Source organism: Yokenella regensburgei, assembly GCF_003634235.1.
Lineage (GTDB): Bacteria > Pseudomonadota > Gammaproteobacteria > Enterobacterales > Enterobacteriaceae > Yokenella > Yokenella regensburgei.
This window is the reverse complement of sequence record NZ_RBIZ01000006.1, coordinates 171,823-402,508: the sequence shown is the minus strand read 5'-3', so window position 1 is coordinate 402,508 and position 230,686 is coordinate 171,823. Positions and strand designations below refer to the sequence as shown.

At 55.0% G+C, this 230,686-nt stretch carries 216 protein-coding genes, 1 tRNA gene and 1 other annotated feature (2 of these 218 running past the window's edge); of the genes, 129 read left to right on the top strand and 88 right to left on the bottom strand.

Annotation, left to right across the window (positions count from 1 at the left end; genetic code table 11):
• Positions 1-19: the start of a low affinity potassium transporter Kup gene (kup, locus tag C7387_RS19940; RefSeq protein ID WP_006817898.1), read on the bottom strand. The gene continues 1,853 nt to the left of window position 1, outside the view; the window shows 19 of its 1,872 coding nt (coding positions 1-19); its start codon is at positions 17-19; the stop codon falls past the left edge of the window.
• Positions 20-241: 222 nt separating this feature from the next.
• Between kup and ravA the strand changes: the two genes are divergently transcribed.
• Both ravA and viaA read left to right on the top strand, forming a co-directional pair.
• Positions 242-1,741, top strand: a complete 1,500-nt coding sequence (gene ravA / locus C7387_RS19935; RefSeq protein ID WP_006817897.1) for an ATPase RavA — start codon at positions 242-244, stop codon at positions 1,739-1,741.
• Positions 1,735-3,186: an ATPase RavA stimulator ViaA gene (viaA, locus tag C7387_RS19930; protein WP_006817896.1), complete on the top strand. Its 1,452-nt coding sequence runs from the start codon at positions 1,735-1,737 to the stop codon at positions 3,184-3,186. Before ravA ends, viaA begins: the two co-directional genes overlap by 7 nt.
• 3 nt (positions 3,187-3,189) lie before the next feature.
• Here viaA and asnA read toward each other — a convergent pair whose 3' ends face one another.
• A complete protein-coding gene (asnA, locus tag C7387_RS19925) occupies positions 3,190-4,182 on the bottom strand; it encodes an aspartate--ammonia ligase (protein ID WP_038253482.1) in 993 nt (330 codons plus the stop codon).
• A 152-nt stretch (positions 4,183-4,334) separates the two neighbouring features.
• Between asnA and asnC the strand changes: the two genes are divergently transcribed.
• The 22 genes from asnC to phoU all read left to right on the top strand — a co-directional run bounded on the left by asnC (position 4,335) and on the right by phoU (position 27,336).
• Complete coding sequence (gene asnC, locus C7387_RS19920) at positions 4,335-4,793, top strand: transcriptional regulator AsnC (RefSeq protein ID WP_006817894.1); 459 nt, start codon at positions 4,335-4,337, stop codon at positions 4,791-4,793.
• A 90-nt stretch (positions 4,794-4,883) separates the two neighbouring features.
• Positions 4,884-5,327 carry an FMN-binding protein MioC gene (mioC, locus tag C7387_RS19915; protein ID WP_120817331.1) on the top strand — a complete coding sequence of 148 codons (444 nt, stop codon included), beginning with the start codon at positions 4,884-4,886 and terminating at the stop codon, positions 5,325-5,327.
• A gap of 379 nt (positions 5,328-5,706) precedes the next feature.
• Positions 5,707-7,596: a tRNA uridine-5-carboxymethylaminomethyl(34) synthesis enzyme MnmG gene (gene mnmG, locus C7387_RS19910; protein WP_006817892.1), complete on the top strand. Its 1,890-nt coding sequence runs from the start codon at positions 5,707-5,709 to the stop codon at positions 7,594-7,596.
• 98 nt (positions 7,597-7,694) lie between these two features.
• Positions 7,695-8,318, top strand: coding sequence for a 16S rRNA (guanine(527)-N(7))-methyltransferase RsmG (rsmG, locus tag C7387_RS19905; protein ID WP_038253809.1), 624 nt, complete (start codon positions 7,695-7,697; stop codon positions 8,316-8,318).
• A gap of 614 nt (positions 8,319-8,932) precedes the next feature.
• Positions 8,933-9,313 carry a F0F1 ATP synthase subunit I gene (gene atpI / locus C7387_RS19900; protein ID WP_006817888.1) on the top strand — a complete coding sequence of 127 codons (381 nt, stop codon included), beginning with the start codon at positions 8,933-8,935 and terminating at the stop codon, positions 9,311-9,313.
• A gap of 7 nt (positions 9,314-9,320) precedes the next feature.
• Entirely contained in the window at positions 9,321-10,136 is an 816-nt protein-coding gene (atpB, locus tag C7387_RS19895) for a F0F1 ATP synthase subunit A (RefSeq protein ID WP_006817887.1), read from the top strand.
• 49 nt (positions 10,137-10,185) lie between these two features.
• Positions 10,186-10,425, top strand: a complete 240-nt coding sequence (atpE, locus tag C7387_RS19890) for a F0F1 ATP synthase subunit C (protein ID WP_000429386.1) — start codon at positions 10,186-10,188, stop codon at positions 10,423-10,425.
• Positions 10,426-10,479: 54 nt separating this feature from the next.
• Positions 10,480-10,950 (top strand): F0F1 ATP synthase subunit B, encoded by a 471-nt coding sequence (atpF, locus tag C7387_RS19885; RefSeq protein WP_038253489.1) that lies wholly within the window; start codon positions 10,480-10,482, stop codon positions 10,948-10,950.
• A 14-nt stretch (positions 10,951-10,964) separates the two neighbouring features.
• Positions 10,965-11,498 carry a F0F1 ATP synthase subunit delta gene (gene atpH / locus C7387_RS19880; RefSeq protein ID WP_006817885.1) on the top strand — a complete coding sequence of 178 codons (534 nt, stop codon included), beginning with the start codon at positions 10,965-10,967 and terminating at the stop codon, positions 11,496-11,498.
• 12 nt (positions 11,499-11,510) lie between these two features.
• Positions 11,511-13,052 carry a F0F1 ATP synthase subunit alpha gene (gene atpA / locus C7387_RS19875; RefSeq protein WP_006817884.1) on the top strand — a complete coding sequence of 514 codons (1,542 nt, stop codon included), beginning with the start codon at positions 11,511-11,513 and terminating at the stop codon, positions 13,050-13,052.
• A 49-nt stretch (positions 13,053-13,101) separates the two neighbouring features.
• A complete protein-coding gene (gene atpG, locus C7387_RS19870) occupies positions 13,102-13,965 on the top strand; it encodes a F0F1 ATP synthase subunit gamma (protein ID WP_006817883.1) in 864 nt (287 codons plus the stop codon).
• Between the two features lie 26 nt (positions 13,966-13,991).
• On the top strand, positions 13,992-15,374 hold the full coding sequence (atpD, locus tag C7387_RS19865) for a F0F1 ATP synthase subunit beta (protein ID WP_006817882.1): 1,383 nt from the start codon (positions 13,992-13,994) through the stop codon (positions 15,372-15,374).
• 20 nt (positions 15,375-15,394) lie between these two features.
• Complete coding sequence (locus tag C7387_RS19860; protein ID WP_006817881.1) at positions 15,395-15,814, top strand: F0F1 ATP synthase subunit epsilon; 420 nt, start codon at positions 15,395-15,397, stop codon at positions 15,812-15,814.
• 517 nt (positions 15,815-16,331) lie between these two features.
• Entirely contained in the window at positions 16,332-17,702 is a 1,371-nt protein-coding gene (gene glmU / locus C7387_RS19850; protein ID WP_040903055.1) for a bifunctional UDP-N-acetylglucosamine diphosphorylase/glucosamine-1-phosphate N-acetyltransferase GlmU, read from the top strand.
• A 181-nt stretch (positions 17,703-17,883) separates the two neighbouring features.
• On the top strand, positions 17,884-19,713 hold the full coding sequence (gene glmS, locus C7387_RS19845; RefSeq protein ID WP_120817329.1) for a glutamine--fructose-6-phosphate transaminase (isomerizing): 1,830 nt from the start codon (positions 17,884-17,886) through the stop codon (positions 19,711-19,713).
• 72 nt (positions 19,714-19,785) lie between these two features.
• Positions 19,786-20,706 (top strand): AraC family transcriptional regulator, encoded by a 921-nt coding sequence (locus tag C7387_RS19840; RefSeq protein WP_244922387.1) that lies wholly within the window; start codon positions 19,786-19,788, stop codon positions 20,704-20,706.
• 69 nt (positions 20,707-20,775) lie between these two features.
• Positions 20,776-22,524, top strand: a complete 1,749-nt coding sequence (locus C7387_RS19835) for an amidohydrolase (protein WP_120817327.1) — start codon at positions 20,776-20,778, stop codon at positions 22,522-22,524.
• A gap of 267 nt (positions 22,525-22,791) precedes the next feature.
• Positions 22,792-23,832 carry a phosphate ABC transporter substrate-binding protein PstS gene (gene pstS, locus C7387_RS19830; RefSeq protein WP_038253503.1) on the top strand — a complete coding sequence of 347 codons (1,041 nt, stop codon included), beginning with the start codon at positions 22,792-22,794 and terminating at the stop codon, positions 23,830-23,832.
• Positions 23,833-23,913: 81 nt separating this feature from the next.
• Entirely contained in the window at positions 23,914-24,873 is a 960-nt protein-coding gene (pstC, locus tag C7387_RS19825) for a phosphate ABC transporter permease PstC (RefSeq protein ID WP_006817874.1), read from the top strand.
• The gene (gene pstA, locus C7387_RS19820; RefSeq protein WP_006817873.1) at positions 24,873-25,763 is read left to right on the top strand and encodes a phosphate ABC transporter permease PstA; all 891 of its coding nucleotides are present in this window, start codon (positions 24,873-24,875) and stop codon (positions 25,761-25,763) included. The genes pstC and pstA overlap by 1 nt, the downstream gene beginning before the upstream one ends.
• A gap of 47 nt (positions 25,764-25,810) precedes the next feature.
• Positions 25,811-26,584 (top strand): phosphate ABC transporter ATP-binding protein PstB, encoded by a 774-nt coding sequence (gene pstB / locus C7387_RS19815; protein WP_038253811.1) that lies wholly within the window; start codon positions 25,811-25,813, stop codon positions 26,582-26,584.
• Between the two features lie 26 nt (positions 26,585-26,610).
• Positions 26,611-27,336 carry a phosphate signaling complex protein PhoU gene (gene phoU, locus C7387_RS19810; protein ID WP_006817871.1) on the top strand — a complete coding sequence of 242 codons (726 nt, stop codon included), beginning with the start codon at positions 26,611-26,613 and terminating at the stop codon, positions 27,334-27,336.
• A 44-nt stretch (positions 27,337-27,380) separates the two neighbouring features.
• Here the strand turns inward: phoU and yieH are convergent, their stop codons facing one another.
• Positions 27,381-28,046, bottom strand: coding sequence for a 6-phosphogluconate phosphatase (gene yieH / locus C7387_RS19805; protein WP_006817870.1), 666 nt, complete (start codon positions 28,044-28,046; stop codon positions 27,381-27,383).
• A 169-nt stretch (positions 28,047-28,215) separates the two neighbouring features.
• Between yieH and C7387_RS19800 the strand changes: the two genes are divergently transcribed.
• On the top strand, positions 28,216-29,553 hold the full coding sequence (locus C7387_RS19800) for an NCS2 family permease (RefSeq protein ID WP_120817326.1): 1,338 nt from the start codon (positions 28,216-28,218) through the stop codon (positions 29,551-29,553).
• A 76-nt stretch (positions 29,554-29,629) separates the two neighbouring features.
• Here C7387_RS19800 and C7387_RS19795 read toward each other — a convergent pair whose 3' ends face one another.
• The 4 genes from C7387_RS19795 to C7387_RS19780 all read right to left on the bottom strand — a co-directional run bounded on the left by C7387_RS19795 (position 29,630) and on the right by C7387_RS19780 (position 33,264).
• Positions 29,630-30,196: an NADPH-dependent FMN reductase gene (locus C7387_RS19795; protein WP_006817868.1), complete on the bottom strand. Its 567-nt coding sequence runs from the start codon at positions 30,194-30,196 to the stop codon at positions 29,630-29,632.
• Positions 30,197-30,221: 25 nt separating this feature from the next.
• Positions 30,222-30,971 carry a 4'-phosphopantetheinyl transferase family protein gene (locus tag C7387_RS19790; RefSeq protein WP_006817867.1) on the bottom strand — a complete coding sequence of 250 codons (750 nt, stop codon included), beginning with the start codon at positions 30,969-30,971 and terminating at the stop codon, positions 30,222-30,224.
• A gap of 171 nt (positions 30,972-31,142) precedes the next feature.
• Positions 31,143-32,111, bottom strand: a complete 969-nt coding sequence (gene yidZ / locus C7387_RS19785; protein WP_120817325.1) for an HTH-type transcriptional regulator YidZ — start codon at positions 32,109-32,111, stop codon at positions 31,143-31,145.
• Complete coding sequence (locus C7387_RS19780; protein WP_120817324.1) at positions 32,080-33,264, bottom strand: MFS transporter; 1,185 nt, start codon at positions 33,262-33,264, stop codon at positions 32,080-32,082. The genes yidZ and C7387_RS19780 overlap by 32 nt, the downstream gene beginning before the upstream one ends.
• 209 nt (positions 33,265-33,473) lie before the next feature.
• On the opposite strand from C7387_RS19780, the gene C7387_RS19775 reads away from it, so the two are divergent.
• From C7387_RS19775 to sitD, 4 genes are read left to right on the top strand one after another with little or no spacing between them, the layout of a single operon-like run.
• Positions 33,474-34,385: a metal ABC transporter substrate-binding protein gene (locus tag C7387_RS19775; RefSeq protein ID WP_120817323.1), complete on the top strand. Its 912-nt coding sequence runs from the start codon at positions 33,474-33,476 to the stop codon at positions 34,383-34,385.
• A 3-nt stretch (positions 34,386-34,388) separates the two neighbouring features.
• Complete coding sequence (locus tag C7387_RS19770) at positions 34,389-35,216, top strand: manganese/iron ABC transporter ATP-binding protein (protein WP_006817863.1); 828 nt, start codon at positions 34,389-34,391, stop codon at positions 35,214-35,216.
• A complete protein-coding gene (gene sitC / locus C7387_RS19765) occupies positions 35,213-36,070 on the top strand; it encodes an iron/manganese ABC transporter permease subunit SitC (RefSeq protein ID WP_120817322.1) in 858 nt (285 codons plus the stop codon). The genes C7387_RS19770 and sitC overlap by 4 nt, the downstream gene beginning before the upstream one ends.
• Positions 36,067-36,912 carry an iron/manganese ABC transporter permease subunit SitD gene (gene sitD / locus C7387_RS19760; protein WP_120817321.1) on the top strand — a complete coding sequence of 282 codons (846 nt, stop codon included), beginning with the start codon at positions 36,067-36,069 and terminating at the stop codon, positions 36,910-36,912. Before sitC ends, sitD begins: the two co-directional genes overlap by 4 nt.
• Positions 36,913-36,939: 27 nt before the next feature.
• Here sitD and mnmE read toward each other — a convergent pair whose 3' ends face one another.
• From mnmE to C7387_RS23420, 6 genes are all read right to left on the bottom strand, one after another.
• Positions 36,940-38,304, bottom strand: a complete 1,365-nt coding sequence (mnmE, locus tag C7387_RS19755) for a tRNA uridine-5-carboxymethylaminomethyl(34) synthesis GTPase MnmE (protein ID WP_006817860.1) — start codon at positions 38,302-38,304, stop codon at positions 36,940-36,942.
• Positions 38,305-38,376: 72 nt separating this feature from the next.
• Positions 38,377-40,020 carry a membrane protein insertase YidC gene (gene yidC / locus C7387_RS19750; protein WP_006817859.1) on the bottom strand — a complete coding sequence of 548 codons (1,644 nt, stop codon included), beginning with the start codon at positions 40,018-40,020 and terminating at the stop codon, positions 38,377-38,379.
• A gap of 2 nt (positions 40,021-40,022) precedes the next feature.
• A complete protein-coding gene (yidD, locus tag C7387_RS19745) occupies positions 40,023-40,280 on the bottom strand; it encodes a membrane protein insertion efficiency factor YidD (protein ID WP_071777500.1) in 258 nt (85 codons plus the stop codon).
• Positions 40,244-40,603 (bottom strand): ribonuclease P protein component, encoded by a 360-nt coding sequence (gene rnpA / locus C7387_RS19740; RefSeq protein ID WP_006817857.1) that lies wholly within the window; start codon positions 40,601-40,603, stop codon positions 40,244-40,246. Before rnpA ends, yidD begins: the two co-directional genes overlap by 37 nt.
• A gap of 17 nt (positions 40,604-40,620) precedes the next feature.
• Positions 40,621-40,761, bottom strand: a complete 141-nt coding sequence (gene rpmH, locus C7387_RS19735; protein WP_003849659.1) for a 50S ribosomal protein L34 — start codon at positions 40,759-40,761, stop codon at positions 40,621-40,623.
• A gap of 230 nt (positions 40,762-40,991) precedes the next feature.
• Entirely contained in the window at positions 40,992-41,051 is a 60-nt protein-coding gene (locus C7387_RS23420; protein WP_420855541.1) for a hypothetical protein, read from the bottom strand.
• 309 nt (positions 41,052-41,360) lie between these two features.
• On the opposite strand from C7387_RS23420, the gene dnaA reads away from it, so the two are divergent.
• The 14 genes from dnaA to C7387_RS19660 all read left to right on the top strand — a co-directional run bounded on the left by dnaA (position 41,361) and on the right by C7387_RS19660 (position 58,011).
• A complete protein-coding gene (dnaA, locus tag C7387_RS19725) occupies positions 41,361-42,767 on the top strand; it encodes a chromosomal replication initiator protein DnaA (protein WP_038253516.1) in 1,407 nt (468 codons plus the stop codon).
• Between the two features lie 4 nt (positions 42,768-42,771).
• The gene (gene dnaN, locus C7387_RS19720) at positions 42,772-43,872 is read left to right on the top strand and encodes a DNA polymerase III subunit beta (protein ID WP_006817854.1); all 1,101 of its coding nucleotides are present in this window, start codon (positions 42,772-42,774) and stop codon (positions 43,870-43,872) included.
• The gene (gene recF / locus C7387_RS19715) at positions 43,872-44,945 is read left to right on the top strand and encodes a DNA replication/repair protein RecF (RefSeq protein WP_006817853.1); all 1,074 of its coding nucleotides are present in this window, start codon (positions 43,872-43,874) and stop codon (positions 44,943-44,945) included. Before dnaN ends, recF begins: the two co-directional genes overlap by 1 nt.
• 28 nt (positions 44,946-44,973) lie before the next feature.
• Positions 44,974-47,388, top strand: coding sequence for a DNA topoisomerase (ATP-hydrolyzing) subunit B (gene gyrB / locus C7387_RS19710; RefSeq protein ID WP_006817852.1), 2,415 nt, complete (start codon positions 44,974-44,976; stop codon positions 47,386-47,388).
• Positions 47,389-47,572: 184 nt separating this feature from the next.
• The gene (gene yidA / locus C7387_RS19705; RefSeq protein ID WP_006817851.1) at positions 47,573-48,385 is read left to right on the top strand and encodes a sugar-phosphatase; all 813 of its coding nucleotides are present in this window, start codon (positions 47,573-47,575) and stop codon (positions 48,383-48,385) included.
• A 206-nt stretch (positions 48,386-48,591) separates the two neighbouring features.
• Entirely contained in the window at positions 48,592-49,599 is a 1,008-nt protein-coding gene (locus C7387_RS19700; protein WP_038253518.1) for a hypothetical protein, read from the top strand.
• On the top strand, positions 49,599-50,741 hold the full coding sequence (locus C7387_RS19695; RefSeq protein ID WP_120817320.1) for a BamA/TamA family outer membrane protein: 1,143 nt from the start codon (positions 49,599-49,601) through the stop codon (positions 50,739-50,741). Before C7387_RS19700 ends, C7387_RS19695 begins: the two co-directional genes overlap by 1 nt.
• A gap of 29 nt (positions 50,742-50,770) precedes the next feature.
• Complete coding sequence (locus C7387_RS19690) at positions 50,771-51,802, top strand: DUF4056 domain-containing protein (RefSeq protein WP_072009050.1); 1,032 nt, start codon at positions 50,771-50,773, stop codon at positions 51,800-51,802.
• A 224-nt stretch (positions 51,803-52,026) separates the two neighbouring features.
• Positions 52,027-52,716 carry a D-galactonate utilization transcriptional regulator DgoR gene (gene dgoR, locus C7387_RS19685; protein WP_038253523.1) on the top strand — a complete coding sequence of 230 codons (690 nt, stop codon included), beginning with the start codon at positions 52,027-52,029 and terminating at the stop codon, positions 52,714-52,716.
• Positions 52,713-53,588, top strand: coding sequence for a 2-dehydro-3-deoxygalactonokinase (locus C7387_RS19680; RefSeq protein ID WP_120817319.1), 876 nt, complete (start codon positions 52,713-52,715; stop codon positions 53,586-53,588). Before dgoR ends, C7387_RS19680 begins: the two co-directional genes overlap by 4 nt.
• Entirely contained in the window at positions 53,572-54,189 is a 618-nt protein-coding gene (locus C7387_RS19675) for a 2-dehydro-3-deoxy-6-phosphogalactonate aldolase (RefSeq protein ID WP_120817318.1), read from the top strand. Before C7387_RS19680 ends, C7387_RS19675 begins: the two co-directional genes overlap by 17 nt.
• The gene (gene dgoD, locus C7387_RS19670; protein ID WP_120817317.1) at positions 54,186-55,334 is read left to right on the top strand and encodes a galactonate dehydratase; all 1,149 of its coding nucleotides are present in this window, start codon (positions 54,186-54,188) and stop codon (positions 55,332-55,334) included. Before C7387_RS19675 ends, dgoD begins: the two co-directional genes overlap by 4 nt.
• A 60-nt stretch (positions 55,335-55,394) precedes the next feature.
• Positions 55,395-56,732, top strand: a complete 1,338-nt coding sequence (locus C7387_RS19665) for an MFS transporter (RefSeq protein ID WP_006817842.1) — start codon at positions 55,395-55,397, stop codon at positions 56,730-56,732.
• A gap of 52 nt (positions 56,733-56,784) precedes the next feature.
• Positions 56,785-58,011: a YidR family protein gene (locus C7387_RS19660; RefSeq protein ID WP_120817316.1), complete on the top strand. Its 1,227-nt coding sequence runs from the start codon at positions 56,785-56,787 to the stop codon at positions 58,009-58,011.
• 1 nt (position 58,012) lies between these two features.
• Here C7387_RS19660 and C7387_RS19655 read toward each other — a convergent pair whose 3' ends face one another.
• A complete protein-coding gene (locus C7387_RS19655; RefSeq protein ID WP_006817840.1) occupies positions 58,013-58,348 on the bottom strand; it encodes a YceK/YidQ family lipoprotein in 336 nt (111 codons plus the stop codon).
• Between the two features lie 230 nt (positions 58,349-58,578).
• Positions 58,579-58,652: a sequence feature (ROSE (Repression Of Heat Shock gene Expression) occurs in the 5'-region of heat shock genes and acts as an RNA thermometer to modulate expression.), on the top strand.
• On the opposite strand from C7387_RS19655, the gene ibpA reads away from it, so the two are divergent.
• From ibpA to C7387_RS19625, 6 genes are all read left to right on the top strand, one after another.
• Positions 58,646-59,059, top strand: coding sequence for a small heat shock chaperone IbpA (ibpA, locus tag C7387_RS19650; RefSeq protein WP_006817839.1), 414 nt, complete (start codon positions 58,646-58,648; stop codon positions 59,057-59,059). It overlaps the preceding feature by 7 nt.
• Before the next feature lie 110 nt (positions 59,060-59,169).
• Positions 59,170-59,598: a small heat shock chaperone IbpB gene (gene ibpB, locus C7387_RS19645; protein WP_006817838.1), complete on the top strand. Its 429-nt coding sequence runs from the start codon at positions 59,170-59,172 to the stop codon at positions 59,596-59,598.
• 176 nt (positions 59,599-59,774) lie between these two features.
• Positions 59,775-61,436: a putative transporter gene (locus C7387_RS19640; RefSeq protein WP_120817315.1), complete on the top strand. Its 1,662-nt coding sequence runs from the start codon at positions 59,775-59,777 to the stop codon at positions 61,434-61,436.
• 121 nt (positions 61,437-61,557) lie between these two features.
• Positions 61,558-61,902, top strand: a complete 345-nt coding sequence (locus C7387_RS19635) for a YidH family protein (protein WP_120817314.1) — start codon at positions 61,558-61,560, stop codon at positions 61,900-61,902.
• Positions 61,895-62,257 (top strand): DUF202 domain-containing protein, encoded by a 363-nt coding sequence (locus C7387_RS19630; RefSeq protein WP_006817835.1) that lies wholly within the window; start codon positions 61,895-61,897, stop codon positions 62,255-62,257. Before C7387_RS19635 ends, C7387_RS19630 begins: the two co-directional genes overlap by 8 nt.
• Positions 62,254-63,375, top strand: coding sequence for an anaerobic sulfatase maturase (locus tag C7387_RS19625; protein WP_158592527.1), 1,122 nt, complete (start codon positions 62,254-62,256; stop codon positions 63,373-63,375). Before C7387_RS19630 ends, C7387_RS19625 begins: the two co-directional genes overlap by 4 nt.
• A gap of 4 nt (positions 63,376-63,379) precedes the next feature.
• Here C7387_RS19625 and emrD read toward each other — a convergent pair whose 3' ends face one another.
• Entirely contained in the window at positions 63,380-64,564 is a 1,185-nt protein-coding gene (emrD, locus tag C7387_RS19620; protein ID WP_006817833.1) for a multidrug efflux MFS transporter EmrD, read from the bottom strand.
• A 176-nt stretch (positions 64,565-64,740) separates the two neighbouring features.
• Positions 64,741-65,574, bottom strand: coding sequence for a DMT family transporter (locus tag C7387_RS19615; protein ID WP_038253535.1), 834 nt, complete (start codon positions 65,572-65,574; stop codon positions 64,741-64,743).
• Between the two features lie 195 nt (positions 65,575-65,769).
• Between C7387_RS19615 and ivbL the strand changes: the two genes are divergently transcribed.
• The 9 genes from ivbL (at position 65,770) to nepI (ending at position 74,871) form a co-directional block, all read left to right on the top strand.
• Entirely contained in the window at positions 65,770-65,868 is a 99-nt protein-coding gene (gene ivbL / locus C7387_RS19610; protein WP_071777499.1) for an ilvB operon leader peptide IvbL, read from the top strand.
• A 104-nt stretch (positions 65,869-65,972) separates the two neighbouring features.
• The gene (gene ilvB, locus C7387_RS19605) at positions 65,973-67,661 is read left to right on the top strand and encodes an acetolactate synthase large subunit (RefSeq protein ID WP_006817831.1); all 1,689 of its coding nucleotides are present in this window, start codon (positions 65,973-65,975) and stop codon (positions 67,659-67,661) included.
• A gap of 3 nt (positions 67,662-67,664) precedes the next feature.
• A complete protein-coding gene (ilvN, locus tag C7387_RS19600; RefSeq protein WP_006817830.1) occupies positions 67,665-67,955 on the top strand; it encodes an acetolactate synthase small subunit in 291 nt (96 codons plus the stop codon).
• A 71-nt stretch (positions 67,956-68,026) separates the two neighbouring features.
• On the top strand, positions 68,027-68,617 hold the full coding sequence (gene uhpA / locus C7387_RS19595; RefSeq protein WP_006817829.1) for a response regulator transcription factor UhpA: 591 nt from the start codon (positions 68,027-68,029) through the stop codon (positions 68,615-68,617).
• A complete protein-coding gene (gene uhpB, locus C7387_RS19590; RefSeq protein WP_006817828.1) occupies positions 68,617-70,119 on the top strand; it encodes a signal transduction histidine-protein kinase/phosphatase UhpB in 1,503 nt (500 codons plus the stop codon). The genes uhpA and uhpB overlap by 1 nt, the downstream gene beginning before the upstream one ends.
• A 9-nt stretch (positions 70,120-70,128) precedes the next feature.
• On the top strand, positions 70,129-71,454 hold the full coding sequence (uhpC, locus tag C7387_RS19585; protein WP_120817312.1) for an MFS transporter: 1,326 nt from the start codon (positions 70,129-70,131) through the stop codon (positions 71,452-71,454).
• Between the two features lie 139 nt (positions 71,455-71,593).
• On the top strand, positions 71,594-72,985 hold the full coding sequence (uhpT, locus tag C7387_RS19580; RefSeq protein ID WP_120817311.1) for a hexose-6-phosphate:phosphate antiporter: 1,392 nt from the start codon (positions 71,594-71,596) through the stop codon (positions 72,983-72,985).
• A gap of 141 nt (positions 72,986-73,126) precedes the next feature.
• The gene (locus C7387_RS19575; protein WP_038253541.1) at positions 73,127-73,579 is read left to right on the top strand and encodes a DUF1198 family protein; all 453 of its coding nucleotides are present in this window, start codon (positions 73,127-73,129) and stop codon (positions 73,577-73,579) included.
• Positions 73,580-73,668: 89 nt separating this feature from the next.
• Positions 73,669-74,871 carry a purine ribonucleoside efflux pump NepI gene (gene nepI, locus C7387_RS19570; RefSeq protein ID WP_120817310.1) on the top strand — a complete coding sequence of 401 codons (1,203 nt, stop codon included), beginning with the start codon at positions 73,669-73,671 and terminating at the stop codon, positions 74,869-74,871.
• A gap of 18 nt (positions 74,872-74,889) precedes the next feature.
• Here the strand turns inward: nepI and phnX are convergent, their stop codons facing one another.
• Positions 74,890-75,699 (bottom strand): phosphonoacetaldehyde hydrolase, encoded by an 810-nt coding sequence (gene phnX, locus C7387_RS19565; RefSeq protein WP_120817309.1) that lies wholly within the window; start codon positions 75,697-75,699, stop codon positions 74,890-74,892.
• Between the two features lie 9 nt (positions 75,700-75,708).
• Positions 75,709-76,812 (bottom strand): 2-aminoethylphosphonate--pyruvate transaminase, encoded by a 1,104-nt coding sequence (gene phnW / locus C7387_RS19560; protein ID WP_120817340.1) that lies wholly within the window; start codon positions 76,810-76,812, stop codon positions 75,709-75,711.
• A 141-nt stretch (positions 76,813-76,953) separates the two neighbouring features.
• On the opposite strand from phnW, the gene phnR reads away from it, so the two are divergent.
• The 5 genes from phnR (at position 76,954) to phnV (ending at position 81,625) form a co-directional block, all read left to right on the top strand.
• Positions 76,954-77,673: a phosphonate utilization transcriptional regulator PhnR gene (gene phnR, locus C7387_RS19555; protein WP_120817308.1), complete on the top strand. Its 720-nt coding sequence runs from the start codon at positions 76,954-76,956 to the stop codon at positions 77,671-77,673.
• Positions 77,674-77,834: 161 nt separating this feature from the next.
• Positions 77,835-78,848, top strand: coding sequence for a 2-aminoethylphosphonate ABC transporter substrate-binding protein (gene phnS / locus C7387_RS19550; RefSeq protein ID WP_006817819.1), 1,014 nt, complete (start codon positions 77,835-77,837; stop codon positions 78,846-78,848).
• Between the two features lie 5 nt (positions 78,849-78,853).
• Entirely contained in the window at positions 78,854-79,963 is a 1,110-nt protein-coding gene (gene phnT / locus C7387_RS19545; RefSeq protein ID WP_006817818.1) for a 2-aminoethylphosphonate ABC transport system ATP-binding subunit PhnT, read from the top strand.
• 1 nt (position 79,964) lies between these two features.
• A complete protein-coding gene (gene phnU, locus C7387_RS19540) occupies positions 79,965-80,828 on the top strand; it encodes a 2-aminoethylphosphonate ABC transporter permease subunit (RefSeq protein ID WP_120817307.1) in 864 nt (287 codons plus the stop codon).
• Positions 80,828-81,625: a 2-aminoethylphosphonate ABC transport system, membrane component PhnV gene (gene phnV, locus C7387_RS19535; protein ID WP_006817816.1), complete on the top strand. Its 798-nt coding sequence runs from the start codon at positions 80,828-80,830 to the stop codon at positions 81,623-81,625. Before phnU ends, phnV begins: the two co-directional genes overlap by 1 nt.
• Here the strand turns inward: phnV and C7387_RS19530 are convergent, their stop codons facing one another.
• From C7387_RS19530 to C7387_RS19510, 5 genes are all read right to left on the bottom strand, one after another.
• The gene (locus tag C7387_RS19530) at positions 81,626-81,916 is read right to left on the bottom strand and encodes a YicS family protein (protein WP_120817306.1); all 291 of its coding nucleotides are present in this window, start codon (positions 81,914-81,916) and stop codon (positions 81,626-81,628) included.
• Positions 81,917-81,950: 34 nt separating this feature from the next.
• Positions 81,951-82,856 (bottom strand): carboxylate/amino acid/amine transporter, encoded by a 906-nt coding sequence (locus C7387_RS19525; RefSeq protein WP_038253552.1) that lies wholly within the window; start codon positions 82,854-82,856, stop codon positions 81,951-81,953.
• A gap of 87 nt (positions 82,857-82,943) precedes the next feature.
• Positions 82,944-84,389: a PTS N-acetylmuramic acid transporter subunit IIBC gene (gene murP, locus C7387_RS19520; protein ID WP_038253555.1), complete on the bottom strand. Its 1,446-nt coding sequence runs from the start codon at positions 84,387-84,389 to the stop codon at positions 82,944-82,946.
• A 6-nt stretch (positions 84,390-84,395) separates the two neighbouring features.
• The gene (gene murQ / locus C7387_RS19515) at positions 84,396-85,298 is read right to left on the bottom strand and encodes an N-acetylmuramic acid 6-phosphate etherase (protein WP_006817812.1); all 903 of its coding nucleotides are present in this window, start codon (positions 85,296-85,298) and stop codon (positions 84,396-84,398) included.
• 114 nt (positions 85,299-85,412) lie between these two features.
• Positions 85,413-86,060, bottom strand: a complete 648-nt coding sequence (locus tag C7387_RS19510) for a TetR/AcrR family transcriptional regulator (RefSeq protein ID WP_006817811.1) — start codon at positions 86,058-86,060, stop codon at positions 85,413-85,415.
• Between the two features lie 95 nt (positions 86,061-86,155).
• Between C7387_RS19510 and C7387_RS19505 the strand changes: the two genes are divergently transcribed.
• Complete coding sequence (locus tag C7387_RS19505) at positions 86,156-87,655, top strand: MDR family MFS transporter (RefSeq protein WP_038253558.1); 1,500 nt, start codon at positions 86,156-86,158, stop codon at positions 87,653-87,655.
• Positions 87,656-87,706: 51 nt separating this feature from the next.
• On the opposite strand, the gene C7387_RS19500 is transcribed toward C7387_RS19505, so the two are convergent.
• Entirely contained in the window at positions 87,707-88,474 is a 768-nt protein-coding gene (locus C7387_RS19500) for a GNAT family N-acetyltransferase (protein WP_120817305.1), read from the bottom strand.
• Positions 88,475-88,527: 53 nt separating this feature from the next.
• Positions 88,528-89,679: an acetylornithine deacetylase gene (argE, locus tag C7387_RS19495; RefSeq protein WP_038253565.1), complete on the bottom strand. Its 1,152-nt coding sequence runs from the start codon at positions 89,677-89,679 to the stop codon at positions 88,528-88,530.
• Between the two features lie 88 nt (positions 89,680-89,767).
• Here argE and argC point away from each other — a divergent pair, with 88 nt between their 5' ends.
• From argC to oxyR, 4 genes are all read left to right on the top strand, one after another.
• Entirely contained in the window at positions 89,768-90,772 is a 1,005-nt protein-coding gene (argC, locus tag C7387_RS19490; protein ID WP_038253568.1) for an N-acetyl-gamma-glutamyl-phosphate reductase, read from the top strand.
• 12 nt (positions 90,773-90,784) lie between these two features.
• On the top strand, positions 90,785-91,558 hold the full coding sequence (gene argB, locus C7387_RS19485) for an acetylglutamate kinase (RefSeq protein WP_038253571.1): 774 nt from the start codon (positions 90,785-90,787) through the stop codon (positions 91,556-91,558).
• 113 nt (positions 91,559-91,671) lie between these two features.
• Positions 91,672-93,045 carry an argininosuccinate lyase gene (argH, locus tag C7387_RS19480; RefSeq protein WP_038253574.1) on the top strand — a complete coding sequence of 458 codons (1,374 nt, stop codon included), beginning with the start codon at positions 91,672-91,674 and terminating at the stop codon, positions 93,043-93,045.
• 215 nt (positions 93,046-93,260) lie between these two features.
• Entirely contained in the window at positions 93,261-94,178 is a 918-nt protein-coding gene (gene oxyR / locus C7387_RS19470; protein WP_006817804.1) for a DNA-binding transcriptional regulator OxyR, read from the top strand.
• Here the strand turns inward: oxyR and sthA are convergent.
• A complete protein-coding gene (sthA, locus tag C7387_RS19465; protein WP_006817803.1) occupies positions 94,161-95,561 on the bottom strand; it encodes a Si-specific NAD(P)(+) transhydrogenase in 1,401 nt (466 codons plus the stop codon). The genes oxyR and sthA overlap by 18 nt on opposite strands.
• Before the next feature lie 196 nt (positions 95,562-95,757).
• Here sthA and fabR point away from each other — a divergent pair, with 196 nt between their 5' ends.
• From fabR to C7387_RS19435, 6 genes are all read left to right on the top strand, one after another.
• Entirely contained in the window at positions 95,758-96,411 is a 654-nt protein-coding gene (gene fabR, locus C7387_RS19460; RefSeq protein ID WP_038253577.1) for an HTH-type transcriptional repressor FabR, read from the top strand.
• Entirely contained in the window at positions 96,408-96,767 is a 360-nt protein-coding gene (locus C7387_RS19455) for a YijD family membrane protein (RefSeq protein ID WP_006817801.1), read from the top strand. The genes fabR and C7387_RS19455 overlap by 4 nt, the downstream gene beginning before the upstream one ends.
• A 138-nt stretch (positions 96,768-96,905) precedes the next feature.
• A complete protein-coding gene (locus tag C7387_RS19450; protein WP_006817800.1) occupies positions 96,906-97,895 on the top strand; it encodes a sulfate ABC transporter substrate-binding protein in 990 nt (329 codons plus the stop codon).
• Positions 97,896-98,044: 149 nt separating this feature from the next.
• Positions 98,045-99,517 (top strand): DASS family sodium-coupled anion symporter, encoded by a 1,473-nt coding sequence (locus tag C7387_RS19445; protein WP_006817798.1) that lies wholly within the window; start codon positions 98,045-98,047, stop codon positions 99,515-99,517.
• A 68-nt stretch (positions 99,518-99,585) separates the two neighbouring features.
• A complete protein-coding gene (locus C7387_RS19440) occupies positions 99,586-100,341 on the top strand; it encodes a CDP-diacylglycerol diphosphatase (protein ID WP_120817304.1) in 756 nt (251 codons plus the stop codon).
• Positions 100,342-100,414: 73 nt separating this feature from the next.
• Positions 100,415-101,716 (top strand): SLC13 family permease, encoded by a 1,302-nt coding sequence (locus C7387_RS19435; protein ID WP_120817303.1) that lies wholly within the window; start codon positions 100,415-100,417, stop codon positions 101,714-101,716.
• A gap of 87 nt (positions 101,717-101,803) precedes the next feature.
• Here C7387_RS19435 and tpiA read toward each other — a convergent pair whose 3' ends face one another.
• Positions 101,804-102,571, bottom strand: a complete 768-nt coding sequence (gene tpiA, locus C7387_RS19430) for a triose-phosphate isomerase (RefSeq protein ID WP_038253590.1) — start codon at positions 102,569-102,571, stop codon at positions 101,804-101,806.
• A gap of 108 nt (positions 102,572-102,679) precedes the next feature.
• Entirely contained in the window at positions 102,680-103,279 is a 600-nt protein-coding gene (locus C7387_RS19425; protein ID WP_006817794.1) for a DUF1454 family protein, read from the bottom strand.
• 114 nt (positions 103,280-103,393) lie between these two features.
• Here C7387_RS19425 and C7387_RS19420 point away from each other — a divergent pair, with 114 nt between their 5' ends.
• Positions 103,394-103,813, top strand: a complete 420-nt coding sequence (locus C7387_RS19420; RefSeq protein WP_006817793.1) for a DUF805 domain-containing protein — start codon at positions 103,394-103,396, stop codon at positions 103,811-103,813.
• Here C7387_RS19420 and fpr read toward each other — a convergent pair whose 3' ends face one another.
• From fpr to gmk, 7 genes are all read right to left on the bottom strand, one after another.
• A complete protein-coding gene (fpr, locus tag C7387_RS19415) occupies positions 103,814-104,560 on the bottom strand; it encodes a ferredoxin--NADP(+) reductase (protein ID WP_120817302.1) in 747 nt (248 codons plus the stop codon). It abuts the gene before it with no gap.
• Between the two features lie 93 nt (positions 104,561-104,653).
• Entirely contained in the window at positions 104,654-105,664 is a 1,011-nt protein-coding gene (gene glpX, locus C7387_RS19410; protein ID WP_006817791.1) for a class II fructose-bisphosphatase, read from the bottom strand.
• A gap of 65 nt (positions 105,665-105,729) precedes the next feature.
• Positions 105,730-107,811: an ATP-dependent DNA helicase RecG gene (gene recG / locus C7387_RS19405; RefSeq protein WP_038253598.1), complete on the bottom strand. Its 2,082-nt coding sequence runs from the start codon at positions 107,809-107,811 to the stop codon at positions 105,730-105,732.
• Positions 107,812-107,814: 3 nt separating this feature from the next.
• Positions 107,815-108,504: a tRNA (guanosine(18)-2'-O)-methyltransferase TrmH gene (gene trmH, locus C7387_RS19400; protein ID WP_120817301.1), complete on the bottom strand. Its 690-nt coding sequence runs from the start codon at positions 108,502-108,504 to the stop codon at positions 107,815-107,817.
• A gap of 4 nt (positions 108,505-108,508) precedes the next feature.
• Positions 108,509-110,623, bottom strand: a complete 2,115-nt coding sequence (spoT, locus tag C7387_RS19395; protein ID WP_006817788.1) for a bifunctional GTP diphosphokinase/guanosine-3',5'-bis pyrophosphate 3'-pyrophosphohydrolase — start codon at positions 110,621-110,623, stop codon at positions 108,509-108,511.
• A gap of 19 nt (positions 110,624-110,642) precedes the next feature.
• A complete protein-coding gene (rpoZ, locus tag C7387_RS19390) occupies positions 110,643-110,918 on the bottom strand; it encodes a DNA-directed RNA polymerase subunit omega (RefSeq protein WP_006817787.1) in 276 nt (91 codons plus the stop codon).
• Between the two features lie 54 nt (positions 110,919-110,972).
• Entirely contained in the window at positions 110,973-111,596 is a 624-nt protein-coding gene (gmk, locus tag C7387_RS19385; protein WP_006817786.1) for a guanylate kinase, read from the bottom strand.
• Positions 111,597-111,853: 257 nt separating this feature from the next.
• On the opposite strand from gmk, the gene ligB reads away from it, so the two are divergent.
• Positions 111,854-113,536 (top strand): NAD-dependent DNA ligase LigB, encoded by a 1,683-nt coding sequence (gene ligB / locus C7387_RS19375; RefSeq protein WP_120817339.1) that lies wholly within the window; start codon positions 111,854-111,856, stop codon positions 113,534-113,536.
• On the opposite strand, the gene C7387_RS19370 is transcribed toward ligB, so the two are convergent.
• Positions 113,530-114,147 (bottom strand): trimeric intracellular cation channel family protein, encoded by a 618-nt coding sequence (locus C7387_RS19370; RefSeq protein ID WP_038253607.1) that lies wholly within the window; start codon positions 114,145-114,147, stop codon positions 113,530-113,532. The genes ligB and C7387_RS19370 overlap by 7 nt on opposite strands.
• A 208-nt stretch (positions 114,148-114,355) precedes the next feature.
• Positions 114,356-115,219 carry a YicC/YloC family endoribonuclease gene (locus C7387_RS19365; protein WP_006817783.1) on the bottom strand — a complete coding sequence of 288 codons (864 nt, stop codon included), beginning with the start codon at positions 115,217-115,219 and terminating at the stop codon, positions 114,356-114,358.
• A 126-nt stretch (positions 115,220-115,345) separates the two neighbouring features.
• On the opposite strand from C7387_RS19365, the gene rph reads away from it, so the two are divergent.
• Both rph and pyrE read left to right on the top strand, forming a co-directional pair.
• Entirely contained in the window at positions 115,346-116,062 is a 717-nt protein-coding gene (gene rph / locus C7387_RS19360; RefSeq protein WP_006817782.1) for a ribonuclease PH, read from the top strand.
• Positions 116,063-116,120: 58 nt separating this feature from the next.
• A complete protein-coding gene (gene pyrE / locus C7387_RS19355) occupies positions 116,121-116,762 on the top strand; it encodes an orotate phosphoribosyltransferase (RefSeq protein WP_038253609.1) in 642 nt (213 codons plus the stop codon).
• A 39-nt stretch (positions 116,763-116,801) separates the two neighbouring features.
• Here pyrE and slmA read toward each other — a convergent pair whose 3' ends face one another.
• The 3 genes from slmA to coaBC all read right to left on the bottom strand — a co-directional run bounded on the left by slmA (position 116,802) and on the right by coaBC (position 119,164).
• A complete protein-coding gene (slmA, locus tag C7387_RS19350; RefSeq protein ID WP_006817780.1) occupies positions 116,802-117,398 on the bottom strand; it encodes a nucleoid occlusion factor SlmA in 597 nt (198 codons plus the stop codon).
• A gap of 118 nt (positions 117,399-117,516) precedes the next feature.
• A complete protein-coding gene (gene dut / locus C7387_RS19345; protein ID WP_006817779.1) occupies positions 117,517-117,975 on the bottom strand; it encodes a dUTP diphosphatase in 459 nt (152 codons plus the stop codon).
• Positions 117,953-119,164: a bifunctional phosphopantothenoylcysteine decarboxylase/phosphopantothenate--cysteine ligase CoaBC gene (gene coaBC, locus C7387_RS19340; protein WP_120817338.1), complete on the bottom strand. Its 1,212-nt coding sequence runs from the start codon at positions 119,162-119,164 to the stop codon at positions 117,953-117,955. Before coaBC ends, dut begins: the two co-directional genes overlap by 23 nt.
• Before the next feature lie 175 nt (positions 119,165-119,339).
• Between coaBC and radC the strand changes: the two genes are divergently transcribed.
• From radC to mutM, 4 genes are all read left to right on the top strand, one after another.
• Positions 119,340-120,011: a RadC family protein gene (gene radC / locus C7387_RS19335; protein ID WP_120817299.1), complete on the top strand. Its 672-nt coding sequence runs from the start codon at positions 119,340-119,342 to the stop codon at positions 120,009-120,011.
• Positions 120,012-120,227: 216 nt separating this feature from the next.
• Positions 120,228-120,464, top strand: coding sequence for a 50S ribosomal protein L28 (gene rpmB / locus C7387_RS19330; RefSeq protein ID WP_000091955.1), 237 nt, complete (start codon positions 120,228-120,230; stop codon positions 120,462-120,464).
• 20 nt (positions 120,465-120,484) lie between these two features.
• Positions 120,485-120,652 (top strand): 50S ribosomal protein L33, encoded by a 168-nt coding sequence (gene rpmG / locus C7387_RS19325; protein WP_003024094.1) that lies wholly within the window; start codon positions 120,485-120,487, stop codon positions 120,650-120,652.
• Positions 120,653-120,748: 96 nt separating this feature from the next.
• Positions 120,749-121,558 (top strand): bifunctional DNA-formamidopyrimidine glycosylase/DNA-(apurinic or apyrimidinic site) lyase, encoded by an 810-nt coding sequence (gene mutM, locus C7387_RS19320; protein WP_038253619.1) that lies wholly within the window; start codon positions 120,749-120,751, stop codon positions 121,556-121,558.
• Here mutM and coaD read toward each other — a convergent pair whose 3' ends face one another.
• The 8 genes from coaD to rfaQ all read right to left on the bottom strand — a co-directional run bounded on the left by coaD (position 121,559) and on the right by rfaQ (position 129,594).
• Positions 121,559-122,038 (bottom strand): pantetheine-phosphate adenylyltransferase, encoded by a 480-nt coding sequence (gene coaD / locus C7387_RS19315; protein ID WP_006817774.1) that lies wholly within the window; start codon positions 122,036-122,038, stop codon positions 121,559-121,561.
• A gap of 2 nt (positions 122,039-122,040) precedes the next feature.
• Positions 122,041-122,811: a glycosyltransferase family 2 protein gene (locus C7387_RS19310; protein WP_120817298.1), complete on the bottom strand. Its 771-nt coding sequence runs from the start codon at positions 122,809-122,811 to the stop codon at positions 122,041-122,043.
• Complete coding sequence (gene waaA / locus C7387_RS19305) at positions 122,811-124,085, bottom strand: lipid IV(A) 3-deoxy-D-manno-octulosonic acid transferase (RefSeq protein ID WP_120817297.1); 1,275 nt, start codon at positions 124,083-124,085, stop codon at positions 122,811-122,813. The genes C7387_RS19310 and waaA overlap by 1 nt, the downstream gene beginning before the upstream one ends.
• A 77-nt stretch (positions 124,086-124,162) precedes the next feature.
• On the bottom strand, positions 124,163-125,242 hold the full coding sequence (locus C7387_RS19300) for a glycosyltransferase family 9 protein (protein ID WP_120817296.1): 1,080 nt from the start codon (positions 125,240-125,242) through the stop codon (positions 124,163-124,165).
• A 30-nt stretch (positions 125,243-125,272) separates the two neighbouring features.
• Positions 125,273-126,259, bottom strand: coding sequence for a glycosyltransferase (locus C7387_RS19295; RefSeq protein WP_120817295.1), 987 nt, complete (start codon positions 126,257-126,259; stop codon positions 125,273-125,275).
• A gap of 16 nt (positions 126,260-126,275) precedes the next feature.
• Complete coding sequence (locus C7387_RS19290; protein WP_120817294.1) at positions 126,276-127,388, bottom strand: glycosyltransferase; 1,113 nt, start codon at positions 127,386-127,388, stop codon at positions 126,276-126,278.
• The gene (locus tag C7387_RS19285) at positions 127,385-128,518 is read right to left on the bottom strand and encodes a glycosyltransferase family 4 protein (RefSeq protein WP_120817293.1); all 1,134 of its coding nucleotides are present in this window, start codon (positions 128,516-128,518) and stop codon (positions 127,385-127,387) included. Before C7387_RS19285 ends, C7387_RS19290 begins: the two co-directional genes overlap by 4 nt.
• Positions 128,515-129,594, bottom strand: coding sequence for a putative lipopolysaccharide heptosyltransferase III (gene rfaQ / locus C7387_RS19280; protein ID WP_038253630.1), 1,080 nt, complete (start codon positions 129,592-129,594; stop codon positions 128,515-128,517). The genes C7387_RS19285 and rfaQ overlap by 4 nt, the downstream gene beginning before the upstream one ends.
• 110 nt (positions 129,595-129,704) lie before the next feature.
• Between rfaQ and C7387_RS19275 the strand changes: the two genes are divergently transcribed.
• A complete protein-coding gene (locus C7387_RS19275; RefSeq protein WP_006817766.1) occupies positions 129,705-130,667 on the top strand; it encodes a polysaccharide deacetylase family protein in 963 nt (320 codons plus the stop codon).
• Here C7387_RS19275 and C7387_RS19270 read toward each other — a convergent pair.
• Genes C7387_RS19270 through rfaD form a run of 6 tightly spaced genes read right to left on the bottom strand, consistent with a single transcriptional unit; the run spans position 130,655 to position 137,175 of the window.
• Positions 130,655-131,761 carry a glycosyltransferase gene (locus C7387_RS19270; RefSeq protein WP_038253633.1) on the bottom strand — a complete coding sequence of 369 codons (1,107 nt, stop codon included), beginning with the start codon at positions 131,759-131,761 and terminating at the stop codon, positions 130,655-130,657. The two genes, C7387_RS19275 and C7387_RS19270, sit on opposite strands and share 13 nt — an antisense overlap.
• 51 nt (positions 131,762-131,812) lie before the next feature.
• The gene (locus C7387_RS19265; RefSeq protein WP_038253636.1) at positions 131,813-133,066 is read right to left on the bottom strand and encodes an O-antigen ligase family protein; all 1,254 of its coding nucleotides are present in this window, start codon (positions 133,064-133,066) and stop codon (positions 131,813-131,815) included.
• The gene (locus C7387_RS19260) at positions 133,047-134,222 is read right to left on the bottom strand and encodes a glycosyltransferase (protein ID WP_038253638.1); all 1,176 of its coding nucleotides are present in this window, start codon (positions 134,220-134,222) and stop codon (positions 133,047-133,049) included. The genes C7387_RS19265 and C7387_RS19260 overlap by 20 nt, the downstream gene beginning before the upstream one ends.
• The gene (rfaC, locus tag C7387_RS19255) at positions 134,222-135,184 is read right to left on the bottom strand and encodes a lipopolysaccharide heptosyltransferase RfaC (protein ID WP_038253640.1); all 963 of its coding nucleotides are present in this window, start codon (positions 135,182-135,184) and stop codon (positions 134,222-134,224) included. Before rfaC ends, C7387_RS19260 begins: the two co-directional genes overlap by 1 nt.
• A 3-nt stretch (positions 135,185-135,187) precedes the next feature.
• Positions 135,188-136,234: an ADP-heptose--LPS heptosyltransferase RfaF gene (gene rfaF / locus C7387_RS19250; protein ID WP_038253643.1), complete on the bottom strand. Its 1,047-nt coding sequence runs from the start codon at positions 136,232-136,234 to the stop codon at positions 135,188-135,190.
• Positions 136,235-136,242: 8 nt separating this feature from the next.
• Positions 136,243-137,175, bottom strand: a complete 933-nt coding sequence (rfaD, locus tag C7387_RS19245) for an ADP-glyceromanno-heptose 6-epimerase (RefSeq protein WP_006817760.1) — start codon at positions 137,173-137,175, stop codon at positions 136,243-136,245.
• Positions 137,176-137,391: 216 nt separating this feature from the next.
• Between rfaD and kbl the strand changes: the two genes are divergently transcribed.
• From kbl to C7387_RS19230, 3 genes are all read left to right on the top strand, one after another.
• The gene (gene kbl, locus C7387_RS19240; RefSeq protein WP_120817292.1) at positions 137,392-138,585 is read left to right on the top strand and encodes a glycine C-acetyltransferase; all 1,194 of its coding nucleotides are present in this window, start codon (positions 137,392-137,394) and stop codon (positions 138,583-138,585) included.
• A 9-nt stretch (positions 138,586-138,594) separates the two neighbouring features.
• On the top strand, positions 138,595-139,620 hold the full coding sequence (gene tdh, locus C7387_RS19235) for an L-threonine 3-dehydrogenase (RefSeq protein WP_038253650.1): 1,026 nt from the start codon (positions 138,595-138,597) through the stop codon (positions 139,618-139,620).
• 167 nt (positions 139,621-139,787) lie between these two features.
• Positions 139,788-140,585, top strand: a complete 798-nt coding sequence (locus C7387_RS19230; RefSeq protein WP_120817337.1) for a glycosyltransferase family 2 protein — start codon at positions 139,788-139,790, stop codon at positions 140,583-140,585.
• A gap of 71 nt (positions 140,586-140,656) precedes the next feature.
• On the opposite strand, the gene C7387_RS19225 is transcribed toward C7387_RS19230, so the two are convergent.
• Genes C7387_RS19225 through gpmM form a run of 3 tightly spaced genes read right to left on the bottom strand, consistent with a single transcriptional unit; the run spans position 140,657 to position 144,427 of the window.
• Positions 140,657-141,598 carry a divergent polysaccharide deacetylase family protein gene (locus tag C7387_RS19225; RefSeq protein WP_120817291.1) on the bottom strand — a complete coding sequence of 314 codons (942 nt, stop codon included), beginning with the start codon at positions 141,596-141,598 and terminating at the stop codon, positions 140,657-140,659.
• A 3-nt stretch (positions 141,599-141,601) separates the two neighbouring features.
• Positions 141,602-142,873: a murein hydrolase activator EnvC gene (gene envC, locus C7387_RS19220; protein WP_120817290.1), complete on the bottom strand. Its 1,272-nt coding sequence runs from the start codon at positions 142,871-142,873 to the stop codon at positions 141,602-141,604.
• A 9-nt stretch (positions 142,874-142,882) separates the two neighbouring features.
• The gene (gpmM, locus tag C7387_RS19215) at positions 142,883-144,427 is read right to left on the bottom strand and encodes a 2,3-bisphosphoglycerate-independent phosphoglycerate mutase (RefSeq protein ID WP_120817289.1); all 1,545 of its coding nucleotides are present in this window, start codon (positions 144,425-144,427) and stop codon (positions 142,883-142,885) included.
• A 246-nt stretch (positions 144,428-144,673) separates the two neighbouring features.
• Here gpmM and C7387_RS19210 point away from each other — a divergent pair, with 246 nt between their 5' ends.
• From C7387_RS19210 to cysE, 5 genes are all read left to right on the top strand, one after another.
• Positions 144,674-145,105: a rhodanese-like domain-containing protein gene (locus C7387_RS19210; RefSeq protein ID WP_006817752.1), complete on the top strand. Its 432-nt coding sequence runs from the start codon at positions 144,674-144,676 to the stop codon at positions 145,103-145,105.
• An 11-nt stretch (positions 145,106-145,116) separates the two neighbouring features.
• A complete protein-coding gene (gene grxC, locus C7387_RS19205) occupies positions 145,117-145,368 on the top strand; it encodes a glutaredoxin 3 (RefSeq protein WP_006817751.1) in 252 nt (83 codons plus the stop codon).
• A gap of 35 nt (positions 145,369-145,403) precedes the next feature.
• Positions 145,404-145,871 carry a protein-export chaperone SecB gene (gene secB / locus C7387_RS19200; protein WP_006817750.1) on the top strand — a complete coding sequence of 156 codons (468 nt, stop codon included), beginning with the start codon at positions 145,404-145,406 and terminating at the stop codon, positions 145,869-145,871.
• Complete coding sequence (gpsA, locus tag C7387_RS19195) at positions 145,871-146,890, top strand: NAD(P)H-dependent glycerol-3-phosphate dehydrogenase (RefSeq protein WP_006817749.1); 1,020 nt, start codon at positions 145,871-145,873, stop codon at positions 146,888-146,890. Before secB ends, gpsA begins: the two co-directional genes overlap by 1 nt.
• 78 nt (positions 146,891-146,968) lie before the next feature.
• A complete protein-coding gene (cysE, locus tag C7387_RS19190; protein WP_006817748.1) occupies positions 146,969-147,790 on the top strand; it encodes a serine O-acetyltransferase in 822 nt (273 codons plus the stop codon).
• Here the strand turns inward: cysE and trmL are convergent.
• The 8 genes from trmL to C7387_RS19150 form a co-directional block, all read right to left on the bottom strand.
• Complete coding sequence (gene trmL / locus C7387_RS19185; protein WP_006817747.1) at positions 147,787-148,260, bottom strand: tRNA (uridine(34)/cytosine(34)/5-carboxymethylaminomethyluridine(34)-2'-O)-methyltransferase TrmL; 474 nt, start codon at positions 148,258-148,260, stop codon at positions 147,787-147,789. The two genes, cysE and trmL, sit on opposite strands and share 4 nt — an antisense overlap.
• Positions 148,261-148,303: 43 nt before the next feature.
• Entirely contained in the window at positions 148,304-149,461 is a 1,158-nt protein-coding gene (gene lldD / locus C7387_RS19180) for an FMN-dependent L-lactate dehydrogenase LldD (RefSeq protein ID WP_038253658.1), read from the bottom strand.
• 18 nt (positions 149,462-149,479) lie between these two features.
• The gene (lldR, locus tag C7387_RS19175) at positions 149,480-150,232 is read right to left on the bottom strand and encodes a transcriptional regulator LldR (protein ID WP_006817745.1); all 753 of its coding nucleotides are present in this window, start codon (positions 150,230-150,232) and stop codon (positions 149,480-149,482) included.
• Entirely contained in the window at positions 150,229-151,884 is a 1,656-nt protein-coding gene (gene lldP, locus C7387_RS19170; protein WP_006817744.1) for an L-lactate permease, read from the bottom strand. Before lldP ends, lldR begins: the two co-directional genes overlap by 4 nt.
• Positions 151,885-152,148: 264 nt before the next feature.
• Positions 152,149-152,511, bottom strand: a complete 363-nt coding sequence (locus C7387_RS19165; protein WP_006817743.1) for a YibL family ribosome-associated protein — start codon at positions 152,509-152,511, stop codon at positions 152,149-152,151.
• A 58-nt stretch (positions 152,512-152,569) separates the two neighbouring features.
• Entirely contained in the window at positions 152,570-153,157 is a 588-nt protein-coding gene (gene mtlR / locus C7387_RS19160; RefSeq protein WP_087943241.1) for a mannitol operon repressor MtlR, read from the bottom strand.
• Positions 153,157-154,305: a mannitol-1-phosphate 5-dehydrogenase gene (gene mtlD, locus C7387_RS19155; RefSeq protein WP_006817741.1), complete on the bottom strand. Its 1,149-nt coding sequence runs from the start codon at positions 154,303-154,305 to the stop codon at positions 153,157-153,159. The genes mtlR and mtlD overlap by 1 nt, the downstream gene beginning before the upstream one ends.
• A 109-nt stretch (positions 154,306-154,414) precedes the next feature.
• Entirely contained in the window at positions 154,415-156,331 is a 1,917-nt protein-coding gene (locus tag C7387_RS19150) for a PTS mannitol transporter subunit IICBA (protein ID WP_006817740.1), read from the bottom strand.
• 534 nt (positions 156,332-156,865) lie between these two features.
• Between C7387_RS19150 and C7387_RS19140 the strand changes: the two genes are divergently transcribed.
• The 9 genes from C7387_RS19140 to C7387_RS19100 all read left to right on the top strand — a co-directional run bounded on the left by C7387_RS19140 (position 156,866) and on the right by C7387_RS19100 (position 166,331).
• On the top strand, positions 156,866-157,228 hold the full coding sequence (locus C7387_RS19140; protein WP_006817738.1) for a DUF3302 domain-containing protein: 363 nt from the start codon (positions 156,866-156,868) through the stop codon (positions 157,226-157,228).
• Between the two features lie 2 nt (positions 157,229-157,230).
• A complete protein-coding gene (locus C7387_RS19135; RefSeq protein WP_006817737.1) occupies positions 157,231-158,367 on the top strand; it encodes an HlyD family secretion protein in 1,137 nt (378 codons plus the stop codon).
• Positions 158,368-158,606: 239 nt separating this feature from the next.
• Positions 158,607-159,215 (top strand): glutathione S-transferase, encoded by a 609-nt coding sequence (locus C7387_RS19130; protein ID WP_120817288.1) that lies wholly within the window; start codon positions 158,607-158,609, stop codon positions 159,213-159,215.
• A gap of 98 nt (positions 159,216-159,313) precedes the next feature.
• A complete protein-coding gene (selA, locus tag C7387_RS19125) occupies positions 159,314-160,702 on the top strand; it encodes an L-seryl-tRNA(Sec) selenium transferase (protein WP_120817287.1) in 1,389 nt (462 codons plus the stop codon).
• Positions 160,699-162,555 carry a selenocysteine-specific translation elongation factor gene (gene selB / locus C7387_RS19120; protein WP_006817734.1) on the top strand — a complete coding sequence of 619 codons (1,857 nt, stop codon included), beginning with the start codon at positions 160,699-160,701 and terminating at the stop codon, positions 162,553-162,555. Before selA ends, selB begins: the two co-directional genes overlap by 4 nt.
• 165 nt (positions 162,556-162,720) lie before the next feature.
• On the top strand, positions 162,721-163,872 hold the full coding sequence (yiaY, locus tag C7387_RS19115) for an L-threonine dehydrogenase (protein WP_120817286.1): 1,152 nt from the start codon (positions 162,721-162,723) through the stop codon (positions 163,870-163,872).
• A gap of 92 nt (positions 163,873-163,964) precedes the next feature.
• Positions 163,965-165,503, top strand: coding sequence for an acetaldehyde dehydrogenase ExaC (exaC, locus tag C7387_RS19110; RefSeq protein ID WP_120817285.1), 1,539 nt, complete (start codon positions 163,965-163,967; stop codon positions 165,501-165,503).
• Positions 165,504-165,723: 220 nt separating this feature from the next.
• On the top strand, positions 165,724-165,921 hold the full coding sequence (locus C7387_RS19105; protein ID WP_120817284.1) for a type II toxin-antitoxin system HicA family toxin: 198 nt from the start codon (positions 165,724-165,726) through the stop codon (positions 165,919-165,921).
• 2 nt (positions 165,922-165,923) lie between these two features.
• Positions 165,924-166,331 (top strand): type II toxin-antitoxin system HicB family antitoxin, encoded by a 408-nt coding sequence (locus C7387_RS19100; protein ID WP_038253675.1) that lies wholly within the window; start codon positions 165,924-165,926, stop codon positions 166,329-166,331.
• A 4-nt stretch (positions 166,332-166,335) separates the two neighbouring features.
• On the opposite strand, the gene C7387_RS19095 is transcribed toward C7387_RS19100, so the two are convergent.
• Complete coding sequence (locus C7387_RS19095) at positions 166,336-168,291, bottom strand: glycoside hydrolase family 127 protein (RefSeq protein ID WP_120817283.1); 1,956 nt, start codon at positions 168,289-168,291, stop codon at positions 166,336-166,338.
• 10 nt (positions 168,292-168,301) lie between these two features.
• Entirely contained in the window at positions 168,302-169,702 is a 1,401-nt protein-coding gene (locus C7387_RS19090; protein ID WP_120817282.1) for an MFS transporter, read from the bottom strand.
• Positions 169,703-169,929: 227 nt separating this feature from the next.
• On the opposite strand from C7387_RS19090, the gene C7387_RS19085 reads away from it, so the two are divergent.
• Together C7387_RS19085 and C7387_RS19080 are read left to right on the top strand one after the other, a co-directional pair.
• Positions 169,930-170,751: an AraC family transcriptional regulator gene (locus tag C7387_RS19085; protein WP_120817281.1), complete on the top strand. Its 822-nt coding sequence runs from the start codon at positions 169,930-169,932 to the stop codon at positions 170,749-170,751.
• A gap of 325 nt (positions 170,752-171,076) precedes the next feature.
• Entirely contained in the window at positions 171,077-171,490 is a 414-nt protein-coding gene (locus C7387_RS19080; protein WP_040903024.1) for a winged helix-turn-helix domain-containing protein, read from the top strand.
• A gap of 75 nt (positions 171,491-171,565) precedes the next feature.
• Here the strand turns inward: C7387_RS19080 and C7387_RS19075 are convergent, their stop codons facing one another.
• The 5 genes from C7387_RS19075 to C7387_RS19060 form a co-directional block, all read right to left on the bottom strand.
• Positions 171,566-173,284, bottom strand: coding sequence for a ShlB/FhaC/HecB family hemolysin secretion/activation protein (locus C7387_RS19075; protein ID WP_006817724.1), 1,719 nt, complete (start codon positions 173,282-173,284; stop codon positions 171,566-171,568).
• A gap of 88 nt (positions 173,285-173,372) precedes the next feature.
• Entirely contained in the window at positions 173,373-174,200 is an 828-nt protein-coding gene (locus C7387_RS19070) for a collagen-like triple helix repeat-containing protein (RefSeq protein ID WP_050812338.1), read from the bottom strand.
• The gene (locus tag C7387_RS23025; protein ID WP_166791164.1) at positions 174,188-174,499 is read right to left on the bottom strand and encodes a hypothetical protein; all 312 of its coding nucleotides are present in this window, start codon (positions 174,497-174,499) and stop codon (positions 174,188-174,190) included. The genes C7387_RS19070 and C7387_RS23025 overlap by 13 nt, the downstream gene beginning before the upstream one ends.
• Before the next feature lie 488 nt (positions 174,500-174,987).
• Positions 174,988-176,241: a valine--pyruvate transaminase gene (gene avtA, locus C7387_RS19065; protein WP_006817720.1), complete on the bottom strand. Its 1,254-nt coding sequence runs from the start codon at positions 176,239-176,241 to the stop codon at positions 174,988-174,990.
• 158 nt (positions 176,242-176,399) lie between these two features.
• The gene (locus C7387_RS19060; RefSeq protein WP_120817280.1) at positions 176,400-178,436 is read right to left on the bottom strand and encodes an alpha-amylase; all 2,037 of its coding nucleotides are present in this window, start codon (positions 178,434-178,436) and stop codon (positions 176,400-176,402) included.
• Positions 178,437-178,739: 303 nt separating this feature from the next.
• On the opposite strand from C7387_RS19060, the gene C7387_RS19055 reads away from it, so the two are divergent.
• Entirely contained in the window at positions 178,740-179,576 is an 837-nt protein-coding gene (locus tag C7387_RS19055; RefSeq protein WP_038253686.1) for a protein bax, read from the top strand.
• Between the two features lie 50 nt (positions 179,577-179,626).
• On the opposite strand, the gene xylR is transcribed toward C7387_RS19055, so the two are convergent.
• The 4 genes from xylR to xylF all read right to left on the bottom strand — a co-directional run bounded on the left by xylR (position 179,627) and on the right by xylF (position 184,626).
• Positions 179,627-180,805: a D-xylose utilization transcriptional activator XylR gene (gene xylR / locus C7387_RS19050; protein ID WP_120817279.1), complete on the bottom strand. Its 1,179-nt coding sequence runs from the start codon at positions 180,803-180,805 to the stop codon at positions 179,627-179,629.
• A 68-nt stretch (positions 180,806-180,873) separates the two neighbouring features.
• Positions 180,874-182,055, bottom strand: a complete 1,182-nt coding sequence (xylH, locus tag C7387_RS19045) for a xylose ABC transporter permease XylH (protein WP_038253690.1) — start codon at positions 182,053-182,055, stop codon at positions 180,874-180,876.
• Positions 182,033-183,574, bottom strand: a complete 1,542-nt coding sequence (locus C7387_RS19040; protein ID WP_120817278.1) for a xylose ABC transporter ATP-binding protein — start codon at positions 183,572-183,574, stop codon at positions 182,033-182,035. The genes xylH and C7387_RS19040 overlap by 23 nt, the downstream gene beginning before the upstream one ends.
• Positions 183,575-183,633: 59 nt before the next feature.
• Entirely contained in the window at positions 183,634-184,626 is a 993-nt protein-coding gene (xylF, locus tag C7387_RS19035) for a D-xylose ABC transporter substrate-binding protein (protein WP_006817713.1), read from the bottom strand.
• Between the two features lie 383 nt (positions 184,627-185,009).
• On the opposite strand from xylF, the gene xylA reads away from it, so the two are divergent.
• Both xylA and xylB read left to right on the top strand, forming a co-directional pair.
• Positions 185,010-186,332 (top strand): xylose isomerase, encoded by a 1,323-nt coding sequence (xylA, locus tag C7387_RS19025; protein WP_038253693.1) that lies wholly within the window; start codon positions 185,010-185,012, stop codon positions 186,330-186,332.
• 72 nt (positions 186,333-186,404) lie between these two features.
• Positions 186,405-187,859 (top strand): xylulokinase, encoded by a 1,455-nt coding sequence (gene xylB / locus C7387_RS19020; RefSeq protein WP_006817711.1) that lies wholly within the window; start codon positions 186,405-186,407, stop codon positions 187,857-187,859.
• A 7-nt stretch (positions 187,860-187,866) separates the two neighbouring features.
• On the opposite strand, the gene C7387_RS19015 is transcribed toward xylB, so the two are convergent.
• The gene (locus C7387_RS19015; protein ID WP_006817710.1) at positions 187,867-188,862 is read right to left on the bottom strand and encodes an acyltransferase; all 996 of its coding nucleotides are present in this window, start codon (positions 188,860-188,862) and stop codon (positions 187,867-187,869) included.
• A gap of 183 nt (positions 188,863-189,045) precedes the next feature.
• Here C7387_RS19015 and C7387_RS19010 point away from each other — a divergent pair, with 183 nt between their 5' ends.
• From C7387_RS19010 to C7387_RS18995, 4 genes are all read left to right on the top strand, one after another.
• On the top strand, positions 189,046-189,348 hold the full coding sequence (locus tag C7387_RS19010; RefSeq protein WP_006817709.1) for a YsaB family lipoprotein: 303 nt from the start codon (positions 189,046-189,048) through the stop codon (positions 189,346-189,348).
• Positions 189,349-189,494: 146 nt separating this feature from the next.
• Positions 189,495-190,406 (top strand): glycine--tRNA ligase subunit alpha, encoded by a 912-nt coding sequence (glyQ, locus tag C7387_RS19005; protein ID WP_006817708.1) that lies wholly within the window; start codon positions 189,495-189,497, stop codon positions 190,404-190,406.
• 9 nt (positions 190,407-190,415) lie between these two features.
• Complete coding sequence (gene glyS / locus C7387_RS19000; RefSeq protein WP_006817707.1) at positions 190,416-192,485, top strand: glycine--tRNA ligase subunit beta; 2,070 nt, start codon at positions 190,416-190,418, stop codon at positions 192,483-192,485.
• A gap of 231 nt (positions 192,486-192,716) precedes the next feature.
• Positions 192,717-194,336 carry an ABC-F family ATP-binding cassette domain-containing protein gene (locus C7387_RS18995; protein WP_120817277.1) on the top strand — a complete coding sequence of 540 codons (1,620 nt, stop codon included), beginning with the start codon at positions 192,717-192,719 and terminating at the stop codon, positions 194,334-194,336.
• 81 nt (positions 194,337-194,417) lie between these two features.
• Here C7387_RS18995 and cspE read toward each other — a convergent pair whose 3' ends face one another.
• Positions 194,418-194,630, bottom strand: a complete 213-nt coding sequence (cspE, locus tag C7387_RS18990) for a transcription antiterminator/RNA stability regulator CspE (RefSeq protein ID WP_006817705.1) — start codon at positions 194,628-194,630, stop codon at positions 194,418-194,420.
• Positions 194,631-194,891: 261 nt separating this feature from the next.
• Positions 194,892-195,182 carry an HTH-type transcriptional regulator gene (locus tag C7387_RS18985; protein ID WP_006817704.1) on the bottom strand — a complete coding sequence of 97 codons (291 nt, stop codon included), beginning with the start codon at positions 195,180-195,182 and terminating at the stop codon, positions 194,892-194,894.
• Positions 195,183-195,534: 352 nt separating this feature from the next.
• Here C7387_RS18985 and C7387_RS18980 point away from each other — a divergent pair, with 352 nt between their 5' ends.
• The gene (locus C7387_RS18980; RefSeq protein WP_038253703.1) at positions 195,535-196,245 is read left to right on the top strand and encodes a DUF3053 domain-containing protein; all 711 of its coding nucleotides are present in this window, start codon (positions 195,535-195,537) and stop codon (positions 196,243-196,245) included.
• 44 nt (positions 196,246-196,289) lie between these two features.
• Here the strand turns inward: C7387_RS18980 and ghrB are convergent, their stop codons facing one another.
• A complete protein-coding gene (gene ghrB, locus C7387_RS18975) occupies positions 196,290-197,261 on the bottom strand; it encodes a glyoxylate/hydroxypyruvate reductase GhrB (protein WP_120817276.1) in 972 nt (323 codons plus the stop codon).
• Between the two features lie 71 nt (positions 197,262-197,332).
• On the bottom strand, positions 197,333-197,992 hold the full coding sequence (locus tag C7387_RS18970; RefSeq protein WP_038253706.1) for an OmpA family lipoprotein: 660 nt from the start codon (positions 197,990-197,992) through the stop codon (positions 197,333-197,335).
• A gap of 171 nt (positions 197,993-198,163) precedes the next feature.
• Between C7387_RS18970 and C7387_RS18965 the strand changes: the two genes are divergently transcribed.
• On the top strand, positions 198,164-200,497 hold the full coding sequence (locus tag C7387_RS18965; RefSeq protein WP_120817275.1) for a molybdopterin guanine dinucleotide-containing S/N-oxide reductase: 2,334 nt from the start codon (positions 198,164-198,166) through the stop codon (positions 200,495-200,497).
• Here the strand turns inward: C7387_RS18965 and C7387_RS18960 are convergent.
• The gene (locus C7387_RS18960) at positions 200,475-200,909 is read right to left on the bottom strand and encodes an N-acetyltransferase (protein WP_120817274.1); all 435 of its coding nucleotides are present in this window, start codon (positions 200,907-200,909) and stop codon (positions 200,475-200,477) included. The genes C7387_RS18965 and C7387_RS18960 overlap by 23 nt on opposite strands.
• On the bottom strand, positions 200,887-201,468 hold the full coding sequence (gene tag / locus C7387_RS18955) for a DNA-3-methyladenine glycosylase I (RefSeq protein WP_120817273.1): 582 nt from the start codon (positions 201,466-201,468) through the stop codon (positions 200,887-200,889). Before tag ends, C7387_RS18960 begins: the two co-directional genes overlap by 23 nt.
• Positions 201,469-201,622: 154 nt before the next feature.
• On the opposite strand from tag, the gene C7387_RS18950 reads away from it, so the two are divergent.
• The 12 genes from C7387_RS18950 to C7387_RS18890 all read left to right on the top strand — a co-directional run bounded on the left by C7387_RS18950 (position 201,623) and on the right by C7387_RS18890 (position 216,124).
• Positions 201,623-202,330 (top strand): hypothetical protein, encoded by a 708-nt coding sequence (locus C7387_RS18950; RefSeq protein ID WP_038253831.1) that lies wholly within the window; start codon positions 201,623-201,625, stop codon positions 202,328-202,330.
• A 126-nt stretch (positions 202,331-202,456) separates the two neighbouring features.
• Positions 202,457-203,659: an L-lactate MFS transporter gene (locus C7387_RS18945; protein WP_120817272.1), complete on the top strand. Its 1,203-nt coding sequence runs from the start codon at positions 202,457-202,459 to the stop codon at positions 203,657-203,659.
• Between the two features lie 253 nt (positions 203,660-203,912).
• Entirely contained in the window at positions 203,913-205,613 is a 1,701-nt protein-coding gene (eptB, locus tag C7387_RS18940; protein WP_038253713.1) for a kdo(2)-lipid A phosphoethanolamine 7''-transferase, read from the top strand.
• Between the two features lie 85 nt (positions 205,614-205,698).
• A tRNA-Pro gene (locus C7387_RS18935) sits at positions 205,699-205,775 on the top strand.
• Positions 205,776-206,023: 248 nt separating this feature from the next.
• Positions 206,024-207,259, top strand: a complete 1,236-nt coding sequence (locus C7387_RS18930) for an oligosaccharide flippase family protein (RefSeq protein WP_006817691.1) — start codon at positions 206,024-206,026, stop codon at positions 207,257-207,259.
• 52 nt (positions 207,260-207,311) lie between these two features.
• Positions 207,312-208,451, top strand: coding sequence for a glycosyltransferase family 9 protein (locus C7387_RS18925; RefSeq protein WP_157248430.1), 1,140 nt, complete (start codon positions 207,312-207,314; stop codon positions 208,449-208,451).
• Positions 208,452-209,097: 646 nt separating this feature from the next.
• A complete protein-coding gene (gene dppA / locus C7387_RS18915; RefSeq protein ID WP_006817687.1) occupies positions 209,098-210,705 on the top strand; it encodes a dipeptide ABC transporter periplasmic-binding protein DppA in 1,608 nt (535 codons plus the stop codon).
• 113 nt (positions 210,706-210,818) lie between these two features.
• Complete coding sequence (gene dppB, locus C7387_RS18910) at positions 210,819-211,838, top strand: dipeptide ABC transporter permease DppB (RefSeq protein ID WP_006817686.1); 1,020 nt, start codon at positions 210,819-210,821, stop codon at positions 211,836-211,838.
• 9 nt (positions 211,839-211,847) lie between these two features.
• Positions 211,848-212,750 (top strand): dipeptide ABC transporter permease DppC, encoded by a 903-nt coding sequence (gene dppC / locus C7387_RS18905; RefSeq protein WP_006817685.1) that lies wholly within the window; start codon positions 211,848-211,850, stop codon positions 212,748-212,750.
• A 10-nt stretch (positions 212,751-212,760) separates the two neighbouring features.
• Positions 212,761-213,744 (top strand): dipeptide ABC transporter ATP-binding protein, encoded by a 984-nt coding sequence (gene dppD / locus C7387_RS18900; protein WP_038253717.1) that lies wholly within the window; start codon positions 212,761-212,763, stop codon positions 213,742-213,744.
• The gene (gene dppF, locus C7387_RS18895; RefSeq protein ID WP_006817683.1) at positions 213,741-214,739 is read left to right on the top strand and encodes a dipeptide ABC transporter ATP-binding subunit DppF; all 999 of its coding nucleotides are present in this window, start codon (positions 213,741-213,743) and stop codon (positions 214,737-214,739) included. The genes dppD and dppF overlap by 4 nt, the downstream gene beginning before the upstream one ends.
• 194 nt (positions 214,740-214,933) lie before the next feature.
• Positions 214,934-216,124, top strand: a complete 1,191-nt coding sequence (locus C7387_RS18890; RefSeq protein ID WP_120817271.1) for a sigma-54 interaction domain-containing protein — start codon at positions 214,934-214,936, stop codon at positions 216,122-216,124.
• A gap of 36 nt (positions 216,125-216,160) precedes the next feature.
• Here C7387_RS18890 and C7387_RS18885 read toward each other — a convergent pair whose 3' ends face one another.
• The 5 genes from C7387_RS18885 to bcsE all read right to left on the bottom strand — a co-directional run bounded on the left by C7387_RS18885 (position 216,161) and on the right by bcsE (position 222,346).
• Positions 216,161-217,459 carry an aromatic amino acid transport family protein gene (locus C7387_RS18885; RefSeq protein ID WP_006817681.1) on the bottom strand — a complete coding sequence of 433 codons (1,299 nt, stop codon included), beginning with the start codon at positions 217,457-217,459 and terminating at the stop codon, positions 216,161-216,163.
• A 122-nt stretch (positions 217,460-217,581) separates the two neighbouring features.
• Positions 217,582-218,778 carry a methionine gamma-lyase gene (gene megL / locus C7387_RS18880; RefSeq protein WP_006817680.1) on the bottom strand — a complete coding sequence of 399 codons (1,197 nt, stop codon included), beginning with the start codon at positions 218,776-218,778 and terminating at the stop codon, positions 217,582-217,584.
• A gap of 151 nt (positions 218,779-218,929) precedes the next feature.
• A complete protein-coding gene (bcsG, locus tag C7387_RS18875) occupies positions 218,930-220,606 on the bottom strand; it encodes a cellulose biosynthesis protein BcsG (RefSeq protein WP_120817270.1) in 1,677 nt (558 codons plus the stop codon).
• Positions 220,599-220,796, bottom strand: a complete 198-nt coding sequence (gene bcsF / locus C7387_RS18870) for a cellulose biosynthesis protein BcsF (protein ID WP_006817678.1) — start codon at positions 220,794-220,796, stop codon at positions 220,599-220,601. Before bcsF ends, bcsG begins: the two co-directional genes overlap by 8 nt.
• Positions 220,793-222,346 carry a cellulose biosynthesis c-di-GMP-binding protein BcsE gene (gene bcsE / locus C7387_RS18865; protein ID WP_006817677.1) on the bottom strand — a complete coding sequence of 518 codons (1,554 nt, stop codon included), beginning with the start codon at positions 222,344-222,346 and terminating at the stop codon, positions 220,793-220,795. Before bcsE ends, bcsF begins: the two co-directional genes overlap by 4 nt.
• Positions 222,347-222,517: 171 nt before the next feature.
• Between bcsE and bcsR the strand changes: the two genes are divergently transcribed.
• The 6 genes in view from bcsR to bcsC are tightly spaced (at most 14 nt apart) and all read left to right on the top strand, a layout consistent with a single transcriptional unit that may run on beyond the window.
• Entirely contained in the window at positions 222,518-222,706 is a 189-nt protein-coding gene (gene bcsR / locus C7387_RS18860) for a cellulose biosynthesis protein BcsR (protein ID WP_006817676.1), read from the top strand.
• A gap of 14 nt (positions 222,707-222,720) precedes the next feature.
• A complete protein-coding gene (bcsQ, locus tag C7387_RS18855) occupies positions 222,721-223,473 on the top strand; it encodes a cellulose biosynthesis protein BcsQ (protein ID WP_120817269.1) in 753 nt (250 codons plus the stop codon).
• Positions 223,470-226,091: a UDP-forming cellulose synthase catalytic subunit gene (gene bcsA / locus C7387_RS18850; protein ID WP_120817268.1), complete on the top strand. Its 2,622-nt coding sequence runs from the start codon at positions 223,470-223,472 to the stop codon at positions 226,089-226,091. The genes bcsQ and bcsA overlap by 4 nt, the downstream gene beginning before the upstream one ends.
• A 10-nt stretch (positions 226,092-226,101) precedes the next feature.
• A complete protein-coding gene (gene bcsB / locus C7387_RS18845) occupies positions 226,102-228,420 on the top strand; it encodes a cellulose biosynthesis cyclic di-GMP-binding regulatory protein BcsB (RefSeq protein WP_006817673.1) in 2,319 nt (772 codons plus the stop codon).
• Positions 228,421-228,426: 6 nt separating this feature from the next.
• On the top strand, positions 228,427-229,533 hold the full coding sequence (bcsZ, locus tag C7387_RS18840) for a cellulose synthase complex periplasmic endoglucanase BcsZ (protein WP_120817267.1): 1,107 nt from the start codon (positions 228,427-228,429) through the stop codon (positions 229,531-229,533).
• Positions 229,515-230,686 carry the beginning of a cellulose synthase complex outer membrane protein BcsC gene (bcsC, locus tag C7387_RS18835; protein WP_120817266.1) on the top strand. The gene runs 2,146 nt beyond the window's last position, so only the first 1,172 of its 3,318 coding nucleotides appear in the window; its start codon is at positions 229,515-229,517; its stop codon lies beyond the right edge, outside the window. The genes bcsZ and bcsC overlap by 19 nt, the downstream gene beginning before the upstream one ends.

Genomic DNA, 230,686 nt, shown 5'->3' with positions numbered 1-230,686 from the left:
GTTTATTATCAGTGCTCATAGACTCGTCTTTCGTTTATAAAACAAATGAGTGCCTGATCCCTTGGCCCACAAAAGGCGCACAGTATGCATGATTTACTGCAAAATCGTACCCCTAACTGAATTCATGTTAACCTGGCTCAAAGAAAAAATCGGTGCTTTTGCCGCCAGGTTCCGCCCACATTCCTGAACGGCTATACTCGCTAAGTCAAGCCGGAACACGGAGAAAGGACGCAAATCAATTATGGCTCAATCACATTTATTGGCAGAAAGAATTTCCCGGCTAAGCGCGGCTCTGGAGAAAGGGCTGTATGAACGTAGCCACGCCATTAGGCTCTGCCTGCTGGCAGCACTCAGCGGCGAGAGCGTGTTCCTGCTTGGGCCGCCCGGTATCGCTAAAAGCCTGATTGCTCGTCGCCTGAAATTTGCTTTCCAGCATGCGCGCGCGTTTGAATATCTGATGACGCGTTTCTCCACCCCGGAAGAAGTGTTTGGCCCACTCTCGATTCAGGCGCTAAAAGATGAAGGGCGATATGAGCGACTGACCGCCGGATATCTTCCGGAAGCTGAAATCGTCTTTCTCGATGAGATCTGGAAAGCGGGCCCGGCCATCCTGAACACCCTGCTTACCGCCATCAACGAACGCAGCTTCCGCAACGGTGCCAACGAAGCCAAAATCCCAATGCGCCTGCTGGTAGCCGCATCGAACGAACTCCCGGAAGCCGACAGCAGCCTTGAAGCGCTGTACGACCGTATGCTTATTCGCCTGTGGATGGATAAAGTGCAGGAGAAGGGAAACTTCCGCTCCATGCTGGTCAGCCAGCAGGATGAAAACGAAAACCCGGTTCCTGCAAGCGTACAGGTTACGGATGAAGAGTTTGTGCAGTGGCAAAAGGATATCGGCAGCGTCAGGCTGACAGACAGCGTCTTCGAGCTCATCTACCAGCTTCGCCAACAGCTCGATACTTTGCCAAGCGCACCCTATGTGTCCGATCGGCGCTGGAAAAAGGCGATCCGTTTACTGCAGGCCAGCGCCTTCTTCAGCGGTCGTGACGCCATTGCACCTATCGATCTTATCCTGCTGAAAGACTGTCTGTGGCACAACGCCGAAAGCATGCATCTGATGCAACATCAGTTGGAGATATTGATGACCGGGCACGCCTGGCAGCAGCAGGCCATGCTGAACCGCCTGGGAGCAATTACCCAGCGACGTATCCAGCTTCAACAACAGCAAAGCGACAAAACTGCGCTGAAAGTGACCCGCGTCGGCGGCATGTTTAGCCGTAAACCTCATTACGAGCTACCGGCAGAGCTGCAAGATAACCTCCTCACTCTGCTGCTCCAGCAGCCGTTGAAGCTTCACGATATCAACGTCGTTCACATCACCTTTGATCGCCCGGCGCTCGAGCTGTGGCTGGAAAAGGGAGGTGAAATTCGCGGCAAGCTCAACGGTATTGGCTTTGCGCAGGTGGTGAATCTGGAAGTCGACGCCAGCCAGCATCTGGTTGTACGCGACGTGAGTCTGCAGGGATCGCGGTTGACCCTGCCCGGCATTGCCGCCCAGGAGAACATGCCGGAAGAGATAAAACAGCAACTGGACGCGCTCGATGAAGAGTGGCACCAGCAGCACAACCGCTTCAGTGAACAGCAAAAATGCCTGTTTGTGCATAGCGACTGGCTAGGTCGCATTGAGTCCAGTCTGCAGGATGTTGGCGCGCAGATTAAACAGGCCCGTCAATGCTGACGCTGGATACACTGAACGTCATGCTCTCCGTCAGCGAGGAGGGCCTCATTGAAGAGATGCTCCTCGCGTTGTTAGCCTCACCACAGCTGGCACTGTTCTTTGAGAAATTTCCCCGCCTGAAGCACGCCATCACCGAAGATATCCCGCGCTGGCGGGAGTCGTTGAAAAACCGCCTCAAAGAGGTCGATGTTCCGCCGGAGCTGGCGGATGAGGTGATGTGCTACCAGCAGTGTCAGAAGCTTTCGACAACGCAGTTTATCGTTCAGCTACCACAAACCCTGACGCTGCTGCATAAGCTGCAGTCGCCCTTCGCCGCGCAGGCGCAACAGCTGGTGGACGGCAATGCCACCTTTACCCCGGCGCTACACACGCTCTTTTTACAGCGCTGGCGGCTAAGTCTGGTGGTGCAAACTACCACCCTCAATCAGCAACTGCTTGAAGAGGAGCGGGAACAACTGCTGAGTGAAGTTCAGGAACGAATGACCTTAAGCGGGCAGTTGGATCCGGTGCTTGTCGAGAATGAAAACGCTGCCGGTCGCCTGTGGGATATGAGCGCAGGCCAGCTCAAGCGCGGCGATTATCAGCTTATCGTTAAATATGGTGAGTTTCTGACCCAGCAGCCGGAGCTTTTGCAGCTTGCAGAACAGCTCGGGCGCTCGCGGGAAGCGAAATCCGTGCCGAAGAAAGACTCACCGATGGAAACCTTCCGCACCCTGGTGCGTGAACCTGCAACCGTACCGGAACAGGTTGATGGCCTCCAGCAGAGCGACGATATTCTGCGCCTGCTGCCACCGGAGCTGGCGACGCTTGGGATAACCGAGCTGGAATACGAGTTTTATCGCCGGCTGGTGGAGAAACAGCTGCTGACGTATCGTCTGCACGGCGACGCCTGGCGCGAGAAGGTGAGTGAGCGTCCGGTAGTCCATCAGGATGTTGAGCAGCAGCCGCGTGGACCATTCATCGTCTGCGTGGATACCTCGGGCTCCATGGGCGGATTCAATGAACAGTGTGCGAAAGCCTTTTGCCTGGCGCTGATGCGCGTCGCGCTGGCTGATAACCGCCGCTGTTTCATTATGCTGTTCTCCAGCGAAGTGGTGCGTTACGAGCTGACCGGGCGCCAGGGGATCGAGCAGGCGATCCGTTTTCTAAGCCAGCGCTTTCGCGGCGGCACCGATATTGCCAGCTGCTTTCGCGCCATTATAGAAAGAATGCAGGAAGCGGCATGGGCGGACGCCGATGCGGTCGTGATTTCTGACTTTATTGCCCAGCGACTGCCGGACGATGTGGTGGAGAAAGTGAAGGAGTTACAGCATCGTCACCAGCACCGTTTTCACGCGGTGGCAATGTCCGTTCATGGCAAACCCGGCATCATGCGCATCTTCGATCATATCTGGCGCTTTGATACCGGGCTGCGGAGCCGCCTGCTGCGTCGCTGGCGGCGTTAAGTCTTACAGCAGAGCGCCGACGTTCTCACGAACCTGCTGCGGCCATACGCCACACTGAACCTGACCGATGTGCGGCAGCTGCAGCAGAAGCATAGTTAAACGCGACTGGCCGATACCACCACCGATGGTCTGCGGCATCTCACCGCGCAGCAGCGCCTGGTGCCATTCCAGCTGCAGACGATCTTCATCACCGGTGATCGCCAGCTGACGTTTCAGGGCGTCAGCATCAACACGGATCCCCATAGAAGAGAGCTCAAAAGCATCTTCCAGAACCGGGTTCCACACCAGGATATCCCCATTGAGTCCGGCAAAACCGGAAGCCGACGGCGTGCTCCAGTCATCATAATCCGGCGCACGTACATCGTGACGCTTACCGTCACTCAGTTTGCCACCGATACCAATCAGGAATACCGCGCCAAGCTCTTTGGCAATTGCGCGCTCACGACCCTTTTCGTCAAGCGTCGGGTAGCGGCTCAGCAGCTCCTGGCTGTGAACAAAGTGGATCTGCTCTGGCAGGAACGGTGCCAGACCAAACTCTTTACTTACCGCCGCCTCGGTGGCTTTGATCCCCTGCCAGATTGCTTCAACAGTGGCTTTCAGCGTACCGGTATGACGCTCTCCATCACCCATCACGCGCTCCCAGTCCCACTGGTCAACGTATACGGAGTGAATAGGAGAGAGACGGTCTTCATCGGGGCGAAGGGCTTTCATGTGCGTGTACAGCCCTTCGCCCGCGCTGAAGTCGTGTTGTCCCAGGGTTTGACGCTTCCACTTCGCAAGGGAATGAACCACTTCGAACTGGGCGTCTGGCAGTGTTTTCACTTTCACCTGCACCGCTTTTTCGCAACCGGATAAGTTATCCTGCGTCCCGTCACCCACGCGGCTTAAGATTGGTGCCTGAACTTCAATCAGCCCAAGCTTATCTTCCAGCTGGCGTGAAAAGTGGGACTTAACGAAACTGATCTGGCGTTGTTTTGCGATATAAGCGGTTTTCATTTTTATTTACTCCTGCGTCCTGTTGCTGTTGATTAAGCAACAAAAGGCGGGTGAAATTCAATAATCAACAAACAAAATCGCCATTGCACTTTTAATTCGTTAAAATCAGGCGCTAAAATTATCATAATCATCAATCTTCATAAGAAAAAACGATGGAAAATTATCAGATCGACAATCTGGACCGCAGCATACTTGAGGTGCTGATGGCCAATGCACGTACGGCCTACGCTGAGCTGGCCAAACAGTTTGGCGTAAGCCCCGGGACCATTCACGTTCGGGTAGAGAAGATGAAGCAGGCGGGCATCATCACTGGGGCACGTATCGACGTCAGCCCAAAACAGCTCGGTTACGACGTCTGCTGTTTTATCGGCATTATATTGAAGAGCGCAAAAGACTATCCGTCTGCGCTGGCGAAGCTTGAAAGTCTGGATGAGGTGACCGAGGCCTACTACACCACCGGACACTACAGCATCTTCATTAAAGTCATGTGCCGATCGATTGATGCCCTGCAGCAGGTACTTATCAACAAGATCCAAACAATCGATGAAATTCAGTCCACCGAAACTCTGATCTCCCTGCAGAACCCGATCATGCGTACCATTCGCCCGTGATCGGGCTTTTTTAATCCCCTGTTTTCCACAGGTAGATCCCAGCCCGCTCACAGCGTACAATACGCCACTCAGACTCTGGAGCAGGCATTCATGGCGGATATTACTCTCATCAGCGGCAGCACCCTTGGCGGTGCCGAATATGTAGCAGAACACCTGGCCGAAAAGCTGGAAGACGCGGGCTTTACGACCGAAACGCAGCATGGGCCGCTGTTGGATGACCTTGATCCCCAAAGTATCTGGTTAGTTATCTGTTCTACCCACGGTGCCGGAGATATTCCGGATAACCTGCAGCCGTTTTACGACTGCCTGCTGGAGCAGAAACCCGATCTTAGCGATGTTCGCTTTGGCGCTATCGGGATCGGCAGTCGTGAATACGACACCTTCTGTGGCGCTATCGACAAGCTGGACAGCGCACTGAAATCCTGCGGGGCGAAGCAGACTGGCGACACCCTGAAGATCAACATTCTCGAGCACGATATTCCTGAAGATCCGGCTGAGGTTTGGCTGGGATCGTGGAAAAACTTGATCAAGTAGATGAACAAATCGTGCGATCGTATGTGGATAACTCTGGTTAAAACCTTGGATCAACCAGTAGTTATCCAATGAATAACGATTGGTCAGTTTTTGAGTTGTGCATAACCCTTCATTTTGATCCCAGCTTATACGGACCAGGATCACCGATCATTCACAGCGAATGATCCAGAATAACTCTTTGATCTTAAAAAGCGGATCCGACTTATCAACAAGACATGCCGATCCTAATAAGAGATCACAATAGAACAGATCTCTAAATAAAAAGATCTTCTTTTTAATACTCAGGATCCCAGTGCTTTCTCGAAAGACTAAAGTTGAGTAGAATCCACGGCCCGGGCATCAATCCATTTTCAAACCGCTTTACGCGAGGCAGACCACCATGTTTTATCAGGATCCTTTTGACGTCATCATCATTGGCGGGGGTCACGCAGGCACTGAGGCCGCAATGGCAGCAGCGCGAATGGGCCAACAGACCCTGCTTTTGACACACAATATCGACACGCTGGGGCAGATGAGCTGCAACCCGGCCATTGGCGGTATTGGGAAAGGACACCTGGTAAAAGAAGTGGATGCTCTCGGCGGGCTGATGGCAAAAGCTATCGATCAGGCAGGCATTCAGTTTAGGATACTAAACGGCAGCAAAGGCCCGGCAGTGCGTGCTACTCGTGCACAAGCTGACCGCGTACTCTACCGTCAGGCAGTGCGCACCGCACTCGAGAATCAACCGAATCTGATGATTTTCCAGCAGGCGGTTGAAGATCTGATCGTCGAAAACGATCGTGTCGTGGGTGCAGTCACTCAGATGGGCCTGAAGTTCCGTGCCAAAGCGGTAGTGCTGACCGTGGGGACTTTCCTCGACGGTAAGATCCACATTGGTCTGGATAACTACAGCGGTGGCCGTGCAGGCGATCCGCCGTCCATTTCGCTGTCACGCCGTCTGCGTGAACTGCCGCTGCGCGTAAATCGCCTGAAAACCGGTACTCCGCCACGTATTGACGCGCGCACTATCGATTTCAGCGTTCTGGCACAGCAGCACGGTGATAACCCGATGCCGGTATTCTCATTCATGGGGTCGGTTGAACAACATCCGCGCCAGGTGCCGTGCTACATCACGCACACCAATGAAAAAACCCATGACGTGATCCGTAATAACCTCGATCGCAGCCCGATGTATGCTGGTGTGATCGAAGGGATCGGCCCGCGTTACTGCCCATCCATCGAAGACAAAGTGATGCGCTTTGCCGATCGCAATCAGCATCAGATCTTCCTTGAGCCGGAAGGACTCACCTCCAACGAAATTTATCCAAACGGTATCTCCACCAGCCTGCCGTTTGATGTCCAGATGCAGATTGTTCGCTCCATGCAGGGGATGGAAAATGCGCGTATCGTTCGTCCTGGCTATGCCATCGAGTACGATTTCTTTGACCCGCGCGATCTGAAACCGACGCTTGAGAGCAAATTCATCGAAGGTCTGTTCTTTGCTGGTCAGATCAACGGCACCACCGGATACGAAGAAGCCGCTGCCCAGGGTCTGCTTGCCGGGCTTAACGCCGCGCGTTTCTCAGCGGAGAAAGAAGGTTGGGCGCCAGGCCGTTCTCAGGCATACCTTGGGGTACTGGTGGACGATCTCTGTACTCTGGGTACCAAAGAGCCGTACCGTATGTTTACCTCTCGCGCTGAATATCGCCTGATGCTGCGTGAAGACAACGCCGATCTGCGCCTGACCGAAGTGGGTCGTGAGCTGGGTCTGGTGGATGACGAACGTTGGGCGCGTTTCAACGACAAGCTGGAAACCATTGAGCGTGAACGTCAGCGTCTGAAATCGACCTGGGTGAACCCGACCGCTGAGTCTGCACCGGAAGTGAACGCTCACCTGACGGCACCGCTGTCGCGTGAAGCCAGCGGTGAAGATCTGCTGCGCCGCCCGGAAATGACCTACGAACAGCTGGTTCAACTTAGCGCATTTGCTCCGGGTCTTGAAGATACCGAAGCCGCTGAACAGGTTGAGATTCAGGTGAAATACGAAGGGTATATCGCGCGTCAGCAGGATGAGATTGAAAAACAGCAGCGCAATGAAAATACGCTGCTGCCGGCAACGCTCGATTACCGCCAGGTCAATGGCCTCTCTAACGAAGTCATTGCCAAGCTTAACGATCACAAACCGGTATCGATAGGCCAGGCTTCGCGTATTTCCGGGATCACCCCGGCTGCAATCTCCATCCTGCTGGTCTGGTTGAAAAAACAGGGTATGCTGCGCCGCAGCGCATAACTTATCGAAAAATGCCCGGCATCGCTTGCCGGGTCTGGAACGAAAGCCGGATAAGCCGAAATCGCTATCCGGCTCATCACCGCAAACAGGTATTCACCGTGCTCAACAAACTCTCTCGTCTGCTGGATGAAGCAGGTATTTCGCTCACCGATCACCAGAAAAATCAGCTGGTGGCCTATGTCGAATTGCTCAACAAATGGAACAAGGCGTACAACCTGACCTCAGTACGTGACCCGAACGAGATGCTGGTGCGTCATATCCTCGACAGCATCGTCGTGGCTCCACACCTGCAGGGCAGTCGTTTTATCGATGTGGGTACTGGCCCGGGCTTACCCGGTATTCCGCTGGCTATCGTTCTGCCGCACTGCCACTTCACGCTGCTCGACAGCCTTGGCAAACGCGTGCGCTTCCTGAAGCAGGTACAGCATGAGCTGAAACTGGAGAATGTTGCTCCGGTGCAGAGCCGTGTGGAAGCGTTTCCGGCCGAACCGCCGTTTGACGGAGTTATCAGCCGTGCATTTGCCTCACTGACCGATATGGTGAACTGGTGTCAGCACCTGCCTGGCAGGGAAGGGCGCTTCTATGCGCTGAAGGGGATTTTACCTGAAGATGAGATAGCGCAGCTGCCGGAAGGTTTTGTTGTTGAAAAATCAATCAAGCTTCAGGTGCCACATCTTGATGGCGAACGTCATTTAGTGCTCATAAAGCCAAACAAAATTTAATTTTCATCAAAAAAAATGGAAAAAACAGGGGCGCTGGAATGTTAATAAATGAGACCGATTGCCGCAGCATATCTGGTTACATTTAACCCAGCGTTAACCTGATTTTATCGCCGGTTTAACGAGCAATAGCGTACCGGAATTTCTAATAATCAAGCGCATGATTATTAGCGGGCTAAACGTATAAGCATGACTAACACTCTGATGTTAAATTTTTATTATAAATGTCAATCAGGGGTTTTTATTGTGTATATGGCTTTTTCGAAAACCGAGGTTCAGTTTCATCTTAATTTTCAAATGGATGAAAACCAGCATTTTTCGCGCCTATTTAATCGAATCAGCAGCGTAATGTTTAATTTGTGATCTGCTCCACGCTTTGTATTCAGGGTTTTCGCGTTATTTGCATTTTTGTTTGATCGTTCACAGAATCGTCAAAACGTGAAAAACAGCACGGCGGAAAATTATTTAAACATTTATTCACCTTTTAGCTACTTAATGTTTGAAATCACCGGTGCGCACCGTATAATTTGACCGCTTTTTGATGCTTGACTCTAAGCCTTAAAGAACGTTTTATACGACACGCGACATACCTCGAAGGGAGCAGGAGTAAAAACGTGATGTCTGTGTCGCTCGTGAGTCGAAACGTTGCTCGTAAGCTTCTGTTCATCCAGCTTATGGCAGTAATAGCAAGTGGACTGCTGTTTTGCCTCAAAGACCCCTTCTGGGGCATTTCCGCCGCATGCGGCGGTATGGCAGTATTTCTGCCTAACGTGTTGTTTATGATTTTTGCCTGGCGTCACCAGGCGCAGACACCTGCGAAGGGCCGAGTGGCCTGGACATTTGCCTTCGGTGAGGCGTTCAAGGTGTTAGCGATGCTGGCTTTGCTGGTGGTGGCGTTGGCGGTTTTTAAGGCGGTTTTTTTGCCGCTCATCGTGACGTGGATTTTGGTGCTAGTGGTTCAGATACTGGCACCCGCTGTAATTAACAACAAAGGGTAAAGGCATCATGGCTTCTGAAAATATGACGCCGCAGGATTACATAGGTCATCACCTGAATAACCTTCAGCTTGATCTACGTACATTCTCGCTGGTGGATCCGCATAACCCCCCAGCCACCTTCTGGACGCTCAATATTGACTCCATGTTTTTCTCGGTGGTTCTGGGTCTGTTGTTCCTGGCGATGTTCCGTGGTGTGGCTAAAAGAGCGACCAGCGGCGTCCCGGGCAAGTTCCAGACCGCAATTGAGATGATTATTGGTTTTGTTCATGGCAGCGTCAAAGACATGTACCATGGCAAGAGCAAGCTCATTGCACCGCTGGCGCTGACGGTGTTCGTCTGGGTATTCCTGATGAACCTGATGGACTTGCTGCCTATCGACTTTATTCCGTGGATTGGTGAGCACGTTCTCGGCCTGCCTGCACTGCGTGTGGTGCCGTCTGCTGACGTCAACATCACACTGTCGATGGCGCTGGGCGTATTTATCCTCATTCTGTTCTACAGCATCAAAATGAAAGGCGTGGGCGGGTTCGTTAAAGAACTGACCCTGCAGCCGTTCAATCACTGGGCGTTCATTCCTGTCAACTTAATCCTTGAAGGGGTTAGCCTGCTGTCCAAACCGGTTTCACTCGGTCTGCGACTGTTCGGTAACATGTATGCGGGTGAGCTGATTTTCATTCTGATAGCTGGTCTGTTGCCGTGGTGGTCACAGTGGATTCTGAATGTGCCGTGGGCCATTTTCCACATCCTGATTATCACACTGCAAGCCTTTATCTTCATGGTTCTGACGATTGTCTATCTGTCGATGGCATCTGAAGAGCATTGATTTTTAACCAACACTACTACGTTTTAACTGAAACAAACTGGAGACTGTCATGGAAAACCTGAATATGGATCTGCTGTACATGGCTGCCGCTGTGATGATGGGTCTGGCGGCAATCGGTGCTGCGATCGGTATCGGCATCCTCGGGGGCAAATTCCTGGAAGGCGCAGCGCGTCAACCGGATCTGATTCCTCTGCTGCGTACTCAGTTCTTTATCGTTATGGGTCTGGTGGATGCTATCCCAATGATCGCTGTAGGTCTGGGTCTGTACGTGATGTTTGCTGTCGCGTAGTAAGTCGTACGAAATAACAACCTAAGCCACAGATATTTTAAGAGGTATTGTGCTGTGAACATGAACGCAACAATCCTCGGCCAGGCCATCGCGTTTGTTCTTTTCGTATGGTTCTGCATGAAGTACGTATGGCCGCCTTTAATGGCTGCCATCGAAAAACGTCAAAAAGAGATTGCTGACGGCCTTGCTTCTGCAGAACGTGCTAAGAAAGATTTGGACCTTGCACAGGCCAACGCGACCGACCAGCTGAAAAAAGCGAAAGCGGAAGCCCAGGTGATTATTGAGCAGGCGAACAAACGTCGCTCTCAGATTCTGGACGAAGCAAAAGCTGAAGCAGAACAGGAACGTAACAAAATCGTTGCACAGGCGCAGGCTGAAATTGAAGCTGAGCGTAAACGTGCCCGCGAAGAGTTACGTAAGCAAGTTGCTCACCTGGCTGTTGCTGGCGCCGAGAAGATCATCGAACGTTCCGTGGATGAAGCTGCTAACAGCGACATCGTGGACAAACTTGTCGCTGAACTGTAAGGAGGGAGGGGCTGATGTCTGAATTTGTAACGGTAGCTCGCCCCTACGCCAAAGCAGCTTTTGACTTTGCCGTCGAACACCAAAGCGTAGAACACTGGCAGAACATGCTGGCGTTTGTCGCCGAAGTGACAAAAAACGAACAGATGGCTGAGCTTCTCTCTGGCGCTTTGGCGCCGGAAACGCTCGCTAACTCGTTTATCGCCGTATGCGGTGAGCAGCTGGATGACAATGGCCAGAACCTGATTCGGGTTATGGCTGAAAACGGTCGTCTGAACGCGCTCCCGGATGTTCTTGAGCAGTTTGTTCACCTGCGTGCCGCTAGTGAGGCAATCGCGGAAGTCGAAGTGACTTCTTCTGCGCAATTAAGTGAACAGCAGCTTGCGAAGATCAGCAGTGCGATGGAAAAACGTCTGTCACGCAAAGTTAAGCTGAATTGCAAAATCGATAAGTCTGTAATGGCAGGCGTTATCATCCGAGCGGGTGATATGGTCATTGATGGCAGCGTACGCGGCCGTCTTGAGCGCCTTGCAGACGTCTTGCAGTCTTAAGGGGACTGGAGCATGCAACTGAATTCCACCGAAATCAGCGAACTGATCAAGCAGCGCATTGCTCAGTTCAATGTAGTGAGTGAAGCTCACAACGAAGGTACTATTGTTTCTGTAAGTGACGGTGTTATCCGCATTCACGGCCTTGCCGATTGTATGCAGGGTGAAATGATTTCCCTGCCGGGTAACCGTTACGCTATCGCACTGAACCTGGAGCGCGACTCCGTTGGTGCGGTAGTTATGGGTCCGTACGCTGACCTTGCCGAAGGCATGAAGGTTAAATGTACTGGTCGTATCCTGGAAGTTCCGGTTGGCCGTGGCCTGCTGGGTCGTGTGGTTAACACCTTGGGTGCGCCAATCGACGGTAAAGGTCCGGTTGAGCACGATGGCTTCTCTCCAATCGAAGTTATCGCACCGGGCGTAATCGACCGTCAGTCCGTAGATCAGCCAGTTCAGACCGGTTATAAATCCGTTGATGCCATGATCCCAATCGGTCGTGGTCAGCGTGAGCTTATCATCGGTGACCGTCAGACCGGTAAAACCGCGATGGCTGTCGATGCGATCATCAACCAGCGTGATTCCGGCATCAAATGCGTATACGTAGCAATCGGCCAGAAAGCGTCCACCATTTCTAACGTGGTACGTAAGCTGGAAGAGCACGGCGCACTGCAGAATACCATCGTTGTGGTCGCTACCGCGTCTGAATCCGCCGCACTGCAGTACCTGGCTCCGTATGCCGGTTGCGCAATGGGCGAATATTTCCGTGACCGTGGTGAAGATGCACTGATCGTTTACGATGATCTGTCCAAACAGGCTGTCGCATATCGTCAGGTTTCCCTGCTGCTCCGTCGTCCGCCAGGACGTGAAGCATTCCCGGGCGACGTATTCTATCTCCACTCTCGTCTGCTGGAGCGCGCATCCCGCGTAAACGCTGAATACGTTGAGAACTTCACCAAAGGTGAAGTGAAAGGCAAAACCGGTTCTCTGACCGCGCTGCCGATCATCGAAACCCAGGCCGGTGACGTTTCCGCGTTCGTTCCGACTAACGTAATTTCCATTACCGATGGTCAGATCTTCCTGGAAACCAACCTGTTTAACTCCGGTATTCGTCCGGCGGTTAACCCGGGTATCTCCGTATCACGTGTTGGTGGTGCTGCTCAGACCAAGATCATGAAAAAACTGTCCGGTGGTATTCGTACCGCGCTGGCACAGTATCGTGAACTGGCGGCGTTCTCCCAGTTTGCATCCGACCTTGACGATGCAACCCGTAAACAGCTGGACCACGGTCAGAAAGTGACCGAGTTGCTGAAGCAGAAACAGTATGCGCCGATGTCCGTTGCGCAGCAGTCTCTGGTTCTGTTCGCTGCTGAACGTGGCTATCTGTCTGATGTAGAACTGGCGAAAATCGGTAGCTTCGAAGCCGCACTGTTGGCTTACGTTGACCGTGATCATGCTCCGCTGATGCAAGAGATTAACCAGTCCGGTGGCTATAACGACGAAATCGAAGGCAAGCTGAAAGGCATCCTCGATTCCTTCAAAGCAACCCAGTCCTGGTAACGTCTGACGGCCTGTCTTCGGGCAGGCCGTAGGCATTGAGGAGAAGCTCATGGCCGGCGCAAAAGAGATACGTAGTAAGATCGCAAGCGTCCAGAACACGCAAAAGATCACTAAAGCGATGGAGATGGTCGCCGCTTCCAAAATGCGTAAATCGCAGGAGCGTATGGCGGCCAGCCGTCCTTATGCAGATACCATGCGTAAAGTGATTGGTCACCTTGCGAGTGGTAATCTGGAATACAAGCACCCTTACCTGGAAGAACGCGACGTTAAGCGCGTGGGCTACCTGGTGGTGTCGACCGACCGTGGTCTGTGCGGTGGCTTGAACATTAACCTGTTCAAGAAACTGTTGGCGGATATGAAAGCATGGTCTGATAAAGGCGTTCAGAGCGAAATCGCGATGATCGGCTCTAAAGGCGTGTCTTTCTTCAATTCCGTAGGTGGCAATATTGTCGCCCAGGTGACCGGTATGGGTGATAACCCGTCCCTGTCCGAACTGATCGGCCCGGTAAAAGTGATGTTGCAGGCCTATGATGAAGGCCGTCTGGACAGGTTGTACGTTGTCAGCAACAAATTTATTAACACCATGTCTCAGGTTCCGACCCTCACGCAGATGCTGCCGTTACCGGCATCAGACGATGCTGAGTTGAAGCGTAAATCCTGGGATTACCTGTATGAGCCAGATCCAAAAGCGCTGCTGGATACCCTCCTGCGTCGTTATGTGGAATCTCAGGTTTATCAGGGCGTGGTAGAAAACCTGGCCAGCGAGCAGGCCGCACGTATGGTGGCGATGAAAGCCGCGACCGACAATGGCGGCAGCCTGATTAAAGAGCTGCAGTTGGTTTACAACAAAGCTCGTCAGGCCAGCATTACTCAGGAACTCACCGAGATCGTCGGTGGTGCATCCGCGGTATAACCAGGTTAATTCGTAGAGGATTCAAGATGGCTACTGGAAAAATTGTCCAGGTAATCGGCGCCGTGGTTGACGTCGAATTCCCTCAGGATGCCGTACCGCGCGTGTACGATGCTCTTGAGGTACAAAATGGTAACGAGAAACTGGTGCTGGAAGCTCAGCAGCAGCTCGGCGGCGGTATCGTGCGTACTATCGCCATGGGTTCTTCCGACGGTCTGCGTCGTGGTCTGGAAGTTAAAGACCTCGAGCACCCGATCGAAGTCCCGGTAGGTAAAGCAACCCTGGGCCGTATCATGAACGTCCTGGGTCAGCCGATCGACATGAAAGGCGACATCGGTGAAGAAGAGCGTTGGGCTATCCACCGCGCAGCACCTTCCTATGAAGAGCTGTCCAGCTCTCAGGAACTGCTGGAAACCGGTATCAAAGTAATGGATCTGATCTGCCCGTTCGCTAAGGGTGGTAAAGTCGGTCTGTTCGGTGGTGCGGGTGTAGGTAAAACTGTAAACATGATGGAGCTTATCCGTAACATCGCGATTGAGCACTCCGGTTACTCTGTGTTTGCAGGCGTGGGTGAACGTACTCGTGAGGGTAACGACTTCTACCACGAAATGACCGACTCCAACGTACTGGATAAAGTATCCCTGGTGTACGGCCAGATGAACGAGCCGCCGGGAAACCGTCTGCGCGTTGCGCTGACCGGCCTGACCATGGCTGAGAAATTCCGTGACGAAGGCCGTGACGTTCTGCTGTTCGTCGATAACATCTACCGTTATACCCTGGCCGGTACGGAAGTATCCGCACTGCTGGGTCGTATGCCTTCTGCGGTAGGTTATCAGCCAACTCTGGCGGAAGAGATGGGTGTTCTTCAGGAACGTATCACCTCTACCAAAACCGGTTCTATCACCTCCGTTCAGGCGGTATACGTACCTGCGGATGACTTGACTGACCCGTCACCAGCCACCACCTTTGCGCACCTTGACGCGACTGTGGTACTGAGCCGTCAGATCGCATCCCTGGGTATCTACCCGGCCGTTGACCCGCTGGATTCCACCAGCCGTCAGCTGGATCCGCTGGTTGTTGGTCAGGAGCACTACGACACCGCGCGTGGCGTACAGTCTATCCTGCAGCGTTACCAGGAACTGAAAGACATCATCGCCATCCTGGGTATGGATGAACTGTCTGAAGACGACAAACTGGTCGTGGCACGTGCGCGTAAAATTCAGCGCTTCCTGTCTCAGCCGTTCTTCGTTGCAGAAGTCTTCACCGGTTCTCCGGGTAAATTCGTATCGCTGAAAGATACTATCCGTGGCTTTAAAGGCATCATGGACGGTGAATACGATCACCTGCCGGAGCAGGCGTTCTATATGGTTGGCACCATCGACGAAGCCGTCGAGAAAGCCAAAAAACTTTAACGCCTTAATCGGAGGGTGATATGGCAATGACTTACCACCTGGATGTCGTCAGCGCAGAGCAACAAATGTTCTCTGGTCTGGTTGAGAAAATCCAGGTAACGGGCAGTGAAGGTGAGCTGGGTATCTACCCAGGGCACGCCCCGCTGCTCACCGCCATTAAGCCTGGTATGATCCGCATCGTTAAACAGTTCGGTCATGAAGAGTTTATCTATCTGTCCGGCGGCATTCTTGAAGTGCAGCCTGGTAGCGTGACCGTTCTGGCTGATACCGCGATTCGTGGCCAGGATCTCGACGAAGCGCGAGCCCTGGAGTCGAAGCGTAAAGCGGAAGAGCACATTAAGAGCTCGCACGGTGATGTTGATTACGCTCAGGCATCCGCTGAACTGGCTAAAGCTATCGCGAAACTGCGCGTTATCGAGTTGACCAGAAAAGCGATGTAACACCGGCTTGAATGTCTCAAGGCCAGTCTGGTTTCCAGGCTGGCTTTTTTTATGCCCTCTGTTAATTAAATGTGAAATAACCTGATGGTGGTATTGATCGGTTCAAAAATGAAGCGTAGACTCATTTTTGTGATGCAAGTCACAAAAAATATCCAGTGCTATGCAGGAATTCATAATGAAAATGATCAATAAAATCATCGCTATGTTCAGCAACATGAACTTCTGAGTTCTGATTGCCAGAATAGAAAAAGGTCGCCACCAGGCGGCCTTTTTGTTTATTAGCGCTTTATTCAGGTGACAAAAAAACCGTAAAAGCAGCGGCATAGCCACTAATATTCAGATTCAGGGGATATTTTTCGGGACAAAACCGTTTACGATGGCCGAAAATAGAGTCATTAACCGGTTTTTAACCCATGCGTTGTGCATTTTCTCTGCATCCCATTTCATGATGCAAAATATGTAGAATTTTCAACGCGAAAGGTTTCTACTTCCCACTCAAACTACTGTCAGGATGCGTATGTCAAACAGTGCGATGAGCGTGGTTATCCTTGCTGCAGGCAAAGGGACCCGCATGTATTCCGAACTCCCCAAGGTGCTTCACACCCTGGCGGGAAAACCGATGGTTCAGCATGTTATTGATACAGCTGCTGATTTAGGGGCCGCCCAGGTGCACCTGGTGTACGGTCACGGCGGTGATTTACTGCAGCAGACCCTGAAAAACGACAATCTGAACTGGGTGTTGCAGGCCGAACAGCTGGGTACTGGCCATGCGATGCAGCAGGCTGCACCGTTCTTTGGCGATGATGAAGACATCCTGATGCTGTACGGCGATGTACCGCTGATATCTGTCGACACCCTTAAGCGCCTGTGTGCGGTGAAACCGCAGGGTGGGATCGGTTTGCTGACGGTAAAACTCGATAATCCTACCGGCTACGGCCGTATTACCCGTGAAAACGGCAAGGTAACGGGTATTGTTGAGCAGAAAGATGCCAGCGAAGAGCAGCTGAAAATTCAGGAAATTAACACCGGTATCCTGGTGGCCAACGGTGCAGACATGAAGCGCTGGCTATCGAAGCTGAACAACAACAACGCTCAGGGCGAGTTCTACATCACCGACATCATTGCCATGGCATATGCAGAAGGTCATGAGATTGCCACCGTGCATCCAACCCACCTGAGCGAAATGGAAGGCGTTAACAACCGTCTGCAGCTCGCTCGTCTGGAGCGTGTCTACCAGAGCGAACAGGCGGATAAACTGCTGCTGGCAGGCGTTATGTTGCGCGATCCGGCACGTTTCGATCTGCGCGGTACCCTGAACCACGGGCGCGATGTAGAAATCGATACTAACGTCATCATCGAAGGCAGCGTGACGCTCGGCAACCGGGTGAAGATCGGCACTGGCTGCGTGATTAAAAACAGCGTTATCGGTGATGACTGCGAAATTAGCCCGTATTCAGTGGTTGAGGACGCTCACCTGGAAGCTGCTTGTACCATAGGTCCGTTTGCCCGTCTGCGTCCGGGATCTTTGCTGCAGGAAGGCGCTCACGTTGGCAACTTTGTCGAAATGAAAAAAGCGCGTCTGGGTAAAGGCTCCAAAGCGGGTCACCTGAGCTATCTCGGTGACGCGGAAATTGGCGACAACGTTAATATCGGCGCAGGTACCATCACCTGTAACTACGATGGTGCGAATAAGTTCAAGACTATCATCGGTGACGATGTGTTTGTCGGTTCCGATACTCAGCTGGTGGCTCCGGTGAGCGTAGGTAATGGCGCCACTATCGCTGCAGGTACCACGGTTACCCGTGATGTTGCCGATAACGAGCTGGTGATTAGCCGCGTGCCGCAGGTGCATAAACAGGGCTGGCAGCGTCCGGTGAAGAAGAAGTGATAGTGTTTTCTCCCTCGCCCTTTTGGGGTGAGGGTCGGGGTGAGAGGGTAATATAATCCTCCCCCCAACAGCAGTACTCATAAATATAACCCCACTCTCTACAAGGCTCGGGGCGCCCGGAAAGGGCAAATACAGGTCAGCGACAACGCAGGCGTAATGCCTAAATTCGGAATCTAAAACTATGTGTGGAATTGTTGGCGCAGTTGCGCAGCGTGATATTGCTGAAATCCTTCTCGAAGGGTTACGTCGTCTGGAATACCGTGGCTATGACTCTGCCGGTCTGGCGGTGGTTGATGAAGCAGGTCATATGACCCGTCTGCGTCGTCTCGGTAAAGTGCAGATGCTGGCTCAGGCCGCGGAAGAACACCCGCTGCGCGGAGGTACCGGTATCGCGCACACCCGTTGGGCAACCCACGGTGAACCGTCTGAAAGTAACGCGCATCCGCATGTGTCCGACCACATTGTGGTGGTCCATAACGGCATCATCGAAAACCACGAACCGCTGCGCGAACTGCTGCAGTCTCGTGGCTACGTTTTTGCCTCTGAAACTGACACCGAAGTGATTGCTCACCTGGTGCACTGGGAGCTGGAGCAGGGCGGTACACTGCGTGAAGCAGTGTTGCGTGCTATTCCCCAGCTGCGTGGCGCTTACGGTACAGTCGTGATGGATTCTCGCGATCCGAGCACGCTGCTGGCTGCGCGTTCAGGAAGCCCGCTGGTTATCGGTCTTGGCATGGGGGAAAACTTCATTGCTTCCGATCAGCTGGCACTGCTGCCGGTAACCCGTCGTTTCATCTTCCTTGAAGAGGGTGATATTGCGGAAGTGACTCGTCGTAGCGTGACTATCTTCGACAAATCGGGTGCAGAAGTTAAGCGTCAGGATATCGAATCAAACCTGCAATATGATGCTGGTGATAAGGGTATCTATCGCCACTACATGCAAAAAGAGATTTACGAGCAGCCGAACGCTATCAAAAACACGCTCACCGGCCGTATCAGCCATGGTGAAGTGGATTTGAGCGAGCTCGGTGCTAACGCCAATGAAATGCTCGCCCAGGTTGAGCATATCCAGATTGTTGCCTGTGGCACCTCCTACAACTCCGGTATGGTGTCCCGCTACTGGTTTGAAGCACTGGCCGGTGTGCCGTGTGATGTGGAGATCGCTTCTGAGTTCCGCTATCGCAAATCGGCGGTACGTCGCAACAGCCTGATGATTACCCTGTCTCAGTCTGGCGAAACGGCCGATACGCTGGCGGCACTGCGTTTGTCGAAGGAGCTGGGATACCTCGGTTCCCTCGCTATCTGCAACGTACCTGGCTCTTCGCTGGTACGTGAATCTGACCTGGCGCTGATGACCAAAGCCGGCACCGAAATCGGCGTGGCGTCCACCAAAGCGTTTACCACACAGCTGACCGTTCTGCTGATGCTGGTGGCGAAACTGGCGCGCCTGAAAGGGGCTGATGCCGCCATTGAGCACGACATCGTTCACGGTCTGCAGGCGCTGCCGAGCCGTATTGAGCAGATGCTGTCTCAGGACAAACGCATTGAAGCCCTGGCAGAAGATTTCTCTGACAAGCACCACGCGCTGTTCCTCGGCCGCGGCGATCAGTACCCGATCGCGCTCGAAGGTGCGCTGAAGCTTAAAGAGATCTCCTACATTCACGCCGAAGCCTATGCGGCAGGTGAGCTGAAACACGGCCCGCTGGCGCTGATTGATGCCGATATGCCGGTTATCGTTGTGGCACCGAACAACGAACTGCTGGAAAAACTGAAATCCAACATCGAAGAAGTTCGCGCCCGTGGCGGCGTGCTGTATGTCTTCGCCGATCAGGATGCCGGTTTCAACAGCAGCGACAACATGCACATCATCGAGATGCCGCATGTGGAAGAGGTTATTGCGCCTATCTTCTACACCGTGCCGCTGCAGCTGCTGGCGTATCACGTTGCGCTGATTAAAGGCACCGACGTCGATCAGCCGCGTAACCTGGCGAAGTCCGTTACCGTCGAGTAAGACGCTGCGCAACACATCGCAAGCATTAATCGTAAAAATCCGGAGTGCTGTTGCAGCATCCCGGATTTTTTTATGTCGTCAATTCATCACCCTGAGAGGCTGAATATGGCTCAGGATTACCGTAAGCAGGTGTTCCGGGCCATGGACTACATCAGTCAGCATCTGGCTCACAATCCCACTCTGGAAGATGTTGCCCGGGAAGTGGCGCTCTCCAGCTTTCATTTTCATCGAATTTTCAAAGCACTGGTTGGTGAAACCGTTGCGGAATTTACCCGTCGTCTGCGGATGGAGAAAGCCGCAATGCGTTTGATTGATGCGCCTTACAGCGACATTACCGGTCTGGCTTTGCAGAGTGGATTTTCCAGCTCACAGAATTTTGCCCGGGCATTTCGTCAGCATTTTTCCGTTTCTCCGGGAGCGTTTCGTCTGCGCTATCGTCCGGATACAAAAAGCAAGGCAGGACACGTTCCGTGTCAGAAAAGCACCTATCCTCAGAGCGATATTAGCGAGGAGCAGCGCCGCACCGCCGGTTTGCTTGGTGTGAGTGTGGTTTCGCTTCCGACGCGGAGAGTGGCCTTTATGCGCCGGTTTGGCCCCTATGGCAAAGAAACCTGCCAGCAAACGCACCGGGATCTGCTTGCCTCGTTACCGGAAAGGACACCCGCGCATCCCGCAGGAACGTTTTGTGTGTACTGGGATCCGCCGGACGTCACGACCGAATTGCGCTGCCGTACCGATGTCGGTTTTGAGCTTGCGCCGGGTGAACAGGTGCCCAGAAACATTGCTGTGCAGACCATTGCAGGCGGAAGCTACCTTGTTGGCCAGTGTGCGGCTCACGAGGAGCAAGTCGACCACACCTGGGAGCTCGCTTTTGCCTGGATGCGGACGCGGGGAATGATAAAAAGCGATAAGCCCTGCTACGAAAAGTATTACAACGAGACCAACGCAGCCTGCAATTTTTATGTCTATGACATTTGCATCCCTTTGAATTAACGCCAGAAGAATGACGAATTACCACAATAAATAATGGGTTTATTCGCAACGCAACGGAGTTAATTATTAATGAAATTCTCAATGATTTTTCTGGCATGTACACTGGCTGCGAGTTCGGCTATTGCTCAGGCGGGGAGTCAGCAAACGCTGTTTTATGGCGGACACATCTATTCCGCCGATCCTGAGAACCTGCATCCTGAGGCCATCGGAATTGAAGGTGACAAGATTGTTGCCGTTGGCCGCTATCAGGATGTCCTTAAACAAATGGGCGCCACTGCCCGCCGAGTCGATTTACAAGGTAAATTCCTGATGCCGGGATTTATCGACAGCCATGCTCACGTCGCGGACGGTGGATTTCAGACCATTACCGTCGAGTTTCCGCCGGCGATGAAAGAGGCGCAGGCCATCAAAACCTTTGTAGCGAAAAACGAAAGTAACCCTCGGCGCGATCTCCATGGCATTCAGTTCTATAGCAATGTCTCTCTGGATTATTGGGACAATATTCCCCTGCTGAACAGCGTTTTTAATGCACCTGAGTATCAGGATGTTCCAGTGGTTCTGGCGGGCTCTGATGCCCACACTGGCTGGGTGAATCAGGCGATGCTGCGCAAAGCAAATCTGACCCCGCAGACTATCGTCACCGCTGACAGCAGTATTAAAGCGAACGTCGGGTTTACGGCCGACGGTAAACTCAACGGCTTTGTTTCGGAAGGCGCCTGGGATCGGGTTCTGAGCGCCATTCCGCCCGTCGACAACGAAAAAATCGCCCAGTCGATTGTTGCGGGAGCAAAAGAGATGAACCGCTACGGTATCACCGCCTGGATGGAGCCGCTCAGCAATCTGCGGCCACTGGCGCCCTCCTTTGATGCTCATCCCGGGCCCGGCGATGAAGGGCTGCTCCCGGCCTACAGTGAACTTGCAAAACGCGGGGAACTCACCGCGCATGTGACCGGGTTAGCCCTGGTCAATATCGACGCCTCGCCGGCGGTGATTGATGATGTTGTCGCTCTCCGCGCAAAATATGCCGGTATCCCCAACATCGCGCTGTCCGGGATTAAAATTTTCCAGGATGGGGTGATTGAGTACCCGTCACAGACGGCGAAGCTAAGCCAGCCGTATCTGAACCGGCCCGGCTACAGTGGTAACAATTCGCTCGATAAAGTGAAGTTCTGCTCGCTGGTGGCCAAAGCCGATGCGGCAAAACTTATCGCCCATTTCCACGCTATTGGCGATCGTGCCGTAGAGGAGTCGCTGGATGCCGTGGCCTGTGCCAGAAAGCAAAATGGCGATAGCCAGGTTATGCACAGTATCACCCATCTGGAAATTGTTAGTCCGCAGAGCCTTCCCCGTTTCCAGCAGTTGAACGTCGCGGCGTCGATGCAGTTACTGTGGGCGGGAAAAGACAGTGCAACCACTACGCTGCTGGAAGGGAAAGTTCCGACTCCCTTACTACAACATCTCTATCCCGCGGGCGATTTGTTCCGCCATCACGCACTGATTGCCGGTGCCAGCGACTGGCCTGTTTCGAGCCCTAATCCGCTGTTTGCTATCTATACGGCGGTGACCCGAATGGGGGAAGAGGGGGAACTACCGCCTGACAGTGAAAAAATCAGCCGGGCCGCGATGCTGCAGGCCTATACGTTAAACGCCGCAAAAGTGATTGGTCGTGACAAAGAGACCGGATCTCTTAGCGTAGGGAAAAGTGCAGATATGGTGCTGTTCGACAGAAACCTTGAAAAAGTGAGTATTGAGAAGCTGCGGGATGCTCCGGTGCTCTGGACCATGTTTGCGGGAAAAGAAGTCTACAGCGGGATGTAAGCACGTTCATAAAGGCCACCGAAGGGTGGCCTTTCTATCAGCATTGGCTACGCTTTGAGGTGTCACAAAAATAAAATTTTAGTGAAAACTTAATGTCATAAATATGGCTATTTATTTGATGAGTAAGGGTTTTTATTTTTTGTTTTAACAAAAATTTCGCTTGTCATAAAACTGTCATAAACCATACATATAACTGTCACCTCTTTGTCCTATTTTGCTCATCGTAGCCACTTAACAATGATTTATACCCATCTTGCAGGAGACATTATGAAAGTCATGCGTACCACTGTCGCAACTGTTGTCGCCGCGACCTTATCGATGAGCGCTTTCTCTGCGTTTGCAGCAGCAAGCCTGACAGGTGCAGGTGCAACCTTCCCTGCGCCGGTGTATGCCAAATGGGCGGATACCTACCAGAAAGAAACGGGTAACAAAATTAACTATCAGGGTATCGGTTCCTCCGGTGGCGTTAAGCAAATCACAGCAAACACCGTTGACTTCGGGGCATCTGATGCGCCGCTGAGCGACGAAAAACTTTCTCAGGAAGGTCTGTTCCAGTTCCCGACCGTTATCGGTGGTGTGGTACTGGCGGTAAACCTGCCTGGCTTCAAATCCGGCGAGCTGGTGCTCGACGGTAAAACCCTGGGTGACATCTACCTCGGTAAAATCAAGAAGTGGGACGACGAAGCGATTGCTAAGCTGAACCCAGGCAAGAAACTGCCTGCGCAGAACATCGCCGTGGTTCGTCGTGCTGACGGTTCCGGTACTTCCTTCGTTTTCACCAGCTACCTGGCGAAAGTGAACGAAGAGTGGAAATCTAAAATTGGTTCTGGCTCTACCGTTAACTGGCCAACCGGTCTCGGTGGCAAAGGCAACGACGGCATCGCCGCCTTCGTACAGCGTCTGCCGGGCTCCATTGGCTATGTTGAATACGCTTACGCCAAGCAGAACAACCTGACTTATACCAAACTGAAATCTGCAGATGGTGCTGACGTCAGCCCGACCGAAGAGAGCTTCTCCAATGCGGCAAAAGGCGCTGACTGGAGCAAGTCCTTCGCACAGGATCTGACCAATCAGAAAGGGGCGGACGTGTGGCCAATCACCTCCACCACCTTCATCCTGGTCCACAAAGATCAGAAGAAACCTGAGCAGGGCGCAGAAGTGCTGAAATTCTTCGACTGGGCGTACAAAAACGGCGCGAAAGAAGCTAACGCGCTGGATTACGCTACCCTGCCGGAGAGCGTGGTTGAGCAGGTTCGTGCTGCATGGAAGACCAACGTAAAAGACAGCAGCGGTAAAGCACTGTACTAATTGGAATAATTAACGAAAATGGCGGGTAGCCCTGGTGCTTACCCGCCAGCTTCGTAAATGCGTTTAACAGAAGAGTGATTTATGGCTGCAAGCAAGCCTGCTTTTAACCCACCAAGCAAAAAGGGTGACATGATTTTCAGTGCGCTGGTAAAACTGGCTGCGCTGATTGTGCTATTGATGCTGGGTGGCATCATTGTTTCCCTGATGTTCTCCTCCTGGCCGAGCATTCAGAAGTTTGGCTTCTCATTCCTGTGGACCAAAGAGTGGGATGCTCCAAACGATATCTATGGTGCACTGGTGCCGATTTACGGCACGCTGGTCACCTCATTTATCGCGCTGCTGATCGCCGTTCCGGTGAGTTTTGGTATCGCCCTGTTCCTGACGGAGCTGGCGCCAAACTGGTTGAAGCGCCCGCTGGGTATTGCGATTGAGCTGCTGGCGGCAATCCCGAGTATCGTTTACGGCATGTGGGGCCTGTTTATCTTCGCACCGCTGTTTGCCACCTACTTCCAGGAGCCGGTGGGCAACATCCTCTCCAGCATTCCGTTTGTTGGCGCCCTGTTCTCTGGCCCGGCATTTGGTATCGGCCTGCTGGCCGCGGGGGTTATCCTCGCTATCATGATTATTCCTTACATCGCAGCGGTTATGCGCGATGTGTTTGAACAAACTCCGGTGATGATGAAAGAGTCGGCCTATGGCATCGGCTGCACCACCTGGGAAGTTATCTGGCGCATCGTACTGCCGTTCACCAAAAATGGGGTGATCGGCGGCGTGATGCTGGGCCTGGGTCGTGCGCTGGGTGAAACCATGGCGGTGACCTTTATCATCGGCAACACCTACCAGCTCGACAGCGCATCGCTGTACATGCCGGGTAACAGCATCACCTCTGCCCTGGCGAACGAGTTTGCGGAAGCGGAATCTGGTCTGCACGTGGCGGCGCTGATGGAACTGGGTCTCATCCTGTTCGTTATCACCTTTATCGTTCTGGCTATTTCCAAGCTGATGATTAAACGCCTCGCGAAAAACGAGGGGGCACGTTAATGGCGACTCTCGAAATGCAAACCAGCCCGGAATTGATGGAATCTCGCCGCAAAATGCAGGCGAAACGCCGCATGAAAAACCGCATCGCCCTGACGCTCTCAATGGCGACGATGGTGTTTGGTTTGTTCTGGCTGGTGTGGATCCTGTTTTCTACCGTTACGCGCGGTATCGACGGTATGTCGCTTGCGCTGTTTACCGAAATGACGCCGCCGCCGAATACCGCGGGCGGTGGTCTGGCGAACGCCCTGGCGGGTAGCGGGCTGCTGATCCTCTGGTCAACGGTCATTGGTACCCCTCTCGGCATTATGGCGGGTATCTATCTGGCGGAATATGGCCGTAAATCCTGGCTTGCGGAAGTCATCCGCTTCATCAACGATATTCTGCTGTCCGCACCGTCTATCGTGGTAGGCCTGTTCGTTTACACCATTGTTGTGGCGCAGATGGAGCACTTCTCCGGCTGGGCGGGGGTGATTGCGCTGGCGCTGCTGCAGGTGCCGATTGTGATTCGAACCACCGAAAACATGCTGAAACTGGTGCCGGATAGCCTGCGTGAAGCGGCTTATGCCCTGGGCACGCCAAAATGGAAGATGATTTCCGCCATTACGCTGAAAGCCTCCGTCTCCGGGATCATGACCGGTGTGCTGTTGGCGGTCGCGCGTATTGCTGGTGAAACGGCTCCGCTGCTGTTCACCGCGCTCTCGAACCAGTTCTGGAGCACCGACATGATGCAGCCGATTGCCAACCTGCCGGTGACCATCTTCAAATTTGCGATGAGCCCGTTTGCTGAGTGGCAGCAGCTGGCCTGGGCCGGGGTGCTGATTATTACCCTCTGCGTCCTGTTGCTGAACATTCTGGCGCGCGTCATTTTTGCCAAGAGTAAACACGGTTAATTTTTACGGCGCGGCTTAGCGCGGCGCCGAATGAGGAAATGATTGAGATGAGTATGGCTAATACTGCCCCGGGTAAGATTACAGTTCGCGACCTGAACTTCTACTACGGCAAATTCCATGCCCTGAAGAACATCAACCTGGATATCGCTAAAAACCAGGTCACGGCGTTTATCGGGCCGTCTGGCTGCGGTAAATCCACGCTGTTGCGTACCTTCAACAAAATGTTTGAGCTTTATCCGGAGCAGCGCGCTGAAGGCGAAATTCTGCTGGATGGTGACAATATTCTCACCAATACCCAGGATATCGCGCTGCTGCGTGCCAAGGTTGGGATGGTCTTCCAGAAGCCAACGCCGTTCCCGATGTCGATTTACGACAACATCGCCTTTGGCGTGCGTCTGTTCGAAAAGCTGTCCCGTGCGGATATGGACGAGCGCGTACAGTGGGCTTTGACCAAGGCCGCATTATGGAACGAAACCAAAGATAAATTACACCAGAGTGGGTACTCTCTGTCCGGTGGTCAGCAGCAGCGTCTGTGCATTGCGCGCGGCATTGCAATTCGCCCGGAAGTGCTCCTGCTCGACGAACCCTGCTCGGCGCTCGATCCGATCTCAACCGGTCGTATCGAAGAGCTTATCACCGAGCTGAAACAGGATTACACCGTGGTTATCGTAACCCACAACATGCAGCAAGCGGCACGTTGTTCAGACCATACCGCGTTCATGTATCTTGGCGAGCTGATTGAATTCAGCAATACGGACGATCTGTTTACCAAGCCCGCGAAGAAACAGACGGAAGATTATATTACTGGCCGCTACGGTTGATTTGCCTTAGTGCATGTGGAGAAACCATGGACAACCTTAACCTCAACAAACATATTTCCGGCCAGTTTAACGCCGAGCTGGAGCATATCCGTACCCAGGTCATGACCATGGGTGGGCTGGTGGAACAGCAGCTGACTGATGCAATTACCGCGATGCACAATCAGGATCAGGAGCTGGCAAAGCGCGTCATCGACGGTGACAAGCAGGTCAACATGATGGAAGTGGCGATCGATGAAGCCTGCGTGCGCATCATCGCCAAACGTCAACCGACCGCCAGCGATCTGCGTCTGGTGATGGCGATTATCAAAACTATCGCTGAGCTGGAACGTATTGGCGACGTGGCCGATAAAATCTGCCGCACGGCGCTGGAGAAGTTCTCCCAACAGCATCAACCGCTGCTGGTTAGCCTGGAGTCGCTGGGCCGCCATACGGTGCAAATGCTGCATGATGTGCTGGACGCTTTTGCGCGTATGGATATCGACGAAGCGGTGCGTATTTACCGTGAAGATAAAAAAGTGGACCAGGAGTATGAAGGCATTGTGCGTCAGCTGATGACCTACATGATGGAAGACTCCCGCACCATTCCAAGCGTGTTGACTGCACTGTTCTGTGCGCGCTCCATCGAGCGTATCGGAGACCGCTGCCAGAATATCTGCGAATACATCTTCTACTTCGTGAAGGGACAAGATTTCCGTCACGTGGGCGGCGATGAGCTGGATAAGCTGCTGGCGGGTAAAGATCCGAAAGAGTAATACGGATCCCCTCGCCCCTTTGGGGTGAGGGGAGAATCGCGATATCAGCGTGTAATATCCCACCCGCGCGCTTTCCACAACGCCGGTAATTCCGCCAGACGGGTGAAAGTCGTCACTTTTGGATGGTCGATCGGTTTGTTATGCGGATCGGCACAGAAGTAAAACACCTCCATCCCTGCATCAATGCCAGATTGCGCACCCGCGCTGGAATCATCCACCAGAATGCAGTTTTCCGCTCTGACATCCATCGCTTTGGCGGCGTGGAACATCAGGGCCGGGTCCGGCTTCCAGCGCTGAATATCGTAGCCGCTGAACAATTTCTCCGGAAAATGATGCAACATGCCGGTTTTCCCCAGCGAATGCTGCATTTTACTGACCGGGCCGTTAGAGACCACGCACATAGGTACCGTCACCGCGTTAAGTAACGCATTCGCCCCGGCGATGACCTCCAGTTCGCTGTCAAACAGGCGAGCAACCTCAGCGCGATACGCTGTCTCAAGCTCGTCGCGCTGCAGGCTTACGCCATATTCTGTGCCAATGGTGTCGATTATCTCGTGGAGCTTCACACCCTTAAAGCGCTTAAAGATCTCCTCAAGTTCAAGGGAGATGCCCACTTGTTCGAACATATGGACATAGGCACGGGAACAAATCACTTCACTGTCGACCAGCGTGCCATCGCAGTCGAAGAATACCGCCTCAATGTTGGACATGCCGTTTCCTGTTATAGCAAGTTTAACGTTTACGTAATGTAATTACCGGCGACGCAATCGTTGCCGTATAAGCAAATTCGATGAAAAAAGTGATGCTTTATCCCCCCTATTGTCGCATTTTGCGGTAGGATAGCGACGAATTTTCCCTCCAATGCTTCGGAACCAGAAGATGAGTCAACAACACACAACCCAGACCTCCGGTCGGGGACTGCTTGAGCGCGTGTTTAAACTGCGCGAACACGGGACTTCTGCCCGTACGGAAGTGATCGCCGGTTTTACAACGTTCCTGACGATGGTCTACATCGTTTTCGTTAACCCGCAAATTCTTGGCGCCGCGGGAATGGACACCAGCGCCGTGTTTGTAACGACCTGCCTTATCGCCGCCCTCGGCAGTATCCTGATGGGACTGTTTGCCAACCTGCCGGTTGCGCTGGCCCCGGCAATGGGTCTGAACGCTTTCTTCGCCTTTGTGGTCGTTGGTGCAATGGGTTTGCCATGGCAAATTGGCATGGGCGCGATTTTCTGGGGCGCCGTTGGTCTGCTGCTGCTGACCATTTTCCGTGTGCGTTACTGGATGATTGCGAATATCCCGGTCAGCCTGCGCGTGGGGATCACCAGCGGTATCGGTCTGTTTATCGGCATGATGGGCCTGAAGAACGCCGGTGTTATCGTCGCAAACCAGGATACGCTGGTGTCGATTGGTCACCTGACCTCGCATAACGTCCTGCTCGGTATTCTTGGCTTCTTCATCATTGCTATTCTTGCCTCGCGTAACATTCACGCGGCGGTGCTGGTGTCGATAATCGTCACTACCCTGCTGGGCTGGTTGCTGGGCGATGTGCACTACACCGGTATCGTTTCTGCGCCGCCGAGCGTCACTAGCGTCGTGGGCCAGGTCGACCTGGCGGGTTCCCTGAATCTGGGTCTCGCGGGTATTATTTTTTCCTTCATGCTGGTTAACCTGTTTGACTCTTCCGGTACCCTGATTGGTGTCACCGATAAAGCTGGCCTTGCCGATGATAAAGGCAAATTCCCGCGTATGAAGCAGGCGCTGTACGTGGACAGTATCTCTTCTGTTGCCGGTTCATTCATTGGTACGTCTTCCGTTACCGCGTATATCGAGTCGTCTTCCGGGGTGTCCGTGGGCGGACGTACTGGCCTGACGGCGGTGATCGTGGGTCTGCTGTTCCTGCTGGTGATTTTCCTGTCACCGCTGGCGGGCATGGTGCCACCTTACGCAGCCGCGGGTGCGCTGATTTATGTGGGCGTACTGATGACTTCAAGCCTGTCGCGCGTGAAGTGGGATGATTTGACCGAAGCGGTTCCTGCGTTCATTACGGCAGTGATGATGCCGTTTAGCTTCTCTATCACTGAAGGGATCGCTCTTGGCTTTATCTCTTACTGCGTGATGAAAATCGGTACCGGTCGTTTCCGCGATCTTAGCTCGTGCGTGATCATCGTCGCGCTGCTGTTCGTACTGAAGATTGCGTTTATTGATGCTCACTAAAAGGTTTTAGTGTTTGCACCCTCTCCCTGTGGGAGAGGGATGAGGTGAGGGCATCAGAGCGCACTCACCTCTGTCATTACGCTTTCACCCGCTGAATATACTCACCGAATGCGGTCAACTGACCGGTCAGATGATCAAGCGTACTTTGATCAATCACTTCACCCGTCTGCGGGTCGACCTTATTCTGAATAACGCCGCCCATAAACTCCGGTTTATTCATCACCATCGCATCAAGGAACACCAGAATCTGGCGCAGATGATACTGGCAGCGTGCGCCGCCAATAGCGCCCATTGAGCTGGTCTGAATCAGTACTGGCTTGCCGGCCAGCGGTTGATTCGGTAAGCGTGACAGCCAGTCGATGGCGTTTTTCAGCCCGCCTGGCACCGAGTAGTTATATTCCGGCGTCACAATGACCACACCATCCGCCTGACGAATCTGTTCTGCCAGCGCTTCCACGCTCTGCGGGAAGCCATCTTCCTGCTGTATATCCGCATCGTACAGTGGAATATCGCCAATAGACGGTAGCGGCGCTATCTCCATGCCTGTTGGCGCGATTTTCGGCAAGGTTCTGGCAACCATTGCGTTAAATGAGCCTTTGCGCAGGCTTCCCAGTAATGTAACGACGTTCAACGCTTCGGACATGATTACTCCTTTGTCATCGTGACGGTCAGTTCAGTATAAGGGCTTTTTCCGCCGGTAAACTGGTGAATCGCATAAGGCGAGCGGCTGGTTCTTTCGCCCGGCTCTGAATGTCGGGCAGGCTGCTCCAGCCATTTTTACCATCGTACTCCCAGAGCCGTAGCTTTTCGATGGCCGGGCTTGCGGCTACGGACCATACCAGCACGTCTTCGGCATCGCAGATAGCTTCTGCCTGCATGACGTTCGCGACGCGCAGGCGACCAGAGCCTGGCAGCAGCTGCAACAGACCGGGTGAATCCTGCTCGAAGTACCCCGCCATCTTGAGCACGCTCTGGCGCAACGCGACCAGTTGAACTCGCGCTTCGTGCGGATCGTTCTGGTTGTTAATCCACAGATTTTCGTTGCTTGAGAAGCGGTAGTGCTCAGGCGGATGCAGGCTATGAACGCTGCCCAGACTGTGTTGCAGCTCCATATCGAGGCCGCAATCCCCTTCGGTGGTGAGCGCGACGCCGACAATATTGCCGGTATAGGCCATGGAAAAACGCGGTAGCTCCGGGTCTGAAAACGCCGGTTTGCCGTTCGCCTGAGAGCGGATTTCCGGCAATTCACTGATGCCATACAGCATAAACATCAGCTCGGCGAGTAGCGCTCTGGATGCCAGATAGCGGGTTCTGCGATGCTCCGGCAGCTGCCGGGCGGCGTGGTGTATAGCGGCGGGAAGCCGAACCGAAAGCGGATGACTGTCGCTCAATATCCCTCGTGCAAAGTGCGTGGCCATTTTTCTCTCCCTGATTAATGGACAATGGTTATCGGTGACCAAAATAGTATCGCCGATAATGGGTAGGTTTTAATGTGGAAAAACCTCCCGGAAAAGCCTCCTCACGTGACTTTTACGTATCCTTAGCCGCAATAGCTGGTTTCATCACAGTTTTAGGTGTTGTCTGTGCTATCAGCAGGTCGGAAAACGGCTGCGATACAGGTTGCTGAGGGTCTCTTTCAGCCAGACAATTTTTGGATTATGGCTATTGCGCTTATGCCAGAGTAACGTAAACGGTACCGCCAGTTTTTGTTGCAGCGCAGGATCGATCGGGATAGGGAGAGAAACCAGCCTGAGGTTGTGCTGCTGGTTATACTGCTGGCAATAGCGTGGTGCGGTCGAAAGCAGGGTGTGATTCGGCTGGGCCGCCATAAACATCGATTGTTCAAATCCCGGCAGGCTCAGCGCGATATTCCGTTCACGCCCTATCTCTCTGAGTACTTCATCCAGCGCCCAGGTGTCGCTCTGCTCCCAGCAAATGCTGATATGCCGGTACTTGAGGAAGGTGTCGAGGCTCCATGGCTCCTGTAGCGCTGGGTGGTCTTCTCGCAGCCAGACGCAGGGGAGATCGGTAAACAGGACTTCAAAATCGATAAACCAGGGCAGCAGGGTCAACTGCTCGCGTGAGCGCGGATGGCTTTCCCGCCCCGCGAATCCGATGTCTACCTCGCCACGGATAATGGCATCCACCGCATCGTAATCCCAGTTGCGGATTTTTATCTGCGCTTCCGGGTAGCGCTGATAAATCTGCTGCGACAGGTCGTTAAAGCCAATCATCAGAAGCGGGGATTCTGCCACCAGCGTAAACTTCAGCCCGCTCGGGGTTTCATGCTGTGATTTATCCACAATCTGGCTGGCAATCTGCATCCATTCCGCCAGATCCCGTTCCATGCTTACCGCAAGCGGGGTTGGCAGCAGTCCCAGTGGCGTCTTAACAAATAGAGGGTCATCAAACCACCCGCGCAGTTTGGCGAGCGATTTGCTGACCGCTGAAGGCGTCACGTTCATCCGCTTGGCGGTTTTAGTGACGCTGCGCTCCTGCATCAACAGCTGCAGGCAGAGCAGGAGGTTAAGATCGAGACTGGTGATGGATTTCTTCATAACGTGGCGTCGCCGGGACCGGGGTCACTAACATAATCAGCAGAATACAGATTATGCTACAGCCAATCAGAATCCCGATCAGCATATTCAGCGCGTTAATTCCGAGTACCGCCGCAAGCCAAATCCACAGCGAAGAGCCGCACACCTGCGATACCCCCAGTAACGAGCTTGCCACTCCCGCGCGGAGCGCAAACGGCGCCAGCGCCTGGCTCATGGTGACACCAAATCCTAGCGAAAAACCGGCGCAGATACAGGCAAAGCCAATCAGTGAAACCGTGACCGATGAAGCGACGCTGAGTACCACGGCGGCAATGGCAAACATCACCTGCGCGGTCAGCATTAGCGTCCGCTGGCGGAACAGGCTCAGGGCGAACGGAGTGGAGAACGCGACCAGCATGCTGACCAGCGCCGTTGAGGCCATCACCGATGAGTACTGACCACGGTCGAGCCCTAACTCCTCCATCAATAACACCGGCGAGACGTTCACGAACGTCAGGATCACCGTCACGCTCAGCGTCGTGATGGCGAGGCGGCTCAGGAAAAAGCGCTGCAGCAGGGGCTCATGCGTATTGCGGTTATCTGTGCTGGTATTCTGCCGGGTGCCCGGATGCGTCTCTTTTAGCACCAATGCAGAGAGCAGGCACACTACCATCCCCATACCCGCCATCATGTAGAACAGGCTCTGCCACGGAAATTTCAGCATGATCAGATGACCAATCACCGGTGCCAGTACCGGGACAATACAGGTGATGCCATTAATCAGCGACAGCACTTTCGCACGTTGCTGTTCGCTCAACGTATCGCGCAGAATCGCAAACGCCACAACATAGCAGCTTCCTGCGCCAACCCCCTGTAAGAAACGTCCTGCGAGGAACAGGGTACTGGTCTGCGCCTGCGAGCACAGCACCGAGGCCATAACAAAGACAATCGCACCGACGATGGCCACCGGCTGGCGCCCGGCGCTGTCGGCGATGCGCCCGGCAAAGATCATTGCCGCTGCCATCCCCGCCAGGTAGACCGAGAAGGCGATATGGAGCTGAGCTTCACTGGCGCCGAGATCCAAAGCGATACGTGGAAGGCCAACCAGATACATATCTATGCCGGATGGATAAAGCAAAACCAGGGCAAAACTGCAGAACAGAAAACGTGTCATAACCAGCCTCTTAGTATTTGGCGCTAAGGATAAAGCGAGTCCTGAGCGCTAACGAGTTGCCATTACGACAACAGCATTTTCCTGTCAGGCACAACGACACATTTTTTATTACTAAATAAGAACTATTTTCATTTAGACATAGCTTGTGCTATATAAGATAGCAGCGGCTAATTCTGTTTCTAATTTAATCACCTACGGAGACACCTGCGATGGACATCATCAAAACAATAAAGGTGGTATTTTTTAGCGCACTACTGACAGCGGCGACCACGACGGGAGCATTTGCTGCCGAGAAATTCAAAGTCATCACCACGTTTACCGTCATTGCTGATATGGCGAAAAATGTGGCGGGAGATGCGGCGGAGGTGACTTCCATTACCAAACCGGGCGCAGAGATCCACGAATATCAACCGACCCCAGGCGACATCAAACGCGCACAGGGAGCACAGCTGATTCTGGCAAACGGCATGAACCTTGAGCTGTGGTTCAAGCGATTCTATCAGCACCTGAACGGTGTTCCGGAAGTGATTGTCACCACCGGCGTAACGCCGATGGGGATTACCGAAGGGCCTTACGACGGTAAACCCAACCCACACGCGTGGATGTCGCCGGATAACGCGCTGATCTATGTCGATAACATCCGCGATGCGCTGATGAAGTACGACCCCAGTCATGCTGATATCTACGCCCAAAATGCTGCAGCCTATAAAGCAAAAATTACGCAAACGCTGGCACCGCTGCGTGAACAGGTTGCGCAGATCCCTCAGGAAAAGCGCTGGATGGTGACCAGCGAAGGGGCATTCTCATACCTGGCACGCGATCTGGGGCTGAAAGAGCTCTATCTGTGGCCGATCAATGCCGATCAGCAGGGAACGCCGCAGCAGGTTCGTCAGGTTATCGACAAGGTCAGGAAATATCATATTCCTGCGGTATTCAGTGAAAGTACGGTGTCTGACAAACCCGCGCGCCAGGTCGCGCGTGAAACCGGAGCCCACTATGGCGGCGTACTGTACGTCGATTCTCTGAGTGCGGAAAACGGCCCGGTGCCAACCTATATCGATCTGCTCAATGTAACCACCCGCACGCTGGTGCAGGGCATTAAAGATGGGATGAAGGAGTAAATCATGACGCAAACCTCAGGGATCAGCGTTGCCAACGTCACGGTGACTTATCGTAACGGCCACACGGCGCTGCGCGATGCCAGTTTTACGGTGCCGGGTGGTTCCATTGCGGCGCTGGTGGGGGTGAACGGCTCCGGTAAATCCACCCTGTTTAAAGCGATCATGGGCTTTGTGCGCCTCAATAGTGGGGACATATCCATAACGGGTCTGTCGACCCGCCAGGCGCTACGCCGCAATCTGGTGGCCTATGTGCCGCAGGCTGAGGAGGTTGACTGGTCGTTCCCGGTGCTGGTGGAAGACGTGGTGATGATGGGGCGCTATGGCCGCATGGGAATGCTGCGGCGACCAAAAGCGCACGACCACGAGATAGTCTCAAAGGCGCTGGAGCGGGTGGATATGCTCGAGTATCGTCATCGCCAGATTGGCGAGCTTTCCGGCGGGCAGAGGAAACGCGTCTTCCTGGCGCGCGCGATTGCCCAACAGGGAGAAGTCATTCTGCTCGATGAACCTTTCACCGGCGTTGATGTGAAAACGGAAGCTAAGATCATCAGCCTGCTGGCTGAGCTGCGGGATGAAGGCAAAACCATGCTGGTCTCCACGCACAATCTGGGCTCTGTCACCGAGTTCTGCGACTACACCGTCATGGTGAAAGGTACTGTTCTGGCAAGTGGCCCGACAGAAACCACCTTTACGGCGGAAAACCTCGAGATTGCCTTTAGCGGCGTTCTGCGCCACGTGGTGCTGAGCGGATCGGAAGAGCGCATCATCACCGATGACGAACGGCCGTTTGTTTCTCATCGTGTTTCTGCTGGAACCGGAGGGCTAAAGTGAACGCCATCCTTGAACCGTTCGGCTATGAGTACATGCTCAATGCCATGTGGGTCTCCGCGATGGTGGGGGGGCTGTGTGCGTTTCTCTCGTGCTACCTGATGCTAAAGGGCTGGTCACTGATTGGCGATGCGCTCTCACACTCCATCGTACCTGGGGTTGCCGGGGCGTACATGCTGGGGCTGCCGTTCGCGCTGGGAGCCTTCCTTTCCGGTGGCCTGGCTGCGGGCAGTATGCTGTTTCTCAACCAGCGTACGAGGCTAAAAGAGGATGCGATTATCGGCCTCATCTTCTCCTCATTTTTTGGCCTCGGGCTGTTTATGGTGTCGCTCAACCCGACGTCGGTAAACATTCAGACCATCGTCCTTGGTAATATTCTGGCTATCGATCCGGTGGATATTTTGCAGCTGGCGATTATCGGCACTATCTCCATCATCGTTCTGTTTTTCAAATGGAAAGATCTGATGGTCACCTTCTTTGATGAGAACCACGCCCGGGCGATAGGCCTGCGTCCCGAGCGCCTGAAAATTCTGTTCTTCACCCTGTTGGCGGTATCGACAGTGGCGGCGCTGCAGACGGTCGGAGCGTTCCTGGTGATTTGTCTTGTCGTCACACCGGGGGCCACGGCGTGGCTTCTGACGGATCGCTTCCCCCGCCTACTGATAATTGCGGTTGTCATCGGTAGCGTTACCAGCTTCCTCGGTGCCTGGGCGAGCTATTACCTCGATGGAGCCACGGGCGGCATTATTGTGGTGGCACAGACGCTGCTGTTCCTGCTGGCCTTTGTGTTTGCGCCAACCCACGGGCTGCTGGCTAACCGCAGACGTGCGCGTAAAGCGCTGGAGGTGCAAGGATGATGAACGTATTACTCGAGCCGCTGCAGTTTGCCTTTATGCAAAATGCACTGCTGATTTCGCTGGTGGTGGCTATTCCCTGCGCGCTGCTGTCGGTGTTTCTGGTGCTGAAGGGCTGGGCCCTGATGGGCGATGCTATGAGCCATGCGGTGTTTCCCGGGGTGGTGCTTGCCTGGATGCTGGGATTACCCCTGGCAGCCGGCGCGTTCGTTGCTGGTGTATTTTGCGCAGTCGCGACGGGATATCTGAAAGATAACAGCAGAATTAAGCAGGATACCGTCATGGGGATCGTCTTTTCCGGGATGTTCGCTGCCGGGTTGATTCTCTACATCGCTGTGAAACCGGAGGTGCATCTCGACCACATCCTGTTTGGTGACATGCTGGGCATTATGATGTCCGATATTGTGCAGACGACGATTATCTCTGTGGTGATTGCGTTGATTATTGCGATGAAGTGGCGTGATTTTCTGCTCTACTGCTTCGATCCACAGCAGGCACAGGTTAGCGGCCTGGCCACGCGTTGGCTGCATTACGGTCTGCTTTGTATGGTAGCACTTACTATCGTCGCAACTCTGAAGGCCGTAGGGATCATTCTCTCTATTTCGCTACTGATTGCGCCAGGTGCCATTGCGGTGCTGCTGACGAACCGCTTTCATGTGGCGCTGATGGTGTCAATGCTGGTCTCGGTACTGGTTTCCGTCAGCGGTGTCTGGCTGTCGTTCTTTATCGATAGCGCACCGGCACCCACCATCGTCGTCCTGTTCGCCCTTGTTTTTATTGTGGTATTTGTGGTTTCAAGCCGCCGGGCGCGAAGGCTGGAGCAGCAGCGACTGGTAGAGGAATAACAAAAAGGCGCCGATGGCGCCTTTGTTTTACTTACCAATACAGAAGCTCGAGAAGATACGCCCAAGCAGATCGTCGGAGGTAAATTCACCGGTGATTTCACTTAAGTTCTGCTGTGCCAGACGTAGCTCTTCTGCCAGCAGCTCTCCTGCCCGGGCACCCAACAGCTGCGCTTTACCTTGTTGCAGATGGGTAGCCGCGGTTTCCAGCGCCTGGAGATGGCGACGACGGGCGAGGAAGCCCCCCTCCATGTTGGTTTCAAAGCCCATGCTCTGCTTCAGGTGGTTGCGTAACACATCCACACCGCCGCCAGTGCGCGCCGAGAGACGCACAAGTGAGTGGCCATTCACATCGGTGAGGCCTTCTGTCTCACCGGTGACGTCAGCTTTGTTTCGTACCACGGTAATTGGCAGATTTTTTGGCAGGCGGGCGATAAAGTCGGGCCAAATCTCCGCCGGATCAACGGCATCGGTGGTGGTGCCATCTACCATAAACAGTACGCGGTCGGCCTGCTCAATTTCCTGCCAGGCGCGCTCAATGCCGATGCGTTCAACTTCATCGCTGGCATCGCGCAGGCCGGCGGTATCGATAATGTGCAGTGGCATACCGTCAATGTGAATGTGCTCGCGCAGCACGTCACGGGTGGTACCGGCGATATCGGTCACGATGGCGGCTTCACGTCCGGCAAGCGCGTTCAGTAGGCTGGATTTCCCGGCGTTAGGACGCCCGGCAATCACCACTTTCATCCCTTCGCGCAGCAGGCTGCCCTGGCGGGCTTCGGCGCGTACCGCATCGAGGTCAGCAATGACCGTGTTCAGCTGAGCTTCAATTTTGCCGTCAGAGAGAAAATCAATTTCCTCATCCGGAAAGTCGATCGCTGCTTCCACATAGATACGAAGGTGAGTGAGTGCTTCCACAAGGTGGTTCACGCGGCTGGAGAACGCCCCCTGCAGAGAATTCAGCGCGGATCGTGCTGCCTGTTCTGAGCTGGCGTCAATCAGGTCGGCAATCGCTTCGGCCTGGGCTAAATCGAGCTTGTCGTTCAGGAAGGCGCGTTCGGAAAATTCACCCGGCTTCGCAATGCGCAGGCCCGGTAGAGTCAGAATACGTTTTAACAGCAGGTCGAGGATAACCGGGCCGCCGTGACCCTGTAGTTCCAGCACGTCTTCACCAGTAAAGGAGTTCGGGCCGGGGAACCACAGCGCAATGCCCTGGTCCAGCGGAGTGCCGTCGGTATCTTTAAATGGCAGGTAATCCGCGTAGCGTGGCTTTGGCAGTTTTCCCAGCACCGCTTCTGCCACCTCGCGCGCCTTCAGGCCGGAGATACGCAGAATGCCAACACCACCGCGTCCCGGTGGGGTTGCCTGGGCGACGATAGTGTCGTTATGGCTCATGGTTGGTCTCGTTCAATACAAATAAAAAAGGCGGTCAATAGACCGCCCTTATTTTAGCGCTAAGTTACCAGATCAGGACTTTTTCTTTTCGCGGCTATGCAGGCCGCGTTTTTCCAGACCACGGTAAATCAGCTGCTGCTGGATGATGGTTACCAGGTTGCTGACGATATAGTACAGCACCAGACCTGACGGGAACCACAGGAAGAACACCGTGAAGATGACTGGCATGAAGGTCATGATCTTCTGCTGCATCGGGTCGGTCACGGTGGTCGGCGACATCTTCTGAATGAAGAACATCGTTACGCCCATCAGGATCGGCAGGATGTAGTACGGGTCTTGTGCGGACAAGTCATGGATCCACAAGGCAAACGGCGCATGACGCAGTTCAACGGAGCCCATCAGCATGTAGTACAGCGCAAGGAAGATAGGCATCTGGATGATAAGCGGGAAGCAGCCACCCAGTGGGTTCACTTTCTCAGCTTTGTACAGAGCCATCATTTCCTGGCTCTGACGCTGTTTGTCATCGCCCAGACGCTCACGCATAGCCTGAATCTTCGGCTGCAGCATACGCATCTTCGCCATGGAGGTGTACTGCGCTTTGGTCAGCGGGTACATGATGCCACGAACGATGAAGGTGATAACAATGATGGAGAAGCCCCAGTTGCCCAGGAAGCTATGGATCCACTTCAGCAGTTTGAACAGCGGCTGAGAGATGAACCACAGCCAGCCGTAGTCTACGGTCAGGTCAAGGTGTGGCGCGACAGCTGCCATTTTGTCCTGAATTTCCGGGCCCACCCACAGGGTGCTGGAGAGGTTTGCACTCTGGCCTGGCTGAACCAGCGTCGGCTGAGATTTGTAGCCAATGGCCGCAATACCGTTACCGAGGTTGGTGGTGTAGAAGTTGCTGGAAGCATCATTACCTGGAACCCATGCGGTTGCAAAGTACTGCTGCAGCATGGCAACCCAACCGCCTTTGGAGCTGACGTTCAGGTTTTCGTTATCGGCAATTTTGTCGAATTTGTATTTTTCGTACTTCGCATCAGGCGTTGAGTACGCGGCGCCACGGAAGGTATGCAGCGCAAAGTTGCTGCTACCGGTGTCGCGATGTGAAGGCAGATTGATGGATTGCTTCAGCTGACCAAATGCAGACAGCTCCAGCGGCTTCTCACCCACGTTCTTCACGTCATAGCTAACTTTCACCGCATATTCACCACGTTTCAGGGTGAAGGTTTTGGTGAAGACGTTGCCTGCTTTATCGGTGTACGTCAGCGGGATCACGATGTCGTTCTGGCCATCAGCCAGCACATACGCATCTTTATCGACGTTGTACAGCGGACGCGGGCCATTCGCCGGGTTGTCCGGACCATCACGACCGGTCAGGCCGCTTTGAGCCTGATAGATAAACTGTGGCGTGGTTTCCAGTAACTGGAACGGTTCAGAAGACTTCAGCTCTTTCGGGTAAGCCGGAAGCAGCGCTTGCTCAACATCACCACCACTGGTGTTGATGGTCAGCTCAAGCACGTCCGTTTTAACCGTGATCAGTTTCCCCTGGCCACTGGCCGGTACGCCCTGGTCGGCGGCGCTACCCGCTGCGGTGGTCGTTGTCTGCGTGGTCTGCTGCTGGGGTTGAGGATTTTTATCCTGTTCCCAGGCCTGCCAGATCATGAAAGACACGAACAACAAAGCGATGATAAGAAGATTGCGTTGCGAATCCATCGTTAGTGTTCTCTGGTATCAAATGGTCCTGGTGGGACGGGATCGTCTCCACCCGGGTGTAAAGGGTGGCATTTTAATACGCGTTTCACTGTCAACCAACTGCCTTTTATCACTCCAAACCTGCGCAATGCCTCAATTCCGTATTGCGAACAGGTTGGTGTGAAACGACAATGCGGCCCGAGAAGCGGACTTATCAGGCGCTGATACCCCCTTATCAGGGTAATCAGGACCCGCGAGCCAGGCGGCAATGGCGGCGCCATAATTTTTCCAACGCTTCCGAGAGAGCACGGTTATCGAGGTCAGCAACCCCTTTTTTCGCCACCACCACGAAGTCCATTGCGGGGAGTTCATGCTGACGTAAACGGAAGCTTTCACGCGTCAGACGTTTAATCCGATTGCGTTCATGCGCGCGTTTGACGTTTTTCTTGGCGACAGTAAGACCGATGCGGGGATGCCCCAGCGAATTCAGGCGGCCGAGGATGGTGATTTGCGGCGTGCCAGCCCGTTGTGGCTGCTGGAAGACGAAAGTGAAATGACTGGGAGTTAACAAACGTAACTCCCTGGGAAATGCGAGCTTAACCACTCAGGGGTTAGCTTTTATTACTTGGAAACGGTCAGACGAGAGCGGCCTTTAGCACGACGACGTGCCAGAACCTGACGACCATTTTTAGTAGCCATACGAGCACGGAAGCCGTGAGAACGGTTGCGCTTCAGTACAGACGGTTGAAAAGTGCGTTTCATGGCGGTTTCTACCTAAACTTGAATAAATTCACTGACTTTTGCGTTTACCCGAACGAGATTCGAACGACCGACGCTGGAGCCATGGCTAATTAAAGAGGCCGGATTGTAATAATTGTACACTCCGGAGTCAATTCTCTTTCCTTATAAGCCAACGATTATTGCACCTTTTTGCACAATAATCACACAGCGACGGCGACGTTTATCACAGGCAAGACGCACCGGGTGGGGGATTATACGGCCTCCCCATTAAAGCGCAAGGATCGTCCAGGATCTTTGTTAGATCGAATCAGTAAAAAAATGTCGGTACTCAGTCATTTTTCCAATATGTGGGCGAAATTCTGCCGCACTCTTTCCAGGATCGATTACACTTATCCAGCCTGGATCGTTCCTGTGGATAAATCGGGAAGAATCTGTGAGAAACAGAAGATCTCTGGCTCAGTTTAGGCTATGATCCGCGGTCCCGATCGCGATCCTGGATCCTGACTGGGGAAAACCGCGCACAGCGGTTCGCACGTCACCCTTTTGCGCAGGGTCTTGCCGACGTGTGCCAACAATCATGATCGTTTCATTTTTTCTTTTTTGTTCGAGTGGAGTCCGCCGTGTCACTTTCGCTTTGGCAGCAGTGTCTTGCCCGACTGCAGGATGAGTTACCAGCCACAGAATTCAGCATGTGGATCCGCCCTTTGCAGGCGGAACTGAGCGATAACACGCTGGCACTGTATGCGCCAAACCGTTTCGTCCTTGATTGGGTAAGAGATAAATACCTTAATAATATTAATGGCTTACTCAATGATTTTTGCGGTACGCAAGTACCACAGCTGCGTTTTGAAGTTGGGACTAAGCCTGTGGCTCAGATGGTCAGAGAGCCTGCGCATGCTGCGGCTGTTGCCGCTCCGGCGCAAATGACCCAGGTTCAGACGCCGCGTGCAGCCCCTGCACCGCGTCCAGGCTGGGACAATGTTCCGGCACCCGCAGAACCAACCTATCGTTCTAACGTAAACGTTAAACACACCTTTGATAACTTCGTTGAGGGTAAATCGAACCAACTGGCGCGCGCGGCGGCCCGTCAGGTGGCTGATAACCCGGGCGGTGCTTATAACCCGCTGTTCCTGTACGGCGGCACGGGTTTGGGTAAAACACACCTGCTGCACGCGGTGGGTAATGGCATCGTGGCGCGCAAACCGAATGCCAAAGTGGTGTATATGCACTCTGAACGCTTTGTGCAGGACATGGTAAAAGCCCTGCAAAACAACGCCATTGAAGAGTTTAAGCGCTACTACCGCTCCGTTGACGCCCTGCTTATCGACGATATTCAATTCTTTGCTAATAAAGAACGCTCCCAGGAAGAGTTCTTCCACACCTTTAATGCTCTGCTGGAAGGCAATCAGCAGATAATCCTGACATCAGATCGCTATCCAAAAGAGATTAACGGCGTGGAAGATCGCCTGAAATCCCGCTTTGGCTGGGGGCTGACGGTGGCTATCGAGCCGCCGGAGCTGGAAACCCGCGTAGCCATCCTGATGAAAAAAGCCGACGAAAACGACATTCGTCTGCCGGGTGAGGTGGCGTTCTTTATTGCCAAACGCCTGCGTTCCAACGTTCGTGAGCTGGAAGGGGCACTGAACCGTGTCATCGCTAACGCCAACTTCACCGGGCGAGCGATCACCATTGATTTCGTGCGTGAAGCGCTGAGAGATCTACTGGCGCTGCAGGAAAAACTGGTCACTATCGACAACATTCAGAAGACAGTGGCTGAGTATTACAAGATTAAGGTTGCGGATCTGCTCTCCAAGCGCCGTTCCCGTTCGGTTGCCCGCCCGCGCCAGATGGCGATGGCGCTGGCAAAAGAGCTCACCAACCACAGCCTGCCGGAAATCGGTGATGCGTTTGGTGGCCGCGACCACACCACCGTGCTGCACGCCTGTCGTAAAATTGAACAGTTGCGTGAAGAAAGCCACGACATCAAAGAAGATTTCTCCAATTTAATCAGAACATTATCTTCGTGACGCTATGAAATTTACCGTAGAACGTGAACATTTATTAAAACCGTTACAACAGGTGAGTGGTCCGTTAGGTGGCCGCCCGACGCTGCCTATTCTCGGTAACCTGCTGCTGCAGGTCGCTGACGGTACGCTGTCGCTGACCGGTACCGACCTTGAGATGGAAATGGTCGCACGCGTCACGCTCACCCAACCGCACGAACCAGGCGCAACGACGGTTCCGGCGCGCAAGTTCTTTGATATCTGCCGCGGGTTGCCGGAAGGTGCTGAAATCGCACTGCAGCTGGAAGGCGATCGCATGCTGGTGCGCTCCGGGCGCAGCCGTTTCTCGCTCTCTACGCTGCCGGCCGCCGATTTCCCGAACCTGGACGACTGGCAGAGCGAAGTTGAATTCACCCTGCCACAGGCGACCATGAAGCGCCTGATTGAAGCCACGCAGTTCTCGATGGCGCATCAGGACGTTCGCTACTACTTAAACGGCATGCTGTTTGAGACCGAAGGCGAAGAGCTGCGCACCGTCGCGACCGACGGTCACCGTCTGGCGGTGTGCTCCATGCCGCTTGGCGAAGCGTTGCCGAACCATTCGGTGATCGTGCCGCGTAAAGGGGTCATTGAGCTGATGCGTATGCTCGACGGCGGCGAAAACCCGCTGCGCGTACAGATTGGCAGCAATAATATCCGTGCACACGTCGGCGATTTTATCTTCACTTCGAAGCTGGTTGATGGCCGTTTCCCGGATTATCGCCGCGTATTGCCGAAGAATCCGGATAAACACCTGGAAGCCGGTTGCGATCTGCTGAAGCAGGCTTTCGCCCGTGCAGCGATTCTGTCGAATGAAAAATTCCGCGGCGTGCGCCTGTACGTCAGCGAAAACCAGCTGAAAATTACCGCTAACAACCCGGAACAGGAAGAAGCGGAAGAGATGCTGGATGTCACCTACGGTGGCACCGAAATGGAAATCGGCTTTAACGTCAGCTATGTGCTGGATGTCCTGAATGCGTTGAAGTGTGAAAATGTCCGCATTCTGTTAACTGACTCTGTTTCGAGCGTACAGATTGAAGATGCCGCATCGCAGTCGGCTGCCTATGTTGTTATGCCAATGAGACTGTAATGTCGCTTTCCCGCTTGTTGATCCGCGACTTTCGCAACATTGAAAGCGCGGATCTCGCCTTATCCCCCGGCTTTAATTTTCTGGTTGGCGCCAACGGCAGCGGTAAAACCAGCGTTCTGGAAGCCATCTATACGCTCGGCCACGGCCGGGCGTTTCGCAGTTTGCAGATTGGTCGCGTTATTCGCCACGAGCAGGACGCATTTGTGCTGCATGGCCGCCTGCAGGGGGCTGAGCGAGAAATTGCTATCGGTCTCACCAAAGATAAACAGGGTGACAGCAAGGTTCGTATCGACGGTTCCGACGGCCATAAGGTGGCGGAGCTGGCGCTGCTGATGCCAATGCAGCTCATCACGCCGGAGGGGTTTACTTTACTCAACGGCGGCCCCAAATACAGAAGAGCATTCCTTGACTGGGGATGCTTTCACAACGAAGCCGGTTTCTTTACCGCCTGGAGCAACCTGAAGCGTTTGCTCAAGCAGCGTAATGCTGCGCTGCGTCAGGTGACCCGCTATTCCCAGCTTCGCCCGTGGGATACTGAACTTATCCCACTGGCAGAGCTTATCAGCCGCTGGCGCGCCGAATATAGCGCGGCGATTGCGGAAGATATGGCGGATACCTGTCAGCAGTTTTTACCGGAGTTTTCTCTTTCGTTCTCTTTCCAGCGCGGCTGGGAAAAAGAGACCGATTACGGCGAATTGCTGGAGAAAAACTTCGAACGCGACCGTATGTTGACCTATACCGCGCATGGCCCGCACAAGGCGGATTTCCGCATTCGTGCCGACGGTGCACCGGTGGAAGACACGCTGTCGCGCGGGCAGTTAAAACTCCTGATGTGTGCGCTGCGCCTGGCGCAGGGGGAGTTCCTCACTCGCGTTAGCGGGCGACGCTGCCTGTACCTCATAGATGATTTTGCCTCTGAACTTGATGATGCGCGGCGTGGGCTGCTTGCCAGCCGTTTAAAAGCCACGCAATCACAGGTTTTTGTCAGCGCCATTAGCGCTGAACACGTAATGGACATGTCGGACAAAAATTCGAAGATGTTCACCGTGGAAAAGGGTAAAATAACGGATTAACCCAAGTTTAAATGAGCGAGAAACGTTGATGTCGAATTCTTATGACTCCTCCAGTATCAAAGTCCTGAAAGGGCTGGATGCGGTGCGTAAGCGCCCGGGTATGTATATCGGCGACACGGATGACGGCACCGGTCTGCACCACATGGTATTCGAGGTTGTGGATAACGCTATCGACGAAGCGCTCGCGGGTCACTGTAAAGACATCGTGGTAACTATCCACGCGGACAACTCCGTATCCGTTACCGATGATGGTCGTGGCATCCCGACCGGTATTCACCCGGAAGAGGGCGTGTCTGCCGCAGAAGTGATCATGACCGTTCTGCACGCAGGCGGTAAGTTCGACGATAACTCGTATAAAGTTTCTGGTGGTCTGCACGGCGTAGGCGTGTCCGTAGTTAACGCCCTGTCGCAGAAGCTGGAGCTGGTCATCCAGCGCGAAGGTAAAATCCATCGCCAGATTTATACCCACGGCGTGCCGCAGGCACCGCTGGCCGTAACGGGCGATACCGAAAAGACCGGTACCATGGTGCGTTTCTGGCCGAGTCTCGAAACCTTCACCAACGTCACTGAGTTTGAATACGAAATTCTGGCTAAGCGCCTGCGTGAGCTGTCGTTCCTGAACTCCGGCGTCTCTATTCGCCTGCGCGACAAGCGTGACAACAAAGAAGACCACTTCCACTACGAAGGCGGCATTAAGGCGTTTGTTGAGTACCTCAACAAAAACAAGACGCCGATCCACCCGAATATCTTCTACTTCTCCACCGAAAAAGACGGTATTGGCGTAGAAGTAGCGCTGCAGTGGAACGACGGTTTCCAGGAAAACATCTACTGCTTCACCAACAACATTCCGCAGCGCGATGGTGGTACTCACCTTGCAGGCTTCCGTGCGGCGATGACCCGTACCCTGAATGCCTACATGGATAAAGAAGGCTACAGCAAAAAAGCGAAAGTCAGCGCCACCGGTGACGATGCCCGTGAAGGCCTGATTGCCGTCGTTTCCGTGAAGGTGCCGGATCCGAAGTTCTCTTCCCAGACCAAAGACAAACTGGTTTCATCGGAAGTGAAATCGGCGGTAGAGCAGCAGATGAACGAACTGCTGAGCGAGTACCTGCTGGAAAATCCGTCTGACGCGAAAATCGTCGTTGGCAAAATTATCGATGCGGCGCGTGCCCGTGAAGCGGCGCGTAAAGCCCGTGAAATGACCCGTCGTAAAGGCGCACTGGATCTCGCTGGTCTGCCGGGCAAACTGGCAGATTGCCAGGAGCGCGACCCGGCGCTGTCCGAACTGTACCTGGTGGAAGGGGACTCCGCGGGCGGTTCTGCGAAGCAGGGCCGTAACCGTAAGAACCAGGCTATCCTGCCGCTGAAGGGTAAAATCCTCAACGTTGAGAAGGCGCGCTTCGACAAGATGCTCTCTTCTCAGGAAGTGGCAACCCTGATCACTGCGCTCGGCTGTGGCATTGGTCGCGACGAGTACAACCCGGACAAACTGCGCTATCACAGCATCATCATCATGACCGATGCGGACGTCGACGGCTCGCACATCCGTACGCTGCTGTTGACCTTCTTCTATCGTCAGATGCCGGAAATCGTTGAGCGTGGCCATGTCTACATTGCTCAGCCGCCGCTGTATAAAGTGAAAAAAGGTAAGCAGGAGCAGTACATCAAGGACGACGAGGCGATGGATCAGTACCTCATCTCTATCGCGCTTGATGGTGCCACCCTGCACACCAACGCCAGCGCCCCGGCGCTGTCTGGCGAAGCGCTGGAGAAACTGGTATCCGAGTTCAACGCGACACAGAAAATGATTGGCCGCATGGAGCGTCGCTATCCGAAAACGCTGCTGAAAGAGCTGGTGTATCAACCAACGCTTACTGAAGCTGACCTCGGTAATGAAGCGACGGTTACCGGCTGGGTGACTCAGCTGACCACGGTGCTTAACGAAAACGAAGCGCACGGCAGCCTGTGGAACTTCACCGTTCGTGAAAACGCTGAACTGCAGCTGTTCGAGCCGGTTATCCGCGTGCGTACCCACGGTGTGGATACCGACTACCCGCTGGATCACGAATTCGTGACCGGTGCGGAATATCGTCGTATCTGTACGCTCGGTGAAAAACTGCGCGGGCTTATCGAAGATGACGCGTTCATCGAACGTGGCGAGCGTCGTCAGCCGGTTACCAGCTTCGAGTCTGCTCTCGACTGGCTGGTGAAAGAGTCCCGTCGTGGTCTCGGTGTCCAGCGTTACAAAGGTCTGGGCGAGATGAACCCGGAGCAGCTGTGGGAAACCACGATGGATCCGGAAAGCCGCCGCATGCTGCGTGTGACCGTGAAGGATGCGATTGCTGCCGACCAGCTGTTCACCACGCTGATGGGCGATGCGGTTGAGCCGCGTCGTGCCTTCATCGAAGAGAACGCCCTGAAAGCGGCGAATATCGATATCTAAGCCGTTTTTCCCCTCACCCTAACCTTCTCCCCATACGGGAGAGGGCCGGGGTGAGGGGAATAGCTTCAGACAAAAGAGGAATCCCTCTTCACCATTCCGGCCCCTTTTTCCCCGCTTTCCGTTGCTGTTTTTTGAGCTAAATCGCGTTAGCATGAGCAAAGACTCATTTAAATCGGGGGATCTCATGGCTATCAAACTCATTGCAATCGATATGGACGGTACTTTATTGCTTCCGGACCATACCATCTCTCCTGCGGTAAAAAACGCTATTGCCGCCGCGCGCATGCGTGGAGTCAACGTGGTGCTGACTACGGGTCGCCCTTACGCTGGCGTGCACAGCTACCTGAAAGAGCTGCACATGGAGCAGCCGGGAGACTATTGCATTACCTATAACGGTGCCCTGGTACAGAAAGCCAGCGACGGCAGCACCGTCGCCCAGACGGCCCTCAGCTATGACGATTATCTCTATCTGGAAAAACTGTCCCGTGAAGTGGGCTCTCACTTCCACGCGCTGGACCGTAACACGCTCTACACCGCCAACCGTGACATCAGCTACTACACCGTTCATGAGTCCTACGTTGCGACCATTCCGCTGGTGTTCTGCGAAGCTGAGAAAATGGATCCGCAGACCCAGTTCCTCAAAGTGATGATGATTGATGAGCCAGCCATCCTGGATAAAGCCATTGCGCGCATCCCGGCGGAAGTGAAAGAAAAATACACCGTGCTGAAAAGTGCGCCGTATTTCCTCGAGATCCTCGACAAACGCGTCAATAAAGGTACCGGCGTGAAATCGCTGGCGGATGCGCTGGGGATCAAACCGGAAGAGGTTATGGCGATTGGCGATCAGGAAAACGATATCGCGATGATTGAGTACGCCGGCGTGGGCGTAGCGATGGATAACGCGATTTCATCGGTGAAAGAGGTGGCTAATTTTGTCACCAAATCAAACCACGAAGATGGCGTAGCCTACGCCATTGAGAAGTTTGTGCTGGCCTGACAGAGCGCGGCACTCCGTCCGGCAGGTTTTGCTTGCCGGACCACTATTCATAATTCATGTGAATGATCACGCCCACAATATCCACAATTTTTTTGTTATTTTATGTGAATTCGCACTGAATTCATAAATGAAAACAACGATTTCCTGTATCCTTCCCCCTCCCTTTTCATCGGCGTTTATCGCCACACAAGACCACTTCATCAGATATGAATAACTATATCCGTACGGTACTGGTGAGCTTACCCTGTATGGCTTTTCAGTCCTGGGCTGCAATGGCCCCAGCTACACCTCCTGCCTCTCTTTATAATTATCAGGACGATAACCCAACAGCGGTAACCACTCCCTCTGAGGAAACCAAACAGCCGCAATCTTCTTCGATACTGCCGTTCTACGGCGACGAAGCGCGAGCGCGGGGCTACGATTTGCCCGAACCATTCGGCGTAAACATCAACTACATGAATATGCGGCAGAACATTTCTGTCGACAGTATTGCCTTTAGCGGCCTGGCGTTGGGGTCCATACCTCTGGATAACCTCTTTAAAATCAACGTCGGCGATACCCGTGAAAGCAGTAAAACGGAAACCGTCAGGCTCGATGCCTGGGTATTACCGTTTATGAACGTGTATGGCCTGGTCGGTCACACCGAAGGGCATTCGGTCTCTGACATCGGCGTTGGGATCAAAATGGGCAAGAATGAAATCAGGCCCGACAATCTGCAAAACCTGAAATTCCAGCTCGATTTTAAAGGCACCACCTACGGCGCCGGTACTACGTTTGTGGGCGGGATCGGTAACTGGTTTGCCCTGCTTGATGCCAACTATACTCAGACACGTTTTGATATTCTTGACGGCAGTATCGATGCCTTTACGCTCACGCCGCGCGTTGGCTACCGATTTACTACGCCTGGTGTGGATGCATTGCATTTGCCGGCCGGGAAGCTGAACGTCTGGGTCGGGAGCATGTACCAGGACGTGCAGCAGGAATTTAAGGGCAGCCTTAACGATCTGACCATGCCGTCAGAGGAACTGCAGAAGATGGTGGACATGGCGAACCGCAGTGGCAATGGCCGTTTCGACGTCAAACAGCATCTTAAATCCCCATGGAACGTACTGGTGGGGGCGCAGTATGAAATCACCCGTAACTTCAACGTGACAACGGAGTTTGGCTTTGCAGAACGTAATAGCTTCTTCGTTGCGGGCGAGTACCGCTTCTGATGCGTAACACGACTCCCGCACTCCTGGTTTTCGCAGGATTGCTGGCGTTGCCCTGCGGCGCGCAGTCACTTCTGCCAAGCCGGGAGCAAATCGACGGCTGGCTGGCCCCTTTGGGTGCCAGCAACCAGTTTGATGCGAGCAAAGGGATCGACTGGGGCGTGATGCCCGGACCTTTTTACACGCCGGAACTGGGGATTGGGCTCGGCACCGCTATCGTGGGTATGTATCGCCCGGATCTAGACGATACCGTGAGCCAGAACTCAACGCTATCGCTCAGTGGTTACGCCAGTGCCACCGGTGCCTTCGGGCTTAATATTAATAATTACGCCTTTTTCGCCGACGATCGCTGGCGTTTCTTTGTTGATGGTTCCCTGAATAACACGCCGACATATTACTGGGGGCAGGGGTTTGCCGCCGGCGATAACGACAATCAAAAGCAGAAGTACACCTCGCAGGGATTTACCCTGCGCCCGATGGTCTATCGACAACTGGTTGAGCATGCCTATCTGGGGGTGGGATGGTCTGTGGCGATGGAGCATGCGGCTGACATTGATGCTGACGATCCGCGACGCATAGAAAGCACGCCGCAGGGAACGTCGGTGTTTAGCTCCGGCGCAAGCGTTGCGCTCACCTGGGATGACCGCGATTTTGTGCCGAACCCGCGTAGCGGGCAGGCCGCGGATATTCGCTATACCCGCTATACCCCCGGCACAGGAAGCGACACCCAGTTTGATGAGTACGCGCTACACTACAGCCGCTACCATCCGATCACCGAAAATGGCGTGCTGGCCTGGGAGGTGAACGGTGATTTCACCCAGGGCGATGTGCCATGGAATATGCTGCCACTGCTTGGCAGCAATGAGCGGATGCGCGGTTACTATGAAGGCCGCTATCGCGACAAAAATGTGATCAGTGGCCAGCTGGAATATCGTCAGAAACTGAGCTGGCGACACGGTATTGTCGGCTGGGTCGGTGCGGGCACGATGGCGCCTTCGTTTCACGAGCTCGATAACGGACGCTGGTTACCTTCGGCGGGCGTGGGGTATCGTTTTGAATTCAAACCGCGCATGAACGTGCGTCTCGACTATGGTATCGGTAAAGGTAGCAGCGGGTTTTACTTTCAGGTTGGAGAGGCATTTTGAATGTAGTGAAAGGCCTGCTGGCAGGCTTAATGCTCTTTGCCGCGTCTGCACAAAGCGCGCCGCTCGCGCCGTTGTCCCCGCCCCAGGGGCTGCGGCCATGCTGCGCCTTTGGGTACAATCTGCAGGCGGAAGTGCTGAACATCCCGATACCGTTATATGAATTAGATAACGTCGTGACCGCCGATGACCTCGGAAAGCATCTTTATAATGACAGCCTGTTGGCGGGGATCGCAAACCTGGCGGGGATGGGCCGGGAGCGCAACGGAATTATGTACACGTCGCGTGGCGGATTTATCGACACCGCACATATCCGTGATACCGCCGACATGACGGTATACCTTTTCAGCCAGCTATTGCCGAAGCTGGGCCAGTCTTTCGTCCTCAGGCTTGACGATGAGCTAACTGAACGCCGCGTGGTGTTCAACGGTTTTACGCCACCGGTGGATGAAGATGAACGCATTGCCCTGGCGGCGTGGCTTTCTGCCCATCTGGCGTTTCAGCTGGCGGCATGGCATGAAATTGCGCAGTGGTACGGTTTTGCTTCTATTCCCGGGTTTTCTGAAGAAGTTTCCGCCTTTTCGCCGGAAGATCTCTACTCGAATTTACTTGGTGCACGTATTGCTGTCTCCCTTATCCGTCATGGAGATACGACAACCGAAGCGGCATACAACCGGGCGATGGACGGTGCACTGCCCAAGGCGTTGAGGGAGCTTGGCGCGCAGCCAGCCAACATCACCCGCTTCCACTTCGATATGCTGGATGGCCGCTGGTGGGACAGTAAAAAACGAGTGCCCGAAAAATATCTGGTGCTGCTGCGTAATTATGATGTCTCTGACGATCGTTTGCCTACCGCGGTACCTGGCGAGCAGGCTAAGCCGTGGCGGCAGAGCTTACCCCATAGCTTGCTGACGTATGACCTGGACTCGCTGGCGGAACTACAGTTCTGGCCCGGCAGCAGCATGGAGCGTCTGCCCGCACCCAAAACCTACTACACCGTCGCCGATTTCCCACGTCTGTCGGCCTTCGCCCGCGACAGTGACAAGGCCGAAGCAGCGAAATAAGTCCCCTTTCTCGATCCCTAAGCGCAGCGCTTACCGCAGACTGCGCTTTTTTTTGATCTTCGATTGTTCTTTTTGTGATCTAAATTGTAGTACAACATGATTGTGTTGTACTACATTAAGCACCAGAGAAGATTAGAACACCTCACATTTGTACTGCAAAAATGAGGTGAATTTCACCGGTCACGGTAAAGTAGTTATGGGCACTCTGAGCACAAGGACTCTCCATGACTCTCAATAAAACCGACCGCATCGTGATAACGCTGGGCCGCCAGATTGTTGGCGGAAAGTATGTACCCGGCTCGGCGTTACCCGCAGAAGCCGATCTCTGCGAAGAGTTTGAAACCTCACGCAATATCATCCGTGAGGTATTTCGCTCCCTGATGGCGAAAAGGCTCATCGAAATGAAGCGCTATCGCGGTGCATTTGTCGCCCCGCGTAACCAGTGGAACTACCTCGATACCGAGGTACTGCAGTGGGTGCTGGAGAACGACTACGACCCGCGGCTGATTAGCGCAATGAGCGAAGTACGTAACCTGGTGGAACCGGCAATCGCCCGTTGGGCTGCAGAGCGCGCGAACTCCGGCGATCTGGCTCTGATTGAATCAGCGCTCAACGACATGATTGCCAATAACCAAAATCGTGATGCCTTTAACGAAGCGGATATCCGCTATCACGAGGCGGTGCTGGGTTCAGTGCATAACCCGGTCTTGCAGCAGTTAAGCGTGGCTATCAGCTCGCTGCAACGAGCGGTATTTGAACGGACCTGGATGGGCGACGAGGCCAACATGCCAAAAACGCTCCAGGAACATAAGGCGCTGTTCGATGCTATCCGGCATCAGGACGGCGACGCGGCAGAGCAGGCAGCACTTACCATGATTGCCAGCTCCACACGAAGGTTAAAGGAAATTACATGACGTCTCGCTACATCGCTGTTGACTGGGGATCAACCAACCTTCGCGCCTGGCTTTATCAGGGTGAAGCATGTCTGGAAAGCCGACAATCAGAGGCAGGGGTGACCCGGCTGAACGGCAGAACCCCGCAGGCGGTGTTAGCAGAAGTCACCGAGGGATGGCGCAACGGCAGCACGCCGGTGGTAATGGCGGGAATGGTGGGCAGCAACGTGGGCTGGAAAATTGCCCCATATTTGCCTGTGCCTGTGCATTTTTCTGCCATTGGCGAACAGTTAACGACCGTTGGCGACAATATCTGGATAGTTCCCGGCCTCAGCGTGCAGCGGGACGATAACTACAACGTCATGCGCGGTGAAGAAACACAGCTTCTCGGCGCACGCACGCTGGCCGCCTCCTCCTTATACGTCATGCCCGGCACCCACAGTAAATGGGTGCAGGCGGACAGCCAGCAAGTCTATGATTTTCATACCGTGATGACCGGTGAGCTGCACCATCTGCTGCTCACGTATTCCCTGGTGGGTGCCGGTTTACCTCCACAGCAAACTTCTCCGGGCGCCTTTGCCGCCGGGCTTGAGCGCGGTCTTGCCTCTCCCGCAATTCTGCCACAGCTGTTTGAAGTTCGGGCTCGTCACGTGCTGGGAGCCCTGCCGCGTGAGCAAGTGAGCGAATTTCTTTCCGGTCTGCTGATCGGTGCCGAAGTGGCAAGCCAGAGCAAAAAATTTGCCGGTCAGTCGGTAACGCTCGTTGCCGGAAGCACGCTCACGGCGCGCTATCTGCAGGCGTTCAATGCCTGTGGGACCCAGGTGGTGGCAGTGGACGGCGATAACGCATTTCAGGCAGGTATAAGGAGCATTACCCATGCAGTGGCACACTAAACTCCCGCTCATCGCGATTATGCGCGGTATCACCCCGGATGAGGCCCTTGCCCACGTGGCTGCGGTGATCGACGCCGGATTTGATGCGGTGGAAATTCCGCTTAACTCACCGCAGTGGCAGAAAAGCATTCCAGCCATTGTGGATGCCTTTGGCGATAAGGCGTTGATTGGCGCCGGAACGGTTCTGCGTCCTGAACAGGTCGACGAGCTTGCCCGCATGGGGTGCCAGCTTATCGTGACCCCTAATATTCAGCCGGAAGTGATCCGCCGTGCGGTGGGCTACGGTATGACCGTCTGTCCGGGGTGTGCCACCGCGACCGAAGCCTTCGATGCGCTGGATGCGGGCGCACAGGCGCTGAAGATTTTCCCGTCGTCGGCCTTCGGCCCGGAATATATCAAAGCGCTGAAAGCGGTATTACCGCTTGAGGTACCGGTGTTTGCCGTTGGCGGCGTGACGCCAGAAAACCTTGAGCAATGGATTCAGGCAGGCTGCGTGGGCGCCGGGCTGGGTAGCGATCTCTATCGCGCCGGGCAGTCCGTTGAACGCACCGCGCAGCAGGCAGCGGCATTTGTTAATGCGTATCGAGAGGCAGTGCAATGAAAATTACCAAACTCACCACCTACCGGCTCCCCCCACGCTGGATGTTCCTGAAAATTGAAACCGACGAAGGGGTGGTTGGCTGGGGCGAACCGGTTATTGAAGGGCGTGCGCGTACCGTTGAAGCGGCGGTGCATGAGCTTAGCGACTATCTGATTGGTAAGGATCCGGCGCGTATCAACGACCTCTGGCAGGTGATGTACCGCGCGGGATTCTACCGCGGCGGCCCCGTGCTGATGAGCGCCATTGCCGGTATCGACCAGGCGCTGTGGGATATCAAAGGCAAAGTGCTGAATGCGCCGGTGTGGCAGTTAATGGGCGGGCTGGTACGCGACAAAATCAAAGCCTACAGCTGGGTGGGTGGCGATCGCCCGGCAGAGGTTATCGACGGGATTAAGACTCTGCGTGGAATTGGTTTTGATACCTTCAAACTCAATGGCTGTGAAGAGATGGGCGTTATCGATAGCTCGAAAGTGGTGGATACCGCCGTCAGTACGGTGGCACAAATTCGTGAAGCTTTTGGCAACGAGATCGAGTTTGGTCTCGACTTCCACGGTCGCGTCAGCGCACCAATGGCGAAAGTGCTGATTAAAGAGCTGGAGCCGTATCGTCCGCTGTTTATTGAAGAGCCGGTGCTGGCGGAACAGGCGGAGTATTACCCGAAACTCGCTGCCCAGACGCACATTCCGATTGCTGCCGGTGAGCGCATGTTCTCACGCTTTGAATTTAAACGCGTGCTGGAGGCGGGTGGGATAGCCATTCTGCAGCCGGACCTCTCTCACGCTGGTGGTATCACCGAATGCTACAAAATTGCTGGTATGGCGGAAGCCTATGACGTGGCGCTGGCACCGCACTGCCCGCTGGGTCCGATCGCGCTGGCGGCCTGTCTGCATATCGATTTTGTTTCGCGCAACGCCGTGCTGCAGGAACAAAGCATGGGTATTCATTACAACAAAGGCGCCGAGCTGCTCGACTTTGTGAATAACAAAGAGGATTTCAGTATGGAAGGCGGTTTCTTTAAACCGTTAATGAAACCGGGTCTTGGCGTGGACATCAACGAAGAGAAGGTCATTGCGATGAGCCAACAAGCGCCAGACTGGCGTAACCCGCTGTGGCGTCACGAAGACGGCTCCGTCGCTGAGTGGTAATCGTCACAACATCATAATTTAAAAAATAGATTTTCCTACACCCTCTGTAAATTACAGGGCATGGTGAGCGGCTTCGCTATGCCCAAAATCTGGAGACAGATTGCGATGGATATTCCAGTTACTGCTGCAAAAACAGGGCGTCGCCGTTACCTGACGCTGGTTATGATCTTTATTACCGTAGTTATCTGTTATGTCGACCGCGCAAACCTGGCGGTGGCGTCGGCGCATATTCAGGAGGAGTTCGGGATCAGTAAAGCGGAAATGGGTTATGTATTTTCCGCCTTTGCCTGGCTGTATACGCTGTGCCAGATCCCGGGCGGCTGGTTCCTTGACCGGGTTGGCTCTCGTCTCACCTATTTTATTGCCATTTTCGGCTGGTCTGTCGCGACTCTGTTTCAGGGCTTCGCCACCGGGCTGATGTCGCTGATTGGCCTGCGGGCTATCACCGGTATTTTTGAGGCCCCGGCGTTCCCAACCAATAACCGCATGGTCACCAGCTGGTTCCCGGAGCACGAGCGCGCCTCTGCCGTTGGGTTTTATACCTCCGGGCAGTTTGTTGGCCTTGCGTTTCTTACCCCGCTGCTTATCTGGATCCAGGAGCTGTTGAGCTGGCACTGGGTGTTTATCGTGACCGGCGGGATTGGCATTATCTGGTCGCTCATCTGGTTTAAGGTTTATCAGCCACCACGCCTGACAAAAAGCATCACAACGGCGGAGCTTGAGTATATTCGTGAAGGGGGCGGGCTGGTTGATGGCGATGCGCCAGTGAAAAAAGAGGCGCGCCAGCCGCTGACCAAAGCCGACTGGAAGCTGGTGTTCCATCGTAAGCTGGTCGGCGTTTATCTGGGGCAGTTTGCGGTCACCTCTACGCTGTGGTTTTTCCTTACCTGGTTCCCGAACTACCTGACTCAGGAGAAAGGCATCACTGCGCTGAAGGCCGGATTTATGACCACGGTGCCGTTCCTGGCAGCTTTCTTCGGCGTGCTGCTCTCGGGCTGGCTGGCGGACAGGCTGGTGCGAAAAGGCTATTCGCTGGGTGTCGCGCGCAAAACGCCTATCATCTGCGGGCTGCTGATTTCCACCTGCATCATGGCGGCAAACTACACCAACGACCCAATGTGGATTATGACGTTGATGGCGATCGCCTTCTTTGGTAACGGGTTTGCCTCCATCACCTGGTCACTGGTTTCTTCGCTGGCGCCGATGCGTCTGATTGGTCTCACTGGTGGAGTGTTCAACTTCGTCGGCGGGCTGGGCGGGATCACGGTGCCGCTGGTGATTGGCTACCTGGCGCAGGACTACGGCTTTGCGCCTGCGCTCACCTACATTGCAGTAGTGGCGCTGGCCGGAGCGCTCTCCTACATCCTGCTGGTGGGCGAGGTGAAACGAGTAGGCTAAACCCCCTCCCTTGCGATACCCTGATGGCAGATTCGTGCATCAGGGTATCCACATGAAACAAGTCACTTTCGCTTCCCGTCACCATCAGCTCACCAACACCCGAACCTGGACCCCGGACAGCCGCTGGCTGGTGTTCGACGTGCGCCCTTCTGGTGCCTCGTTTAGCGGAGAAACCATCGAGCGCGTCAACGTCGACAGCGGTGAAACTGAGGTCATTTACCGCGCCACCGACGGAGCATACGTCGGTGTGGTCACGGTGCATCCGCAGGAAGAAAAGTACGTGTTTATCCATGGTCCCGAGCACCCGGATGCCCACTGGCAGTACGATTTTCATCATCGCCGTGGCGTGGTAGCTCATGCCGGAGTGACGACTAATCTGGATGCCATGGATATCACCCCGCCTTTCACACCGGGCGCGCTGCGCGGCGGTAGCCACGTTCATGTTTACAGCCCGAACGGCGAGTACGTTAGCTTCACCTATAACGACCACGTGATGCACGAGCGTGATACGGCGCTCGATCTGCGTAACGTTGGCGTAGCAACGCCCTTCGGCCCGGTCATCCCGGCAGGTGGACACCCACGGGAATACGCGGGCAGCCACTGGTGCGTGCTGGTGAGCCAGACGACGCCCGCGCCTGTGCCGGGAAGCGATGACATTAACCGCGCCTATGAAGAAGGCTGGGTGGGCAACCACGCGCTGGCGTTTATTGGCGATACGCTCTCCACGCAGGGCGAGAAAGTGCCTGAGCTTTTCATCGTTCATCTGCCGCAGGATGAAAAGGGCTGGAAGCTGGCGGGCAGCACGCCGTTGCAGGGCACGAGTGAAACGCTGCCAGCGCCGCCGTCAGGAGTAGTGCAAACCCGGCTGACCTTTACCCATCAGCGCGCATTCCCGGGGCTGGTGAACGTGCCGCGCCACTGGGTGCGGGCGAGTCCGCACGCCAGTGAAATAGCCTTTTTGATGCGTGATGATGCCGGTATCGTCCAGCTGTGGCTGATATCTCCGCAGGGCGGCGAGCCGCGTCAATTGACGCGCGTTGCGGGCGGCATCCAGTCGGCGTTTAACTGGCATCCGTCAGGAAGGGCGCTGGGCTTTGTGCTGAATAACCGGATTGCCTGCTGCGATGCGCAGACGGGAGAGGTGAGTTATTTGACGGAAAAACATGGCAATCCGCCTTCAGCTGACGCGATCGTCTTTTCACCTGACGGCCGACAGATCGCCTGGATGGAGGAGGTCAGCGGTTTTCGTCAGCTTTGGGTGACGGAAACCGGCCTGTAATTCAGGGAGATGGCATCTCCGCTGGAGGGATCACCGCATTGGTGGCAAGCGTCTTCTGCTCACTCTTTTCCACGCGTGACCGCACGGAGTTGTCCGTGCGGAACATATCCCACGGTAACAACAGCGTATCCATCACTGCGGTAAATGGCATATCAAGCACCACCAGCGATTTGGTTCCCCAGTTGGTGTCATCATCGCCGAGCATGCCTGCGCTTGCTCGCGTACCGGGATAGGTACCTTCTTTCCCGCCGGTATGCGACATCACGCTTGAACAGCCACCCAGTGCCATCATTCCACTGAACAGGGTCAGCTTAATCAATAGAGTTGTTTTCATCATCTCAGTATCGTTGTGATGTCTTTAATGGGTTATATCGACCCATAACCTAAATAGATAGTTCCGTTGCGTCGCTCTGTGGCGGTTGTCGCAATTTGACCTTTAGTGCTGTCTTCCAGTCTAAACACTCTATCCGAAAGTGCAAAAAAACTCAGACAACCGCTCTTGAAATATCACTCGGGCTACCCAATTTTAAGAATAAGTCCCGATGAGGAGTACGCCTGCGGGGTACTCCGGGTGCTAACGACCTGTCCATGATGGAAGGTCAGTAAATTCTCGCTGATTCCAGGAGCTATTTTTATGCGTAACTTTGATCTTTCTCCACTGTATCGTTCTGCTATTGGTTTTGACCGTCTGTTCAACCACTTAGAAAACAGCCAGAGCCAGAGTAACGGCGGCTATCCTCCGTACAACGTCGAGCTTGTCGACGAAGACCACTATCGCATTGCCATCGCCGTGGCCGGTTTCGCTGAAAGCGAACTGGAGATCACCGCGCAGGATAACTTACTGATTGTAAAAGGCTCACATACGGGCGAACAACAAGAACGTACTTACCTGTATCAGGGCATTGCGGAACGCAACTTCGAGCGTAAATTCCAGTTAGCCGAAAATATCCACATCCGTGGCGCTAACCTGGTGAATGGTCTGCTGTATATCGACCTCGAACGTGTGATCCCGGAAGCGAAAAAACCGCGCCGTATCGAAATTAACTAATTCCGTTGGGCCGCTACGCGGCCCAACATTCCACCGGCTCGCCGTCAGGGAGCCTATGCGGATCTGCGGATCCGCAGGTAAACACTCGCTTCTCAGAAGGAGATTTTATTATGCGTAACTACGATTTATCCCCACTGCTGCGTCAATGGATCGGTTTTGACAAACTGGCTAACGCCTTACAAACCGCCGGTGAAAGCCAGAGCTTCCCGCCTTATAACATCGAAAAAAGCGACGATAACCACTATCGCATTACCCTCGCGTTAGCCGGTTTCCGTCAGGAAGATCTGGATATCCAGCTGGAAGGCACGCGTCTGACCATTAAAGGCCAGCCGCAGCAGGCGGAAAAAGAGACCAAATGGCTGCATCAGGGTCTGGTGACCCAGGCGTTCAGCCTGAGCTTTACCCTGGCCGATAACATGGAAGTCAGCGGCGCGACCTTTACCAACGGTCTGCTGCATATCGACCTGACCCGTAACGTGCCGGAAGCGCTTGCTCCGCAGCGTATCGCCATCAGCGACCGCCCGGCACTGAACAGCTAAAGACAGTCTTGCCGAATCCCTTTCCCTTCGGGATAAGGTAAATACCTTAAAAACGGTAACCTTCGGGTTACCGTTTTGCGTTTGATCGGGGCTTTTTGTGCGCCACGATCCATACATCCCGCCGTGGTTCTGCCAGAATCCCTGATATACCTAATGTTATTCACAGGGAAACGACGATGAGTGATATAGCATTGACCGTGAGCGTGCTGGCTCTGGTGGCAGTGGTCGGGTTATGGATTGGCAATGTGAAGATCCGTGGCGTTGGCTTTGGCATTGGCGGAGTGCTGTTTGGCGGGATCATCGTCGGACATTTTGTCGATCAGGCAGGGATCACGCTGAGTGGCCCGATGCTGCACTTCGTTCAGGAGTTTGGCCTGATCCTCTTCGTGTATACCATCGGTATTCAGGTAGGGCCTGGGTTCTTCGCCTCCCTGCGGGTCTCCGGGTTGCGCCTTAATCTTTTCGCTATCCTGATAGTGGTTCTCGGCGGGCTGGTCACCGCACTGCTGCATAAACTCTTCAATATCCCTCTACCGGTCGTGCTCGGGATTTTCTCCGGAGCGGTAACCAACACGCCAGCGCTCGGTGCCGGGCAGCAGATCCTGCGCGACCTCGGCGTGCCATTCGACGTGGTTGACCAGATGGGGATGAGCTATGCGATGGCGTATCCGTTCGGCATCTGCGGCATTCTGCTTTCCATGTGGCTGGTGCGCCTGTTCTTTCGTATCAACGTTGAAAAAGAAGCCCAGCAGTTTGATGCCAGCGTCGGCAACGGTAATGTACTGCTGCAGACCATCAATATTCGGGTAGAAAACCCGAACCTCAACAACCTGACTATTCAGGACGTTCCGATCCTGAACAGTGACAAAATTATCTGCTCGCGGCTTAAGCGCGGCGATATGCTGATGGTACCGTCGCCCACCACGCTCATTCAGACCGGCGACCTTCTGCACCTGGTTGGCCAGATGGCCGATTTACACAGCGCGCAGCTGGTGATCGGCAAAGAGGTCGAGACGTCGCTTTCCACCCGAGGAACTGACCTGCGCGTCGAGCGTGTGGTGGTGACCAACGAGAAGGTATTAGGGAAGAAAATCCGCGATCTGCACTTCAAACAGCGTTATGACGTCGTTATCTCCCGACTTAATCGCGCCGGGGTAGAGCTGGTAGCGAGCAGCAATGCCAGCCTGCAGTTCGGCGATATCCTCAACCTGGTAGGACGTCCTGCGGCCATCGATGCGGTAGCCGCAGAGCTGGGTAACGCACAGCAGAAACTGCAGCAGGTGCAGATGCTGCCGGTGTTTATCGGCATCGGGCTTGGGGTGTTATTGGGATCTATTCCGCTGTTTATTCCTGGTTTCCCGGTGGCGTTGAAGCTTGGTCTGGCGGGCGGTCCGCTGATTATGGCGCTAATCCTCGGGCGTATTGGCAGCATCGGTAAGCTGTACTGGTTTATGCCACCGAGTGCGAACCTGGCGCTGCGCGAACTGGGGATTGTTCTGTTTCTCGCGGTCGTAGGCCTTAAATCGGGCGGTGATTTTGTTGATACGCTGCTCCACGGCGAAGGGGTAAGCTGGATAGGCTACGGTATTTTCATTACCGCTATTCCGCTGCTTCTGGCCGGTATCCTGGCGCGAATTGTCGTGAAAATGAACTATCTCACCATCTGTGGAATGCTTGCTGGCTCCATGACTGACCCACCGGCGCTGGCGTTTGCGAATAACCTGCATGCGACCAGCGGGGCGGCGGCGCTCTCCTACGCTACCGTCTATCCGGTGGTGATGTTCCTGCGCATTATCACACCGCAGCTTTTGGCCGTACTGTTCTGGGGTATCGGCTAGCGCGTCTTACGCGCCTTCAGCACCTGTGAAGGCGCTCTCCTTCCGCATCTCTCCACTTCCGGCTTACCAATGCAGGGTGTTAAGGTGAACGAGAAAAAGCTGCAGTTCTGAAGGAGAGTGAATGAAAATTTCCCGCCTGGGCGTTGCCCCGGACTATCGCTTCTCGTTGGCGAACGAGCGGACGTTTCTCGCCTGGATCCGTACGGCGCTTGGGTTTCTGGCAGCAGGCGTTGGGCTTGATCAGCTGGCCCCTGATTTTGCGACACCGCTTATCCGCGAAGTGCTGGCTCTGCTGCTGTGCCTGTTTGCGGGCGGGCTGGCGGTTTACGACTACCTGCGCTGGCTCAGTAATGAAAAGGCGATGCGGTTAAAAGAAGATTTACCCTATACCCACAGCCTGTTGATTATCAGCGTTATTTTGATGATCGTCGCCGTGGTAGTGATGGGGCTGGTGCTGTATGCCTGATAGCCGCAAAGCGCGGCGCAACAGCGACCCGGGTCTGCAGCCAGAGCGCACCTCCCTTGCCTGGTTTCGTACTCTTTTAGGCTACGGGGCGTTGATGGCGCTGGCGATAAAACACAACTGGCACCGTTCCGGCAGTCCTTTCTGGATATCGATAATCATCCTGGCGCTGGTGGCTATCATCCTCTGGCGCTATACCCGTCAGCGCAATCTGATGGACGTTAGCCGTAGCGATTTTTCACAACCGCGCGCAGTGCGTGACAAATTTTTGATCTCCCTCGCTGTCCTTTCCCTCGCATTATTGTTTGCTGTAACACACTTACGTCAGGTGGTTTTATTCATTAAGGATTATGTATGACAGGATGTCAGGTGATGGCCAAGCCGGCCAGCTCTCGCTGTAATCTACGTTGTCGATACTGCTATTATCTTGATAAACCTAAGTATGCTCAAATGGATGAGGCTACCCTCGACGCCTTCATTCGTCAGCACATTGCCGCGCAGCCGGGAAAAGACGTGCAGTTCTCCTGGCAGGGCGGAGAACCCACGCTCTGCGGTATCGCTTTTTTTGAACGCGTCATCGAGTTGCAGAAGCAGCATGCGGGTGACAAACGCATTCACAACGCCTTTCAGACCAACGGGGTCGCGCTGAACGACGCCTGGTGCCGATTCTTTGGTGAAAATAACTGGCTGGTGGGCATTTCGCTCGATGGCCCGGCGGAGCTGCATGATGTTTTCCGGCGCAGCCGCAACGGTAAACCCACTCAGCTGCGGGTGATGAGTGCGATTGAAAAACTGGTGGCTCATTGGGTTGAGTTCAATCTGCTGACGGTGGTGAACCGCCACAACAGCCAGGAAGCGGAGCGTGTTTACCGCTACCTCAGACGCCAGGGAACGCCGTTTATCCAGTTTATACCGCTGCTTGAGCTGGACGAACACGGCGTGCCGAGCGAAGACTCCGTATCATCACGCGCCTGGGGGGAGTTTCTGATCAAGGTGTTTGATATCTGGGTGCGTGAGGATATTGGCCGTACGTTTGTGCAACTCTTTGATTCGACGCTGGGCGTGTGGAGCGGTTTTCGCTCAACCCAGTGCGCGTTGAGCGAAACCTGCGGACACGCGTTTGCACTGGAAGCCAATGGCGACGTGTTTCAGTGCGATCACTACGTTTACCCCGAGCACCGGCTGGGTAATCTGCATCAGACCACGCTTGCCGAACTGAACGCCAGCGCCCGGGCGGTAGCCTTTGGCAAGCATAAACGAGACACGCTGTCGCGCGCCTGCCACGATTGTCAGGCGCGGCGTTTTTGCTACGGCGACTGCCCGAAACATCGCACTGCCGATGGCAAAAGTGCGCTGTGCGCGGGCTATCATCGCTTTTTTACCTACACCGCCCCGTACATGAGGGTGATGCGGGATCTCATCCGCCAGCAACGTTCACCGGCGGAATTGATGACAATGCTGCAAAAACAGAGCTGAGGGATCAGATAGTTTGCTGATGGCGGCTAAAGCGTGATGCCAGCGGCAGCCAGCACAGCAGAATAAGCAGCCCCATCAGGGTCATCAGCAGGCCAAGGCTGCCTTGTCCGGTCTGCGGCAGCATCGCCGAAAACCAGGCCAGCACGCCGGAGCCAATATTCTGCAACCCACCGACCAGCGCGCCAGCGGTACCGGCGAGGAACGGGAAGGGCTCCATCGCACCGCTGGTGGCAAGCGGAAACAGCATCCCCGCACCAAAGAAGAACAGCGCGGCAGGGATAAGCAGCGTCCAGACGTTCATTATCCCGAAGATGCCAGGGATCCACATCATCAGCCCACCCGCGAGGCAGCAAATAACCGACTGCCACATGAGTGTCGGGAAGCGTTTATTCGGGCGACCGGCGAACCAGGAGCCGAAAAACGCCGCCGGGATAGGCAGAATAAACAGGATACTGACTGCCATACTGCTGAGACCGAGCACCGCGCCCAGCAGCACACCGGAGCAGGCTTCAAACACCGCAACGCCCGCCAGACCTCCAATCAGCATCAGCAGATAACAGTTGAATGAACCATTACCTAACAGCGTTTTGTAGCTGGTGATAAGCCGGGTCCGCGGAGCCTCTTTCGGACGCGTCTCCGGCATCCAGCGCGCCATGCTGAAGGTAACCACCGCGCACAGCACCAGCAGGAAGGCGTAGCACACCCGCCAGCCCCAAAGGGTATCCAGCATCCCGCCAATCAGCGGTGCCAGCAGGGGGCTGACCAGAATACTCATATTTAATAAGCTGTTGGCATGACGTAATTGCGTACCTTCATACAGATCCCGCGGCAGCGTTCTCGCCATCACACCGCCAACGCCGGTGCCCATACCCTGCAGGGCGCTGGCAATAATTAGCAGCGTCAGGCTGGATGTGGTCATTGCGATGGTGGTCGCAACCAAAAAAATCGACATCCCGGCCAGGATCACCGGACGGCGTCCAATACGGTCCGACAGCGGGCCGTAAAACAGCTGTGACACACCGTAGGTCAGCAGATAGGTCGCCATGACGCTCTGAACCGCGCCTTCACGAACCTGTAATTCACGCGCCATATCGGCAATAGCGGGGATATAAATGGTTTGAGCCATCTGCCCAACAGCGACGAGCAGAACCAGCATCAACAATAAATTGAAGTTTCCGTGCCTTTTCATGTCGAAGATTACGTCTTAAAAATTGGGTAACAAAGGAGATATTGCTATGGATAGCGCCAAAATCGAGAGGAATCTACCACAGACAGATGACAACTTAACCATTATTTGTGCCAATGGTTAAGGGTGAAGAGGCAGGATTTATAAACGATTATTGGCAACAAATGTTGCCGCTTTGCTCAGGCGAGGCGCAAAAGGATTGCCCCGGCGGCAATTCCACAGGCGGCAACGGCGCGAATGCCGGAAACGCGTTCTTTTAAAAGGATAAAAGCGATCAGCGCGCCGAACAAAATTGAGGTTTCGCGCAGTGCTGCGACCACGGCCAGCGGCGCCTGGGTCATTGCCCACAGCGCCAGGCCATAGGCGCCCATCGTGGCAATACCGCCGAAGATCCCCTTGCGCCAGTGCTGCGAAAGATAGCTGATGGCAGGCTTACGACGAGCAAGCAACGCCCAGCATAGCAGGCAGAAACCGTTCATGAAGAAGGTCCACAGCGTATAGCCGATGGCCGTGCCAGACACCCGCACGCCGGTGCCGTCGACCAGGGTATAGGCGGCAATGAAGCAGGCGTTAAGCAGTGCCAGATAGATGCCTTTTCGCGAGCTGGAGCGACCGTTCAGCGCCATGCCCAGAATCGCGAGGCAAATGACGCAGATCCCAAGCCATGCCATCTCTGAGAGCGTCTCACCCATAAACGCTACGCTAATCACGGCGACCAGCAACGGCGCAGTGCCGCGCATCAGGGGATAGGTCTGGCTCATGTCAGACACTTGATAGGTTTTGGCGACCAGCACGGTGTAAATCACCTGCAGGATGCAGGAGGCTATCAGGAACGGAATACTTTCCACGCTCGGCTGTGGCGAGAAAGGGAGCGCCAGCAGCGCCATTACTGCCGCCGATCCGCTGACGCTGACTGCGGCGTAGAGCTTATCGTTGCCCGCTTTCACAATGGCATTCCAGCTGGCATGCAGCAGGGCGGCGAAAAGCAAAATAGCGAACAGCGTTAGCGTCATAGCGTCATAGCGTCAGTGGCGGCAGGAATTGTCATGCAACCGTAACATAACGTGGGCGGGATGTTTGTTTTTATTCTCTCCTGGTTGAATTGTGATCTCTGACGCATTTTTGCGCAGATGAAAATAATTCCATTGTCTGCGCCGTAAAGCTGTGTTTGTATAAATTCCACTGATGATTTCAACAACAGGTCCCTAATGAACACTTCCATGCCGATGTCGACCCTACTAAAAACCGCGCGCAACGCCGCGGTGGTCGTCGTGCGTGTGGTGGTGGTCGTCGGCAACGCGCCGTAGGGTCCGGAAAACACACGATTCCAAACCCCGCCGGCGCAAACCGGGCGGGGTTTTTTGTATCAGAACCCACCCGGCAGGTCGGCCCAGAAGAAAAGGACTGGAGCATGGCAAGTTCGGGCACAACATCTCAAAGCACGCGTTTTACGGGTGCGCAGTTAATTGTTCACTTACTGGAACGACAGGGCATTACGACCGTCACCGGCATTCCCGGTGGCACGGTGCTGCCGTTGTACGACGCCTTAAGCCAAAGCAAACAGATTCGCCACGTGCTGGCGCGTCATGAGCAGGGTGCAGGCTTCATTGCGCAGGGCATGGCTCGCACCCAGGGAAAACCGGCGGTGTGTATGGCCTGTAGCGGCCCGGGTGCCACAAACCTGGTCACCGCGATTGCCGATGCGCGGCTGGATTCCATCCCGCTGGTGTGCATTACTGGCCAGGTACCGGCATCGCTCATCGGCACCGATGCGTTTCAGGAAGTCGATACCTACGGTATCTCTATCCCCATCACCAAACACAACTATTTAGTCCGTGATATCAGTGAACTACCGCAGGTGGTTAGCGATGCGTTTCGCATCGCGCAGTCCGGCCGTCCCGGCCCGGTGTGGATAGACATACCTAAGGATGTGCAGACGGCGACGATTGATATCGATGACCTGCCGGTCCCTGGCGGCCGCGCTCCGGCACCGATTTTTAACCTGCAGGATGTGCGCGAAGCGGCGGCGATGATTAACGCCGCGCAGCGTCCGGTGCTGTATCTCGGCGGCGGGGTCGTTGCTTCACCGGAACAGGTACGCAAACTGGCGGAAAAAGCCAATCTGCCGACTACCATGACCCTGATGGCCTTAGGCATGCTGCCAAAAGCGCATCCGCTGTCGCTTGGTATGCTGGGGATGCACGGCGCGCGCAGCACCAACTTTATTCTGCAGGAGTCTGATTTACTGGTCGTTTTAGGTGCACGTTTTGATGACCGGGCGATTGGCAAAACGGAACAATTCTGTCCAAACGCCAAAATCATTCATGTGGATATCGACCGCGCCGAGCTCGGAAAAATCAAGCAGGCGCACGTGGCGATTCAGGGCGACGTGGGCGAAGTGCTGGAGCAGTTAATCCCGCTGGTTGACGCGAAGCCGCGCGACGCATGGCATCAACTGGTTGGCGAGCTGCAACAAGAGTTCCCGTCGGCTATTCCGCAGGCGGGCGATCCGCTGACCCATTACGGCCTGATCAACGCCGTAGCGGCCTGCGTTGACGATGACGCTATCGTGACCACCGATGTTGGCCAGCACCAGATGTGGACGGCACAGGCATATCCGTTAAACCGCCCTCGCCAGTGGCTGACCTCCGGTGGGCTGGGTACCATGGGATTTGGTCTGCCTGCGGCAATTGGCGCAGCGCTTGCGAATCCGCATCGTAAAGTGCTCTGTTTTTCCGGTGACGGCAGCCTGATGATGAACATTCAGGAGATGGCCACCGCCGTAGAAAACCAGCTGGATGTGAAAATCATCCTGATGAATAACGAAGCGCTGGGTCTGGTTCACCAGCAGCAGAGCCTGTTCTATCCGCAGGGGGTATTTGCCGCGACGTATCCTGGCATGATTAACTTCGTGCAGATTGCTGCTGGTTTTGGCATGCAAACCTGCGACCTGAACGCAGAAGCAGATCCGCAAGCGGCGCTGCAGGCCATTATCGCCCGCCCTGGTCCGGCGCTGATCCATGTGCGGATCGATGCCGAACAGAAAGTGTATCCAATGGTTCCGCCGGGAGCGGCAAATACAGAAATGGTGGGGGAATAAGCCATGCATCAGCCAACACATGACAACGTGATTCTGGAACTAACCGTGCGTAACCATCCGGGAGTCATGACCCACGTCTGCGGTCTGTTCGCCCGCCGTGCCTTCAACGTGGAAGGGATCCTCTGTCTGCCTATCCAGAACAGCGACAAGAGCCGGATCTGGCTTCTGGTCAACAACGATCAGCGTCTGGAGCAGATGATTAGCCAGATTGATAAACTTGAGGACGTGGTGCACGTTGTGCGTCACCAGAGCGATCCTGGCGTGTTCAACAAGCTAGGTCTCTTCTTCGAGTAATCGTTCAAGGCTTGAACAGCGGCGCGCTTATCGCTAAGGTAAGCGCGTTTTTACACCCGCCAGGATTTACCATGACCACCATCGCCCTTATAGACGATCATCTGATCGTACGCTCCGGTTTTGCTCAACTGCTGGGGCTGGAGCCTGATTTTCAGGTTGTTGCCGAGTTCGGCTCCGGGCGGGAAGCGCTGGCCGGTCTTCCGGGGCGTGGTGTTCAGGTGTGCATCTGCGATATTTCAATGCCGGACATCTCCGGGCTTGAGTTGCTAAGTGAGCTGCCAAAAGGGATGGCGACCATCATGCTGTCGGTACACGACAGCCCGGCGCTGGTTGAGCAGGCCCTGAACACCGGGGCCCGTGGGTTTCTTTCCAAACGTTGCAGCCCGGATGAACTGATTTCCGCCGTGCGCACCGTTGCCACCGGCGGCTGTTATCTGACGCCGGATATCGCTATCAAGCTGGCGGCCGGACGCCAGGATCCGCTGACCCGCCGCGAGCGGCAGGTAGCGGAAAAGCTGACCCAGGGAATGGCGGTTAAAGAGATTGCCGTTGAACTGGGGCTATCGCCGAAGACGGTGCATGTGCATCGCGCGAACCTGATGGAAAAGCTCGGCGTCAGCAACGACGTTGAGCTGGCCCGGCGAATGTTCGACGGCTGGTAATGCGTACCTTTCTTTCACAGCTGATTGCCGTTGTTGCCAGCGTTTCGATATTTTCTGCCGCCTGGTTTTGTCTGTGGAGCATCAGCCTGCATCTTGTTGAGCGACCTGATCTGGCGGTGCTGCTGTTCCCGTTTGGGCTGCGCGTTGGCTTGATGCTGCAATGCCCGCGTGGCTACTGGCCGGTACTGCTGGGGGCGGAATGGCTGCTGCTCGGTTGGCTGGCGCAGGAAGTCGCGCTCGACCATCTGCCATTATTGATGACCGGAAGCCTGCTGTCGCTGCTGCCGGTGGTGCTGATTTCCCGCTATCGCCAGCAGCGCGACTGGCGCACGCTGCTTTTACAGGGGGCGGCCCTGATTGCGGCGGCGCTACTGCAAACGCTGCCGTGGATCGGTGATGGCAAAGAAGTGCTTAATGCGCTGCTGCTCACCCTTACCGGCGGCCTGACGCTTGCGCCAACTTGCCTGGTTATCTGGCACTATCTCACCAGCAACACCTGGCTACCGTTAGGTCCTTCGCTGGTGTCGCAGCCGGTGAACTGGCGAGGGCGGCACCTGGTGGGCTACCTGCTGCTGTTTACCGTCAGCCTGTGGCTCCAGTTGGGGCTACCGGCCGAACTCTCGCGCTTCACCCCGTTTTGTCTGGCGCTGCCGATTATCGCTCTGGCATGGCACTACGGCTGGCAGGGGGCGCTTATCGCCACCCTGATGAACGCTATTGCGCTGATTGCCAGCCAGACCTGGCACGATCACCCGGTGGATTTGCTGCTGTCGCTGCTGGCGCAGAGCCTGACCGGGCTGCTGCTCGGTGCGGGTATCCAGCGCCTGCGCGAGCTGAACCAGTCACTCCAGACCGAGCTTGCGCGTAACCGCCGCCTCACCGAGCGCCTGCTGGAGACCGAAGAGAGCGTCCGCCGCGACGTTGCCCGCGAACTGCATGATGACATCGGCCAGACCATCACCGCCATTCGCACTCAGGCGGGAATTTTGCAGCGCCTGGCACCGGACAACGGCGGTGTAAAGCAAAGCAGTGTGCTGATAGAGCACCTCTCTCTTGGGGTTTACGACGCGGTGCGGCGCCTGCTCGGACGGCTGCGACCGCGCCAGCTTGATGACCTGACTCTAGGCCAGGCCGTTCGCTCCATGATGCGTGAAATGGAGCTTGAAGGGAGGGGGATCATTAGCCATCTCGACTGGCGCATAGACGAAACCGGGCTCAGTGAGAACCAGCGGGTGACGCTGTTTCGCGTTTGCCAGGAGGGGCTTAACAACATCGTTAAGCACGCCAGCGCCAGCGCGGTGACCCTGCAGGGCTGGCAACAGAATGAACGCCTGATGCTGGTGATTGAAGACGACGGCTGCGGGCTGCCGCCGGGTTCCGGTCAGCAGGGCTTTGGCCTGACCGGCATGCGCGAGCGGGTAACGGCACTTGGCGGTACCCTGACAATTTCCTGCACTCACGGCACCCGCGTCAGCGTGAGTTTGCCGCAGCGCTATGCCTGAGGAGCGACAATGTTTAATTTCATGAAAGCGCCGCCAGCGGCACAACCGATAAGCGAACGCAGCGAAATTGACGCCCACTATCGCTACTGGCGACGGCATATCCTGCTGACCATCTGGCTCGGCTACGCCCTGTTCTACTTTACCCGCAAAAGTTTCAATGCCGCGGTGCCGGACATTCTCGGCAGCGGTGTCCTGACCCGTACCGATATCGGCCTGCTGGCTACGCTTTTTTATATCACCTACGGGCTGTCGAAGTTTTTCTCCGGCATCGTCAGCGATCGCTCCAACGCGCGCTACTTTATGGGCCTGGGGCTGATTGCCACCGGCGTGGTGAATATCCTCTTCGGCTTTTCAACCTCGCTGTGGGCATTTGCCCTGCTGTGGGCGCTGAACGCATTTTTCCAGGGCTGGGGCGCGCCGGTATGCGCCCGTTTACTCACCGCCTGGTACTCGCGAAACGAGCGCGGCGGCTGGTGGGCTATCTGGAATACCGCGCATAACGTCGGTGGGGCGTTGATCCCGATGGTGGTAGGTGCCGCCGCGCTGCACTACGGCTGGCGTGTGGGAATGATGATTGCGGGGGGACTGGCAATCTTCGCCGGGCTTTTTCTCTGCTGGCGGCTGCGTGACCGTCCGCAAACCGTGGGCTTACCGGCGGTGGGCGACTGGCGGCATGATGAGCTGGAGATCGCCCAGCAGCAGGAAGGCGCGGGGCTTACCCGCAAGCAGATCCTCTACAAATACGTGCTGACGAATCCGTACATCTGGCTGCTTTCGCTCTGCTATGTGCTGGTGTACGTGGTGCGGGCGGCCATCAATGACTGGGGCAATCTGTATATGTCCGAGACGCTGGGCGTTGACCTGGTGACGGCAAACTCGGCGGTGACCATGTTCGAGCTCGGCGGGTTTATCGGCGCGCTGGTGGCGGGCTGGGGATCGGATAAGTTGTTTAACGGTAATCGTGGCCCGATGAACCTGATTTTTGCCGCCGGGATCCTGCTTTCAGTCGGTTCGCTGTGGCTGATGCCGTTTGCCAGCTACGTGATGCAGGCGGCATGTTTCTTTACCGTTGGCTTTTTCGTTTTTGGTCCGCAGATGCTTATCGGCATGGCGGCGGCGGAGTGCTCACACAAAGAGGCGGCGGGTGCAGCGACGGGGTTTGTTGGCCTGTTCGCCTACCTTGGCGCATCGCTTTCAGGCTGGCCGCTGGCGCGGGTGATGGACGTCTGGCACTGGAGTGGGTTCTTCGCGGTCATCGCCATTGCCGCTGGGATCTCGGCGCTGTTGCTGCTGCCATTCCTCAACGCCCAGGCTCCTCGTTCACGCGAAGCGTGACCTGACTCACTGTTTTCGCTCGAAAGCGGTAAAACTAAGAAATTTTCCCGGTTTCACCTGGACACTGTCTCAGGCCATGCCTGCTGCGGGTTTTTACAATGCCCGCCATACACGGGCATAGAAATAACGGGAGCAACCCATGCTGGGCTTCTTAAACCAGGTGCGTAAACCAACCCTGGAACTGCCGCTGGAAGTGCGGCGCAAAATGTGGTTCAAACCCTTCATGCAGTCTTATCTGGTGGTCTTCATCGGCTACCTGACGATGTATCTGATTCGTAAGAACTTTAACATTGCGCAGAACGATATGATCTCCACCTACGGCCTGAGCATGACTCAGCTGGGGATGATTGGCCTTGGTTTCTCGATAACCTACGGTGTCGGCAAAACGCTGGTTTCCTACTATGCGGACGGCAAAAACACCAAGCAGTTCCTGCCGTTTATGCTGATCCTGTCGGCGATTTGTATGCTCGGCTTCAGCGCCAGCATGGGTTCTGGCTCTGTCAGCCTGTTCCTGATGATTGCCTTCTATGCGCTGAGCGGCTTTTTCCAGAGTACCGGTGGCTCCTGTAGCTACTCGACGATCACCAAGTGGACGCCGCGTCGCAAGCGCGGAACGTACCTTGGCATGTGGAACATCTCCCATAACCTTGGTGGCGCGGGTGCCGCAGGGGTAGCGCTGATTGGTGCGAACTATCTGTTCGACGGCCACGTTATCGGCATGTTTATCTTCCCGTCGATTATCGCGCTGATTGTCGGTTTCATCGGCCTGCGCTACGGCAGCGACTCCCCGGAATCCTACGGCCTCGGTAAAGCGGAAGAGCTGTTCGGCGAAGAGTTGAGCGACGAGGATAAAGAGACCGAAGAAAACGAGATGACCAAGTGGCAGATCTTCGTTGAGTACGTGCTGAAAAACAAAGTTATCTGGCTGCTGTGCTTCTCTAACATCTTCCTGTACGTGGTGCGCATCGGTATTGATCAGTGGTCCACCGTGTATGCCTTCCAGGAGCTGAAGCTCTCTAAAGAAGTGGCGATTCAGGGTTTTACCCTGTTTGAAGTCGGCGCGCTGGTGGGGACACTGCTGTGGGGCTGGCTGTCCGATCTGGCAAACGGTCGTCGTGCGCTGGTAGCCTGCATTGCTCTGGCGCTTATTATCGCCACGCTGGGTGTTTACCAGCACGCCAGCAACCAGTACGTGTACCTGGCATCGCTCTTCGCGCTCGGTTTCCTGGTGTTTGGCCCGCAGCTGTTGATTGGTGTCGCTGCCGTTGGCTTCGTGCCGAAAAAAGCGATCGGCGCAGCCGATGGTATCAAAGGCACCTTCGCTTACCTGATTGGTGACAGCTTCGCCAAACTCGGCCTCGGTATGATTGCCGATGGCACCCCCGTATTCGGCCTGACCGGTTGGGCAGGGACCTTCGCCGCGCTGGATGCCGCCGCCATTGGCTGTATCGTGCTGATGGCTATCGTCGCGGTCCTGGAAGAACGTAAAATTCGCCGTGAAAAGCGGGTGCAACAATTAAGAACAGCCTGAGTTCTCAGGTAGCTGTTTGCCCGGGTGATGCCGGGCTTTTTTTTGTCCGCGATACACCCCCTTCGCTTTATACACACCCCTCTGTCGACTTCCCCCGTTTTCCCATTATGATGTTGAAGCGCAAGTGAGCTGAGAGGAAGCATGATCTGGATGGCATTGGCCACGTTGGTGGTCGTATTTGTGGTTGGATTTCGGGTGCTTACCTCCGATTCCCGGCGGGCAATCCGTCGGTTGAGCGAGCGGCTGGCGATAACGCCGGTACCGATAGAATCGATGATCGATCAGATGGGGAAAACGGCGGGTAACGAGTTTCTTCGCTATCTGGAACGTCCCAACGAAGCGCATCTGCAAAATGCGGCGCAGGTGCTGGTTATCTGGCAGGTGTTTATCGTTGACGGCAGTGAGCAGAATTTGCACTACTGGTACCGGCAGATGCAGAAAGCGCGTCTGGCAGCACCTATCAGCGACGCGCAGACGCGCCTGGCGCTCGGGTTCCTGCGTGAGCTGGAGCCAGATGCCTGGGAGCTGAACAGATTCCAGGAACGTTACAACGCGCTGTTTATGCCGGAAGAAGGCGTCCACTGGCTGCACTGACGGGGATAACGTTGTGGCTAAATGTTAACCCCGTCACACTATAATGGTACACTGCGCTCCCGCCACCACCGTCAGGATGCCAGAACCCCATGAGTGCACCACATGCCGAACACCGAAACCACGCCGACATTACGTCTCACCCCAACTGGTCGGCGGTTTTCGCAGTCGCATTCTGCGTAGCGTGTCTGATTACCGTAGAATTTCTACCGGTGAGCCTGCTCACGCCAATGGCGGAAGAGCTGGGAATCACCGAAGGGGTAGCCGGGCAGTCGGTGACCACCACCGCGTTTGTGGCGATGTTCTCCAGCCTGTTCATTACCCACATCATCGGTAAAACGGACCGCCGTCTGGTGGTTGTTCTGTTTTCAATCCTGCTGACGCTGTCCTGCCTGCTGGTCTCGTTTTCCAACAGCTTTGCCCTGCTGCTGCTTGGCCGCGCATGTCTCGGGCTGGCGCTGGGCGGATTCTGGGCGATGTCGGCATCGTTGACGATGCGGCTGGTGCCCCCTCGGTCGGTTCCGAAAGCGCTGTCGGTGATTTTTGGCGCAGTGTCGATAGCGCTGGTGATCGCGGCTCCGCTCGGCAGCTTTTTAGGCGGCATCATCGGCTGGCGGCACGTATTTAACGGCGCGGCGCTGATGGGCCTTATCTGCATTGTCTGGCTGGTGAAGGTGCTGCCGTCGCTGCCGGGTGAAACGGCGCAGCAGCAGAATATGTTCGGCCTGCTAAAACGCCCGGGCGTGGCGGCCGGGATGCTGGCGATTTTCATGTCTTTCGCCGGTCAGTTCGCCTTCTTTACCTACATCCGCCCGGTGTTTATGACCCTTGCCGGGTTTGATGTTGATGGCCTGACGCTGGTGCTGCTGAGCTTTGGTATTGCGAGCTTTGTCGGAACCTCGGTGTCGTCGATAGTGCTGAAGCGTTCGGTAAAAATGGCGGTCGCCGGATCACCGCTGGTGCTGGCGCTAAGCGCGCTGGTGCTTATCCTGTGGGGCAGCGATAAAGCCGTGGCAGCGACGGTGGCGGTTATCTGGGGCTTTGCCTTTGCGCTGGTGCCGGTAGGCTGGTCAACGTGGATCACCCGCTCGCTTGCCGATCAGGCGGAAAAAGCCGGCTCCATTCAGGTTGCCGTTATTCAGCTCGCCAATACCTGTGGCGCGGCGGTCGGTGGGATTGCGCTGGATCGGTATGGTCTGCTGTCACCGCTGGCGCTGTCGGGAATTCTGATGCTGATGACGGCGCTGCTGGTCACCACAACGGTGAAGTTTGCCAAAGCAGGCCCGGCAGCCTGACGCCGCCGGGCGTGTAGATTACGGTCTTTCGCCCTGCGCCAGCCGGGCGTTGATCTGCGCAATCACCGCTGGCAGTTCTGCCAGCGTGTCGATGACGTAATGCGCGCCTGCGGCGTAGAGCTTACCGGCGGCGTGCTCGCGGCGGGTGGCAATCTCTTCAGCCGACATAGCCTGGTACTCCTCCCACGTGGCACCGAATTCGTTGCCGGACAACGCCAGTCCAATGCTCCACATCCCGGCGTTAATTCCTTCTTCAATTCCCGGAATGGCATCGTCTACCTTCACGCACTGTGACACGGCGCCCACACCCAGGGTGATGACGTTTTGCAGCGCCATCCACGGGCCAGGACGCCCGCCGACGCTGAGATCGTCCGTTGCCACCCAGCAGTCTGGCGCATAGCCCTGCGCGGCGGCGGCAGGGACCAGTTTTTCCATCACCGCTCGCGGGTAACCGGAGCAGGAACCAATCTTCAGCCCGTCGGCGCGAAGTGCTGCAATCGTGTCGATAACACCTGCAATAGGTGCTGCAAAATCGACGACTTTAGCAATCTGCAGCGGCATGAAGGTGGCGTAAATCTTATCGATATCGGTAGCGGTCATCGGCTGGCCAAATTTCGCCTGCCAGCGGGCGCTTACCGAAGGGAGTTTCCCTAACGCTTCAATGTGTTGCCACTTCCCCAGCCCCATAGGGACGCGGGCTTCGGCAAGGGTGATTTCCACATCAAATGCCTGACGGAAGGCTTCGACGAAAATCTGCGTTGGCGCGAAGGAGCCAAAATCGACGGTGGTACCGGCCCAGTCGAGGATCACGGCGGAAATACGGTTCATGGTGGCTCCTTAGCGTTTCCAGTACATAGCGTGTTGAATGGCGTTCAGCAGCGCGGCGATATCCGACGCATACACTTCACCAATATTTCCGATGCGGAAGCAGTCGCTCTGCGACACTTTGCCCGGATAAATAACAAATCCCTGATTTTTCAGGTGCTGGTAAAAATCTTTGAAGCGGTACTGCGGGTCCGCCGGCGAGTAGAAGGCGGTGATCACCGGTGAATGCAGCGCGTCTGCCAGCAGCGGTTCAAAGCCCAGCTCGCGCATTCCGGCCACCAGGCTGCGCTGGTTTTGCTGGTAACGCTGATGGCGAGCGCTGATGCCGCCCTCTTCAGCCAGCTCCTTCAGCGCCTGAGCGAAGGCCAGTACGGTGTGTGTTGGTGAGGTGAAACGCCACTTGCCGTGATTATCTTCCATGCAGCGCCATTGGGCGTACAAATCCAGCGATAGGGAGCGTGAGCGACCCTGGCACTTCTCCAGCTCACGCTGGCGGGCAATCACAAAGCCGAAGCCCGGTACACCCTGAATGCATTTGTTGGCGGAGCTGATGAGGAAATCGATGTTCAGTGCCGCCACGTCGAGCGGGATCCCACCAAAGCTGCTCATGGCATCCACGATGTAGCGTTTGTCATAGCGCGTTGCGAGTGTTGCCACTTCGGCAATCGGGTTAAGCATCCCGGTGGTGGTTTCGCAGTGCACCATCGCAATATGGGTGATCGCCGGGTCGTTTCTGAGGATCTCGTCGAGTGCCTGTACGTCCGGGCGGGAGATTTCCCCGCAGTCGTAGTGGTGGTGCTCAATGCCCATCAGGGTGGCCATTTCCGCCATACGGGCGCCGTACGCGCCGTTGTTGACGATAAGCACTTTACCCTGCAGGCCAACCACTGAACCGAGTACCGCTTCAACCGCGTAGCTGCCGCTGCCCTGCAGCAGTACGGAGGTGTAACCCTCCGCTGTGGTGGCCAGCGCAACCAGCTGCTGGCGAATGGTCTGGACCACGCCCAGATTATAGTCATCGTCCCAGGTACAGCTGTCGAACAGCATCGCCTCTTTCACCGTACGAGAGGTCGTCAGTGGTCCGGGGGTCAGCAGCAGGTAATTACGAGATGTCATGAGTTTCACCATTTGGTCTATACCAGATTTGCATTTATGATGGTGATAAAGTCAGCTGCAGGTCAAAGGGAAATTGCCGTTGCAACAAAAAATTCATCTGGCTCTGTATAATAGCCGCATCAAATTTCACAGTGAGCGAACATGAAATCACCCGCGGGCGAGACCCCACAGTACCTGCTTATCAAGGCGCAGCTGCAGGCGCGCATTCAGAATGGGGCGCTGAAAAGCGGTGATAAACTGCCTTCCGAGCGCGAGCTGTGTGCCATCTTCAATACCACGCGCATCACCATCCGCGAGAGCCTGACGCAGCTGGAAGCCAGCGGGCTTATCTGGCGTGCCGACCGTCGCGGCTGGTTTGTCACTCCGGAACGGTTGTGGCTGGATCCGACCCAGAATACTAATTTCCACAAGCTGTGCACTGAGCAGGGCCGCGAGCCGAAAACCGTGCTGCTGGAGGGCCGCGTTACGCCGGTGCCGGTCGACGTCATGACGCCACTGGCGTTGCAGCCGTTTGATCAAATTTACCTGCTCACCCGACTACGTTTAGCCGACGGGCGGGCCATCTGCTATAGCGAGAACCACTGCCTGCCCGCACGGGTACCGGATCTGCTGAGCCACGATCTTAACGGTAGCCTGACCGAGATCTATCAGGCGAACTATGACCTGATCTACACAAGCATGCATTTGTCGTTCTATCCGACGGCGATGCCGCCGCAGGCCGCTGAAGCGCTGGGAGTGATGGAAGGTCGTCCGGCGCTGCTGTTGCGCCGCCTCAACTACGATCAGCACGGCCGCATTCTTGATTACGACATCGAGTACTGGCGGCACGACAGCCTGCGGATTGAAGTCGATACGCATTAAGTTGCGCCTGCCTTTTTGCCCGGTGCGGCTGCGCCTTACCGGGCAGCCCCCTCGTTAATCCCACCGACGCATTTCTTTCATCTTTCTGTCATAAACAACGGTTAGCGTGATGGCAAATCTGGTGTAGACCAGAATGCAAATCAACCCAAGAGGCTAATCTGATGAAACTCTCCCGACTTGCTCTGTTATCCGCGCTTGCCCTTGCCAGCAGCCCCGTCTGGGCCGACGGCGTGGTCACGGTCTATTCTGCTGATGGTCTGCATGACGGCGACAACAGCTGGTATCAGAGCCAGTTTGATGCCTTCACCAAAGCTACCGGCATTAAGGTGCAGTACGTCGAGGGTGGCTCTGGCGCCATCGTTGAGCGTCTGGCAAAAGAGCGCAGCAACCCGCAGGCAGACGTACTGGTGACGGTACCACCGTTTATCCAGCGTGCCGCCGGGGAAAAACTGCTGGCAGATTTCACCCCGGAAGGTGCTGCTTCTGTCCCAGGCGCAACCCATCAGTACGCCCCGCTGGTCAATAACTACTTGAGCTTCATCTACAACGGCAGCCTGCTGAAAACGGCCCCAAATAGCTGGCAGGATCTGCTCGATAGCCGTTTCAAAAACAAACTTCAGTACTCCACGCCGGGCCAGGCGGGCGACGGCACGGCGGTTATGCTGCAGGCGTTCCACAGCTTTGGTGGTAAAGATGCGGGATTTGATTACCTTGGCAAACTGCAGGCTAACAACGTGGGGCCTTCCGCTTCTACCGGCAAACTCACCGCGCTGGTCAACAAAGGCGAGCTGTACGTTGCCAACGGCGATCTGCAGATGAACCTGTCGCAGATGGCGCGCAATCCGAACGTGAAGATCTTCTGGCCTGCCGATGCCAAAGGCGAACGCAGCGCGCTGGCGCTGCCGTATGTGGTTGGTCTGGTCCAGAATGGCCCGCAGAGTGAAAACGGCAAGAAACTGATTAACTTCCTGCTGGCGAAAGAAGCCCAGCAGAGCGTCAGCGCATTGTCGTGGGGTCTGCCTGTACGCAATGACGTTAACCCGACGGACAGCAACTACAAGGCCGCGAAAGCCGCGATGGCTGGCGTTACGCCATGGCAGCCAAACTGGGATGAAGTGGCGACCTCCCTGCAGGCCGATATTGCCCGCTGGCACAAAGTGACCGACAGCGAGTAACGGATATGCTGATGAAAAATACGACCTGGCGCGCCGAGGCGGCAGCCGACACTTCGGGGATCACCCTGGACTCATTGCGCGTTTCTTACCACGGCAACGTGGTACTGAAGCCGCTGTCTTTGACCATTGAACCTGGTGAAGTGCTGGCGTTGATTGGCCCTTCTGGCTCCGGGAAAACCACGGTGCTGCGGGCGATTGCAGGCTTTGTTCAGCCGGCGGGCGGGCGTATTTTGATCGGCGACACGGATGTCACCCACCTGCCGCCTTACCAGCGTGGGCTGGGAATGGTGGTTCAGAACTACGCGCTGTTCCCGCACATGAAGGTGGAAGACAACGTCGCCTTTGGCCTGCGGGCGCAGAAACAGCCGAAAGCGCTGATTGCCGATCGGGTAAAAGAGGCGCTAAAAACCGTGGGGATGGCCGATTACGCCAGCCGCTACCCACATCAACTTTCCGGCGGTCAGCAGCAGCGCGTGGCGATTGCCCGCGCTATTGCCGTGCGTCCGCGCGTGCTGCTGCTTGATGAACCGCTGTCGGCGCTGGATGCACAAATCCGCCACAGCATGGTGGAAGAGATTGCCCGTCTGCACCGGGAACTGCCGGAGTTGACCATCCTCTACGTCACCCACGATCAGACCGAAGCCCTGACCCTCGCCGACAAAATCGGCATCATGAAGGACGGGGAGATGATTGCCCATGGGGAAACCCATCAGCTCTATCACCAGCCGCCAAACCGTTTTGCGGCAGAATTCCTTGGCCGCGCTAATATTCTCTCCGCTACTGCACTCAACGTGACCGCCGCACCCGGGCGCGTCGCCGTCAGTTGCGGCGGGGGCATCGTCTCTGCCTGGAGCCAGGGTATTCACCACGGTCATAACAAGCTGCTGTGTATTCGCCCCCAGCACCTGAGCCTTGCGCCGCGCTCGGCTCAGAGCAACCGACTGAACGGTACGCTCACGTCGGTGCACTGGCAGGGCGACCTGACCCATTTGCTGTGCGATGTCGCCGGAGAGGCGGTGCGCATTGTCCTCACCCATATCGACAGGTTGCCGACTCCCGGTGAGACGCTGTCGTTGTGGTTCGAAGCCGACGACGCCGTACTGATTGAGGTGTGAGATGTCGATGACCCTGACGTTACCCCGCACCCGAAGGCCTTCGCGCCCGTGGCTGTGGATCCTGCTGCCGTTGCTGATACTGGCAATGCTCTTTTTCTACCCGCTGGTGCTGATTGCCAGTGAAGCGCTGCGCGACAGCAGCGGACACAGGAGCCTGGACACTTTCTGGCAGGTAGTGGAGTCCCGTCGCTTCAGCGGTGCGTTGCTTAATACCCTGCAGATTGCCGTTTTTGCCACACTGGGTTGCCTGCTGCTTGGCAGCGTACTGGCGCTTATCCTGGTGTTTATCCCGTTCCCCGGCAGCGCGCTGATGGGCCGGATTATCGACACCGTCATCGCGCTGCCGACCTTTCTGATTACCCTCGCGTTTACCTTTATCTACGGCTCGGCGGGGTTGCTCAACGGCGCGCTGATGTCGCTGTACGACTTTGCGTTACCGCCGGTGGATTTCCTCTATTCAATGCAGGGGGTGATTCTGGCGGAGATCACCGTCTTCACCCCGCTGGTGATGCGCCCTCTGGTCGCGGCGCTAAGACAAATAGATAAAAGCCAGCTGGAAGCGGCAAGCATTCTCGGTGCGCGCCCGTGGCGGGTTATTGCCCAGGTGATTTTCCCGGCAGCGCTGCCGGCGCTGATGGCGGGGGGCAGCCTGTGTCTGCTGCTGACCACCAACGAGTTCGGCATCGTGCTGTTTATCGGTGCGAAAGGGGTAAATACCCTGCCGATGATGGTCTACAGCAAGGCGATCCTTGAATCGGATTACAGCGTGGCCTGCATGATTGCGCTGATCAATATCGCGCTGTCGCTGGCGTTGTTTGCCGTCTACCGCCTCGCCGCCGCCCGCAGCGGCGTAAGGAGTTCCTGATGTTAATCTGGTCACGTAAAGGACGTATTGCTGCCGGTGCGTTGGCAACCGCGCTGTTCAGCGTTTTCTTCCTGCTGCCGCTGGTGGTTATCCTGCTCTCCAGTCTGACAAAACAGTGGAACAGCGTACTGCCAACCGGCTTTACGCTGGTGCATTTTGTGAATGCGTTTCGCGGTGCGGCGTGGGATGCGCTGTTCGCAAGCCTGGTAGTAGGATTCTGCGCCAGCCTGTTTGCACTGCTGTGCGGCGTGTGGGCGGCGCTGGCGCTGCGGCAGTACAGCGCGAAGGTGCAAAAATATCTCGGGATGGTGTTCTGGATGCCGAGCGCGATCCCATCGGTATCGGTGGGGCTTGGCATTCTGGTGGCCTTCAGCCAGGGGCCGATGCAGATGAACGGTACTTTGTGGATTGTCCTGGTCGCGCACTTCGTGCTGATCTCGGCGTTCACCTTCAGCAACATTTCTACCGGCCTGACGCGCATTTCGGCGGATATTGAGAACGTAGCCTCAAGCCTCGGCGCGTCGCCGCGCTACCGGCTGCTCAATATCACCTTACCGCTGCTGATGCCGTGGATGATCTCTGCGCTGGCCCTCAGCCTGTCATTATCGATGGGTGAGCTTGGGGCCACGATGATGATCTACCCGCCGGGCTGGACAACCTTGCCGGTGGCGATTTTCAGCCTCACCGATCGCGGCAATATTGCCGACGGCGCCGCGCTCACCATCGTGCTGGTAGGGATTACGCTGTTGCTGATGATGAAGCTTGAACGCATTGCCCGGCGCTTAGCTGAGCGCTAATTACATGTCCGGACACTGTACCCGAGCCAGCGCATCCTGATAGTTCTTCGGATTGTTTCTCTCAAGCGCCAGCGTGGCATCGCGCACGTGGCGCTTGTTCTCTTCAGAAGAGAGAATTTTGTTGGCGAAGTCGGTATCGCTCATGCTGGCTTTGGGGGTGCAGACTTTGCGGATATCCTTCATTACCTGTTGCTTATTCTGTTCAAACTGCAGGCCTTTCAGCGGCGAATCGGCGTGGGCCACCGGGATTGCCAGGCAGGCGGCAAGGTAACACAACGGCATTAGCTTCATGATGGTTCCTCTCGTCTCGTTTCTGTTCTATCAACTATACCCTTGCTTTGACTCTTCTGCGCGAATCCAGCGAAATCAAAATCACCGAGGACACGATAAGCAGCGTGCCGAGCCAGTCCGGCAGGGTGAAGCTCACGCCCAGAAGCAGCAGCGACAAAAACGCGCTGCTGAGCGGTTCAGCGCAGCTCAGAATGCTGGCCTTTGGCCCGCCAATCATCTGTGCACCTTTCAGATACAGGCTGAAGGTGAGCGAAGTGCCAATCACCACCAGATAGAAGAACGCCAGCAGCAGGTTGCCGGTAAAGGAGAAACTTGAGCCCTGCCCGGCGTAAAACGGCAGCAGCACCAGGCCGCCAATCAGCATACTCCAGCCGACGATTGGCAATGTTCCGTAGCGGGCAATCAGCGTTGACGGGTAAGTGGTGTAAAACGCAGCGGCAAACGCCGAGGCAATTCCCCAGAACAGTGCGGCGGGAGAGATGGAGAGCGAGGTTGGATTGCCGTGGGTCACCAGTAAAAACGTACCGACCAGCGAGGTGAAAATGGCCGTGAGCACCAGGTTCCCCGGACGCGCGCGGCGGACGATAGCAAACCAGGCCACGATAATTGTCGGTGAGAGGAACTGCAGCACCGTGGCGGTGGCGGCGTTGGATTTTTCAATCGTCAGCAGGAAAGTAAGCTGTACCGTGAGTGCGCCAACCAGGGAGAAGAACAGCAGGCTCAGGGCGTCCTGGCGATTGCGCAGGATAGAGAAAATTTTATCGCCGTGAACAAAAGAGAGCATCAGCAGGATAAGCCCGGCGAACAACAGGCGAATCATGGTCAGAAAGCCGGACGACATCTGACTTTGTTCCATGATGTACTGCGCGCAAACCCCTGAACTACCCCATAACACAGCGGCGGTCAGGACGTTCATCATCCCTCTTTTTGTGGAGCCCATGTTGCCCTCTTAGCGGTTTTCTCTCTTTTTTTGCGATAGAGGGCATCATAGCAGGAACCTGTCTGCGGGAGACAGGTTCCTGAGACGTTAACTTAAATCAACGTTTTTGCTGCCAAAAAGCCAGGTCAGCACAAAGCCGCAGAGATAGGCTACGACCAGCCCGGCGGCGTACACCGCCATCCCGGCGTAAATGCCATGGCCGGAGGTCATCAGCGGCAATGCGACCAGACCGGAGGGACCGAATACGGTGTTAAGGCCAACCGGCAGCCCCATCCACGCGACAAGACCAATGAAGAAACCGCCGCAGGCACCGCCGAGACAGGCGGTGATAAACGGCTTCATGCGCGGCAGAGTCACGCCGTAAATCAGCGGTTCACCAATGCCGAGGAATCCCGGAATGATGGCCCCTTTGATCTGCGTGCGCAGCAGCGCATCTTTTTTCGCCCGATAGTAGAGCGCCAGCGCGGCGCCTACCTGGCCTGCACCGGCCATCGCCAGAATGGTGAACAACGAGTTAAAACCCTGGGCATCCATCAGCGCGAAGTACACCGGCACAAAGCCCTGATGTACGCCAAACATCACCGCCAGAAGGAACAACCCTGCCAGCACCGCTGAGCCAAACGGGTTACCGTTCAGGTGCAGGAACAGCCATGACATACCGGTAAACAGGTAACCGCCAAGCGGCATGATGACGATAAAGGTCACTGCGCCCATGATAAGCAGCGTCACCGCCGAGGTCAGGATCATGTCGAGGTTGGCAGGCATCACGCTGCGCACCCGTTTCTCAACCCACGCGCCGATGATTGAGGCAATCAGCACGCCAATGATATTACCGCGAGGGTCAATGCCATGGCCGAAGAAGCTGGAGATCCCCGAGTAGAAACCGGTGGTGGCTTCCGGGTTGTAGCCCAGCACAAACAACGAGGCGATGATCGCCCCGTTCACCCCGGAGCCGCCAAACGCCTTCTGCGCGTTATAGCCAATCAGGATGCTCAGGAAGGCAAACATCCCTTTGCTGAACACCTTCATATAACCAATGAGTTCAACCAGCACCGCGTTGGGATGGGCGTTCTCCAGAACGAAGATTTGCTCCATCAGGGTGGCGAAGCCGAGCAGCAGACCTACGGCGATAAAGCCGGGGATAAGCGGGGTGAAGATGGTGGCGAATTTCGCAAGGAACTTCTGGATACTGCTGGTTTGCTTGCCCTTCATCTCCTGCTTTTTCGCCGCCGCAACGTCGGCAAGCGACGCGCTGGTGGAAACGTCACCCTGGGGTGCTTCTTCCAGTAGTTGGTTCATCAGTTCGGCGGCGGTTTGTGCTTTGCCGGGGCCAAGCACCACCTGGAACTGTTCATCACTGACGATAACCCCCATCACGCCGTCAATCTGGCGGATGGCGGCGACGTCGGCCTGGGTATCGTAACGCAGGGTCAGGCGCAGACGGGTCATGCAGTGACCGGCCTGCACCACGTTTTCGGCTCCGCCCGCATGGGTCAGGATCCGCGCTATCATCTCTTTATTTATTTTTGCCATTGCCCGTTACCTGTTGGTTAACGCCTGACGAATATACCCATTGTTGGCGGAAAGCAGCGTTTTTGCCTCATCGGCGCTAAGCCCGGTCAGCACCATGACAATCGCGGTTTTACAGTGACGCTGGCTGGCATCGAGCGCCTGCTGTGCGGTTTCCCGGCTGCATTCAGTCGCTTCCATCACGATGGAGACCTGGCGCTCGATAAGTTTGGCGTTGGTCGCTTCGACATCCACCATCAGGTTGCTGTAGACCTTGCCGATGCGGATCATCGCGCCGGTGGAGATCATATTCAGCACCAGCTTCTGCGCGGTGCCGGCTTTCAGACGCGTGGAGCCTGTGACCACTTCCGGGCCGACCTCCGGGGTAATTGCCGCGTCGGCCAGCTGAGCCATTTCACCGTGCGGATTGCAGCTGATGATAGCGACGAAGGCGTTCTGGCTTTTGGCGTATTCCATGCCACCGATGACGTAAGGCGTGCGGCCGCTGGCCGCGAGGCCGACCAGCACGTCGCGCTCGCAGAAGTTAATCGCCTGCAGATCGGCGGCGCCCTGAGTCTTGTTGTCTTCCACATTTTCAACGGCGCGCAGAATGGCGGTATGGCCGCCGGCGATCAGGCCAACTACCTGTTCATGGCGGGTGCCGAAGGTCGGCGGGCATTCGCTGGCATCAAGAATACCGAGGCGGCCAGACGTCCCCGCCCCCATGTAAATCAGACGTCCACCGGCCTGCAGTGCGGCGGCGGCTTTATCGACCACCTGCGCAATTTGCGGCAGGTAAGGGGTGATGGCGTGCGGCACCTGCTGGTCTTCGCGATTCATCACCGCCAGCATCTCTTCGGTGGAGAGGGTGTCAATGTGGGTGCTGTTGGCGTTGCGGCGCTCGGTCAGCAGTTTGCTCAGATCGATATTCATAATGACCTCATGTTCATTCAATGAGCTCAGTATAATGAATATTTTATTACAATGCAGGTGCTGCAATGGAATTTTTTATTACAACTGTGACGGCGCTGACATCAGCTGTGCAAATCAGGCGTTGAGGCCGCTGCTCATCATCGCCAGCGCATGGCGCACGATATCGTCATGGGTAAGGTTCGCCAGCCGCGGGTCATTGCGCATTCGGGAAAACGGCACAAGTACCAGGCTCAGCAGGGTGGTGAATAGTAGCTCCGGGGCAAGCGTTGGGTTGATTTTCCCTTCCCGCTGCCAGTGGCGCACGGTCTCCAGCGTCTGCTGATAGCGGTCATCGCCAAAACGGGCATGCATGTGCTGGCGCAGCACCGGCATCTCGCCGATGGCTTCCTGCATCCACAGCGGCGCAAACCAGGTGTGCTGCGCGGCCTGCTCTGCCAGCGCTTTCACCATCATGGTGAGCGCGGTGACCGGGGAGTCCGTATGCGCGGCAAACTCGGCGCTGATAGCGCTTCGCAGTGGTAAAAAACGCTCTTCAATCACCGCGTCCAGCAGTTGTTCCCGGGAGTTAAAGTAGTAGTGCAGCATCGCCGGAGTCACTCCCGCTTCGCGGGCAATGGCGTTGAGCGAGGTGCGGGCGATCCCCATCTGAGAAAACAGGTGCAGGGCGATATCCATCAGCTGTTCGCGGCTGGCGGTTTTCTTTTTACCGCGTGGCCGACCGGGCTTACGTGGTGCGTCAGAATTGTCTTTTAATGCTGTCATCGCCTGGCGATCCCTTGACCTGAGTCCTGAATGAGATAAATATTAATTATATAGTTAATTAATTTCAAGTGAGCGTATTTATGGCGTCAGATCCGATGACACCAGCCTCTTCGACCTCGCCGCCGCTGGTGTCTTCCGTGCGGCTGCTGTTCAGCGCCCTGATGCTGGTCATGCTGCTGTCGGCGCTCGATCAGACCATCGTCTCTACCGCGTTGCCGACCATTGTAGGCGAGCTGGGCGGTCTGGAGAAACTTTCATGGGTGGTGACGGCCTACATTCTCACTTCCACCATCGCGGTGCCGCTGTACGGCAAATTCGGCGATCTATTTGGCCGCAAGGCGGTGCTGCAAACGGCTATCGTGCTGTTTTTACTCGGCTCTGCCCTGTGCGGTATGGCGCAGAACATGACGCAGCTGGTGTTAATGCGCGCGTTGCAGGGGCTGGGTGGCGGTGGGCTGATGGTGGTCAGCATGGCGGCAGTAGCGGATGTTATTCCGCCTGCGGAGCGGGGGCGCTATCAGGGGCTGTTTGGCGGCGTCTTTGGTCTGGCGACGGTTATCGGCCCGCTGATCGGTGGTTTCATCGTGCAGCATACTTCCTGGCGCTGGATCTTCTATATCAACCTGCCGCTTGGGCTGTTTGCCCTGTTGGTTATTGGCGCGGTGTTCCGCTCCGGCGGTAAGCGCAGCTACCACCAGATTGACTGGTTGGGCGCGATTTATCTCAGCATGGCGCTGCTGTGTATCACGCTGTTTACCACCGAGGGTGGTACGGTGCGCGCGTGGAGCGACCCGCAGCTGTGGTGCATTCTGGCCTTCGGGCTGGTGGGGATTGCCGGGTTCATTTATGAAGAGCGGCTGGCCTGGGAGCCGATTATTCCGCTGTCGCTGTTTCGTAACCGCAGCTTTCTGCTGTGCAGCCTGATGAGCCTGATTATTGGGATGTCGCTTTTCGGTTCGGTTACCTTCCTGCCGCTGTATCTGCAGGTGGTGAAGGAGGCCACGCCGACCGAGGCCGGGATGCAGCTGCTGCCGCTGATGGGCGGGCTGTTAATCACCTCAATTATCAGCGGACGCATTATCAGCCATACCGGGAAATACCGCCTGTTCCCCATCGCCGGTACGTTGGTGGCGCTGGCGGGCATGGTGCTGTTGACCCGCATTACCACTACCTCGCCGACCTGGCAGCTGTACCTGTTTACCAGCGTGCTGGGGATGGGGCTTGGGATGGTGATGCAGGTTCTGGTGCTGGCAGTGCAAAACAGCGTGGGCAAACATCAGTACGGCGTTGCAACCTCTGGCGTGACGCTGTTTCGCTCGATTGGGGGTTCTGTCGGCGTGGCGCTGTTTGGCGCCGTGTTTACCCACGTTCTGCAGTCGAACCTGAGCCGCCTGCTGCCGCCCGACGCCGAGTTGCCTGCGCAGATGAATCCGGTGGCGGTACAGCATTTACCGGATGCGCTGCGGCTGGACTATCTCGACGCCTTCGGAGCCGCCATCCACGCCGCATTCCTGATGGCCGCCGGTATCATGGTTATCGCGTTTCTGCTCTCCTGGTTCCTGCGCGAGACGCCGCTTAAGAGCACTCACCATTAAGCGGGGGTCGACGTTCTCCGGGAGATTAAGCCCTCGTCGAAGGCGAGGGTGTCAGAGGTGTTTGCTCATAATCACCAGATTATGAGGCACGGTTTGCCCATTTTTATCGGTACGGTGGCGTAAGGCCGTCACAATGTGGTGAATCGATTTGAATCCCAGTTGAGCATAGAAGGCCTCGGCCGTCTGAGTTCCTAGATTGACCTCATAAACGTGCTGTTCCCGCAGATAATCGAGCACGCTATTGGCCAGCATCATCCCTGTTCCGGCGCGTAGTTGGGGTTGCACAACTACCGTACCGATGTAGGCGTAACGCGTTTTACCCTGTTCCCATATTGAACCTGACATCCCCCCCAGTATTTCCCCATGTTCGTTGCGGAGTACCAGCACAAACGTCGGGCGAATTTTCGGGTCCTGTTCGTCTACGGCTTCGATATATAACGTTTTTCCTTCAGGAACATTGTTCAATTGTTGTCTGAAAATTGCCGTATTGTCGGGGCCTGCGGGCATATGTATCGCTTCACGCTCATAGCCTGCCTGTAATAACGGGGCTTCCAATATGTCCCAGGTTGTGAGAATTACCACCTGGTTAATGACTTCGTCTTGCTGAGCAAGATCGGTCAAAAAATGGTGCAGGTAGTCTACAGGCGAAGTCAGGAACTGCGCCTGTGGATAGTGGACGATGGTCTGGGGGTTAAAACCAAACTCTTGTTCACGCTGCTGGAGCAATGTGAAGAGAGTTAATTGATGCTGAGCAAGCTCAGCCATGGTGCTGTTCTCAACATGATAAAAAGTCAGTGCGTTTGACGACGGTTCTAACATTCAGATTCCTGATAAATAAAAGAATATAGTCCTCTCGCTGGAGAGGACGTTGATTAGTGCCAACAGAAGTGATGCACCACCTGGGTAATCAGCTCGCGGGTCGGTTTGATGAAGCGAGTTTCAAGGTATTCATCCGGCTGGTGCGCCTGGTTTATCGACCCTGGACCGAGCACCAGGGTTGGGCAGCGGGTCTGGATAAACGGCGCTTCGGTGCAGTAGTTCACCACTTCGGTTTTGGTTCCGAGCAGTTTTTCCACCACTTCAACCAGCTGGTGATCCGGCGGGCATTCGTAACCCGGGATCGGCGGATGCAGCTCCGATATCGTCAGGCGACCCGGCCAGCGCTCGCTCACCGGTGCCAGCGCGTCTTCCAGTAACTCATTGAGAGAGCTAAGGGTCATGCCCGGCAATGGGCGAATATCCATGTGCAGCTCACAGCAGGCGCAGATGCGGTTAGAGGCATCGCCGCCGTGCAGGCTACCGAGGTTAAGCGTTGGGTACGGCACGGTGAAAGCCTCGTAGTGATAGCGGGTTTTCAGGTCGTCACGCAGATGCATGATGCGACCAATGGCGTCGTGCATCACCTCAATGGCGTTAACCCCGCGCGCCGGATCGCTGGAGTGCCCGGACTGGCCGAGTACCCGAATGGCGCTGGAGATGTGTCCTTTGTGCGCACGTACCGGCTGTAAAGAGGTCGGTTCACCGATGATGGCGCAGTCCGGTCGCAGCGAGGTGGTTTCCGCGAAGTAGCGCGCCCCGGCCATGCTGGTCTCTTCATCGGCGGTCGCCAGAATGTAGAGCGGTTTTTTCAACTGCGTCACGTCAACGTCACGCAGCGCATCCAGAATAAAGGCAAAGAAGCCTTTCATATCCGCCGTACCCAGCCCGTAGAGTTTGTTGTCGTGCTCGGTCAGGGTGAACGGGTCGCGGGTCCAGCGACCGTCATCAAAAGGAACGGTATCGGTATGGCCTGCGAGCAGCAGCCCGCCTGCACCCTCGCCAACGCTTGCCAGCATGTTGAATTTGTTGCGCGTATCCGGAACAGGTTGCACCTCAACATGGAATCCCAGTGTTTCAAACCAGCCCGCCAGTAAATTGATTAAAGCTGCATTACTCTGATCGAGTGCTTCTTCGGTGGCGCTGATGGACGGTGTGGCTATCAATGCGCGATAAATCTCGATAAATGGCGGTAAATTGTTTTTCATTGTTGACACACCTCAGGTCATGATAGTATCAATATTCATGCAATATAAGTGAATAAAAATACATTATCGTTGAGCATAAAGGAACCCGATGTTGAATACGCTGATTGTAGGCGCCAGCGGTTATGCCGGCGCGGAGCTGGTGAGCTACGTAAATCGTCATCCGCATATGAACATAACCGCTTTGACGGTCTCAGCGCAAAGCAATGATGCAGGAAAGTTAATCTCCGAAGTGCATCCAGAGCTGAAGGGCGTGGTCGATTTACCGCTGCAGCCGATGTCTGATATCAGTGCGTTTACCACCGGGGTGGATGTGGTGTTTCTCGCCACCGCCCATGAGGTGAGCCACGACCTGGCGCCGCAGTTCCTGGCGGCGGGCTGCGTGGTGTTCGATCTCTCCGGTGCGTTCCGCGTCAACGATGCGGCGTTCTATGAAAAATTCTATGGCTTCACTCATCAACATCCGCAATGGCTGGAGGCTGCCGTATACGGTCTGGCCGAGTGGAACCACGACAAACTGCGTGAGGCGCAGCTGATTGCGGTGCCCGGCTGCTATCCGACGGCGGCGCAGCTGGCGCTGAAACCGCTGATCGATGCGGGCGTACTCAACCTGAACCAGTGGCCGGTGATTAACGCGATAAGCGGCGTCAGCGGTGCCGGGCGCAAAGCGGCGATCTCCAACAGCTTCTGCGAGGTCAGCCTGCAGCCGTATGGCATTTTCAATCACCGTCATCATCCTGAAATCACAAGCCATTTAGGTGCTGAGGTGATTTTTACCCCGCATCTGGGCAACTTTAAACGTGGCATTCTTGAAACCATCACCTGCCGTCTGAACCCGGGCGTTACACAGGCGCAGATTGCGGCGCTTTATCAGCAGGCCTACGCCGACAAACCGCTGGTTCGCCTGTATGACAAAGGGGTTCCGGCACTGAAGAACGTAGAAAGGCTGCCGTTCTGCGATATCGGTTTTGTCGTCGATGGTGAACATCTGATTGTGGTAGCAGCAGAGGACAATCTGCTGAAAGGTGCGGCGGCACAGGCCGTACAGTGCGCTAATATTCGTTTTGGCTTCGCCGAAACGCAGTCTCTTATTTAAGGTGTGATGACGATGAATCCATTAATTATCAAACTGGGCGGCGTTTTACTGGATAGCGAAGAGGCGCTGGAGCGTCTGTTTACCGCCCTGGTGAATTACCGAGAATCGCACCAGCGCCCGCTGGTCATCGTTCACGGCGGTGGCTGCGTGGTGGATGAACTGATGAAGCAGCTTCATCTGCCGGTGCAAAAGAAAAACGGCCTGCGCGTGACGCCTGCCGACCAGATTGACATCATCACCGGAGCGCTGGCGGGCACCGCCAACAAAACCCTGCTGGCGTGGGCGAAGAAGCACCATCTTAGCTCGGTAGGTCTCTACCTTGGCGACGGTGACAGCGTGAAGGTGACGCAGCTTGATGAAGCGCTCGGCCACGTTGGCAAAGCGCAGCCGGGCTCTCCGGTACTGATTAACACCCTGCTGGCGGGTGGTTTCCTGCCGGTAGTGAGCTCTATCGGGGTGACCGACGATGGGCAGTTGATGAACGTCAACGCAGACCAGGCGGCTACCGCGCTGGCGGCGACCCTTGGTGCAGACCTGATTCTGTTATCCGACGTCAGCGGTATCCTCGATGGTAAAGGGCAGCGTATTGCCGAAATGACGGCGGCTAAAGCAGAACAGCTTATCGATCAGGGTATTATCACCGACGGTATGATTGTGAAAGTGAACGCTGCGCTGGACGCTGCGCGGGCGCTGGGTCGTCCGGTGGATATCGCCTCCTGGCGTCACGCCGAGCAGCTACCGGCATTGTTTAACGGTACGCCGATCGGTACACGTATTCTGGCGTAAACTTTTTGATGCCCGATGCGGCTACGCCTTATCGGGCCTGCATACACGAAATGGTAGGCCGGATAAGCGAAGCGCATCCGGCAATGACATTAAAGAAATGAAGGAAGCATGTTATGGCACTTTGGGGCGGGCGTTTTACTCAGGCAGCGGATCAACGGTTCAAACAGTTCAACGACTCTTTGCGCTTTGACTATCGCCTGGCGGAGCAGGATATCGTTGGCTCTGTGGCCTGGTCTAAGGCGCTGGTCACCGTTGGGGTGTTAAGCGCAGAAGAGCAGTCTCAGCTGGAAGCGGCGCTTAATACGCTGCTGGAAGAGGTTCGCGCCAATCCACAGCAAATCCTCGAAAGTGACGCCGAAGATATTCATAGCTGGGTGGAAGGTAAGCTCATCGATAAAGTGGGTCAGCTCGGTAAAAAATTACACACCGGGCGTAGCCGTAACGACCAGGTCGCCACAGATCTGAAGCTGTGGTGCAAAGAAACCATTGCTGAACTGCTGCATGCCAGCCGTCAGCTGCAAAGTGCGCTGGTCGCCACGGCGCAGGACAACCAGGACGCGGTGATGCCAGGATATACCCACCTGCAGCGCGCGCAGCCGGTGACTTTTGCCCACTGGTGCCTGGCGTATGTCGAAATGCTGGCGCGAGATGAAAGCCGCCTGCAGGATGCGCTGAAGCGCCTCGACGTTAGCCCGCTGGGCAGCGGCGCGCTGGCTGGCACCGCTTACGAAATTGACCGTGAGCAGCTCGCCGGATGGCTGGGCTTCGCCTCGGCGACCCGCAACAGCCTCGACAGCGTTTCCGACCGCGACCACGTTCTTGAACTGCTGTCTGATGCCTCTATCGGTATGGTGCACCTGTCGCGCTTTGCCGAGGACCTGATTTTCTTTAACTCTGGTGAAGCCGGTTTTGTCGAGCTCTCCGATCGCGTGACCTCTGGCTCCTCTCTGATGCCGCAAAAGAAAAACCCGGATGCGCTCGAGCTCATTCGTGGCAAGTGCGGGCGGGTGCAGGGCGCGCTGACCGGCATGATGATGACCCTCAAAGGGCTGCCGCTTGCCTATAACAAAGACATGCAGGAAGACAAAGAGGGACTGTTCGACGCGCTCGATACCTGGCTTGACTGCCTGCATATGGCGGCGCTGGTGCTGGACGGTATTCAGGTGAAACGTCCGCGCTGCCAGGAAGCGGCGCAGCAGGGCTACGCGAATGCCACTGAGCTGGCGGATTATCTGGTTGCGAAAGGGGTGCCGTTCCGCGAGGCGCATCATATCGTTGGCGAAGCGGTCGTTGAGGCGATTCGTCAGGGTAAACCGCTGGAAGCGCTGGCGCTTAGCTCTCTGCAAAAATTCAGTAGCGTGATTGGCGATGACGTATACCCGATTCTGTCGCTGCAGTCGTGCCTGGACAAACGTGCAGCCAAAGGCGGGGTATCACCACAGCAGGTGGCGAAGGCCATTGCCGAAGCGAAAGGGCGGCTGGCGTAGGCAAAAAAAAAGCGGACCACGGGGTCCGCAAATGTTCACGTTGGCTTTAGTTATTTTGAGAGAAACTCTCGTGACGTGGGCGGTGGTCTTCAAGGGTTAAAGGAGGTACCGCCCCGTTGGTGAGATGTATTATTGAACAGAATGCTTGATAGGGATAATCGTTCGTTGCTATGCTACCTATCGCCATGAACTATCATGGCGATGGAGGATGAATAATGAATATTCGTGATCTTGAATACCTGGTAGCGTTAGCCGAACACCGTCATTTTCGCCGCGCGGCAGATTCCTGCCACGTGAGTCAGCCCACCCTGAGCGGGCAGATTCGCAAGCTGGAAGATGAACTCGGCGTGATGCTGCTGGAGCGTACCAGTCGTAAAGTGCTGTTCACCCAGGCCGGGTTGTTGCTGGTGGATCAGGCGCGTACGGTGCTGCGTGAGGTCAAAGTGCTCAAGGAAATGGCGAGCCAGCAGGGAGAAACCATGTCCGGGCCGCTGCACATTGGACTGATACCTACCGTCGGCCCTTATCTGTTGCCGCAGATCATTCCGATGCTGCACCAGACGTTTCCGAAGCTTGAAATGTACCTCCACGAAGCGCAAACCCACCAACTGCTGGCGCAGCTCGACAGCGGTAAGCTTGATTGCGCTATCCTGGCACTGGTGAAGGAAAGCGAGGCGTTCATTGAGGTGCCGCTGTTTGATGAGCCGATGATGCTGGCCATCTATGAAGATCACCCGTGGGCGAACCGCGATCGCGTACCGATGTCCGATCTGGCGGGAGAAAAACTGCTGATGCTGGAAGACGGTCACTGCCTGCGCGATCAGGCGATGGGATTCTGCTTTGAAGCCGGTGCCGATGAAGACACCCACTTCCGGGCAACCAGCCTCGAAACGCTGCGTAACATGGTGGCGGCCGGGAGCGGGATCACCCTGCTGCCTGCGCTGGCGGTACCACCGGAGCGCAAACGTGATGGGGTGGTGTATCTGCCGTGCATCAAGCCGGAACCAAAACGTACGGTCGGGCTGGTATATCGTCCAGGGTCACCGCTGCGCAGCCGCTATGAGCAGCTGGCAGAGGCCATCCGTGGGTCGATGGATGGCCATTTCGACAAGCCGTTAAAACAGGCGGTTTAAGCCGTTCAGTGCCGCAACCCGATAGGCTTCCGCCATGGTCGGGTAGTTAAAGGTGGTGTTAACGAAGTACTCAATGGTGTTACCACCACCTTTCTGTTCCATTATCGCCTGGCCGATGTGAATGATTTCAGCCGCGCGCTCCCCAAAGCAGTGAATGCCGAGGATCTCTTTCGTTTCACGGTGGAAGAGAATTTTCAGGGTTCCGACGCTCATCCCGACAATCTGCGCCCGCGCCAGGTGCTTAAACTGCGCCCGACCCACTTCGTATGGCACTTTCATTGCCGTCAGCTGCTGCTCGGTTTTCCCCACAGAACTGATTTCCGGAATGGTATAGATACCGGTTGGAATGTCTTCCACCAGGTGTGCGTTGGCTTCGCCTTTGACTAACGCTTGGGCGGCAATGCGGCCCTGGTCGTAGGCGGCGGACGCGAGGCTCGGATAACCAATTACGTCACCCACCGCGTAAACGTGCGGCAGGGCGGTCTGGTACATGCTGTTGACCTTGAGCTGGCCACGGCTGTCGGCTTCGAGGCCGATGTTCTCCAGCGCCAGGGAGTCGGTATTCCCGGTACGGCCGTTGGCGTACAGCAGGCAGTCGGCTTTCAGCTTTTTGCCGGATTTCAGATGCATGATCACACCATCGTCCAGCGCCTCAATGCGTTCGTACTCTTCGTTATGGCGGATAACCACGCCGCTGTTCCAGAAGTGATACGACAGGGAATCTGACATCTCCTGATCGAGGAATGCCAGCAGGCGGTCACGGGTGTTGATAAGGTCAACTTTGACGTCCATTCCACGGAAGATAGACGCATATTCGCAGCCGATAACCCCGGCACCGTAGATGATGACGTGGCGTGGTTCATGCTGCATGCTGAGAATAGAGTCGCTGTCGTAAACGCGCGGATGGGAGAAATCAACATCCCCCGGATGGTACGGGCGTGAGCCGCAGGCGATAACGAATTTTTCCGCGGTCAGCGTTTCGACCGAGCCGTCGTGGCACTCCAGCGCCAGCGTATGCTCATCAATAAAGTGCGCATTACCCTGCAGGATCTCGCAGTGATTGCGCTCATAGAACCCCTGACGCATCCGCGTTTGCTGGTTGATAACGCTGTCGGCGTGATTGAGGATGTCGGCAAACGATGAACGGAGAAGGCGGGAATGGTCGCTGTAGAGCGGGTTCTGATTGAATTCGATGATACGGCTGACGGCATGGCGGAGCGCTTTTGACGGGATGGTGCCCCAGTGAGTACACCCGCCGCCAACATTATGATAACGCTCGATAACGGCAACCCGCGCGCCCTGCTTCACCAGGCCCATCGCGGCACCTTCGCCGCCGGGTCCGGACCCTATCACAATCGCATCATAATCCCAGGAATGTGGCATGGTATTACTCACCTGTTTTTATACACAAAATAAACAGGATGATAACATTCGGCGGACTTTAACCCAATAATCGTTGTGCTTTTTTGCGAACGGAGAGCACAAACGGCTTGTAAACTATCTTTCACAAAGGCTGGCAAAAAGATTAGTTTAATCTCTGGTATAGTGCCTGCAGGGCCTTTGGAAGGATTCAGACATCGTGATGGGCGTAAGAGCACAACAAAAAGAAAAAACCCGACGGTCGCTGGTAGAAGCGGCCTTCAGTCAGTTGAGTGCAGAGCGCAGCTTTGCGAGTCTCAGCCTGCGCGAAGTTGCGCGCGAGGCGGGGATTGCGCCTACCTCCTTCTACCGGCACTTCCGCGACGTGGATGAGCTGGGTCTCACCATGGTCGATGAAAGCGGGCTGATGCTGCGCCAGCTGATGCGTCAGGCGCGGCAGCGTATCGCCAAGGGCGGTAGCGTGATCCGCACCTCAGTCTCCACATTTATGGAATTCATCAGTAACAACCCTAACGCCTTTCGCTTATTGTTGCGTGAACGCTCCGGAACGTCCCCGGCGTTTCGTGCCGCCGTTGCGCGAGAAATTCAGCACTTTATTGCGGAACTTGCTGACTATCTGGAAATCGAAAACCATATGCCGCGTGCGTTTACTGAAGCACAGGCCGAAGCGATGGTCACTATTGTGTTCAGCGCGGGTGCAGAGGCATTGGATATCGGCCCTGAACAGCGCCGACAATTAGAAGAGCGACTGGTTTTACAGCTGCGGATGATCTCCAAAGGCGCGTATTACTGGTATCGCCGGGAACAGGAAAAGAGTACTCATCATCCCGACCAGGTGAAGGAAAAACAATGAAACAGTCAGTACAGGATAAAGGCACGCTATTGCTGGCGCTGGTTGCCGGTTTATCGATAAACGGTACCGTAGCGGCAATCTTTAGCTCAGTGATGCCTTTTTCCGTCTTCCCAATCATTGCGCTGGTGCTGGCGGTTTACTGCCTGCACCAACGTTATCAGAATCGCACCATGCCGGTGGGGTTACCGGGCCTGGCGGCCGCCTTCTTTATTTTAGGCGTGCTGCTCTACAGCACCGTTGTGCGTGCCGAATACCCGGATATCGGCTCTAACTTCCTGCCAGCGGTACTGTCGGTCGCCATGGTGTTCTGGATTGGCTACCGTTTACGCCGCCAGAAACACGATCTGCCGCAGTAATCATGATCCCCTCTCTGAGGGGATTTCTTTGCCTGTATATATATCACCAGGTTATAGCCAATCTTTTTTTATTCTTTAATCATTGGATGGCTTTCTGGCAGGCTGGTCTCATCACAACACTGCATATGAGAACGGTCGATGAAAAAATGGCATCTGGGGTTAACGCTTTTGCTGGCCTCCACCAGCGTACTGGCTAAGGATATCCAGCTTCTGAACGTCTCTTACGACCCGACGCGCGAGCTGTACGAACAGTACAACAAAGCCTTCAGCGCGCACTGGAAGCAAGAGACCGGAGATAACGTGGTGATCCGCCAGTCACACGGCGGTTCTGGCAAGCAGGCAACGTCGGTTATCAACGGCATCGACGCCGATGTGGTGACCCTGGCGCTGGCCTACGATGTTGATGCCATTGCCGAGCGTGGACGTATCGATAAAAACTGGATCAAGCGTCTTCCGGATAACTCCGCTCCGTACACATCGACCATCGTATTCCTGGTGCGCAAAGGAAACCCGAAACAGATTAAAGACTGGAACGACCTGATTAAGCCGGGCGTTTCGGTGATTACTCCGAATCCGAAAAGCTCCGGCGGTGCCCGCTGGAACTACCTGGCGGCATGGGGTTACGCCCTCCATCACAACAACGGCGACCAGGCGAAGGCTCAGGATTTCGTCAAATCGCTGTATAAAAACGTCGAAGTGCTGGATTCCGGTGCCCGTGGCTCGACCAACACCTTTGTTGAGCGTGGTATCGGCGATGTACTGATTGCCTGGGAAAACGAAGCGCTGCTGGCGACCAAAGAGCTTGGCAAAGACAAGTTTGAGATTGTGACGCCGAGTGAGTCTATTCTCGCGGAGCCGACGGTGTCGGTGGTGGATAAAGTGGCCGACAAGAAAGGCACGCAGGCGGTAGCTGAAGCCTATCTCAAGTACCTCTACTCGCCGGAAGGACAGACGATTGCCGCGAAGAACTACTATCGTCCACGCGATCCGCAGGTTGCGAAACAGTATGAAAACGAATTCCCGAAACTGAAGCTGTTTACCATTGATGAAGAGTTCGGTGGGTGGGCGAAGGCACAGAAAGAGCACTTCGCTAACGGTGGTACCTTCGACCAGATAAGCAAACGATAACCGCGCTTCAGAAAACCCGGCGAAACGCCGGGTTTTTTTATGTCTTTGTCATTCCTCGATTTTGTGACTATCCTGACTGTTTTGCAGGCAGAAATGCCGGTTAATGGATGTATGGCGCGATTGCGCTCAGGACACTCAAGGAATGATGCATGGACAGATTAACTCCGGTTCGCCCGTGGCCTGCGCTACTGGCAACGGTTATCACCCTTCTCATCTGGTTCGCCGTTCCCACCCCCGAAGGTGTTACCCCTGAAGCCTGGCATCTGCTGGCGCTATTTATCGGTACGATAGCCGCCATTATCGGCAAGGCTATGCCGATTGGCGCTATTGCTGTTGTTGCCATCATGCTGGTCGCCATGACCGGCGTCACCAACCCGGGTAAGCCCGCAGCTGCGCTAAACGATGCCCTGAGCGGGTTTTCAAACGCGCTCATCTGGCTTATCGGCTTATCCATTATGCTGTCGCAGAGCCTGTTAAAAACCGGGCTTGGCGCGCGCATTGGCTACGGGTTTATCGCGCTGTTTGGTAAGAGAACGCTCGGGATTGCCTGGGCGCTGACTCTTGCTGAAACGCTGATTGCGCCGGTTACCCCCAGCAACACCGCACGCGGTGGTGGGATCATTCACCCGGTTATGCGGGCGATTGCTGATAGCCTGGGGTCTGAGCCCGGCAACAGCGAAAACGGCTCGACGGGACGCTATCTGGCGCTGGTGAACTACAACATCAACCCGATCAGCTCGGCGATGTTTATCACCGCCACCGCACCTAACCCGCTGATTGTGAGCTTTTTACTGAAAGGCACCGACGGGGTGCTGGCGATGACGTGGGGAATGTGGGCCATCGCCGCGCTGCTGCCTGCGGTGGTGTCGCTTATCGTCATGCCGATCGTTATCTGGTGGTTGTATCCGCCGGCCATCACCAAAACGCCGAATGCGCCGCAGTTCGCCAGAAGCAAACTGGAAGAGCTTGGCCCGCTGTCGCTCGCGGAAAAAATTACCCTCGGGGTGTTTGCCCTGCTGCTCTGCCTGTGGGCGGGCGTTCCGGCGTTCATTATGGGCAGCGGCTGGGAGGTAAACCCGACCAGCGCCGCGCTGATTGGCCTGTCGATTTTGCTCCTGACAGGGGTGCTGCACTGGGACGACATTCTGAAATGCCGCGGCGCGTGGGATACCATCGTCTGGTTTGCGGCGCTGGTCATGATGGCAGAGTTTCTTAGCAAGCTCGGCCTGGTAAGCTGGCTTGCGACGAGTGTAGGCAGCAGCATCGATCACCTGGGGCTGCACTGGAGCGTGGCGACGCTGCTGCTGGTGCTGCTCTATGTCTATTCGCACTATTTCTTTGCCAGCACCACGGCGCACATTACGGCGATGTTCGCTGCCTTTTTCGCAGCAGGGCTGGCGCTGGGTGCACCACCTGCGCTGCTTGGGTTGATGCTCGCTTTCTCCTCTTCGCTGATGATGTCGTTAACCCACTATGGCACCGGAACCGCACCGATTATCTTCGGCTCCGGCTACGTCACCCTCGGCGAATGGTGGAAAACCGGGCTGGTGATGAGCGTGGTGAACCTGCTTATCTGGAGCGTGATCGGTGCCGTATGGTGGCGCTGGCTGGGTTACTGGTAGACCGATAACGAGGAAGATTCATAAAGTTACGGTATGCTTGCGGTTTACGTATTCAATGAGGGTAGGGTATGAAAACGGCAAGCCGCATGATTCTGGGGCTGGTAGTCGTACTGCTGCTGGTCGCTGCGGGCGTATGGCACTTCTTTTTTTCCGCTAATGCCAACGCGCTGCGGGAAATCGTGTTGCAGAAGTGCGTGGTGAACCAACAGCAGCACCAGTCGCCCGCTCCTTGTGAAGAAGTGAACGTCAAAGGCGGCTATGTGCTGTTTAAAGACAGAAATGGGCCGCTGCAGTACCTCCTGATGCCCACCTACCGGATTAACGGAACCGAAAGCCCGCTGCTGCTGGCGCCGCAGACGCCCAACTTTTTCTGGCAGGCGTGGCAGGGGCGCGATGTGATGAGCAAGCGTCTGGGCAGTGAAGTGCCTGACGATGCCGTGTCGCTAACCATCAACTCACGCAGCGGACGTACGCAAAACCACTTCCACATCCATATTTCCTGCCTGCGTAAGGATGTGCGTCAGCAGTTAGACGCTGCGATGTCCTCTATCAGCAGCCGTTGGCTGCCGCTGCCGGGAGGCCTGCGTGGACACGAGTACCTTGCCCGGCGGGTGACCGAAGCCGAACTTGCACAGCGCAGCCCGTTTATCATGCTGGCGGAGGAGGTACCAGAGGCGCGCGACCACATGGGGCGCTTCGCGCTGGCGATGGCGCAGCAGAGTGACGGTACCTTTGTGCTGCTGGCGACAGAGCGTAATCTGCTCGCCCTGAACCGCGCCTCGGCGGAAGAAATTCAGGATCATCAGTGTGATATTCTGAAGTAGCCCCACCAACTCTGGCGTTTACCTGTTCTGCCTGTCGTCGTATTCTTGCTGAAAAAAACGACAGGAGACAGGTATGTCCTGGCTTGCGCACCCGCTGTTTGTTCCCTCTCTGGTTGTTGGCATCACTATCCTGCTGTGGGCGACCTCGCTGTTGCCGGAGTTCATCACCGCCCTGCTGTTTTTTACCGTCGCCATGGCCGCCAAAATCGCTCCGGCGGAGGTTATTTTTGGCGGCTTCGCCTCCTCGGCGTTCTGGCTGGTATTCAGCGGCTTTGTGCTGGGCATTGCCATTCGTAAGACCGGGCTTGCGGATCGCGCCGCTCGCGCGCTGTCGGCACGACTCACTGATTCCTGGCTACAGATGGTGGCGAGCGTCGTCCTGCTGAGCTATGCCCTGGCCTTCGTGATGCCCTCTAACATGGGGCGCATTGCGCTGCTGATGCCGATTGTGGCGGCAATGGCGTCGCGCGCAGGTATTCAGGAGGGGACGCGCGGCTGGTATGGTCTGGCGCTGGCCGTCGGTTTTGGCACTTTCCAGCTTTCGGCAACCATTCTTCCCGCCAACGTACCAAATCTGGTGATGAGCGGCGCGGCGGAAGGGTCATACGGCATCCACCTCAACTATTTGCCCTACTTGTGGCTGCATACGCCGGTGCTCGGCTTTCTGAAGGGCGCCATTCTGATAGCGCTTATCTGCTGGCTGTTTCCCGGCAAACCGCATCCGCCACGCGATATTACCCCGCCTGCGCCGATGAGCGCGGACGAAAAGCGGCTGGCGTGGCTGCTGGCAGTGGTGCTGACCCTGTGGGTGACCGAGAGCTGGCACGGAATTGGCCCGGCGTGGACCGGGCTTGCTGCAGCCTGCGTGACTCTGCTTCCTCGGGTTGGGTTTATCTCCGGCGAAGAGTTTTCTACCGGTGTCAACCTGCGTACCTGTATCTATGTGGCGGGCATTCTGGGGCTGGCAATAACCGTTACCCAGACCGGGATTGGCGATGCCGTGGGGCAGGCGCTGTTGCAGGTCATGCCGCTGGATCCTGAGCATCCGTTTACCAGCTTCCTGGCGCTGACCGGGATCACTACTGCGCTCAATTTCATTATGACCGCCAACGGCGTTCCGGCGCTGTATACCACCTTTGCACAGAGTTTTGCCGATGCGACCGGATTCCCGCTGTTAAGCGTGATTATGATTCAGGTGCTGGGATATTCAACGCCGCTGCTGCCGTATCAGGCATCACCGATTGTTGTCGCGATGGGGCTTGGAAAGGTGCCAGCGAAGGCGGGCATGCTGCTGTGCCTGGCGTTGGCGCTGGTGAGCTATCTGGTGCTGCTGCCGCTGGATTATCTGTGGTTTAGTGTGCTCGGAAAGTTATAAAAAACCCGGTGGCGGCTCGCGCTTACCGGGTCTTTTTTGTAGGCCGGATAAGACGCGTCAGCGTCGCATCCGGCACCACAACGCTGATTAAGCCTGTTTAGCGGCTTCAGCAGCTTTAACGATCACTGCGAAAGCGTCAGCTTTCAGGGATGCACCGCCAACCAGCGCGCCGTCGATGTCCGGCTGGGTGAACAGCTCAGCAGCGTTTGCTGCGTTTACGGAACCGCCGTACTGAATGATAACCTGCTCAGCCACTTTCGCGTCTGCTTTAGCGATGTGGTCACGGATGAATTTGTGAACCGCCTGAGCCTGCGCCGGGGTCGCAGATTTGCCAGTACCGATTGCCCATACTGGTTCGTAAGCGATAACGACACCTTCGAATGCGCTTGCGCCCTGAGTTTTCAGCACGGCGTCAATCTGGCGTGCACAAACTTCTTCAGTTTTGCCTGCTTCGTTTTCTGCTTCGGTTTCACCGATGCACAGTACCGGGGTCAGACCCTGCTCTTTCAGGACGGCGAATTTCTTAGCGATCAGCTCATCAGACTCTTTGTGGTAAGTACGACGCTCTGAGTGACCGATGATGATGTACTGCGCGCCGATGTCTTTCAGCATTTCCGCGGAGGTTTCGCCAGTGAATGCGCCGGACAGGTTCAGGTCAACGTTCTGCGCGCCCAGATTGATATGGCTGCCTGCTGCCGCATGTTTTGCCAGGTCGATGTACATTTCTGGCGGAGCGATAGCCACTGCACAGCCGGTTACGCCAGCCAGTTCAGTACGCAGGTTTGCAACCAGCTCGTTTACCATGTGGCGGCTGCCGTTCAGTTTCCAGTTACCCATCACTAAAGGATGTCGCATTTTAATTCTCCACGCTTTGTTAGCGAATTAAGGAATATAGCCGCCCGGTGGGCAGCATGGTCTGTGGAACAGTATAGAGATTGAAAGCCCCGATGGCTTTGCTTTTTGTCATTTATTGTTGCTCTCGAGGGTTTCAGATAACGCCAGCTTAATCGGTTCAACAGCGAAGGTCAGCCCTTTTTCGCCGTTATCTGCCACCACATAGCGAATCGCTCCTTCGGTGATGGCGTAATAGTGTTTGCCTTTGCCGGAGGTGAGCAGTTTCTGTAGCTTTTGAGTGCTCTGGGGTTTGGATAGTCCGGGAGTAAACAGGCGAAGCACCGCCCCCATATACTCCTGGGCTTTCGCCTTTGCGGCCTTTTGCTCCGGTCCCTGAATCGGTAGCCAGGTTATCTGCATCGATTTAATTTTCAGGGTACCGCGCTCGAGCGCCGTTGAGGCGTACAGGTTTTCGTTGATCTTGGTGGCGGCGCGGGTCAGGTTGGCTTGATCCTGACTCCCCCCGATAGAGCGGAACTCGTTGAGCGCAAGCGTCGGGTTATCGGTATTAAATTTTTCCCGGAACTGGCTGATAGAGAGATCGAAGGTTGGCGCTCCGGGTAACAGATAGGGTGCTGTTGCGCTGGGTGAGGCTTCGGCAGATAGCGCGCCGGAGCTTACCGCAAGCGCAGCCAGCCCGAACAAAACACTCGTTATCCATTTTTTCATCTTACCGTCCTCATCATCTGCTGCTGTCGATTAAAACGGGAACCGTCGTTCTTGTCAAAAAGAGACCACGTTCTGAGGTAAACTACGCGCCATGATGACATTCAGGAATGGGACATGACCCTACAGCAGTGGCTTTTTTCGATTAAAGGGCGCATCGGGCGCCGTGATTTCTGGATCTGGATGGTGCTCTGGGTAGTGGCAATGACGCTGCTTTTCACTTTCGCGGGTATGGGCTGGCTTAACATGCAAACGGCAGCGTTCGCGCTGGTCTGCCTGCTGTGGCCCACGGCGGCGGTGATGGTGAAACGCCTGCACGACAGAGGGCGCTCCGGAATCTGGGCGCTGCTGATGGTGCTTGCCTGGATGTTGCTGGCCGGGAACTGGGCAGTGCTGCCGGGGGTCTGGCAGTGGGTCGTCGGGCGGTTAATTCCGACGGTTATCATCGTGATGATGGTGATTGACCTGGGTGCGTTCGTCGGCACCCAGGGCGAAAACAAGTACGGGAAAGAAACCCAGGACGTTAAATACCGCTGATCACCAGTAGTGTTCGGCGGTCATGTGGCCCGGTCGACGGCGCAGGTGTTTGGTCATCTGCCGGGTATCTTTCAGCAACTGCTGGGTATCACGCACCATCTGCGGGTTGCCGCACAGCATCACGTGGCTGGTGTCGGTGGTCATCGACAGGCCAACCGCAGCCTCCAGCTCACCGCTTTCAATAAGCGCCGGAACGCGCCCGGTCAGTGAGCCCTCGACGGTTTCCCGGCTGACAACGGTCTGTATTTTCAGTTTGCCCTGGTAGCGTGCTTCAAGCTCCCGCATCAGCGGTAAATAGCTGAGATCTGCGGCGTAGCGTGCGGCATGAACCAGCACCAGATTTTTGAAGCGGTCGAGATCTTTACCTTCCTGCAGAATCGACAGATACGGGCCCAGCGCGGTACCGGTTGCCAGCATCCATAGCGTCTCGCAGTCGGGCACTTCATCCAGCACAAAGAATCCGGCAGCCTCGCTGACTACCTGCACTTCATCACCCGGCTTCAGGGCTGCCAGACGTGGGCTCAGTTTGCCCTCCGGGACGGTCACCAGATAAAACTCAAGGTCAGGGTTTCCCGGCGCGTTGACGTAGGAATACGCACGCTGGACGCGTTCGCCATCGATTTCCATTCCGAGTTTAGTGAACTGACCCGCAGTGAAAGGGTGTACAGGGGCATGGACGGTCAAGCTAAACAGCGCGTTGGTCCAGTACTCCACCTTTGTCACTTTTCCGGTAACCCACTCCGCCATGGTTCTCTCCAGTGTTGTTGCGATGTCTTATCTTGCCATTCAGAGAGAAGATTTCCAGCCCCGTTGGGCTGGAAAGCTCTTCCCGACAAACGATTACAGAATGTGGCGCTGCACCTCTGGGTCTTTACGATCGAGATAGTGAATCGACTGAATACGACGAATAGTGCGGGATTTACCACGGATCAGCAGCGTTTCCGTGGTGGCCATATTCCCCTTACGGGTGATGCCGTCCAGCAGGTCACCTTTGGTAATACCGGTGGCGGAAAAAATCACGTTGTCGTTGAGCGCCATATCGTCAAGGCGTAGCACCTGGCCGGCGACGATGCCCATCGCTTTGCAGCGTTCCAGCTCCGTTTCACCAATACGGCGGTTCTCCTCGCTGTCGCCTTTCACTTCGTGACGTGCCAGCAGTCGACCCTGCATGTCACCGTCAAGCGCACGAATAACCGCGGCTGAGACCACACCCTCCGGCGCGCCGCCGATGCCGTATAACACGTCCACTTCGCTGTCCGGCATACAGGTGAGGATTGAGGCCGCGACGTCGCCGTCAGGGATCGCGAAGACGCGCACGCCCAGGGTCTGCATTTCCGCAATGACTACATCGTGGCGCGGTTTTGCCAGAATAGTTACCGTGAGCTCGCTTAAGGGCTTATTCAGGGCTTTGGCGACATTACGCAGATTCGCTTCCAGCGGCAGATTGAGATCGATAGCGCCTTTCGCTCCCGGACCGACGATGAGCTTTTCCATGTACATATCCGGCGCGTTGAGGAAGGTGCCTTTATCGCCTACCGCCAGCACCGCCAGCGCGTTGGCCTGGCCCATGGCGGTCATGCGGGTGCCTTCGATCGGGTCGACGGCAATATCCACGGCATCGCCGTTACCGGTACCGACTTTTTCACCGATGTAGAGCATCGGCGCTTCATCGATTTCACCTTCGCCAATTACGATAGTCCCGTCAATGTTGACCTGGTTTAGCATAATGCGCATAGCGTGTACGGCAGCACCGTCGGCGGTGTTTTTATCACCACGGCCCAGCCACTTATAACCCGCGAGCGCAGCGGCTTCGGTAACGCGTGAAAATTCGATGGCAAGCTCTCGTTTCATAGCAAACTCGTTGTGAAAGTAAAAATGGCACGCAGCGCCGTCCCGCCTGAAGAGGAGGTGCGGCGCTAGGCGTTGGAATAGCGTTCGGTTTCCGGCATCCAGCGTTCAATAAGTGCATTGGCCTGCTCGGGGTAACGTTGATGGATATGGCGGGCAATGCGCTGAACGTCGGGGATCATTGCCTGATCGCGCAGTAAATCGGCGACCTTAAACTCCGCGTTACCGGTTTGTCGGGTACCCAGCAGTTCCCCGGGCCCACGAATTTCTAAATCTTTTTGCGCAATCACAAAGCCGTCGTTGCTGTCACGCAGCACCTGCAGGCGTAGCTGGGCGGTTTTTGACAGCGGTGATTTATACAACAGCACGCAGTGTGAGGCTACCGCACCACGGCCTACGCGGCCTCTGAGCTGGTGCAGCTGCGCCAGCCCCAGACGCTCCGGGTTTTCAATAATCATCAGGCTGGCGTTAGGCACATCCACCCCGACTTCAATAACCGTGGTGGCGATAAGCAAATGCAGCTCACCGGATTTGAAGGCCTGCATCACCGCCTGCTTCTCGGCAGGCTTCATTCTCCCGTGAACCAGGCCAACGTTCAGTTCTGGAAGCGCCAGTTTAAGCTCTTCCCATGTTGCTTCTGCGGCCTGCGCCTCGAGTAACTCAGACTCTTCAATCAGCGTACAGACCCAGTAGGCCTGACGGCCTTCGGTGGTACAGGCGTTGCGCACGCGATCGATAATGTCGTGCCGGCGGGTGTCCGGAATGGCAACGGTGGTGACCGGCGTGCGGCCCGGGGGCAGCTCATCAATCACGGAAGTATCGAGATCGGCGTAGGCGGTCATCGCAAGCGTTCGAGGGATGGGCGTTGCCGTCATGATCAACTGATGCGGGTGGAAACCCTGCTGCTGGCCCTTTTCCCACAGCGCCAGTCGTTGATGGACGCCAAAGCGGTGCTGTTCGTCGATAATCACCAGCGCCATGCCGTTGAATTGCACCTGCTCCTGGAAGATAGCGTGGGTACCGACGACCATCTGCACCTGACCGCTGGCGATGGCTTCCTGCTGTGCCAGGCGCGCTTTGCCTTTCTGTTTGCCCGCGAGCCAGCCCACTTCAATCCCGAGCGGTGCAAACCAGTTGCGGAAGTTGTTGGCGTGCTGTTCGGCGAGCAGCTCGGTTGGGGCCATAAGCGCCACCTGCTGACCGTTGGCAATCGCCCGCAGCGCGGCAAGGGCAGCAACCAGCGTTTTACCGGAGCCAACGTCGCCCTGCACCAGGCGCATCATCGGAATATCCAGCGCCATATCGTGTTCGATTTCTGCCACCACCCGGTTCTGTGCCCCGGTAGGTGTAAACGGCAGCGATGCCAGCAGCCCGTTTTTCAACTCGTCTTTCGCGGCCAGCGCGCGCGCGTGATAGCGCTGGGCCCCGGCACGCAGCGCCAGCATGCTGAGATTATGCGCCAGCAGTTCTTCCAGAATCAGCCGCTGCTGGGCCGGGTGCTTTCCGGTTTCGAGGTCACTGAGCTGCAGCGAGGGTGGCGGGCGATGCAGCGTGCGCAGCGCTTCTGGCAGGCTCATCATTCCCTGCGACAGTTCCGGTGGCAACAGCTCGCTGATGGCGCAGGTATCCAGTAGATCCAGCGCCTGATCGGTCAAATTACGCAGCGTTGCCTGCCTGATGCCTTCGGTGGTCGGGTAGACCGGGGTCAGGGTTTCTTGTAATTCGGGAGTGCTGAGATCGCCCTGAATGCGGTATTCCGGATGGATCATCTCCGGGCCGTACTTCCCGCGCTTCGCTTCGCCGTAGGCCAGCACGCGACGGCCGGTTGCCAGGCTGTTTTTCATCGCCGCGTTAAAGTTAAAGAAGCGCATGGTCAGGATGCCGGTGCCATCGCTAATCTGGCAGGTCATCATCCGGCGACCGCCGAAGGTGATGGAGCTATTCAGAACTTCGCCTTCCACCGTGGCATAAATACCGGGCAGCAGATCGTTAATGGGGTAGAGATGGGTACGGTCTTCGTAACGCAGCGGCAGGTGCAGCAGCAAATCCTGCACGGTGTGCAGGCCGATTTTAGCAAGCTTGCTGGTCTGCGCCGCGCCAACGCCGGTGAGGGAACTCAGCGGTACGGCATCCAGCAGACGGCCAGCCATAGCTTATTTCGCCGCCTGCATGATGGCCCACCACTCGTCATCGGCTTCGATTTCACCCTGGTCGTTGACCAGTGGATAAGGCAGGCCTTTGCGCTTTGCGACGTTTGCCAGAACCGGGTAGCCACCTTCAAACAGCAGGCGCTGCTGCTCGGCTTCCGGCAACATGCTGTTCTCGCGCTGATACATTCCGGCGTTCTGTCGCTGGCGTTGAGCTTCATACAGAATCAGCGCCGAGGCGACGGAGACGTTCAGCGACTGCACCATGCCGATCATCGGAATGATGATGTCCTGATTCGCCAGGTCCAGCGCTTCCTGGGTGATCCCGGTTTTTTCCTGACCCATCAGGATGCAGGTTGGACGGGTATAGTCTATTTCGCGGAAATCGACGGCGGTATCAGAAAGGTGGGTTGCCAGCACCTGCATGCCACATCCTTTGAGGTGCGTGACGGCATCGCCGATGTTGCGGTGCGTTTTTACGCTGACCCAACTGTTGCTGCCGGCGGCGGAGGAGGCCATGGTGCGCATACGGTTACCCGGCCAGATGGCGTGCACTTCATGAACGCCAACGGCATCGGCGGTACGGATAATCGCCGAAACATTATGGGGCTTATGGACCTGCTCCATGCAGACCGTCAGATCAGGCTGACGCCTGGCGAGCATTTCACAAATACGCGCATAGCGCTGTAAATTCATAAAACTAGTTTCGGTTACGGGTGACTTTAATCACATCCGGCATCACGCGGATTTTGCGCATGATGTTCGCCAGATGAACACGATCGCGCGCGGTCAGACGGATAAAGGCGCTGTACACGCGTCCGTCTTTCTCTTCAGTATTCAGGCTCTGAATATTTGAAGTGGTCGTGTTGATGGCAGCCGTCAGGTTTGCCAGTGCACCCTGATGATTGAACATGTCGACTTTGATTTCGGTGATGAATTCCTGCGCCGTCTCTTTGTCCCATTCAACCGCCATGAACTTCTCGGGCTCTTTCTGATAGCCGCGAATGTTGCGACAGGACTCATGGTGAATGACCAGACCTTTGCCTGGGCTGACGTGCGCGATAATTGGATCACCGGGAATAGGGCGACAGCATTTCGCAAAGGTGATGAGCACGCCGTCCGCGCCTTTAATCGGCAGATGGCCGTGGCTGGAGTTACTGGACGGTACTGGGCTACCTTCGCCCTGCTGCAGATTTTTGGCAACCACCACGCTCATGGCGTTACCGAGGCCAATTTCAGCCAGCAGATCGTCGAGGGAGGCGAGCTTCATGCGGTCGAGCTCGCGTTGGATGTTTTCTGCCGGGATCTCGAGCAGCTTACGACTGCCGCCAAGCGCGTGATTCAGCAGACGACGGCCGAGGCTGACGGAGTCGTCACGCTTGAGGTTTTTCAGCAACTGGCGAATTTTGGCGCGAGCTTTTGAGCTCACAACAAAATTGAGCCACGCTGCGTTCGGGCGCGCGCCGGGAGCGGTGATAATTTCTACCGTCTGGCCGCTGGAGAGCGACTGTGACAGCGGATACGGCTGTCTGTCGACGCGGGCACCCACGCAGGCATGGCCAATATCGGTATGCACCGCATAGGCAAAATCGACAGGCGTGGCGCCAGCCGGAAGCTCGACGATGCGGCCTTCCGGGGTGAAAACATAAATCTCATCCGGGAAGAGATCAGATTTTACGCTCTCGATAAATTCAAACGAGCTACCCGCACTCTGCTGTAGCTCAAGCAGGCTTTGCATCCAGCGCTGGGCGCGGATCTGCGCTGTTGTGCTGCTTTCACCACCGCGCTCTTTATAAGCCCAGTGCGCCGCAACCCCCATCTCTGCCATCTGATCCATGTCTTCGGTACGGATTTGTACCTCAACCGGCACGCCGTGCGGGCCAATCATCGAGGTGTGCAAAGACTGATAGCCGTTCGCCTTCGGAATGGCGATGTAGTCTTTCATCCGCCCAGGACGTGGTTTGTACAGGCTGTGCATCTGCCCGAGCACGCGGTAGCAGGTGTCAGAATCATGAACGATAACGCGAAACGCGTAGATATCCATGATGGAGTGGAAGCGCTGCTCTTTCAGCACCATCTTGCAGTAGATGGAGTAAAGGTGTTTCTCACGACCGCTAACCCGGCATGGGATCCCTGCTTCCTGCAAACGCCCTTCAATTTCAGAGAGGATTTTCTGAATCATCTCTTTACGGTTGCCGCGGGCGGCTTTCACCACCTCTTTAATAACGCGATAGCGGTTTGGGTACAGCGCTTCAAAACCCAGCTCTTCAAGCTCGGTTTTAATGTGATGAATACCTAAACGGTGCGCCAGCGGGCTGTAAATTTCGAGGGTTTCGCGGGCAATGCGGCGACGTTTGTCCGGGCGAAGTGAGCCCAGCGTGCGCATGTTATGGGTGCGGTCTGCGAGTTTGATGAGAATGACGCGGATATCCTGCACCATCGCCATAATCATCTTGCGAAAGTTTTCGGCTTGCGCCTCTTTCTTATCGCGGAACTTGAGCTTATCAAGCTTTGACACCCCTTCCACCAGTTCGGCAACGCTTTTGCCAAACAGCTGTTCCATGTCCTGGTAGGTGGCTGGGGTATCTTCAATCACGTCATGCAGCAGGGCAGCCATTAGCGTTTCGTAGTCGAGTTTCATCTCGGCCAGAATACAGGCTACCGCCACCGGGTGCGTGATGTAGGGTTCACCGCTTGAACGTGTCTGGCCCTCGTGAGCGTCACGTGCAACGAGATATGCCTGCTGAAGACGCTTGATTTGCTCTTCTGGCAGGTAAGTTTGAATCAGCTGATTCAGGCTTTCAAACAGATACAAGGGCGACCCGCAGGTTTAATTAACGACGACCTTCAGCAATGGCGGTAACAGCCTGCAGTTCTGCGGCTTCCTGCTCTTGCTGCTCCTGGCGATCACGAACGTCAAGGATCTGGTTGTTGATGAGACCCTCTTCGATTTCGCGCAGCGCGATAACGGTGGTTTTGTCGTTTTCTTCCGCAACCAGCGGATCTTTACCGCCTACCTGCATCTGACGAGCGCGACGCGCGGCGACCAGTACCAGGTCAAAACGGTTACCAATTTTCTCTACAGCGTCCTGAACAGTTACGCGTGCCATACTTAAAATGCTCCACAGGTGAAGAAATGACTGGGCATGATACTGAAAGTGCGTTCAGTCTGCCAATAGTTTGCTGATTAAAGCGTCATGTCGCTGCTTTTGACGGCTCATGCGCAGACGTTCGGCGCGAATGATAGTTTTTAGATCGCCAAGGGCGGTATCAAAATCATCATTCACAATAAGGTAATCATATTCCGCGTAATGGCTCATTTCTGCAACTGCCAGCGCCATACGTTTTGCGATTACCTCTTCGCTGTCCTGGCCGCGACCGCGCAGGCGGCGGTCCAGCTCGTCTTTCGACGGCGGTAGGATAAAGATGCTGCGCGCATGCGGCATCTTGTGACGAATCTGCTGTGCGCCCTGCCAGTCGATATCGAGGAACACATCAACCCCAGAGGCCAGTACCTGCTCAATGGTTTCACGAGAGGTGCCGTAATAGTTGCCAAACACTTCCGCATGCTCAAGAAACGCGTCCCGGCCAATCATATGACGGAACTCATCATGATTAACAAAGAAATAGTGTTCACCATGGACTTCACCCGGACGCGGCGAACGCGTGGTATGCGAAACAGAAACCTGGGTGTCGTACAACGGTTGGGTCTTTAACAGTGCCTGAATCAGGCTGGATTTACCCGCGCCACTGGGGGCAGAAACAATATAAAGCGTGCCTTGAGCCATGAGTGTCTTTTGTATGTGGTTAGCAAAGAATGTCTACATACGAGCCTATTATACACGCCGCGGCCCGCTGACGTAGTTTTTGTCACATTATTTGCATCTGGTGATTGCATTTTGCGAGCGCTTTTCCTGATTTCTTTGCGGGTTAGTGCAAAAAAGGAGAAACCCTGGAAGCCGCTACGCAATGCTTTATTTGTCTTAACGCACTTGTTCCCCGTTCCGCATTTAATCCCGTTTATTGCGATAAAGGGGGCGGGATGATGAAAACATGGCGTTGGGGGTTAAGTTTACTGTTATGCGGCTCAGTGCAGGCGGTGTGCCCGGCGTGGTCGCCTGCCCGTGCCGGGCATGAGATGACAGCGTTAAACGCGCAAATGAAGCAATGGAGTGAAGCCTACTGGCTGCAAGGGAAAAGCGAAATTAACGACAGCGTGTACGATCAGCTCGCGGCCCGACTGGCGCAGTGGCAACGCTGTTTTGGTGGTGAGACGCAAACGCAGGCACCGTTAGCTACAGCGACGGCGACCATCGTTCATCCGGTAGCACACACTGGGGTAAAGAAGCTGGCTGACCGTGCGGCGGTAGCAAACTGGCTTAAAGATAAACCCGAGGTCTGGATCCAGCCGAAAGTGGACGGTGTGGCCATGACCCTGGTGTATCGCAACGGAAGACTCATGCAGGCAATTAGTCGCGGCGATGGACTTAAAGGAGAAGACTGGACGGCTCGTACCCGGCAGATTACCGCTATTCCGCAGACTCTGACCGGCGTGCTTGCGAACAGTGTGCTACAGGGGGAGCTTTTTTTACGTCGTGAGGCACATAGACAACAGCAGATGGGAGGCATGAACGCGCGGGCAAAAGTCGCTGGGGCGATGATGCGGCGGGAGGCCACAGTCCCAATTCCAGAGATGTCGTTTTTTGTCTGGGCATGGCCCGACGGCCCGCAGACGATGGCTGAACGGACGGCACTGTTGTCGAAGGCTGGGTTTGCATGGGTAGATGAATACACTCTGCCAGTACAAACGCTCGCGCAGGCAGAAGCCCTGCGTGAGCGTTGGTTTCGCTCGCCGCTGCCCTTTGTCACGGACGGCGTGGTGCTGAGAACGACAAAAGAACCTGCGGGCCAGCTCTGGCTTCCCGGACAAGGGACCTGGCTTGCCGCGTGGAAATACCCGCCGGTGGCGCAGGTGGCGGAAGTGAAGCAGGTGAGTTTCAACGTCGGGCGCAGCGGTAAAATTGCGGTGGTGGCTGAACTGGAGCCGCTTCAACTGGATGATAAACAGGTTAAGCGGGTCAATATCGGCTCAGTTAATCGCTGGCAGACGTTGGATTTAGCTCCCGGCGATCAGGTGCTGGTAAGCCTTGCGGGCCAGGGGATTCCACGTCTTGATAGTGTGGTGTGGCGTAGCGTCGTTCGCCAAAAACCGCAGCCACCGCAGGCATCGTTCTCTCCGATGACCTGCTACTTTGCTTCGCCGCAGTGTAGTGGGCAGTTTTTGTCGCGTCTTAGCTGGCTCGGAACACCGCAGGCGCTAAATATGACCGGCGTTGGCACAGCGACCTGGCGTGCGTTGCACAGCGCACATCGTTTCGAACATCTTCTTTCATGGCTGACGCTGACCCGGGAACAGCTACAAAACACGCCTGGCGTTTCTGCCGCCAGGGGTCTGCAGCTCTGGCACCAGTTTAATCTGGTTCGTGAACTGCCTTTGAAACGATGGCTGGTGGCGTTGGGAATGCCGCTAAGTCAAGAAACGCTGAAAAACCTTGCTGAGGAAAAATGGCTGTCGGTGACGCTCAAACGAGAAGCCGAGTGGCTGGCACAGCCCGGCACGGGGGCCGGGCGGGTTGGTCAAATCATGGCGTGGTTGGGTAGCCCGGAGGTTCTGCGTATTGCAGCATGGCTGCAGGAGCAGAAGATCGCCGGCTTTTTGTCTCAGTGAACGTTGTGCTTGTAGTCAAATACCGGCAGGCCAAGCTTCAGGCGCAGCGCCAGCAAACGGGCGGTAAAGCCAAACAGCAGCGTTGAAATAACCACGACGTCGTGACTGTTCACGTAATGCTGTAGCGCGATGTACAGCACGGCGGAGGCAAATGAGACGCCTGCATACAGTTCTTTCTGGAATACCAGCGGAATGCGTTTGCAGAACATATCGCGAAGCACACCACCAAATACGCCAGTGATAACCGCGGCAATGATGGCAATAACAGGGCCATGACCCATATCCAGGGCGATTTGCGCCCCGATAATAGAGAACACCACCAGTCCCAGCGCATCGAGCACGAGAAACAGCTTACGCAGATGTGGCATTACCGGGGCGAAGATAGTGGTTAACACTGCGGCGGTTGCGACAATCACGACATACTCAGGGTTTTTCACCCAACCCAGCGGGTAGTGGCCCAGCAGGATGTCGCGTACAGAACCGCCGCCCAGTGCGGTGGCGGTAGCAATGATGATCACGCCGAAGGTATCCATACGGCGGCGGCCTGCCGCCAGTGCGCCGGTCATTGCTTCAGCGGTGATACCAATTAAGTAGAGAATGTGTAACAGCATAGTCGCCCCCATAATTCATGGCGGCAGATTAGCTTTTTGTGCGCATGATCACGATTGAGATTTTCTCACGTGAAGTGAAGTTGATTAGTTTTATTTATGTCTTTGGTGGCGTTGCGGCGCTGGTTGTGGGGAGCTTGTCATAAATGATGAAAATAATGACTGAGAAAAAGTAATGCGGGGCTGACGATATTCAGACCCCGCGCAGACATTACTCGATGTTCTGGATCTGCTCGCGCATCTGCTCAATCAGCACTTTCAGCTCGATGGCAGAGGTGGTGACGTCGGCGTTAATGGATTTTGACGCCAGGGTGTTCGACTCGCGGTTGAACTCCTGCATCATGAAGTCGAGACGGCGACCCACGGCCTCTTTCTTCTTCAGAATGTTATAGGTTTCTTTCACGTGCGCTTCGAGACGGTCCAGCTCTTCAGCCACATCGATACGCTGCGCCATCAGCACCAGCTCCTGCTCGAGGCGGTTGTTTTCCAACTGGACTTCGGCGTCTTCAAGCTTCGCCACCAGGCGCTCGCGCTGCCATTGAAGAATTTCCGGCATGTGGGCACGTACTTTACCCACTTCAGTGCTGACACCTTCGAGACGCTGCTCGATAAGTGCTTTCAGTGCCTGGCCTTCGGTTTCACGAGCAACAATGAAATCATCCAGTGCACCGTCAAGCGCCGAGAGGATTTCGGTGGCAATCGCGTCAAGATCCTGTTCCTGAGCCGCCATGACGCCCGGCCAGCGCAGAATATCAACCGGGTTGATTTCACCCTCGTCGCTCTGCATTTTGACCCAGTTAGCGGCGGTCACCAGCTGCTTAGCCAGTTTTTCATTCAGAATCAGTTCGCCCTGAGCGCTGGCATCAGGCTCAAAGCGCAGGTTGCATTCGATCTTTCCACGCGTCAGACGGCTACGAATACGTTCGCGAACGACAGGCTCAAGACTGCGGAATTGCTCCGGCAGACGGAAATAAGTTTCCAGATAACGTTGGTTTACCGAGCGCAGTTCCCACGCGGCAGTGCCCCATTCGCCCTTGATTTCACGCCGGGCATAGGCGGTCATACTGCGGATCATAGACGTTCCTGTTTTTTAACGAAGAGATGGGGGGATTATAGCTTTCCGGGGCTTCACGGGATAGGAATAAGAGCGTTTAATCCGTATAATGCGCAGCCACATTCGTTTCAAGCCGGAGAAATCATTATGCGTCCAGCAGGCCGTAGCGCTAATCAGGTGCGCCCCGTAACCCTGACCCGTAACTACACTAAACACGCTGAAGGCTCCGTGCTGGTCGAATTTGGTGATACCAAAGTTCTGTGTACCGCCTCTATTGAAGAGGGTGTACCACGCTTCCTGAAAGGCCAGGGGCAGGGCTGGATCACCGCAGAATACGGCATGCTGCCGCGTGCAACCCACACCCGTAACGCGCGTGAAGCTGCGAAAGGGAAGCAGGGCGGTCGTACCATGGAAATTCAGCGTCTTATCGCTCGCGCGCTGCGTGCCGCAGTTGATCTGAAAACCCTCGGCGAGTTCACTATCACCCTCGACTGCGACGTCATTCAGGCTGATGGTGGTACCCGTACCGCTTCTATTTCCGGTGCCTGTGTGGCACTGGCTGACGCGCTGAACAAGCTGGTGGCGGCAGGTAAACTGAAAACTAACCCAATGAAAGGGATGGTGGCGGCCGTTTCCGTAGGTATTGTTAACGGCGAAGCGCTGTGCGACCTGGAATACGTTGAAGATTCAGCAGCCGAGACGGATATGAACGTGGTGATGACCGAAGACGGGCGCATCATCGAAGTTCAGGGTACCGCCGAAGGCGAACCGTTCAGCCACGAAGAACTTCTCACCTTGCTGGCGTTGGCCCGAGGGGGAATTGAATCCATTATCACGACGCAGAAAGCGGCGTTAGAAAATTAGTTTTAAGGCGACTGAGAAGTCGCCTTTTTTTTGTCTGTAGAAAATGAGGAGCGAATCCATGAAACCGTATCAGCGCCAGTTTATTGAATTTGCGCTTAGCAAGCAGGTACTCAAGTTTGGCGAATTTACGCTGAAATCCGGGCGCAAGAGCCCCTATTTCTTTAACGCCGGCCTGTTTAATACCGGGCGTGATCTGGCACTGTTGGGTCGCTTCTACGCAGAAGCGCTGGTGGATTCAGGCATTGAGTTCGACCTGCTGTTTGGCCCGGCTTACAAAGGGATCCCTATCGCGACCACGACTGCCGTGGCGTTAGCTGAGCATCATGACCGCGATTATCCGTACTGCTTTAACCGTAAAGAAGCCAAAGACCACGGTGAGGGCGGTACTCTGGTGGGCAGCGCCCTACAGGGCCGCGTAATGCTGGTGGACGACGTCATCACCGCAGGCACCGCTATTCGTGAATCGATGGAAATTATTCAGGCGCAGGGCGCAACGCTTGCAGGCGTGCTTATCTCTCTTGATCGCCAGGAGCGTGGCCGTGCCGATATTTCAGCGATTCAGGAAGTTGAGCGTGATTATGGCTGCAAAGTGATTTCCATCGTCACCCTGAAAGACCTGATTGCGTATCTGGAAGAGAAGCCTGAAATGGCGGAACATCTGGCGGCGGTACGTGCATACCGGGAAGCTTACGGGGTGTAAAATCATTGCCCGGCGGCATGATGTCGCCGGGCAACCAGGTTACTGTAGCTGTGCTGCCACTAACGGCCAGCGGGCATCAAAGTCATCGGTCGGACGATACTTGAATTCGCTACGGACAAAACGCGACAGCATCCCTTCACAAAACGCCAGCAGCTGGCTTGCCAGCAGCGTTTCATCGGTCTGGTAGCCTTCACCCTCACGCATCTTCTTCTCTCGCAGTACTTGGCGCAGCTGCGCTTCAATACGTTCGAAAAGCTGGTTGATTCTGCCCTGCAGACGGTCCTGCTCGAACATCAGCGCATGTCCGGTGAGGATTCGGGTCAGGCCCGGATTCAGCTCGCCGAAACCGAGAATCAGTTGCACGATGAGGCGCAGGCGCGCAGAGGTATCTTTCTCATCTTTAAGAATCAGATTGATGCGGGTTATCAGGCTGTCTTCGATAAACTCGATCAGGCTATCGAACATGCGGGTTTTGCTGGGGAAATGGCGATACAGCGCCGCTTCGGAAACGCCGACAGAAGCGGCCAGCTTAGCCGTAGTAATGCGTTGACTGCCATCGCTGGATTCCAGCATCAGCGCCAGAGACTGAAGTATTTCCTCGCGACGATTCCTTTTCGCAGTTTGTTTTTCTGCCATGTTCTAAAATACCCCTGAAAAATAAACAAATGCCGGGCAGCCATCATCGCCGCGGCCGCAAACTGGTGTTTGCGGCTTGTGTTTGCATTATTACGCAGCGGAATGCTTAATCGGCTGTTTACTGGCGTCCTGAGTGGCCAAAACCGCCTTCGCCGCGGTCGGTAGCGTCAAAGTCGGTGACCAGATTGAATTCAGCCTGAACAACAGGAACAAAGACCATCTGGGCGATGCGTTCACCAGGTTCAATGGTGAAGCTGTCCTGACCACGGTTCCAGACGGAAACCATCAACTGGCCCTGGTAGTCGGAATCGATAAGACCAACCAGGTTGCCGAGCACGATACCGTGCTTATGGCCAAGACCAGAGCGCGGTAAAATGACCGCCGCCAGTGACGAGTCGGCGATATGAATAGCCAGGCCGGTCGGCAGCAGAGTTGTTGCTCCCGGTGCCAGTTCTACGGCGTCATCAAGACAGGCACGCAGGTCAAGTCCGGCAGAACCGGAGGTGGCATAGGTTGGCAGCGGGAATTCGTTGCCAACACGCGGGTCCATAATCTTAACGTCGATTTTTTTCATCATAACGGGTAACGATCTCGTCCAGTAATAGTTGGCCCAGAAGCGCTTTGCGCTCAAGCGGCAAGACTTTATCTCCATCCTGCCAGAAAAGGTGCAGCGCGTTATTGTCGCTATTAAACCCTTGATTTGACTGAGATACGTCATTGGCGCAAATCAAATCCAGGTTCTTGCGGGTACGTTTTTGCCGGGCGTATTCTTCCACATTATTTGTTTCGGCGGCAAATCCTACCACATATGGCCGCTGTGATTTTAACGCGGCAACCCCTGCAACAATGTCGGGGTTTTTTACCATTTTTAGCGTTAATTCATCGCCTTGCTTTTTAATTTTCTCATCAGCAACGATGGCAGCACGGTAGTCAGCGACCGCCGCACAACCGATAAAAATGTGCTGCTTTTGTGCACCAGACCGCACCGCCGCTTCCATTTCCAGTGCGGTGGAGACGTCGATACGTTTAACTCGTGGCGGAGTGGGCAGCGTTACCGGCCCGCTCACCAGCGTAACGTGGGCACCACGTTTTGCTGCCGCTGCCGCAATGGCATAACCCATCTTCCCGGAGCTGTGGTTGGTGATGTAACGCACCGGATCCAGCGGCTCACGTGTCGGGCCCGCGGTAATCATGATGTTGAGATGTTGCAGATCGTTGACAGGCGCGAAGTGCTCAGCGGCCAGATCAACAATGACCAACGGATCGAGCATGCGACCAGGACCGACGTCGCCACAGGCCTGGCTACCGCTGTCCGGGCCCCAGATTAGCAGCCCGCGGGATTCCAGACGCGCTATGTTTTCCTGGGTTGCCGCGGCGCGATACATCTGCTGGTTCATCGCCGGGACCACGGCGACGGGTGAAGGTGTCGCGAGGCAGATGGTGGAGACCAGATCGTTTGCCATACCGGCAGCAACGCGAGCTATTAAGTCGGCCGTGGCTGGGGCAAGAATCACCAGATCTGCCCACTTGCCGAGCTCGATGTGGCCCATAGCGGCTTCTGCGGCAGGGTCCAGAAGGCTGTCGGATACCGGATATCCCGATACCGCCTGCAGGCTTAGCGGGGTGATAAAGGCTTTCGCCGCGTCGGTCATTGCCACGCGAACGTCTGCGCCGCGCTCACGCAGGCGACGGACCAGCTCCGGGGTTTTATAAGCGGCGATACCACCGCTGACGCCGAGAACGATTTTTTTACCAGCCAGGCTCATCATGATTCTTTCCTGTGGGGATACCTCAGATGCGCGCATTTTATCACAATCCTTTCGCACTCGTGCGCTTGTGGCAGATTCACTTTGCGAGGGGCTACGCAAGAGTGAAAAAAGGCCATCGTCGGGCGAAAAACCCTGTGCCACCATGATGCAGCTTGAAAACAAGGAGGGTACGATGGAAGTGAGTGAAGGGATGTTGCCCAGAGAAAAACTGCTGCGAAACGGCGTTGAGACGCTCTCTGATGCCGAGCTGCTGGCGCTGTTCTTACGCACCGGGACCCGGCAGCAGGACGTGATGAGCTGGTCGAGGTCATTACTGAGCCATTTTGGTTCACTGTATGGGCTACTGGCAGCAGAGCAGCGAGATATCACCGAGGCCTACGGGATGGGCGTTGCCACCTTTACTCAGCTGAAAGGGATTGCCGAGCTGGCCCGTCGTTACTTCAGCTTCAGCCTGCATGAAAACGTGATGGACCCGATCAGCAGCTCGCAAAAGACCCGGGAGTTTTTGCAAAGCCAGCTGGCGGATGAAAAACGCGAGATCTTTATGGTGATTTTTCTTGATAACCAGCACCGGTTAATCAAGCACAGCCGGCTTTTTTCTGGAACGGTCAGCCATGTGGAGGTGCATCCGCGCGAAATTGTACGAGAAGCCATCAAAATAAACGCTGCGGCGCTGATCCTCGCCCATAATCATCCGTCGGGCTATACAGAGCCCAGTAAAGCTGACAAAATTATTACCGACAGGATTGTTAAATGCTGTAATTTAATGGATATTCGCGTGCTCGATCACCTGGTTATTGGACGTGGAAAGACGGTTTCCTTCGCGGAACGCGGCTGGATTTAAGCCTGTTCGCGCGATCCATCGGGATCTTTGTCTGTTCGGGACTTGAGCACATCGCCGAGTCAGCGTATACTACGCCACCTTTGAGAATCTCGGGTTTGGCATTTGGGCCTGGCAGTCGAGAGTTCACTTAGAACTGCGATAACCAGGCTGAGAAGCCTGACGAGGCGCCAATACCCCATACGAAGCTCGAGCTAATTTGATTTTTGGAGAATAGACATGTCCCGAGTCTGCCAAGTTACTGGCAAGCGTCCGGTGACCGGTAACAACCGTTCCCACGCACTGAACGCGACTAAACGCCGTTTCCTGCCGAACCTGCACTCTCACCGTTTCTGGGTTGAGAGCGAGAAGCGTTTTGTCACCCTGCGCGTATCTGCTAAAGGTATGCGTGTTATTGATAAGAAAGGCATTGATACAGTTCTCGCTGAACTGCGTGCCCGTGGCGAAAAGTACTAAGTACTAAGAGGAAATAAATCATGGCTAAAGGTATTCGTGAGAAAATCAAGCTGGTTTCTTCTGCTGGTACTGGTCACTTCTATACCACCACGAAGAACAAACGTACTAAGCCGGAAAAACTGGAACTGAAAAAGTTCGATCCAGTTGTCCGTCAGCACGTTCTGTACAAAGAAGCTAAAATCAAATAATTTTAGTTTTCTTAGCGAAAAACCCCGCCCCGGCGGGGTTTTTTGTTTTCTGGACGTCCCCATATTAGAGAGATCAGAAAAACCATCGGAGTTGCTATGCCTGAGTTACCCGAGGTTGAGACCAGCCGCCGTGGTATTGAACCCCATCTGGTTGGCGCAACCATTTTGCACGCAATTGTCCGTAACGGACGGCTTCGCTGGCCCGTTTCCGACGAAATCCATCGCCTGAGTGATAAACCGGTACTGAGCGTGCAGCGCCGCGCGAAATACCTGCTGCTCGAACTGCCGGACGGCTGGATAATCATTCATCTTGGAATGTCCGGGAGCCTGCGCATTCTGACCGCTGAACTCCCCGCCGAGAAGCATGACCATGTTGACCTGGTGCTCAGCAACGGCAAAGTGCTGCGCTACACCGATCCCCGCCGCTTTGGCGCCTGGCTGTGGACGCCGACGCTTGAGGGGCATGCTGTGCTCGCCCATCTCGGTCCTGAGCCGTTAAGCGAGGCGTTTAACACACAGTATCTGCAACAGAAATGCGCGAAGAAGAAGACGGCAATAAAGCCCTGGTTGATGGATAACAAGCTGGTGGTAGGGGTGGGTAATATCTACGCCAGTGAATCCCTGTTTGCCGCCGGGATCCACCCCGATCGACTGGCCTCGTCGTTGTCGCATGATGAGTGTGAGCTGCTGGTGCGGGTGATTAAGGCGGTGCTACTGCGTTCTATTGAGCAGGGGGGCACTACCCTCAAGGATTTCCTGCAAAGCGATGGGAAGCCGGGCTATTTTGCTCAGGAGCTACAGGTCTATGGACGCAAAGGGGAGCCGTGCCGGGTGTGCGGGGAACCGATTGTGGCTACGAAGCACGCACAGCGGGCGACGTTTTACTGCCGCCGCTGTCAGAAGTGATTACTTGATTTTAGCCAGCAGCGCCTGATGCACTTTCGGTGGCAGGAAATGGGTGACGTCACCGTGGTGGCGCGCCACTTCTTTTACCAGCGAAGAGGAGATAAACGACCACTCTTTCGAAGGCATCAGGAACACGCTTTCAAGTTCCGGCATCAGGTGGCGGTTCATGTGCGCCAGCTGCATTTCATACTCAAAGTCGGCGACCGCGCGTAAACCACGGATCAGGATATTCGCCTGCTGGGTGCGGGCGAAGTTCGCCATCAGGTCGCTGAAACCCATCACCACCACGTTATCCAGATGCGAAACGGCATCTTCAGCAAGCGCAACTCGCTCGTTGAGAGTGAACATCGGTTTTTTACTCGGGCTCGCGGCAATCGCCAGTATCACCGTGTCGAACATGCTGGCGGCGCGGGTGATGATATCGAGATGACCGTTGGTAATCGGATCGAAAGTCCCCGGATAAATCGCTTTTGTACTCATGCTTACGCTTTCTCTGAGTAGCCGCGGTTCAGGGCCCACAGCTCGGTGTATTTGTTGAAAGTATACTGGGCATTCACGACGGCGAGTAGCCAGCCCTGTGCGCCATCCAGAATACCACCACGAATCAGCAACGTTTTCACGAAGGCGCCGAGCGTATGGCCGAAGATACCGGCGAGAGAGGTTTTTTTACCCTTCTGGTGGCGTTCCTGGGCCCAGGCGGTGGCATACGCCAGCTGTTTTTGCTGGAACGCACCGAAATCACGGCAGGTTAGGTGACGCAGGTCGCCCTGAAGCGGGATCACCTGGGCTTTGCCGCACTCAAGAGACTCATGCACCAGCTTGTCGTTGTACTGCCAGCGTTCGCGTTCGTAGAGGCGCAGTACGCGGTCAGGATACCAGCCGCTGTGGCGCATAAAGCGGCCAAGGAAGTAGTTCCGGCGGGCAATGCTGTAAACCGCACCTGGCTGCGGAGCGGCGAGCGTTTGCTGTAGTGAAGTTTTAAGCTCAGGGGTGACGCGCTCGTCGGTATCGATCATCAGCACGTAGTCACCCGTGGCGTACGCCTGCGCGCGCTGGCGCTGAATGCCGTAGCCCTGCCAGTCGCGATCTTCGAACACTTTCACTCCCCGACTCTGTGCCAGCGCGACGGTATCGTCGCTGCTGCCGGAGTCAAGGAGGATGATTTCGTCGGCCCATTGAACGGAGTCCAGACACTCCGGCAGCAGATCTGCCGAATTTTTGGCGATCATCACCACGGAGAGGCGTCTGGACATTAGTGGCTCCGCTGGGGCAAATAGGGTTGCAGAAGCTGAAGCAGACGGGTCAGTGCGCCCTGGTTCTGATGCAGCACTTCCACCGCATGGCGCCCGTACCACAGGCGATAGTCTTCATCGGTGAGCAGATTAGAAATCTCTTTCACCAGCGAATCGGCATCGGTTACGGTGATAAGCCCGTCCGCCTGCTGCAGGCGCGCGCAGATATCTTTAAAGTTAAAGGTGTGCGGGCCCATGAGGACCGGAATGGCATGAGCTGCAGGCTCCAGAGGGTTATGCCCACCGCGCTCGACCAGGCTGCCGCCCACAAAAGCGAGATCGGCAATGCCGTACAGCAGCATCAGTTCGCCCATGGTATCGCCAATCACCACCTGAGTGCTGCCTGACGGGATTTCGCCGGTGCTGCGCAGGGTAAAGCTCAGGCCTGCTTTTTGCACCATCTGGCGGGCATCAGGGAAGCGTTCAGGGTGACGAGGTACCAGAATCAGCAACAGATCCGGGAAGGTCTTCAGCAGCGTTTTATGCGCTTCGAGGATTATCTGCTCTTCGCCATCGTGGGTACTGGTCGCAATCCATACCTGACGGCGCGCGGCCCACTGACGGCGCAGAGTGACGGCGCGAGCCGCCAGCTCAGGCGTCACGGAAATATCAAACTTCAGGCTGCCGGTGATAGCCAACTGGTTACGCTTCAGCCCGAGGGCGAGGAAGCGGTTGCCGTCCTCTTCATTCTGCGCGGCAATCAGGGTTATTTTTGCCAGCAGACGACGCATAAAGCCGCCCAGCTTGCCGTAACCCTTCGCTGAACGCTCTGAAAGACGCGCGTTGGCGATAACCAGGGGGATTTTGCGCGCATGTAACGCGGAAACCATGTTCGGCCACAGTTCGGTTTCCATCACGATGACCAGCTTAGGACGCACGGTATCAAGGAAACGATTCATGGCGCAGGGCAGATCGTAAGGCAAATAGACGTGGTGAACATCTTTGCCGAACGCGGACATGGCGCGCTCGGAGCCGGTCGGTGTCATGGTGGTGACGGTAATCGGCAACGTCGGATAGCGGTGGCGCAGTGCGCGAACCAGCGGGATAGCCGCCAGTGTTTCACCCACCGACACGGAATGCAGGAGTATACCCTCCGGGGCTACCTTGTTTTTGCAAAAGCCGTAGCGTTCTGCCCAGCGTTTTCTGTAAGCGGGGGCCTTGCGGCTGCGAAGCAGCAGGCGAAGCCAGACCAGCGGCTGAATCAGGTAGAGTAAGGCGGTATAAAGCAATTCCAAGTGTGTTATCCGTTTTTTTAGTTTCGGCGGGCAAATTCTAAGCATTTAGCGTGGTTAAAGCTATCCCTTAAGGCGCTTTAACCCAGAGTACGCTCAATCGCGGCATAAACATCATCGACTTCGATGCCACGGAGCCCCTGTTTTTCATCTGCCGGAAGGACCAGATGGTGAATGTCGTGGTCCTGAAGCGGTGCCGCACCATCGACCGCGCTTTGACCGCTGTACAAGCCAACCGTCGGCGTTTTTACCGCGATAGCGACGTGCAACGGACCGGTATCGCCGACCACCAGAGCCTTGAAACCCGCAATTTTTCCTGCCAGCTGCAGCAGGTTCGTCTCACCCGCGACGTTTTTTACTCTGTCGCTGATGTCAGGCAGGCTATCAATAATGCGCTGGTTTAGTGCCCTCTCACCCGGTGCGCCAATTAACTCAATGTTGAGTGATTCATGGTGGCTGAGGAGTTTTTGAATCAGCTGAGCGAATTTTTCTGCCGGCCAGCAGCGATCGGGGGTCGAAGCCCCGGCGTGGATGCCGATGGTCGGTGTGCTGAAAACGTCTGGAGTGAATGGCACAGGGATCACCATAGCCATTGAAGGAACGGCAATGCCGACCGACTCCAGCAGCTCGGTTTTCTGATGAATATGGTGAATATTGCCATTCTGCCGGTTGTCATAAAAGGCTGACAGGTAGCGGGCAAGCGCAAAATCCTGACGACCCTGATAGTCGCTGTAATACACGTCTTTGAAGATATAGCGCGAGCGGGCGAGGGACGCCACAACGATGTCGTACGGCGCGCGCGAATGGAGAATAAAGGTGGCTTCAACACGACGCTCACGCAGCGTTTTTGCCAGCGGCAGAACATCGTTAGCCTTGCCGTTCCAGTAGATTATCTCGTCAAAAAGCGGGCTACCCTCAGCCAGCAGCTTATTGCGCTTATTCATCACCAGCAGCAGCTTCGCTTCGGGCCAGCGTGCCTTGATGGCCATAATAGCAGGCGTATTGATGAGGAAGTCACCTAACGCGGTGGTAGAGAAGATAGCGATAGTGTGCAGTTTTTCCTGCTCGGGAAAGCGGCTGATCTTTTTTACGCTATAGCCGGTCACTTTCAGGAGCGACAGGAAAAGCCCTGCTCCTAGCTGTTTCGCAATTTTGCTCATATATCTCCGGAACACGTCCAGTATCAGGGGTCAGTTATTCAGCATTTTTTTCAGACGGAAGTACCGGCGTCCCAGTCTCCAGCGTAAACGCAGGTCGTGGGCATTCTTCCAGATAAGCTGCCAGATGCCGCGCTCGAAAAACTCGCGAATCAGACCCTGCTGTTTTGTGCGATCTTTCATCTCATCAATGGTATGAATAATTCCTAACCCTTCTTTGGCAATTTGCCAATGGCAGGCTTTGATATTACGAGTTTTGTCGGCGTAACGCTGGTTAATTGCTTCCAGCATTTCAAGGATTTTCATGTAGTGATGCGCAGAGCGGATAAGCGTATCGTCGGTATCGGGCTTATGTGATACCGATTCAGAATGAATATAGTAATCGTAAAACTGTTTGTCGGAATATTGCACCCGTTCAGCGGCAAGCAATACTTCAGTTGTCCACGGAATGTCCTGATGACGCAGTCCAGGTTCAAAACTAAAACCATGTTCGGCGATGAATGCACTGCGATAGATATTAAGCCAGGTAACGTGAAGAAACTTGCGGGAATCCAGCGCTTTCTTTAACCACAGATGACCCGGCATCACCTCAGTCGATGACAGTCGGTCAAGCGGGAAAATAGGCTGGGCCGGACGGTTGTCTTCATAGACATAGCGCCCGTTGCAGGTCGCGACATCAAGGTTTCCTTTTTCCGCCATTTCCAGCAGCGTTTGATACATTCCTGGGTAGAGTTTGTCATCAATGTCCGGGAAAGTGAGGTATTTACCGGTTGCCAGAACCAGGCCAGAATTTCGGGCGGCAGAAACACCCTGATTGCTCTGATTAACGACTTTAAGACCGCTGAAGGTGGCTTTCCATTTTTCAAGAATGGCGGCGGTAGAATCCGTTGAACCATCATTCACCATGATGATTTCTACGTTGTCTAACTGCTGCTCCTCAATGTTGACGAAAAAGCTGTCGAGGAATTTCTCGCCGTTATAGACCGCGGCAACGATGCTGAGTAATGGAGTATTGTTCATGGACAACCTGTCAGTCTCACCGCTCAGCGCTAGTTTTAGCGACAAGCAGCCGGTATTGCTGGCAAATAGCCTTAACATCAAATTGTACTAAGGCCGCTGGATTAATCGTGGGTGGATTATGATAAATGCTTTGCATGGTCTGAGCCAGCGCATCGCTGTTGAGTTCACAGAGGCCGCGGGCGAGTGGCCCGGTGAGTATCTCCGCCGGGCCACCGGGGCAGCGTGTGCTGACCGCTGATGTGCCCAGTATCAGGGCTTCGACCAAAACATTTCCGAACCCTTCGCTATCTGAGCTAACAATCAGCATACGGGCGTTTTTAATCCACGGTAGTGGGTTGACCTGGAAGCCTTTAAACAGCACCCGGTCGCTGACGCCCAGTGAGGCCGAAAGCGATCGCAGTTTCTCTTCCTGCTCGGGTTTACCCTGGCCAACCAGCACCAGTGGGGCGGTGATTCCGCTTTTGGCGTAGGCTTCTATCAGCCGGTCATGACGCTTAGCCAGATGAAAACGACCCACATGGATCAAATAGTCCTCATCGGCCATTTCGCATGGCGCCTCTGCCTTCTGCTTAATGTCGTTGATATCAAATGGGTTGTAGATGGTTTCCAGCCGTGCTGGGGTGATACCAAAGGCATCGAGCAAGTCCTTTCCAACCGCGTTTGAAACGCTGACAATATTGCGCCTGTCATACACCCGCTTAATTTTTTGTTTCTTGAGCCAGCGATCGAAACCACTACGCTTGCCGAGATAGGAGGCGGAGAAGATGCCGTGCAGGCAGAACCACAAATTATGCTGCCGAAGCTGCTGGCTGCGGGCGACGATACGGTCTGTCTTATGCAAATTGGAGAGTACGAGATCGAATTTTCCCGCCTTTGCCTCTGCATCGTTAATGGCGGCATCGAGTTGGGCAGCGCGACGCGACAGCTCCGTCAGCTTTCGCCATGGGGAGCGGCAGCGATCGGCGATAACCTGATAATCGAGGCCTTCCGGCAGCGGATAGTCGCAGACATTGCGTAGTGAAAACAGAGAGACGTCTTCCCCTTCCAGCAAAAACTGCTGCGCCAGGGTCAGAACGACTTTCTCAGCGCCACCGCCGGGTAGCCCATCAATGATGAATAATATCCTCATGCATCCCCCAGCAGTGTCTGGTAGAAATCGATGAGCTCCGCCGACAGGCGTTCGGCGTTGCACTCAAGAACGCGCTCCCGGGCCAGCACCCCTGCATTTGAGCCCAGCGCACGAGCGGGCAGCGCATTGACCGCATTTTGCAGCGCAGAGATATCAAGCGCGTCGCACACGTAGCCATTAACCCCTTCGCGGATAAACTCCGAACCACCGCAATGGGTAGAGGTAATGACCGGTAATCCGCAGGCCATGGCTTCCAGAATCACGTTAGGGAAGGGATCGTACATCGTGGGCAACAGCAGCCCGTCAGCCATCTGATAGAACGGCAGGGTATTCTGTTGTACGCCAACGAAGCGGATGCGTTCTTCACAGTGCAGCGTGCGCGCCAGTGACTGATAGCGCTTCTCGTCCTTATCTTTACCGACAACCAACAGATACTGGTTACCCGGCGCAATGGCCTGAATGGCGGCGCTCAGACCTTTTCTCTCAAAGCCCGAGCCAACAAACACCAGGCAGGTGGCGTTTGCGGGAATATTCCATTGCTGACGCAGTGCCTGCAGTTGTGCTTCTTCAGGCGGAAGAAAACGTTGGCTATCAATGGCGTTATAAATCACCCTGATTTTCTCATCCGGAATGCCAAAGTCTTCCATGATTTCTTGTTTTATCATGGCGGCGTTACAGATAACGCCACGCAGCTCCGTCGAGGCGTACATTTCCGCTTCAGCGTTCATGACATAGCGATGATAGCGGTCGTTGAGCAGGCGCTTTTGCTGCCAGCCGGGCAGGATCCGGCATCGCTGTTCAAGCCAGCGGCGGTGAACCCCGTCCCCTGCGCGGTAGAGATCGCACCCGGCGATCCGCTCATGGCTTTGTACCAGGTCGAACTGCTCGTTTTGCCAGAGCGCTCTTGCGGCATCGGCGAACCCGCGCTCGCGGCTGATGCGCCCCCACTTGAACGGGTTGCAGATGTGAATATGCCACTCAGGTTTGACCGGACCCTGCCATTCGCGAGTGATGACGTTCAGTTCCAGATTGTGGGCATCCAGGGCTTCAAGCGCCCGGGAGACAAAGCGTTCTGCACCACCATCCGGGCGATATTTTTGCCTGACGATGGCTAAACGATATTTTTTCATGCCAGTAGCCTTTTTGCCGCGTCAATGACCACCTGAGAGGGGATCAGATCCAGGTAGCGTTCCTGCGTGCGGGTATCAATTTCATCGGGATCGGGCAACGGGCCGAAGTCTCCCGCCCAAATAACTTCCCCTTTGGCCTGCCAGGGGCGCCAGAAAGTGAGCTTAGAGGGGCCAAAAAGAGCAATCAACGGGGTTTGCAGCGCGGCGGCCATGTGCATTGGCACTGAGTCGACGCCGATAAACAGCGTGGCATGATCGATAAGCGCCGCCAGCTGACGCAGCGTAAGCTGGCCCGCGAGTGATATGACTTTTTCCGCATCGCAGCCGTTCAGGATAGTCGAGACCATTTCTTTCTCTTTGGCATCGGGTCCTGAGGTTAAAATGACGTAATGGCCGGCAGCGGTCAGCGCGTTGATGACTTCACTCATCCGCCCTTCGCGCCAGCACTTAAAGAACCAACGCGATGTTGGCTGAACCACCACGTAGCGCGCCGCCACCTGCTCAGGTAATTTCGCAGCACACTGCTGCCAGTCATCGTCACTGTATGCCATCGTGGCGTGAGCCGCGGTAGCCGGAAGGGTAAACAGCGGAGCCAGAATCGACAGGTTCTGCCGAACGGTGTGCATGTTGCTGTGGCCTTCGGTAGAAACCAGCTCACTGTGACAATAGCGCCAGAAGGGATGATCTCTTTTCGGGAATGCAAACCCCAGCCGTACCGGCGCGCCGGTTATACGCGTGATGATGGCGCTACGCCACTGGTCAGCAAGGTTTAATACGATGTCATAACGCTGGCTACGGAGCTGGCGTAGTAGCTGCCACTCTTGTCCTAGCTGGTAGCGTACCCCTGCTTTTTTCCATTTACGATCGATGGCAAAGATACGATGAATACTGGCATTGGCGGCGAGCATGTCCCGGGTTTCTTCGTAGAGAAGAACATCAATGTCGGCATTCGGGTATTGCTGTTTTAGCTCGTTGATGACGGGAGTAACCAGCAGCATATCACCATGATGGCGCAGCTTAATTATCAGAATGCGGTGAGGTGTTGATAGTGTGCGGGACGATGTGGTTACGGTCATGCTCTACTCTTCGCCTGAGGCCCAATCCCTGATTTTAGGTGATTAGATGGATTGAGAGAAGCGTTGTGTTGCTCTAACATGGCTTCGATTAAGCCTTGAAGGATGTTCTGATGACTAAACCGGCATTTTTGATAACGATCGATACCGAGGGTGATAATCTGTGGCAAAAACACAGCAGCATCACCACTGAGAATGCGCGTTATCTCCCGCGATTTCAGGCGTTATGTGAGAAATATGGTTTTAAACCTGTTTATCTCACCAACTATGAAATGGCGATTGACCCTGCCTACGTTGAATTCGCGAAGGATGTCATTGCGCGAGGCACCGGGGAAGTCGGTATGCATCTGCATGCCTGGAACAGCCCGCCGGAAATTCCGCTAACGGATGACGACTGGCGTTTCAAGCCCTATCTGATTGAATATTCTGATGCGGTCATGAAAGACAAAGTCGTCTATATGACACGTCTGCTTGAAGAGACTTTCCAGACTAAAATGCGCAGCCATCGCGCCGGACGCTGGGCGTTTGATGAGCGCTATGCCCAGATGCTGATTGAGCTGGGTTATGAAGTCGACTGCTCGGTTACCCCGAAAGTGAACTGGCAGACGGCGAAAGGAGCACCGCAGGGGTCTGGAGGAACCGATTATCGACGCTTCCCTTCCCAGGCTTACTTCATCGACGAGAATGATATCAGCCGCGCAGGGGATTCATCGTTGCTTGAGGTGCCGATGAGCATTCAGTTCAAGCATGGTGCACTGCTTAACGCGGTGAAGCAGGCTTATGACAAGCTGCGAGGTAAAGTGCGCAGTCCTTCTGTGCACTGGCTGCGTCCTTCAGGGGGCAACGTGGCTACGATGCAAGACGTGGTGACCCGGACATTAGCGGACGGTAGTGATTACGTTGAGTATATGCTCCATTCTTCAGAGTATATGCCCGGCGGCAGTCCGACCTTTAAAACGCCGGACGATATAGAGCGTCTTTATGACTCTCTTGAGCACTTCTTTGCCTGGCTGCAGCCTCAGGTCCAGGGAATGACGCTGGCCGAGTACTACCAGCTCAAGCATCAACCCGCCTGACGGACGGGCAGGTGTAGCCCTGCCTGCTCAAAGGCCTGAACGACGTGCTGGATATAGTTATCCTCATAGAAACCTTCAATGGCGTGCTGGATGGTGCTGTTCGCGGGCAGCGATTTACCATCCACCACCTGCTGCAATAGCGTAACCAGTTCACCGGGCTTTTCCAGCGGATAAATATTGCCGTTAACGTTTTCTCTGATGATATCCCGAGGGCCAGTTCTACAATCTGAGCTTATTGCATATACGCCGTAGGAGCTGGCTTCGGCTATTGACATGCCAAACCCTTCATAATTGGATGTGCTCAGTAGACAGGTCACCCCGGAGAGGGTTGTTGAAATGTATTCCCACGGCCTGGTCTGCCATCCGTGCCAGCCGATGCGCGCGCTGATACCCAGGGATTCTGCCAGGGTTTGCAGTAACGATTTATCCTGGCCATCGCCAACGATATCCAACTGCCATTCCCCTTGCACCTGTGAAAGGGCTTCAAACAACCCGCGCATGTTTTTTTGCCCGTCGGCAATGACCCGGCCCACATAAATGAAGCGGGGAACGCCATTCGGGCGCGCAATGCAGAACGGGTGACGGGGCAGCGGATTATAAATGGTGGTGATCCGTCGACCCTCAATTCCCATCGCGATGAGCTGTTCTTTGATTTCTGTACTGATTGCCAGATGGTAGTCAGCACGCTGGACATATTCGGCTTTGTAAAGGTTATGTGTCGAAAAGTGCAGCCAGGAAAACGTCACCGGCTTATGGCGCGTGTAGCGACGTGCAATGTTGCTGATGAAGCAGGAGAGCGTGTCCAGTGCAATAATCAGCTCTGGTTTTTCCTGAGATATGATTTTTCGTAGCTTGTGGGCAAACGACAGGCGTCTGATCTTGGTGTGTTTAATCCCGGAGGTAATGCGGACATGACGATTGCCGCCCAGCCAGTCATCACTGACGTGACTACGCCCTTCCTTAAAGAAGACGAATGAAATATCGATACCGGGGTGCTGGCGACGTAGCAGACTGACCAGTGTGCTACAGACCGTTTCCATTCCGCCGAGGCCGCTGAGTTCATAACCCGCAATAATTATTTTGTTCAGATGCATGTTCGAAAGTTAGGGCCCCACCTGCGTCTGACCGCGATGGGGCATGTGAGCTTATGTGATCCCTGATGCCACGGGGGCTTCATCTTCGCGTTTGAACAGGATGATAGCACTTAGGATACCGATGGCATACGCAATGGATGCTTCGCGGCTAAAGAATATCACATCGCTCATCCCATAGGTCATTAAACTCAGCGTAATGACCATCAGTACCGGATTGCGCTGCTTCCAGGCGCACCAGAGTAACGAGGCGTGCATGAACAGCAGTGCGAGTACACCGAAGATTCCGCGTAGGGAGAAGTTTTCAATAATCTCGTTATGCAAATGTACATCTATAAAGGTAAGGGCCCCTTGTAGAGCTGGATCGTGTTGTACGGCAGCTTCGATCTCACGACTCCGGCTTTCTACGGACTCTCCCCAGGGAGCTGTCATCCCTGTATCCAACCCCACCTGAAACATCACGATACGAGAGCCGACAGATGTTAAATTATTATTATTGACCTGGATGGCATAAAGGTCATGGGTCAGAGAGCTGATCCGCTGTTCTATAGGCTTTTTGAGCAAATAACCTGCAATTATCAATAGACCCGCCAGGCACAACAGCATCTTAAGTAAGTGCTGCTTATTGACCTTAGGGTGAGTAAATGCAAGCAACAAACAGAGAATGGGATAGCTAAGGAGGGCTGAACGTGTCCCTGTGAATATCAGTACACTGTAGGTCAGGGCAATAGTTGCGGCAAAGAGAATATACCTGACCCAACCGTGCCGGTTGAGCACGGCATAGACCATAAAAATATCTATGACAGTGATGATGTAAGCAGCAATGGTGGCGCGATCGAAGCCCAGGTCTACCCTTTCGGTTGCGCTGACATGATATTGCCATGCAGCATACAGATTGACCAGCAGACCGCCTGCTATGAAGATGCCGTCAAGCAGCAGAGGATAACGCGGTAATTTAATGTTTGAAAAGATAAAGACCAGCAGGGCTAGTAGCAGCAGAATCCGACCAGAGGTGTCGTAGGCATTGTAGACGTCGTCAAAGGAACCCTTCTGCTTAAATACCGACAGCCAAATGAGAAATGTGAGCGCCAGAATAAGGATACCTAGTGTCGGGATGCCATTTTGCCGAGAAGCGATAATTTTGCGAGCCGAAAACAGTGCCAGCACAATAGCGATGTAACCAGCGGTATAGAAAAATTTCCGCGAGTGGACGGCATCGTAAAACATGAAGTATTGGCTAGCCAACATGGTGATAAAAGTCAGAAAGAACAACAAACCGCTGGAATAGCTATTTTTTAACGTTTGCATCAACAATATCCGAAATCCTGGCGTTGAACTCACAGATGAAGTTCTTGTAATCAAAGTGCTCTTCTACATATTTAAATGCGTTGTCGCGATAGTCTGCATAGGCAGAGCCTGCTATCTGCTGCACAGCGTTAGCAATAGCCTCCGGAGACATAAGCAAAGGTTCTACCAGAGTGTCACTGTACGGCGAGTAAACCTGATGCGGAAAATCAACGCTGATGCCGGTCTGTTCCTGATGCGCCGCGGGCGTTATCGTTGGCGTGATCCCGATACCGCAGACGCCGTCTTTCACTACCTCCGGTTGCCCGTCTATATTTGGGAAGATAACCGGAACACCGTAAAACAGCGCCTCCATGCAGGACAAACCGAACGGCTCGGTGACCGGCGTGCTGAGATAAATGTGAATATGGTTGAAGAACTGGCTCAAATCATCCTGGAAGCCTAAAAAATTCACGCAGTCGGTAATGTTAAGCTTTTCTGCTAACGCCCGGAAAGCTGCTTCATCCGGACCTTTACCCGCAATATCCAGCGTGACGTCGACGCCGCGATCGCGAAGGGCTTTGACCGCCAGAAGAGCAACGCTTATTCCCTTAAGGCCGACCAGGCGTGCAGCAATACCCAGCTTCAGCGGAGAGGTCAATGGCTTTGGACCACGCTCAATATTGGGAGGTGGCAAAATGCGGTTGATAACGGTTTGTACCGGACAGGTGAGATTGAAGCGTAGCTCCATGACGCGTTTCGAGGCCTTCGCGGCGGAAATACAGCCGTCCAGCATGGCAAAAAAACCAAGAGTTTTTGCGTTGTGCGCATATCGCCATGAGCAACCGTGGTCGTAATAAATGACCTTGCCCCGTGCAGGCTTGCCAGCAAAGCCGGGGATAAGATCCCAGACAATCACGGCTTCTGGATCCGCCAGCCACAGTTTTGTCTGCAGGGCGTATTTACGGGCAAACACCGGATATTTTAGTGTGAAAGCATTCAGCATCCGGTTTACAAAAACCACGTTCCTGTTCGCCAGATGCTGAGCGATTTCCGGACCAATTTTGTTGCTGATGCAGAATATAACGTCATTTTTTGCTGTATTATCATGAATGTACTGTAAAAAGAGTCGCTCAACGCCACCCATTTTTTCAAGATTAATGATATGTGCTTTACGCATTAAATTTCCCCGGATACGGAGCTAAATATCTGTTCGGCAGAGATATCCTGCATGGCTCCGGTAGTAGAGCGCACAACGTATTGGTTCTGCCCGTATCCACCAATAAGTCCAGGGTCCGTTGGACCATACAGAGTGTAATTTGGACGATTCAGTGCGGCAGTCAGATGGCTCAATCCGGTATCGACAGAGACCACGCATCGTGCCCCCGCCAGAACACGCGCCACTTGTTCGAGCGTCATGCGCGGTAATACCTCGGCCTCATCAATGCCTGCAGCCAGGCGTTTTGCTCGCGCCTCTTCATGCGGGGCTCCCCAGGGAAGCTTGATGTGCACACCGTTCCCGGCAAGGCGCTCCACGAGCTGTCGCCAGTGCGTTTCCGGCCAGTGTTTATCATCGCGGGTTGTGGCATGCAGAAATACCACATAGGGTGCGGTTTCAGAGGCCGTATTCTGTAAGAAATGCTGGGCGATAGCATAGTCGCCCTGGGTTTGCGGTTTTTCGTAGCCCAGGCTTTTAGCGAACAGCTCACGCGTCCTTTCAACGGCGTGCTGCGCTTTGGCAATATGGTGACGCTGGTTGTAGAACAGGCTCGCCAGCGGTTCGCGGGCGGTTTTCCAGTCCATGCCGTGCTTAATGCCGTGCGCCAGTCGGGTGACCAGCGCCGCACTTTTGACGAGGCCCTGAGCATCAATGATCGCATCATATTCCACCTCCTGGATTTTAGTCCGAAAGGCAAGACGCTCGGCTTTGATGGGGGCAGAAAACCATGCTTTACGCCAACGGCGTATAGCTACCGGTATGACGCGTTCAACGGCGGCATGCCAGCCAGGAATTTGTGCAAACCCCTCCTCCACAACCCAGTCAAAGCGGATCCCGGGGATGGCGTTCGCGGCATCGGTCAGGGCGGGCAGGGTGTGTAGGACATCCCCCATTGAAGAGGTTTTTACTATCAGAACCCGCATCCGTCAGGCTTCCTCACTCAACAGCAACTGGTTTAGTTCTTCCAGTACGCGCTCGGGGGTAATATCAATCAGGCTTTGGTGATAGCCTTCTGCAGCATCACCTTTACGCACCTTATGGTAGCCGCTGATCAGGCGAATAACGCGCGCCTTATGCGACAGTGGCGGCGTAAAATCCGGGCTGCTGGGGCCATACAGTGCGACCAGCGGGCGATCGAGCGCCGCTGCTACATGCATCAGACCAGAGTCATTGCTGACCACTGCCTGGCAGGCAGCAATGAGAATCACTGCCTGTTCCAGCTGGGTCTCGCCCGCCAGATTGCGGCACCAGGCCTGTTGTTCCATGCTGAGCGCGGCCAGGATGTCGTTACCCGCATCGTGATCCTTTGCCGAACCGAACAGCACAATCTGGAACCCTTCATCAATCAGCTGCTTCGCCAGCTCAGCATAGTGATAATGTGGCCAGCGTTTGGCCGGGCCAAATTCTGCTCCTGGGCAGAAACCTATCATCGGGCGCTCTGCTGAGAGCTTGAAAGTGCTGCAGGTCAGTGATTTCTCACCGTCGTTGACCTGAAGATGCGGCCACAGCAGCGGCTGAGGCAGATCTTTTGCGGAGTGCATCGCGCCTTTGTCGTAGGCTAAGGCAACGTAGCGCTCGACCATCAGCGGCCAGGCGTCTTTATCCAGCACCCGCGCGTCGTTAAGCAGGCCATAGCGCATTTCGCCACGCCAGCCGGTACGCAGAGGAATACCTGCGAAGAAAGGGACTAAGGCCGATTTGAAGGAGTTAGGCAGCACGTAAGCGCGATCGTAGCGACGTTCGCGCAGACTATGGCCAAGCCTACGCCGCTCACCTAATTCCAGCGCACCGTGGCCAAGCGGCATGGGAATGGCTTCATTAACTTCTGGCATACGCGATAAAAGCGGACGGCACCACGCGGGTGCCATCACGTCAATTATCGCCTGGGGATAGCGCGCCTTGAGCGTGCGATAGAGGCTTTGCGACATCATCATGTCGCCTACCCATGACGGGCCAATCACCAGTATTTTCATTGTATATCTTACGCGTCCTGGTTCAGCCAGGTCATGTATTCCGTCACACCTTCGGCGACGGTTTTAAACGGCTTATCGTAGCCCGCGGCACGCAGGTTGGTCAGATCGGCCTGAGTGAATGCCTGATAGCGACCTTTCAGCTTATCCGGGAATGGGATGTATTCGATGCTGCCTTTCTGATGGTAAGCCAGCGTCGCATCCGCTACCGCCTGGAAGGATTCCGCGCGGCCGGTACCGAGGTTGAAGATGCCGGAAACGCCGTTTTCGAGGAACCACAGATTGACCGCGGCCACGTCGCCGACGTAAACGAAATCACGTTTGAAACTGTCGCTGCCTGTAAACAGTTTTGGACTTTCGCCGTTGTTCAACTGGGTATTCAGATGGAAAGCGACGCTTGCCATGCTGCCCTTGTGGCCTTCACGCGGACCGTACACGTTGAAATAACGGAAACCGACAATCTGTGAGTTCGCTTCCGGCAGGATCTGGCGGACATATTCATCAAACAGCAGCTTGGAGTAGCCATAGACGTTCAGCGGCTTCTCATATTCGCGAGACTCGATGAAGTCTGAAGTGCGACCGCCGTAGGTAGCAGCAGAAGAAGCGTACAGGAACGGGATTTCACGCTCCAGACAGTAGTGCAGCACTTCTTTAGAGTACTGATAGTTGTTATCCATCATGTACTTGCCGTCCCACTCAGTGGTGGAGGAGCAGGCGCCTTCGTGGAAAATGGCTTCGATTTCACCAAACTCTTCACCGGCCATAATCTGGATTAAGAAGTCTTCTTTATCCATGTAATCGGCGATGCTCAGATCAACCAGATTGACGAATTTGGTGCCGTCTTTGAGGTTGTCGACCACCAGAATGTCAGTGATACCTTTATCATTCAGAGCTTTAACAATGTTGCTACCGATAAAGCCTGCGCCGCCAGTAACGATGATCATAACTGTAACCTTCGAATTGTGGAGTCCTGAGACAATCTCAGACGCTAATGTTTTCTATCATATCATCACATTGGTCCACTTTCAGCCATTCACCGACAACCTGTAGGGGGACGCGTGATTTATGCTACAAAAAATACACTTAGTACTGCGTCATCTCGTATAGATGTATAGGTTTGGGTAATATGTTCTAAATTTTGCCATATCTGGAGAGTTGCAATGCGTGGGGATTTTTACAAACAGTTAACGAATGACCTCGACACTGCACGTGCTGAAGGGTTGTTTAAAGAAGAGCGTATCATCACGTCTGCACAGCAGGCGGATATCACCGTGGGTGAGAGCCACGTTATTAACTTCTGCGCCAACAACTACCTTGGCCTGGCGAATCACCCGGCGCTAATCAGCGCCGCTAAAGCCGGGATGGACAGCCACGGCTTCGGTATGGCTTCCGTACGCTTCATCTGCGGAACCCAGGACACCCACAAAGTCCTCGAGAAGAAACTGGCTGATTTCCTGGGCATGGAAGACGCAATTCTGTACTCCTCCTGTTTCGATGCCAACGGCGGCCTGTTTGAAACGCTGCTGGGTGCCGAAGATGCCATCATCTCTGATGCACTGAACCACGCCTCCATTATTGATGGCGTGCGTCTGTGTAAAGCGAAGCGCTTCCGCTATGCCAATAACGATATGCAGGAGCTGGAAGCACGGCTGAAAGAAGCGCGTGAAGCGGGTGCCCGCCATGTGCTTATTGCTACAGACGGCGTGTTCTCCATGGATGGTGTCATCGCCAACCTGAAAGGGGTTTGCGATTTGGCAGACATTTACGATGCGCTGGTGATGGTTGATGACTCCCATGCGGTCGGATTCGTCGGTGCCAACGGCCGTGGCTCTCACGAATACTGCGAAGTGATGGGGCGTGTCGACATCATTACCGGTACGCTCGGCAAAGCGCTTGGCGGCGCTTCTGGTGGCTACACCGCGGCGCGTAAAGAAGTGGTTGAGTGGCTGCGTCAGCGCTCCCGCCCGTACCTGTTCTCCAACTCACTGGCTCCCGCCATCGTGGCGGCGTCAATCAAGGTGCTGGAGATGGTGGAGTCGGGTGCTGAACTTCGTGACCGTCTGTGGGCTAACGCGCGCCTGTTCCGTGAAAAAATGACCGCAGCGGGCTTTACCCTGGCCGGTGCCGATCACGCCATCATTCCGGTCATGCTGGGTGAAGCGACCGTCGCTCAGGAGTTCGCGCGTGAACTGCAGAAAGAAGGTATTTATGTCACCGGGTTCTTCTATCCGGTAGTACCAAAAGGCCAGGCGCGTATTCGCACCCAGATGTCGGCTGCGCATACCCCTGAACAAATTGAACGGGCGGTGAAAGCCTTTACCCGCATCGGAAAACAACTGGGCGTCATTGCCTGAGGATGTGAGATGAAAGCGTTATCCAAACTGAAAGCGGAAGAAGGGATCTGGATGACCGACGTACCGGAACCGGAAGTCGGACATAACGATCTGTTAATTAAAATCCGTAAAACAGCCATCTGCGGCACTGACGTACACATCTATAACTGGGATGAATGGTCGCAAAAAACCATCCCGGTCCCTATGGTCGTTGGCCACGAATATGTTGGTGAAGTGGTTGGTATCGGTCAGGAAGTGAAGGGCTTTAAAATCGGCGATCGCGTCTCCGGTGAAGGCCACATTACCTGCGGACATTGCCGCAACTGCCGCGGTGGCCGCACTCATCTGTGCCGCAACACCACCGGCGTGGGCGTGAACCGCCCGGGTTGCTTCGCGGAATATCTGGTGATCCCGGCGTTCAACGCCTTTAAAATCCCGGACAATATCTCTGACGACCTGGCCTCCATCTTTGACCCGTTCGGCAACGCCGTACACACCGCGCTCTCCTTCGATCTGGTTGGCGAGGATGTGCTGGTGTCCGGTGCCGGCCCTATTGGCATCATGGCTGCTGCTGTGGCGAAACACGTGGGCGCACGTAATGTCGTGATCACCGACGTGAATGAGTATCGTCTTGAACTGGCTCGTAAAATGGGGATCACCCGTGCGGTCAACGTTTCCAAAGAAAACCTGACTGACGTCATGCACGAACTCGGTATGACAGAAGGGTTCGACGTCGGTCTGGAAATGTCCGGTGCGCCGCCGGCATTCCGCGCGATGCTCGATACTATGAACCACGGTGGCCGTATCGCGATGCTGGGTATTCCGCCGTCAGACATGTCCATCGACTGGACCAAAGTTATCTTTAAGGGATTGTTCATCAAGGGTATTTATGGCCGCGAGATGTTCGAAACCTGGTACAAGATGGCAGCGCTGATCCAGTCTGGCCTCGACCTGACCCCAATCATCACTCACCGCTTCGGTATTGATGATTTCCAGCAAGGTTTTGATGCCATGCGTTCAGGACAGTCAGGAAAAGTGATCCTGAGCTGGAATTAAATCTCGATCGCAATAGAACACCATTGCCAGCATATATTTTGCTGGCAATTTTTTAATTCCGTCACACTTTCCATACTCTTTTCCCGCATCCCATTTTTTGTACCCTGCAGATGGACATATTCTTTTTATAATAAGGATATCTGGCGGATAAATCATTGATGGGTGTTATGTTCAAACTTTCCGTATGCTTATTAACGTATAATTCTGAACGCTTATTACGCGAAGTCATTCCGCCGTTGTTAATGGTTGCGGATGATATTGTCATTGTTGATTCCGGAAGTCATGATGACACACTGCGAATTTGCGCTTCCTTTGGGATCAAAGCGCATCATCACCCTTATGCAATGCACGGTGCGCAGATGAACCATGCCATTGCCCAGGCACAAAATAACTGGGTGCTCTGCATGGACAGTGACGAAATTCTGGATCAAAGCACCGTTGATGCCATTCTGGCGTTAAAAGCCGGTGAGACGCCCCCGCCGGAGAATGCCTGGCGGCTACCGCGCTACTGGTATGTGCTGGGGCAGGAGGTCAGGACACTTTACCCGGTTTCATCACCTGATTTTCCAGTGCGACTCTTTAATCGCCGTTCTGCCTCTTTTAATAACCGCCCGGTGGACGATCAGGTGGAAGGAGAGATTCATACGAAAATATTACCAGGTCATGTCCGCCACGACACCTTTTATTCACTCCATGAAGTTTTTAATAAATTAAATACCTACACGACAAGGCTTGTAAAATATAACAAGATCCGCCCGTCGATTGGCCGGGGTGTGATCAGTGCGATCGGGGCATTTTTTAAATGGTACCTGTTCAGCGGCGCATGGCGACGCGGGAAGGTAGGGGCGGTCACTGGTATTTACGCCACTTTTTATAGCTTTTTAAAATATTTTAAAGCCTGGTATCAGCATCAGGAGCAAAAAAAATCCGTGGCAGAAACGCGCACGGATTCTCATCTTACCTGATATACCCTAAATAATTTGAGTTGCAGGAAAGCCAACACACCTGCAACTTGAAGTATGACGGGTATAGCCGCTCAGGCCTTTTTATTCCAGCCCTGCCACTGCTGCTGGTAATACTGGAGCAGCGTGCTCTGGCTAATACTTTCACTCAGCACCGTGAAGAAGTGCGTTGCGTATACCGGCTGTAGTTTCTGCTTCGGCTTGCACAGGCTCACGCCGCGGAACGGATTGCGCGGCGGCGTTGGCGGTACGGCTTTCGGCGGTGCGGTGTTTGGCGTAGAAGTATCAATCTGTGGTTCGTTCAGCAGGCTGCTCGGACGCACGAGCGTGATATCCGGCGGCAGATTATAAAGCATCTGCTGCAGTACCCGCACGGTAGAAGGATGCGGATGACCAATCGCGATGGCCGAGCCGTTGCGTCGCGCCAGCTGGATAGCCCGATTGAACTGTACGCGAATATCCGCTTCGTTCTGCGTATCATCGAGGAAGACTTTACGCTTAATCACCTTCACTCCGGTGCCGCTGGCGGCACGCATGGCCTGGCTGTTGCCGATGGTCATGCTGTCGAGGAAGTAAAGGTTATAGCGGCTCAGCGCTTGCATCACTTTTTCCATACCCGGCAGGCTGGAGGTCATGGCGCTGCCCATATGGTTGTTGAGTCCCACGGCGAACGGCACCTTCGTGACGGCATCCTGGATAATGCGCGCCACCTCTTCCTGGCTCATTTCCGGGCGCAGGGTGTCTTTCTCCAAAGGCTGTTTGCTCAGCGGGGCCATTGGCAGGTGGATCAGGACTTCATGCCCGGCGTTATGCGCTTTGGTTGCCATTTCACGAGCGTGAGGGGCATTAGGCAGAACGGCGACGGAGATCGTGGCGGGCATTGCCAGCACCTGATTTTCCGTCTGCGGGCGATAACCGAAGTCATCAATAACAATGGCAAGCTTTCCGGCAAACGCCGGGGAGGCCAGCGCCAGCGAACCGGCGATGGAGAGTGCTATTCGACGAAATTGAAGCAAAACTTATCTTCCCAACCACGGCTGTGGATTGACCGCCTGACCCTGGCGACGAATTTCGAAATAGAGTGACGGGCGGCCCTGACCGCCACTGCTGCCCACGAGGGCAATCGGCTGACCAGCACGAACCTGAGTGCCGACGCTGACCAGCGCGCTCTGGTTGTAGCCATACAGGCTCATGTCGCCTTTACCGTGCTCGACCACCACCACAAGGCCATAGCCCTGCAGCCAGTCGGCGAGGATCACGCGACCATCGGCGATAGCTTTGACCTCGGTGCCTTCTGAAGCACCGATAACCATCCCCTTCCAACGTAGCTCACCTTGCAGCTGTTCGCCAAATCGATGCAGCGTAGGGCCGCGAACCGGCCAGAAAGCCTGACCGCGTGGTGCGCCGAGACCGCCGGTGCGCGACATCAGCGAACGTTCGCTTTCGGTCGGTTTGTACGTGGTGCCTTTACGCGAAGCATCCTGCTGGCGATCGCGTACCGCCTGCGCTTCACGGGCTTCCCGCTCCGCCCGCGCTTTGGCGGCGGCTTCGGCCTGGGCGATGCGGTTACGCATGCGGGATTCGTTGGCGCGCATTTCGCTCAGCTGCTGCTGACCCTCCTGAATGGAGGACTCCAGCCCGGCAAGCGTCTTTTTACGCTCGTTACGCGCCTGCTCAAGCTTCGCCTGCTGCGCCTGCTGATCGTAGAGCAGCGTTTGCTGCTGGCTTTGTTTCTCTTCAAGCTCGGCTTTTTGCGAAGCGACCTCTTCGCGGGTTTGCTTCAACTGACCAATCGTTTCCTGACGAGCCTGGTTGAGGTAACCGAAGTAGGCCTGCAGGCGCTGCCCGCGCTGGCTCTCTTCACCGCTCAGGATAAGCTGAAGGCCGGTATGTTCGCCCTGGCGAAACGCGGCATCCAGCTGAGCGGCAAGGTTGCGTTCCTGTTGCGCTTTTTGACGCTCCAGTTTGGCGATAGAGGCATTCATCTCATCAATTTGTTTGTTGAGCTGGGCGAGGGTGTTCTGCGTTTCGCGCAGTTTGCGGGCGGCAACGGAAATGGCTTCTTCCTGCGCCTTCAACTGGGCGAGCAGGGAAGCACGTTGCTGCTGTTGTTGGCGTACCGCGCGCTCTTTGGTCGCGATATCGGCCTGAATAGATTGCAACTGCGCGCGGTCATCCGCGTGGGCGGAAGCGGCGCACAGCAATACGCCAGCGCTGAGCGCGCTGGCGTAAAGGACTGACCTGACTGATGTCGCGGTCAATGTTAATGAATAGATCGCCTTTCCCCTCATGGGGAGGGATTATTCCACGATGAACAGCGGCTTACCAGTCATCTCTTGCGGGATTTCCATTCCCATCAGCGTCAGCATAGTCGGCGCGATGTCGGAAAGTTTACCACCGTCAATAGCCTTAACGGTTTTGGCGCCAACGTAAATCAGCGGAACCGGCAGGTTGGTGTGCGCAGTGTGCGCCTGACCGGTGGACGGGTCACGCATCTGCTCAGCGTTGCCGTGATCGGCGGTGATCAGCAGCTGACCATCAACGGATTCAACGGCTTTCGCCACTTCACCGATGCAGTGGTCGAGCGCTTCAACCGCCTTCACTGCCGCATCGAAGACGCCAGTATGACCGACCATGTCACCGTTCGGGTAGTTACAGATGATGGTGTCGTACTTACCGCTCTTGATAGCCGCGACCAGTTTTTCCGTCAGCTCGGCGGAGCTCATTTCCGGCTGCAGATCGTAAGTCGCAACTTTCGGGGAATTGATAAGAATGCGGTCTTCACCCGCGAACGGCTCTTCAACGCCGCCGTTAAAGAAGAAGGTGACGTGGGCATATTTCTCGGTTTCGGAAATACGCAGCTGGGTTTTGTCGTTTTTCGCCATCCACTCGCCGAGGGTATTTGCCAGTGAAGTTGGCGGGTACGCGCAGGCGGTTTTGATGTCGGCCGCATATTCAGCCAGCATCACGAAGTCCAGATTCACGACTTTCTTACGCGCGAAACCGTCGAAATCGGCATTCACGAACGCACGGGTGATTTCACGCGCGCGGTCAGCACGGAAGTTCATGAAAATCAGCGCATCGCCGTCTTCCATGGCAGCATCTTCCTGCCCTTCAGTACGGATCACACTGGCTTTAACGAATTCGTCGTTTTCATTACGCGCGTAAGCGGCTTCCAGGGCTTCTACTGCCGTCGGGAACTGGAATTCGCCTTTCGCCAGCGTCATCAGGTCGTACGCCTGTTCAACGCGGTCCCAGCGGTTGTCACGATCCATGGCGTAGTAACGGCCAATGATGGAAGCAACGCGGCCTTTACCCAGCGCGGCGAATTTATCTTCAAACGCCTGCAGAGAGGATTTCGCGCTACGCGGCGGCGTGTCACGACCGTCAAGGAAAGCGTGCAGATAGATTTTTTCTGCTCCACGTTCGGCGGCCATTTCAACCATCGCCATGATGTGTTCTTCATGGCTGTGAACGCCACCGGCAGACAGCAGGCCCATGATGTGCACGGCTTTTCCTGCGCTCACGGCTTTGTCTACTGCACCACCCAGAACCGGGTTGGCGAAGAAGCTGCGGTTTTTGATTTCAACATCAAGACGAGTCAGGTCCTGATACACGATGCGGCCCGCGCCAAGGTTGACGTGACCCACTTCGGAGTTACCCATCTGGCGGTCCGGCAGACCCACTTCCAGCCCGGAGGCGTCAATCAGGGTATGCGGACGTTTGGCCCACAGGCCATCAATAACCGGGGTTTTAGCGGAGAAAATGGCGTTATCCTGCTGGTCTTCACGGTAGCCGTAGCCATCCATAATCACCAGAACCATAGGTTTTTTTGAAACCGACATTGCGACAACCTCATGCTCAAAGACAAAATAATTGCGTAATTTTACTACAGCTGAATCGATCAAACAGCCTCAGAAGATCAAAAAAGCGGTAGAGTCAGGCAAAGCGCATGCGTGTTTTCTGTGATTTTTCTCGGTCGAGGCCGCAGAAAAATGATTAGCTGATACTGGCTGGCTGTATTTGCACCGGAGCGCAGGTATACTCATGCCCTGGTTTTTTAATCACTACGTCGGGAGTTGTTACCCCCCATGCAAGAAATTATGCAATTTGTTAGCCGCCATCCGGTTCTGAGCATTGCCTGGATTGGTTTACTGGCAGCTGTACTGTTCACCACCTTCAAAGGGCTGACTTCGAAAGTTAAAGTTATCACCCGTGGCGAAGCGACCCGTCTTATCAATAAAGAAGAAGCCGTCGTGGTGGATTTACGCCAGCGTGATGATTTCCGTAAAGGCCACATCGCCGGTTCTGTGAACCTGCTGCCAACCGAAATCAAAGCAAATAACCTGGGTGAACTGGAAAAACACAAATCTAAACCCATTATAGTGGTTGATGGTTCAGGTGTTCAGGCTCAGGAGCCAGCAACTGCGCTCATCAAAGCCGGTTTTGAGAACGTTTGTGTCCTGAAAGACGGTATCTCAGGCTGGAGCGGTGAAAACCTGCCTTTAGTTCGCGGAAAATAAGGAACGAAGTGATGGCCAATATCGAGATCTACACCAAAGCAACCTGCCCGTTTTGCCACCGCGCGAAAGCGCTGTTGAACAGCAAAGGCGTGACTTTCCACGAGCTGCCGATAGACGGCGACGCGCAGAAACGCGAAGAGATGATTCAACGTAGTGGCCGCACGACGGTTCCGCAGATTTTTATTGATGCACAGCACATTGGCGGCTGTGATGACTTGTATGCGCTGGACGCGCGTGGTGGACTTGATCCCCTGCTCAGCTAATGCGTTTTTAAGGACATAACACTAAGGGTTTTTACATGTCAGAACAAAATACCGGAGAAATGACTTTCCAGATCCAGCGTATCTATACGAAGGATGTTTCCTACGAAGCGCCGAATGCGCCGCACGTTTTCCAGAAAGACTGGCAGCCAGAGGTTAAACTTGATCTTGATACGGCTTCCACCCAACTGGCGGATGGCGTATACGAAGTGGTTCTGCGTGTGACCGTTACTGCTTCTCTGGGTGAAGACACGGCATTCCTGTGTGAAGTTCAGCAGGGCGGCATCTTCTCCATTGAAGGGATTGATGGTAACCAGCTGGCGCATTGCCTGGGTGCATACTGCCCGAACATCCTGTTCCCGTATGCACGCGAGTGCGTAACCAGCCTGGTTTCTCGCGGTACTTTCCCGCAACTGAACCTTGCGCCGGTGAACTTTGATGCGCTGTTCATGAACTATCTGCAGCAGCAAGCTGGCGAAGGCGCTGAACAACATCAGGATGCCTGATGAACGCATTTAATGCTTCAATGACAGTGATCGGTGCCGGTTCTTACGGCACCGCCCTTGCCATAACGCTTGCAAGAAATGGCCACCACGTTGTGCTGTGGGGCCATGACCCAAAACACATCGCGAAACTGCAGCAAGACCGCTGTAACGTCGCCTTCCTCCCTGATGTTCCCTTCCCGGACACGCTCCACCTTGAAAGCTCGCTCTCAACCGCGCTTGCGGCTAGTCGCGATATTCTGGTGGTGGTGCCAAGCCATGTGTTTGGCGACGTGCTGCAGCAGATAAAACCGCTGATGCGCCCTGATGCACGTCTGGTATGGGCAACCAAAGGGCTGGAAGCCGAAACTGGCCGCCTGTTGCAGGACGTGGCGAGAGAAGTGCTGGGCGATGATATTCCGCTGGCGGCGATTTCTGGCCCGACCTTCGCCAAAGAGCTGGCCGCCGGAATGCCGACGGCGATTTCACTCGCCTCGACCTCGGCGGAATTTGCCGACGATCTTCAGCAGTTGCTGCACTGCGGCAAAAGCTTCCGCGTTTATATCAACCCGGATTTCATCGGCGTACAGCTCGGTGGTGCGGTGAAAAACGTGATTGCGATTGGCGCCGGGATGTCCGACGGCATTGGCTTTGGCGCTAACGCGCGTACGGCGCTTATCACCCGTGGTCTGGCAGAGATGTCCCGACTCGGCGCGGCGCTTGGCGCAGACCCAGCCACCTTTATGGGAATGGCGGGGCTCGGTGATTTAGTGCTGACCTGTACCGACAACCAGTCGCGTAACCGCCGCTTTGGCATGATGCTCGGTCAGGGCATGGATGTGCAGGGCGCGCAGGACAAGATTGGTCAGGTGGTTGAAGGCTACCGCAACACCAAAGAAGTGAGGGCGCTTGCCCATCGTTTTGGGGTGGAAATGCCAATAACTGAGGAAATTTATCAGGTATTGTATTGCGGAAAAAACGCGCGCGAGGCAGCATTGACCTTATTAGGTCGTGCACGCAAGGACGAGCGTAGCAACCACTAAAGCGCAGGGACCTTTGTCACTCAACGACCCGGCCAGCGAAGAACTGGCCGGTCGTATCGATATCCTCTGGAGTAAGCAATGCCGTGTGAAGAACTGGAAATTGTCTGGAACAATATTAAAGCCGAAGCCCGGGCGCTGGCCGACTGTGAACCGATGCTCGCCAGTTTCTATCACGCCACGCTACTCAAGCACGAAAACCTGGGCAGCGCGCTGAGCTATATGCTCGCGAACAAGCTTGCGTCGCCTATCATGCCCGCTATCGCCATTCGTGAAGTGGTGGAAGAAGCCTATGCGGCCGACCCGGAGATGATCGCCTCTGCGGCCTGCGACATCCAGGCTGTGCGCACCCGTGACCCGGCGGTAGATAAATACTCCACGCCGCTGCTCTATTTAAAAGGTTTCCACGCGCTGCAGGCCTATCGTATCGGCCACTGGCTATGGAATCAGGGGCGCCGTGCGCTGGCGATTTTCCTGCAAAATCAGGTATCCGTGTCCTTCCAGGTGGATATCCACCCGGCGGCGAAAATTGGCCGCGGCATCATGCTCGACCACGCGACGGGAATTGTGGTGGGCGAGACCGCCGTTATCGAAAACGACGTCTCGATCCTGCAGTCTGTCACTCTCGGCGGGACGGGTAAAACCAGCGGCGACCGCCACCCGAAAATCCGTGAAGGGGTGATGATTGGCGCGGGCGCGAAGATCCTCGGCAACATTGAAGTGGGGCGCGGCGCGAAGATTGGCGCCGGTTCGGTGGTACTGCAACCCGTGCCACCACACACCACTGCCGCTGGCGTACCGGCGCGCATCGTCGGTAAGCCTGACAGCGATAAGCCAGCCATGGATATGGATCAGCACTTCAACGGCATTCACCATACCTTTGAGTATGGCGACGGTATTTAGCTTCTGAGGACGGCGCCAGGATAACCCAGCTGGCGCCAGGCTTCATACACCACCACCGACACTGCGTTCGACAGGTTCATACTGCGGCTGTCCGGCATCATTGGAATGCGAATTTTTTGCTCCTGCGGCAGCGCGTCGAGAATTGAGGCGGGCAGTCCACGCGTTTCCGGGCCAAACATCAGAAAATCACCGTCCTGATAGCTCACCGCGCTGTGGGCAGGTGTGCCTTTGGTGGTCAGGGCAAACAAGCGCTGCGGATTTTCAGCGGCAAAAAACGCCTCATAATTCGCGTGGCGAGTGACGGCGGTAAATTCGTGATAGTCCAGCCCTGCGCGACGCAGGCGTTTGTCATCCCAGGCAAAGCCCATCGGCTCAATGATATGCAAACGAAAACCGGTGTTGGCACACAGGCGGATGATATTGCCGGTATTGGGTGGGATTTCTGGTTCGAATAAAACGATATTTAACATGCTGCCCCCTTAATTGCGGGGGCAGAATAGCAGAATTTGCCGATTACCGCGCTGCGAGTTGGTTTAGCTCCTGCACCAGCGAATCACGGCTGATGTCGGCTATCGACTTCGCGCCGGTCAGGGTCATCGCCACCTTCATCTCTTTCTCAATCAGATTGAGTAAATTTGCCACACCTTCACGGCCATGCGTGGCGAGGGCGTAAAGGTATGCACGGCCAAGCAGCACGCTGTCGGCCCCGAGCGCAATCATCCGTACGACGTCCAGGCCGTTGCGGATCCCGCTGTCGGCAAGGATAGTAATATCGCCTTTTACCGCGTCGGCAATAGCCGGAAGGGCGCGAGCGGAGGAGAGTACGCCATCGAGCTGACGTCCGCCGTGGTTTGACACCACAATACCATCGGCGCCGAAACGCACGGCATCCCGTGCATCTTCCGGGTCGAGGATCCCTTTGATCACCATCGGCCCGTCCCAGAATTCGCGGATCCACTCGAGGTCTTTCCACGAAATGGACGGATCAAAGTTGTTCGCCAGCCAGCCGATGTAGTCCTCAAGTCCCGTCGGTTTACCGAGGTAGGTGGAGATGTTGCCGAGGTCATGCGGGCGGCCGTTGAGGCCAACGTCCCAGGCCCACTGGGGATGGGTCATCGCCTGCCAGTAGCGGCGCATGGCAGCGTTCGGGCCGCTCATCCCGGAGTGGGCATCGCGGTAGCGCGCGCCCGGCGTTGGCATATCTACGGTGAATACCAGCGTAGAACATCCCGCCGCTTTAGCACGCTCCAGGGCGTTACGCATAAAACCGCGATCGCGCAGCACATACAGCTGGAACCACATCGGGCGCTTGATGGTTGGGGTAACCTCTTCAATCGGACATACCGACACGGTGGAAAGCGTAAACGGGATCCCTTTGTCGTCGGCAGCCCCTGCAGCCTGCACTTCACCCCGACGGGCGTACATGCCGCACAAACCAACCGGCCCCAACGCTACCGGCATCGACAGCTTCTCGTTGAACAGCGTCGTTTCAAGGCTCAGGTCGGACATATTCTTAAGCACTCGCTGGCGAAGCGCTACCTGCGACAGGTCTTCGACGTTACGGCGCAGCGTGTGTTCGGCGTAGGCGCCGCCGTCGATGTAATGGAACAGGAATGGCGGCAGGATACGTTGTGCCGCTGCCCGGTAGTCGCTTGCTGCTGAGATAATCATCGTATTTCTCCCTGTTAATCAGACCGTATCGCCGGGCAGACGGGTGATACGCGCCTGACGGGCCTGGTCTTCATCAAAACGTTTAATGGTGGTGTGGACAAACCCCAGATGGGCCATCATCGCCTGGCGCGCCGCTTCCGCATCTCCGGCAAGAATCGCGTCCAGCACCGCCTGATGCTGCTCGGTTAATTTGGCAAAGACCGGTGGCACAAGGTACATCCGCTGACGGCTTTGCTTCACTGAAGACTGTAGAACATCGAAGAAGCCACGCATGGTTTGCAGAAGCACCACGTTGTGCGAAGCCTCGGCAATGGCGAGGTGAAAACGCACGTCGGCCTGAGAGGCGATATCCGGATCTTCACTTTGGGTGGCTTCAAAACAGAGGCGGATTTTTTCTTTATCGGCGTCGCTGGCGCGCATCGCCGCGTGCCATGCCGTGCTGGCCTCGATGGCATGGCGCGCTTCGAGGATATCGAAGCTGTAATCCGGGTCATCGGCCATCAAGGTTTTCAGCGGCTGAACGATGTTTTGTTCAGACCAGGTTTCGTGCTGCCAGCGTACAAAGGTGCCACCGCCGCGACGGCTCAGGAGCAGCCCCTCATTCACCAGCTGCGCCAGCGCTTCGCGCAGGGAGTTGCGCGAAACGCCAAGCTGAACGGCCAGCTGGCGCTCGGCAGGCAAGCGCATGCCCGCCTCCAGCTGTTGTGCTTTAATCAGCGCCCGTATACGGTCTGCGACATCATCTGCCAGGCGTTTGGGCATCACTATCATGGGATCATCCAGGTTAATACATAAGCCTGAAGCGTGGTGATAACGCCCACCATGCAGGTGAAAATCAGGCTGTGTTTGACGGTAAAGCGGAACAGATCGGACTCTTTCCCGACCAGACCAACCGCTGCGCAGGCAATGGCGATGGACTGCGGAGAGATCATCTTGCCGGTTACGCCCCCGGTGGTGTTAGCAGCCACCATCAGCACGTCGGAAACGCCGATCTGTTGCGCCGCGGTGGCCTGCAGCGCGGCGAACAGCGCATTCGACGAGGTATCGGAGCCGGTCAGGAAGACGCCCAGCCAGCCCAGGAACGGTGAGAAGAACGGGAACGCGCTGCCGGTATGCGCCAGTGCCAGCGCCAGCGTCGAAGAGAGTCCGGAGTAGTTCGAGATAAAGGCGAAGGCCAGCACCATGCCGATGGAGTAAATCGGCAGCGCCAGATCTTTCAGCGTGTGGCCGAACGTCATCACCGCGTCTTTAGGCTTCATACGCAGCCAGATAACCGAAAGGATAGCGGCAAACAGAATGGCCGTACCGGTGGCGGAGAACCAGTCGAATTTATACACCGCGGCGTACGGCGTGGCGGCGTGCACCACCGGCGGCATGCGCGCAACCAGCTTGTCGAGATACGGCACGGAGATGTTAATGACCATGTCATACAGCGCGCCACCTGGTGCAAACAGCGCTTTAAAAGGCGGAATGCTCCAGAGCGTAACGGTGGCGGTCAGGAACAGGAACGGCGACCATGCGCGGATAACCTGGCCTGCGGTGTAGCGCGTACGGGCCAGAGTCAGGTCAACCTGTGAAGCGCCCATATCGGCAAAGCGGAAGATGCGCACCGGCTGCCAGCGTTTGAGAAACAGAGTCAGACACACCAGCGAAACCAGCGACGAGATAATGTCCGGCAGCTCCGGGCCAAGGAAGTTTGAACTGAGGTACTGGGCGATAGCAAACGAGCCACCGGCAACCATCACCGCGGGCCAGGTCTCTTTCACTCCGCGCCAGCCGTCCATAATTGCCATGATCCAGAACAGGACGATAATCGTCAGGAACGGCAGCTGGCGGCCCACCATCTGGCCGATTTCAAAGCTGTCGAGACCGGTGACCTGGCCTGCGACCAGAATTGGGATCCCCATGGCGCCAAAAGCGACCGGGGCGGTGTTAACAATCAGGCACAGGCCGGCGGCGTACAGCGGGTTAAACCCCAGGCCGACCAGCAGGGCGGCGGTGATCGCGACCGGTGCACCAAACCCGGCAGCCCCTTCGAGGAACGCACCGAAGGAGAAGCCGACGATCAGCATCTGCAGGCGCTGGTCCGGTGTGATGGAAAGTATTGATGATCGGATGATGTCGAACTGCCCGGTTTTGACCGAGATTTTATAGACAAAGACCGCGGCGATAATTATCCACGCGATTGGCCACAGGCCGTAAAAGAAGCCGTAGACAACGGAGGCCAGCGCATGATCTACCGGCATTTTGTAGAACAACAGGGCGACCAGCAGCGCGATGCCAACCGTCCAGCTGGCAGCCACGTAGCCTTTCAGCTTGAGCTTAATCAGCGCGAAGAAGAAAAAGATTATCGGTAATGCCGCAATCAGGCTCGACAGCCAGATGTTCCCGGCCGGGTCATAGTTTTGTTGCCAGAGGTTCATGCAGGTCTCCAGTGGGCCATAACAAATCCGCCGGGAGTCTTTGCTCTTTATGTCGGCGTGCGATGTTTGTAAAAGTGGCCCTGCCAATGGTCTATTGTAGGGGTAATGCCAATGGATGGTTAATCAAATGTTGCTTATCGGCAACGAATTTGTGATGTGATTTGCTGGAATTGTGAACGGCTGGACGGATTGTTCAGGGATTGGTTGGGCCAATTGGCGGAGGAGGCGGTGAGACCGGGCAGCGCAGCGCCACCCGGTGCAGAGTCAGAACTCCGTCTTCGAAAAACCGGTCATCTCTTGCAGGCCCATTTCGCGGCCCAGCGCGGTCATCGGGTGGACAATCACCAGACCGCGAACGGTTTTCTTCAGTTTACCCATATCGGCCTGCTCTTTTTTGGTAATGGCACGGCGGAACGGCAACTTCTGTAATTTTTGCGCTTCTTTGCTCAGCTTCTGGCTATGAACGTCACGCAGGCGAGCGATCTCAGCTTCGATAGTCGCTTTTTCTTTTTCCAGTTCGGCATACTTTTCAGCGCCTTCAACCAGAGACATATCGGCCTGCTGGTGGCGAATGGCATCAAGGCGATCGCTCAGACGCTTGATTTCGTTCTTTTCGATTTCTTTCATGACAATTAACTCTAAAAACGCGGGAGATAACGGCAAGGATACACGATTGTGGGCGGGCTTACTTCTGAAACGCTTTTTTTAAGCTGATTCGGGAAATCAGCTCAGTCAGGGAAAGAACCATGGTGGAACGAACGACCTGCTGGTAGCGCTGCTTTTGCATCGCCAGTAGCTCGGGGTCGCTGTTGTCCAGTAGCGGCGTTGGGGGCAGTGCGGTAACGCAGTGCAGTTCGCCGAAGGGGCCGAGAATTTCGTCATCGGTAAACGCGTAGTCACTACCGTCGTGATTCAGCTCTTCACGCAATGCCATCAGCAGCTCAGCGTCTTCATACTCGGCGCGGCTAATCATTCCCAGGCCGTAGATGAGCTTCAGACGCACGGAAAGCTCGCCCAGCGGCCCGTCGCCGTCAAGCAACGGTTCCACAGCATATTTCACCGCATAATCGTCTTTGCGAAACACCTGAAGCACCAGAATATTCACGGCCTCGGTCAGCAGCTCCACGGCGGCTATCAGGAAACCGCGTACGGTTTTGCCAGCATTCAGACGTTCAAGCACACGGTTTTCAAAGGCCTGCGTTTCTTCCATTATTGCCTGCATATCTGACAACTTTATCAATGGGCGCGGATAGCTCCGCGCCAGTTCTGCCATCATTTGGTTGCGTTGTATGCGTTAACCGCCTCCGCCACCACGTCGCTATTTGCCTCAAGCCCGGATACCTGCGCGAGTGCCGCCTGTGGGCCTTTCTCGGTGATGAGTTGTGCCAGCTCCTGTGCCTGCGGGTCCTCTTTGCTGCGGTAATGCATCGCAGCGGCAATGCCTTTCACCAGGTTCACGTGTGGCAGACCATATTCCAGCGTACCCAAAAGCGGTTTGATAAGACGGTCGCCTGCGCTCAATTTACGCAGCGGCTGACGGCCTACACGTTCAACGTCATCTTTCAGATACGGGTTTTCAAAGCGACCGAGGATTTTCTGGATATAGGCGGCGTGTTTTGCCGGATCAAAACCATAACGCTTGATAAGTACCGCACCGCTCTCTTCCATCGCTCCTTTTACCACTGCCCGAATTTTTTCATCGAGAATGGCGTCACGGATTGTCTGATGCCCGGTCTGCTGTCCGAGGTACGCGGTTATAGCATGGCCGGTGTTCAGCGTGAAGAGCTTACGTTCGACAAATGCCATCAGGTTATCAGTTAATTCCATTCCCGGAATTTCCGGAAGAGTGCCTTTAAACTGAGTTTTGTCGACAATCCACTCGCTGAAGGTTTCCACGGTAACTTCCAGCGGATCGTGAGTGGCAGAAGCCGATGGCGGAACAATGCGGTCAACGGCGGAATCAACGAAGCCAACGTGCGCTTCTACCCAGGCTTTATCTTCATCAGCCAGCGCGTTCATGACGTGGCCTTTAAGCTGGGTCGTACCGCGCACCATGTTTTCGCAGGCGATGATGTTCAGCGGGGTATTCACACCCTGCGCTTTACGTTTAGCGAGGCCTTTGGCAATAGCGGGGGCGATGCGCTCCAGCACAACCGGACCGACGGCGGTGGTGACCAGATCGACTTCGGCAATCAGCTCGACCACTTCATCACCGATACTGCTGACGGCGTTGACGCCAGAGACGGTATCGACCTGCTCGTTTTCACCGACCACATGAACCTGATAGCTATGACGGGCATTCAGGGCGTCGAGCACCACCTGGTTTACATCGGCGAACGTCAGCGTTACGCCAGCATCTGCCAGCAGTTTGCCGATGAAGCCACGTCCGATATTACCTGCGCCAAAATGTAATGCTTTCATAGTATTAACCTTCAATCATGTTTTTTACCCGAGAGGGCTGGGGTGAGGGACCGCGTGATTTCCCCTCACCCTAGCCCTCTCCCCGCGAGGGGAGAGGGAACTAAGGGACTTATTTCTTACCGGACAGCAGTGCCAGGACTTCATCGACGCTGGTGGTGCTGGCCAGGCGCTCAATCACCGATTCATCATCCAGCGCATTGGTCAGACTGGTAATGACCTGGATGTGTTCGTTATTGCGTGCGGCAATACCAATCACCAGGCGGGCGATGTCGTCAGGCTCTTCACCGAAGTGCACACCCTGCGGATACTGGCAGAAGACCACACCGGTTTTCAGCACACGGTCTTTAGCTTCAACCGTGCCGTGCGGTACCGCGATGGACTCGCCCAGGTAGGTCGGGGTCAGTTTTTCACGGTCCAGCATCGCTTCGACATATTCCGGCTCAACGTAGCCGCCTTTCACTAACTGCTCACCGGCAAAGCGGATGGCTTCTTCTTTGGTCGCCGCATGACGGCCGAGGAAGATGTTTTCTGCACCCAGTTTGAACAGGTGGCTGTTGTCCGCATCGAAGCTGTCTTTCAGGCTATCGCGAACCTTTTCTTCGTTGTCGGTATGGCGCTGTGCTGCTACCAGACGCTCGGTCAGATTGGTGTAAAGACCGCTGTCGAGGAAGTTGGTCAGCGAAATGTGCTGTGCCTGCGGAACCTGGCGCATAGCGCGCTCGGTCAGATCACGGTGGGTGATGACCAGGTCAACATCCGGCGGCAGGCTGTTAATGGCGCTATTGGTGACGGAGATGTTGGTAAGACCCGCATCCTGCACTTTCTTACGCAGCACACCCGCACCCATGGCGCTTGAACCCATACCGGCGTCACAGGCCACGATAATTTTGCGCACGTGGCTCAGATCGTTGGTGACGTCGCCTGCGGCCAGCGGAGATGCTGCACCTTTGGATTCCGCTTTCATGTCGTGCATACGGCGAGTCGCGGCTTCGATATCGTCGTCTTCTTTAACCTTGCTGGTTTTCAGCAGGATAGCGGAAACCACGAAGGAAACGGCCATCGCAGCAACAATCGCAGTGATGTTCGCGAAGTAGGCACCTTTCGGCGTCATCGCCAGAACGGCAAGGATAGAACCCGGAGAAGCCGGAGAAACCAGACCACCGTTCAGGATAGTCAGGGTGAACACGCCGGTCATACCGCCGAGGATAACGGCGAGGATCAGACGCGGGTTCATCAGCACGTACGGGAAGTAGATTTCGTGGATACCGCCCAGGAAGTGGATGATTGCTGCACCGCCCGCAGACTGCTTAGCACTACCGCGACCGAAGAACATGTACGCCAGCAGAACGCCCATCCCCGGACCCGGGTTGGCTTCAATCAGGAAGAAGATAGATTTGCCAAGTTCATGCGACTGCTGGATACCCAGCGGCGAGAAGATGCCGTGGTTGATGGCGTTGTTGAGGAACAGGATTTTCGCCGGTTCAACAAAGATGGACGCCAGCGGCAGCATGTCGTGTGCCACCATGAAGTTAACGCCCGCAGCCAGCGCCTTGGACAGCACTTCTACGGTTGGGCCGATGCCTTTAAACGCCAGCATAGCGAGGATCATACCGATGATGCCGGCGGAGAAGTTATTCACCAGCATTTCGAAACCGGATTTGATCTTACCGTCAACTGCCGCATCGAATTTCTTAATGCAGTAGCCGCCCAGCGGACCGGCGATCATCGCACCGAGGAACATCGGCATATCTGCACCGACGATAACACCCATTGTGGTGATAGCACCGACCACGCCACCGCGATCGCCACCCACCAGACGACCACCGGTGAAACCGATCAGCAGCGGCAGGAGGTAGGTGATCATCGGGCCGACCAGCTTCGCCAGCGTTTCGTTCGGCAACCACCCTGTTGGAATGAATAATGCGGTGATAATACCCCACGCGATAAACGCGCCGATATTTGGCATCACCATGTTGCTGAGGAATCGACCAAAGCTTTGCACTTTGATCTTGATATCGGATGACATAAAAAACACCCCTTCTTATGTTTGCTGACGCGCAGGCCGGAAGCCCGAGGTTTTTTTGTTAATGTGGCGGCAGAGGTAGCCGGACCCTGTTGATATGGCGAAATCTGGCACTGAATCGTTCAACTGTCCAGCTAGCGCCAATTAATGTGATTTGCATCACGTTAATATAGGGTGGTAAGGATAAGTTTGCGTGATCAGCATCACAAAAGTGTTGTATGAAAAGCCACCGGCAGTACAGATTTAGCGCAAATTGGCAATTTAATGTGATTGGTATCACGTTGTTGCTGTGTGTGTTTGTTATGAATGCGTGATGAATATCACAAAATATTTTCATCTGAATTTGAGCAGATGTGATCTGCGACAGATTCTGGCACTGACATTTTACTTGCCAAAAAAAGCAACTTAAGACCAAAAAAAATATTTTTTTTGTGGTATGGCAAAAAACCTTAACAACAGTTATGTTCAAAACATCAGCCAGGGTGCATACGGCTGCCAGCATAAAAAAACTCTAAATAGCGTGAATACGAGGCAGGTATGTTTCTAAATTATTTCGCGTTGGGCGTGCTGATCTTCGTATTTTTGGTTCTGTTTTATGGGATCATCGCCATCCACGATATTCCCTACAACATGGCTAAGAAGCGCAACCATCCCCATGCCGATGCCATCCATACGGCGGGCTGGATTAGCCTGTTTACACTCCATGCCATTTGGCCGTTCTTGTGGATTTGGGCAACGCTCTACCAGCCTGAACGTGGCTGGGGCATGCAGTCACATGTCACTCCTACCGGAAAGGATCCAGACCCCGAGATTGCTGCACTGGCAGCGCGTATCAGCCAGTTGGAAAAAAGACTGGATCGGGAGAATAAAACCGATAACTCCACCTTTCCGGAGAATTAATCATGGATTTGTTGATTATCCTGACCTATGTGGCATTCGCCTGGGCCATCTTTAAAATATTCCGTATCCCGGTAAACCAATGGACGCTTGCTACCGCAACATTAGGGGGCGTGTTTATTGTTGCGGGACTTATCTTATTAATGAACTACAACCACCCGTACACCTTTTCTGCGCAGAAAGCGGTTATCTCGATCCCTATTACTCCGCAGGTGACAGGAATAGTGAGTGAGGTGACAGATAAACAAAACTCACTGATTAAGAAAGGTGAAGTGTTATTTAAATTAGATCCGACCCGCTATCAGGCGCGGGTCGATCGTCTGCAGGCCGACCTGGTGACGGCTATCCATAATACGGATGTATTGAGGGGACAACTGACCGAGGCTATCGCCAATACCCAACGGGTGGGTGCTGAACGTGACAGGCTGTACAAAGAGTACCAGCGTTATCTGCAGGGTAGCCGTGCCAAGGTTAACCCGTTCTCGGAAAGCGATATTGATAACGCCCGACAAAACTATCTGGCGCAGGATGCGATGGTGAAATCGTCGGTCGCGGAGCAGTCGCAGATTAAAAGCCAGCTCGACAGCATGGTCAACGGTGAGCAATCCCAAATTGTCAGCCTGCGTGCGCAGTTGACGGAAGCGCGTTACAACCTCGATCAGACGGTGATCCGCGCGCCGAGCAACGGCTATGCGACTCAGGTGCTGATCCGCCCGGGGACCTACGCCGCAGCACTGCCGCTGCGCCCGGTGATGGTGTTTATTCCGGAGCAAAAAAGACAGATTGTTGCGCAGTTCCGGCAAAACTCGCTGCTGCGTCTTAAGCCTGGTGATGAAGCCGAAGTGGTATTCAACGCCCTGCCAGGACAGGTTTTTGAAGGCAAGCTGACCACCATTCTTCCGGTAGTGCCTGGCGGCTCCTACCAGGCGCAGGGCTCGCTGCAGTCATTAACCGTGGTGCCCGGCACTGACGGCGTGCTGGCGCTGATTGAGCTTACACCAAACTCGGAGGTGGACGCGCTGCCGGACGGTATTTACGCCCAGGTGGCGGTCTATTCAGACCACTTTAGTCATGTTGCGGTGATGCGTAAAGTACTGCTGCGGATGACCAGCTGGATGCATTACCTGTATCTCGATCATTAATCTTTAATCAGGTTTTTACATTGCCTGCACCATACAAGGTTGTGCCCTACAATTGCACACGTCCCGAAGGGCTGAGGTCATTTTTAAGCATGGCTGTGTTGCTCACGACTCATTTGGGTCCCCAAACTTCGCCGTTCGCGCCTTGCCCTGCTTAAAAATGACTATCAGCGCCAAACGCGTGCAATTGTAGGGCGCAACCTATACCTTTGTGTATCTTCGTCGGTGACAAGGAGCAGGCAATGAAACTGATCGGCAGTTATACCAGTCCGTTTGTGCGCAAAATTTCGGTTCTCCTGCTGGAGAAAGGTATCCCCTTCGACTTCATCAACGAAATGCCCTACAACGCCGAAAACGGCGTGGCGCAATACAATCCCCTTGGCAAAGTGCCTGCTCTGTTAACCGACGACGGCGAGTGCTGGTATGACTCGCCGATTATCGCCCAGTATATTGAACTGTTAAACGTCGCCCCGGCGATGGTCCCCGTTGAGCCAAAAGCAGCGCTGAAGATGCGCCAACTCGAGTCGCTTGCCGACGGCATTATGGATGCTGGACTGGTCGCGGTTCGCGAACTGGCGCGCCCGGTGGCGCAGCAATCGCAGGATGAACAACTGCGCCAGCGGGAAAAGATTAGTCGCAGCCTCGACATGCTTGAGCATTACATCGCTGACGGTACGCTGAAGGCGGATGAGGTGAATCTTGCGACCATCGCGGTGGCCTGTGCGATTGGCTATCTCAACTTTCGCCGCATTGCCCCAGGCTGGTGCGCCACGCGCCCACACCTGGTCAAACTGGTCGAGACGCTGTTCCAGCGCGAAAGCTTTGCGCGCACAGAACCACCAAAGGCTTGATACCGGTTATGTCCGAGCGCGGCAACACGCAGTACAATTCCCCGCATGTCGTCACCCCTCTCCCGTCGGGAGGGGGCAACCCATAGCCAGGCCATTCCATGACAACCGAAAACCGTTCACTCTACAGCCAGCTTCCTGCCACCGATCGCCTGCTGCGCGATCCGACCTTTTCCTCGTTACTCGCTCGTTTCGGCCATAGCCGAATTGTCGACACGCTTCGCCTGATGCAGGACGAAGCCCGCGCGGCTATCCGCGATACGGGGGCGTTACCGCAGTGGTGTGAGGCCTGGGCGCAGGAAGTTGCTGCTCGCCTGGAGCAGGATGAGCAAAGCTCGCTGCGACCGGTATTTAACCTGACCGGCACGGTGCTGCATACCAACCTGGGACGCGCGCTACAGTCAGAGGCGGCGGTTGACGCGGTTGTGCAGGCGATGCGTTCGCCGGTGACGCTCGAATACAGTCTGGAAGGTGCCGGACGCGGTCATCGTGACCGGGCGCTGGCAGATTTGCTCTGTCGGCTGACCGGCGCAGAGGACGCCTGCATTGTAAACAACAATGCCGCGGCGGTACTGCTGATGCTGGCGGCAACCGCTGCCGGCAAAGAGGTGGTGGTATCACGCGGCGAGCTGGTGGAGATTGGCGGCGCATTCCGTATTCCCGACGTGATGCGCCAGGCCGGTTGTGTATTGCGTGAAGTGGGCACCACCAACCGCACCCACGCCTGGGATTACCGCGATGCGGTGAACGAAGATACGGGCATGTTGCTGAAGGTGCATACCAGCAACTACAGCATTGAAGGATTTACTAAATCGGTGGATGAAGCTGAACTGGCGGCGCTTGGCCGGGAGCTGAATGTGCCGGTGATGGCCGATCTCGGTAGCGGCACGCTGGTGGATTTTAGCCAGTACGGGCTGCCGAAAGAACCTATGCCGCAGGAAATGATAGCCGCAGGCGTGAGTCTGGTGAGTTTCTCCGGTGATAAGCTGCTGGGAGGACCGCAGGCCGGGATTATCGTCGGCAAGCGCGAGTGGATTGAGCGTCTGCAGCAGCACCCGCTAAAGCGTGCTCTGCGGGCAGACAAAATGACCCTGGCGGCGCTGGAAGCCACGCTGCGGCTCTATCTGCATCCGGAAACCCTGTGCCAGACGCTGCCAACGCTGCGTCTTCTGACGCGTTCTGAAGCGGATATTCGTCAGCAGGCCGAACGCCTGCAGCCGCAGCTTGCCGCGCGCTACCCGGAGTTTGAGGTTACTATCGCGTCCTGTTTGTCGCAGATTGGCAGCGGGGCGTTACCTGTTGACAGGCTGCCTGGTGTGGCTCTGACCTTTACCCCCCGCGACGGTCGCGGCGGTAGCCTGGAGGCGCTGGCCGCACGCTGGCGTACGCTGCCGGTTCCTGTTATCGGTCGTACAGGTGAGGGGCGCCTGTGGCTGGATTTACGCTGCCTTGAAGATGAAATGCGTTTTCTGGAGATGCTACTGAAATGATTATTGCTACAGCCGGGCATGTTGACCACGGTAAAACGACGCTGCTGCAGGCGATAACCGGCGTGAATGCCGACCGCCTGCCGGAAGAAAAAACGCGCGGGATGACCATCGATCTTGGCTACGCCTACTGGCCACAGCCTGATGGCCGTGTGCTGGGTTTTATTGATGTTCCGGGTCATGAGAAGTTTCTCTCCAACATGCTGGCAGGTGTGGGCGGTATCGACCATGCGTTACTGGTGGTGGCCTGTGATGATGGCGTAATGGCGCAAACGCGTGAACATCTGGCGATTTTACAACTGACCGGTAATCCAACCCTGACGGTTGCGCTAACGAAAGTTGACCGTGTTGAAGCCGCGCGCATCGATGAAGTACGCCAGGAAATTAGTGCGGTGCTGCAGGAGTTTGGCTTTGCCAGCGCCACACTGTTTGAAACGGCGGCTACCGAAGGCCGTGGTATTGACGCACTGCGAGAACATCTCCTCCGGTTACCGGAGCGAGCGCATCCGGAACATCAGCGTTTCCGGCTGGCCATCGACCGGGCGTTCACCGTGAAAGGGGCAGGCCTGGTGGTGACCGGGACGGCGTTTTCCGGTGATGTGAAAACCGGTGATACGCTGTGGCTGACCGGGGTAGATACGCCGGTGCGAGTGCGTGGCATCCATGCGCAGAATCAGCCGGTAGAGCACGCCCACGGCGGGCAACGCATTGCCCTGAATATTAGCGGCGATGTGGAGAAAGAGGCGCTGACCCGCGGTGACTGGCTGCTGTCGCAAACGCCGCCGGAGGCTGCAGAACGCGTCATTGTTGAGCTGCAAACCCACCATCCGCTGAGCCAGTGGCAACCGCTGCACATTCACCACGCGGCAAGCCACATCACCGGTCGTGTTTCGCTGCTGGAGGGCAACCTGGCGGAGCTGGTGCTTGATAAGCCGCTGTGGCTTGCGGATAACGACCGTCTGGTGCTGCGCGACGTCTCTGCCCGTACAACCCTTGCCGGGGCCAGAGTGGTGACACTGCATTCGCCAAAACGCGGCAAACGTAAACCTGAATATCTGCAATGGTTGCACGCGCTGGCCGCTGTGAAAGACGATGCCGAAGCGCTGGACGTTCATCTGCAGCGTGATGCGGTGAAGCTGGCGACGTTCGGCTGGGCACGCCAGCTTAACGATACGGGTCTGCAGGCGCTTCTGGGGAAACCGGGTTTCATTCAGGCCAGCGGTAGCCTGCTTGATGCACCGCTGGCTGCGGGCTGGCAGCGCAAACTCCTCGATGCGCTGGCGCGCTATCACGAACAGCATCGTGACGAGCCGGGGCCGGGGCGTGAACGTCTGCGGCGCATTGCGTTACCGATGGAAGATGAAGCACTGGTGCTGACGCTGATTGAACAGATGCGTGACAGCGGTACCATTCAAAGCCATCACGGCTGGCTGCACCTGCCGGATCATAAAGCCGGATTTACCGATGAGCAGCAGACTATCTGGCTGAAAGCAGAACCGCTGTTTGGCGACGAACCCTGGTGGGTGCGTGACCTGGCACGAGAAACGGGCACCGATGAGCAGGTGATGCGTGGCGTACTGCGGCAGGCGGCACAGCAGGGGATGATTACGGCGATCGTGAAAGATCGTTATTACCGTAACGATCGTATCGTAACTTTCGCGAAGATGATCCGTGAGCTGGATCTGGCTCGTGGCTCCACCTGTGCGGCAGACTTTCGCGATACCTTAAACGTCGGGCGCAAACTGGCGATTCAAATTCTCGAGTATTTCGATCGTATTGGTTTTACGCGGCGCCGCGGAAACGATCATTTATTACGCGATGCATTATTATTTCCTGAAATAAGCGATCAAGAATAATAGACTAAATACTACCAAATGGTTATTTTTGTTAGTTAATATTTCTCCCCGCAGGATTTAAATTTTTAACCTGCGGGGAAGGTCGCAAAAAAATAGTTTATCCCTGTTGTTGGTAATGTCTTTTCCGTAAGCTCGATGGTCGTTGATCGCAATTAAGGAACGACCATGACAACATCCGTATTTTATATCCCTTCAGTGAATATTATTGGCGCAGATTCATTAACCAGCGCAATTGATACCGTACGTGAACACGGCTGGCGCCGGGCGCTGATTGTCACAGATACCATGCTGAACAAGCTAGGAATGGCTGGCCAGATCCAAAAATCGCTGGCTGAGCGCGATATATTCAGCGTTATTTATGATGGTACACATCCTAATCCGACAACCGCAAACGTGGCGGCAGGATTGGAATTATTAAAAGAAAATCAGTGTGATTGCGTTATTTCTCTCGGTGGCGGTTCACCGCATGACTGTGCGAAAGGCATTGCGCTGGTCGCAGCAAACGGTGGCGAAATTCGTGATTATGAAGGCGTAGATCGCTCGGCAAAACCGCAGTTACCGATGATTGCGATTAATACCACCGCCGGTACCGCATCTGAAATGACGCGTTTTTGTATTATCACCGACGAATCGCGGCATATTAAAATGGCGATCGTGGATAAACACGTCACGCCAGTGTTATCCGTTAACGATCCTACATTAATGATGGGCATGCCGAAATCGCTCACCGCAGCGACCGGTATGGATGCGCTCACCCACGCTATTGAAGCCTACGTGTCTACCGCCGCTACGCCAATCACTGATGCCTGCGCGCTGAAAGCAATGACCATGATAGCGGAACACCTTCCCCACGCGGTGGAAGATGGCAGCAACATGGCGGCACGTGAAGCCATGGCTTATGCCCAGTTCCTGGCCGGTATGGCCTTCAATAACGCTTCTTTAGGTTATGTTCATGCGATGGCGCATCAGCTGGGTGGTTTCTACGATCTGCCGCACGGCGTGTGCAACGCGGTGCTGTTGCCTCATGTCCAGCAGTTCAACAGCAAGGTTGCCGCTGCTCGTCTGCGTGACTGCGCACAGGCGATGGGCGTCGATGTCAGCCGCATGAACGCACAGCAGGGGGCAGAGGCCTGCATCGCAGAGATTCGTAGCCTGGCACAGGAGGTCAATATCCCAGCAGGACTACGCGCGCTGAATGTGAAAGAAGAAGACTTCCCGGTGCTTGCTACTAACGCGCTGAACGATGCCTGTGGCCTGACTAACCCTGTCACCGCCACTCATGAAGAGATTATGGCTATCTATCGCGCCGCTATGTAATCCGTGACAGCGGTCGTAAAGTCGTGACCGGCTGGCGAAGAACTCGCCAGCCACGACTAACCTTACTGGACATTCACGGTAAGGAGGCAGCCATGACGAACAACCCGCACACAGCAAATATCCAGCCAGGTGAATACGGTTACCCGCTTAAATTAAAACCCCGCTATAACAACTTTATTGGTGGTGAATGGGTCGCTCCGGTCAACGGGGAGTACTTCAAAAACCTGACGCCAGTGACGGGCCAGGTACTGTGTGAAGTGGCCTCTTCTGGTAAACAGGATATTGATCTGGCGCTGGATGCAGCGCATAAAGCAAAAGATAAATGGGCACATACCTCAGTGCAGGATCGCGCGGCGGTGTTGCTGAAAATTGCCGACCGCATGGAGCAGAACCTGGAGCTGTTGGCCACGGCTGAGACCTGGGACAACGGCAAACCGATTCGTGAAACCATGGGGGCCGACGTACCGCTCGCTATCGATCATTTCCGCTATTTTGCTTCCTGTATCCGCGCTCAGGAAGGCGGTATCAGCGAGGTGGACAGCGACACTGTTGCCTATCACTTCCATGAGCCGCTGGGCGTGGTGGGGCAAATCATCCCGTGGAACTTCCCCCTGCTAATGGCAAGCTGGAAAATGGCCCCGGCGCTGGCCGCGGGGAACTGCATTGTGCTGAAACCAGCGCGCCTGACACCGCTCTCAATCCTGCTGTTGATGGAGATTGTCGGCGATCTGCTGCCGCCTGGCGTGCTCAACGTGGTAAACGGTGCCGGCGGTGAGATTGGCGAACATCTGGCAACCTCTAAGCGCATTGCCAAGGTGGCGTTTACCGGTTCGACGGAGGTCGGCCAGCAGATCATGCAGTACGCCACCCAGAACATTATTCCGGTAACGCTCGAACTGGGCGGTAAATCACCGAACATCTTTTTTGCCGATGTGATGGATGAAGAAGATGCCTATTTCGATAAGGCGCTGGAAGGTTTTGCGCTGTTCGCCTTCAACCAGGGTGAGGTGTGTACCTGCCCAAGCCGCGCGCTGGTGCAGGAGTCTATCTACGAGCGCTTTATGGAGCGTGCTATTCGTCGGGTAGAGAGCATTCGTAGCGGTAACCCGCTGGACAAAATCACGCAGATGGGGGCGCAGGTCTCACATGGCCAGCTCGACACCATCCTCAACTATATCGATATCGGCAAGAAAGAAGGGGCGGATATCCTCACCGGCGGACGCCGCCGCCGCCTGGAGGGTGACCTGAAAGAGGGGTATTACCTCGAACCAACTATTCTCTTTGGCAACAACAATATGCGGGTTTTCCAGGAGGAGATCTTTGGCCCGGTGCTGGCGGTGACCACCTTCAAAACTATGGAGGAAGCGCTGGAGCTTGCCAACGATACCCAGTACGGGCTCGGTGCTGGCGTCTGGAGCCGCAATGGCAATCTGGCTTACAAAATGGGCCGGGGGATTCAGGCGGGGCGCGTATGGACTAACTGTTATCACGCGTACCCGGCGCATGCCGCATTTGGCGGCTACAAGCAGTCAGGTATTGGCCGTGAGACCCACAAGATGATGCTGGAGCACTACCAGCAAACCAAATGTCTGCTGGTCAGTTACTCCGATAAGCCGCTGGGTTTATTCTGACGAGGAACAGCAAGCGCCCTCGTGGATAAGGGCGCTTGCGTATATCTTGCAGGCTCGATCGTAGTTATTCATGGGCGTTGCAGATTGGCATATTTTTCCCTGCGTACCGCATTCCTTTTCCTGACTTTTGAGGCTGAAAACCTCCATTGCTCACGCTAATGTGATGAGTATCTTCACTGTGCAATGTGTATGGTGTGTATAATCATGGAAGGCGGGGAATGTGACCAGTGCGGATGTCATCACCATTCTGAAAAAACAGGGCTGGATTCAGAAAAGAGTGAAAGGAAGCCACCATCAGTTTTGTCATCCCAATCTTCCTGGGCTCGTTACTGTCCCGCATCCCCGCAAAGACATAAAACCAGGCACTCTGGCGCAAATCTGGCGGCAAGCCGGAATTAAACCATCATGTGAGGAGTAATCATGTTTTATCCGGCTTACATTCATGCAGACCCAGACGGTAGTGCAAGTGGTTTTTTCCCCGATGTCCCGGGGTGTTATTTTGCCGGGGATACGCTGGATGAGGCATTTCAGGACGCAAAGAGCGCACTGGTAGCGCATTTTGAGCTGCTGTATGAAATGGAGGACGCGTTACCTGGACCGGGAGTGGTCGAAAAGCATCTGGAGACGCATCCGGAAGATTTCAGCGGTGGGCAATGGCTGCTGGTGGATATTAATATGAGCCAGTTCGACGGTCGTGCTGAGCGTATCAACATCACAATACCGCGACGTCTGCTCGTAAAAATTGATAGCTTCGTCAGCGAGCATTCTGACTTCGCTAATCGAAGTGCTTTTCTTGCTGAGGCAGCACGACGGGTGCTGCCTGGCTAGTTCATTACCCCTCATTCACCCAGACACGCATCTCACCTTCGCCGCGGTTTGCCCAACTGAACCACGGGATAAAGGTTAGCGTGTGGGGCTGAGATTCTGCGGGGGCGTGGTCGTACTGCCACAGCGGCTGAGTTTCAGCGGAGCGAGCCGTACATTTCACACCGTCGGCCTGAATCAGCACCTGATGCGCCAGAACGCCTTTGCCTTCGAGCAGGCGGAAGGTGGCGTCTTTGGGTAGCCACAGGTTATGGAGTTCTTCGCCGTTGTCGGCCTGCTCCAGGCAGTAGACCAGCGGTCCACGCTGTATGGCGATTTTTCCTGCGGCGTGGCGCATTAGTGGATTGGCGTAAACGCGGCGCACCGGCATGGGCAGCGTTAACAGGAGCTTGTCGCCCTCCTGCCAGTCGCGGGTGATGTGCAGATAGCCTTTACGCGGCAGCAGCGGGATTTCCTCACCATTCAGCATGACCTGTGCGTTGACACACCAGTCGGGGATACGCAGAGCCAGAGTGTGGTTAACCGTATCGGGTGACTCCACGGTAATGCTGACCTGCTCCTGCCACGGATAATCACCGCTGATATGTAAACGAAGCGCATGGCCAGCGACCGGGATCTCCACGCTGTTGCCAATGTAGAGGTTGATGTACAGCGCCTCGTCGCGTGAGGTGTAGAGGTAATGACCAAGTGAAGTGAGCACGCGGGCGATGTTGGGCGGGCAGCAGGCGCAGCCAAACCAGCGCTGGCGCACGGGCTTGATGTGGTCATAGATGTGGTTAAATTTCAGCGATTTGGGATGCACTTCCAGGGGATTTACGTAGAAGAAGTGCTTGCCGTCGAGCGCCATGCCGCCGAGCACGGTGTTGTACAACGCGCGCTCCATGACGTCGGCATAGCGGCTGTCGGCCTCCATCTCCAGCATCCGGCGGGCAAACATCATCAGGCCAATCGAGGCACAGCTTTCTGCGTACACCGTATCGTTTGGTAGATCGTAATCACTGCTAAAGGCCTCGCCGCTGCTCTGTGAGCCGATGCCTCCGGTGATGTACAGCTGGCGAGATGCCATGTTGTCCCACAGGCGCAGGCAATCCTGGCGCTTCTGCTCATCCTGGCTCAGGCGGGCAAGGTGCGCCACGCCGGTCATCAAATAGACGAAGCGCACCGCGTGGCCGATGGCCGTTTGCTGTTCGGCAAGCGGTAAGTGCGCCTGGCTGTAAGCCTTATCTTTGACCATCCACGCCGGGCCATAGTTATGCCACCAGGAGGTTTTGCCGCGTTTTTCATATTCAATATCGTAAAAATGTGGCTGAGTTCCCCGCTGTTCGACGAAGTACTTCACAAGGTGCATATAGCGCGACTCGCGGGTTACTTCGTATAAGCGCATCAGCGCCAGCTCAATTTCCGGATGCCCCGGATAGCCGTGAAGCTGATGTTCAGCGGGGCCGAAAGTGCGGTCGATGTGGTCCGCCAGGCGACAGACCACGTCCAACAGCCGGCGCTTTCCGGTGGCCTGGAAGAAGGCTACGCCTGCTTCAATCATGTGTCCGGCGCAGTACAACTCGTGACATTCAGCCAGGTTAGTCCAGCGTTTTTCCGGCGCTTTCACCGTAAACCAGGTGTTCAGGTAACCATCATCGCACTGGGCGGCCGCGATCAGCGCAATGACCTCATCGGCGGTTTTCTCAAGCTCTGGATCCGGCTTTTGGCACAGGGACCAGGCCACTGCCTCCAGCCACTTCGCGACGTCGCTGTCCTGAAAAATCATGCCGAAAAATTCGCCTTCCTGCAGCCCGGCAGCAATACGGAAATTGGCTATCGCATGGCTCGGGTCAGCCTCCGGAATGCGGTCATTGAGGGCGTCCCACTGATAGGGAATAACAATGTCCCGAACCAGCTGCTGGTACTTACCCAGGAAAGGATCGCTGACGCTGAGTTTATGCAGATTCACTTCCACCACGGACATAAGGTTCTCCTTAAGACTGAACATGACGCTGGCGCAAATCGTTCGCCATACACGCCATCATTGGGTTATTGAGCTTGCAGGCGCGTATTGTGAAGGCCAGCAGCAGGTGGAACAGGGCGGGTAGCAGGGTTTCCATCATGGTGATCCCCTGCAACGATGCCGGGGTCTGGTTCCCGGCTCCGGGCTGATAAGCCACGAAGATAAACACCAGGCTGATGATGCCAGCGCTGGAGGCCCATGCGAGCTTGATGCAAAACAGGTTGAAGGCGAAGTTCATTCCCGAGGAACGCACGCCGGTTTTCCATTCGCCGTAGTCATCGGCAAAGGCCATCAGGGAGAAATGCAGCGGCAGCGTGAACCCAAGGATAATGCCATTGCCGAGGATCACCACAAGCCACAGGGTTTGCCAGGCGGGACCGGTGGGCAGGCACCACATCCCGACGGCGAGCAGTGCCAGTACCAGGTTGGTGTAGTAATAGAGCCTGACGGTGTCGAAACGGCGCGATAGTGGATTGACGAGGACCGAACCCAGAATAGCGGCGAAAGTGACCATCGTGAAAAATAGCGAGGTGTAGGCGGTACTGCCCTCCAGCACATAAGTGATGAAGTACATGTAGCCCCCGCCGCGAATGTTAAATACGTTGATGAGCAAAAAAGACATGACCAGCATCAGCAGCAACTGGTCATTCTTGCGCAGCCCGGAGAGGTGTTCGCGCAGAGTGAATTTCCCCATCATCGCCAGCGGGACACGTTCACGGACCCAGAAAAAGCAGCACAGGAACATCACCACCGCCACGGCGCACAGAACCCCTACGCCAAGCTGGTAGCCTCGTGCCGCATTACCCTGGCCCAGCTCAGCAACCAGCCATGGCAGGCCGACAGAGACCAAAAACCCCGCCACGCCGCAGAGAACAAATCGCCACGACTGGCAGGAAATCACTTCGCTATGGCGGGTGGTCATGGTGTTGATAAGCGCGCAGTAGGGGACGTTAATGGCGGTGTAGCCCACGGATAACAATAGATAAGTCGCGAAAGCCCAGGCAATTTTTACGCTCATGCTGGCTTCCGGTACGGTAAAGGTCAGCACGCCAATGACGCCGATGGGGAGTGCAGCCCATAGCTGCCAGGGGCGAAAGCGACCCCAGCGGCTTTGCGTGCGGTCCGCAATCACCCCCATGACGGGGTCAGAGATCGCGTCAAATACGCGAAGAGCGATAAACAAGGTGCCGACTAACGCAGGTGTCAGTCCAAAAATGTCGGTATAGAAAAAGGTCAGAAAATTCATGATAAGACAGGTGATGACGGTTCCCCCGGCATCGCCCAGCCCATAGCCAATTTTTTCCCGCACGGAAAGCCTGTCGGCGGAGGTCAGTGGCACCGGGCCCGTTGTGGCAATCGGTGTTGAAGTCATAGGGTACTCCTCACTTTGTAGGGTGGGATTTTCTTATTTGTGTTGTGTACCCGAATAATTCTGCCTGGAATAACGAAGGCAACAAGGGAAGGGAAAAGTATAAAAAGATAACGATTCCGACCTGATGATAAATCTGTGAAGCCGATCGAGGGTTTTTAATAAATTTGATTAATAATCAAAGAGAAAGATCTGTTTTTCATCAATTATTAACGGGAATATACATATCCATGCTTGAATTATCCATAGCGCTTCCGCTTAGCGTACAAAACGGCGGATTGTTTATTTCCCGGGGAGTGGGAAGTCATCCGGCAAGGAAATTATCCTCCTGGGAATTAATTTATGTTGAGAAAGGGACACTGACGCTACGCGAAGAAGAACAGACTTTTACGGTCAACGCCGGAGAAAGCTTGCTGCTCTGGCCCCACCGGCGGCATGTTGGGGTAGGGGAATTTCCGGATGATCTTAAGTTTTACTGGCTGCATTTTGAACTGACTGATAATTGCAGCGCGATGACGAATAAGCAGATGCCGATGCGGCTTCCACAGCATTTACGGGTCAACGATCCGCAGTACGTCGTGTCGTTGTTTCGGCAATTTTTGCATGAGCAGGAGAATATTCATCGCAGTATCGCTCTGGATTTCATTTTATTACTTATACTGCAACAGATATCGGTATCGGCATTCAGCGATCCCCTCCGGGATGGGCGCGGTATGGCGCTGGCGTATCGGGCACAACAGATAATTCGTACACAGTATCATTTACCGTTGAGCACCTCCGGAATGGCGACAGAATTACATTGCAATGCTGATTATCTTGGGCGTGTTTATCGCCGTGTATTTCGCCTGACGCTGACGGAAGCTATCCACCGTCAGCGGATCATCGCGGCAGAAAAGCAGCTCATTAGCGATTCTGCCTCACTAAAAGAGGTTGCTCTGTGCTGCGGGTTTAATGATGTTGGTTATTTTCGCCAGATATTCAAAAAACACACCGGAATGACGCCAGCCGGCTGGAAACGACGTTACTGCAAAGAACATATTAACTCCGGATAATGGGTGAGTATTCGCGAGCTCGTAGAGTTATTGACTGTAATTTGCGATTAATAAGGCGTCTTGTCTTGAGTTGTTGGCGTAATCTAAATCAGCAGGATTTTATTACCAGTTTTATTGCAACTCAGATAGTTATCGTTAGTGGTTTGATTTTAGTCCAGATGATAGGCTGTTTTTATCTATCGGAAGCGCGAGTGATAGCGTTGTCACTCATCTATTGAAAATGAGTTTCAGCAAATTATAATAACGGATAAAAATTGTATGGATTACGAGCCGTAAATATTTCTCAATGCTCCTGGTCGGTTCAATTTTAAATGAGTATTTGACTATGGAATATTATCTGCACGGATTCATGATTGGCAAAGAGGTTCATGTCGATATTGCTAATAAACGGGCTTATCGGATTCCGGTTAGTAACTCTGACAAAACGGTAATGTTTGCCGCGGTTTTTTTTAATAAAACGATGCTACGTCTATTTCTATATATGCTGATGCATGCCGATGAGCGCCATGTATCCAGGGATGAGCTGTTTTCGCACGTCTGGGAAGAGCATAATTTGAGTCCTTCCACCCAGCGCTTGTGGCAGGTTGTCAGCAATCTTAATAAAAAGCTGTCAGTACTTGGTCTGCCCGCCGATTTTATTCTTAGCACCAAAGGCTGTGGTTATTTTGTCAATCATCAGGGTGTCATTCCACTCTATTACCAGGCCACGGAACCGCCTCTCTCCATCGCCATGAGTTGAGATCTGGGGTGTGATGTCGCCACCGGATTTTTTTCCCCAGCACGTTTGTGGCTGGGGTTTTTTTATGTTTGAGCATTAGCGCAGGTTATTAAAGTTCCACGTAAAGGTCAGGCTGTAACGCCAGTCCCTGTTGTTGCTGTCGGATGGTACGTCGCCCACGGGGCGCGCCGCTTCAACTGTCACGGTGTAATGTTTGTTATCTCCCACCGTCACCCCCGTGGCGATAGAGCCTAAACGCTGATGCCGATAACCTGGCTGGTTGAACCATGTCTGTGCGGTGTCGGCCAGTACATAAGGCTGAACGGTTGCCAGCCACTGGCTCTCTTTACGCATGTGCAGATACCGTAGCTCTACCTGTCCGCCGTAGCCGTAATCGCCGGTCGCCTCGCCGTCCTGATAGCCGCGCCCGTAGCGCTGAGCACCGAAGGAGACGCGCTCTGGCTCGGGTAAATCGTTATCGCTCCAGTCGCCTTCCCATGATGTCGACAGGCGTAATTTGTCGGTCATCATCCAGGCGGCATCCAGATTGCCTTTCCATAGCGTAAAACCGAGGTCGGTGCCCTGCGATGGGTTGGCGCTGGCACCCGCGCCATCAATCCCCTGACGCAGGGTTAATTTGCCGCTGACGCTCGCTTTATCAAAAGCCTGCAATCCGTTCATGCCCAGCTCCAGCGCCGGATAGCGCACACGTTGGTGCTGTGTATCGAGCTGGAATTTCTGATCCAGAATCTGGGCCTGCAGGGCATAGTCGTTGCGCTTGTCGGTGTAATCGATACCGCCGTTGACGCTGAACTGGCGCTTTTGCGTCAATAACACCGGGTAGTCAAAGCTCACCCCGCCGTTGTACTGGGTGGATTTCTGTTTGGCATCAACGGTGATGTTATTGGGCAGATACAACAGCGGCGTATAGTCACGCGGGTTTTCCTGGTAATAGCTGCCCTTGAGGTGCATGGCCAGTCCATCGTCATTGAGGAACTGCTGGTAGTTGAGGCCAACGTAGGTTTTGCGCGTGTCTTTATCGAGCGGAATCAGGGTCGCGAGCCCCAGCTGGTCGCCGTAGCTGGTCAGGTTGCTCAACGTGCCGTTGACCAGCGCCAGGTTTTGTCCTTTGCGGGTATCCACCGTGGAGGAGAAATCCCAGATGTGCGGCTGCTCGCCCTGAACCTGCATCACGCCGGCGCCATAAATGTTTTTTGGCAGTTGCGCGTTGGCGGTGACGGGCACGTCCGGCGTGCGGGTCATCAGCAGGCTGTTGCGATCGAATGTCGCCTGGGTCAGCGGTTTCTCCTGCATGATTTTTTCTGCCAGCCGCTGCAGGCGTGCGGCGATATTCGGGTTGTTGGTTTTGATGTCGGTATGAGCGATATACCCTTCAACCAGCACGATTTTTATCGTGCCATTATGGAAATTGTCGTCCGGAAGCCAGGCGTAGGAGAGCGGGTATCCATCTGCCCGGTAGCGGGCGGTAATATCGTTGACCAGCCCAATTATCGTTTTCAGTGGGACTGTTTTTTTAGCATATGGCCGGAAAGGTGCGAGCAACGACGGCAGGGAATAAACCGTACCGCCAACAAACTGGACGTGGTTAACCTGCACCGGCGTCTGCGGCGTCAATTTTGTTTCAGGTTTGCTGACGCTAACCTGAGTTCGTGGGGTGGGTGATACGCCCGGAGGCGCAATGCCGTTGGCCGCTTTTGCCGGATTATTATGATCGATAAGGGCAGGTAAGGTATCGGCGCGCGCCAGTGACAGTAACACGCAACTCGCCAGAGCAGAGTAAAGAGGGAATTTCATTATGCGATCCTTCGTATACTGGCCCGCCGGGGCGAGCTGCCATTGCTGTTAAGCGAAAAAAAGGCACCCCCCGAGGGGGGCACCGGAATTATTTTTTAGGATTTAACAACCCGCCAACCAGACTATTGACGCCGGAAAGAGGGTTAGTGGTGGTGGAGGATGAGCTGGTGGTGCCCGCACTTGCCGTTGCGCCAGCCGTCAGGGTGTTGACAGTGGTATTGACGTTAGCCACCAGGCCGTTGGCTGTGGTGTCTACAGCCGCTGATGCGGAAACGTTGCTACCGCTGGTGCCTGTACCACCGGTGGTGCTGGTGGGTTTATAAACCAGGGTGCCCGAGTCTGTGACGGTATGGCCGACATCCTGAACGGTCTGACCAACGCCGCTGAGGCCAGAATTACTACTGCTGATGTTTGAACCCACGCCGCTCACCGAGTTACCGACCTGCGTCAGCAAGCCATCAACCGGTTTACCAAGCCCGGTTGTCGCCCCTACGCTTTGGGTCAGTGTTTGGGTGCCGCCAAGAGTATTATTGAGCACACCAGTAGTTCCTGTTGTGAGCTTCGCAACATCAGGGCTTTGAACGACAGATGTGAGTCCGGTGCCTGTTCCACTGACAACCTCGCCCGCGCTATTCACTACGTTACCGACAACGCCGGTAACGCCGCCAACCGGAGTGTTAGCCGTACCGCTTGAGAGCCCGGTACCGACGCTTGAAACGGTATTACCGAGCGAAGTCACCGTCGTGGTGACGCCCTGGGCTGTGGTTCCCACGCCATTAGGGTTTGATGGATTACCAACGCCGGTCGTTACACCATTACCTGTGGTTTGCAGCGCATTACCGACACCGCTCACCGTCGTTGAAACGGTTGAAGTGACCGGGTTATTCGTTGGAACCTGGCTGCCTAAGCCATCCAGCGTACTACCAACGCTGCTGACGGTTTGTCCGGTATCGCTGAGTACATTATTCGCGGCCGAAGATGACCCGCTTCCGCTTCCTGATCCACTACCGGAACCACCGCTTCCACTCCCGCTACCAGAGCCACCACTACCGGAGCCTGAGCCGCCGCTACCGATTCCTGAACCTGAACCTGAACCTGAACCTGAGCCAGAACCGCTACCATTGCTCCCGCTACCACCGCTCCCGCTGCCGCCGGAGCCGTTATCTGCTGTTGTGCCTCCACTACTGCCATCACTTCCCGATCCGGAACTTCCATTTGCTCCTGCTGTGGGATTATTTTTGGCTGTTGAATGAGAACCTCCGCCGCTTCCACTACAGGCGGAAAGGGAGAACGCAAGAAGTACCGCCACTGCGATAACGCTCAAGTGGCTTACGTTATTAGTAGCCATAACAATACTCCACGCAATAAAACGCCGGACGGCGTATTTATAATTGTAAGTGGAATTCGGAACTCTGCATCTGGTGCAGAAATGGGCAAAATGGAGATAAAAAATAAATTGCACAGCTGGCTGGCAAGAAAAAATAACGAATAAATAAAAGATTATAAAAACAGAGACTTATGCCTGATTAATTCTTTAGTACTACTGAAGTTAATGGTGTTTTATTTTACAATTGCTTAAATCGTGGCTTAAAAATAGGATTATTCCTGGTGTGAGGCGAAGCGGGAAATATATTCATGATATATCCAAAATAACCGCTAAGATCACAGAAAAATTAAGCCTTCCGATTGGAAGGCTTTTTAATTTATGCCCCTTCGCGCCAGGCATTTTCTATTTCTTCGGCGAGAATTCTCACCCCGGCTTCAATTTTCTCCGGATCCGGAACGTAATTCATGCGCATACACTGGTGAGTATGCGGCCAGGGTTTATCGAGACCCGGGAAGAAGTAGTCGCCTGGCACCATCAGCACTCCGCGTTTTTTCAGACGCTGGTACAGCAGTTCGGTGGAAACCGGCAGATCCTTAAACCATAACCAGAGGAAAATCGCCCCTTCGGGTTTGTGGATGAGGCAGCGGTCTTCAGGTAAATAGCGGCGAATAATGGCGATAGTTTCCTGAACGCGCTGATAGTAGAACGGTTTTATCACCGTTTCCGACAGGCGCAGCAGGTCGTTGCGTTTGATCATCTCGCACATCATGGCGGGGCCAATACCGCCGGGCGCCAGGCTGATAATGCCGTTCATATTGCTGACCGCAGAGATGATTTTCTCATTGGCAATGATGATACCGCAGCGGCTGCCCGGTAAGCCGAGCTTCGACAGGCTCATACACAGCACGATGTTCGGGTTCCACAGCGGGCGCGCTTCACTAAAAATGATCCCCGGGAACGGCACGCCATAGGCGTTATCAATTACCAGCGGGATGCCATGCTGGTGCGCCAGTGCATCGAGCTTCAGCAGTTCTTCATCGGTGATGACGTTACCGGTCGGGTTGGTGGGACGCGAAACGCAGATCATCCCGGTTTCTTCGGTAATGCTGAGGTGCTCGAAATCAACGTGATATTTGAATTGCCCTTCGGGCAGCAGTTCAATATTGGGTCTTGTTGAGACAAAGAGATCCTCTTCGAGGCCCGAATCGGCGTAGCCGATATACTCCGGTGCCAGCGGGAACAGCACTTTTTTAGAGCTGCCGTCGGCGTGGCGACCAGCGAAGAGATTGAACAAGTAGAAAAACGCGCTCTGACTGCCGTTTGTCAGTGCAATATTCTGCGGTTCGATATCCCAACCTAATTCATCCCGTAGCATTCCGGCGAGTCTGTCGAGGAGTTCGGTTTTCCCCTGAGGACCATCGTAGTTACACAACGCATCGGCAGCGCTGCCGTTTTCCAGCATCTCGCGTAGCAGGTTCTGGAAATAATCGTTCATTTCCGGAATCTGGGCCGGATTACCGCCGCCAAGCATGATGGCACCGGGCGTACGCAGGCCGTCGTTAAGGTCCTCCATCAGGCGGGTAATGCCTGAATGGCGGGTGAATTTGTCGCCGAAAAGTGAAAATGTCATAGCAGGTGTTCTATTGGCCTTACTGGGAAGTTACCCACCATAACGCCAGCTATGGCATGGTGCAAATCGGAGGAGTATGCAGTTTTTGGTGAATTATTCTGCTTATTTTCTGGAAAGTAGAATTAGCTTCCCCTCGTGCTGGAGAGGAAGCGGTCCGATTATTTTTTCAGGCCGGCCCAGATGACCATCACCTTATCATCGCCGTGCTGGCGAACGAATCCATAGCCTTGAGTGAGGGGCAGGGTCGTTTGTCTGCCTTCACCGATCGCTGGATGGCGGGCTCGGAACTGCCCCAGACGTTGCCAGTGCTTCACTAGTGCTGCTGCTTTGCCGCCGACATCCTGCCAGTTCATATCAGAACGGGTGCCCTGCAACGGATCTGAGCCGGTAGGGCCAAACGGCCGTTCGGACTCATCACCATAAAAAATCTGTACCGCACCGGGGGCGAGCAATAGTAACTCGGCGGCACGGTGACCCGGCTCGCGGAACAGTTGGGTATCATGAGAAGAGAGATAGCTGAGTACGTTGAAATTCTGCAATTTGTCGGCCATTTGCTGCCAGGTGGCGTCCATCTCCGCCAGGCAGCCGCTGGCGCTGGTGGCCTGCTGCTGGTAATCAAAGTTAATCATCGCATCGAAGCCGTAACGATAATACTCGCTATGCATCACGCCGTGGCCCCAGGCCTCGCCGGTCATCCAGAAAGGGGTGTTATCCAGCGCTTTTTGCGGGTTGGCGTGTTTCCACGCCGCGAGAGCCTCCGTTGACTGGTTCTTCAACTGCTGCCATGCAGGCAGTTCAACATGTTTCGCCGTATCAACGCGAAAACCATCAATCCCGTAATCGCGCACCCACCGGCTCAGCCAGTGGGTCAGGTAATCCCGAGGCGTAAATCCGGCGATGGCTTTGGCGTGCGTGTCCGTTTTATGTTGATAGAAGACTGGCAGCCCGGAAGGGACCGTTGACTCGGTTTTGAGATCCGGCAGGAAGGCCAGCGACATCGTCAGGTCGTCAAAGCCGGGGTTATCGTAGTCGCCGATATCAGTGCGGATCCATTTCTTACCCCACCAGTTTCCCCATGCTGCTTTATCGCTGAAGTTGATGTAATCGTTGAAGCTGTGCCAGTTCTGGCCCGGCCCTGGCTGCCAGTTTGTCCAGTGCTCGCCCAGGGTTTTCTTTAGTTCGTCACCCTTCAGATACAGTGCACCGAACTGATACTCCTGCATATCGGCAAGCGTGGCATAGCCGGTATGGTTCATCACGATATCGAACAGTACGCGAATGCCGCGCTGGTGGGCACCGTCCACCAGGCGTTTGAGGTCATCTTCATTACCCATGTTGGCATCAAGCCGCGTCCAGTCCTGGGTGTAGTAGCCGTGGTAGGCGTAATGCGGGAAATCGCCTTTTGTGCCACCGCCGACCCAGCCGTGGATCTGCTCTAACGGCGAGCTTATCCACAGCGCATTGACGCCGAGCTGCTGCAAATAATCCAGCTTGCTGGTGAGGCCCTTCAGGTCGCCACCGTGAAAGGTACCAATCTCTTGCTGCCCGTCTTTATGACGACCATAGCTATTATCATTGCCCGGATCGCCGTTCACAAAGCGATCGGTCAGGACAAAATAGACCGTGGCGTTGTGCCAGTTGAAAGGGGCGGGAGCATCGGTTTCTGCGCGCTCAAGCAACAGCAGGCCGTTACTGTCGGGGGCAGGCTGAAGGGTGATTTTCCCCTCGCTGACGGTCGTGGTTTGCTGACTGTAGAAATCACGTACAACGGTACCCTCCGGGAAGGTCTGGCTGACGTCAAGCGTCAACGGGCCACCGTTCCACGTGGGGCACTGGCGGGTCACGGCTGATGCTGCGCTGGTTTCCTCTGCTCTGAGCGACACGGTAAGTGTGGGGGTGCCGGAGCGGGTATCTATCGTCAGGGTATAGAGACCATCGCGGAAAACGCGCCAGCCGGGTGCGTCATCGTTACAGGGTTCAAGCGACAGCGTCTGATTGAGTTTGATCGGGGCGGCAGGCTGCCAGCATTTCTGGTCAAGACCTAACGTTAAAGCGCGTGTACCCTTCGCCAACGTTTTTTGAGTGACGAACTGACCAACACCCTGTGGGGTGAAATTGGGGAAGTCGTTGGCGGTCCACACTGCCGACCAGGCGAGGCCTGGCAGCAAAAGCGGCATAAGAGCAGCACGTTTCATTCAGTCACCTGTCGCGGTTTTTTGCTCAGTGTGACAGCAAGAAACACCACTGTACTCCTCCCCAATGGGGGATGAGACGCAAGGGTGAGCGATCTTGCGCATAAAATGCCCGTAAAATGCGATAACAGCATCATTTTCGGCGTTTTTATGGCGAACTTCGCACATCGTGCGTGACATAGTTTCGGAATTGGACTATTTCTTTAGGTGCTCTTGAAGCCTATTTTTGATATGATTTGTGGTTCAGCTCTCAAATTTTTGAAAAATACAAGGTGTTGGAATGTTTATATCCGACCAGGAGACCTAATGATATCGACTCCCATTCGACGATATGGGGCCGCGATACTCATGTTACTTACCTGTATATTCTCAGGTAGCGTACTGGCAAAGACACATACCACTACGCACACAGCAACAAAGAGTCACAAAGCCCCGGTAGCAAAGACAAGTAGTATTAAGGTTAGCAGTAAACAAGAGTATTCTCGCAATAGTGAAATAAGCGGTTCACTTCCTGACTTGCGAAAATACCCTTCCGGAACACCAAGGAAAAAAGCGTTTCTCCGGACAGTGATGCCTTACATTACCAGTCAAAATGCTGCGATCACCGCCGATCGTAACTGGTTGATCTCCAAGCAGTACGATGGCCGCTGGTCACCGACTGAGCGCAATCGTCTGAAAGACATTGCGAAGCGCTACAAGGTGGGTTGGTCCGGGAATACCCGTAAGATCCCATGGAACTCGCTGCTTGAGCGCGTCGACATTATCCCTGTCAGCATGGTGGCAACCATGGCGGCAGCGGAAAGCGGCTGGGGTACCTCAAAACTGGCCCGTGCCAACAACAATCTGTTTGGCATGAAGTGCGGTAGCGGTAGCTGCAACAACGGCCCGGGTAAAGTGAAAGGTTACTCGCGCTTTGAGTCAGTAAAAGAATCGGTGCAGGCGTATGTGATTAATTTGAATACGCATAATGCCTATGCCTCCTTCCGTAAATCTCGCGCACAGCTGCGCAAGAACGATCAGGAAGTGACGGCAACCGCGATGATCCACAAGCTGAAAGGCTACTCGACGAAAGGATCCAGTTATAACAACTACCTGTTCGCGATGTACCAGGATAACCAGCGACTGATTGCCGCCCATATGTAATCACTGCATATCACAGAAAACGCCTTCCATCCGGAAGGCGTTTTTTTTGGCTACAGCAGCACTTCGCTGTGCAGATCGCGGTACTCTTTTGGTGTGGTGTCGTACTCTTTCTTAAACACCGAGTAGAAATACTGCAGCGACGGGTAGCCGCACATCTGCGAGATTTCGTTTATTGATAAAGACGTCGAGACCAGCAGACTGCGCGCCTTCTCCAGCTTCTCGCTATGGATCACTGCGTGAATAGTGGTTCCTACTTCTTCCTTAAAGCGCTTCTCAAGATTGGAGCGTGAAATCCCCACCGCATCCAGAACCTGTTCTACCTTGATGCCTTTGCAGGCGTTATTGCGGATATAGTGCATAGCCTGAATCACCGCCGGATCGCGCAGCGAACGATAATCCGTGGAACGGCGCTCCACCACCCGCATCGGTGGCACCAGCAGGCGCTGTAGCGGCAGGCTCTCGTTATCCAGCAAACGGTGCAGCAGCTTTGCCGCCTGATAACCCATCTGGCGTGTTCCCTGTGCGACGGAGGAGAGCGCGACCCGTGAGAGGTAGCGCGTCAGCTCTTCGTTGTCGATGCCAATCACGCACAGTTTTTCCGGCACCGGAATATGCAGATGCTCGCAGGCCTGCAGCACATGGCGCGCACGGGCATCGGTGACGGCAATAATACCGGTTTGCTGCGGGAGTGTTTGCAGCCAGTCGGCAAGGCGGTTCTGGGCGTGCTGCCAGTTTTCCGGCGCCGTTTCCAGCCCCTGGTAAATCACCCCGCGATACTTCTCTTTGGCTACCAGTTGCTGGAAGGCATGCTCGCGTTCGGCGGCCCAGCGTTTACCGCTGGCGGCGGGCAGGCCGTAAAAAGCAAAACGCTGCACCCCTTTTTCTTTCAAATGCAAAAAGGCGCTTTCTACCAGCGCGTAATTGTCGGTTGCGATGTAGTGAACCTGCGGATAATGCTCCGGAAGATGGTAGGAGCCACCGACGCCGATGATAGGCACCTTCACATCTGCGAGCAGATGTTCGATTTCCCGGTCATCGTAGTCGGCAATCACGCCGTCGCCGAGCCACTCTTTGATATTTTCCGTGCGGGCGCGGAAGTCTTCTTCGATGAAAATATCCCACTCAGACTGTGAAGCCTGTAGGTACTCGCCAACGCCTTCCACTACCTGGCGGTCGTAGGCTTTGTTGGCATTGAACAGCAGCGTAATTCGGTGACGCTTTTCAAACATGGTTCAGGTTTCCCGCTGAATCATCGCAAAATACCAGCCACGGCAGGTTCGCGGTGGCTGGCTAAGATTCAGGCGCGCCGTTTGGTCGCGGAGTCCATCCAGACCGCCAGCAACAGAATGGCACCCTTAACGATATACTGCCAGAACGTCGGAACATCCATCATACTCATGCCGTTATCCAGCGCCGACATAATGAAGGCTCCCATCACTGCGCCCGCCACGCTGCCGACACCACCGGCAAGACTGGTTCCCCCAATAACACAGGCGGCAATGGCATCCAGCTCGGCAATGTTTCCGGCGGAAGGTGAACCGGCACCGAGGCGCGAGCTGAGGATCAGCCCCGCAATAGCCACCATCAGGCCGTTAATCGCGAACACGGCAAGCTTGGTGCGTTCAACGTTAATGCCCGATAAGCGCGCGGCCTCAATATTGCCACCAATGGCGTAAATTCGCCGTCCGAATGCGGTGCGAGTTGCCATAAACATCCCGGCAAGCAGCAGGGCGGCAAGAATGAGTACCGGCGTTGGCACACCGCGATAATCGTTTAACAGCCAGATAGCCCCGAGGACAATCACCGCCGTCAGCGCCTGACGCCCCACGGCACCGGTTGAAGGTGGCGTGCTCAGCCCTAATGCCTGGCGACGCAGACGCCCGCGCCACTGCCAGGCAATAAACACCATCATACCGATAACGCCGATGATAAAACCGGCGCTGTCCGGCAGATAACTCTGTCCGATTTGCGACATCGCGGCGCTGGTAGGGGAAACGGTGGTGCCGTTGGTGATACCGATGAGAATTCCACGAAACGCCAGCATCCCGGCCAGGGTGACAATAAAGGAGGGCACTTTCCGGTAGGCGACCCACCACCCGTTCCAGACGCCAAACACCAGCCCGAGGGCCAGCGTCACCAGTATGGTTAACGGTAATGGCCAGCCCAGCCAGACGTCAAAAATTGCCGCTACGCCGCCGAGCAGGCCCATCATGGAGCCGACGGAGAGGTCAATTTCGGCGGAAATAATCACGAACACCATGCCAACGGCAAGAATGCCGGTGATAGCCGTCTGGCGCAGCAGGTTGGAGATATTACGCGCGCTGAGATACGAGCCGTCGGTGGTCCAGGTAAAAAACAGCATGATCACGACGATCGCCGCGATCATCACGAACACCTGCAGATTCAGCGATTTTAATCCCGGTAGCGCTGGCGCTGCCGATGGCGTGAGTTTCATTTCAGAGGGATTGGGTTTCGACATGGCGTTCGCTCCTCAGGGCGGCTTCCATCACCTGTTCTTGCGTCAGGCCATGGTTGATTAAGTTGGCTTTTAATTTCCCTTCGTGCATCACCAGCACGCGATCGCTCAGGCCGAGCACTTCCGGCAGCTCTGAAGAGATAACGATCACCGCGATGCCCTGCTGTACCAGCTGGTTTATCAGTTTGTAGATTTCGTACTTCGCACCGATATCAATACCGCGAGTGGGTTCATCAAGAATCAAAATTCGCGGGTTCAGCAGCAGGCAGCGAGCAAGAATAGCTTTTTGCTGATTACCGCCGCTGAGGCGGCCAATCGCCAGCTCTGGCGATGAGGTTTTAACCTTCAGACGGGAAATCGACTGCAAAATGCAGTGTTGTTCGGCGGCATCATCGAGGCTGCTCAGCGTGCCAGAGAAGGTATCCAGCGCGGCAAGCGTGATATTTTTACCGACCGCCATCACCGGCACGATACCGTCTTTTTTGCGGTCTTCCGGTACCATGGCGATACCATGGGCTATCGCCTGCTGGCAGTTGGCTATTTTTACCGCTTTGCCATCGACATAAATGTCGCCTTCCCAACGACCGCGCCAGACGCCGAACAGGCACTGCACGGCCTCGGTGCGTCCGGCCCCTACCAGCCCGGCAATCCCGAGGATTTCACCGCGTTTCAGGCTGAACGACACGTCGTTCACACGTTTTATATGACGATTTACCGGATGCCAGGCGGTGAGGTGCTCCACCCGCAGGATCTCCTCGCCACAGGTGTGGGGCTCGTTGGGGTAGAGCGCCGTTAGCTCTCGTCCCACCATCATGGTGATGATATCGTCCTCGCTCATGCCGTGGGCATCGCGGGTACCGATGTGCTGACCGTCGCGAATGACGCAAATCGTGTCGGAAATGGCCTTCACTTCATTCAGCTTGTGGGAGATATAAACACAGGCAATCCCGTGGTTTTGCAGGTCCCGAATAATGTTCAGCAGTACCGCGGTTTCCTGCTCCGTCAGCGATGCGGTGGGTTCGTCGAGGATAAGCAAACGTACCTGCTTGTTCAGCGCTTTGGCGATTTCAACCAGCTGCTGCTGGCCGAGACCTAAATCACCCACCCGGGTGTCGGGAGATACCGCCAGGCTAACCTGCGCCAGCAGTTTTTCACAACGCAGGGTCATGGTGTCGTAATCCAGAACACCATGGCGGCTGATTTCGGTGCCGAGGAAAATATTTTCCAGCACCGTTAAATGCTTAATAAGCGCCAGCTCCTGGTGAATAATAGCGATCCCTCGACGCTCAGTGTCGCGGATATGGCTGGCCTGCAGGGGTTCTCCCGCAAAAAAAATATCGCCTTCGTAGCTGCCGTACGGATAAATACCGCACAGTACCTTCATTAAGGTGGATTTACCGGAGCCGTTCTCACCGCACAGTGAAACCACTTCACCCGCGTTAAGCCTCAGGCTGATGTTATCAACCGCCTTTACCGCCCCGAAGGATTTGGTGATGTTTTTCATTTCGAGTAAATAAGGCATGTGCATTTACCCCTGGGAATACAAGGAGTGCCCCATTAACCGCAATGGGGCATCAGCTATTACAGATCGCTCTTTTTGTGGAAACCGTCTTTCACCACGGTGTCGTCAATATTGTTTTTATTCACTTCAATCGGAGTCAGCAGGCGGGAAGGCACGTCTTTCAGACCGTTATTCAACGTGGCGTCGGATTTAGGTTGCTGACCGTTGCCAAGCTCAACGGCAATTTCTGCAGCGGTGGTGGCAAGCGTGGTGATGGGCTTATACACCGTCATGGTTTGTGTGCCGGCGATAATGCGTTTCACACCCGCGAGGTCGGCATCCTGGCCAGAAATGGCCACTTTCCCGGCAAGCCCTTGTGCGCTCAGCGCCTGAATAGCCCCGCCGGCGGTGGCATCGTTAGACGCTACCACGGCATCAATTTTATTATTGTTGGCCGTCAGGGCGTTTTCCATAATTTTCAGCGCATTTTCTGGCAGCCAGCCGTCGGCCCACTGATCGCCGACAATTTTAATTTTTCCGTCATCAATATAAGGTTTGAGGACTTTCATCTGTCCGGCACGGAACAACTTGGCATTGTTATCTACCGGTGAGCCACCCATCAGGAAATAATTTCCCTGGGGGACTTTGTTAACCAGGCTTTGGGCCTGCATTTCGCCCACTTTTTCATTATCAAATGAGATATAAAAATCAATGTCGGCGTTATTGATCATTCGGTCATAGGCCAGAACTTTAATCCCTTCCTGTTTGGCCTCTTTAATGACGTTGCTAAGTACCTGCCCGTTATAAGGAATAATGACTAAAACATCGACGCCGCGATTTATCATATTTTCAATTTGCGACATCTGGGTTTCTTCGTTGCCGTTTGCAGACTGCACAAATACGTCAGCACCCAATTCTTTTGCTTTATTCACAAAAATATCACGGTCTTTCTGCCAGCGTTCAAGGCGGAGGTCGTCAATCGCCATCCCAATTTTAACTTCTTTGGCAATGCCGGACAGGCTGGTCAGCAGGAGGGAAGCACATAGTGTGAGGCAAAAATGTTTTAATTTCATGATCGTGATGCCTTTTTTCTGTAGTTGCAGGGAGAGTAATCGATACGAAAAAGAAACATGCACTTCTGATACGCTGCAAATTTTTAACACTGAAAAGATTTCTGGCAATTACCGCATTTTCTTTTCGCGTTATGATATTTGGTTTATTTGCTAATTTATGACCCTGATCGAATTTTAAAACGTTTCAGCTTATTGTTGCATTGCAACGTGGAAGCAAGATTCCAGTAAACAGCCGCGGTGTGCACTCATTTTTTGCGAGCCAGCGCACGTTTGTGCATTCTCTTAATAGCGGTGTGAAATAACGTAATTGAGCAAGCCGGAATGTGAATCCAGTATTAGCACATGATTTATTTCTCGCCGCGTGTCTGAATATGGAGTTCATTATGCAAAGTTATTTCGATCAACTCGAACGTGTTCGTTATGAAGGGCCAAAATCGGAAAACCCGCTGGCGTTTCGCCACTACAATCCGGATGAGCTGGTGTTGGGCAAGCGCATGGAAGAGCACCTGCGTTTTGCCGCCTGCTACTGGCACACTTTCTGCTGGAACGGGGCAGACATGTTTGGCGTGGGTGCTTTTGAACGCCCATGGCAGCAGGCCGGTGACGCGCTGGCGCTGGCAAAACGCAAAGCCGACGTGGCGTTCGAGTTTTTCCATAAGCTGAATGTTCCTTACTACTGCTTCCATGACGTCGACGTCTCGCCGGAAGGCGCTTCGCTCAAAGAGTACCGCAACAACTTTGCCCAGATGGTGGATGTACTGGCGCAAAAACAGCAGGAGAGTGGAGTAAAACTGCTGTGGGGTACCGCGAACTGCTTCACCAATCCGCGCTATGGCGCAGGGGCCGCGACCAACCCGGATCCGGAAGTGTTCAGCTGGGCTGCTACCCAGGTGGTTACCGCGATGGATGCTACCCATCGTCTGGGCGGTGAAAACTATGTGCTGTGGGGCGGCCGCGAAGGTTACGAAACCCTGCTGAATACCGACCTGCGTCAGGAACGTGAACAGATTGGTCGCTTCATGCAGATGGTTGTTGAGCACAAGCACAAAACCGGCTTCCAGGGCACCCTGCTGATTGAGCCAAAACCACAGGAGCCGACGAAGCACCAGTATGACTATGACGCGGCGACGGTGTACGGTTTCCTCAAGCAGTTTGGCCTCGAAAAAGAGATTAAACTCAACATCGAAGCGAACCATGCGACCCTTGCTGGCCACTCTTTCCACCACGAAATTGCTACCGCCATCGCGCTGGGGCTGTTTGGCTCCGTCGACGCTAACCGCGGTGATGCACAGCTTGGCTGGGATACCGATCAGTTCCCGAACAGCGTGGAAGAGAATGCGCTGGTGATGTACGAGATCCTCAAAGCGGGCGGTTTCACCACCGGTGGTCTTAACTTTGATGCCAAAGTTCGTCGTCAGAGTACGGATAAATATGACCTGTTCTACGGCCACATTGGCGCGATGGACACCATGGCGCTGGCGCTGAAAGTGGCGGCACGCATGGTGGAAGATGGCCAGCTGGATAAGCGTGTTGCTAAGCGTTATGCCGGCTGGAACGGTGAGCTGGGCCAGCAGATCCTCAAAGGGCAGATGTCGCTGACCGAGCTTGCAACCTACGCCGAGCAACATAATCTGGCGCCGCAGCACCACAGCGGTCACCAGGAGCTGTTAGAGAACCTGGTTAACCATTACCTTTTCGACAAATAAGTCGCTAACGTCAGGTGAATATCAGCCCGGTCAGCGTCAGCTACCGGGCGTTTTTGTTAAGGAATTCGCACTATGTACATTGGGATAGATCTCGGTACCTCAGGCGTGAAGGCCATTCTGCTCAACGAGCAGGGTGAAGTACTGGCCACGCAGAGCGAAAAACTGTCGGTTTCCCGTCCGCACCCGCTATGGTCGGAACAGGATCCACTGGCGTGGTGGCAGGCGACGGATGCCGTCATGAAAGCCCTCGGGAAGCAACATTCCCTGCGCGGGGTAAAAGCGCTGGGGATCGCCGGACAGATGCACGGTGCCACGCTCCTTGATAAAGACCAGCGGGTACTGCGCCCGGCTATCCTGTGGAACGACGGTCGCTGCGCCGAAGAGTGTGTCCTTATTGAGGCGCAGGTGCCTCGCTCGCGAGATATCACCGGCAACCTGATGATGCCTGGTTTCACTGCCCCGAAGCTGCTGTGGGTGAAGCGCCATGAGCCGGAAGTTTTCGCGCAAATCGATAAGGTCCTGTTGCCGAAAGATTATCTGCGGTTGCGAATGACCGGTGAGTTTGCAAGCGACATGTCAGATGCGGCAGGCACGATGTGGCTTGACGTCGGCGCGCGCGACTGGAGCGATGAGATGCTGAGCGCCTGCTCCCTCAATCGCGACCATATGCCTGCGCTGTTCGAAGGCAGTGCGGTGACCGGCACGCTTTTGCCTGCGGTGGCAGAGGCATGGAATATGCCCGAAGTTGCGGTAGTCGCCGGTGGTGGTGATAACGCGGCGGGGGCGGTGGGCGTTGGCATGGCGAATGCCGGGCAGGCGATGCTCTCTCTGGGTACCTCCGGCGTCTACTTCGCCGTCAGCGACGGTTTTCTCAGCAAGCCGGAGAGCGCGGTGCACAGCTTCTGTCACGCATTGCCTGGTCGCTGGCACCTGATGTCGGTGATGCTCAGCGCGGCGTCCTGTCTGGACTGGGCGGCAAAACTCACCGGGCTTGAAAACGTTCCCGCGCTTATCGATGCGGCGCAGAAGGCAGATACAACGGCGACGCCGGTGTGGTTTTTGCCCTACCTCTCGGGGGAGCGCACGCCGCATAACAACCCGCAGGCGAAAGGCGTATTCTTTGGCCTGACGCACAAACATGGCCCGGCCGAACTTGCCAAAGCGGTGCTGGAGGGGGTGGGCTACGCGCTGGCTGACGGAATGGATGCGGTACACGCCTGTGGCGTAACGCCAGAGAGCATTACCCTCATCGGCGGTGGCGCCCGCAGTCCGTACTGGCGGCAGATGCTGGCGGACATTAGCGGCCAGCGGCTGGAATACCGTACCGGCGGTGATGTCGGCCCGGCGTTAGGGGCGGCGCGGCTGGCGCAGATAGCGATGAACCCGGACAAACCGCTTGCTGAGCTGCTCCCGTCGTTAGCGTTCGAGCAGGCGCATAGCCCTGACCCGCGGTGGGTGGCGGAGTATGCGCCGCGCCGTGAAATGTTCCGCAAGATCTATCAGCAGCTGCTGCCGCTGATGTCCTGAGATCATATCAACTGACGAACCGGCGGGTATCCACTTTCTGCAACAGCACGGAAAGCAGCAGGCTACCCGCCAGAGTGACGGCAAAAATCCACACCATATCCAGCACCGGCCAGGTTTTAAACTCAAGGCCGTTGGCCCGTAAGGCGTGGATAATCAGGGCGTGGAAGCCGTAAATCCCCAGCGAATAGCGCGATATAAGCGCCAGGCCCGGTATCGGGCGCTGGTTAAGAGTGTTTTTGACCACCGTCAGGGCCGCCGCCGCCGCGACGAACACCGCCGGGCCGCAGTACAGATACCAGGTATCGGCAAAATTACCGCGCCAGCGCAGCTCATGCAGCGTTCCCCGTGAGATGACAAACACGGCCACCACAAACAGCGCGCTACACCACAGCGTCAGTGATTTTTTTTCGGTTTCCATCATGCCAATGGCGCGTCCCAGCAGGCCGTACAGCACATAGTAAAACGTATCGCCGTTAATATAGAGATTGATGGGGAGCCACTCAAAGCCAGCAATTTTCTGCGAAACGGTATTGGGGTTCGCGAGAATCCCAATCACCAGCATCAGGCCGAGCAACATTTTGCCGCTGATGGTTTTCACCTGAATCAGTGGCGAAAGCAGATAAATGACGATGATGGCGAAGAAAAACCACAGGTGGTAGAACACCGGTTTTTGCAGCAGATACTTCAGCGACAGCTCAGGGTTGATGCGGGTAAACAGCGTGATGTAGAGCAGCGAAACGGCGCTGTAAAACAGCAGACAGGCGGCGATCCGTAAAAAATGCTTCGGGCGCGCGCTGCGTTCGCCAAAGAACAGATAGCCTGAAATCATAAAGAACAGCGGCACGCTGACCCGCGATGCTGAGTTCAGCAAATTAGCAACTTCCCAGCTCAGATGACTGACGCTCTGGGAGTTGGTAATCGACCATACGGTGGTATGAATCATCACCACCATCAGACAGGCTATCCCTCGCAGATTATCTATCCAGTTAATTTTTGACTGCATTCGTGCCCCAGTATCCTCATTTGTCCCGTTAACAGCTTCTGACCGGCGATCGCGCGGGTTGCTCGCTGGAATATTCTGAGTTTTTCACGCACCTCTTGTTCTGCGAGTGCGGTATTTGCAGAATGCTCTAGCATATTTGATGACCTGCTAAATATAACAGCCGTATAACAAGACAATAGCCTGATGATGATAAAGATATTCGCTCCACTGCTGGCTATTGTGCTGCTGGCTGGATGCAGTGCGGCAAACCAGCCGCCACAGAAAGCGCAAAAAGCGAAGGCCAGCCCGCTGCACTCGCTTGAGATGGAGTCGTTGTGCAAAAACCAGGCGGCGCATCGCTACAATACCGCTGCACAGAAAATCGACGTTACCGGCTTTGAGCAGTTCCAGGGGAGCTATGAACTGCAGGGGTTTACTGCCCGCAATGAGGGTTTTGTCTGCTCATTTGATCCAGACGGGCAATTTTTGCATCTTTCTATGCGCTAACCCGCCGCTTCGCGCGGCGTTGGTCTCCTTTCGTGGCAATTTTGCCCAATTTTCACTAAACAGAACCGTTTCGTACTGTATATCTCGCAGCCAGCGGTTATACTGGTTCCTTCCTTTAAATCCACACGTATCCAGCACGAAATAATATGCAAAAGTTTGATACCAGGACCTTCCAGGGCCTGATCCTGACCTTACAGGATTACTGGGCTCGTCAGGGCTGCACCATTGTTCAACCACTGGACATGGAAGTCGGCGCCGGCACTTCACACCCAATGACCTGCTTACGCGCGTTGGGACCAGAGCCGATGGCAACCGCTTATGTTCAGCCATCCCGCCGCCCGACCGACGGCCGCTACGGCGAAAACCCGAACCGTTTACAGCACTATTATCAGTTCCAGGTGGTGATTAAACCTTCCCCGGACAACATTCAGGAGCTGTACCTCGGATCCCTGAAAGAGCTGGGTATGGACCCGACCATTCACGACATTCGCTTCGTTGAAGACAACTGGGAAAACCCGACGCTGGGTGCCTGGGGTCTGGGCTGGGAAGTGTGGCTGAACGGTATGGAAGTCACCCAGTTCACCTACTTCCAGCAGGTGGGCGGTCTGGAATGCAAACCAGTAACCGGGGAAATCACCTACGGTCTGGAGCGTCTGGCAATGTACATTCAGGGCGTAGACAGCGTTTACGACCTGGTCTGGAGCGACGGCCCGTTGGGTAAAACCACCTACGGCGACGTGTTCCATCAGAACGAAGTGGAGCAGTCCACTTACAACTTCGAATACGCGGATGTCGACTTCCTGTTCTCCTGCTTTGAGCAGTACGAGAAAGAAGCCCAGCAGCTGCTGGCGCTGGAAAACCCGCTGCCGCTGCCTGCCTACGAGCGTATTCTGAAGGCCGCCCATAGCTTCAACCTGCTGGATGCGCGTAAGGCCATCTCCGTCACCGAACGTCAGCGCTACATTTTGCGTATCCGTACCCTGACCAAAGCAGTGGCAGAAGCTTACTACGCTTCCCGTGAAGCCCTTGGCTTCCCGATGTGCAACAAAGACAAATAAGAGGCGGCCATGTCTGAGAAAACTTTCCTGGTGGAGATCGGCACCGAAGAGCTGCCACCAAAAGCACTGCGCAACCTGGCTGAATCCTTTGCGGCTAACTTTACGGCAGAGCTGGATAACGCTGGCATTGCGCACGGCAATGTTGAATGGTTTGCGGCTCCGCGTCGCCTGGCGCTGAAAGTGGCTAACCTTGCCGCTTCCCAACCGGATCGCGAAGTCGAAAAACGCGGCCCGGCGATCTCCCAGGCGTTTGACGCTGAGGGTAAACCAAGCAAAGCGGCCGAAGGTTGGGCGCGTGGCTGCGGTATCACCGTTGACCAGGCCGAACGTCTGACCACCGATAAAGGTGAGTGGCTGCTGTATCGTGCCCATGTGAAAGGCGAAAGCGCTGAAGCGCTGGTGCCGAACATGGTCGCAACGTCACTGGCAAAATTGCCGATCCCGAAACTGATGCGCTGGGGTGCCTCCGACGTGCACTTCGTGCGTCCGGTTCACACCGTGACCCTGCTGCTGGGCGATAAAGTGATCCCGGCAACGATTCTGGGCATTCAGTCCGATCGCGTAATCCGCGGTCATCGCTTTATGGGCGAGCCAGAGTTCACCATCGACAACGCCGATCAGTACCCTGAAATTCTGCACAAACGCGGCATGGTCGTTGCTGACTATGAAGCGCGTAAAGCCAAAATCAAAGCCGATGCTGAAGAAGCGGCGCGTAAGATTGGCGGTAACGCTGACCTGAGCGAAAGCCTGCTGGAAGAAGTCACCTCGCTGGTGGAATGGCCGGTGGTGCTGACCGCGAAGTTCGAAGAGAAATTCCTCGCCGTTCCGGCTGAAGCGCTGGTGTACACCATGAAAGGTGACCAGAAGTACTTCCCGGTCTACGACAACGCGGGCAATCTGTTGCCGAACTTCATCTTTGTGGCAAACATCGAGTCCAAAGATCCGCAGCAGATTATTTCCGGTAACGAAAAAGTGGTGCGCCCGCGTCTGGCGGATGCCGAGTTCTTCTTCAAAACCGACCGTAAAAAACGTCTGGAAGATAACCTGCCGCGCCTGCAGACCGTGCTGTTCCAGCAGCAGTTGGGCACCCTGCGCGACAAGACCGACCGCATTCAGGCCCTGGCGGGCTGGATTGCTGGCCAGACTGGCGCCGACGTTAACCACGCTACCCGCGCGGGCCTGTTGTCCAAGTGTGACCTGATGACCAACATGGTCTTCGAGTTCACCGACACCCAGGGTGTGATGGGTATGCACTACGCACGTCACGATGGCGAAGCGGAAGATGTGGCCGTGGCGCTGAACGAGCAGTATCAGCCGCGCTTTGCCGGTGATGACCTGCCGTCTAACCCGGTTGCCTGTGCGCTGGCGATCGCTGACAAGATGGATACCCTGGCGGGTATCTTCGGTATCGGTCAGCATCCGAAAGGCGACAAAGACCCGTTTGCGCTGCGTCGTGCGGCGCTTGGCGTGCTGCGTATCATCGTTGAGAAGAACCTGCCGCTGGATCTGCAGACCCTCACCGAAGAAGCGGTACGTTTGTACGGCGACAAGCTGACCAACGCGAAAGTGGTTGATGACGTTATCGATTTCATGCTCGGTCGTTTCCGCGCCTGGTATCAGGATGAAGGCTACACCGTGGATACCATTCAGGCGGTGCTGGCGCGTCGCCCAACTCGTCCGGCTGACTTTGATGCACGTATGAAGGCGGTGTCACACTTCCGTACCCTGGATGCGGCATCTGCGCTGGCTGCGGCCAACAAACGTGTTTCCAACATTCTGGCGAAATCTGACGAAACGCTGAACGAGCGTGTTAACGCCGCGACGCTGAAAGAGCCGGAAGAGATCGAGCTGGCGATGCAGGTTGTGGTGCTGCGCGACAAGCTGGAGCCGTTCTTCGCGGAAGGTCGCTACCAGGAGGCACTGGTAGAGCTGGCTGAACTGCGTGAGCCGGTGGATGCGTTCTTCGAGAAAGTGATGGTGAACGTTGAGGATAAAGAGCTGCGCATTAACCGTCTCTCTATGCTCGAAAAACTGCGTGAACTGTTCCTGCAGGTAGCCGATATCTCGCTGCTGCAGTAATCCGTTCTCTGCTAAAAACCCGCCAATCGGCGGGTTTTTTTATGCCTGTAACCCAGTCGCTCAAAAAAACAAAGTTGAAATACTGGTGCTATTACGGCTATCCTTTGCCGCGACGAATCCCTCGTCTCACTGAGGCACACTGAAAATGGACAAACACACCTGCTGAATTCGAATCCTTGCTAAGCGGCAGACCGCAGGCAGGGGAGTTATTGATTTCATTCAGGAGTGCTTATGGCCCATTGTGCGCAATCCCCCCTTTTTATTTTGCATCAGGTCACCTGTCAGTTTGCGACGGGCGATGTTCTTTTTGGTCCGCTGAATCTACCGTTTGAAGCCTCGCTTTGTGGCCTGGTCGGGCGCAACGGCGTGGGTAAAACCCGGCTATTGCGCTTGCTGGCAGGCGAGGATGTACCGTCTGGTGGGCATATCGAACGTTTTGGCGTCCACGCCTGGGTGGCGCAGCAGCATGCGGTAGAGCCGCAGATGACGCTTGCCGGGCTGCTGGGCTACGAGGCAGTTTTCGCCGCTTTGCACCGGGTTGTGGCCGGCGAGAGTCTGCCCGATGACGTTGAACGTCTGGAAGGTCACTGGGATCTGCAGGAACGCCTGAACAGTGCGTTTCTGGAGGCCGGTCTTGGTGGTTTCGAGCCGCAGAGGCTCGCTACCTCTCTGAGCGGTGGCGAACGAGTGAAGGCGTTGCTATGCGCAGCGTTTTTGTCGGGAGCGGACTACCTGCTGCTCGACGAACCGACTAACCATCTCGACAAGCAGGGCCGTGAGTGGCTCTACCACAAACTGGCGTGCTGGCGTGGCGGGGCGCTGATTGCCAGTCACGATCGGGAACTCTTGTCCCGGATGCCGCGTATTCTCGAGCTCACTCCCGGCCAGCTTCGCAGCTTTGGTGGCAACTACGATGATTATCAGCAGCAGCGTGATGCCGAACAGCAGGCGGCGCGTGCGGCGCTCGAACATGCGGCCACCGAGCGGCGGCGAACCCGGGCGCGTATGCAGAAGGAACATGATGCCAGTCAGCGTCGCTCAGCCCAGACCTTACGCACGGTTGATACTCTGAATATCGCGTCCTTCGAGCGGGTGAAGTACAAAGGGGCGGCGAAAGAGCGCCCTGGCAGCGTGCTGCGCCAGCATCGGGAGCAGAATCGTGAACTCAACGCCGCAGTCGCAGAAGCCCGTGAGCGGGTCGAAGAGGAGACTCCGGTGATGTTCACGCTACCGGGGAGCCAGATTGCTACGGGGAAACAGGTGCTGGAACTGGAGGCGCTTCAGCTGGCGTACAGCAGTACCTCGCCGCTGACCTGGCGGCTCGACGGGCCGATGCGTATTGCGCTGCGTGGCCCAAACGGCTGCGGCAAGACGACGCTCTTAAGAACGTTGATGGGGCTGGAAGCACCGTTATCCGGGGAGTGCCGCCTGTCGGTACCGGCGGCGTGGCTCGATCAGCACCTGAGCCAGCTCGATCTAACGCTGTCGGTGATGGCGCACCTCAACCTCGCGGACACGCCGCTGGAAGAGGGCATGCTGCGTACTCGTCTCGCCCAACTGCAGCTTGGTGCCGATAAAGTCCACCTGCCGCTTGGTGCGCTGAGCGGCGGAGAGCGGCTGAAGGCGGCGCTGGCCTGCGTGCTCTGGCGGCGTGATGCCACCCAGCTTCTGCTGCTGGACGAGCCTTCCAACCATCTTGACCTGACCTCTACCCGCGCCATCGAAGCCGCGCTGGCGGAGTTTCCTGGCGCGATGCTGGTGGTTTCTCATGACGACCATTTCCTGCAAGGTCTGAAGCTGACGCACTGTCTGGAATGGCGGGAGACGGGCTGGTATTTCGGGCCGCTGTAGGGAATAACAGGCAAAAAAAATCCTCGTCAATGACGAGGATCTTTACGTGCTATAGAGCCTGATTCAGGCTCTGAGGCAGGCTTATGCGTTGGTTACGTTACCAGCAGCCGGGCCTTTAGCGCCGTTTTCGATGGTGAAGGAAACTTTCTGACCTTCATCCAGAGATTTGTAACCATCAGTCATGATAGCAGAGAAGTGAACGAACAGGTCTTTAGAACCGTCGTCCGGAGTGATGAAGCCGAAGCCTTTGTCAGCGTTGAACCATTTTACGATACCAGTCATTTTGTTAGACATAGTGATTTCCTTTAATTTAAGTGTTATGCCAAATGGCAATGATGGTAGTGATTACAGATTTGAAGCAAAAAAGGGAAAGGTCACTACGAGGGTATCATTGGACAACCTATGAGAGGACTGCTCTGCTCGACTGCTTTATGGTCTGTAAATCAAACCGGCGACATTAACTCATGTTCGGCAGACGATAGCAACTTTTTTTATTCTTATACGTAAACAGAGCCCTGGATGTGGGCTCTGTTTTTCGGGTAAATACATTAAAAATCAAACGGCTAATTGTTTTATCATTTGCTGGTTCGCCAGCATCAGGCGCATCAGGTTGAGCTCGGTGGTGGAAGGTTTTACGCGTCGTGACTCCCACTCTTGCACCATGGCTACGGTAACGCCCATCGCTCTGGCAAATTCGTCTGTTTTAAGGCCTGTGCCTTTACGCAGCTGCTCAAACTCGGTAAAGGCAGAGGAAGCTTGCGCCAGAATAGCTGGCTGTATTTCGTCTTTAAAAACAATCTGTTCCAGACTGCTCAGCAGTTCAAACTCAGTCTCTTTGTATTCCATTGATAACTCCTCTGAATCACACTGCGGGATCGTGAATAAAGTAGAGCTCAGTAAGCATAGCCAGTTATTTTCCCTGGGATCGCCAGGGCCAGGGGCGAATCGTGCGATATATCTTTCCTGATGCGATTCAGCGAAAAAGGCGGCTGCCTAATGCCCTGAAAAGCAACGCCCACGCTCGGGTGGTATTTTTTTGTAAATACTCAGTACAAAACTGGCAAAGCCGTTAACCCGCCGTTTTTACATCGCATAACCTCAGGAAAAGGTATCTTGCAACGCTGACCTGGACTATCCTTGTCTGCGTCAGGCACGAGTGTGCCGGTTTGCGCGTTTATTGGCTGAAAGGAGTATAAAAATGGCGACAGGAAAGTCCTGCTCTCGCTGGTTTGCGCCTGTTGCGGCGTTATTGATGGTGGTTAGCCTGAGTGGGTGTTTCGATAAAGAAGGCGATCAGCGCAAAGCGTTCATCGACTTTTTACAGAATACTGCGATGCGTAGTGGAGAGCGTTTACCGACGCTGACTGCGGATCAGAAAAAACAGTTCGGCCCGTTTGTATCTGATTATGCCGTGATTTATGGCTATTCTCAGCAGGTTAATCAGGCGATGGATGCAGGTTTGCGTCCGGTCGTTGATAGCGTCAATGCCATCCGCGTTCCGCAGGATTACATGACTCAGCGTGAGCCGCTGCGTCAGGCCAATGGTTCGCTTGGTGTGCTCAGCCAGCAGCTGGAAAACGCGAAAATGCAGGCCGATGCTGCGCATTCTGCTCTGAAACAGGCAGACGATCTGAAGCCGGTATTTGACCAGATTTACACCAAGGTTGTGACATCCCCGGCGAATGCGCTGCAGCCGCTGATCCCGGCGGCGCAGATCTTCACTCAGCAACTGGTCCAGGTTGGCGATTTTGTCGCACAGCAGGGTACACAGGTGAGCTTTGTGGCGAACGGCATTCAGTTCCCGACTTCACAGCAGGCAAGCCAGTACAACACCCTGATTGGCCCACTGGCCTCTCAGCACCAGGCGTTTAGCCAGGCCTGGGGTGCGGCGGTCGAAGCGACCCGTTAATCCGCTTCATTTACCCTCTCTCGTTCGGGAGAGGGTGCTTATCTTCACGCCACATGCGGATTCACGCAGTTCTTCTCCGTCTTTCCATGCAGTGCATCAATCAGATTATCCACCGCGGTGGATGCCATGCTAAAGCGGGTTTCGTGCGTTGCGGAACCGATATGTGGCAGCGCCACTACGTTTGGCATCGACAGCAGCGGCGAGTCTGTTGCCAGCGGTTCCTGTTCAAACACGTCGAGCCCGGCGGCATGAATTTCACCCTGTTTGAGTGCCGCGATGAGGGCTGTTTCATCGACTACCGGGCCGCGTCCGGCGTTGATGAATATGGCCGATGATTTCATCTTTTTAAACTGCTCAGCGCCGAAGAGATGGCGAGTTTCATCGGTCAGCGGCAGGATCAGGCAAACAAAATCGGCCTCCTGCAATAACGAGTCGAGGTCGCAGTAGCGCGCCTGGAAGCGGTTCTCGGCTTCCGGGTGACGGCGTCGGGCGTTATACAGAACCGGCATGCCAAAACCGAAGTGCGCGCGCTGTGCCAGCGCCATGCCGATCCGCCCCATACCGACAATGCCCATCGTCTTATGGTGCACATCCGTGCCAAACCAGTCAGGCCCGATGCTGTCGGTCCATTCTCCTGCTTTCACTCGTTCAGCCACTTCCGGCACCCGGCGGGCAGTGCTGAGCACCAGCGCCATCAGGGTATCGGCCACGGTTTCCGTGAGTGCGGTCGGGGTGTGCATAAGCAAAATACGGCGCGCGTTCAATGCTTCGACGTCGAAGTTGTCATATCCCACGGAAATCGTAGAAGCGACGCGGAGCTCTGGCATGTTATCGAGCAACGCGGCATCGACTTTTTCGCTGGATCCCAGCATCCCTTCGGCGTTGGCGAAGGCGTCAGCGTGCTGAGCAACGGTCTGCGGGCTGAGGTCTTGCACCTGGGTGACGTTGGCGTGTTGTTCAAGACGCTGTAGCAGCGTGTCCGGGAGGGATTTATACAAAATAACCGACGGCTTCATGCAATTCTCCGTAAACAAGATAGGCGAGTGACGGATGACCCGGCGACGAGCGCCGCCGGGTAAAGAGCATACTACAGCGGGCTTAGCGTGATTTCTACACGACGGTTTTGTGCTTTACCTTCGGTGGTGCTGTTGCTGGCGACCGGATTCGCCGGGCCCATCCCGCTGGTACGCAGGCGGCCGGCGGCAACGCCCTGGGTTATAAGGGCGCTGGCGACGGAGTCTGCACGCTGCTGTGACAGGCGCATATTCAGGTCTTTACTACCGGTGCTGTCGGTATAGCCGACAACGTTAACGGCGGTCTTTTGATACTCTTTCAGCACCATTGCCACGCCGGTCAGGGTGTTGGCGCCCGCCGGTTTCAGGTTTGCGCTGCTGCTGTCGAAGGTGACGTTGTTCGGCATGTTCAGCACGATGGTATCGCCGTTTCGCGTTACGCTGACGCCGGTGCCCTGCATTTTCTCGCGCAGTTTCGCTTCCTGTACGTCCATGTAGTAACCGACGCCGCCGCCGACGGCAGCCCCTGCGGCCGCGCCAATCAGAGCGCCTTTACCGCGGTCTTTTTTCGAGGAGGAGAGCGCGCCGATACCGGCACCAACCAGTGAGCCAATACCGGCACCAATGCCGGATTTACCCGCTTCACGCTCGCCGGTGTACGGGTTGGTGGTGCAGCCTGAGAGAGCCAGTGCGCCGCTAACCATAGCGGCAATCATGATCACACGTTTTTTCATCTTAGTTCCTTTAATCCTTTTTATTCTTTGCCACAGCGAGGGTGGCGATGGATTATGACTAGCGAACAGAGAGAAAATTTCCGGGATAACTCTGAATTTTGTAAACATAATTGAACGGTGGTTAAAACATCGCCGTCACAACATCACCTGCGTCGTATTCAGGAGCGGCTTTTGGCACATTCATCGACCACCAAAACGGTACTGACCGCAGCCCACTGGGGGCCTATGCTGGTTGAAACCGATGGCAACACCGTTTTTTCCTCCCGCGGGGCACTCCCCGGCACCTTCAACAATTCGCTGCAAAGCGCAGTGCGTGACCAGGTACACAGCAAGACCCGTATTCGTTATCCGATGGTGCGAAAAGGATTTCTGGCGTCACCAGACAGTCCGCAGGGTGTGCGTGGACAGGATGAGTTTGTGCGGGTGAGCTGGGATGAAGCACTGGATCTCATCCATGCCCAGCATATGCGTATCCGCCAGAATTTCGGCCCGGCGTCGATTTTCGCCGGCTCCTATGGCTGGCGCTCCAACGGTGTGCTGCATAAAGCCGCGACGTTACTCCAGCGCTATATGAGCCTGGCCGGCGGCTATACCGGCCATCTGGGGGATTACTCCACGGGAGCGGCGCAAGCCATCATGCCGCACGTGGTGGGCGGCAACGAGGTGTATCAACAGCAGACCAGCTGGCCTCTGATACTGGAGCACAGCGACGTGGTGGTGCTGTGGAGCGCCAACCCGCTCAATACGCTAAAAATTGCGTGGAATGCCTCCGATGAACAGGGGATCCCGTGGTTCGATAAGCTGCGTCAGAGCGGCAAACGGATTATTTGTATCGACCCCATGCGCTCGGAAACGGCTGAGTTCTTCGCCGAGGCGGGGGAGTGGATTGCGCCGCACATGGGCACCGACGTGGCGTTGATGCTCGGCATCGCCCACACGCTGCAGGAGCAGGGCTGGCACGACAGCGAGTTTCTCGCCCGCTGTACCACTGGTTATGAGGTTTTTGCCGGGTATCTGACCGGCCGCCAGGACGGTACAGCGAAAACCGCCGAGTGGGCGGCGAAAATTTGTGGCGTCAGTGCAGATAAAATTCGCGAACTGGCACAACTTTTCCATGAAAATACCACCATGCTGATGGCGGGCTGGGGGATGCAGCGCCAGCAGTTTGGCGAGCAAAAACACTGGATGCTGGTCACCCTCGCCGCCATGCTCGGGCAAATTGGCACACCGGGCGGCGGGTTTGGCCTCTCCTATCATTTTGCCAACGGCGGCAACCCGACGCGTCGTGCGGCGGTGCTCGCCTCCATGCAGGGCGTGGTTCAGGGTGGTAGCGATGCGGTGGATAAATTCCCGGTTGCCCGCATTGTTGAGGCACTGGAAAACCCGGGAGGCGCGTATCAGCACAATGGTATGGACCGTCACTTCCCGGATATCCGCTTCCTGTGGTGGGCAGGCGGCGCCAACTTCACTCATCATCAGGATACAAACCGTTTGATCCGCGCCTGGCAGAAACCGGAGCTGGTCGTTATCTCAGAGTGTTTCTGGACGGCAGCGGCCCGTCATGCGGATATCGTGCTGCCCGCGACGACCTCGTTTGAACGTAACGATCTGACCATGACCGGCGACTACAGCAACCAGCATCTGGTGCCGATGCGACAGGTGGTCGCACCGCAGGATGAAGCGCGGGATGATTTTACGGTCTTCGCTGATCTTTGCGAACGCTGGGAGCCCGGCGGGCGAGAGCGCTTCACCGAGGGGAAAAGTGAGCTGCAGTGGCTGGAGACGTTTTACAGCATTGCCGCCCAACGGGGAGCCAGCCAGCAGGTGGCGCTGCCGCCTTTCGCTGATTTCTGGCAGGCAAATCAGCTTATCGAGATGCCAGAAAGTGAACAGAACGCCCGTTTTGTTCGCTTTGAAGCCTTCCGGGATGATCCTCAGGCGAACCCGCTGAAGACGCCGAGCGGCAAAATCGAAATTCACTCGGCGCGGATTGCCGGGTTCGGTTATGCCGACTGCCCGGGGCACCCGACGTGGCTGGAACCGGATGAATGGCACGGTAATGCCGGGCAAGGGCAGCTACAGCTGCTTTCCGCTCACCCGGCGCACCGTCTGCACAGCCAGCTCAACAGTACGTCGCTTCGTCGCCGCTATGCCGTAGCCGATCGCGAGCCGCTCACTCTGCATCCGCTGGATGCGCAGGCGCGGGGCATCAATGATGGCGATCTGGTACGGGTGTGGAACACACGAGGGCAGGTGCTGGCGGGGGCGGTGGTGTCGGAGAATATTCGCCCGGGAGTGATTTGCCTGCACGAAGGGGCATGGCCGGATCTGGAGCCTGCGGCCGGGGGGATCTGTAAAAATGGTGCGGTGAACGTGCTGACCAAAGATCTTCCCAGCTCACGCCTGGGCAATGGCTGCGCGGGAAATACCGCGCTGGCGTGGCTGGAGAAGTACACGGGACCGGTGCTGGCGCTGACGGCGTTTAATCCTCCTGCCAACGCATGATCCATGTCGGGTGGCGGGTCTCTTCCTGCCACGCGCTGTCTTCAATGCGAAACCCCAGCGCGTGGTAAAAATTCACCGCCCGGGTGTTCTTCTGGTATACCTCAAGGCTCAGGGAAGAAAAACGCTGCTTAACATGGTTGAGCAGCGCGCCGCCAATCCCGCAGCGCTCGAAGGCGGGGGCAACGAACAGCGCGCCGACGTAGCGGCCGTCCATTACGCTGACAAACCCTTTCACCGCGCCTTCTTCCTCCCAGACCCAGGTTCTGGCGCCGGGCAGATAGACATCACGTACCAGCGGTTCGCTCTCCTGCCAGTAACTGATATCAATAAACGGGTGAGCGTAGATGGTGCTCTCCATCCACAGCGTCAGAAGCGGAGCGGTATCTTCGTTATGGCGCCATTCGCGGATCATTGCTGCCTCCTGGGTGACAGATGCAGCCGGTGACGTGGTCGTTTACCAGACCGCAGGCTTGCATAAAGGAGTAGCAGATGGTCGTGCCCACAAATTTAAAGCCGCGTTTTTTCAGCGCCTTAGAAAGCGCATCGGAAGCCGGGGTTGAGGTGGGGATTTCCGCAAGCGTGGCGGCAGCGGTGACGATGGGTTTGTCATCAACAAACGACCAGACGAATTCGACAAAAGACTCACCGTTTTGCTCCATGGCGAGAAACGCGCGGGCATTGCCAATGATCGCCTGAATCTTGCCGCGATGGCGGATAATACCGGCATCCAGCACCAGCCGTTCAACGTCTTCGTCGGTCATGGCGGCGACTTTCCGTGGATCAAAATGATGGAACGCCTGGCGATAGTTTTCCCGCTTTTTGAGCACGGTAATCCAGGAGAGCCCCGCCTGCTGCCCTTCGAGGCAAATCATCTCGAACAGGTGTTGCGCATTACGCTGTGCGACCCCCCATTCCGTGTCGTGATAGGCAATGTAAAGAGGATCCTGACTTACCCAACCGCATCGTTGCATAGCTTCTTCCCTTTTCGTTGCGCCAGCGCAAAAAATTTCATTCAGCCTGGCTTGACGTGTATGCCAAAGAGTCAATAGTTAATACAGGGACTCTTGCCGTCCCGTTAAATAACAATACTGCCGGTTTCGGCTCTTTCCTGGAGTCGTTTTCATGATGATAATAAAAAGCTGTGGCCGCTGGGGCATTATTGCTCCGGTGAGCACATCAGTCTTGATGTGTCTGACTACCTCTGTGCATGCCTGGCAACAGGAATATATCTTTATCGACCCGCAAAGTAATACGTCTGAACGTTATACATGGGATAGCGATCACCAACCACGTTATGAAGATATTCTGGCCGAACGGATAAATTCGACCCAGGTCACGTCGGGCTACACCACGAATGCGCAGGATAGTGGCCCTTTAGATCCGGCTCATACGATGAGCGTTGGCTGGAATTTTCCGCTTGCCAGCGGGACGACAACCGGACCGGTCGCCAGCTGGCACTATGACGGTTCTCGTTCTGAGATCTGGAATGCGTACGAGAGTGGTGAGAGTCCCAACGATCCGCTCTGGCACGCCAGCGTCAGCAAGGTTGGATGGCGCGTGGATACCGATGCGCTGTGGGGCGTGCGCTCCTGGGCGCAGGTGAGTTACAACCAACAGTATGGTGATAATCAGTGGAAGTCGCAGCCTGGGTTCTATCGAGGTGCGCCTGCGCCCGCTGGCGAGCAGAACGGCAACTGGATGGACGTGACCGTGGGAGCCGACATGCTGGTAAACCCGCATCTGGCGGCGTATGCCTCACTGTCGCAGGCGGATAACGCGGCGACCGGTACCAATAATTACCTCTACATCCTTGGGGTGAGCGCCGCATTTTGACAATGTCATTCATTCCGTGAGGAGTGCAGTTCATTCCGTCGTGGGTGCATTTCATGCCCTTTTCCCCCTGGCATGAAATGCACTTCGTTATGGTAGCGCCAATGAATATATAAAGGCGCATCCGCTATGAACCCTTCAAATAAAAATGCTGTCCGCTGGCTTACCCTCGTCGGCACCATCATTACCCAGTTCGCCCTCGGTTCCGTCTACACCTGGAGCCTGTTCAATGGCCCTCTTTCTGAAAAACTTAACGAACCGGTAAGCCAGGTCGCTTTTTCCTTTGGCCTGCTGAGCCTTGGTCTGGCAATCTCCTCCTCCATTGCCGGCAAACTGCAGGAGCGTTTCGGCGTGAAGCGCGTCACGATGGCCTCCGGCATTCTGCTTGGTGTAGGCTTTTTCCTGACCGCCCATTCTAACAACCTGATGATGCTGTGGCTGAGCGCCGGTGTGCTGGTCGGTCTTGCTGATGGCGCGGGTTATTTGCTGACGCTTTCCAACTGCGTGAAGTGGTTCCCGGAGCGTAAAGGGCTTATCTCCGCTTTCTCCATCGGTTCTTACGGTCTGGGCAGCCTGGGCTTCAAGTTTATCGACAGCCATCTGCTGACCAGCGTCGGCCTGGAAAAAACCTTCATGATCTGGGGCGCTATCGTGCTGGTGATGATTGTTTTCGGGGCGATTCTGATGACCGATGCGCCGAATCAGCCGGTGAAAACCAGCAGCGGTGTAACTGAAACCGACTTTACTCTTGCTGAGTCCATGCGTAAGCCGCAGTACTGGATGCTGGCGGTGATGTTCCTGACCGCATGCATGAGCGGCCTGTACGTTATCGGTGTAGCGAAAGACATCGCGCAGGGCATGGTGCACCTTGACGTGCTGACGGCAGCCAACGCCGTTACCGTTATCTCTATCGCGAACCTGGGTGGCCGCCTGGTGCTGGGCATCCTGTCGGATAAAATCTCCCGCATCCGCGTCATCACCATTGGGCAGGTTATCTCCCTCGTCGGTATGGCGGCCCTGCTGTTCGCCCCGCTGAATGCGCTGACCTTCTTCGCCGCCATTGCCTGTGTAGCGTTCAACTTCGGCGGTACTATCACCGTCTTCCCGTCTCTGGTGAGTGAGTTCTTCGGTCTGAATAACCTGGCGAAAAACTACGGCGTGATTTACTTAGGCTTCGGTATCGGCAGCATCTGCGGCTCGCTTATCGCATCGCTGTTCGGTGGCTTCTTCGTGACCTTCTGCGTCATCTTCGCCCTGCTGATAGTCTCTCTGGCGCTGTCGACCACTATCCGTCAGCCAAAAAGCGAAGTGTTCCATCCGGCGCATGCCTGAGTATTCATCCCTCGAATTAAAGCCGGCTTTGCCGGCTTTTTTTGTTTGATAACGGCCCGCTGAAATTTAGTTTTATCCTTTTTAAGACTTGTCTTTTTGTAAAAACACTCACCAATCACACTTCTTGCTGCCACTTTTTCTAACCCCTGTGGTCTACTTACCGCGATGTTGGACGTTTCGGGTAACGAACTACGACGCATCACTTTCGACATGTATGTCGGTTTTTTTATTTCCCTTTTCCAGGGTTGCTTGCATGAATTACATAAAGTCCCTTACTCAGCAGCGTCTGTGCCTGCTGTTGTCCGTCTATATAGGCCTGTTTCTGAACGGCGCGGTGCTGTTCCGTCGACTGGAAGGCTATTTCGAACAATTCACGGCAAGAAATGGAATTTTTGCGGTCATCGAAGTGTTTGGCTCGGTCCTTGTGACCTTCTTTCTGTTGCGCCTGCTGTCGCTGCTTGGTCGTCGCCCGTGGCAGGTTCTGACGTCGCTGGTGGTGGTGATTTCGGCCGCAGCAAGCTACTACATGACCTTCATGAACGTGGTGATTGGCTACGGCATCGTGGCTTCGGTGATGACCACGGATATCGATCTGTCTAAAGAGGTGGTGAGCCGGGGGCTTATCATCTGGACGGTGGCGACAAGCCTGCCGCCGCTGTTTTTCATCTGGAGTAACCGCTGCCGCTATACCTTGCTGCGCCAGCTGCGCACCCGCGGGCAGCGTCTGCGTAATGTCACCATCGTGGTGATGGCCGGTTTACTGGTCTGGGCACCGATTCGTCTGATGGAACAGCGGATGAAGCAGGTCGAGAAGATGTCGGGTGTGGATATGCCAAGCTACGGCGGGGTCGTGGCGAACTCCTATCTGCCGTCTAACTGGCTCTCGGCGTTAGGCCTGTACGCCTGGGCGCAGGCGGATGAATCGACAGATAATCGCTCGCTGATTAACCCGGCGACAAAATTCACTTACAACGCCCCTGCAGGTGGTCTTGATGATACCTACGTCGTGTTCATCATTGGTGAAACCACCCGCTGGGACCACATGGGCATTCTTGGTTATAACCGCAACACCACACCAAAACTTGCCCAGGAGAAGAACCTGGTGGCCTGGCGCGGTGAGTCGTGCGACACCGCGACCAAACTTTCTTTGCGCTGCATGTTCGTACGTGAGGGTGGGGCAGATGAAAACCCACAGCGTACCCTTAAAGAGCAGAACGTATTTGCGGTACTGAAACAGCTGGGCTTTAGTACTGACCTCTTCGCGATGCAGAGTGAGGTCTGGTTCTACAGCAACACCATGGCCGACAACATCGCCTACCGCGAGCAGATTGGCGCCGAGCCGCGCAACCGTGGAAAAAGCGTGGATGACATGCTGTTGCTGAATGAAATGTCGCTGTCGTTGAAGGATCACCCTCAGGGTAAGCACATGATCATTTTGCATACCAAAGGGTCGCATTATAACTATTATCAGCGCTATACACGCGACTATGCCAGGTGGCAGCCGGAATGTGCCGGTATCAACGAGAAGTGCAGCAAGAAGGAGCTGATCAACGCTTATGATAATTCGGTATTGTACGTTGATACCTTTATCAGCCGCGTGTTCGACCAGCTGCGCGATAAGAAAGCCATCGTCTTCTACGCCGCCGACCACGGTGAGTCTATTAATGAGAAGGAGCACCTGCATGGTACGCCGCGCAAGCTTGCACCACCGGAGCAGTTCCGTGTGCCGATGCTGGTGTGGATGTCAGACAAATATCTGGAAAGCCCGGACCATGCCCGCGCCTTCGCGCAGCTAAAAAAACAGGCGGACATGAAGATACCGCGTCGCCACGTTGAGCTGTATGACACCATGATGGGATGCCTTGGCTACACCTCGCCAGACGGTGGAATTAACCAGAATAACAACTGGTGCCACATACCTGATGCAGCGAAAAGTGACGTAAAGGCACGTTGATGGTGACTTTCTCAGCGATCGAATGCCTTTTTAGCATTAAGGGATTGACGGGGTAACAACGCAGCAGTAAGATGCGCCCCGCATTCGGTGATTGGCGCAGCCTGGTAGCGCACTTCGTTCGGGACGAAGGGGTCGGAGGTTCGAATCCTCTATCACCGACCAAATTCGAAAAGCCTGCTCAATGAGCAGGCTTTTTTGCATGCGTCGAAAACGGTATCTTACAAGTCAAACGTGTTTAGGTAATGTTCCTATAAGTATATGGAAACCCGTGCTATCCCGGTGTCGGAAGCTTGACAGGTGATAGGTTTGCTGTGAATATAGCCAGTGCTCTAAATTATGAGACGGTATTGCATAGCTTTATCGCCCGGAATAAATTCCAAATGGGATGTTCTCTTAAGAACTGTTAATTTATGTCAAAAATCAGCATTCTTATCAATTCATTCGCGACATTAATAGTTCGTGGAACAACGTTGGGTGTTCGGGTTCTGGCTTTTATTCTACTAGCCAAAATTGCGGATCAAAGTATATTCGGGATGCTGGCTTTTTTAATGGCATGTACCGAAATATTTCGTGTTATTGCTGATATGGGTCTTGATAATTATACCATTAAATGTATAAGTCAAACCCAGGATGAGAAAGAAATAGACAAAATCTTGTCTAAATCAATGACACAAAAGTTGCTATCTGCAGTTCTAATATTCCTTCTCTATTTTTCTATATTCAAATACAGTAACCCAGAGTGGCCAGCCATTTATATCTCACTGTTTGGTTTGATGGCAGTGAGTCCTATGTTCCTGAATTTCTCAGTTAACTTCTATCTGGCGCAGCAAAAGCTGGATAAAATCATTGTCACTATCATCGGTGTGACGGTGGTTATTCTTGCTGCATTCATGGTTTTCTGGAGTCAAAAGGCCGTACTTCCGGCTCTCAGCTGTGTAGTAATAGGTGAGTTCTTTACCGCAGCGATATTGGGATATAAAGTATTCAAAAAACACAATGTGCTGTGGGTAAGTTTAAAGAGAGTTGTCAATAACTTACACAGACACTATGCGATCGGCATCGCAATGCTGGTTGCTATTCTGTACTCTCGCCTTGATATCGTATTTATCAAGTATTTTTTCCAGGATATCAGCCTGGCACAATATGGTTTTGCACAGAGAATTACGGAACCAGCGCTGTTCATTGTGGGGGCTTTTTCAGCAAACTCATATAGCTTGCTGTCTCGCTACTATATGGAAGGAATGCAATTCTTTGCCATCAGAATTAAAAAGGTGATTGCACTGTTTTTCTGCCTGGGAGTGCTGATTGTCGCTCTGACAATAGCGGTCTCATGGTTTGTGGTTAATCATTTTTACCAGGACTATCTCCCCGTATTACCTGTGATTTATTTATTGTGTATAGCTATTATTTTTAAATCAGTGAATTTATCACTTACATCTGCAGTGTTGGCAATGGGCGATTTCAAAGTCATGACGTGGGTCAGCTTTGTTAACCTAACACTGTCAGTTATATTCATTTATCTGTTCTTACATTTGTTTGGCATCTACGGCGCTGCACTAGGTGTAATAGCGGTAGAATCAATTAATAGTTGCATGCAGGCTGCATGGGTGTTTAAACGTACAAGGTTAGAGAAGAATGTCGCTTAAGACGTTGCTAATAAAGTCCTTTATGTATGCGTCAACGTCTCTGGCGTTGGTCATGAAACCGATATATCAGGTGGCGACAAAAAGAAGACTGTCCTCACAGCAAAAAAATATCTGTGTTATTCGCCTTGATAAGACAGTTGGTGACACAGTGATGAACAGCGCTTTTCTTCAGTCATTACGCATGCAAAACCCGGATGCCAGGATTACGCTGGTTGTCCACAGAAATAGCTACGCGCTGGTCGAAAAGTCAACGATTGTTGATGAGATTAAAATCTATAATCCGGGCAATTCACTCAAATACAGTTTGATCAACCGACTGTATAAAACCCTATCATTCGTCATCAAAGAATTTAGTTACATTCCCGACATTACAATAGTACCGCGGTATGATGAAGACCATAACGCCGCATTTATCTCCTTGTTTACGCTCGCACCCCAGCGTGTAGCCTGGACTGAGAAAACCACAGAGCGAAAATCTTTGCTCAATTACAGCTTTGACCGCCTGTCTACTACTCTGGTCAGAAGTAACGTGCTGCGTCATGAGGTGGAGCGTGGCGTTGAGTTACTCAACGCAGCGTTCAACACTCAGTTAACCGAACGCCATGATCTTGATATCTGGTTAACAGACGAAGAAGTGTTGGCAGCGACTCTAAAGTATCAGTTGAGTAGAGAAGGGAATTATATTTGCCTGGGGCTTTCTTCCGGGCACTCCGTTCTCAAGCAATGGCCGTTAGAATATTTTGCAGAATTAGCGAAGAAACTTTATGCCGAGGACAACAGACGGATCTTCGTACTGTTAGGGGCAAAGGGAGATGTGGTTCAGGGAAACCAGTTCATTGAAATGTGTGGCCCCGAGCTGCCTGTTGTCAATCTAATTGCCAAAACGACGCTTCGTGAGACCGGAGCCATTCTAAAATTATGCTCGCTGTATGTGGGTAACGACTCCGGCAACATTCATCTTGCCTCTGCAGCGAAAATACCGGTGATTGGACTCTATGGCTCGAGCTGCGCACATCGTTTTTCTCCCTGGGGAAAGTTAAGCCACTGTATTGCTAACGAGAAAGAGTGCGGCCCATGCGCTCAAGGACACATTATCGACAGATGTAGTACCTGCATTTACGATAAACCGCTGTGCATGTATGAGATTACTGCTGATCAGGTTTGCGAAGAGATCAAAAACCTGTCGAAGTGATGCGTATTTTTTCGTTGTTATCATCCTTCCTCCCTTTTCCATGGGAGAGAGAAGACTGGGGTAAGGACACAGGTTCTTGCCCCAAATCACGTAAAACCCCGCTCAACACGATTTATAACCTCCAGTTAACCATTTTGTGACATTATCCATTGCAATTTTATATATTTGCATTGCTCTTTTTTCGCGTTGCTTATGGATATGTTCAGCATTTTCCGCTGTGCGTTTTAACGTTCATGGCATGAACCGCTCAGATAATCACCATTTCGCAAGAATTTTTTTTCATTTTGCATAATTGTTAATCACTGAATGTTGCAAAGTATGAAGTGCGTTATGCTGCCGATGACGGCGTAGCATAAATTTCCCTGCTGAAAATAGCCCCCTGAACTTTTTTTAATCTTTGTTTGCCGATTCTCACCCTCGATGCAAATCCCGGTTACCTGTATTGACGTTTTCACATTCTGTTGACAGATTGTAGGGCATGAGGGGCACTTTATGGACAATCTGCACTGCAACTCAGTCGCCCTTGTGAAAGGAATCCCCATCTCTCATTACGCCTTCGGGCACTACCGACCAGACCGGGTAAAAAACAAATAAAGGCTGGCGGAATATATACACAACAAACAACATCACATTGTGGAGCACAATAATGAGTATTTCCTTGAAAAAGTCAGGGATGCTGAAGCTCGGACTGAGCCTGGTGGCTCTGACCGTGGCGGCAAGCGTGCAGGCAAAAACCCTGGTGTATTGTTCAGAAGGCTCGCCGGAAGGCTTTAACCCGCAGTTATTTACCTCTGGTACTACGTACGATGCCAGCTCCGTGCCTATTTATAACCGCCTGGTAGAATTTAAAACGGGCACCACGGAAGTTATTCCTGGCCTCGCTGAAAAGTGGGAAGTCAGCGAAGATGGTAAAACCTATACTTTCCATCTGCGTCAGGGTGTGAAGTGGCAGGATAATAAAGATTTTAAACCGACTCGTGATTTAACGGCTGACGATGTGGTGTTCTCTTTCGATCGTCAGAAGAACGATAAAAACCCGTACCACAAAGTGTCTGGCGGCAGCTATGAATACTTCGAAGGTATGGGTCTGCCGGACCTGATTAGCGAAGTGAAGAAAGTGGACGATAACACCGTCCAGTTCGTCCTGACGCGTCCGGAAGCACCGTTCCTTGCCGACCTGGCGATGGACTTTGCCTCTATTCTGTCAAAAGAATATGCAGACAACATGCTGAAAGCCGGCACCCCGGAGAAAGTCGATCTGAACCCTATCGGCACCGGTCCGTTCCAGCTGATGCAGTACCAGAAAGACTCCCGCATTCTGTATAAAGCCTTCCCGGGCTTCTGGGGCACCAAGCCGCAGATCGACCGTCTGGTCTTCTCCATTACGCCTGACGCCTCTGTGCGTTACGCCAAACTGCAGAAGAACGAGTGCCAGGTGATGCCGTACCCGAACCCGGCAGATATCGCACGCATGAAGCAGGACAAATCCATCAACCTGATGGAGCAGCCGGGCCTCAACGTGGGTTATCTCTCTTTCAACACCGAGAAGAAGCCGCTGGATAACGTGAAGGTTCGCCAGGCGCTGACCTATGCGGTCAATAAAGAAGCGATCATCAAAGCGGTTTACCAGGGCGCAGGCCAGGCCGCGAAGAACCTGATCCCGCCAACCATGTGGGGTTACAACGATGACGTTAAGGACTACACCTACGATCCTGAGAAAGCCAAACAACTGCTGAAAGAAGCGGGGATGGAAAAAGGCTTCTCTATCGATCTGTGGGCGATGCCGGTACAGCGTCCGTACAACCCGAACGCTCGCCGTATGGCTGAGATGATTCAGGCTGACTGGGCGAAAGTGGGCGTACAGGCCAAGATCGTTACCTACGAGTGGGGCGAGTACCTGAAGCGTGCGAAAGCCGGTGAACACCAGACTGTGATGATGGGCTGGACCGGTGATAACGGGGATCCGGATAACTTCTTCGCTACCCTGTTCAGCTGTGCTGCGGCGAAAGATGGTTCCAACTACTCTCGCTGGTGCTACAAGCCGTTTGAAGACCTGATTCAGCCGGCGCGTGCGACTGACGATCACAACAAGCGTATTGAACTGTACAAACAGGCTCAGGTCGTGATGCATGATCAGGCTCCGGCGCTGATCGTGGCTCACTCCACCGTTTACGAGCCAGTACGTAAAGAAGTCAAAGGCTATGTGGTTGATCCGTTGGGCAAACACCACTTCGAAAACGTGTCTGTCGAATAAATAAAAAAGCGTGATGCTTTATCCCCTCTCCTCCATCAGGGAGAGGGGAAAAGATTTGTGAGCAATACAGACGTGAGTCACCAGGCGACACGTCATGAGAGAGAGTCCGGGTTATGTTGCAGTTTATCCTCCGACGTCTGGGATTAGTCATCCCCACGTTTATCGGTATTACCCTTCTCACCTTCGCTTTCGTCCATATGATCCCGGGCGACCCGGTCATGATTATGGCGGGTGAGCGTGGTATATCCCCTGAGCGTCATGCGGCGCTTCTGGCCCAACTCGGCCTCGATAAGCCCATGTGGCAGCAATATCTCAACTATATCTGGGGCGTTCTCCACGGCGATCTCGGCGTTTCGCTGAAAAGCCGCCTCCCGGTATGGGACGAATTCGTACCTCGCTTCAAAGCCACGCTGGAACTTGGCGTGTGCGCCATGATTTTTGCGGTCGCCGTCGGGATCCCGGTGGGCGTACTGGCAGCGGTGAAGCGCGGCTCTATTTTCGATCACACGGCGGTAGGCCTGGCGCTGACCGGCTACTCCATGCCTATCTTTTGGTGGGGCATGATGCTGATTATGCTGGTCTCCGTACAGCTGAACCTGACGCCGGTATCCGGGCGTATCAGCGATTCGGTGTTCCTTGATGATACCTTGCCGTTGACCGGTTTTATGCTGATAGACACCGCCATCTGGGGTGAGTCAGGTGATTTCATCGATGCGCTGGCACACATGATCCTGCCTGCCATTGTACTGGGAACCATTCCGCTCGCGGTTATCGTACGTATGACCCGTTCTTCCATGCTGGAAGTGTTGGGTGAAGATTACATCCGTACCGCACGCGCCAAGGGCCTGACCCGGATGCGCGTCATCATCGTCCACGCGCTACGTAACGCCATGTTGCCGGTCGTGACCGTTATCGGTCTGCAGGTGGGCACGCTGCTGGCGGGGGCGATTCTGACGGAAACTATTTTCTCCTGGCCGGGACTGGGGCGCTGGCTGATTGATGCCTTGCAGCGCCGTGATTATCCGGTAGTGCAGGGCGGCGTACTGCTGGTGGCGACGATGATTATCGTTGTTAACCTGCTGGTCGACCTGCTGTACGGCGTGGTGAACCCGCGTATTCGGCATAAGAAGTAAGGGGCCATCATGTCACAAGTTACTGAAAACAAAGTTGTCGCCGCGCCGGTGCCAATGACCCCGCTGCAGGAGTTCTGGCACTATTTCAAACGCAACAAAGGTGCCGTGGTGGGGCTGGTCTACGTCGCCATCATGATTTTGATCGCCGTGTTCGCAAACTTTATTGCGCCTTACAACCCGGCGGATCAGTTCCGCGATACCTTACTGGCACCACCGTTCTGGATGGATGGTGGCAGCTTGCTGCACCCGTTGGGTACCGATGACGTTGGTCGCGATATCATGACCCGCCTGATGTACGGTGCGCGTCTGTCGCTGTTGGTTGGCTGCCTGGTGGTGGTGCTGTCGCTGATTATGGGCGTGGTGCTCGGTCTGGTGGCGGGCTATTTCGGCGGTATCGTCGATACCGTTATCATGCGCGTGGTCGATATCATGCTGGCGCTGCCAAGCCTGCTGCTGGCGCTGGTGCTGGTAGCAATATTCGGCCCGTCGATAGTCAATGCGTCTCTGGCGCTGACCTTCGTGGCCTTGCCGCACTATGTGCGCCTGACCCGTGCGGCAGTGCTGGTGGAAGTGAACCGCGACTACGTTACCGCCTCCCGTGTGGCGGGTGCTGGCGCGATGCGTCAGATGTTTATCAATATTCTGCCGAACTGCCTTGCACCGCTTATCGTGCAGGCCTCGCTCGGCTTCTCTAACGCCATTCTCGATATGGCGGCTCTTGGCTTCCTTGGCATGGGTGCGCAACCGCCAACACCGGAGTGGGGCACAATGCTCTCCGACGTGTTGCAGTTCGCGCAAAGCGCCTGGTGGGTCGTCACCTTCCCGGGTGTCGCTATCCTCCTGACGGTGCTGGCATTTAACCTGATGGGTGACGGTCTTCGTGACGCGCTCGATCCCAAACTGAAGCAGTAAGAGGCACGAGATGGCGTTATTGAATGTAGACAAATTATCGGTGCACTTCGGCGACGTGGGCTCCGAGTTCCGTGCCGTAGACCGTGTGAGCTATAGCGTAAATCAGGGCGAAGTGGTCGGTATCGTGGGTGAATCCGGCTCCGGTAAATCGGTCAGCTCGCTCGCGATCATGGGGCTGATTGACTACCCTGGCCGCGTGATGGCCGAAAGCCTGGCGTTTAACGGTCGCGACCTGAAGCGCATCTCCGAGAAAGAGCGCCGCCAGCTGGTGGGTGCTGAAGTGGCGATGATCTTCCAGGATCCGATGACCAGCCTGAACCCCTGCTACACCGTTGGCTACCAGATTATGGAGGCCATTAAGGTACACCAGGGCGGGAATAAAAAAACTCGCCAGCAGCGGGCCATCGACCTGCTGACTCAGGTGGGGATCCCGGACCCGGCGTCACGTCTCGACGTGTACCCGCATCAGCTTTCCGGCGGGATGAGCCAGCGCGTGATGATTGCGATGGCGATTGCCTGTCGTCCGAAGCTGCTTATCGCGGATGAACCGACGACCGCGCTCGACGTGACCATCCAGGCGCAGATCATCGAGCTGCTGCTCGATCTGCAGAAAAAAGAGAACATGGCGCTCATCCTTATCACGCACGATTTAGCGCTGGTGGCTGAAGCGGCACACAAGATAATCGTGATGTATGCGGGCCAGGTGGTGGAAACCGGTGAAGCGAAGGATATTTTCCGCGCGCCGCGCCATCCGTACACCCAGGCATTGCTGCGCGCGCTGCCGGAGTTCGCTCAGGACAAAGCGCGCCTGGCGTCGCTGCCCGGCGTGGTCCCGGGTAAATACGATCGCCCGATGGGCTGTCTGCTGAACCCGCGCTGCCCGTACGCAACCGACAAGTGCCGCACCGAAGAGCCAGAGCTGAACAGCCTTGACGGCCTGCGTCAGTCCAAATGTCACTATCCCCTCGATGATGCCGGGAGGCCCACACTATGAGTACGCCAGAGGCCACCCAGCCGTTGCTGCAGGCTATTGATCTGAAAAAACATTACCCGGTCAGGAAGGGGATTTTTGCTCCTGAGCGCCTGGTGAAGGCGCTGGACGGGGTGTCGTTCACCCTGGAGCGCGGCAAAACGCTGGCGGTGGTGGGGGAATCCGGTTGTGGCAAATCCACGCTGGGTCGCCTGCTGACGATGATTGAAACCCCGACCGGCGGTGAGCTGTTCTACCGGGGCCAGGACCTGCTGAAGCACGACCCGCAGGCGCAGAAACTGCGTCGGCAGAAAATTCAGATAGTGTTCCAGAACCCGTACGGTTCTCTGAATCCACGTAAAAAAGTGAGCCAGATCCTCGAAGAGCCGCTGCAAATCAATACTACGTTAAGCAAAGCGGAACGCCGGGATAAAGTGCTGGCAATGATGGCGAAAGTGGGGCTTAAAACCGAGCACTACGATCGCTATCCGCACATGTTCTCCGGTGGTCAGCGGCAGCGTATCGCTATCGCCCGTGGCCTGATGCTGGATCCGGACGTGGTTATCGCCGATGAGCCGGTTTCAGCGCTGGACGTTTCGGTGCGCGCGCAGGTGCTAAACCTGATGATGGATCTGCAGCAGGACCTGGGGCTTTCCTATGTGTTTATTTCACACGATCTCTCAGTGGTAGAGCACATTGCCGATGAAGTCATGGTGATGTACCTCGGGCGCTGCGTGGAGAAGGGGACTAAAGACCAGATCTTCAACAACCCGCGTCATCCGTACACCCAGGCGCTGCTTTCCGCCACGCCGCGTCTGAACCCGGACGATCGTCGTGAACGTATTAAGCTCACCGGCGAGCTGCCGAGCCCGCTGAATCCGCCGCCGGGGTGTGCCTTCAACGCCCGCTGCCGTCGTCGTTTCGGTCCGTGCACCCAGCTTCAGCCGCAGCTAAAAGACTACGGCGGCCAGCTGGTGGCATGCTTTGCGGTCGACCAGGATGAAAATCCACAGCAGTAAAGGTGCGAAACCGTAAAAACCGGAGCCAGGTGCTCCGGTTTTTTTTCTCCAAAATGTTTAACCACACAATGTGAGGTTATTAGCAGAACATTAAGGGGTAAACGGTAGAATGCAGTGGCCCAATTTTTTTGCCGGGTAACTTAACGTCACAGAAAATCGCTTACCTTTCATTTGCCGGGTGCAATGGAGAAAACGTGGTCACGATACGCTGGGATATAACAACAATCGATCGCCTGTCTATGGTTGAGGATGTCCTCAAGGACTTTTCCTGCTGCGATATTAATATTATTTCGATGAAAGTCGCGCCAGGAAGGATCCTGATAAAATCCTGGCTACGCGAACGACAGGATATTTTTCGCGTGTTGACACGTTTAAATCAGCACTGCGATATCATTAACATTGCTTATTATTCAGAAGATTTTGTTCATTTCTCATCGCCAGAATCCACTCGCCCGCGCGATTTCTCCGACATTGTCAGCTGTAGCCCAGAGATGCAACTCGTCATCTCCCAGGCGATGAAAGTTGCTGACAGCAAATATACGGTGCTGATTCGCGGTGAAACTGGAACCGGCAAAGAACTTCTGGCTCGCGCGATTCATAATGCCGGGAAACGACGCTATTCGCCTTTTATTCCTCTTAACTGTTCAGCATTACCGGAAACGTTGATGGAAAGTGAGCTTTTTGGTTATGAAAAAGGCGCTTTCAGCGGTGCCGATAGTCATGGCAAAAAAGGGCTTTTCGAGACGGCGGATCAGGGCACGCTATTTCTCGATGAGTTTGGTGAAATGCCGCTAAATTTACAGGCGAAACTCCTGCGAGTGCTGCAGGATGGCGGTATTCGCCGGGTGGGGGGAACGAAAATTATTCCAGTCAATACCCGTATTATTGTGGCGACAAACGCCTGCCTTGAAGAGATGGTCGAGAATCGCCAGCTTCGCGCCGACCTCTATTACCGGGTTAACGTGCTGTCGCTGACGATTCCGCCTCTGCGTGAACGACCGCAGGATATCACGCTGCTGATGCGCTACTTTGTGCAGAAATATTCAAAGGAGTTCCAGCGGCGATTTATTCTGGATAAAGCCTGTTTTGAATCTTTGCACGCCCATCCGTGGCCGGGAAATGTCAGAGAACTGGAGAACACCATTATTCGCCTGATGCTGATGGCTGAGTCAGAAGTTGTGATGCTTGAGGATTTGGGAATGGCGCCTGCGGGAAAACTCGCGGCCGATCGGCCATTTAAAGCGCAGGTTGAACATGAGGAGCGCAGGCTGATTGAACAGATGGTTGAAGAGAATGCTTCTTCACGACGCATCGCCAGGGCACTGGGGGTATCGCATACGACGGTACTGAATAAAATCCGGAGTTATCAACTGGAAAGCGTCTGAATGCCGCCAGCACGCGAGCGCTGACGGCATTGGCATTTACTCAATCAGCTTCAGCAATGGTGACAGGCATAACAGAATACCGTATAGCAGGATAAGCCAGGTTTTCACTCCGCGCAGGTTCTCAAGCTGTGTGACTTTATAGATAAGAAAGAACGGAATAATACAGGCCACAATACCGTACAGCGGGCTACCCAACTGGAAAAATACCAACACAGAAACCCGGAACGACACCCAGATCACCAGGGTAATCACGATAAACACACAAATACCCAGTGCCAGCACCAATGGGTTAATTTTATCGGCGTCTACCACGCGTCCCAGCAGGTTCAGGACAATGCCTTTAATCGCTTCATGAAAACCCAGATAAATACCGAAGAATGCGGTCAGGACGGCAAAGATATTCAGCACCGTAGAGGTGATGTGGATAATCTGCCCAGGAATGACCTGCGCTGCCAGCGCCAGCGCCGAGATGTTTTGCTCAAATGCCGACACCGCTTCTTCATGGCTAATGGAGAACGTGAACGAGAACGAGAAAAACAAAATGATCGCAATTAACGTGATGTAGCTAATACGGTGGGTGCGAATCGCCATACGGGTAGCGGTGACCTGGTCTGCTTCTCGCTTGCGATACGCAATATTCATCGGGTTCAGCACCTGAATAAAGACCGCTGAGAAGAAGCAGAACGGGATAGTGAGCAGAACATCGCGGAAGAAAGCGGGAGCTGCCGGAAACGCGGTGATGTTGCTGAAATTCCAGTGGGGGATCATCGCAAAGCCAAATACCAGAATGATGGCCACTTTCACTACCACCATTGGGCCGGAGATTTTGAACAGCAGTTTCTCTCCGCCAGAGGCGATAGCCACCAGTACTGAAAAAATAGCGATTTTATAAATAACCGACTGCGACAAATCCATGTCCGTCAGGCCGAATGTTTTGATATAAGAGGCGCTGTCGAAAACCACTGATAATGAATATATAAATATTCCGTGAATAATCATCAGGAAATAAATAACGCCAAGAAATACTCCCCAGTTTTTTCCTAAATAATGGCTGATTATATCGGTGTAATCGTTGCAGGTTTCGCTTTTTGATAATGTTTTTAAATAAATGTCCTGCACAATATAGGTCGCGGGATAGGCGATAATAAAGGCAGTTATAAATACCCAAATCCCTTTCAGACCGATTTGTACTGGCATCAGCACCGTGCCGGCACCAATTGCCATGCCAATACACAGCAGCACCCAGCCAAAGTCATAGCGGGTAAAAGGTAATTTTGTTGAAAATGCGGCGGCGGTTACTTCATTGTTGCGTAATTGTAATGTGTTGTCCTGCATAAAGCCCCCTGCCCAAAATACGCGCCATCCTGCGAATGTCGCAGGATGAGGCGTATAGCCAGGCCGTTGTGCCTTGATAATTCACATCGTGAACCCACAGTCGTCAGTTCACGATGGCGTGGTCAGAATGTCGCCTTTTTGATGGCGTTCTCAAGGTCGTTAATAATATCTTCGGGATCTTCAAGACCCACTGAAAGGCGGATAAGTCCATCGGTAATACCTGCTTTTAGCCGCTCCTCTGGCGCAACAGGCGAATGCGTCATTGACGCAGGATGCTGAATGAGGGTTTCGGTATCACCGAGACTGACCGCGAGGAGGCACAATTCTACAGAATTGATCATCCGTCTGCCAGCCTCCATCCCACCGGCAATTTCGAAGCTGATTATCCCACCCGGCAAGCTCATCTGGCGGCGTCCCAGCTCATACTGCGGGTGCGACGGCAGCCCTGGATAATAGACCCGGGTAATTGCCGGATGCTGCTCAAGAAAACGGGCAATTTTGAGCGCGTTTTCGCAGTGGCGTTCCATCCTCACGCCCAGCGTTTTCACTCCGCGCAGCGTCAGCCAGGCGTTGAATGGGCTCATGCAGCCGCCGGTAATGTCCTTGAGTCCGACGAAGCGTGCCTGATTGATAAATTCCTGCTTGCCAACAATCACGCCGCCAATGACATCGCCATGCCCGTTGATGTATTTGGTGACGCTGTGTACCACGATGTCTGCTCCCTGACGCAACGGCTGCTGGCAGTAAGGCGACATAAAGGTGTTATCCACCACGAGCAGCGCGCCGCGTTGATGGGCTATCCCGGCGGCGGTTTCAATATCAACCAGCGAAAGCGTCGGATTTGCCGGGGTTTCGATGTACACCACCCTGGTTTCCGGGCGAATAGCTTCCCTTATCTGTTCAGGATCTGAGGCATCAACGAAGCTCACGTTAATACCAAATTTCGGCATGCTGTGTGACAAAAAGGCGTGAGTGCAGCCATAGATGGCGCTGGCAGAGACGATGTGATCGCCCTGCTGGCATAGCGTCAGCAGGGTAGTGGTGATGGCCGAGATCCCCGACGCTGTCGCGAGCGCCGCTTCACCGCACTCAAGCGTGGCGAGTTTCTTTTCCAGCGCGTCGGTGGTGGGGTTGCCAAGGCGCGTATAGATATAGCCCTCTTCCTCGAGTGCGAAGCGAGCAGCACCCTGTTCAGCGCTGTCAAAGACGAAGGTAGAGGTCTGGAAAATCGGCGTGCTGAGCGCGCCCGTGGAAGGGTCCGGTTGCTGGCCTGCGTGAACGATCTGGGTGTTAAATCCGTAACGACGACAATCAGTCATGATATCTCCTTAGATTCGAAACAAAACAGCTCAGGCTGTAATAGCAAGCGCTGTGCCAGAAAAGGAGATGTTTAATATCAATATGTTAGTGTGAAGAGGCTGGAAAGAAAGTTGCCAGCTGGCAACTTTCTTTCCAGGACAGGAGGTGGAATTATTGCGGGTACGGTACCCAGTCGCCGCCGTTCAGTCGAACGTAGGGTTTGCCCTGGTACTCAATAACAATCGCGTTTGAGTTCTCGGACACCGGTGCCGTTTGTGGCAGATTGCTGGTGTACTGCTGCCAGTTGACGCTGTCCTCGGTAAACATTTTGCCGTCTACCGCGCGGGCAACCAGCTCGGAAATCGCCAGGTAGCTGCTTGGCTTGGTGATTTCAATCGCCGGACCCTGATGCGGTGCTTTCATACCGAAGAATTTCACCGCCGCCGGGACGTTGGTAATCGCCGGGCTTGGAATGTCACGCAGACCAGAGACCTGCATTTTGTCGCCCTTCAGCGCGCCGCCGTGCTCAGGTACGACCACCACCATCACTTTACGACCTGATTTCTCAAGCTCGGTAAAGAACTGATCCAGCTCGTCAAACATCTTCTGCGCACGCGCTTTGTAATCCGCAGTTTTACTCTGACCCGGGAAGTGGTTGCCGTCGTGCAGCGGGAGGGTGTTAAAGAAGGTCGCGGTGCGTCCGTTCTCCTGTTTCTCTTTATCCAGCCAGCGGTTGAGGTTGGCCAGATCGTCATACACCGGCGAGCCGTCGAAGCCCAGCAGGCTGACCGGCAGCCCTTTCTGATCCATCAGCGGTGCCTGCATGCCGCCCTGATTACGCACTTCTTTCAGGAAGTCACCAAACTTGCCGTCATGACCCAGCATCAGCTGTTCGGTAAAGCCCAGCTTCGCCAGGTTATCGAACAGGTAGCACTGGTTCCCGCCCGGCTGGTACAGATTGACGTGCGACTGCTGACCGCAGCTGGCGCGTAGCAGACGAATAGCTGCCGGGCCGCTGTAGGAGGTCGCGGAGTTGAAGTTTTTGAACAGGATGTCGAAGTGTGCCCATAGCGGATGCTGCATCAGACCTGCGGCTTCAATATCTGACCATGACAGAGAACAGATGTTGATGACCAGTAGTTCGAACGGCTGCGCATCTTCCGGCAGGGCCGCAGGGAAGGTGGTTTTGCGTTTATCTTCCGCCGCATAGAAGCTTGCCAGCCACGCGTTGAGGTTGGCGGAGGTTGGCGGTGCAGTCTGCGCCGGGATATCACCGACGACCGGATTATCTCCGGCGGTGGCCACAGTCGCGGCGGCAGATCCTCCGGTGGTGGTTACCGTCGATGTTGGCTGACCGGCAGGCCACAGGGAGAAGACCGGGCCGGTTATCGTCAGCAGGTTAAGCCAGACCATAATCGCCACCACAAACACCGTAACTCGGATCCACTGCGATAAAAATAGCCAGGCGACCAGCAGGACGAAGAATGCGCCGACCATCTGCCAGTTAATAAAGCGAGTGACCAGGTCCCAGACGTAGTCGGCGCTGAAACCGGCAATCTGCGACCCCTGGCTCATGATGCTTTCAGGACCCGGCAGCCAGGTATCATGCCAGAACAGGGCGAAACCGATGGGAATAGCTATCCAGTTACGCAGTTTATGCAGTTTGAGATTTGGCAGCGGCACCAGCAGAAAGGCCATGAAGACAAGGTTCTGCATGGCGTGGAAATTGAGATACCCGGCCCAAAGCAGGCCAAACTTCACCAGAAAGTAGAAGTTCCACCCGGAAAGACCACGCCAGTATTGCCAGAGTGGAGATGGCGCTGTGGCGGTTTTAATTGGTTTAGTCATCTTTTTGCGTTGCCTTGACGGTCGGGGTTCGGCGCAGGATGCCTGCTGGTTTTACGTAACGCGGTCTGAAGAAAATCAACCGTAACGCAGTTTCAATGCGACCAAAGAAGTGGCGCGCGATGTATCCCAATGGGAAGAAAATCAGCGCGCAGAGGATCACTAGCTGAATAATATCGCTAATCGACATCATGATGAGTGCTCCCCTGCGTTGAGGCTATGGGGCTCGGGTATGCGTCGCCAGCTTCGACCGTCATGCTCGACGTTGATAACATTGCTGCGCCCGGTAGTTAGCGGTAACGGGGTTGTCCAGCGCTCTGGCGTGACGACACGCATCTGCAAGATCTCTGAGGTTATCTGCTTATCTTCAAACCAAACCATTCGGTTGGAGAATATATCGCCGGTCGGTAACGGGAAGATGTGGTTCAGGGCGGTGTCCATATCGTTAATGCGGCAGAAAGAGAGGAACAGGACGAGGCGATTATCCCCGATGGTCACAATATCACCGGTACGGTTGGGGCGACACAGCGTGAGCGCTTGCTCCACGCGCAACCCTGGAGCCGGGCGCAGCGCTACCATCACGCCACGGCCATCAGCGGGCAGCAGCGGGTTGGTCATCATGTTGTGGACCGCTTCGCAGAACACATCCCATTTCTGGTAACCACGCAGCTTCAGCGGCTGCGTCATCGTCAGCAGCGTTCCGATATCCTCTGGCACATGGCGGCTAAACTGCTGACGCTGCACGCTTTCAATCAGCGTCAGGCAGCGGGAAAGCGGGGCGTTCCAGGGGATAACGATGTTGGCACCACAGCTTAGCAAAAGCCGTTCATCGGTGGCACGCAGGCTGGCGAGCGTCTCACGGACAATAATTTTCAGCGCGCTGCCACGCTGGCGACGCAGGGTATGAATGTAGGTCGCGAGCTGCTCTATCTGCGCGTTCTGGGTCACCGCGAAAATAATCGTGGCGGCCTGAGCGGTGCGCGCGGCGTTAAAGACCGCATCGTTGGTGTCATACAGCGTCCAGTATTCAGAGAGCGGAGGAGCGCCTTCGAGCACCGCGAGGTTACAGAGCACACTCTTTTCATCGCTGCGTGGCTGAACGAAGGTCTCTTCTTCCTCTGCCAGATGCCATCCGTCTTCTTTTTCTATTACCGTAAGCTGCTGACGGGCGCTGACGCCTTTGTCATTACACCAAAAAGCAATATCGAAAAGATGACTGTCGCCCTGATAGCGCAGGCTGGCAAGCCCGGATAAAGACCGATACTCACTGAGTAACAGCGATAGTTGATTATCGGTACTATTACCAGGGTTAAGAATAAGCATTGAACAGTGGTGGTATTTCACCCAGCGCTGAATTTGCGCCAGCCAGGCGCGAAGTTTTTTCGCGTCAATATTCTGCCAGGTGTTTTCGCGACACAGCAGGATAAATAAATTATTGACCGGATCAATTGAACAAAGTAAATCGCGGCCGAGCGAGTATAGACCATTTTCATGCTCTGGCATGGAAAATAGCCTTATTTTTTCTGGCCCGCGATCGCCGTATAACTTTACAACTTCTGTGGGCTTTTTCTCCATCACGATAGCGGCGAGTTTCGCATCCTTATCCTGAGTGGATAATGTATGGTTGAGCAGACTCACCGCGTCCTGATATCGGTCAGCATTAATCCACCACACGCCGCCCAGCGGCATCTGGCGGACTTCATCCCACAGCGATTGAATTCCAATAGAAAATATGGGCTCCACGGTGTCCCTCTTTTGTCTCGTATTTGCCTGTTAATCAGTTTACTAGCGAAAGCGAGAGAATAAACCTAACATTGAAATTAAAGAACATCAGAATTAGCATGTAAATGTATTATGAGTGATATCAGCAAATGAACGCGTGTTTTTCTGCCAGTCTGATCAGGATCATAAAAAATGTCGACAGATGAGCCCATTAAACCGGCGGATCCAACGCTCGGTTATACTTTTCAGAATGACTTTCTGGCACTGCGACGGGCCTTTTCATTGCCAGAGATTGACTACACCGATATATCCCAGCGCGACCAACTTGCCGCAGCATTAAAACGTTGGCCGCTGCTGGCAGAGTTAGCCGAGCAAAAATAAGAAGGAAGCTGTGGATGGCTATTCTGGGCTTACAAGGCATTCGTGGGGGTGTCGGAACCACGTCACTCACCGCAGCACTGGCCTGGTCATTACAATCACTCGGAGAAACCGTACTGGTTGTGGATACCTGTGCAGATAACATGCTGCGCATGTCGTTTAACGTTGACTTCCAGCACTCGGATGGCTGGATGCGCGCGCTGCTGGACGGAAAACCGTGGCAGGACAGCGGATTACGTTATACCCCGATGATAGACTTGCTGCCCTTTGGGCAGCTGACTCACGACGAAAAAATTAATCTGGCCGCAAAAGAGCCGCTGCTAAGACAAGCCGCTACGTTTATCCAGGAACTGCACCGGCAGGGGCATTATCAGTGGATTTTGCTCGATCTTCCGCATGGTTATGAACCCTGGGTGAGCACGCTTCTTGAAGCCTGCCATCACGTGATGACCATCGTCAACCCGGATACCAACTGCCATGTGCGTCTGCACCAGCAGGCGCTTCCGGCAAATGCCCATATTTTGCTGAACGACCTGCGGCTGGCCAGCCAGTTGCAGGACGACCTGTATCAAATCTGGCTGCAAAGCCAGCGCCGCCTGCTGCCGATTGCGATTCATCGCGATGAAGCGATGGCCGAGAGCATGGCTTCCAAACAGCCGCTGGGAGAATATCGCAGCGATTCCCTGGCGGCAGAAGAGATGGTCACCCTGGCGAACTGGTGTCTGCTGCATTACGCCGGAACGCACGAACCCGCCGGGAGTGAAGCATGATGCGCCTTTCGTCCCTGCTGCTTGCCCCTCCGGTGGCGGCGACGCTGAGCGCGCGTTACCGGGATTACCGCCAGCACGGTGCGTCCTGGATGGGAGCGACCCTGGCCTGCATTTGGGTGGCAATGGCCTGGACGTTTATCCCGCTTGAACACCCCCGCTGGCAGAAAATCCGCGAACACCAGCACGAGTATTTCCCGCATATTAATCCGCATCGTCCGCGCCCGCTCGATCCGGCGCGCTATCTGCTGCAGGCGCTGTGGCTGATGGCGACTACCGGTACCGGCGAGCCGCGTAAAGAGATGAATTTTCGCTCGTTGAAGACCGTGAAACGTCTTCGCGCTCGCTATCATGAGTGGCTGGATACCCTGCCGGAAAGAATCAACGACCAGACCGGGCATCTTGACCACCAGAAAGAGCTGGGCCATATCCACCCAAGGCTGCGTAAAGTGGTGCTTGGGGTTATCGTCTTTTTCTCCTTCGTCCTCGCGCTTATCTGTATTACCCAACCCTTTAACCCGTTGTCGCAGTTCATTTTTCTCATTCTGCTCTGGGGCGTGGCGCTGCTGGTGAGAAGGATCCCAGGGCGCTTCTCGGCGCTGATGCTTATCGTGCTGTCGCTGACCGTTTCCTGTCGCTATATCTGGTGGCGTTATACCTCGACGCTCAACTGGAACGACCCGGTGAGCCTGGTGTGCGGTCTGGTGCTGCTGTTTGCCGAAACCTATGCGTGGATTGTGCTGGTGCTGGGCTATTTCCAGATTGTCTGGCCGCTCAACCGCCAGCCGGTACCGCTGCCGAAGGACACTTCAACGTGGCCGACCGTCGATATTTTTGTGCCGACCTACAACGAAGACCTCAGCGTTGTGCGCAATACGATTTACGCCTCGATGGGCATCGACTGGCCGAAAGATAAGCTCAATATCTGGATCCTTGATGATGGCGGGCGCGAAGAGTTTCGTCAGTTTGCCAGAAATCTGGGCGTGCATTACGTCGCCCGAACCAGCCATGAACACGCTAAAGCCGGTAACATCAATAATGCACTGAAGCAGGCGAAAGGGGAGTTTGTCGCCATCTTCGACTGCGACCACGTGCCGACGCGTTCATTCCTGCAGATGACCATGGGCTGGTTCCTGAAAGACCCGAAACTGGCGATGATGCAGACGCCGCATCACTTCTTCTCACCTGACCCGTTTGAACGTAACCTCGGGCGTTTTCGTAAAACGCCTAACGAAGGCACACTGTTCTACGGGCTGGTGCAGGACGGTAACGACATGTGGGATGCTACCTTCTTCTGCGGCTCCTGTGCGGTTATCCGTCGTGAACCGCTGGATCAGATTGGCGGCATTGCCGTGGAAACCGTGACCGAAGATGCGCACACGTCGCTGCGGCTGCACCGCCTGGGGTACACCTCTGCCTACATGCGTATTCCACAGGCGGCAGGGCTGGCAACCGAGAGTCTGTCGGCGCACATCGGCCAGCGTATCCGTTGGGCGCGAGGCATGGTGCAGATATTCCGCCTTGATAACCCGCTATTTGGTAAAGGGCTGAAACTGCCACAGCGGCTTTGCTACCTCAACGCTATGTTCCACTTTCTGTCCGGGATCCCGCGGCTTATCTTCCTGACCGCACCGCTGGCGTTCCTGCTGCTGCACGCCTATATCATTTATGCCCCGGCTATCATGATTGCGCTGTTCGTCCTGCCGCACATGGTGCACGCCAGCCTGACTAACTCGAAGATTCAGGGGAAATATCGCCACTCGTTCTGGAGTGAGATCTACGAAACCGTGCTCGCGTGGTATATCGCCCCGCCGACGTTGGTGGCGCTGATTAACCCGCACAAAGGTAAGTTCAACGTCACCGCGAAGGGCGGGCTGGTGGAAGAAGAGTACGTCGACTGGGTTATCTCGCGTCCGTACATCTACCTGGTATTGTTGAACTTGCTGGGCGTGGCGTTTGGTATCTGGCGCTACTTCTACGGGCCGCAGCACGAAGTATTGACCGTGTGGGTGAGCCTGCTGTGGGTGTTCTACAACCTGATTATCCTCGGTGGCGCGGTGGCGGTATCGGTGGAGAGCAAACAGGTTCGTCGCTCGCACCGTGTTGAGATGTCGATGCCCGCGGCGCTTGCCCGTGAGGATGGTCATCTCTTCTCCTGTACCGTACATGACTTCTCTGACGGCGGTCTTGGCGTTCGCATCAATGGCGATGCCCGGGTGCTGGAAGGACAAAAGGTGCAACTGCTGCTTAAGCGTGGTCAGCAGGAGTATGTCTTCCCGACGCAGGTGGTTCGCGTGATTGGTAGCGAAGTGGGTCTGAAACTGCTGCCGATGACCAACAAACAGCATATCGATTTTGTGCAGTGCACCTTTGCTCGTGCTGACACATGGGCGCTTTGGCAGGACAGCTTCCCGGAGGACAAACCGCTGGAAAGTCTGCTCGACATCCTGAAACTCGGGTTCCGCGGATATCGCCATCTTGCGGAGTTTTCACCCCCGTCAGTTAAATATATTTTCCGGTCACTGACTTCACTGGTTGCATGGATAGTGTCGTTTATTCCACGCCGCCCTGAGCGAGGCGTGACAGAACGTCAACCGGAACCGGCTATGGCTCAACAATGATGATTACGCGATGAAAAGAAAACTTTCCTGGATGTATGCAGTGGCCGTGGGGATGAGCAGTTTTGTCCCATTTACCACAAATGCGGAGCCTGAAACGGGCGCTACCGCTGTTGCGCTTACTCAGCCAGCCGAACCGGTGAGCCCGGATCCTGGCACCGCCACCGCTGCACCAGCCGTGGTGCTGGAAAACAGCCCGTCGCGTGAGGTGAAGCTGACCTTTGCCCAGATTGCGCCCGCGCCTGGCAGCATGGTGCTGCGTGGCTCAAACCCGGACGGTGCGATTGAGTTCGGCACCCGGAGTGACGAAGTGGTCACGAAGGCGCTGCTGAATCTCGATTACACCCCATCGCCAGCGCTGTTGCCGGTACAGTCTCAGTTGAAGGTCTATCTTAACGACGAGCTGATGGGCGTTCTGCCGGTCACCAAAGAACAGCTGGGTAAAAAAGTCAGTGCTCAGTTGCCGGTAGATCCGCTGTACATCACCGATCTTAACCGCGTCCGCCTGGAATTTGTCGGCCATTACCGTGATGTATGTGAAAACCCGTCCAGCTCCACGCTGTGGCTGGATGTCGGACGCAACAGCTCGCTGAATTTGACCGTGCAGGGACTGGAGGTTCAAAACGACCTCTCGCACTTCCCGGTACCGTTCTTCGACCCACGTGATAACCGTGCGCTGAATCTGCCGATGGTGTTTGCCGGTTCGCCGGATATCGTGCAGCAGCAGGCGGCGGGGATTGTGGCCTCATGGTTTGGCTCCCGTGCTGCCTGGCGTGGGCAGACCTTCCCGGTGCTGTATAACCAGCTGCCGGATAAAAACGCCATTGTTTTTGCCACCAATGACAAACGTCCGGACTTCCTGCGCGATCACCCGGAGGTGAAAGCGCCGACGGTCGAGATGATGAGTCACCCGGATAATCCGTACGTGAAGCTGCTGGTGGTGTTTGGTCGTGACGATAAAGACCTGCTGATGGCGGCGAAAGGGATTGCTCAGGGTAACATTCTGTTCCGTGGCAACAGCGTCACGGTTGATGACGTTAAACCGCTGCTGGCGCGTAAACCTTACGATGCGCCGAACTGGGTGCGTACCGACAGCCCGGTTACCTTTGGTGAACTGAAAACGTATGACCAGCAGCTGCAGTCGACCGGTATCGATCCGGCCGCGATTTCGCTGGCGCTGAATTTGCCGCCAGATCTGTATCTGATGCGTAGCAACGGTATTGATATGAACCTCAACTACCGTTACACCATGCCGCCGGTGAAAGACAGCTCGCGGATGGATATCAGCCTCAACGATCAGTTCCTGCAGTCGTTTAACCTGAACAGTACTCAGGAAGCCAACAAGTTGCTGTTGCGCCTGCCGGTGCTGCAGGGGCTGCTGGATGGTAAAGGTGCCGTGACCATCCCGGCGCTGCGCCTCGGTGCAATGAACCAGCTGCGCTTTAATTTCCAGTATATGAACCCGATGCCGGGCGGGACCATTGAGAACTGCATTACCTTCCAGCCGGTGTTGAACCACGTGGTTATCGATGATGATTCCACCATCGATTTCTCCAACTACTATCACTTCCTGGCAATGCCTGATTTGCGCGCATTTGCCAATGCGGGCTTCCCGTATAGCCGAATGGCAGATCTCTCCGATTCGATGGTGGTGATGCCGAAGACCCCGAATGAAAGCCAGATCAGCACGCTGCTGGATACCGTAGGTACCATTGGGGCGCAGACTGGCTTCCCGGCGGTTAACGTTACGATCACCGACGATCCTGCACAGATTCAGAATAAGGACGCCGATCTCCTGCTGATTGGGGCGATCCCGGACAAGCTGAAAGACGACAAACGCATCGATTTGCTGGTTGACGCCACGAAGAGCTGGGTGAAGACGCCGCTGCGTCATAACTCGCTGGCGTCGGTGGTAATGGATGAAAACTCCCGCCAGCCAGACGTTCAGACCAGCGTAACCTCAAACGGCGCGATGGCGGCGATTGTCGGCTTTGAATCTCCGTATAACGATCAGCGTAGCGTGGTCGCGCTGCTGGCAGACAGCCCGCGCGGCTACGAGCTGCTTAATCAGGCGATGAGCGATACCGGTAAACGCTCTGCCATCTTCGGTTCGGTGTCGGTCATTCGTGAGTCGGGCGTGAACAGCCTGCGCGTGGGGGATGTTTACTACGTCGGTCACCTGCCATGGTTCGAGCGCGTCTGGTTTGCGCTCTCTAACCATCCTGTTCTGCTCGCGATCCTGGCGGCGGTAAGCGTAGTGTTGCTGGCGTGGGTGCTGTGGCGTCTGCTGCGCATCATCAGCCGTCGTCGCCTTGACCCGCATGACGAGTAACTGAAGATGAACGCCGTGCGTGGGATTGTGCTGATGCTGGCGATGATGGTCACGGTACAGGTGCAGGCCGCCTGTACCTGGCCTGCCTGGGATCAGTTCAAAAAGGACTACCTCAGCGACGGCGGGCGGATTATCGACCCGAGCGACGCGCGGAAAATTACCACCTCTGAAGGCCAGAGCTATGCGCTGTTTTTCGCCCTGGTGGCGAATGATCGTTCAACCTTCTCTTCGCTGTTTGACTGGACGCAAAACAACCTTGCGCAGGGCGACCTGCGCACCCACCTGCCTGCCTGGCTGTGGGGTCAAAAAGGGGGTGACCAGTGGACCGTAATCGACCCTAACTCCGCGTCTGACGCTGATATCTGGATAGCCTGGACGCTAATGGAAGCGGGAAGACTCTGGAAGGAGCCGCGGTACAGTGAGGCCGGGAAGGGGCTGCTGTCGCGGATTGCCAAAGAAGAAGTCGTGACCATCCCTGGCCTTGGCTCCACGCTGCTGCCGGGAAAAATCGGTTTTGCCGATGACAAAGGCTGGCGCCTGAATCCAAGCTATCTGCCACCGCAGCTCGCCAGCTATTTTGCCCATGGCGGAGGGCCATGGCGCGCGGTGCAACAGTCTAACCTGCGTCTGTTATTAGAAACCGCGCCGAAGGGTTTTTCACCGGACTGGGTGCGTTATGAGAAGAACAAAGGCTGGCAGCTGAAGCCAGAAAAACCGCTGGTGGGCAGCTACGATGCCATCCGCGTCTATCTGTGGGCTGGCATGCTCCACGATAGCGACCCGCAAAAAGCGCGGCTGCTGAAGCGCTTTGCACCCATGGCGGCAGAAACGCGTAAAGCAGGTGTACCGCCGGAAAAAGTGGATATCGCCACCGGTAAAGTGACCGGCATTGGCCCGGTCGGTTTTTCCTCTGCTCTACTACCCTTTTTACAAGAACGCGATGCCCAGGCGCTTCAGCGCCAGCGCGTCGCCGATAACTTCCCCGGCACTGACGCCTATTACAGTTTCGTTTTAACCTTATTCGGCCAGGGATGGGATCAGCACCGTTTTCGTTTCACCGCTCGCGGTGAATTACTACCTGACTGGGGCCAGGAATGCGCAAGTTCACATTAAGTTTACTGAGTTTATCGCTTGGCATCTCGTTGATGCCGATAGCCTCGGCGGAGACCTCGCCGCAGCAACAGCTGCTGGAGCAGGTTCGTCTGGGGGAGGCCAGTCATCGGGAAGACCTGGTCCGCCAGTCGCTGTACCGCCTGGAGCTGATTGACCCGAATAACCCGGAAGTCGTTGCCGCGCGCATGCGCTACCTGATGCGTCAGGGTGATACCGCGGGCGCACAGAAACAGCTCGACCGTCTGTCGCAGCTGGCACCCAGCTCAAATGCCTATCGCGCCTCGCGCAGCGAAATGGAGCTCTCCACCCCGGAAGGGCGTCAGGCGTTGCAGCAGGCGCGGTTGCTGAGCAGTACCGGTCACGTACCGGAGGGCGTCGCGGCATACGATAAAATTTTCAAAGGTGCACCGCCGGACGGTGACCTGGCCGTGGAATACTGGAGCGTCGTGTCGCGTATTCCGGCACGCCATGGTGAAGCGGTAAACGCCCTTAAAACCCTGAACCAGCGCATGCCGGGCAACGTGCAGTTGCAGACGACGCTTGCCAAAACTCTGCTGGCCGACGGTAAACGTGATGAAGCTTACGCGGTGCTGGAGCAGATGGCGAAGTCTAACGCCGGACGCAATACGGCAGCGGACATCTGGTACGATCAAATCAAGAATATGCCGGTTAGCAGCGGCAGCGTGCAGGCGTTACAGCGCTTCCTCGGTGTATTTAGCACGGGGGATATCGCCGCGACCGCGAAATCCCAGCTGGCAGACCAGCAAAAGCAGCTTGCCGATCCTAATTTCCGCGTGAAGGCCGACCAGCAGGCGAAAGCCGCCGCGGCCGAAGAGAGTAAACCGCAGACCTGGCAGATTTACTGGCCGCTTATTCGTAAGGGAGATGCCGCGCTGAAAGCGGGCGATCTCAACCAGGCCGAGAGTATTTATCAGCAGGCGCGTCGCGTTGACGGCACTAACGGTTACGCCGTGCAGGGCCTGGGCGATGTAGCCATGGCGCGGAAAGATACCGCAGCGGCGGAGCGCTATTACCAGCAAACGCTACACCTCGACAGCAGCAACAGCGGCGCCGTGCGCGGGCTGGCTAATATCTATCGCGCCCAGTCGCCGGAAAAGGCGACCGCGTACATTAACAGCCTCACGCCTCGTCA

Excerpts from the sequence above, each read along its gene's own strand:
- ravA (WP_006817897.1), top strand. The coding sequence starts at position 242 with ATGGCTCAATCACATTTATTGGCAGAAAGAATTTCCCGGCTAAGCGCG.
- viaA (WP_006817896.1), top strand. The coding sequence starts at position 1,735 with ATGCTGACGCTGGATACACTGAACGTCATGCTCTCCGTCAGCGAGGAG.
- asnA (WP_038253482.1), bottom strand. The coding sequence starts at position 4,182 with ATGAAAACCGCTTATATCGCAAAACAACGCCAGATCAGTTTCGTTAAG.
- asnC (WP_006817894.1), top strand. The coding sequence starts at position 4,335 with ATGGAAAATTATCAGATCGACAATCTGGACCGCAGCATACTTGAGGTG.
- mioC (WP_120817331.1), top strand. The coding sequence starts at position 4,884 with ATGGCGGATATTACTCTCATCAGCGGCAGCACCCTTGGCGGTGCCGAA.
- mnmG (WP_006817892.1), top strand. The coding sequence starts at position 5,707 with ATGTTTTATCAGGATCCTTTTGACGTCATCATCATTGGCGGGGGTCAC.
- atpI (WP_006817888.1), top strand. The coding sequence starts at position 8,933 with ATGTCTGTGTCGCTCGTGAGTCGAAACGTTGCTCGTAAGCTTCTGTTC.
- atpB (WP_006817887.1), top strand. The coding sequence starts at position 9,321 with ATGGCTTCTGAAAATATGACGCCGCAGGATTACATAGGTCATCACCTG.
- atpE (WP_000429386.1), top strand. The coding sequence starts at position 10,186 with ATGGAAAACCTGAATATGGATCTGCTGTACATGGCTGCCGCTGTGATG.
- atpH (WP_006817885.1), top strand. The coding sequence starts at position 10,965 with ATGTCTGAATTTGTAACGGTAGCTCGCCCCTACGCCAAAGCAGCTTTT.
- atpA (WP_006817884.1), top strand. The coding sequence starts at position 11,511 with ATGCAACTGAATTCCACCGAAATCAGCGAACTGATCAAGCAGCGCATT.
- atpG (WP_006817883.1), top strand. The coding sequence starts at position 13,102 with ATGGCCGGCGCAAAAGAGATACGTAGTAAGATCGCAAGCGTCCAGAAC.
- atpD (WP_006817882.1), top strand. The coding sequence starts at position 13,992 with ATGGCTACTGGAAAAATTGTCCAGGTAATCGGCGCCGTGGTTGACGTC.
- C7387_RS19860 (WP_006817881.1), top strand. The coding sequence starts at position 15,395 with ATGGCAATGACTTACCACCTGGATGTCGTCAGCGCAGAGCAACAAATG.
- glmU (WP_040903055.1), top strand. The coding sequence starts at position 16,332 with ATGTCAAACAGTGCGATGAGCGTGGTTATCCTTGCTGCAGGCAAAGGG.
- glmS (WP_120817329.1), top strand. The coding sequence starts at position 17,884 with ATGTGTGGAATTGTTGGCGCAGTTGCGCAGCGTGATATTGCTGAAATC.
- C7387_RS19840 (WP_244922387.1), top strand. The coding sequence starts at position 19,786 with ATGTCGTCAATTCATCACCCTGAGAGGCTGAATATGGCTCAGGATTAC.
- C7387_RS19835 (WP_120817327.1), top strand. The coding sequence starts at position 20,776 with ATGAAATTCTCAATGATTTTTCTGGCATGTACACTGGCTGCGAGTTCG.
- pstS (WP_038253503.1), top strand. The coding sequence starts at position 22,792 with ATGAAAGTCATGCGTACCACTGTCGCAACTGTTGTCGCCGCGACCTTA.
- pstC (WP_006817874.1), top strand. The coding sequence starts at position 23,914 with ATGGCTGCAAGCAAGCCTGCTTTTAACCCACCAAGCAAAAAGGGTGAC.
- pstA (WP_006817873.1), top strand. The coding sequence starts at position 24,873 with ATGGCGACTCTCGAAATGCAAACCAGCCCGGAATTGATGGAATCTCGC.
- pstB (WP_038253811.1), top strand. The coding sequence starts at position 25,811 with ATGAGTATGGCTAATACTGCCCCGGGTAAGATTACAGTTCGCGACCTG.
- phoU (WP_006817871.1), top strand. The coding sequence starts at position 26,611 with ATGGACAACCTTAACCTCAACAAACATATTTCCGGCCAGTTTAACGCC.
- yieH (WP_006817870.1), bottom strand. The coding sequence starts at position 28,046 with ATGTCCAACATTGAGGCGGTATTCTTCGACTGCGATGGCACGCTGGTC.
- C7387_RS19800 (WP_120817326.1), top strand. The coding sequence starts at position 28,216 with ATGAGTCAACAACACACAACCCAGACCTCCGGTCGGGGACTGCTTGAG.
- C7387_RS19795 (WP_006817868.1), bottom strand. The coding sequence starts at position 30,196 with ATGTCCGAAGCGTTGAACGTCGTTACATTACTGGGAAGCCTGCGCAAA.
- C7387_RS19790 (WP_006817867.1), bottom strand. The coding sequence starts at position 30,971 with ATGGCCACGCACTTTGCACGAGGGATATTGAGCGACAGTCATCCGCTT.
- yidZ (WP_120817325.1), bottom strand. The coding sequence starts at position 32,111 with ATGAAGAAATCCATCACCAGTCTCGATCTTAACCTCCTGCTCTGCCTG.
- C7387_RS19780 (WP_120817324.1), bottom strand. The coding sequence starts at position 33,264 with ATGACACGTTTTCTGTTCTGCAGTTTTGCCCTGGTTTTGCTTTATCCA.
- C7387_RS19775 (WP_120817323.1), top strand. The coding sequence starts at position 33,474 with ATGGACATCATCAAAACAATAAAGGTGGTATTTTTTAGCGCACTACTG.
- C7387_RS19770 (WP_006817863.1), top strand. The coding sequence starts at position 34,389 with ATGACGCAAACCTCAGGGATCAGCGTTGCCAACGTCACGGTGACTTAT.
- sitD (WP_120817321.1), top strand. The coding sequence starts at position 36,067 with ATGATGAACGTATTACTCGAGCCGCTGCAGTTTGCCTTTATGCAAAAT.
- mnmE (WP_006817860.1), bottom strand. The coding sequence starts at position 38,304 with ATGAGCCATAACGACACTATCGTCGCCCAGGCAACCCCACCGGGACGC.
- yidC (WP_006817859.1), bottom strand. The coding sequence starts at position 40,020 with ATGGATTCGCAACGCAATCTTCTTATCATCGCTTTGTTGTTCGTGTCT.
- yidD (WP_071777500.1), bottom strand. The coding sequence starts at position 40,280 with ATGGCGCCGCCATTGCCGCCTGGCTCGCGGGTCCTGATTACCCTGATA.
- rpmH (WP_003849659.1), bottom strand. The coding sequence starts at position 40,761 with ATGAAACGCACTTTTCAACCGTCTGTACTGAAGCGCAACCGTTCTCAC.
- dnaN (WP_006817854.1), top strand. The coding sequence starts at position 42,772 with ATGAAATTTACCGTAGAACGTGAACATTTATTAAAACCGTTACAACAG.
- recF (WP_006817853.1), top strand. The coding sequence starts at position 43,872 with ATGTCGCTTTCCCGCTTGTTGATCCGCGACTTTCGCAACATTGAAAGC.
- gyrB (WP_006817852.1), top strand. The coding sequence starts at position 44,974 with ATGTCGAATTCTTATGACTCCTCCAGTATCAAAGTCCTGAAAGGGCTG.
- yidA (WP_006817851.1), top strand. The coding sequence starts at position 47,573 with ATGGCTATCAAACTCATTGCAATCGATATGGACGGTACTTTATTGCTT.
- C7387_RS19700 (WP_038253518.1), top strand. The coding sequence starts at position 48,592 with ATGAATAACTATATCCGTACGGTACTGGTGAGCTTACCCTGTATGGCT.
- C7387_RS19695 (WP_120817320.1), top strand. The coding sequence starts at position 49,599 with ATGCGTAACACGACTCCCGCACTCCTGGTTTTCGCAGGATTGCTGGCG.
- C7387_RS19690 (WP_072009050.1), top strand. The coding sequence starts at position 50,771 with ATGCTCTTTGCCGCGTCTGCACAAAGCGCGCCGCTCGCGCCGTTGTCC.
- dgoR (WP_038253523.1), top strand. The coding sequence starts at position 52,027 with ATGACTCTCAATAAAACCGACCGCATCGTGATAACGCTGGGCCGCCAG.
- C7387_RS19680 (WP_120817319.1), top strand. The coding sequence starts at position 52,713 with ATGACGTCTCGCTACATCGCTGTTGACTGGGGATCAACCAACCTTCGC.
- C7387_RS19675 (WP_120817318.1), top strand. The coding sequence starts at position 53,572 with ATGCAGTGGCACACTAAACTCCCGCTCATCGCGATTATGCGCGGTATC.
- dgoD (WP_120817317.1), top strand. The coding sequence starts at position 54,186 with ATGAAAATTACCAAACTCACCACCTACCGGCTCCCCCCACGCTGGATG.
- C7387_RS19665 (WP_006817842.1), top strand. The coding sequence starts at position 55,395 with ATGGTGAGCGGCTTCGCTATGCCCAAAATCTGGAGACAGATTGCGATG.
- C7387_RS19660 (WP_120817316.1), top strand. The coding sequence starts at position 56,785 with ATGAAACAAGTCACTTTCGCTTCCCGTCACCATCAGCTCACCAACACC.
- C7387_RS19655 (WP_006817840.1), bottom strand. The coding sequence starts at position 58,348 with ATGATGAAAACAACTCTATTGATTAAGCTGACCCTGTTCAGTGGAATG.
- ibpA (WP_006817839.1), top strand. The coding sequence starts at position 58,646 with ATGCGTAACTTTGATCTTTCTCCACTGTATCGTTCTGCTATTGGTTTT.
- ibpB (WP_006817838.1), top strand. The coding sequence starts at position 59,170 with ATGCGTAACTACGATTTATCCCCACTGCTGCGTCAATGGATCGGTTTT.
- C7387_RS19640 (WP_120817315.1), top strand. The coding sequence starts at position 59,775 with ATGAGTGATATAGCATTGACCGTGAGCGTGCTGGCTCTGGTGGCAGTG.
- C7387_RS19635 (WP_120817314.1), top strand. The coding sequence starts at position 61,558 with ATGAAAATTTCCCGCCTGGGCGTTGCCCCGGACTATCGCTTCTCGTTG.
- C7387_RS19630 (WP_006817835.1), top strand. The coding sequence starts at position 61,895 with ATGCCTGATAGCCGCAAAGCGCGGCGCAACAGCGACCCGGGTCTGCAG.
- C7387_RS19625 (WP_158592527.1), top strand. The coding sequence starts at position 62,254 with ATGACAGGATGTCAGGTGATGGCCAAGCCGGCCAGCTCTCGCTGTAAT.
- emrD (WP_006817833.1), bottom strand. The coding sequence starts at position 64,564 with ATGAAAAGGCACGGAAACTTCAATTTATTGTTGATGCTGGTTCTGCTC.
- C7387_RS19615 (WP_038253535.1), bottom strand. The coding sequence starts at position 65,574 with ATGACGCTAACGCTGTTCGCTATTTTGCTTTTCGCCGCCCTGCTGCAT.
- ivbL (WP_071777499.1), top strand. The coding sequence starts at position 65,770 with ATGAACACTTCCATGCCGATGTCGACCCTACTAAAAACCGCGCGCAAC.
- ilvB (WP_006817831.1), top strand. The coding sequence starts at position 65,973 with ATGGCAAGTTCGGGCACAACATCTCAAAGCACGCGTTTTACGGGTGCG.
- ilvN (WP_006817830.1), top strand. The coding sequence starts at position 67,665 with ATGCATCAGCCAACACATGACAACGTGATTCTGGAACTAACCGTGCGT.
- uhpA (WP_006817829.1), top strand. The coding sequence starts at position 68,027 with ATGACCACCATCGCCCTTATAGACGATCATCTGATCGTACGCTCCGGT.
- uhpB (WP_006817828.1), top strand. The coding sequence starts at position 68,617 with ATGCGTACCTTTCTTTCACAGCTGATTGCCGTTGTTGCCAGCGTTTCG.
- uhpC (WP_120817312.1), top strand. The coding sequence starts at position 70,129 with ATGTTTAATTTCATGAAAGCGCCGCCAGCGGCACAACCGATAAGCGAA.
- uhpT (WP_120817311.1), top strand. The coding sequence starts at position 71,594 with ATGCTGGGCTTCTTAAACCAGGTGCGTAAACCAACCCTGGAACTGCCG.
- C7387_RS19575 (WP_038253541.1), top strand. The coding sequence starts at position 73,127 with ATGATCTGGATGGCATTGGCCACGTTGGTGGTCGTATTTGTGGTTGGA.
- nepI (WP_120817310.1), top strand. The coding sequence starts at position 73,669 with ATGAGTGCACCACATGCCGAACACCGAAACCACGCCGACATTACGTCT.
- phnX (WP_120817309.1), bottom strand. The coding sequence starts at position 75,699 with ATGAACCGTATTTCCGCCGTGATCCTCGACTGGGCCGGTACCACCGTC.
- phnW (WP_120817340.1), bottom strand. The coding sequence starts at position 76,812 with ATGACATCTCGTAATTACCTGCTGCTGACCCCCGGACCACTGACGACC.
- phnR (WP_120817308.1), top strand. The coding sequence starts at position 76,954 with ATGAAATCACCCGCGGGCGAGACCCCACAGTACCTGCTTATCAAGGCG.
- phnS (WP_006817819.1), top strand. The coding sequence starts at position 77,835 with ATGAAACTCTCCCGACTTGCTCTGTTATCCGCGCTTGCCCTTGCCAGC.
- phnT (WP_006817818.1), top strand. The coding sequence starts at position 78,854 with ATGCTGATGAAAAATACGACCTGGCGCGCCGAGGCGGCAGCCGACACT.
- phnU (WP_120817307.1), top strand. The coding sequence starts at position 79,965 with ATGTCGATGACCCTGACGTTACCCCGCACCCGAAGGCCTTCGCGCCCG.
- phnV (WP_006817816.1), top strand. The coding sequence starts at position 80,828 with ATGTTAATCTGGTCACGTAAAGGACGTATTGCTGCCGGTGCGTTGGCA.
- C7387_RS19530 (WP_120817306.1), bottom strand. The coding sequence starts at position 81,916 with ATGAAGCTAATGCCGTTGTGTTACCTTGCCGCCTGCCTGGCAATCCCG.
- C7387_RS19525 (WP_038253552.1), bottom strand. The coding sequence starts at position 82,856 with ATGGGCTCCACAAAAAGAGGGATGATGAACGTCCTGACCGCCGCTGTG.
- murP (WP_038253555.1), bottom strand. The coding sequence starts at position 84,389 with ATGGCAAAAATAAATAAAGAGATGATAGCGCGGATCCTGACCCATGCG.
- murQ (WP_006817812.1), bottom strand. The coding sequence starts at position 85,298 with ATGAATATCGATCTGAGCAAACTGCTGACCGAGCGCCGCAACGCCAAC.
- C7387_RS19510 (WP_006817811.1), bottom strand. The coding sequence starts at position 86,060 with ATGACAGCATTAAAAGACAATTCTGACGCACCACGTAAGCCCGGTCGG.
- C7387_RS19505 (WP_038253558.1), top strand. The coding sequence starts at position 86,156 with ATGACACCAGCCTCTTCGACCTCGCCGCCGCTGGTGTCTTCCGTGCGG.
- C7387_RS19500 (WP_120817305.1), bottom strand. The coding sequence starts at position 88,474 with ATGTTAGAACCGTCGTCAAACGCACTGACTTTTTATCATGTTGAGAAC.
- argE (WP_038253565.1), bottom strand. The coding sequence starts at position 89,679 with ATGAAAAACAATTTACCGCCATTTATCGAGATTTATCGCGCATTGATA.
- argC (WP_038253568.1), top strand. The coding sequence starts at position 89,768 with ATGTTGAATACGCTGATTGTAGGCGCCAGCGGTTATGCCGGCGCGGAG.
- argB (WP_038253571.1), top strand. The coding sequence starts at position 90,785 with ATGAATCCATTAATTATCAAACTGGGCGGCGTTTTACTGGATAGCGAA.
- argH (WP_038253574.1), top strand. The coding sequence starts at position 91,672 with ATGGCACTTTGGGGCGGGCGTTTTACTCAGGCAGCGGATCAACGGTTC.
- oxyR (WP_006817804.1), top strand. The coding sequence starts at position 93,261 with ATGAATATTCGTGATCTTGAATACCTGGTAGCGTTAGCCGAACACCGT.
- sthA (WP_006817803.1), bottom strand. The coding sequence starts at position 95,561 with ATGCCACATTCCTGGGATTATGATGCGATTGTGATAGGGTCCGGACCC.
- C7387_RS19455 (WP_006817801.1), top strand. The coding sequence starts at position 96,408 with ATGAAACAGTCAGTACAGGATAAAGGCACGCTATTGCTGGCGCTGGTT.
- C7387_RS19450 (WP_006817800.1), top strand. The coding sequence starts at position 96,906 with ATGAAAAAATGGCATCTGGGGTTAACGCTTTTGCTGGCCTCCACCAGC.
- C7387_RS19445 (WP_006817798.1), top strand. The coding sequence starts at position 98,045 with ATGGACAGATTAACTCCGGTTCGCCCGTGGCCTGCGCTACTGGCAACG.
- C7387_RS19440 (WP_120817304.1), top strand. The coding sequence starts at position 99,586 with ATGAAAACGGCAAGCCGCATGATTCTGGGGCTGGTAGTCGTACTGCTG.
- C7387_RS19435 (WP_120817303.1), top strand. The coding sequence starts at position 100,415 with ATGTCCTGGCTTGCGCACCCGCTGTTTGTTCCCTCTCTGGTTGTTGGC.
- tpiA (WP_038253590.1), bottom strand. The coding sequence starts at position 102,571 with ATGCGACATCCTTTAGTGATGGGTAACTGGAAACTGAACGGCAGCCGC.
- C7387_RS19425 (WP_006817794.1), bottom strand. The coding sequence starts at position 103,279 with ATGAAAAAATGGATAACGAGTGTTTTGTTCGGGCTGGCTGCGCTTGCG.
- C7387_RS19420 (WP_006817793.1), top strand. The coding sequence starts at position 103,394 with ATGACCCTACAGCAGTGGCTTTTTTCGATTAAAGGGCGCATCGGGCGC.
- fpr (WP_120817302.1), bottom strand. The coding sequence starts at position 104,560 with ATGGCGGAGTGGGTTACCGGAAAAGTGACAAAGGTGGAGTACTGGACC.
- glpX (WP_006817791.1), bottom strand. The coding sequence starts at position 105,664 with ATGAAACGAGAGCTTGCCATCGAATTTTCACGCGTTACCGAAGCCGCT.
- recG (WP_038253598.1), bottom strand. The coding sequence starts at position 107,811 with ATGGCTGGCCGTCTGCTGGATGCCGTACCGCTGAGTTCCCTCACCGGC.
- trmH (WP_120817301.1), bottom strand. The coding sequence starts at position 108,504 with ATGAATTTACAGCGCTATGCGCGTATTTGTGAAATGCTCGCCAGGCGT.
- rpoZ (WP_006817787.1), bottom strand. The coding sequence starts at position 110,918 with ATGGCACGCGTAACTGTTCAGGACGCTGTAGAGAAAATTGGTAACCGT.
- gmk (WP_006817786.1), bottom strand. The coding sequence starts at position 111,596 with ATGGCTCAAGGCACGCTTTATATTGTTTCTGCCCCCAGTGGCGCGGGT.
- ligB (WP_120817339.1), top strand. The coding sequence starts at position 111,854 with ATGAAAACATGGCGTTGGGGGTTAAGTTTACTGTTATGCGGCTCAGTG.
- C7387_RS19370 (WP_038253607.1), bottom strand. The coding sequence starts at position 114,147 with ATGCTGTTACACATTCTCTACTTAATTGGTATCACCGCTGAAGCAATG.
- C7387_RS19365 (WP_006817783.1), bottom strand. The coding sequence starts at position 115,219 with ATGATCCGCAGTATGACCGCCTATGCCCGGCGTGAAATCAAGGGCGAA.
- rph (WP_006817782.1), top strand. The coding sequence starts at position 115,346 with ATGCGTCCAGCAGGCCGTAGCGCTAATCAGGTGCGCCCCGTAACCCTG.
- pyrE (WP_038253609.1), top strand. The coding sequence starts at position 116,121 with ATGAAACCGTATCAGCGCCAGTTTATTGAATTTGCGCTTAGCAAGCAG.
- slmA (WP_006817780.1), bottom strand. The coding sequence starts at position 117,398 with ATGGCAGAAAAACAAACTGCGAAAAGGAATCGTCGCGAGGAAATACTT.
- dut (WP_006817779.1), bottom strand. The coding sequence starts at position 117,975 with ATGATGAAAAAAATCGACGTTAAGATTATGGACCCGCGTGTTGGCAAC.
- coaBC (WP_120817338.1), bottom strand. The coding sequence starts at position 119,164 with ATGAGCCTGGCTGGTAAAAAAATCGTTCTCGGCGTCAGCGGTGGTATC.
- radC (WP_120817299.1), top strand. The coding sequence starts at position 119,340 with ATGGAAGTGAGTGAAGGGATGTTGCCCAGAGAAAAACTGCTGCGAAAC.
- rpmB (WP_000091955.1), top strand. The coding sequence starts at position 120,228 with ATGTCCCGAGTCTGCCAAGTTACTGGCAAGCGTCCGGTGACCGGTAAC.
- rpmG (WP_003024094.1), top strand. The coding sequence starts at position 120,485 with ATGGCTAAAGGTATTCGTGAGAAAATCAAGCTGGTTTCTTCTGCTGGT.
- mutM (WP_038253619.1), top strand. The coding sequence starts at position 120,749 with ATGCCTGAGTTACCCGAGGTTGAGACCAGCCGCCGTGGTATTGAACCC.
- coaD (WP_006817774.1), bottom strand. The coding sequence starts at position 122,038 with ATGAGTACAAAAGCGATTTATCCGGGGACTTTCGATCCGATTACCAAC.
- C7387_RS19310 (WP_120817298.1), bottom strand. The coding sequence starts at position 122,811 with ATGTCCAGACGCCTCTCCGTGGTGATGATCGCCAAAAATTCGGCAGAT.
- C7387_RS19300 (WP_120817296.1), bottom strand. The coding sequence starts at position 125,242 with ATGAGCAAAATTGCGAAACAGCTAGGAGCAGGGCTTTTCCTGTCGCTC.
- C7387_RS19295 (WP_120817295.1), bottom strand. The coding sequence starts at position 126,259 with ATGAACAATACTCCATTACTCAGCATCGTTGCCGCGGTCTATAACGGC.
- C7387_RS19290 (WP_120817294.1), bottom strand. The coding sequence starts at position 127,388 with ATGAGGATATTATTCATCATTGATGGGCTACCCGGCGGTGGCGCTGAG.
- C7387_RS19285 (WP_120817293.1), bottom strand. The coding sequence starts at position 128,518 with ATGAAAAAATATCGTTTAGCCATCGTCAGGCAAAAATATCGCCCGGAT.
- rfaQ (WP_038253630.1), bottom strand. The coding sequence starts at position 129,594 with ATGACCGTAACCACATCGTCCCGCACACTATCAACACCTCACCGCATT.
- C7387_RS19275 (WP_006817766.1), top strand. The coding sequence starts at position 129,705 with ATGACTAAACCGGCATTTTTGATAACGATCGATACCGAGGGTGATAAT.
- C7387_RS19270 (WP_038253633.1), bottom strand. The coding sequence starts at position 131,761 with ATGCATCTGAACAAAATAATTATTGCGGGTTATGAACTCAGCGGCCTC.
- C7387_RS19265 (WP_038253636.1), bottom strand. The coding sequence starts at position 133,066 with ATGCAAACGTTAAAAAATAGCTATTCCAGCGGTTTGTTGTTCTTTCTG.
- C7387_RS19260 (WP_038253638.1), bottom strand. The coding sequence starts at position 134,222 with ATGCGTAAAGCACATATCATTAATCTTGAAAAAATGGGTGGCGTTGAG.
- rfaC (WP_038253640.1), bottom strand. The coding sequence starts at position 135,184 with ATGCGGGTTCTGATAGTAAAAACCTCTTCAATGGGGGATGTCCTACAC.
- rfaF (WP_038253643.1), bottom strand. The coding sequence starts at position 136,234 with ATGAAAATACTGGTGATTGGCCCGTCATGGGTAGGCGACATGATGATG.
- rfaD (WP_006817760.1), bottom strand. The coding sequence starts at position 137,175 with ATGATCATCGTTACTGGCGGCGCAGGCTTTATCGGTAGCAACATTGTT.
- kbl (WP_120817292.1), top strand. The coding sequence starts at position 137,392 with ATGCGTGGGGATTTTTACAAACAGTTAACGAATGACCTCGACACTGCA.
- tdh (WP_038253650.1), top strand. The coding sequence starts at position 138,595 with ATGAAAGCGTTATCCAAACTGAAAGCGGAAGAAGGGATCTGGATGACC.
- C7387_RS19230 (WP_120817337.1), top strand. The coding sequence starts at position 139,788 with ATGTTCAAACTTTCCGTATGCTTATTAACGTATAATTCTGAACGCTTA.
- envC (WP_120817290.1), bottom strand. The coding sequence starts at position 142,873 with ATGAGGGGAAAGGCGATCTATTCATTAACATTGACCGCGACATCAGTC.
- gpmM (WP_120817289.1), bottom strand. The coding sequence starts at position 144,427 with ATGTCGGTTTCAAAAAAACCTATGGTTCTGGTGATTATGGATGGCTAC.
- C7387_RS19210 (WP_006817752.1), top strand. The coding sequence starts at position 144,674 with ATGCAAGAAATTATGCAATTTGTTAGCCGCCATCCGGTTCTGAGCATT.
- grxC (WP_006817751.1), top strand. The coding sequence starts at position 145,117 with ATGGCCAATATCGAGATCTACACCAAAGCAACCTGCCCGTTTTGCCAC.
- secB (WP_006817750.1), top strand. The coding sequence starts at position 145,404 with ATGTCAGAACAAAATACCGGAGAAATGACTTTCCAGATCCAGCGTATC.
- gpsA (WP_006817749.1), top strand. The coding sequence starts at position 145,871 with ATGAACGCATTTAATGCTTCAATGACAGTGATCGGTGCCGGTTCTTAC.
- cysE (WP_006817748.1), top strand. The coding sequence starts at position 146,969 with ATGCCGTGTGAAGAACTGGAAATTGTCTGGAACAATATTAAAGCCGAA.
- trmL (WP_006817747.1), bottom strand. The coding sequence starts at position 148,260 with ATGTTAAATATCGTTTTATTCGAACCAGAAATCCCACCCAATACCGGC.
- lldD (WP_038253658.1), bottom strand. The coding sequence starts at position 149,461 with ATGATTATCTCAGCAGCAAGCGACTACCGGGCAGCGGCACAACGTATC.
- lldR (WP_006817745.1), bottom strand. The coding sequence starts at position 150,232 with ATGATAGTGATGCCCAAACGCCTGGCAGATGATGTCGCAGACCGTATA.
- lldP (WP_006817744.1), bottom strand. The coding sequence starts at position 151,884 with ATGAACCTCTGGCAACAAAACTATGACCCGGCCGGGAACATCTGGCTG.
- C7387_RS19165 (WP_006817743.1), bottom strand. The coding sequence starts at position 152,511 with ATGAAAGAAATCGAAAAGAACGAAATCAAGCGTCTGAGCGATCGCCTT.
- mtlR (WP_087943241.1), bottom strand. The coding sequence starts at position 153,157 with ATGGCAGAACTGGCGCGGAGCTATCCGCGCCCATTGATAAAGTTGTCA.
- mtlD (WP_006817741.1), bottom strand. The coding sequence starts at position 154,305 with ATGAAAGCATTACATTTTGGCGCAGGTAATATCGGACGTGGCTTCATC.
- C7387_RS19150 (WP_006817740.1), bottom strand. The coding sequence starts at position 156,331 with ATGTCATCCGATATCAAGATCAAAGTGCAAAGCTTTGGTCGATTCCTC.
- C7387_RS19140 (WP_006817738.1), top strand. The coding sequence starts at position 156,866 with ATGTTTCTAAATTATTTCGCGTTGGGCGTGCTGATCTTCGTATTTTTG.
- C7387_RS19135 (WP_006817737.1), top strand. The coding sequence starts at position 157,231 with ATGGATTTGTTGATTATCCTGACCTATGTGGCATTCGCCTGGGCCATC.
- C7387_RS19130 (WP_120817288.1), top strand. The coding sequence starts at position 158,607 with ATGAAACTGATCGGCAGTTATACCAGTCCGTTTGTGCGCAAAATTTCG.
- selA (WP_120817287.1), top strand. The coding sequence starts at position 159,314 with ATGACAACCGAAAACCGTTCACTCTACAGCCAGCTTCCTGCCACCGAT.
- selB (WP_006817734.1), top strand. The coding sequence starts at position 160,699 with ATGATTATTGCTACAGCCGGGCATGTTGACCACGGTAAAACGACGCTG.
- yiaY (WP_120817286.1), top strand. The coding sequence starts at position 162,721 with ATGACAACATCCGTATTTTATATCCCTTCAGTGAATATTATTGGCGCA.
- exaC (WP_120817285.1), top strand. The coding sequence starts at position 163,965 with ATGACGAACAACCCGCACACAGCAAATATCCAGCCAGGTGAATACGGT.
- C7387_RS19100 (WP_038253675.1), top strand. The coding sequence starts at position 165,924 with ATGTTTTATCCGGCTTACATTCATGCAGACCCAGACGGTAGTGCAAGT.
- C7387_RS19095 (WP_120817283.1), bottom strand. The coding sequence starts at position 168,291 with ATGTCCGTGGTGGAAGTGAATCTGCATAAACTCAGCGTCAGCGATCCT.
- C7387_RS19090 (WP_120817282.1), bottom strand. The coding sequence starts at position 169,702 with ATGACTTCAACACCGATTGCCACAACGGGCCCGGTGCCACTGACCTCC.
- C7387_RS19085 (WP_120817281.1), top strand. The coding sequence starts at position 169,930 with ATGCTTGAATTATCCATAGCGCTTCCGCTTAGCGTACAAAACGGCGGA.
- C7387_RS19080 (WP_040903024.1), top strand. The coding sequence starts at position 171,077 with ATGGAATATTATCTGCACGGATTCATGATTGGCAAAGAGGTTCATGTC.
- C7387_RS19075 (WP_006817724.1), bottom strand. The coding sequence starts at position 173,284 with ATGAAATTCCCTCTTTACTCTGCTCTGGCGAGTTGCGTGTTACTGTCA.
- C7387_RS23025 (WP_166791164.1), bottom strand. The coding sequence starts at position 174,499 with ATGGAAGTTCCGGATCGGGAAGTGATGGCAGTAGTGGAGGCACAACAG.
- avtA (WP_006817720.1), bottom strand. The coding sequence starts at position 176,241 with ATGACATTTTCACTTTTCGGCGACAAATTCACCCGCCATTCAGGCATT.
- C7387_RS19060 (WP_120817280.1), bottom strand. The coding sequence starts at position 178,436 with ATGAAACGTGCTGCTCTTATGCCGCTTTTGCTGCCAGGCCTCGCCTGG.
- C7387_RS19055 (WP_038253686.1), top strand. The coding sequence starts at position 178,740 with ATGATATCGACTCCCATTCGACGATATGGGGCCGCGATACTCATGTTA.
- xylR (WP_120817279.1), bottom strand. The coding sequence starts at position 180,805 with ATGTTTGAAAAGCGTCACCGAATTACGCTGCTGTTCAATGCCAACAAA.
- xylH (WP_038253690.1), bottom strand. The coding sequence starts at position 182,055 with ATGTCGAAACCCAATCCCTCTGAAATGAAACTCACGCCATCGGCAGCG.
- C7387_RS19040 (WP_120817278.1), bottom strand. The coding sequence starts at position 183,574 with ATGCCTTATTTACTCGAAATGAAAAACATCACCAAATCCTTCGGGGCG.
- xylF (WP_006817713.1), bottom strand. The coding sequence starts at position 184,626 with ATGAAATTAAAACATTTTTGCCTCACACTATGTGCTTCCCTCCTGCTG.
- xylA (WP_038253693.1), top strand. The coding sequence starts at position 185,010 with ATGCAAAGTTATTTCGATCAACTCGAACGTGTTCGTTATGAAGGGCCA.
- xylB (WP_006817711.1), top strand. The coding sequence starts at position 186,405 with ATGTACATTGGGATAGATCTCGGTACCTCAGGCGTGAAGGCCATTCTG.
- C7387_RS19015 (WP_006817710.1), bottom strand. The coding sequence starts at position 188,862 with ATGCAGTCAAAAATTAACTGGATAGATAATCTGCGAGGGATAGCCTGT.
- C7387_RS19010 (WP_006817709.1), top strand. The coding sequence starts at position 189,046 with ATGATGATAAAGATATTCGCTCCACTGCTGGCTATTGTGCTGCTGGCT.
- glyQ (WP_006817708.1), top strand. The coding sequence starts at position 189,495 with ATGCAAAAGTTTGATACCAGGACCTTCCAGGGCCTGATCCTGACCTTA.
- glyS (WP_006817707.1), top strand. The coding sequence starts at position 190,416 with ATGTCTGAGAAAACTTTCCTGGTGGAGATCGGCACCGAAGAGCTGCCA.
- C7387_RS18995 (WP_120817277.1), top strand. The coding sequence starts at position 192,717 with ATGGCCCATTGTGCGCAATCCCCCCTTTTTATTTTGCATCAGGTCACC.
- cspE (WP_006817705.1), bottom strand. The coding sequence starts at position 194,630 with ATGTCTAACAAAATGACTGGTATCGTAAAATGGTTCAACGCTGACAAA.
- C7387_RS18985 (WP_006817704.1), bottom strand. The coding sequence starts at position 195,182 with ATGGAATACAAAGAGACTGAGTTTGAACTGCTGAGCAGTCTGGAACAG.
- C7387_RS18980 (WP_038253703.1), top strand. The coding sequence starts at position 195,535 with ATGGCGACAGGAAAGTCCTGCTCTCGCTGGTTTGCGCCTGTTGCGGCG.
- ghrB (WP_120817276.1), bottom strand. The coding sequence starts at position 197,261 with ATGAAGCCGTCGGTTATTTTGTATAAATCCCTCCCGGACACGCTGCTA.
- C7387_RS18970 (WP_038253706.1), bottom strand. The coding sequence starts at position 197,992 with ATGAAAAAACGTGTGATCATGATTGCCGCTATGGTTAGCGGCGCACTG.
- C7387_RS18960 (WP_120817274.1), bottom strand. The coding sequence starts at position 200,909 with ATGATCCGCGAATGGCGCCATAACGAAGATACCGCTCCGCTTCTGACG.
- tag (WP_120817273.1), bottom strand. The coding sequence starts at position 201,468 with ATGCAACGATGCGGTTGGGTAAGTCAGGATCCTCTTTACATTGCCTAT.
- C7387_RS18950 (WP_038253831.1), top strand. The coding sequence starts at position 201,623 with ATGATAATAAAAAGCTGTGGCCGCTGGGGCATTATTGCTCCGGTGAGC.
- C7387_RS18945 (WP_120817272.1), top strand. The coding sequence starts at position 202,457 with ATGAACCCTTCAAATAAAAATGCTGTCCGCTGGCTTACCCTCGTCGGC.
- eptB (WP_038253713.1), top strand. The coding sequence starts at position 203,913 with ATGAATTACATAAAGTCCCTTACTCAGCAGCGTCTGTGCCTGCTGTTG.
- C7387_RS18930 (WP_006817691.1), top strand. The coding sequence starts at position 206,024 with ATGTCAAAAATCAGCATTCTTATCAATTCATTCGCGACATTAATAGTT.
- C7387_RS18925 (WP_157248430.1), top strand. The coding sequence starts at position 207,312 with ATGAAACCGATATATCAGGTGGCGACAAAAAGAAGACTGTCCTCACAG.
- dppA (WP_006817687.1), top strand. The coding sequence starts at position 209,098 with ATGAGTATTTCCTTGAAAAAGTCAGGGATGCTGAAGCTCGGACTGAGC.
- dppB (WP_006817686.1), top strand. The coding sequence starts at position 210,819 with ATGTTGCAGTTTATCCTCCGACGTCTGGGATTAGTCATCCCCACGTTT.
- dppC (WP_006817685.1), top strand. The coding sequence starts at position 211,848 with ATGTCACAAGTTACTGAAAACAAAGTTGTCGCCGCGCCGGTGCCAATG.
- dppD (WP_038253717.1), top strand. The coding sequence starts at position 212,761 with ATGGCGTTATTGAATGTAGACAAATTATCGGTGCACTTCGGCGACGTG.
- dppF (WP_006817683.1), top strand. The coding sequence starts at position 213,741 with ATGAGTACGCCAGAGGCCACCCAGCCGTTGCTGCAGGCTATTGATCTG.
- C7387_RS18885 (WP_006817681.1), bottom strand. The coding sequence starts at position 217,459 with ATGCAGGACAACACATTACAATTACGCAACAATGAAGTAACCGCCGCC.
- megL (WP_006817680.1), bottom strand. The coding sequence starts at position 218,778 with ATGACTGATTGTCGTCGTTACGGATTTAACACCCAGATCGTTCACGCA.
- bcsG (WP_120817270.1), bottom strand. The coding sequence starts at position 220,606 with ATGACTAAACCAATTAAAACCGCCACAGCGCCATCTCCACTCTGGCAA.
- bcsF (WP_006817678.1), bottom strand. The coding sequence starts at position 220,796 with ATGATGTCGATTAGCGATATTATTCAGCTAGTGATCCTCTGCGCGCTG.
- bcsR (WP_006817676.1), top strand. The coding sequence starts at position 222,518 with ATGTCGACAGATGAGCCCATTAAACCGGCGGATCCAACGCTCGGTTAT.
- bcsQ (WP_120817269.1), top strand. The coding sequence starts at position 222,721 with ATGGCTATTCTGGGCTTACAAGGCATTCGTGGGGGTGTCGGAACCACG.
- bcsA (WP_120817268.1), top strand. The coding sequence starts at position 223,470 with ATGATGCGCCTTTCGTCCCTGCTGCTTGCCCCTCCGGTGGCGGCGACG.
- bcsB (WP_006817673.1), top strand. The coding sequence starts at position 226,102 with ATGAAAAGAAAACTTTCCTGGATGTATGCAGTGGCCGTGGGGATGAGC.
- bcsZ (WP_120817267.1), top strand. The coding sequence starts at position 228,427 with ATGAACGCCGTGCGTGGGATTGTGCTGATGCTGGCGATGATGGTCACG.